Annotated in this window: 205 protein-coding genes, 1 tRNA gene and 1 other RNA gene (2 of these 207 cut by a window edge); 137 read left to right on the forward strand and 70 right to left on the reverse strand. The window is 52.9% G+C overall.

Annotated features, from left to right (window positions below):
* The 5 genes from HZS79_RS16930 to HZS79_RS00505 form a co-directional block, all read left to right on the forward strand.
* On the forward strand, window positions 1–1,163 hold the 3' portion of the coding sequence (locus HZS79_RS16930; RefSeq protein WP_179926790.1) for a glycosyltransferase family 29 protein. The gene continues 67 nt to the left of window position 1, outside the view; 1,163 of the gene's 1,230 nt are visible here — the last part of the coding sequence; the start codon falls outside the window, past its left edge; its stop codon occupies window positions 1,161–1,163.
* 224 nt (window positions 1,164–1,387) lie between these two features.
* Window positions 1,388–2,983, forward strand: coding sequence for a phosphoglucomutase (alpha-D-glucose-1,6-bisphosphate-dependent) (pgm, locus tag HZS79_RS00490; protein ID WP_246311381.1), 1,596 nt, complete (start codon window positions 1,388–1,390; stop codon window positions 2,981–2,983).
* Between the two features lie 129 nt (window positions 2,984–3,112).
* The gene (locus HZS79_RS00495) at window positions 3,113–3,967 is read left to right on the forward strand and encodes a UTP--glucose-1-phosphate uridylyltransferase (RefSeq protein ID WP_179926791.1); all 855 of its coding nucleotides are present in this window, start codon (window positions 3,113–3,115) and stop codon (window positions 3,965–3,967) included.
* A 304-nt stretch (window positions 3,968–4,271) separates the two neighbouring features.
* Complete coding sequence (cysQ, locus tag HZS79_RS00500) at window positions 4,272–5,033, forward strand: 3'(2'),5'-bisphosphate nucleotidase CysQ (RefSeq protein ID WP_162218259.1); 762 nt, start codon at window positions 4,272–4,274, stop codon at window positions 5,031–5,033.
* Between the two features lie 172 nt (window positions 5,034–5,205).
* Window positions 5,206–6,468, forward strand: a complete 1,263-nt coding sequence (locus HZS79_RS00505) for a hypothetical protein (RefSeq protein WP_179926792.1) — start codon at window positions 5,206–5,208, stop codon at window positions 6,466–6,468.
* Here HZS79_RS00505 and HZS79_RS00510 read toward each other — a convergent pair.
* Genes HZS79_RS00510 through HZS79_RS00530 form a run of 5 tightly spaced genes read right to left on the reverse strand, consistent with a single transcriptional unit; the run spans window position 6,458 to window position 11,743 of the window.
* Window positions 6,458–7,471, reverse strand: a complete 1,014-nt coding sequence (locus tag HZS79_RS00510) for a Csu type fimbrial protein (RefSeq protein ID WP_218927907.1) — start codon at window positions 7,469–7,471, stop codon at window positions 6,458–6,460. The genes HZS79_RS00505 and HZS79_RS00510 overlap by 11 nt on opposite strands.
* Before the next feature lie 14 nt (window positions 7,472–7,485).
* On the reverse strand, window positions 7,486–9,846 hold the full coding sequence (locus tag HZS79_RS00515; protein ID WP_179926793.1) for a fimbria/pilus outer membrane usher protein: 2,361 nt from the start codon (window positions 9,844–9,846) through the stop codon (window positions 7,486–7,488).
* A gap of 8 nt (window positions 9,847–9,854) precedes the next feature.
* Complete coding sequence (locus HZS79_RS00520) at window positions 9,855–10,616, reverse strand: fimbrial biogenesis chaperone (protein ID WP_179926794.1); 762 nt, start codon at window positions 10,614–10,616, stop codon at window positions 9,855–9,857.
* Window positions 10,617–10,667: 51 nt separating this feature from the next.
* Window positions 10,668–11,189, reverse strand: coding sequence for a Csu type fimbrial protein (locus tag HZS79_RS00525; protein ID WP_162218254.1), 522 nt, complete (start codon window positions 11,187–11,189; stop codon window positions 10,668–10,670).
* Window positions 11,190–11,197: 8 nt separating this feature from the next.
* Window positions 11,198–11,743, reverse strand: coding sequence for a Csu type fimbrial protein (locus tag HZS79_RS00530; protein WP_162218253.1), 546 nt, complete (start codon window positions 11,741–11,743; stop codon window positions 11,198–11,200).
* Between the two features lie 468 nt (window positions 11,744–12,211).
* Between HZS79_RS00530 and gdhA the strand changes: the two genes are divergently transcribed.
* Window positions 12,212–13,564, forward strand: a complete 1,353-nt coding sequence (gdhA, locus tag HZS79_RS00535) for an NADP-specific glutamate dehydrogenase (RefSeq protein WP_179926795.1) — start codon at window positions 12,212–12,214, stop codon at window positions 13,562–13,564.
* Between the two features lie 124 nt (window positions 13,565–13,688).
* Window positions 13,689–14,102: a nucleoside diphosphate kinase regulator gene (gene rnk / locus HZS79_RS00540; protein WP_162218251.1), complete on the forward strand. Its 414-nt coding sequence runs from the start codon at window positions 13,689–13,691 to the stop codon at window positions 14,100–14,102.
* Window positions 14,103–14,255: 153 nt separating this feature from the next.
* Here the strand turns inward: rnk and rfaH are convergent, their stop codons facing one another.
* From rfaH to HZS79_RS00575, 7 genes are read right to left on the reverse strand one after another with little or no spacing between them, the layout of a single operon-like run.
* The gene (rfaH, locus tag HZS79_RS00545) at window positions 14,256–14,780 is read right to left on the reverse strand and encodes a transcription/translation regulatory transformer protein RfaH (protein WP_162218250.1); all 525 of its coding nucleotides are present in this window, start codon (window positions 14,778–14,780) and stop codon (window positions 14,256–14,258) included.
* A 3-nt stretch (window positions 14,781–14,783) separates the two neighbouring features.
* On the reverse strand, window positions 14,784–16,118 hold the full coding sequence (locus HZS79_RS00550; protein ID WP_179926796.1) for an aminotransferase class I/II-fold pyridoxal phosphate-dependent enzyme: 1,335 nt from the start codon (window positions 16,116–16,118) through the stop codon (window positions 14,784–14,786).
* Window positions 16,115–23,518 (reverse strand): type I polyketide synthase, encoded by a 7,404-nt coding sequence (locus tag HZS79_RS00555; RefSeq protein ID WP_179926797.1) that lies wholly within the window; start codon window positions 23,516–23,518, stop codon window positions 16,115–16,117. Before HZS79_RS00555 ends, HZS79_RS00550 begins: the two co-directional genes overlap by 4 nt.
* The gene (locus HZS79_RS00560) at window positions 23,515–25,206 is read right to left on the reverse strand and encodes an LTA synthase family protein (RefSeq protein ID WP_179926798.1); all 1,692 of its coding nucleotides are present in this window, start codon (window positions 25,204–25,206) and stop codon (window positions 23,515–23,517) included. The genes HZS79_RS00555 and HZS79_RS00560 overlap by 4 nt, the downstream gene beginning before the upstream one ends.
* A 1-nt stretch (window position 25,207) precedes the next feature.
* Window positions 25,208–26,041 (reverse strand): SDR family NAD(P)-dependent oxidoreductase, encoded by an 834-nt coding sequence (locus HZS79_RS00565; RefSeq protein ID WP_179926799.1) that lies wholly within the window; start codon window positions 26,039–26,041, stop codon window positions 25,208–25,210.
* Window positions 26,038–27,273 carry a capsule polysaccharide biogenesis protein gene (locus HZS79_RS00570; protein ID WP_179926800.1) on the reverse strand — a complete coding sequence of 412 codons (1,236 nt, stop codon included), beginning with the start codon at window positions 27,271–27,273 and terminating at the stop codon, window positions 26,038–26,040. Before HZS79_RS00570 ends, HZS79_RS00565 begins: the two co-directional genes overlap by 4 nt.
* 1 nt (window position 27,274) lies before the next feature.
* A complete protein-coding gene (locus HZS79_RS00575; protein ID WP_179926801.1) occupies window positions 27,275–29,350 on the reverse strand; it encodes a capsule polysaccharide biogenesis protein in 2,076 nt (691 codons plus the stop codon).
* Between the two features lie 304 nt (window positions 29,351–29,654).
* Between HZS79_RS00575 and HZS79_RS00580 the strand changes: the two genes are divergently transcribed.
* The 6 genes from HZS79_RS00580 (at window position 29,655) to HZS79_RS00605 (ending at window position 37,338) form a co-directional block, all read left to right on the forward strand.
* Complete coding sequence (locus tag HZS79_RS00580) at window positions 29,655–31,670, forward strand: sensor domain-containing diguanylate cyclase (protein WP_179926802.1); 2,016 nt, start codon at window positions 29,655–29,657, stop codon at window positions 31,668–31,670.
* 114 nt (window positions 31,671–31,784) lie between these two features.
* Entirely contained in the window at window positions 31,785–32,732 is a 948-nt protein-coding gene (locus HZS79_RS00585) for an AEC family transporter (RefSeq protein ID WP_179926803.1), read from the forward strand.
* Between the two features lie 51 nt (window positions 32,733–32,783).
* Window positions 32,784–32,860: transfer RNA gene (locus tag HZS79_RS00590), tRNA-Arg, on the forward strand.
* A 754-nt stretch (window positions 32,861–33,614) separates the two neighbouring features.
* Window positions 33,615–34,856, forward strand: a complete 1,242-nt coding sequence (locus HZS79_RS00595) for a dsDNA nuclease domain-containing protein (RefSeq protein WP_179926804.1) — start codon at window positions 33,615–33,617, stop codon at window positions 34,854–34,856.
* Window positions 34,856–35,404: a hypothetical protein gene (locus HZS79_RS00600; RefSeq protein ID WP_179926805.1), complete on the forward strand. Its 549-nt coding sequence runs from the start codon at window positions 34,856–34,858 to the stop codon at window positions 35,402–35,404. The genes HZS79_RS00595 and HZS79_RS00600 overlap by 1 nt, the downstream gene beginning before the upstream one ends.
* Window positions 35,401–37,338 (forward strand): DUF3732 domain-containing protein, encoded by a 1,938-nt coding sequence (locus HZS79_RS00605; RefSeq protein ID WP_179926806.1) that lies wholly within the window; start codon window positions 35,401–35,403, stop codon window positions 37,336–37,338. Before HZS79_RS00600 ends, HZS79_RS00605 begins: the two co-directional genes overlap by 4 nt.
* Before the next feature lie 1,210 nt (window positions 37,339–38,548).
* On the opposite strand, the gene HZS79_RS00610 is transcribed toward HZS79_RS00605, so the two are convergent.
* Window positions 38,549–38,980 carry a YybH family protein gene (locus HZS79_RS00610; RefSeq protein WP_179926807.1) on the reverse strand — a complete coding sequence of 144 codons (432 nt, stop codon included), beginning with the start codon at window positions 38,978–38,980 and terminating at the stop codon, window positions 38,549–38,551.
* A gap of 562 nt (window positions 38,981–39,542) precedes the next feature.
* Between HZS79_RS00610 and HZS79_RS00615 the strand changes: the two genes are divergently transcribed.
* The 3 genes from HZS79_RS00615 to csiR all read left to right on the forward strand — a co-directional run bounded on the left by HZS79_RS00615 (window position 39,543) and on the right by csiR (window position 43,199).
* The gene (locus HZS79_RS00615; protein ID WP_162217457.1) at window positions 39,543–40,988 is read left to right on the forward strand and encodes an NAD-dependent succinate-semialdehyde dehydrogenase; all 1,446 of its coding nucleotides are present in this window, start codon (window positions 39,543–39,545) and stop codon (window positions 40,986–40,988) included.
* Window positions 40,989–41,028: 40 nt separating this feature from the next.
* Window positions 41,029–42,300 (forward strand): 4-aminobutyrate--2-oxoglutarate transaminase, encoded by a 1,272-nt coding sequence (gabT, locus tag HZS79_RS00620; protein WP_179927048.1) that lies wholly within the window; start codon window positions 41,029–41,031, stop codon window positions 42,298–42,300.
* A 188-nt stretch (window positions 42,301–42,488) separates the two neighbouring features.
* The gene (gene csiR / locus HZS79_RS00625; RefSeq protein WP_179926808.1) at window positions 42,489–43,199 is read left to right on the forward strand and encodes a DNA-binding transcriptional regulator CsiR; all 711 of its coding nucleotides are present in this window, start codon (window positions 42,489–42,491) and stop codon (window positions 43,197–43,199) included.
* 95 nt (window positions 43,200–43,294) lie between these two features.
* Here the strand turns inward: csiR and HZS79_RS00630 are convergent, their stop codons facing one another.
* From HZS79_RS00630 to dctP, 3 genes are all read right to left on the reverse strand, one after another.
* Window positions 43,295–44,614: a TRAP transporter large permease gene (locus HZS79_RS00630; RefSeq protein WP_162217459.1), complete on the reverse strand. Its 1,320-nt coding sequence runs from the start codon at window positions 44,612–44,614 to the stop codon at window positions 43,295–43,297.
* A gap of 75 nt (window positions 44,615–44,689) precedes the next feature.
* Entirely contained in the window at window positions 44,690–45,232 is a 543-nt protein-coding gene (locus tag HZS79_RS00635) for a TRAP transporter small permease subunit (protein WP_162217460.1), read from the reverse strand.
* Window positions 45,225–46,244, reverse strand: a complete 1,020-nt coding sequence (gene dctP, locus HZS79_RS00640) for a TRAP transporter substrate-binding protein DctP (protein WP_162217461.1) — start codon at window positions 46,242–46,244, stop codon at window positions 45,225–45,227. Before dctP ends, HZS79_RS00635 begins: the two co-directional genes overlap by 8 nt.
* A 278-nt stretch (window positions 46,245–46,522) precedes the next feature.
* On the opposite strand from dctP, the gene HZS79_RS16855 reads away from it, so the two are divergent.
* Window positions 46,523–46,645 carry a hypothetical protein gene (locus HZS79_RS16855; protein WP_274380149.1) on the forward strand — a complete coding sequence of 41 codons (123 nt, stop codon included), beginning with the start codon at window positions 46,523–46,525 and terminating at the stop codon, window positions 46,643–46,645.
* A gap of 102 nt (window positions 46,646–46,747) precedes the next feature.
* Here the strand turns inward: HZS79_RS16855 and HZS79_RS00645 are convergent, their stop codons facing one another.
* The 5 genes from HZS79_RS00645 to hutI form a co-directional block, all read right to left on the reverse strand.
* Window positions 46,748–48,094: a Na+/H+ antiporter family protein gene (locus HZS79_RS00645; protein WP_162217462.1), complete on the reverse strand. Its 1,347-nt coding sequence runs from the start codon at window positions 48,092–48,094 to the stop codon at window positions 46,748–46,750.
* 123 nt (window positions 48,095–48,217) lie between these two features.
* Window positions 48,218–49,753, reverse strand: coding sequence for a histidine ammonia-lyase (gene hutH, locus HZS79_RS00650; protein ID WP_009721875.1), 1,536 nt, complete (start codon window positions 49,751–49,753; stop codon window positions 48,218–48,220).
* A 29-nt stretch (window positions 49,754–49,782) separates the two neighbouring features.
* Window positions 49,783–51,462 (reverse strand): urocanate hydratase, encoded by a 1,680-nt coding sequence (hutU, locus tag HZS79_RS00655; protein ID WP_162217463.1) that lies wholly within the window; start codon window positions 51,460–51,462, stop codon window positions 49,783–49,785.
* 82 nt (window positions 51,463–51,544) lie between these two features.
* Window positions 51,545–52,534 carry a formimidoylglutamase gene (hutG, locus tag HZS79_RS00660; protein ID WP_179926809.1) on the reverse strand — a complete coding sequence of 330 codons (990 nt, stop codon included), beginning with the start codon at window positions 52,532–52,534 and terminating at the stop codon, window positions 51,545–51,547.
* Complete coding sequence (gene hutI / locus HZS79_RS00665; RefSeq protein ID WP_179926810.1) at window positions 52,524–53,738, reverse strand: imidazolonepropionase; 1,215 nt, start codon at window positions 53,736–53,738, stop codon at window positions 52,524–52,526. The genes hutG and hutI overlap by 11 nt, the downstream gene beginning before the upstream one ends.
* A gap of 321 nt (window positions 53,739–54,059) precedes the next feature.
* Between hutI and HZS79_RS00670 the strand changes: the two genes are divergently transcribed.
* A complete protein-coding gene (locus HZS79_RS00670) occupies window positions 54,060–55,373 on the forward strand; it encodes a YjiH family protein (RefSeq protein ID WP_179926811.1) in 1,314 nt (437 codons plus the stop codon).
* Window positions 55,374–55,407: 34 nt separating this feature from the next.
* Here the strand turns inward: HZS79_RS00670 and hutC are convergent, their stop codons facing one another.
* Together hutC and HZS79_RS00680 are read right to left on the reverse strand one after the other, a co-directional pair.
* Window positions 55,408–56,124: a histidine utilization transcriptional repressor HutC gene (gene hutC, locus HZS79_RS00675; RefSeq protein WP_162217467.1), complete on the reverse strand. Its 717-nt coding sequence runs from the start codon at window positions 56,122–56,124 to the stop codon at window positions 55,408–55,410.
* 155 nt (window positions 56,125–56,279) lie between these two features.
* A complete protein-coding gene (locus tag HZS79_RS00680; RefSeq protein ID WP_162217468.1) occupies window positions 56,280–57,566 on the reverse strand; it encodes a cyanophycinase in 1,287 nt (428 codons plus the stop codon).
* A gap of 413 nt (window positions 57,567–57,979) precedes the next feature.
* On the opposite strand from HZS79_RS00680, the gene HZS79_RS00685 reads away from it, so the two are divergent.
* Entirely contained in the window at window positions 57,980–58,948 is a 969-nt protein-coding gene (locus HZS79_RS00685; RefSeq protein ID WP_179926812.1) for a GlxA family transcriptional regulator, read from the forward strand.
* Window positions 58,949–59,022: 74 nt separating this feature from the next.
* Here the strand turns inward: HZS79_RS00685 and HZS79_RS00690 are convergent, their stop codons facing one another.
* The 4 genes from HZS79_RS00690 to HZS79_RS00705 all read right to left on the reverse strand — a co-directional run bounded on the left by HZS79_RS00690 (window position 59,023) and on the right by HZS79_RS00705 (window position 63,123).
* Window positions 59,023–60,624, reverse strand: a complete 1,602-nt coding sequence (locus tag HZS79_RS00690) for a BCCT family transporter (RefSeq protein ID WP_179926813.1) — start codon at window positions 60,622–60,624, stop codon at window positions 59,023–59,025.
* Window positions 60,625–60,794: 170 nt separating this feature from the next.
* On the reverse strand, window positions 60,795–61,250 hold the full coding sequence (locus tag HZS79_RS00695) for a thioesterase family protein (protein WP_162217471.1): 456 nt from the start codon (window positions 61,248–61,250) through the stop codon (window positions 60,795–60,797).
* On the reverse strand, window positions 61,250–62,206 hold the full coding sequence (locus HZS79_RS00700; protein ID WP_179926814.1) for an L-carnitine dehydrogenase: 957 nt from the start codon (window positions 62,204–62,206) through the stop codon (window positions 61,250–61,252). Before HZS79_RS00700 ends, HZS79_RS00695 begins: the two co-directional genes overlap by 1 nt.
* A complete protein-coding gene (locus HZS79_RS00705) occupies window positions 62,203–63,123 on the reverse strand; it encodes a beta-keto acid cleavage family enzyme (RefSeq protein ID WP_179926815.1) in 921 nt (306 codons plus the stop codon). The genes HZS79_RS00700 and HZS79_RS00705 overlap by 4 nt, the downstream gene beginning before the upstream one ends.
* A gap of 126 nt (window positions 63,124–63,249) precedes the next feature.
* On the opposite strand from HZS79_RS00705, the gene HZS79_RS00710 reads away from it, so the two are divergent.
* From HZS79_RS00710 to HZS79_RS00720, 3 genes are read left to right on the forward strand one after another with little or no spacing between them, the layout of a single operon-like run.
* Window positions 63,250–64,758: an amidase gene (locus HZS79_RS00710; protein ID WP_179926816.1), complete on the forward strand. Its 1,509-nt coding sequence runs from the start codon at window positions 63,250–63,252 to the stop codon at window positions 64,756–64,758.
* 44 nt (window positions 64,759–64,802) lie between these two features.
* The gene (locus HZS79_RS00715) at window positions 64,803–65,651 is read left to right on the forward strand and encodes a methyltransferase domain-containing protein (protein WP_162217475.1); all 849 of its coding nucleotides are present in this window, start codon (window positions 64,803–64,805) and stop codon (window positions 65,649–65,651) included.
* Complete coding sequence (locus HZS79_RS00720; RefSeq protein WP_179926817.1) at window positions 65,648–66,643, forward strand: methyltransferase; 996 nt, start codon at window positions 65,648–65,650, stop codon at window positions 66,641–66,643. Before HZS79_RS00715 ends, HZS79_RS00720 begins: the two co-directional genes overlap by 4 nt.
* Before the next feature lie 23 nt (window positions 66,644–66,666).
* Here the strand turns inward: HZS79_RS00720 and HZS79_RS00725 are convergent, their stop codons facing one another.
* Window positions 66,667–67,443 carry a FadR/GntR family transcriptional regulator gene (locus HZS79_RS00725; RefSeq protein WP_179926818.1) on the reverse strand — a complete coding sequence of 259 codons (777 nt, stop codon included), beginning with the start codon at window positions 67,441–67,443 and terminating at the stop codon, window positions 66,667–66,669.
* A 247-nt stretch (window positions 67,444–67,690) separates the two neighbouring features.
* On the opposite strand from HZS79_RS00725, the gene HZS79_RS00730 reads away from it, so the two are divergent.
* From HZS79_RS00730 to HZS79_RS00765, 8 genes are all read left to right on the forward strand, one after another.
* A complete protein-coding gene (locus tag HZS79_RS00730; RefSeq protein ID WP_179926819.1) occupies window positions 67,691–68,431 on the forward strand; it encodes an SDR family oxidoreductase in 741 nt (246 codons plus the stop codon).
* A gap of 22 nt (window positions 68,432–68,453) precedes the next feature.
* Complete coding sequence (locus tag HZS79_RS00735) at window positions 68,454–69,296, forward strand: fumarylacetoacetate hydrolase family protein (protein WP_179926820.1); 843 nt, start codon at window positions 68,454–68,456, stop codon at window positions 69,294–69,296.
* Between the two features lie 174 nt (window positions 69,297–69,470).
* Window positions 69,471–70,511 (forward strand): zinc-binding alcohol dehydrogenase family protein, encoded by a 1,041-nt coding sequence (locus tag HZS79_RS00740; RefSeq protein ID WP_179926821.1) that lies wholly within the window; start codon window positions 69,471–69,473, stop codon window positions 70,509–70,511.
* On the forward strand, window positions 70,508–72,145 hold the full coding sequence (locus HZS79_RS00745; RefSeq protein WP_179926822.1) for a UxaA family hydrolase: 1,638 nt from the start codon (window positions 70,508–70,510) through the stop codon (window positions 72,143–72,145). Before HZS79_RS00740 ends, HZS79_RS00745 begins: the two co-directional genes overlap by 4 nt.
* Window positions 72,142–73,272, forward strand: a complete 1,131-nt coding sequence (locus tag HZS79_RS00750; RefSeq protein WP_179926823.1) for a mannitol dehydrogenase family protein — start codon at window positions 72,142–72,144, stop codon at window positions 73,270–73,272. The genes HZS79_RS00745 and HZS79_RS00750 overlap by 4 nt, the downstream gene beginning before the upstream one ends.
* Before the next feature lie 112 nt (window positions 73,273–73,384).
* Window positions 73,385–74,371, forward strand: a complete 987-nt coding sequence (locus HZS79_RS00755) for a C4-dicarboxylate TRAP transporter substrate-binding protein (RefSeq protein WP_179926824.1) — start codon at window positions 73,385–73,387, stop codon at window positions 74,369–74,371.
* A gap of 60 nt (window positions 74,372–74,431) precedes the next feature.
* Window positions 74,432–74,905: a TRAP transporter small permease gene (locus tag HZS79_RS00760; protein WP_179926825.1), complete on the forward strand. Its 474-nt coding sequence runs from the start codon at window positions 74,432–74,434 to the stop codon at window positions 74,903–74,905.
* Window positions 74,906–74,917: 12 nt separating this feature from the next.
* Complete coding sequence (locus tag HZS79_RS00765) at window positions 74,918–76,201, forward strand: TRAP transporter large permease (protein ID WP_179926826.1); 1,284 nt, start codon at window positions 74,918–74,920, stop codon at window positions 76,199–76,201.
* 97 nt (window positions 76,202–76,298) lie between these two features.
* Here HZS79_RS00765 and greB read toward each other — a convergent pair whose 3' ends face one another.
* A complete protein-coding gene (greB, locus tag HZS79_RS00770) occupies window positions 76,299–76,832 on the reverse strand; it encodes a transcription elongation factor GreB (protein WP_162217477.1) in 534 nt (177 codons plus the stop codon).
* Window positions 76,833–77,011: 179 nt separating this feature from the next.
* Between greB and HZS79_RS00775 the strand changes: the two genes are divergently transcribed.
* The 6 genes from HZS79_RS00775 to cysN all read left to right on the forward strand — a co-directional run bounded on the left by HZS79_RS00775 (window position 77,012) and on the right by cysN (window position 82,207).
* Window positions 77,012–77,656 carry a TRAP transporter TatT component family protein gene (locus HZS79_RS00775; RefSeq protein WP_162217478.1) on the forward strand — a complete coding sequence of 215 codons (645 nt, stop codon included), beginning with the start codon at window positions 77,012–77,014 and terminating at the stop codon, window positions 77,654–77,656.
* Window positions 77,657–77,746: 90 nt separating this feature from the next.
* Window positions 77,747–78,433, forward strand: a complete 687-nt coding sequence (locus HZS79_RS00780) for an NUDIX domain-containing protein (protein ID WP_179926827.1) — start codon at window positions 77,747–77,749, stop codon at window positions 78,431–78,433.
* Window positions 78,434–78,435: 2 nt separating this feature from the next.
* Window positions 78,436–78,882, forward strand: a complete 447-nt coding sequence (locus HZS79_RS00785) for a DUF1249 domain-containing protein (RefSeq protein ID WP_179926828.1) — start codon at window positions 78,436–78,438, stop codon at window positions 78,880–78,882.
* Window positions 78,882–79,616 carry a phosphodiesterase gene (locus HZS79_RS00790; protein ID WP_162217480.1) on the forward strand — a complete coding sequence of 245 codons (735 nt, stop codon included), beginning with the start codon at window positions 78,882–78,884 and terminating at the stop codon, window positions 79,614–79,616. The genes HZS79_RS00785 and HZS79_RS00790 overlap by 1 nt, the downstream gene beginning before the upstream one ends.
* A 179-nt stretch (window positions 79,617–79,795) precedes the next feature.
* Window positions 79,796–80,755, forward strand: a complete 960-nt coding sequence (cysD, locus tag HZS79_RS00795) for a sulfate adenylyltransferase subunit CysD (RefSeq protein WP_162217481.1) — start codon at window positions 79,796–79,798, stop codon at window positions 80,753–80,755.
* Window positions 80,756–80,767: 12 nt separating this feature from the next.
* Window positions 80,768–82,207 carry a sulfate adenylyltransferase subunit CysN gene (cysN, locus tag HZS79_RS00800; RefSeq protein ID WP_179926829.1) on the forward strand — a complete coding sequence of 480 codons (1,440 nt, stop codon included), beginning with the start codon at window positions 80,768–80,770 and terminating at the stop codon, window positions 82,205–82,207.
* Between the two features lie 139 nt (window positions 82,208–82,346).
* Here cysN and HZS79_RS00805 read toward each other — a convergent pair whose 3' ends face one another.
* From HZS79_RS00805 to HZS79_RS00815, 3 genes are read right to left on the reverse strand one after another with little or no spacing between them, the layout of a single operon-like run.
* Window positions 82,347–83,189: an ABC transporter substrate-binding protein gene (locus HZS79_RS00805; protein ID WP_179926830.1), complete on the reverse strand. Its 843-nt coding sequence runs from the start codon at window positions 83,187–83,189 to the stop codon at window positions 82,347–82,349.
* A gap of 19 nt (window positions 83,190–83,208) precedes the next feature.
* Window positions 83,209–83,940 (reverse strand): ATP-binding cassette domain-containing protein, encoded by a 732-nt coding sequence (locus HZS79_RS00810; RefSeq protein WP_162217484.1) that lies wholly within the window; start codon window positions 83,938–83,940, stop codon window positions 83,209–83,211.
* Complete coding sequence (locus HZS79_RS00815) at window positions 83,937–84,641, reverse strand: ABC transporter permease (RefSeq protein ID WP_162217485.1); 705 nt, start codon at window positions 84,639–84,641, stop codon at window positions 83,937–83,939. Before HZS79_RS00815 ends, HZS79_RS00810 begins: the two co-directional genes overlap by 4 nt.
* A 282-nt stretch (window positions 84,642–84,923) precedes the next feature.
* Here HZS79_RS00815 and HZS79_RS00820 point away from each other — a divergent pair, with 282 nt between their 5' ends.
* Window positions 84,924–86,042 (forward strand): App1 family protein phosphatidate phosphatase, encoded by a 1,119-nt coding sequence (locus tag HZS79_RS00820; protein WP_162217486.1) that lies wholly within the window; start codon window positions 84,924–84,926, stop codon window positions 86,040–86,042.
* Window positions 86,043–86,170: 128 nt separating this feature from the next.
* On the forward strand, window positions 86,171–86,845 hold the full coding sequence (locus HZS79_RS00825) for a zinc metallopeptidase (protein WP_162217487.1): 675 nt from the start codon (window positions 86,171–86,173) through the stop codon (window positions 86,843–86,845).
* A 92-nt stretch (window positions 86,846–86,937) separates the two neighbouring features.
* Here HZS79_RS00825 and HZS79_RS00830 read toward each other — a convergent pair whose 3' ends face one another.
* The 3 genes from HZS79_RS00830 to cmoA all read right to left on the reverse strand — a co-directional run bounded on the left by HZS79_RS00830 (window position 86,938) and on the right by cmoA (window position 89,096).
* The gene (locus tag HZS79_RS00830) at window positions 86,938–87,186 is read right to left on the reverse strand and encodes a GlsB/YeaQ/YmgE family stress response membrane protein (RefSeq protein WP_162217488.1); all 249 of its coding nucleotides are present in this window, start codon (window positions 87,184–87,186) and stop codon (window positions 86,938–86,940) included.
* Between the two features lie 157 nt (window positions 87,187–87,343).
* The gene (gene cmoB / locus HZS79_RS00835; RefSeq protein WP_179926831.1) at window positions 87,344–88,351 is read right to left on the reverse strand and encodes a tRNA 5-methoxyuridine(34)/uridine 5-oxyacetic acid(34) synthase CmoB; all 1,008 of its coding nucleotides are present in this window, start codon (window positions 88,349–88,351) and stop codon (window positions 87,344–87,346) included.
* A 1-nt stretch (window position 88,352) separates the two neighbouring features.
* Window positions 88,353–89,096: a carboxy-S-adenosyl-L-methionine synthase CmoA gene (cmoA, locus tag HZS79_RS00840; protein ID WP_162217490.1), complete on the reverse strand. Its 744-nt coding sequence runs from the start codon at window positions 89,094–89,096 to the stop codon at window positions 88,353–88,355.
* Between the two features lie 114 nt (window positions 89,097–89,210).
* On the opposite strand from cmoA, the gene pgi reads away from it, so the two are divergent.
* From pgi to serB, 4 genes are all read left to right on the forward strand, one after another.
* Window positions 89,211–90,905, forward strand: a complete 1,695-nt coding sequence (pgi, locus tag HZS79_RS00845) for a glucose-6-phosphate isomerase (protein WP_179926832.1) — start codon at window positions 89,211–89,213, stop codon at window positions 90,903–90,905.
* A gap of 163 nt (window positions 90,906–91,068) precedes the next feature.
* The gene (parE, locus tag HZS79_RS00850) at window positions 91,069–92,964 is read left to right on the forward strand and encodes a DNA topoisomerase IV subunit B (protein ID WP_179926833.1); all 1,896 of its coding nucleotides are present in this window, start codon (window positions 91,069–91,071) and stop codon (window positions 92,962–92,964) included.
* A gap of 6 nt (window positions 92,965–92,970) precedes the next feature.
* The gene (parC, locus tag HZS79_RS00855; RefSeq protein ID WP_179926834.1) at window positions 92,971–95,226 is read left to right on the forward strand and encodes a DNA topoisomerase IV subunit A; all 2,256 of its coding nucleotides are present in this window, start codon (window positions 92,971–92,973) and stop codon (window positions 95,224–95,226) included.
* Entirely contained in the window at window positions 95,226–96,155 is a 930-nt protein-coding gene (gene serB / locus HZS79_RS00860; protein WP_162217494.1) for a phosphoserine phosphatase SerB, read from the forward strand. Before parC ends, serB begins: the two co-directional genes overlap by 1 nt.
* A gap of 41 nt (window positions 96,156–96,196) precedes the next feature.
* Here serB and HZS79_RS00865 read toward each other — a convergent pair whose 3' ends face one another.
* Window positions 96,197–97,033 carry a DUF6694 family lipoprotein gene (locus tag HZS79_RS00865; protein WP_340159006.1) on the reverse strand — a complete coding sequence of 279 codons (837 nt, stop codon included), beginning with the start codon at window positions 97,031–97,033 and terminating at the stop codon, window positions 96,197–96,199.
* Window positions 97,034–97,206: 173 nt separating this feature from the next.
* On the opposite strand from HZS79_RS00865, the gene HZS79_RS00870 reads away from it, so the two are divergent.
* Window positions 97,207–98,082 carry an ion transporter gene (locus tag HZS79_RS00870; RefSeq protein ID WP_162217495.1) on the forward strand — a complete coding sequence of 292 codons (876 nt, stop codon included), beginning with the start codon at window positions 97,207–97,209 and terminating at the stop codon, window positions 98,080–98,082.
* 16 nt (window positions 98,083–98,098) lie between these two features.
* Window positions 98,099–99,805, forward strand: coding sequence for a 2-isopropylmalate synthase (leuA, locus tag HZS79_RS00875; RefSeq protein WP_179926835.1), 1,707 nt, complete (start codon window positions 98,099–98,101; stop codon window positions 99,803–99,805).
* Window positions 99,806–99,830: 25 nt separating this feature from the next.
* On the opposite strand, the gene epmB is transcribed toward leuA, so the two are convergent.
* Entirely contained in the window at window positions 99,831–100,853 is a 1,023-nt protein-coding gene (gene epmB / locus HZS79_RS00880; RefSeq protein ID WP_238401369.1) for an EF-P beta-lysylation protein EpmB, read from the reverse strand.
* 104 nt (window positions 100,854–100,957) lie between these two features.
* On the opposite strand from epmB, the gene efp reads away from it, so the two are divergent.
* Complete coding sequence (gene efp, locus HZS79_RS00885) at window positions 100,958–101,524, forward strand: elongation factor P (protein WP_162217498.1); 567 nt, start codon at window positions 100,958–100,960, stop codon at window positions 101,522–101,524.
* 101 nt (window positions 101,525–101,625) lie between these two features.
* The gene (epmA, locus tag HZS79_RS00890; RefSeq protein ID WP_162217499.1) at window positions 101,626–102,606 is read left to right on the forward strand and encodes an EF-P lysine aminoacylase EpmA; all 981 of its coding nucleotides are present in this window, start codon (window positions 101,626–101,628) and stop codon (window positions 102,604–102,606) included.
* Between the two features lie 17 nt (window positions 102,607–102,623).
* On the opposite strand, the gene asd is transcribed toward epmA, so the two are convergent.
* From asd to rsgA, 3 genes are all read right to left on the reverse strand, one after another.
* Complete coding sequence (asd, locus tag HZS79_RS00895; protein WP_179926836.1) at window positions 102,624–103,457, reverse strand: archaetidylserine decarboxylase; 834 nt, start codon at window positions 103,455–103,457, stop codon at window positions 102,624–102,626.
* Between the two features lie 9 nt (window positions 103,458–103,466).
* Window positions 103,467–104,309, reverse strand: coding sequence for a sulfurtransferase (locus HZS79_RS00900; protein ID WP_179926837.1), 843 nt, complete (start codon window positions 104,307–104,309; stop codon window positions 103,467–103,469).
* Between the two features lie 197 nt (window positions 104,310–104,506).
* On the reverse strand, window positions 104,507–105,526 hold the full coding sequence (rsgA, locus tag HZS79_RS00905) for a small ribosomal subunit biogenesis GTPase RsgA (protein ID WP_009721932.1): 1,020 nt from the start codon (window positions 105,524–105,526) through the stop codon (window positions 104,507–104,509).
* Window positions 105,527–105,675: 149 nt separating this feature from the next.
* On the opposite strand from rsgA, the gene orn reads away from it, so the two are divergent.
* The gene (orn, locus tag HZS79_RS00910; RefSeq protein WP_179926838.1) at window positions 105,676–106,269 is read left to right on the forward strand and encodes an oligoribonuclease; all 594 of its coding nucleotides are present in this window, start codon (window positions 105,676–105,678) and stop codon (window positions 106,267–106,269) included.
* 42 nt (window positions 106,270–106,311) lie between these two features.
* Here the strand turns inward: orn and queG are convergent, their stop codons facing one another.
* Entirely contained in the window at window positions 106,312–107,424 is a 1,113-nt protein-coding gene (gene queG / locus HZS79_RS00915; RefSeq protein ID WP_179926839.1) for a tRNA epoxyqueuosine(34) reductase QueG, read from the reverse strand.
* A 112-nt stretch (window positions 107,425–107,536) separates the two neighbouring features.
* Here queG and HZS79_RS00920 point away from each other — a divergent pair, with 112 nt between their 5' ends.
* From HZS79_RS00920 to HZS79_RS00970, 11 genes are all read left to right on the forward strand, one after another.
* A complete protein-coding gene (locus HZS79_RS00920) occupies window positions 107,537–109,027 on the forward strand; it encodes an NAD(P)H-hydrate dehydratase (protein ID WP_179926840.1) in 1,491 nt (496 codons plus the stop codon).
* Window positions 109,028–109,038: 11 nt separating this feature from the next.
* Window positions 109,039–109,536, forward strand: a complete 498-nt coding sequence (tsaE, locus tag HZS79_RS00925; RefSeq protein WP_179926841.1) for a tRNA (adenosine(37)-N6)-threonylcarbamoyltransferase complex ATPase subunit type 1 TsaE — start codon at window positions 109,039–109,041, stop codon at window positions 109,534–109,536.
* Between the two features lie 11 nt (window positions 109,537–109,547).
* Complete coding sequence (locus HZS79_RS00930; protein WP_246311382.1) at window positions 109,548–111,047, forward strand: N-acetylmuramoyl-L-alanine amidase; 1,500 nt, start codon at window positions 109,548–109,550, stop codon at window positions 111,045–111,047.
* A gap of 22 nt (window positions 111,048–111,069) precedes the next feature.
* Complete coding sequence (mutL, locus tag HZS79_RS00935) at window positions 111,070–112,998, forward strand: DNA mismatch repair endonuclease MutL (protein ID WP_179926843.1); 1,929 nt, start codon at window positions 111,070–111,072, stop codon at window positions 112,996–112,998.
* Window positions 112,999–113,046: 48 nt separating this feature from the next.
* Complete coding sequence (gene miaA, locus HZS79_RS00940) at window positions 113,047–113,985, forward strand: tRNA (adenosine(37)-N6)-dimethylallyltransferase MiaA (RefSeq protein WP_179926844.1); 939 nt, start codon at window positions 113,047–113,049, stop codon at window positions 113,983–113,985.
* A gap of 137 nt (window positions 113,986–114,122) precedes the next feature.
* Window positions 114,123–114,371 carry an RNA chaperone Hfq gene (gene hfq / locus HZS79_RS00945; protein WP_009099947.1) on the forward strand — a complete coding sequence of 83 codons (249 nt, stop codon included), beginning with the start codon at window positions 114,123–114,125 and terminating at the stop codon, window positions 114,369–114,371.
* A 35-nt stretch (window positions 114,372–114,406) separates the two neighbouring features.
* The gene (gene hflX, locus HZS79_RS00950) at window positions 114,407–115,717 is read left to right on the forward strand and encodes a ribosome rescue GTPase HflX (protein ID WP_162217509.1); all 1,311 of its coding nucleotides are present in this window, start codon (window positions 114,407–114,409) and stop codon (window positions 115,715–115,717) included.
* Window positions 115,718–115,853: 136 nt separating this feature from the next.
* Window positions 115,854–117,131 (forward strand): FtsH protease activity modulator HflK, encoded by a 1,278-nt coding sequence (gene hflK, locus HZS79_RS00955; RefSeq protein WP_162217510.1) that lies wholly within the window; start codon window positions 115,854–115,856, stop codon window positions 117,129–117,131.
* Window positions 117,132–118,016, forward strand: coding sequence for a protease modulator HflC (gene hflC, locus HZS79_RS00960; RefSeq protein ID WP_162217511.1), 885 nt, complete (start codon window positions 117,132–117,134; stop codon window positions 118,014–118,016).
* A 201-nt stretch (window positions 118,017–118,217) separates the two neighbouring features.
* Window positions 118,218–119,411, forward strand: coding sequence for an ATP phosphoribosyltransferase regulatory subunit (locus HZS79_RS00965; protein ID WP_179926845.1), 1,194 nt, complete (start codon window positions 118,218–118,220; stop codon window positions 119,409–119,411).
* On the forward strand, window positions 119,411–120,706 hold the full coding sequence (locus HZS79_RS00970) for an adenylosuccinate synthase (protein ID WP_179926846.1): 1,296 nt from the start codon (window positions 119,411–119,413) through the stop codon (window positions 120,704–120,706). The genes HZS79_RS00965 and HZS79_RS00970 overlap by 1 nt, the downstream gene beginning before the upstream one ends.
* A 102-nt stretch (window positions 120,707–120,808) precedes the next feature.
* On the opposite strand, the gene cobO is transcribed toward HZS79_RS00970, so the two are convergent.
* Window positions 120,809–121,408 carry a cob(I)yrinic acid a,c-diamide adenosyltransferase gene (cobO, locus tag HZS79_RS00975; RefSeq protein ID WP_179926847.1) on the reverse strand — a complete coding sequence of 200 codons (600 nt, stop codon included), beginning with the start codon at window positions 121,406–121,408 and terminating at the stop codon, window positions 120,809–120,811.
* A gap of 226 nt (window positions 121,409–121,634) precedes the next feature.
* Here cobO and HZS79_RS00980 point away from each other — a divergent pair, with 226 nt between their 5' ends.
* The 4 genes from HZS79_RS00980 (at window position 121,635) to HZS79_RS00995 (ending at window position 126,638) form a co-directional block, all read left to right on the forward strand.
* On the forward strand, window positions 121,635–122,120 hold the full coding sequence (locus HZS79_RS00980; protein WP_179926848.1) for a YajQ family cyclic di-GMP-binding protein: 486 nt from the start codon (window positions 121,635–121,637) through the stop codon (window positions 122,118–122,120).
* A 120-nt stretch (window positions 122,121–122,240) separates the two neighbouring features.
* On the forward strand, window positions 122,241–124,871 hold the full coding sequence (pepN, locus tag HZS79_RS00985) for an aminopeptidase N (protein WP_179926849.1): 2,631 nt from the start codon (window positions 122,241–122,243) through the stop codon (window positions 124,869–124,871).
* Window positions 124,872–124,910: 39 nt separating this feature from the next.
* On the forward strand, window positions 124,911–125,870 hold the full coding sequence (gene yegS / locus HZS79_RS00990; RefSeq protein ID WP_179926850.1) for a lipid kinase YegS: 960 nt from the start codon (window positions 124,911–124,913) through the stop codon (window positions 125,868–125,870).
* A gap of 42 nt (window positions 125,871–125,912) precedes the next feature.
* Complete coding sequence (locus tag HZS79_RS00995; RefSeq protein WP_162217518.1) at window positions 125,913–126,638, forward strand: prolipoprotein diacylglyceryl transferase; 726 nt, start codon at window positions 125,913–125,915, stop codon at window positions 126,636–126,638.
* A 91-nt stretch (window positions 126,639–126,729) separates the two neighbouring features.
* On the opposite strand, the gene HZS79_RS01000 is transcribed toward HZS79_RS00995, so the two are convergent.
* Window positions 126,730–126,933, reverse strand: a complete 204-nt coding sequence (locus tag HZS79_RS01000) for a cold-shock protein (protein WP_009721950.1) — start codon at window positions 126,931–126,933, stop codon at window positions 126,730–126,732.
* A gap of 131 nt (window positions 126,934–127,064) precedes the next feature.
* Between HZS79_RS01000 and HZS79_RS01005 the strand changes: the two genes are divergently transcribed.
* Entirely contained in the window at window positions 127,065–127,721 is a 657-nt protein-coding gene (locus tag HZS79_RS01005; RefSeq protein ID WP_179926851.1) for a LysE family translocator, read from the forward strand.
* 31 nt (window positions 127,722–127,752) lie between these two features.
* On the opposite strand, the gene HZS79_RS01010 is transcribed toward HZS79_RS01005, so the two are convergent.
* Entirely contained in the window at window positions 127,753–129,702 is a 1,950-nt protein-coding gene (locus HZS79_RS01010) for a transglycosylase SLT domain-containing protein (protein ID WP_179926852.1), read from the reverse strand.
* Window positions 129,703–129,802: 100 nt separating this feature from the next.
* On the opposite strand from HZS79_RS01010, the gene HZS79_RS01015 reads away from it, so the two are divergent.
* The 4 genes from HZS79_RS01015 to sixA all read left to right on the forward strand — a co-directional run bounded on the left by HZS79_RS01015 (window position 129,803) and on the right by sixA (window position 133,840).
* Window positions 129,803–130,150 carry a YkvA family protein gene (locus HZS79_RS01015; RefSeq protein ID WP_179926853.1) on the forward strand — a complete coding sequence of 116 codons (348 nt, stop codon included), beginning with the start codon at window positions 129,803–129,805 and terminating at the stop codon, window positions 130,148–130,150.
* A gap of 101 nt (window positions 130,151–130,251) precedes the next feature.
* The gene (htpG, locus tag HZS79_RS01020) at window positions 130,252–132,156 is read left to right on the forward strand and encodes a molecular chaperone HtpG (RefSeq protein WP_162217522.1); all 1,905 of its coding nucleotides are present in this window, start codon (window positions 130,252–130,254) and stop codon (window positions 132,154–132,156) included.
* 117 nt (window positions 132,157–132,273) lie between these two features.
* Window positions 132,274–133,344, forward strand: coding sequence for an NAD(P)H-dependent glycerol-3-phosphate dehydrogenase (locus tag HZS79_RS01025; protein WP_162217523.1), 1,071 nt, complete (start codon window positions 132,274–132,276; stop codon window positions 133,342–133,344).
* Window positions 133,334–133,840, forward strand: a complete 507-nt coding sequence (gene sixA / locus HZS79_RS01030; RefSeq protein ID WP_179926854.1) for a phosphohistidine phosphatase SixA — start codon at window positions 133,334–133,336, stop codon at window positions 133,838–133,840. Before HZS79_RS01025 ends, sixA begins: the two co-directional genes overlap by 11 nt.
* 89 nt (window positions 133,841–133,929) lie before the next feature.
* Here the strand turns inward: sixA and gatB are convergent, their stop codons facing one another.
* The 3 genes from gatB to gatC all read right to left on the reverse strand — a co-directional run bounded on the left by gatB (window position 133,930) and on the right by gatC (window position 137,201).
* On the reverse strand, window positions 133,930–135,384 hold the full coding sequence (gatB, locus tag HZS79_RS01035; protein ID WP_162217525.1) for an Asp-tRNA(Asn)/Glu-tRNA(Gln) amidotransferase subunit GatB: 1,455 nt from the start codon (window positions 135,382–135,384) through the stop codon (window positions 133,930–133,932).
* Window positions 135,384–136,844, reverse strand: coding sequence for an Asp-tRNA(Asn)/Glu-tRNA(Gln) amidotransferase subunit GatA (gatA, locus tag HZS79_RS01040; RefSeq protein WP_179926855.1), 1,461 nt, complete (start codon window positions 136,842–136,844; stop codon window positions 135,384–135,386). The genes gatB and gatA overlap by 1 nt, the downstream gene beginning before the upstream one ends.
* Before the next feature lie 69 nt (window positions 136,845–136,913).
* Window positions 136,914–137,201, reverse strand: coding sequence for an Asp-tRNA(Asn)/Glu-tRNA(Gln) amidotransferase subunit GatC (gene gatC / locus HZS79_RS01045; RefSeq protein ID WP_162217527.1), 288 nt, complete (start codon window positions 137,199–137,201; stop codon window positions 136,914–136,916).
* Between the two features lie 229 nt (window positions 137,202–137,430).
* On the opposite strand from gatC, the gene HZS79_RS01050 reads away from it, so the two are divergent.
* Genes HZS79_RS01050 through tldD form a run of 7 tightly spaced genes read left to right on the forward strand, consistent with a single transcriptional unit; the run spans window position 137,431 to window position 147,420 of the window.
* On the forward strand, window positions 137,431–138,468 hold the full coding sequence (locus HZS79_RS01050; protein WP_018915723.1) for a rod shape-determining protein: 1,038 nt from the start codon (window positions 137,431–137,433) through the stop codon (window positions 138,466–138,468).
* 23 nt (window positions 138,469–138,491) lie between these two features.
* On the forward strand, window positions 138,492–139,433 hold the full coding sequence (gene mreC, locus HZS79_RS01055; protein ID WP_179926856.1) for a rod shape-determining protein MreC: 942 nt from the start codon (window positions 138,492–138,494) through the stop codon (window positions 139,431–139,433).
* Window positions 139,433–139,921 (forward strand): rod shape-determining protein MreD, encoded by a 489-nt coding sequence (gene mreD / locus HZS79_RS01060; RefSeq protein WP_162217529.1) that lies wholly within the window; start codon window positions 139,433–139,435, stop codon window positions 139,919–139,921. Before mreC ends, mreD begins: the two co-directional genes overlap by 1 nt.
* 52 nt (window positions 139,922–139,973) lie before the next feature.
* A complete protein-coding gene (locus tag HZS79_RS01065; RefSeq protein WP_162217530.1) occupies window positions 139,974–140,600 on the forward strand; it encodes a Maf family protein in 627 nt (208 codons plus the stop codon).
* Between the two features lie 60 nt (window positions 140,601–140,660).
* Entirely contained in the window at window positions 140,661–142,124 is a 1,464-nt protein-coding gene (rng, locus tag HZS79_RS01070) for a ribonuclease G (RefSeq protein WP_162217531.1), read from the forward strand.
* Window positions 142,125–142,138: 14 nt separating this feature from the next.
* Entirely contained in the window at window positions 142,139–145,972 is a 3,834-nt protein-coding gene (locus HZS79_RS01075) for a YhdP family phospholipid transporter (protein WP_238401370.1), read from the forward strand.
* On the forward strand, window positions 145,969–147,420 hold the full coding sequence (gene tldD, locus HZS79_RS01080; RefSeq protein WP_162217533.1) for a metalloprotease TldD: 1,452 nt from the start codon (window positions 145,969–145,971) through the stop codon (window positions 147,418–147,420). Before HZS79_RS01075 ends, tldD begins: the two co-directional genes overlap by 4 nt.
* 5 nt (window positions 147,421–147,425) lie before the next feature.
* On the opposite strand, the gene yjgA is transcribed toward tldD, so the two are convergent.
* The gene (gene yjgA / locus HZS79_RS01085) at window positions 147,426–147,947 is read right to left on the reverse strand and encodes a ribosome biogenesis factor YjgA (protein ID WP_162217534.1); all 522 of its coding nucleotides are present in this window, start codon (window positions 147,945–147,947) and stop codon (window positions 147,426–147,428) included.
* Between the two features lie 96 nt (window positions 147,948–148,043).
* Here yjgA and pmbA point away from each other — a divergent pair, with 96 nt between their 5' ends.
* On the forward strand, window positions 148,044–149,384 hold the full coding sequence (gene pmbA / locus HZS79_RS01090; RefSeq protein ID WP_179926857.1) for a metalloprotease PmbA: 1,341 nt from the start codon (window positions 148,044–148,046) through the stop codon (window positions 149,382–149,384).
* Window positions 149,385–149,390: 6 nt separating this feature from the next.
* Here pmbA and HZS79_RS01095 read toward each other — a convergent pair whose 3' ends face one another.
* The 10 genes from HZS79_RS01095 to HZS79_RS01140 all read right to left on the reverse strand — a co-directional run bounded on the left by HZS79_RS01095 (window position 149,391) and on the right by HZS79_RS01140 (window position 156,578).
* Entirely contained in the window at window positions 149,391–149,660 is a 270-nt protein-coding gene (locus HZS79_RS01095) for an HPr family phosphocarrier protein (RefSeq protein ID WP_162217536.1), read from the reverse strand.
* A gap of 47 nt (window positions 149,661–149,707) precedes the next feature.
* On the reverse strand, window positions 149,708–150,628 hold the full coding sequence (gene rapZ, locus HZS79_RS01100; RefSeq protein ID WP_179926858.1) for an RNase adapter RapZ: 921 nt from the start codon (window positions 150,626–150,628) through the stop codon (window positions 149,708–149,710).
* 83 nt (window positions 150,629–150,711) lie between these two features.
* Window positions 150,712–151,185, reverse strand: coding sequence for a PTS sugar transporter subunit IIA (locus HZS79_RS01105; protein ID WP_162217538.1), 474 nt, complete (start codon window positions 151,183–151,185; stop codon window positions 150,712–150,714).
* Between the two features lie 4 nt (window positions 151,186–151,189).
* On the reverse strand, window positions 151,190–151,498 hold the full coding sequence (hpf, locus tag HZS79_RS01110) for a ribosome hibernation-promoting factor, HPF/YfiA family (RefSeq protein ID WP_162217539.1): 309 nt from the start codon (window positions 151,496–151,498) through the stop codon (window positions 151,190–151,192).
* 98 nt (window positions 151,499–151,596) lie between these two features.
* Complete coding sequence (locus HZS79_RS01115; RefSeq protein ID WP_162217540.1) at window positions 151,597–153,015, reverse strand: RNA polymerase factor sigma-54; 1,419 nt, start codon at window positions 153,013–153,015, stop codon at window positions 151,597–151,599.
* Between the two features lie 105 nt (window positions 153,016–153,120).
* Complete coding sequence (gene lptB / locus HZS79_RS01120) at window positions 153,121–153,903, reverse strand: LPS export ABC transporter ATP-binding protein (protein ID WP_162217661.1); 783 nt, start codon at window positions 153,901–153,903, stop codon at window positions 153,121–153,123.
* Window positions 153,904–153,931: 28 nt separating this feature from the next.
* Window positions 153,932–154,441 carry a lipopolysaccharide transport periplasmic protein LptA gene (gene lptA, locus HZS79_RS01125; RefSeq protein WP_162217541.1) on the reverse strand — a complete coding sequence of 170 codons (510 nt, stop codon included), beginning with the start codon at window positions 154,439–154,441 and terminating at the stop codon, window positions 153,932–153,934.
* Window positions 154,438–155,022 carry an LPS export ABC transporter periplasmic protein LptC gene (gene lptC, locus HZS79_RS01130; RefSeq protein WP_162217542.1) on the reverse strand — a complete coding sequence of 195 codons (585 nt, stop codon included), beginning with the start codon at window positions 155,020–155,022 and terminating at the stop codon, window positions 154,438–154,440. The genes lptA and lptC overlap by 4 nt, the downstream gene beginning before the upstream one ends.
* A complete protein-coding gene (locus HZS79_RS01135; RefSeq protein WP_162217543.1) occupies window positions 155,022–155,564 on the reverse strand; it encodes a KdsC family phosphatase in 543 nt (180 codons plus the stop codon). The genes lptC and HZS79_RS01135 overlap by 1 nt, the downstream gene beginning before the upstream one ends.
* 27 nt (window positions 155,565–155,591) lie before the next feature.
* The gene (locus tag HZS79_RS01140; protein ID WP_162217544.1) at window positions 155,592–156,578 is read right to left on the reverse strand and encodes a KpsF/GutQ family sugar-phosphate isomerase; all 987 of its coding nucleotides are present in this window, start codon (window positions 156,576–156,578) and stop codon (window positions 155,592–155,594) included.
* Between the two features lie 280 nt (window positions 156,579–156,858).
* On the opposite strand from HZS79_RS01140, the gene HZS79_RS01145 reads away from it, so the two are divergent.
* The 9 genes from HZS79_RS01145 (at window position 156,859) to hisD (ending at window position 163,635) form a co-directional block, all read left to right on the forward strand.
* Window positions 156,859–157,680 (forward strand): ATP-binding cassette domain-containing protein, encoded by an 822-nt coding sequence (locus HZS79_RS01145; protein WP_179926859.1) that lies wholly within the window; start codon window positions 156,859–156,861, stop codon window positions 157,678–157,680.
* Complete coding sequence (gene mlaE / locus HZS79_RS01150; protein WP_162217546.1) at window positions 157,681–158,481, forward strand: lipid asymmetry maintenance ABC transporter permease subunit MlaE; 801 nt, start codon at window positions 157,681–157,683, stop codon at window positions 158,479–158,481.
* Between the two features lie 16 nt (window positions 158,482–158,497).
* A complete protein-coding gene (mlaD, locus tag HZS79_RS01155) occupies window positions 158,498–158,962 on the forward strand; it encodes an outer membrane lipid asymmetry maintenance protein MlaD (protein ID WP_162217547.1) in 465 nt (154 codons plus the stop codon).
* A gap of 38 nt (window positions 158,963–159,000) precedes the next feature.
* Window positions 159,001–159,660, forward strand: a complete 660-nt coding sequence (locus HZS79_RS01160) for an MlaC/ttg2D family ABC transporter substrate-binding protein (protein ID WP_179926860.1) — start codon at window positions 159,001–159,003, stop codon at window positions 159,658–159,660.
* The gene (locus HZS79_RS01165) at window positions 159,657–159,989 is read left to right on the forward strand and encodes an STAS domain-containing protein (protein ID WP_179926861.1); all 333 of its coding nucleotides are present in this window, start codon (window positions 159,657–159,659) and stop codon (window positions 159,987–159,989) included. Before HZS79_RS01160 ends, HZS79_RS01165 begins: the two co-directional genes overlap by 4 nt.
* 108 nt (window positions 159,990–160,097) lie before the next feature.
* Complete coding sequence (locus HZS79_RS01170) at window positions 160,098–160,349, forward strand: BolA family protein (RefSeq protein ID WP_162217550.1); 252 nt, start codon at window positions 160,098–160,100, stop codon at window positions 160,347–160,349.
* An 11-nt stretch (window positions 160,350–160,360) separates the two neighbouring features.
* Window positions 160,361–161,623: a UDP-N-acetylglucosamine 1-carboxyvinyltransferase gene (gene murA, locus HZS79_RS01175; protein WP_162217551.1), complete on the forward strand. Its 1,263-nt coding sequence runs from the start codon at window positions 160,361–160,363 to the stop codon at window positions 161,621–161,623.
* Window positions 161,624–161,651: 28 nt separating this feature from the next.
* Window positions 161,652–162,305 (forward strand): ATP phosphoribosyltransferase, encoded by a 654-nt coding sequence (gene hisG, locus HZS79_RS01180; protein WP_162217552.1) that lies wholly within the window; start codon window positions 161,652–161,654, stop codon window positions 162,303–162,305.
* A gap of 13 nt (window positions 162,306–162,318) precedes the next feature.
* Window positions 162,319–163,635 (forward strand): histidinol dehydrogenase, encoded by a 1,317-nt coding sequence (gene hisD / locus HZS79_RS01185; protein ID WP_162217553.1) that lies wholly within the window; start codon window positions 162,319–162,321, stop codon window positions 163,633–163,635.
* A 52-nt stretch (window positions 163,636–163,687) separates the two neighbouring features.
* On the opposite strand, the gene HZS79_RS01190 is transcribed toward hisD, so the two are convergent.
* Window positions 163,688–164,932, reverse strand: coding sequence for a Do family serine endopeptidase (locus HZS79_RS01190; RefSeq protein ID WP_162217554.1), 1,245 nt, complete (start codon window positions 164,930–164,932; stop codon window positions 163,688–163,690).
* 138 nt (window positions 164,933–165,070) lie between these two features.
* On the opposite strand from HZS79_RS01190, the gene HZS79_RS01195 reads away from it, so the two are divergent.
* Window positions 165,071–165,832: a Nif3-like dinuclear metal center hexameric protein gene (locus tag HZS79_RS01195; protein WP_162217555.1), complete on the forward strand. Its 762-nt coding sequence runs from the start codon at window positions 165,071–165,073 to the stop codon at window positions 165,830–165,832.
* A 144-nt stretch (window positions 165,833–165,976) separates the two neighbouring features.
* Here HZS79_RS01195 and HZS79_RS01200 read toward each other — a convergent pair whose 3' ends face one another.
* Complete coding sequence (locus tag HZS79_RS01200; protein WP_162217556.1) at window positions 165,977–166,423, reverse strand: ZapG family protein; 447 nt, start codon at window positions 166,421–166,423, stop codon at window positions 165,977–165,979.
* 221 nt (window positions 166,424–166,644) lie between these two features.
* Between HZS79_RS01200 and zapE the strand changes: the two genes are divergently transcribed.
* The 8 genes from zapE to HZS79_RS01240 all read left to right on the forward strand — a co-directional run bounded on the left by zapE (window position 166,645) and on the right by HZS79_RS01240 (window position 173,008).
* Entirely contained in the window at window positions 166,645–167,823 is a 1,179-nt protein-coding gene (gene zapE, locus HZS79_RS01205) for a cell division protein ZapE (protein ID WP_162217557.1), read from the forward strand.
* Window positions 167,824–168,027: 204 nt separating this feature from the next.
* Window positions 168,028–168,456, forward strand: coding sequence for a 50S ribosomal protein L13 (gene rplM, locus HZS79_RS01210; protein ID WP_009721993.1), 429 nt, complete (start codon window positions 168,028–168,030; stop codon window positions 168,454–168,456).
* Window positions 168,457–168,469: 13 nt separating this feature from the next.
* Window positions 168,470–168,859 carry a 30S ribosomal protein S9 gene (gene rpsI / locus HZS79_RS01215; RefSeq protein WP_009721994.1) on the forward strand — a complete coding sequence of 130 codons (390 nt, stop codon included), beginning with the start codon at window positions 168,470–168,472 and terminating at the stop codon, window positions 168,857–168,859.
* Between the two features lie 208 nt (window positions 168,860–169,067).
* Window positions 169,068–169,658, forward strand: coding sequence for a ubiquinol-cytochrome c reductase iron-sulfur subunit (gene petA, locus HZS79_RS01220; RefSeq protein ID WP_162217558.1), 591 nt, complete (start codon window positions 169,068–169,070; stop codon window positions 169,656–169,658).
* A complete protein-coding gene (locus HZS79_RS01225; protein WP_162217559.1) occupies window positions 169,658–170,917 on the forward strand; it encodes a cytochrome b in 1,260 nt (419 codons plus the stop codon). The genes petA and HZS79_RS01225 overlap by 1 nt, the downstream gene beginning before the upstream one ends.
* On the forward strand, window positions 170,917–171,684 hold the full coding sequence (locus HZS79_RS01230) for a cytochrome c1 (protein ID WP_162217560.1): 768 nt from the start codon (window positions 170,917–170,919) through the stop codon (window positions 171,682–171,684). The genes HZS79_RS01225 and HZS79_RS01230 overlap by 1 nt, the downstream gene beginning before the upstream one ends.
* Before the next feature lie 150 nt (window positions 171,685–171,834).
* A complete protein-coding gene (gene sspA / locus HZS79_RS01235; protein ID WP_162217561.1) occupies window positions 171,835–172,461 on the forward strand; it encodes a stringent starvation protein SspA in 627 nt (208 codons plus the stop codon).
* A 61-nt stretch (window positions 172,462–172,522) separates the two neighbouring features.
* Window positions 172,523–173,008 (forward strand): ClpXP protease specificity-enhancing factor, encoded by a 486-nt coding sequence (locus HZS79_RS01240; protein ID WP_162217562.1) that lies wholly within the window; start codon window positions 172,523–172,525, stop codon window positions 173,006–173,008.
* Window positions 173,009–173,097: 89 nt separating this feature from the next.
* On the opposite strand, the gene HZS79_RS01245 is transcribed toward HZS79_RS01240, so the two are convergent.
* From HZS79_RS01245 to HZS79_RS01260, 4 genes are all read right to left on the reverse strand, one after another.
* Window positions 173,098–173,670: a BON domain-containing protein gene (locus tag HZS79_RS01245; RefSeq protein WP_179926862.1), complete on the reverse strand. Its 573-nt coding sequence runs from the start codon at window positions 173,668–173,670 to the stop codon at window positions 173,098–173,100.
* A gap of 86 nt (window positions 173,671–173,756) precedes the next feature.
* A complete protein-coding gene (locus HZS79_RS01250) occupies window positions 173,757–174,347 on the reverse strand; it encodes a phosphoheptose isomerase (RefSeq protein ID WP_162217564.1) in 591 nt (196 codons plus the stop codon).
* A 22-nt stretch (window positions 174,348–174,369) separates the two neighbouring features.
* Entirely contained in the window at window positions 174,370–174,741 is a 372-nt protein-coding gene (locus tag HZS79_RS01255) for a YraN family protein (protein ID WP_162217565.1), read from the reverse strand.
* Window positions 174,731–176,227: a penicillin-binding protein activator gene (locus HZS79_RS01260; protein WP_162217566.1), complete on the reverse strand. Its 1,497-nt coding sequence runs from the start codon at window positions 176,225–176,227 to the stop codon at window positions 174,731–174,733. The genes HZS79_RS01255 and HZS79_RS01260 overlap by 11 nt, the downstream gene beginning before the upstream one ends.
* Before the next feature lie 110 nt (window positions 176,228–176,337).
* On the opposite strand from HZS79_RS01260, the gene rsmI reads away from it, so the two are divergent.
* The 17 genes from rsmI (at window position 176,338) to lpxC (ending at window position 195,382) form a co-directional block, all read left to right on the forward strand.
* Window positions 176,338–177,195: a 16S rRNA (cytidine(1402)-2'-O)-methyltransferase gene (rsmI, locus tag HZS79_RS01265; protein ID WP_162217567.1), complete on the forward strand. Its 858-nt coding sequence runs from the start codon at window positions 176,338–176,340 to the stop codon at window positions 177,193–177,195.
* 32 nt (window positions 177,196–177,227) lie between these two features.
* Window positions 177,228–177,587, forward strand: an RNA gene (rnpB, locus tag HZS79_RS01270) — RNase P RNA component class A.
* 52 nt (window positions 177,588–177,639) lie between these two features.
* A complete protein-coding gene (gene rsmH / locus HZS79_RS01275; RefSeq protein ID WP_179926863.1) occupies window positions 177,640–178,596 on the forward strand; it encodes a 16S rRNA (cytosine(1402)-N(4))-methyltransferase RsmH in 957 nt (318 codons plus the stop codon).
* Between the two features lie 2 nt (window positions 178,597–178,598).
* The gene (ftsL, locus tag HZS79_RS01280) at window positions 178,599–178,934 is read left to right on the forward strand and encodes a cell division protein FtsL (RefSeq protein WP_162217569.1); all 336 of its coding nucleotides are present in this window, start codon (window positions 178,599–178,601) and stop codon (window positions 178,932–178,934) included.
* Complete coding sequence (locus tag HZS79_RS01285) at window positions 178,931–180,637, forward strand: peptidoglycan D,D-transpeptidase FtsI family protein (RefSeq protein WP_162217570.1); 1,707 nt, start codon at window positions 178,931–178,933, stop codon at window positions 180,635–180,637. The genes ftsL and HZS79_RS01285 overlap by 4 nt, the downstream gene beginning before the upstream one ends.
* 16 nt (window positions 180,638–180,653) lie before the next feature.
* The gene (locus tag HZS79_RS01290) at window positions 180,654–182,150 is read left to right on the forward strand and encodes a UDP-N-acetylmuramoyl-L-alanyl-D-glutamate--2,6-diaminopimelate ligase (RefSeq protein ID WP_179926864.1); all 1,497 of its coding nucleotides are present in this window, start codon (window positions 180,654–180,656) and stop codon (window positions 182,148–182,150) included.
* A complete protein-coding gene (locus tag HZS79_RS01295; protein ID WP_179926865.1) occupies window positions 182,147–183,505 on the forward strand; it encodes a UDP-N-acetylmuramoyl-tripeptide--D-alanyl-D-alanine ligase in 1,359 nt (452 codons plus the stop codon). The genes HZS79_RS01290 and HZS79_RS01295 overlap by 4 nt, the downstream gene beginning before the upstream one ends.
* A 9-nt stretch (window positions 183,506–183,514) precedes the next feature.
* Window positions 183,515–184,597, forward strand: a complete 1,083-nt coding sequence (gene mraY / locus HZS79_RS01300) for a phospho-N-acetylmuramoyl-pentapeptide-transferase (protein WP_162217573.1) — start codon at window positions 183,515–183,517, stop codon at window positions 184,595–184,597.
* Window positions 184,598–184,656: 59 nt separating this feature from the next.
* Window positions 184,657–186,051, forward strand: a complete 1,395-nt coding sequence (gene murD, locus HZS79_RS01305) for a UDP-N-acetylmuramoyl-L-alanine--D-glutamate ligase (RefSeq protein WP_179927050.1) — start codon at window positions 184,657–184,659, stop codon at window positions 186,049–186,051.
* Complete coding sequence (gene ftsW, locus HZS79_RS01310; RefSeq protein WP_162217574.1) at window positions 186,048–187,229, forward strand: putative lipid II flippase FtsW; 1,182 nt, start codon at window positions 186,048–186,050, stop codon at window positions 187,227–187,229. Before murD ends, ftsW begins: the two co-directional genes overlap by 4 nt.
* Before the next feature lie 18 nt (window positions 187,230–187,247).
* Window positions 187,248–188,345: an undecaprenyldiphospho-muramoylpentapeptide beta-N-acetylglucosaminyltransferase gene (gene murG, locus HZS79_RS01315; RefSeq protein WP_179926866.1), complete on the forward strand. Its 1,098-nt coding sequence runs from the start codon at window positions 187,248–187,250 to the stop codon at window positions 188,343–188,345.
* A 53-nt stretch (window positions 188,346–188,398) separates the two neighbouring features.
* The gene (gene murC, locus HZS79_RS01320) at window positions 188,399–189,811 is read left to right on the forward strand and encodes a UDP-N-acetylmuramate--L-alanine ligase (RefSeq protein ID WP_218927922.1); all 1,413 of its coding nucleotides are present in this window, start codon (window positions 188,399–188,401) and stop codon (window positions 189,809–189,811) included.
* Entirely contained in the window at window positions 189,808–190,749 is a 942-nt protein-coding gene (locus tag HZS79_RS01325) for a D-alanine--D-alanine ligase (RefSeq protein WP_162217577.1), read from the forward strand. The genes murC and HZS79_RS01325 overlap by 4 nt, the downstream gene beginning before the upstream one ends.
* 24 nt (window positions 190,750–190,773) lie before the next feature.
* On the forward strand, window positions 190,774–191,487 hold the full coding sequence (locus HZS79_RS01330) for a cell division protein FtsQ/DivIB (RefSeq protein ID WP_162217578.1): 714 nt from the start codon (window positions 190,774–190,776) through the stop codon (window positions 191,485–191,487).
* A 319-nt stretch (window positions 191,488–191,806) separates the two neighbouring features.
* The gene (ftsA, locus tag HZS79_RS01335) at window positions 191,807–193,096 is read left to right on the forward strand and encodes a cell division protein FtsA (protein ID WP_162217579.1); all 1,290 of its coding nucleotides are present in this window, start codon (window positions 191,807–191,809) and stop codon (window positions 193,094–193,096) included.
* A 34-nt stretch (window positions 193,097–193,130) separates the two neighbouring features.
* A complete protein-coding gene (gene ftsZ, locus HZS79_RS01340) occupies window positions 193,131–194,309 on the forward strand; it encodes a cell division protein FtsZ (RefSeq protein ID WP_162217580.1) in 1,179 nt (392 codons plus the stop codon).
* A 161-nt stretch (window positions 194,310–194,470) separates the two neighbouring features.
* The gene (gene lpxC, locus HZS79_RS01345; RefSeq protein ID WP_162217581.1) at window positions 194,471–195,382 is read left to right on the forward strand and encodes a UDP-3-O-acyl-N-acetylglucosamine deacetylase; all 912 of its coding nucleotides are present in this window, start codon (window positions 194,471–194,473) and stop codon (window positions 195,380–195,382) included.
* 131 nt (window positions 195,383–195,513) lie between these two features.
* Here lpxC and HZS79_RS01350 read toward each other — a convergent pair whose 3' ends face one another.
* Window positions 195,514–195,987, reverse strand: coding sequence for a DUF721 domain-containing protein (locus HZS79_RS01350; protein ID WP_162217582.1), 474 nt, complete (start codon window positions 195,985–195,987; stop codon window positions 195,514–195,516).
* Window positions 195,988–196,097: 110 nt separating this feature from the next.
* Between HZS79_RS01350 and HZS79_RS01355 the strand changes: the two genes are divergently transcribed.
* The 4 genes from HZS79_RS01355 to HZS79_RS01370 all read left to right on the forward strand — a co-directional run bounded on the left by HZS79_RS01355 (window position 196,098) and on the right by HZS79_RS01370 (window position 201,569).
* Window positions 196,098–196,466, forward strand: a complete 369-nt coding sequence (locus tag HZS79_RS01355) for a hypothetical protein (protein ID WP_162217583.1) — start codon at window positions 196,098–196,100, stop codon at window positions 196,464–196,466.
* A 67-nt stretch (window positions 196,467–196,533) separates the two neighbouring features.
* Window positions 196,534–199,266, forward strand: coding sequence for a preprotein translocase subunit SecA (secA, locus tag HZS79_RS01360; RefSeq protein WP_162217584.1), 2,733 nt, complete (start codon window positions 196,534–196,536; stop codon window positions 199,264–199,266).
* Between the two features lie 36 nt (window positions 199,267–199,302).
* The gene (argJ, locus tag HZS79_RS01365) at window positions 199,303–200,532 is read left to right on the forward strand and encodes a bifunctional glutamate N-acetyltransferase/amino-acid acetyltransferase ArgJ (RefSeq protein WP_179926867.1); all 1,230 of its coding nucleotides are present in this window, start codon (window positions 199,303–199,305) and stop codon (window positions 200,530–200,532) included.
* Between the two features lie 89 nt (window positions 200,533–200,621).
* Window positions 200,622–201,569 carry a Nudix family hydrolase gene (locus HZS79_RS01370; protein WP_162217586.1) on the forward strand — a complete coding sequence of 316 codons (948 nt, stop codon included), beginning with the start codon at window positions 200,622–200,624 and terminating at the stop codon, window positions 201,567–201,569.
* Window positions 201,570–201,681: 112 nt separating this feature from the next.
* Here HZS79_RS01370 and HZS79_RS01375 read toward each other — a convergent pair whose 3' ends face one another.
* Window positions 201,682–202,584 (reverse strand): carbon-nitrogen hydrolase, encoded by a 903-nt coding sequence (locus tag HZS79_RS01375; RefSeq protein WP_162217587.1) that lies wholly within the window; start codon window positions 202,582–202,584, stop codon window positions 201,682–201,684.
* Between the two features lie 9 nt (window positions 202,585–202,593).
* Window positions 202,594–203,664: an agmatine deiminase family protein gene (locus tag HZS79_RS01380; RefSeq protein WP_179926869.1), complete on the reverse strand. Its 1,071-nt coding sequence runs from the start codon at window positions 203,662–203,664 to the stop codon at window positions 202,594–202,596.
* 199 nt (window positions 203,665–203,863) lie between these two features.
* Here HZS79_RS01380 and HZS79_RS01385 point away from each other — a divergent pair, with 199 nt between their 5' ends.
* Together HZS79_RS01385 and HZS79_RS01390 are read left to right on the forward strand one after the other, a co-directional pair.
* On the forward strand, window positions 203,864–205,105 hold the full coding sequence (locus HZS79_RS01385) for a lipoprotein-releasing ABC transporter permease subunit (RefSeq protein WP_162217589.1): 1,242 nt from the start codon (window positions 203,864–203,866) through the stop codon (window positions 205,103–205,105).
* 10 nt (window positions 205,106–205,115) lie between these two features.
* The gene (locus HZS79_RS01390) at window positions 205,116–205,826 is read left to right on the forward strand and encodes an ABC transporter ATP-binding protein (RefSeq protein WP_162217590.1); all 711 of its coding nucleotides are present in this window, start codon (window positions 205,116–205,118) and stop codon (window positions 205,824–205,826) included.
* 23 nt (window positions 205,827–205,849) lie between these two features.
* On the opposite strand, the gene HZS79_RS01395 is transcribed toward HZS79_RS01390, so the two are convergent.
* Window positions 205,850–206,401 (reverse strand): DUF2062 domain-containing protein, encoded by a 552-nt coding sequence (locus HZS79_RS01395; protein WP_162217591.1) that lies wholly within the window; start codon window positions 206,399–206,401, stop codon window positions 205,850–205,852.
* A 97-nt stretch (window positions 206,402–206,498) separates the two neighbouring features.
* Here HZS79_RS01395 and HZS79_RS01400 point away from each other — a divergent pair, with 97 nt between their 5' ends.
* From HZS79_RS01400 to murB, 7 genes are read left to right on the forward strand one after another with little or no spacing between them, the layout of a single operon-like run.
* Window positions 206,499–208,766 (forward strand): DNA internalization-related competence protein ComEC/Rec2, encoded by a 2,268-nt coding sequence (locus tag HZS79_RS01400; protein WP_179926870.1) that lies wholly within the window; start codon window positions 206,499–206,501, stop codon window positions 208,764–208,766.
* 56 nt (window positions 208,767–208,822) lie between these two features.
* Window positions 208,823–210,559 (forward strand): lipid A export permease/ATP-binding protein MsbA, encoded by a 1,737-nt coding sequence (gene msbA, locus HZS79_RS01405; RefSeq protein WP_162217593.1) that lies wholly within the window; start codon window positions 208,823–208,825, stop codon window positions 210,557–210,559.
* Window positions 210,556–211,572 carry a tetraacyldisaccharide 4'-kinase gene (gene lpxK, locus HZS79_RS01410; RefSeq protein ID WP_179926871.1) on the forward strand — a complete coding sequence of 339 codons (1,017 nt, stop codon included), beginning with the start codon at window positions 210,556–210,558 and terminating at the stop codon, window positions 211,570–211,572. Before msbA ends, lpxK begins: the two co-directional genes overlap by 4 nt.
* Complete coding sequence (locus tag HZS79_RS01415; protein ID WP_162217595.1) at window positions 211,565–211,774, forward strand: Trm112 family protein; 210 nt, start codon at window positions 211,565–211,567, stop codon at window positions 211,772–211,774. The genes lpxK and HZS79_RS01415 overlap by 8 nt, the downstream gene beginning before the upstream one ends.
* The gene (kdsB, locus tag HZS79_RS01420) at window positions 211,774–212,565 is read left to right on the forward strand and encodes a 3-deoxy-manno-octulosonate cytidylyltransferase (protein ID WP_179926872.1); all 792 of its coding nucleotides are present in this window, start codon (window positions 211,774–211,776) and stop codon (window positions 212,563–212,565) included. The genes HZS79_RS01415 and kdsB overlap by 1 nt, the downstream gene beginning before the upstream one ends.
* Window positions 212,562–213,029 (forward strand): low molecular weight protein-tyrosine-phosphatase, encoded by a 468-nt coding sequence (locus tag HZS79_RS01425; RefSeq protein ID WP_162217597.1) that lies wholly within the window; start codon window positions 212,562–212,564, stop codon window positions 213,027–213,029. Before kdsB ends, HZS79_RS01425 begins: the two co-directional genes overlap by 4 nt.
* The gene (gene murB, locus HZS79_RS01430; protein WP_338017222.1) at window positions 213,019–214,056 is read left to right on the forward strand and encodes a UDP-N-acetylmuramate dehydrogenase; all 1,038 of its coding nucleotides are present in this window, start codon (window positions 213,019–213,021) and stop codon (window positions 214,054–214,056) included. Before HZS79_RS01425 ends, murB begins: the two co-directional genes overlap by 11 nt.
* Window positions 214,057–214,096: 40 nt before the next feature.
* On the opposite strand, the gene rne is transcribed toward murB, so the two are convergent.
* Window positions 214,097–217,462 (reverse strand): ribonuclease E, encoded by a 3,366-nt coding sequence (gene rne, locus HZS79_RS01435; RefSeq protein WP_179926873.1) that lies wholly within the window; start codon window positions 217,460–217,462, stop codon window positions 214,097–214,099.
* Between the two features lie 692 nt (window positions 217,463–218,154).
* Here rne and HZS79_RS01440 point away from each other — a divergent pair.
* Genes HZS79_RS01440 through sppA form a run of 3 tightly spaced genes read left to right on the forward strand, consistent with a single transcriptional unit; the run spans window position 218,155 to window position 220,938 of the window.
* On the forward strand, window positions 218,155–219,096 hold the full coding sequence (locus HZS79_RS01440; RefSeq protein ID WP_179926874.1) for an RluA family pseudouridine synthase: 942 nt from the start codon (window positions 218,155–218,157) through the stop codon (window positions 219,094–219,096).
* 9 nt (window positions 219,097–219,105) lie between these two features.
* Window positions 219,106–219,756: an HAD family hydrolase gene (locus HZS79_RS01445; protein WP_162217600.1), complete on the forward strand. Its 651-nt coding sequence runs from the start codon at window positions 219,106–219,108 to the stop codon at window positions 219,754–219,756.
* A gap of 60 nt (window positions 219,757–219,816) precedes the next feature.
* A complete protein-coding gene (gene sppA, locus HZS79_RS01450) occupies window positions 219,817–220,938 on the forward strand; it encodes a signal peptide peptidase SppA (RefSeq protein WP_179926875.1) in 1,122 nt (373 codons plus the stop codon).
* 12 nt (window positions 220,939–220,950) lie between these two features.
* Here the strand turns inward: sppA and HZS79_RS01455 are convergent, their stop codons facing one another.
* Window positions 220,951–221,553 (reverse strand): Maf family nucleotide pyrophosphatase, encoded by a 603-nt coding sequence (locus HZS79_RS01455; protein WP_162217602.1) that lies wholly within the window; start codon window positions 221,551–221,553, stop codon window positions 220,951–220,953.
* Between the two features lie 163 nt (window positions 221,554–221,716).
* On the opposite strand from HZS79_RS01455, the gene HZS79_RS01460 reads away from it, so the two are divergent.
* The 11 genes from HZS79_RS01460 to HZS79_RS01510 form a co-directional block, all read left to right on the forward strand.
* Entirely contained in the window at window positions 221,717–222,265 is a 549-nt protein-coding gene (locus HZS79_RS01460) for a YceD family protein (RefSeq protein ID WP_162217603.1), read from the forward strand.
* Window positions 222,266–222,301: 36 nt separating this feature from the next.
* A complete protein-coding gene (gene rpmF, locus HZS79_RS01465; protein ID WP_007114757.1) occupies window positions 222,302–222,472 on the forward strand; it encodes a 50S ribosomal protein L32 in 171 nt (56 codons plus the stop codon).
* Window positions 222,473–222,514: 42 nt separating this feature from the next.
* Window positions 222,515–223,534, forward strand: coding sequence for a phosphate acyltransferase PlsX (plsX, locus tag HZS79_RS01470; RefSeq protein ID WP_162217604.1), 1,020 nt, complete (start codon window positions 222,515–222,517; stop codon window positions 223,532–223,534).
* Between the two features lie 147 nt (window positions 223,535–223,681).
* A complete protein-coding gene (gene fabD / locus HZS79_RS01475) occupies window positions 223,682–224,641 on the forward strand; it encodes an ACP S-malonyltransferase (protein WP_162217605.1) in 960 nt (319 codons plus the stop codon).
* 87 nt (window positions 224,642–224,728) lie between these two features.
* Window positions 224,729–225,472 carry a 3-oxoacyl-ACP reductase FabG gene (fabG, locus tag HZS79_RS01480; protein WP_162217606.1) on the forward strand — a complete coding sequence of 248 codons (744 nt, stop codon included), beginning with the start codon at window positions 224,729–224,731 and terminating at the stop codon, window positions 225,470–225,472.
* Window positions 225,473–225,596: 124 nt separating this feature from the next.
* Complete coding sequence (acpP, locus tag HZS79_RS01485; protein ID WP_008956801.1) at window positions 225,597–225,830, forward strand: acyl carrier protein; 234 nt, start codon at window positions 225,597–225,599, stop codon at window positions 225,828–225,830.
* Window positions 225,831–226,023: 193 nt separating this feature from the next.
* Entirely contained in the window at window positions 226,024–227,262 is a 1,239-nt protein-coding gene (gene fabF / locus HZS79_RS01490) for a beta-ketoacyl-ACP synthase II (RefSeq protein WP_162217607.1), read from the forward strand.
* Window positions 227,263–227,268: 6 nt separating this feature from the next.
* The gene (gene pabC, locus HZS79_RS01495; RefSeq protein WP_162217608.1) at window positions 227,269–228,075 is read left to right on the forward strand and encodes an aminodeoxychorismate lyase; all 807 of its coding nucleotides are present in this window, start codon (window positions 227,269–227,271) and stop codon (window positions 228,073–228,075) included.
* 31 nt (window positions 228,076–228,106) lie between these two features.
* The gene (gene mltG / locus HZS79_RS01500; protein WP_179926876.1) at window positions 228,107–229,114 is read left to right on the forward strand and encodes an endolytic transglycosylase MltG; all 1,008 of its coding nucleotides are present in this window, start codon (window positions 228,107–228,109) and stop codon (window positions 229,112–229,114) included.
* Between the two features lie 58 nt (window positions 229,115–229,172).
* On the forward strand, window positions 229,173–229,826 hold the full coding sequence (gene tmk / locus HZS79_RS01505) for a dTMP kinase (RefSeq protein ID WP_162217610.1): 654 nt from the start codon (window positions 229,173–229,175) through the stop codon (window positions 229,824–229,826).
* Window positions 229,817–230,686, forward strand: partial view of a DNA polymerase III subunit delta' gene (locus HZS79_RS01510; RefSeq protein ID WP_162217611.1) — the 5' portion only. Its footprint extends 114 nt past the window's final position; 870 of the gene's 984 nt are visible here — the first part of the coding sequence; its start codon is at window positions 229,817–229,819; its stop codon lies off the right edge, out of view. The genes tmk and HZS79_RS01510 overlap by 10 nt, the downstream gene beginning before the upstream one ends.

The following is a 230,686-nucleotide window of genomic DNA, read 5'->3' on the forward strand; positions in this document are numbered from 1 at the left end:
TTCAGCCTGCTTTGTTTTTCAGCAGTCGCTTTGATATGTTTGCATTGTTTTTTGCTCAAAAATCTTTCTCTTGGTTTAAAGGCCTGATGGCTTATCGTATGTTTCAGAAAAAAAAGTTTAAAGAAGTTATTGTCTTGCACCGCCATGATTCCATGGAAAATGTATCGGGCCTGTTTTTACTTTCTGTTGCATTGTCTAGGCGAGCTACAGGTAAGGTGAATGATAGGACTATCGATTTTCTAAAAGAAGCAGTCAACAAAGGAGCCAGTCTTTTAAAGAGTTTTTATCTGTTTAAGTTGATTGTTACGCTTCGAGAAACTCGTAGAATGACTGATTCCGAGTTGAGTTACTTTATCGCCGAGTTGTCGGCTACTAGACTATTCTACAAGAGCTTTTATTACCGTGCCTGTTTGGAGTTGGCTTCTGAGCTTTTGCTAAAAAATAACGTGTCTGACGCCCAGAAATGGTATTTGGTGGGGCGCTTATCTTCACGTGCTTCTGGTTATTTGGCGTTAACTCATTATTTCGATTCAGGGAAAACACATAGTGAGGTTGGTAGATTGGTATCTCCTGAATTGAGCCTGATCGATATCATTAAAATGTCTGAGGGATCTATATGCGTCGTCGGTAATTCTCCTAGCGTATTTGGCGCTAGCATGGGTAAGTGGATCGACTCTCAGCGAGTCGTTATTAGGTTCAATAACTACCGTTTAGGGGCAGATTTTTCAGATGATATTGGCTCTAAAACAGATGTTTGGGTGAGAATGCTTCCTACACCCTTGATAGATCGAAAATTACAAGAGGGGGTTGGATTAGTAGTATTTACGGGCCCAAACTCTATTTATCGATCAATTTTGAAGTGGCCAGAGGTTCTTGAAATTTCTTCTCAAGTGAAGTCTGCAGGTTTTTTTGATGAAGAATTATTTTTTGAGTTGCAGTCTATTATCGGTTCTCCGCCTTCCTCTGGTTTAATGGTTTGCTATACTATCTACTGTGTTCTTGGTTACTTTCCTAAAGGCAGTATGATTGGCCTAAGTATTGACGGCAATGTAGAACAGGATGGCGTTTATCACTACTCCGATCCAACGGCTTTTGCAGCACCCCGCCACAACTGGGAAAAAGAGGCTGAAGTTTATAAGCAGCTTTTGCTAGGTGCTCGTTAATTTTTATTAAATTAGCAGCTCCTTTTTTGTCGATTTTTTCGCCAAACGTGCATTGTAAAGGTACTGTAATTAGGCTCAAATTATTCTGTGGTTTGTCATAGCATGAAAAGAGGTGGGGGCGCCGACCTGAGTGTTATTTTTCGGTATGATATTTGGTAGGTCAAAGTGGTTAAGTTAATGTGTTGCTGAAACCCTATTGTTTTTTTAATGCTAAGGTGCTCTTCATGGAAAACGCCATGGTAGCGAATATCATCAATTCCTTTTTTGATGAAACCCCAGATGCCAGTGTGCCTAGAGAGCGCGTGGCGTTTGGTACTTCCGGTCATCGGGGCCGTGCAACGGAGCGTACCTTTAACGCCGCACACATTTTCGCGATTACTCAAGCTGTCGTGGACTATCGGGCTGAGGCGGGCTATCAAGGCCCTCTGTTTCTAGGCTTTGACACCCATGCACTTTCAAGGCCTGCCTGGGAGTGTGCGTTGAAGGTGTTGGCTGCTAATAAGGTGCCCGTATTTATCGAAAAAGACCATGGTATTACCGCCACACCACTGGTGAGCCGTGCGATTTTACAGCATAACGCGACGCATGGAGCCGCGTTGGCCGATGGTTTGATTATTACGCCATCCCATAATCCGCCCGAAGATGGCGGCATTAAGTATAACCCCTCTCATGGTGGGCCGGCTGACACAGAGGCAACAACGTGGATAGAGCTACGGGCGAATGCCTACTTACTGCGTCAGTTAAATGATATTTCACTGGTTCCACTAGAGCACGCGTTGGCTTATGCGCAGGAGTACGATTTTACCGCTCATTATGTGGCGCAGCTGGGCAGTGTGGTTGATATGGCGGCTATTCAGAAGGCCAATCTTACATTGGGTGTTGATCCTATGGGTGGTACGGCGCTGCCGGTATGGCTGGCAGTGGCTGAGCACTATGGCCTAAACCTTGAGGTAGTAAACACCTCGCTAGACGCTAATTTTGCATTTATGCCACCGGATCACGATGGCAAAATCCGAATGGATTGTTCCAGTGCCGATGCAATGATTAATTTGCTGACGATTAAAGACCGCTTTGATCTATCCTTTGGTAACGATCCTGATGCTGATCGCCATGGTATTGTAGATGCCAGCGGGTTAATGAATCCAAACCATTTTTTAGCGGTATGCGTGGACTATTTGATTGGCCACCGACCTGAGTGGATGGAAACGCTCAACATAGGTAAGACGCTGGTATCGTCCTCTATGATTGATCGTGTGGTCGCTTCCCACCAGCGTGAGCTGTATGAAGTGCCGGTTGGTTTTAAATGGTTTGTAGAAGGTTTGCACGACGGCTGGCTTGCCTTTGGCGGTGAAGAGAGTGCAGGGGCGAGTCTGTTAACCCGTGATGGTCAAGCGTGGTCGACCGATAAAGACGGCATTGTTCTTTGTCTGCTGGCGGCTGAAATTATGGCGGTCACCGGTAAATCGCCCAGTGAGTATTATCGTTCATTAACCGAGCGTTTCGGCGAGCCGTTTTACAAGCGCGTAGATACAGCCTGTACCACAGAGCAGAAAGCGGCTTTTAAAAAACTTAGTGCTGAGAGTGTGACGGAAACTAGCCTTGCCGGTGATCCAATCACCGCAGTGCTAGTTAATGCTCCTGGCAACGCTGCGGCCATCGGTGGTTTGAAAGTAACGACCGAAAATGGCTGGTTTGCCGCTCGCCCCAGTGGCACGGAATCACTCTATAAGGTCTACGCGGAGAGCTTCAAAGGCCTGCAGCACTTGGATGAGTTAATTGAAAGTGCCACCGCATTGCTAGCCGACGTGCTAAAGGAGTAAGTGTGGTGCATACGCTGGTTCCTAGCGTGGTTCGTTACACCGCGCTACGGTAGGTGAAAATATTTATTTTATCGGTTTTGTAGTGCGTGGTAAGCCTGCAGCGCACCCGCAACAGAAAGGACGTTAATGATGACCCAAGTGCGTAAAGCGATTATTCCGGTAGCCGGTTTCGGCACACGTCTGCTGCCCATCAGCAAAGCGATTCCCAAGGAAATGGTGCCCGTGGTGGATCGTCCGCTTATTCAGCATGTGGTGGAAGAAGCGCTAGCAGCGGGTATCAATGAAATCATTTTGGTGACCCGGGCGGGTAAGTCCGCCATTGAAGACCACTTCGATGCTCACTTTGAACTTGAGCATTCGCTGGCGAGTAAAGGGAAGGATGCGTTGCTAGAAACGCTGTCGTCCATTTCTCCCAAACAGCTTAAAGTCACCAGTGTCCGTCAGCCCAATGCAAAGGGGCTCGGTCATGCGGTTTTCTGCGCGGCACATCTGCTGGATAAAGACGAGCCGTTCGCGGTGATTCTCCCCGATGTATTGGTAAAGCCCCAAGTGGGTAGTAGCGCTTGTGATCTGGGGAGTATGGTGGAGCGTTGGAGTGCCAACGATGCGTCGCAAATTATGGTAGAAGCGGTACCCCAGGAAGAGGTTTATCGTTACGGTATAGTTGACTGTGATGAGCCCGCGGCTGGTGAAAGCGCCGATATGCGCGGTGTGGTTGAAAAGCCAAAGCCTAAAGATGCGCCTTCGCGACTTTCGGTGATTGGTCGCTATGTGTTGCCTTATCGCATTATGGAGTTGTTGCGCGATCAGCCACCTGGGGCGGGCAATGAGATCCAGTTAACGGATGCCATTGACCGCTTGATGCAGGAAGGCAAAACCGTTCAGGCGTTCCGTATGCATGGCCGTACCTTTGATTGTGGGCATATTGAAGGCTGGCTGAAAGCCAACACCACGCTTGCCCGTGAAGCGGGTTATGACGTGTAAAGTCAGTAGAGATTAGCACCTTTAAGAAGCCGCTCAGCTCACCCTGCAGCGGCTTTTTAGTTTGGTGGTTCCATCATGGCTGCGCCACTGTCCCGCGCAAAATTCGCTCATCGCGGGTGCCTCATTCGCTCGTTCCTCGCGAGATTCGTTACACCGCGCTACGGTAAGTGCGTCCAGAGGGTGGATTGTAGGTGGGTAGCGCCAGCGCACCCGCGAAGGCGGCCCGGATAGTGATGCAGAGTGCGAAGCGAAATTGGATGTTATGCCATGATGATAAGACAGCTTCATCAAGATAGGGGATGGTATGCAAGCGTTACTGGAGCAGGTGCTAGCAATTGCGTATGAAGCAGATGATGCAATCGCCGCTGTATACGCGCGTGGCTTTAGTGTTGAGTTAAAAGACGACAACAGCCCCGTGACTGAAGCTGATCAAGCGGCGCACGATGTCATTATGCGCGGTTTAAAAAAGCTTTCTTTGCAGTTGCCAATTCTTTCCGAAGAAGATGCTGATGGCTTTGTTGGCATCAATAGTGAAGGACGCTATTGGCTGGTAGATCCGCTGGATGGCACGAAGGAATTTATTAAGCGCAACGATGAGTTCACCGTCAATATTGCGCTGATCGAAAATGGTAAGCCTATCTTGGGGGTAGTGACAGCCCCAGTGCTAAACGTCGCGTATATAGCAGCTGAAGGGGTAGGTGCATTTAAAGTTGATGCTTCCGGCCACCGCTATCCACTTCATGTCGCGGGGAGACCTCCTTCGAGTGCCTGTTGGCGTGTGATGGGCAGTCGCTCACATTTCAGTCCTGACCTTGCGGCGTGGCTTGAAAGGTTGGGTAAGTATGAAATGCAGCCTATGGGGAGCTCGCTCAAACTCTGCTTAATCGCGGAAGGTAAAGCCGATGTATACCCGCGCCTTGGCCCTACCTGTTTATGGGACACCGGTGCGGCGCACGCTGTGCTTCTTCAAGCGGGTGGGCGTGTTGAAACCTTAGATGGCCAGCCGCTCTGCTATGCTAACCCCAGTGCAAAGCTCAACCCGGATTTTGTTGCGTGGGGCTCTTGATCACCGTAGGAAGTCGTAGGTGGTGAAGAAGATTGATTTTAGAGGCTTCGTAACGCGGTGTAAGCGTCAGCGCACCCGGGGTGGCGCCACAGATTGGTTTCCATCGTATAGCGATTGGCGCGTATACTTTGACCTGCGCTAGTTTCTTCATTTGGCTACAAGAGATTGTTTTATGGCACAGTTGCCTAGCTTTGTATTGCGTTCTTTGCCTATTATTACAGCGGCAACACCAGGTGCTTTTAGAATATTTGTTATTACGTTCTCACTGTTTTTTATTTCAAGCAGTGAGGCAGTGGCATTTACAACGCAGTATACGCTTGCCGCGTTTTTTGTAATGATTTGTGGTATCGGGTTTTCTACAATATTAGTCAAAGGGATGGCTGAGGACGATAGTGTCAGGGCATTTTTTAGTTATTCGTTATCCTCTCTAGCCGTTGGCGGAATTCTTTCTTTGATTGCTCTGTTTCTGGTATCATTTTTATTAATCGTACCTGATTTTTTCTCATTGTTGCTCTTGGTCGTAGTGACCTCCATTTATCAAATTTTTAGAAATTATTTAATTTTCAAAAAAGATTTTTTTAAACTGCTAGTTAATGATGTTTTGATTGGTTTTTTGTTTTTAATTTCTATTTTAGGGGCTTGCCTGCTTAAAAACGAGGTAAGCAGCTCGTCCGTTTTTCTTTTTTTGTCGTTTGCTTATATTGCATCAATTTTTATTGTGCTTGCTTGGCGAATTTTCCAGGGTGGCGAAGTAACTGATAATGGAAAAGTAACTCTGATACCTAAAGATAAAATGATATCGAGTTTGGTGGTTGGAATGTCTAACGCTGCCAGTGGCGGCGTTAGCTTTATCTTACCATCGTTTTTTGCTGCTTTAGGTGGTGGGCAAATTGCTATTGTTGCCTCGGTGGCTGCTCTCGTGTTTAGTTCAATAGCTGCGGTTCCAAGAGGTGTTATTAACAATAATATTGCTGCTTTGTCTAATATGGTATTGGGGAAGGTTTTTGATAAGGTTTATATGCTGACTCTGCGTCGAAAAGTGCGATTTATTATAATTTCTTTATTCCCGATGTTAACTTTTTTTATTTTTATTTATATGTATTTTTTTATTGAGGTTGATAGTTTTTTAATGTCTGCTTTGTTTGTGATTGCATTGGGTTTCTATATTGCGACAGCGCAGTTGGGAGTTGTCGAGTCTGTGATGATCAATTTATGTGGCTATGAGCGACAAGCGTTTTATTTTAACGTGGCTGTCTTCTTGGGAGTTATGGCAGTGTTTTTGCTGCCCAATATTCTGCCAGCCATGCAGAACGCACTTTTTATTATCTACCTACTGCCGGTGCTGCTAGGGGTAGTCAACATTTTTAGAATGTTTTGGTACCGGCAGTTGGTGGGACGGTATTTCGGGGTCGAAAAGAGTTTGGCTAGAAAATAACATCGACCACGATCATATCGGTATAGGTGCCTGCGGGTGGTGTGTTTTGTCCGGGTAGGATCTCGCCACGATAGGTGAAGCCTTGGCTTGTGACGCCGCTTGGCGTGCCGGGATTAGTGTCGGCGGCGGAGGAGGCGCGTCGCTCGCTGCCAGCATTGCCCCAGCGCTCGCTACCGGTCGGGCCTTTGTAAAGCTGGTACTCCAAGTAGTGACCATTATTCTCCATACGCCGGAGGCTTGCGGCAGGCTGCTGGCCATCACTCAACCCCACTGAGTAGTCGCTACCTTTTGTGCAGGTAATATCGATGGTTTGTGTCACTGGGTCGAAGCCAGCGACCAGCGGGGCACTTCCGAAGTCCAGGTCGGGAGCTTGAATGGCGCAGTCGGGAGTGACGGTCAGGTTGATGGTGATGGTGTTAGTGCCGGAGCCAGTACGATAGCTGAGACAGACAAGCGCGCCTAGATTGCAGATGCGCCAGTTCCAATTGACAGTCAAGGTGTCAGTGTACGTGCCGGCGGCCACATTGGCAGTGGGTTGGGTGCGAAACTCCATGGGAAGTTCGACGTTCTGGCCGCCAATCAGACCAAGTAAGTCGATGAGTACAGCGTTGAAATAGTTATAGGTCGTGTTGAGAAATATCTCCTCGTTCTCTGAGGCTAGGGCGAAAATACGGAAAGGGATAGCATCGCCACTTGCAGTATTGACCAGTTCTCCTTGGTTAGCGCTGGAGAGTGTGGCACGAATCCATTGGTCGGATACGACGGCTAGCCCAAGCACAGACCCCTGGCAGACAGCGCCTGCATGAGGCTGGGCTGAGGTGTCCTGGGGAGTGCTGGCGATAGCGAAGGAGCTAACGCTGCCAAAGTTGGCACTGGTGCTTGGACTGATTGTGCACGCCCAGGCGGTAGGCGTAATGATTAAGGTGGGTGTAATGACTAAGAGAGCTAGTAGCATCGCTTTAGCCAGCCAGCGGTGATAGCAGCGTCGTGTTGTGAGTGGCATTGGTTGGCGCTCCTCTATAAGCATGATTGAGGCCCTAGCTGCTGGATATCATCGATCTGGGTATCAATAGATAGACTTAGCACACACGCGCTACCATCTGGGAGTGTCACTTGTAGCTGGTTATTGCTCTGTAGGCCTTCGAGGTACGTCAGCCCATCCCAGCCCACTAGTGCAGTGGCACCGCTGCCAGTGACAACTCGGGAGCCTAACGGCAACGGTTCGCCTTGCCTGTCTAGGAGGGGCAGCGTGGCGGCAATAACACGTTCAACAGGGAAGCGGAGCAGATAACCGCTGCCAGCATTTACCGCTACACGTTGCTCTACTGTTGGCACATCAAGGTGGGCAGGCAGTACGAGAGGGTCGATCTCGTATTTGCCAGCGTAGTAGGCGCGGGCCCAGGGGACGAGCAGGTGGCCACTGCCACGGGTGTGGCCGACCAGCTGGTTTTCAAAGCGAACGGGTACATCGGCTTGGCCATCGGTGCTGACGACCACAAAACCATCGCGAATGTAGTTGGTGGCAAACCACTGGTTGTCCATGCGCACCAGGGAGCCTCTCGCATTTGCAAAGCGTACATCGTTGTTTCCGCTGCCGAAAATACCACCGCGTAACTCTGTTGAGGTGCCTCGCCAGGTAACGTCAGCTTGGCGGTAGTCGCTATCCGTCTCGCGCTGCTCGTAGGCTAGGTTCCATCCCCAGCCTCCCTGGAGTGGGGGGGTATGGGCGTATTGAACCCGGTTGGTGAGGTCGCCGTCGTTATCACGACGCACACTGGCGCTAAGTGTGCCAGGAGAACTGTTCAGCGGCACAGTGACCTGGGCCAGGGTGTTCCAGTCGCCACCTATTTCGCGGTTAGCGGACAGCGAAAGGTGCATGCGTTGCCATAGAGAGCGGTTATATGACAGGTTGACGAGCCGAGTTCGGCTGTCATCACCGGTCTTAATGTCGAAGTAACCACCGGCAAGCGAGCCCATCCGCCCAAGGCTGAGGCCGGTGGTGAGTTGAGAGACCTCTCGCTGTGTCCTATCGTTCGCAGCACGGTGCGTACTATTGGCGAGATCCATGAAGTCAGCCTGTTCAACCTGATGGCGTAATCCCACGTTGAAGCGCCGACTTCGATAACGATACCCGGCAGTGTAGGCCTCACCAGTCACTCCTTCGCTGTAGCTCTGTCGGTAGGCGGTTTCCAGTGTGCCTAGCCGCCATAACCCGAATGTGCCACCCGCACCTACCGCAGTGAGGTCATCGCTAGCTTCTGATTGCAGCTCCATGGTAAAGAGGTTACTGATGCCGCGCCGGTAGCTACCGGCGGCGGCGGCTCCGCCATAGGCAAAATCGCGCTGGCCGAAGTGGCGGCGTAAGGCGCCAGCACTGATGCTGAAGCTGGTTAAACCGGGCTGTAGCAGTTCGCTGGAAACGTAGAACGGAAGGTTGGTCGATACCTGCCGTCCTTGGCTATCTGTGGTGACTATCGTTGCGGTGCCCGCGCCGGTGACCATCGGCATGTTCGTGACGGTGAAGGGGCCAGGAGTTAGCTCCATGGAGGATTGCCGCGAACCATCAATAAATAGATCAAGGGTGGTAGGTACGGCGGCTTCGCCAGAAAATTCGGGGAGTGGATGAGTGACCAAGTCGGGGCGAAGGGCAAAGTTTCGTGACACTTGAATACCGCCAAGGCGCACCGCATTAGTCCAGCCCAGTGGTCGTGTGATCACGTCACCAGCGGCGTACTGGATCATCCGCTCTTGATCAGCATACTCCCAGCGGGTGTCGAAACGTCGATAACCTTCTTCAAGCCCGCTTTCGCCAGACATTATTTCTCGGTATATGCCGGAAGTGGTCAATGTACCAGCGTCACCGAATAGGCGTGCCTCGTGCCCCAAGCTTGCTACTGTGGCGCCGTGTTGTGTGTCGCTGATGTAGGCATCGTAGTTGAGCAACGCGCCTGAGCTGCTTTGTAGTGGGTAGGTGTTGCTGTGGGGCGCATTGGTGTGAAGCTGATGCGGTAGCCAGTCAGCTGGAACCTCGAGATAGAGCCGCTGGCTGGGGCTGTGATAGCGTGCTTCTAGCCCACTTAATCGGCTGATATTAATAATGTCATCTTGGTGATTAACGTGTTCACGGGGTAAGCCTAGCTCAAGAAGTACCTCGCGGCTGATAAGCAGCTCGCCATTTTGTTGGGTGACCTTCTCAACGCGTTGTGTCGAGCGTTGATTGATGATGATCTCTAAATGGAGCTCCCACGCGGCTTGTGCATCGCTGGCGCTTGGGGGCGGCGGCAATGCCTGACCCGCTGCTGGCATTGCGGTCAGCAGTAAAGCGCAGCTGCTTAAGGTGAAGCACATGTGAAGGTATCCGTAGGAGCGTATCGGCATATCGGCACCTACTTGGGCGAGATACGGTGATTGACGCCCGCAATTTTCGCATGCAGTTCTCCAGTCGGCCTAAGGCCTTGAGGTAGCGGCCAGCGTTGCCGTTGGCCAGGAAGCACGTAGCCCAGTAGCCCATTGGTCACTTCAGAGCGGTGTCCTGACTGTTCGAAAGCCACTCGGCTAAGGCGGACATGATGTTGGCCAGTATTGCGGATCTCTAGCTGTGAAGTTCCCCCTTGCTGAACGATTTTCCAAGTGAGTCCTGGGTAAGGTGCGTTGCTGCTGGCTATGCGTTCCGGCGGGGATGCTCCCTCGCCATAAACGAATAGCGGCAGCGAGTAACGCATCTGCAAACGTACGGCGGCTCGGGGTGCAGCTTGAGACTCGTGGTTAGGTGACAACGCCGGAATCTCGTCAACAATAATGCGGTAAGCCTGTTCTTGTCCGGGAGGTGGCGGAGTCTGACGAATCAAGCGTACTAGCTGCCGTTCGCCAGGAGCGATGGCCATCATCGGTGGGCTTCCAACGATTGCCTGCTGGGGTTGATAGTGGTCATCTCCTCCTTGTTGAGACCAGGAAAAGATGCGCAGCTGCATATTGGCTGTCTCGTTACCTCGATTTTCTAGCCAAAGCGCACTTGCTTGTTGATGACTCTCGATGACCGGATAAATCGGCCAAATCAACAGTGAGCTGGCTGCTACCGGAAAGGGCGCTAAAAGCATGCTCAGAAGCGTGATGATCCTAATAGGGTGACCAAAGCGCATTGCCAGCATGGGCTTTCTCCTTAAACCGGACGTGTCCTTGTCGCTGTCATCTTTTTAACGTCACCACTCCAGGGTTAGCACGAGCTCGTCGCGGTAGTTTCCGGCTGGTAGGTTGCCAGGCAGCGTTAAACTTCCCCAGACCGGCAGCGGAATGTCATCAGGAGTTGTGGTGGTGTCGATGGTAATGGGCTGGTCAATGTCAATAGGGTTGACCGATGCGGCATCCTGGTAAAGCTGGTAAGCCAGCGTCTCGCTGCCATCTTCCCGTTTCAGTTGTCGTTCAGTCGTCGGTTGAAGGCCGCCATCAATGCGCATGCTTAACGGAATTCCAGGTGTGCAGCTGAGCGTAAAAGACCCTGACGCTAGCAACGACGCGCTGCGTGTTTCCTGGGAGAGTGCCGACGCGGAACCAAACGCCAAGCTGCCAAGCGTGCCCAATTGGGCGCCGTCAGCAGGGATGCTGTTATTGACAAGGCAGCCCGGTGTGATGGTTGCCGACACCATAAAGGTGTCGGTGGGGGAAGCCTGTGCTAGCCCCGCAACCATCATCATCGGGCCGATGAGACGTAAACAGCGAGCCATTCGAGTCGTTACCAGGTCAGTTGAACTTGTAACGTATCTTCGTAAGTGCCTGCGGGCAGGTTGCCCGGGTCACCAAAGGCGCGTCCGTATAGATCGATTGACTGCGGGCCGTTGGTGAATTCGTCCAGCACGATGGTGCCGTTCAGGGCAAGTGTCTCCGTTCGAGCGGTATCCGTATACAGGGTGTAACCGACAAAGGCTGGCTCTGTCGTATCTTGCATTGCATGAATCGCGGGAGCGGCATCGCCATCATGCGCTCCATTCAGCAACGTAAAGGTGGGAGCCACGCCAGGTGAGCAGAGCACGGTGATGCCTCCAGCACCGGCTACCTGGGCATCTGCCTGATCGAAGAGGGCTGAGTGAGTGCCAAATGCCAACTCACCAAAGTCAACCGCAGTGCCATCTTCGCCGTCAATTGAACAGCCAGCTTCAAGCGTGATCGAAGCGTCTATCGTTCCGCTTAAGGACTGTGCTTGCACCAAGCTTGGTAGGAGGGCAAGAGAGGCAAGAGCAGCGCTTAAACCAGTGGCCCGAGAGTATCTAGAGAGAAGCATAATAAACTCCTTAGAGATTAGTTGCTTAGAGTTTTCATGTTTAGAAAGAGCATTCGCTTTAACAATCTCAATACTGGAATGCTCATTATTGTTTTTGAAAATGCTCTTTTCTGAAAATAGCATCAAATAAAAAAGTTGCTGGCAGCGCATTAGATAGCCATCAGGGCAAATAACTAAATGCTTAGATATCTTGAGAGGGGGCTGGAATGAGCTAACTAGGCATTCTGTCGCGTGGTTTTTATTGTTTTTCTTGTTATTTTTTGCTCATTTATCGTTTATTTATCGTTTATTTGGTTTTGTTGTTTGCACCATTAGAGGGCTATTTGGGTGCCACTTTAGTCTAGTTACCTTGCTTTTTTTGCCCATACCGAACCGGCATAGGGTATGCATATTTCCGTACTCACAGTTAAATACGTGAACGCTCTGGCCAGCAACTTGACGTTTCCAAACTGTAAGTGGTGTCTGTTTATGCCTTATGTTCACGATACGCTGATGCGTTTAGCAAAAAGTAGTCCTGCACAGTCAGAGTTTTATCAAGCCATTGAAGAAGTGCTTGAGTGTCTTCGCCCGCTGTTCGAACGCGCACCGCATTATCATCAGCACAGTATTATTGAACGTATTGTTGAGCCTGAACGTCAGGTGATGTTTCGGGTGAGCTGGGTGGATGATGCTGGGCGCGTGCAGGTGAACAAGGGGTATCGCGTGCAATTTAATTCAGCACTTGGCCCTTATAAGGGGGGCTTGCGTTTTCACCCCAGCGTGACGTCGGGCACCATTAAATTTTTAGGGTTTGAGCAGATTTTTAAAAATGCGCTAACCGGTCTGCCAATTGGCGGTGGCAAAGGGGGCTCTGATTTCGACCCTAAGGGTAAGTCAGATAACGAGATTATGCGTTTTTGCCAGTCGTTTATGACGGAGCTTTATCGTCATATTGGCCCGCTTTCTGATGTGCCTGCCGGGGATATTGGGGTAGGTGGCCGAGAAATTGGTTATCTGTTTGGTCAGTATAAGCGCTTAACGGGGCGCTACGAGGGAGTGCTGACAGGAAAAGGATTGAATTGGGGGGGCTCGCTTGGCCGCAAAGAGGCAACTGGTTATGGCGCGGTCTACTTTGCGCAGAATATGTTGGCGGCCAGGGGGGAAGAGCTGCGTGGTAAGACGTGCCTGGTTTCTGGGGCAGGGAACGTAGCGATCTACACCATTGAAAAACTGTATGAATTAGGTGCCACACCGGTTACCTGCAGTGACTCGAAGGGTACGATTCACGACCCGAGCGGTATCGATTTAGGACTGCTAAAGCAGTTAAAAGAAGTGCAGCGAGTGTCGTTGGAGAGCTATCTGCATGAGCACCCCGAGGCGCACTACATTTCGGCGCGTGACTACCCGCAGGATGGCCATGCGGTGTGGCGTATTAGCGGCGAGGCGGCGTTCCCTTGCGCTACTCAAAATGAGCTGACCGAGGCCGATGCGAAGTCGCTACTGGCTAACGGTGTTAGCTGTGTAAGTGAAGGCGCTAATATGCCTTCCACAAAAGAGGCAGTGGATATCTTTTTGGAAGCAAAAATTGCCTATGGGCCGGGTAAGGCGGCTAACGCGGGTGGGGTAGCGACAAGTCAATTGGAGATGGCTCAAAATAGCAGTATGGAACAGTGGCCATTGGAGAAGGTTGACGCTAAGCTTAAACAGATTATGTCGGATATTTATCGCCAGTGTGCGGATACGGCAAGTGAATTTGGCGAGCCGGATAACCTTGTGTTGGGAGCTAACATTGCCGGTTTCCGTAAGGTGGCCGATGCAATGATTGAGCAGGGCGTTATCTAGTCGCTTTTATCAGCTAAACCACATACACTGCTTTTAATACAGTCCTTTCCCTTTGGGGAAGGGCTGTTTTCATTGGTGCGTTATAAAAAACATCACAGTTGATTACTTTCCAAGGAGAGTAGAAATGGGGCAGCGTCCTCCTATTATGATTAATCGTCTTGATGCTGAACGTCTTCAGCGCTTGATTGATAATGCCGCTGATAAAGACATGATGGTGGCAGAGTTGCTCGAAGAGGAGTTGACCCGAGGGGAAGTGCTCGACCCTCAGGATATTCCTGACGATGTGGTAAGTATGAATAGTCAGATACGCTTCACTGATCTGACCCGTGGGCGTCAGATGATTCGAACGTTGGTGTATCCCCACGCGCTTGATAGCGTTGAGGATGGTATCTCCGTAATGGCACCCATTGGCGCGGCACTTATTGGCTTGAGGGTAGGCGATGTGATCGAGTGGCCGCTTCCCAATAATACGGAAGTGCGTCTACGCATTGATGCGATATTTTGGCAGCCCGAGCGGGAAAAGCAGTTCCACCGATAAGGCTGGGCGGCTCCGCCGCCGACGCGGGTGCCTCATTCGCTCGTTCCTCGTGAGATTCGTTACACCGCGCTACGGTGCGTTCAAGCGATTGATTTTAATGGTTTTGTAGCGCGTAGCAAGCCTGCGGCGCACCCGCGGGGAGGGCCGAGGGTATTAGCCCTCGCGCTTTTTCAGGCTGTCGACAGAGAGCTCGATACTCTGCGGGCGTTGCAGTACGTTAAGCAGCACAATGGCGCGCTCTTCACCTTTGCAGCGTTTGAATACCGCTTCGAGGTCTTTGAAAGGGCCGTCAGTAATCGTTACTTTTTCTCCGGCGCAGAAATAGCTGTGAATGCCTTCTTGGTGGTGCGGCTGTGCGCGTAAGGTCTCTACCAGTGCGTCGGGCACTGCCACAGGCGTGTTGCCGAAGGTGAGTAGGCGTAAGACACCACGGGTTGAGCGAATGGGCCGCCAGTTACTCACCGTTTGATCCAGGCGGATAAATAGATAGTAAGGAAACAGTGGCTCGGTCACCGTGGTGAGCTTGCCCTGACGCTTACGCTTGGCGTTAAGCACAGGGTGGAACACGTCATACCCTTGGTTGGTAAGGTGTTCGGCCGCACGAAACGATTCCCCCCCTTTGCATTGAATCACGTACCAGCAAGGGGTTACCTCCTCGTAGGGTTCATTCACCTCCATAGATCAACCTTTGGCGTCAGCGATGAGCGTGGCGAGTATGTCTAGCGTCTGGTCAATGTGGGCCTGGGTGTGTTCGCAGGAAAGGAAAAAGCGCAGGCGAGCGCTCTTCTCGGGAACAGCGGGATACAAAATGGGTTGTACATTGATCTGTTTTTCGAGCAGCGCATGAGAGAGGTGTGCTGCCAGCGGTGAACTGCCGACGATAACAGGCACCACTGCCGAGCCGATGCTATGACCGGTGTCCATTCCTCGGGCTTGAGCTTGCTCAAGAAAGTAGCGTGAGATTGCCTGCAGCTTGGCAACACGCTCGGGTTCCTTGGACATTAGCTCAAGCACTTTAAGCGAAGGAGCCGCCACTTGCGCAGGCATGCCGACGCTATAGAGAAAGCCTGGTGCAAAGTAGCGCAGGGTTTCGACGAGCGCTTTATTACCTGCAATATAACCACCGCAACCTGACAGCGTTTTACTCATGGTTCCCATCCAGATATCAACATCGGTGGGGTCAATTGCAAAATGCTCTCGCAGGCCAAGGCCGGTCTCGCCCATAACGCCGAAGGAGTGGGCTTCATCTACCATGAGCCATACTTGGTGGCGCTGCTTTAATTCGATAAAGCGGGGCAGGTCAGGAATATCGCCGTCCATGCTGTAAAGCCCTTCGACCACCACTAGCACCCGTTCAAACTGATGACGATGGCGGTCTAGGAGTGTCTCTAGTGCAGCGGGATCGTTGTGGCTAAACGACATGCGCTTAGCGCCAGAGAGTTGGGCACCGACTAGCGAGCTGTTGTGAATGTACTCGTCGTGCAGCACCAGATCTTTTGGGCCTAGCAGATAACCCAGTGTGGATACGTTCGTCGCGTGACCACTGACGAAGGCAACCGCATCTTCAACGCCATAGGTACTGGCAATCGCTTGCTCAAGCTCGCCATGGATAGGGCGTTCACCTGATACGACACGGCTTGCCGATACCGATGTGCCATAGTGGGCGGCGGCTTCACACGCTGCCTGGACAACGCGTGGGTCGCCTGAGTAACCCAGGTAGTTGTAGCTAGCAAAGTTAATGCACTGGCGCCCGTTAATCATGCTGGTGGCGCCAGCAAGCCCTTCATGTACCTTAAAGAAAGGGTCTTTAAGGCCCAGCTGTTCAGCGCCTTGGCGCATCATAGCAAGCTGCTGATAGCCAGGATGAGCGTCGAATCGCGTAAAGCGCTCGGGAACTGGCCGTGTCGTGTCTGCCCCTGGAGCTCCAGGCCCTTGAGCGCTGGCGGCACGCGGCATTTGGCGTTTGCGTGCCTGTTCCAGAAGTTGTCGTTTCAGTTCAGAGCGCTTTGCGGTCATGGTGTCTCGGTCGTAGATGTTGAAGCCGACTCTTTGGTGAGCCCGTCCGCCCCATGGCGAGCGGCCAGAGAGGCTAACGCATCTTGAGGCGCTTCTTCAACATCGTTGTCATGCTGATGTAACTTTTGAATCAGCACGCTGGCCAATTTGTTCAACGATGACGCCTCGCTTAGCACCATGACGGGCACTTGCACACCCAGCCGGTTTTCGATGGCGGTCATTAATTCAACGCCCATCAGCGAGTCAAATCCCATATCGTATACGGAGCGATTGACGTCAATTTTCTCCTCATCAATCAAGAGAATGCTGGCGAGTTCTGCACGTAGTAACTCGGTGACAGTGCTATGCATTTCTTCAGGAGTGAGATCGGCCAGCAGCGCACTGATATCATCATCGCTGTCGGCGCTGCCGTCATCGTCGCTGGTGCGGGCAATTTCATTAAACCTGGGTGCCTGGGCAGTTGGTAAGAAGCGCGCAAGTGCCCCCCATTCAAGCTCCAGTACGCCTAAACTTGGCCCCGGTGTCAGCAGCATTTGCTCCAGTACGTTAAGCGCGTCGTCTGAGCGCAGTGCAGAACCGCCTAAACGCTCTTGCAGCGCGTCACGCGTGCGGGTATTGCGTGCCAGGAAGCCGACGTCTTCGATCGCGCCCCAGCGCACGCACGTGGCGGGAAGACCCGCGGCGCGGCGGCGGGCTGCAAAGGCCTCCATCCAGTGGTTGGCAGCGACGTAGTTAGCTTGCCCTGGATTACCAAACAGCGTGGTGGCTGAGGAGTACAGTACGAAGAAGTCCAGCTCAATATCGCGGGTGAGAGCGTCCAGGTGACGGGCACCGTCAATTTTGGGTGCGAGTACCTTTTGGATGCGCTCAGCATCTAAATTGCGAATCAGGCCGTCATCGATCACCGTGGCAGCGTGCACGATACCCTTTAGCGAGCCAAGTTCGCGCTGTGCACGTGCTATGACACTGGCTAAGGCATCGTGATCGGTAATGTCACAGGCTGTTGCCAGCACATTGACACCTTGAGCTTCAAAGGCGGCGATGGCGGCTTGCGCTTCTTCACTGGTCGGGCCACTGCGGCTAAGCAACACAAGTTGACGTGCACCTTTGCTTACCAGCCATTGAGCGGTTTTGAGGCCGAAACCACCCAGCCCGCCGGTGACCAGATAGCAGGCCTCGGCAGCCAGTGCCATGGTGTCGGTGCCAAGTAGTTCGTTACGTGGCGGCGCAATGGGCTGTTCATAGGTCACCACGACTTTGCCGATCTGTCGCGCTTGCTGCATATAGCGGAAGGCGTCAATGACTTGGCTGTGGCTGAACGCGGTAAATGGCAGTGGGCTGAGCGTGCCGTCGTTAAACAGCGCCATCATTTCACCGAACAGACGCTGGGTAAGCGCGGGCTGTACTTTCATAAGCTGGTCGGAGTCGATGCCGAAGTAGCTTAAGTTGTTGCGGAACGGGCGCAGGCCAATATGGGTGTTTTCGTAGAAATCGCGTTTACCTAGCTCCAGGAAGCGACCAAACGGGCGCAGGGCGCGCAGGTTTTGGTTAATGGCTTCGCCTGCCAAGGAGTTAAGCACGATATCGACACCTTCGCCCTGGGTATCTTCCAGGATCTCTTCGGCAAAGGTGAGCGAGCGGGAGTCGTAAATGCGCTCCTCGCCCATCAAGCGCAAGAAGTCGCGCTTCTCTTCTGACCCAACAGTGGCGTAAATGTCGGCCCCCATCCACTGGGCGATTTGCAGGGCTGCAATGCCCACGCCACCCGCCGCGCCGTGAATGAGCACTTTCTCGCCGGGTTCCAGGCGCGCTAAGTGTTTCAGCGCGTAATACACCGTGAAGAAGGTGGTCGGAATAGTGGCCGCCGCCGCGTAACTAACACCTTCGGGCAGTGGCGCTACCGCATGCTGGCTGGCAATTAGGCGGTCGCTGAAGCTGGCAGGGCCAAAGCCGACGACGGCTTGACCGGGGGTAACGTGATTAACGTTAGCCCCTACCGCGATGACTTCACCGGAGAACTCAAGCCCGAGGGTTGGCCCAGCAAAGCCGTTTTCGATCGCTTCATCGGAAAGCAGACCCAGGGTGTACATCACATCGCGGAAATTAAGCCCGGTTGCTTTCACGCGAATTTCGACATCATCTGCGCCAAGCTCAGGCAGTTGGCGTGGCCGCCACTGTAGCTGTCGCAACTGACCTGGTAGCGCAAAGCCGAGTGTCATTGCCTGACGCGGTGCAGTGCTAACTTGTTTCGCCGGATGAGGCGCTGGCAGTGTGCGTAGGCGGGTGGCAAAGCGTGAGCCTTCCGCGGTAACCACTAGTTCGTTTTCGCTATCTGGTGTGGCGAGTGTGGCGGCCAGAACGTCCAGTGCTGCATCATTGGGCGTAACAGGGAGATCAATCAACGTGACGCGATGGCCAACGGCTTCGTTAGCTAACGAGCGACCAAAGCCCCATAGAGCGGCGTCATCACCAGTGCTGGCCTCCTGGGTGGGCAGCCAAAGCGTTACAGGGGTGCCTTGTCCTTCAAGTCCGCTGGCTTCTAACGCCAAGGACCACTGTTGAGCCCTGTGGCAACGCTGCGTCTGTTCGGCAGTAGATGCCGCGCCGCGCTGTCGAAAATCAACAACGTTAAGGGCGCTGACACCTTTTCCAAAACTTTCACCAAAGGCGGCCTGAGCTTCGTTTAGCAGTGCGGCGGGCACTGCGTCACTTACCGTAACCCAAACACTGTCGTTGCTAAAAGCGTCGTTGCTAACACCGTCGTTACCAGCATTGCTGTGACTAGCATAGCCGTTCGTATACACACGCAGCTTATTAGCCAGTCGCTCTGCCAGCGCTAGATGGGGAGTATCGGCGACAATGAGGTGGTGGCTAACCGGGTTGCCTGTGGTGTTAGATTCATCGGCAAACGTTGCTGCTTGAGCGTGAAGCAGATAAGCACCGTTCTCTTCCAGCTCAACCGGCGGTGAAACGCTTAGGCCTTGCTCGTTTAACCAATCACTTAGCGTCGCTTGTTCGAGGGCTGCTTGATCGATACCTGGGGTTGCCAGTAGGTCATCTAGCCAACGGCTAGGTTGAATGCCAATGACCATTACTTGTGCGCCGGGTGCCAACTGGGCGGGCAAGGCTTCAATGAGCTGGCGGGTACGCTCAGGCTGAGTAACGTCCACGCTGATAAATGCTAGCTGGGCTTTGTCGGCGTCGCTAAGTATTGGCAGCGTCGCTTCCAGCGGCTGTATGTCCATCAGCGGGAAGCGTTCTTGCAGCTGCTCCGCTTGATGGCGAGCGGTATCACTGGTCGTGATGGCGCGGTAATGATGTGCGCCTTTGGTGATGTGTTGCGCATTGGTAAGCTGCTCAAGCAGGCGCTGACCAAGGGCAGGCGCACAGGGGCCAGCTTCCAGTAACTGAAGCCGCTGACCTGTGGGTAGGTTGGCAAGTACCGCTTCAATCAACATGCCTAGTTCGCTTGCTAATACCTGCCAGCCGCTTTCACCAATCAGCACGCGGTTGATGCCCGCGAGGTGCTCGCCCGTAATGCTTAAGCTTTCCAGCGAAGCGCTACCGTTGGTGAGCTGTTTGCGGTGAAGCCCTAAGCGACCCACCAAATGGATGGGGGCAAAATAGTCGGGGTAATCTTGTACCAGCAGTTGCCAGATAGTCTCTGGGGCGAGTTGTTCTTCGTCACCGTCCACGTTCAGCCCTTGGGTGAAGGCTTCGCTGAGGCTATCCAGCAGCGGTGCTACTTCTTGAGCATAGCGCTGACCGGTGCTAGCCGCATAGGCACTGCTCAGCCCTGCTAAGCGGGCAAGGGCATAGCCTGGCAGGGGGAGTGTTGTGGCGGTCAGTGGCGCAGGTGTTAGCTCTACATCTAAGTAGCTGAAGTGTTGATGGTGGGCGCGGTTAAGGCGAATTGCTTTAAAGCGGGTTTCGCTAAGCACGGCCACGGCGTTGCCTGCAGCGTCATACAGTTCGAAGTCGGCGGTGAAGGAGTGGGGCGCGCGCTTACCCATTACCGCACGAGCCAGTACGGGCGCTCCGGCTTCGGCGTTCACCTGAAGTCGGCCGACGCGAACGGGCACAAATGCTAGCTGGGAGGCAAAGTCACTGTGTTGTGCCAGCAGCGGAATAAACATCTGGAAAGCGCTGTCCAGAATGCCGGGGTGCACGTGAAGCGTTTCAAGCTGTGATTGCACGTCTTCTGACAGTGTGATCTCGCCGATGACGCTATCGCCTTCAATCCAGCCGCGACTAATGGCCTGGAAGGCGGGGCCGTAGTGCAGCCCAATGCGTTCGGCCATTTGTAAATGCTGGGCCAGGGTAACGTCTGGCGCTCGATTGGGCACGCTGGGAGCCTGGCGGTTAAGCAAAAAGCCTCGGCTTTCACGCATGCGGCGGGCAACAGCGTTTAGCTGCCATTCGCTGCCCGTGGCAGGTTCACGGGAGTGAATCGCTAGGCGGCCATCGTCTGGGTTCAGCGTTAAGCGCATGGTGCGGCCATTGGGGCCGTCTAAGAGTAGTGGCGCGCGAATTTCCAACTCTTCGATATCCAGCAGCGGTGTATCTTTCTGCTGTAAGGCGGCGGCTAGGGTAAGTTCTACAAAGCCTGCGCCGGGGAAGACTGCACCTTCGCCGACCACATGGTCGGCTAGCCAGGGCTGGCGCTTGGTGTCCAGCTGGCTTTCCCAGGTGTGATCTTGCTGCGCAAGGGGGTAGCCCAGCAGTGGGTGCTGGTAATAGCGCGTAAGCAGGCCTTGGCCGTCGGTGGTGCCCTGCACCCAGTGATGAGTGCGTTGCCATGAGTAGCGGGGCAGTAGAACGCGCTGGCCTTCAACTGGGAAGAAGTGATGGCTTGCTAGGTTGAGTCCGCTTAGTAGCAGTTGGCCGAGGCTTCGAGTCAGCTCATCCGTTCCAGGCTTATGGCGCTCAATTGTACCCAGCACTAAACCGCTGCGCTCTTGTTGGCGCAGGGACTCGTTCAAGTAACGGCGCAAAATAGGATGCGCGCCAATTTCTATAAAGACGTTGTAACCTTGTTCGATAAGCGTAGTAGCGGCGCCATCGAATAACACCGGCTCGCGGATATTGAGCCACCAATAATGCGCATCTAGCTGGGTGCCTTCGCTAATGGCGCCCGTGACGGTGGAGACATAGGGGATCTCGGTGGCGCGCGGTTGAATATCAGCCAGCGCTTCCACCACGCCTGCTTTGATGCTGTCCATGGCGGGGCTATGGAAGGCGTAATCTAACGGCAGCCGTTTAGCGAAGATGTCCTGAGCGCTAAGTGCTGTTTCCAGCGCAGTCAGCTGGTCTTGGTCACCCGCGAGGGTGATGCCTTTGGGGCTGTTAATGCCCGCTAAGCTGATGTTGTTAAATTCGGGTTTTTCAAGCCAGGGTGCGATCTCTTCCGCGCTCATGGCAACCGCTGTCATTTCCCCTAGGCCACGGGTTTTGCCTTGATAGAAGCTGCGGTAGTAAATGACTTTTACGGCGTCTTCTAACGTAAGTGCGCCTGATGCCCAGGCCGCGGCGACTTCGCCAACGCTATGGCCGAAAACAGCGGTGGGTACAATGCCTTTGGATTTAAACCATTCGGTTAATGCGACCTGTAAGGCAAACAGCGCTGGTTGGGCAATCTCGGTGCGTTCAAAGCGGCCTTCGCTGGCCTCTTGTTGGTTGCGGCCCGCGAGCTCGTCGCGCAGTGAAAAATCCCCATGTTTCTGGAATAGAGCATCCACGTGGTCGATAGCATCACTGAATGCAGGCTCACTTTCCAGGAGGTCGTGGCCCATGGTTTCCCATTGGCAGCCGTTACCGTCGTAGACAAACACCGGACCACGTGCGTTGGCTAGGCGTTCAAGTGTCGCGGTTGGGCTTTCTTCACCTTCGGCGAACTGGCTTAGCGCGCTGGCGGCAGCTTCCGGCGTTTGGGCAAAACAGAGCGCACCAAACGTGTGATGTTCACGATGGCTGTGCAGTGTATGTGCGATGTCGTAAAAGGGTTGGTCACTTTCACGCAAATAGCTGGCTAATGCGCGTGCATTAGCGGCGAGTGCTTCCTGACTTCGAGCACTAATGCGGATAGGTAGCGCGGTGTCAGGCATTTGACGGGATGCTGGGGTTTTTTCTGGCGCACTTTCCAAAATAACATGGGCATTTGCGCCGCCAAAGCCGAACGAGTTCACGCCAATGACCAAGCGGCCTTGTTTTTTCAGTGACTGGGCTTTAGTGACAACACTAATGTTCCACTCATCAAATTTGATGAGCGGATTGAGGTTACGAATGCCAATGGTGGCAGGTACTTCACGGTGTTGCAGGCTGTAAAGTGCTTTGGCAAGCCCAGCTACCCCAGAAGCAGTTTCCAGGTGGCCAACGTTACTTTTTACCGAGCCGATAGGTAGCGGCGTTTTACGGAACTTGCCCAGCGCTTCGCCAATGGCTCGGGTTTCTATCGGGTCGCCAACGGCGGTGCCGGTACCATGGGCTTCAAGGTAGTCGATCTCATCCGGTGCAATACCGGCCTGCTCGTAGGCGCGGCGCATTAGCTCAATTTGCGCGCTGGGATTGGGCACGGTAAGGCCGGATTTGTGGCCGTCGGTGTTAACGGCTGAGCCCGCTACTACCGCCAGGATATTGTCGCCATCGGCGACTGCCTGGTCGTAATCTTTGAGCAAAAACAGCCCCGCGCCTTCTGAGCGCACGTAGCCGTTACCTGCTTCATCAAATACCTGACAGCGCCCCGTGGGGGAGAGCATGCTAGCCTTCGAGAAAATGATGAAACCGTACGGATGCAAATGCAGGCTGATACCACCGGCCAGCGCCATGTTGGTTTCACCACTGCGGATAGATTGGCAGGCTTGATGAAACGCGACCATGGAAGACGAGCAGGCGGTGTCCAGCGACATGCTAGGGCCATGCAGGTCAAATACGTATGAGAGGCGGTTAGAGGCAATACTGGAGGTGTTGCCTGTGGCTGTCGAGGCGTCAATGGCCCCCATGTCATCCGCCATGCGATAAGAGTAATCAAGGCTGGCGACGCCAAGGAAAACGCCGCACTGGCTGCCGCGGAGGCTACTAGGCGTAATGCCCGCGCTTTCCATGGCTTCCCAGCTAAGTTCTAGCAGCATGCGCTGTTGAGGGTCCATGTTCGCCGCTTCACGGGGCGAAATGCCGAAAAACTCTGCGTCGAAGCCACTTATATCGCCAAGGCTACCAGCGGCAAACGTAACGCTGGTGCCTGGGTGACGTTTATCTGGGTGCCAGTACGCATCGTGGCTCCAGCGGTCTGGGGCCACTTGGGTGACGAGGTCTTTTTCGGCTTGCAGGTCCTGCCAGAACGTTTCAGGTGTGGTGCCGGGGAAACGATGGGCGGCGCCGATGATGGCAACGCGTTTAGTCATTCTTGCTCCTGAGGTTCTGGTTCTGCCTTGATCACATCGCTACTTATATCGCGTCCAAACGCCTGTTTAAATAGCTGAACGCCAAGTTCGTTAGATGACAACGTGCACGATCCTTGTACAGCAGGCGGCTGGTCGGGCAAGTTGCTATTTAGTTTAGTATGTAAAGCACTGTCTGATTGCGTTGACCATATCATATACGGTGTGTCGCCATCAGGTGGCGAGTAATGCCCATATGCATCAGGCAGGATCGGTACGTGGTCACCGTACCAGCCAAGTAGCCCTGGCCTTGAAGCTGATTGTAGTGCTGCTTTAACGCTACCCAGCATGTGGTCTGCTTCACTTAAATGTTGCAGGTAAACGGCTAGGTCACGCAAATAATTTGGTAGCGGCCATGCTGCATTTGGCAGTGTTTTCGCTAGCGTCGCTCTGTCGGGTGCCTCTAAGTGTAACGGACCATGGTTTTCCATGGTGATCACAAAGACAAATAATGGCCTATTATCGCCATCTTCGAGCAGGCGTCCAACCTTTCGTGCAACTGCTTGGTCGCTAATGTACTGACCATGCTTATCCTGGCTGCTGAACGCGTTGATGTCGATGAATGACTCAAAACCCAATTTAGGGATAACGCGGTCGCGCAGATAGAAGGTGGCAGGGTAAGGGTGTACGCAAACAGTACGGTAGCCTTGCGCCTTAAAGGCACTGGCAATGCTAGGCATGGTATGGCGTGACAGTGTGCGGTAGGGGTTGAATTGGCGAGCTCCCCAGGTCTTGGGCGGCAGGCCTGTTAACACAGCGGATTCGGTACGCACCGTATTGGCCCCCCAGGCAGGGACGTTAAGTGTTCCGTATAGAAGTGCACCCGCGCGCGTGGCGTCATAATTTGGCAGTAGGTCAGCGGCAACGTCTTCACACCAAGCGCGAGGGTCAAAAAACGATTCGCTTTGTACTAATACCACGTTAGGTGGCATGGCGGTCGCTCCATTGGCAACCGTGCTTTGCTTAGCAGTGCTTTGTTCAGCAGTGCTTTGTTCAGCAGTGCTTTGCGCTAGTGCATAAAAAGGAGATGTCGTTGGCGCTGGTGCGTGAGAGCGCGCCAGGGCGATACCGTAGCTCCACAGACTTGAGAATAAACCCAGGTGGTCTAGGTCAGCTGCGGGATCAAGCGTGATGGAGGGGAGTTGACGCCATCCTAGCCAAACGATTAGTGCGCCGGTGGTTATCAGGCTAACGCTACTAAGTAAAAATGCCGTCACACCCTTTTGGTTCGTCAGCGGAGGCTCAACATAAAAAAAGCTACCAATGGCAACGGCGCCCGCGCTGCTGGCGGCAATAGCAAGACCAATGCCGAAAAAGGGCACATAAAGCCTTGGATGCAGGATGGCATCCCAAAAATACTCAAAATCGTGGCAAATAAACGGCTCATTCAAGGTGCGGGACTTGGTGTTGCTGGCTTGCACCACCACGAGCTGCAGCGAAAGAATAAACACCACCGCAAACCAGGGGCGCTGTAGAATCAGCACAAACAGACCGAATAGCAGCAGCCAGCAGCCAAGGTGCACCATGTTGGCAGCAAGGCTGCGTTGCCAGCAAGGTTGTGGGCGTGGTTTGAGTAATGCTTCAAACAGCAGGCTGAACAACAAACCCGCTAGAAGCGGACCCATTAGCACGGGGGAAGCAAGCAGTTGCATGCTACTTTCCTCCCATGTGGCCAAAGCCCAAGTGCTTGATGAACCATTGAGAGATGCTGGCAGGCAATACCGCTAACCACCATGAGCCGAAGTTAAGTGGGAATGGAAAACTAATACGTGCGCGATTCGCTGTGATACCGCGCTGAATTGCTTTGGCAGCACGCTCAGGTGACCACTCCCAAGGCTTTGGGCCAGGCATGGCATCGCACATGGGTGAGGTCACATAGCCAGGCATTACCACTGTGACACCGATACCGTGAGGGGCAAGTAAGCCACGGAGCCCTTCACCGTAGGCCTTGATGCCTGCTTTGCTGGCGCTGTAGCTAGGCGTTGTTGGCAGGCCATGCCAGCCTGCAAGAGAGCTAATAAACACCAGCTGGCCGCTGCCTCGTGCTTGCATGGCAGGTACCAAGCGCTGCGCCATGGCAATGGGGGCTTTTAAATTAATATCCAACAGTGCTTGCACGTCATCCCATGGTTCAAGTGTTTGGTCGCTTGGGTGCGTATTGATGCCCGCATTGGCAATCGCGATGTCTGGCAAGTGCTCGGCACATAGGGTATCTAGCCAAGTGTTCAGTTCGGTGGTGTCAGTCAGGCTGGCGGATGACAGTGACACCTGAGCGCCTTTCCCGTGACACACTCCCGCCAGCTCTTCAAGCGACTGTCGATTGCGCCCATGCAACACCAGGTGCGTATTGGGTGCTGCGTAAGCGTGAGCCAATGCACCGCCAATGGCGCCCGTTGCGCCGGTGATGAGCACGCAGCGTGGTTTGCCAAGAGCCGCACTCTCAGTTGATGGCGTTTTTGAAGGCTTAGATGATAGAGCAGTGCTCAAAGCAACTTCTCCAGCGGTGAAGGGCAGGCTTCTAGTATATGCGCTGCGTTGTCCACTGCTAAATCGATACCAGGCTGGCAGTAAAAGCCGCCGTTAACCTGCACGGTATGCATGACGGTGTTGCGAAAGTAACCAAACATGGCTTGGCTTGGTAGTGGTGGCTGGTGCCAAAACTCATCCAGCGTGCCTTCGTAGGTAAGGCCTGCCAAGTTGTAGATGGGGTCGCTGAGGGCAAAGGTGGGGCACTGTTTTTCAAGAGAAACAATGCCTACCGTACTGTTCACGGTGACCGTGCCTGCAGCGTGTTTGAGCAGCGGGTTAAGGTTGCCTGATTCTAAGTAAACAATGCGCCCTTGCAGGCCATAAAAATCGGCAAGCTTTTGAATGACTTTAGGGTAGTTAACCAGCCCCATATCCAGCGGGTGGTTTTTAATACACAGCAGCGCATCGCTTGGCGCATGCAACGCAAATGAGCCCATGACGTGATCCATTACCTGTTCCATATTGTCGTAAGGCGAATGGTCACGAATTTGCGCATCGGTATTCAGCTGCAGCGGCAGCATAAAGTAAGGCTTTCCACCTTCAATCAGGTTCTTAATACGCTCGGCATCACGTTTTTTCCACTGTTTCAGCAGTGTGAAACGCTTGATGTAACCCGCATACTCTACCGGTGCAGTAATGGGGGCGTGGTTGCGGTAGTGGGGGGCTACCAGCGGGTTTGCCAGCCCGGCCAAGTGGTAGCAAACATCATGGGCGGCGCGGATTTTAAACGATGAATGAAAACGAACCGGCGCAGGTAGCCTAGGCAGTGCTTTACCGGTTTCATAAAACCAAGTCGGGTCGCGGGGCAGCAGTGAATGACCATTGACTCCCTCACGTTCCAGCGTGACCCAAAAAGGGCGAAAGTATCCCTCTTCAAATACGTGAGTGCGAATACCTGCTGCCTGGGCCTGATCAACGGCAGGGCGATGAATAGGTCGGCGGTCACCAAACAGCACTTGGTCGGTAATGCCATAGCGTTGCCAAAGCGACTGAATATAAGCGGGCAGTTCGCTGAGTGGCCCCCGAAACAGGTGGTTTTGGCTATGAGTACGCTGCCAGTAAACGATATCTCCGGCGTTGAAGTTAACCTTTACCACGCGGTGACCATCGTCGGTTAGGCGACGGGCAAGGCGTTGGTAAAAGGGCGAGCAAACGCCTTGTAAAAATAAGAATGCGCGCTTTTGCTTCAACTTAATGGCTTCCAATGAATAAGTTACGATAGCAGCGGTACAGGCGCTGCTTCCATGTAAGCATGTGCTTTTGAGAGCCCGGGTTTTGAGAACCTGGCTTTTGCAACTTTAATTGTTGTGATTTCGCCTGTTCCAACAGGCTGATTACCGTTTCCGCATTGCAGAGCTGCCGAGAGTTAGGTGCAACGTAACTTGGGTAAAGGAGCAGCGTTCCTGCTACCAGGGCATCTAACGATAGTGTCCGGTTTCTTCTTGGGCAGTGCATCGCATCCTGAGTGAGTCCCCAGCCCGCGTAAAACGGGAGGCCATAAGTATGCACGTGGCGTTGGCGCAAAAGCGCCTCAAAGCCGGTCAGCGAACTCATAGTATGTACAGCATCAACGCGCGCTAACAGCACAGTGATATCAATGTGACTAGCATCGAAATCATACAGACGTTTTGCGCTGGTATCGAGTTCTCCGATACGGGCACCGGTAATAACATCGGGGTGCGCTTTGTAGACAATAAAAGCGTCAGGGTTAGCTTGCCGTACAGCGCTTAACAGAGCGCTATTAGTGCGTATCTCTGGAGAGCCTGTGGCAATCGAGGCGTCACTTTCTACCTGGCCGGGCACTAAAATAATGTGCTTGTCAGAGGGCAAGCTAATAGTGGCTTCGCCGGGCATGTTGTACTTAGAAAGCTTTAACGCAACTAAACGCTCACGCAGCTGTGCCGCTCGCTCCAGCAGGTCATCGCTGAAGTCGGTGGTATTAAGCAGCGTTTCAAGCTCACTAGGTTGACTAGGGTCGTAGTAAATACCCTGGCGATCGATGACCAGCGACAGCGGCTGAGTGAGGTCGACCCCAAGGCCCACCGAACGGATGAAGCCATCTTCCATTCGCCAAATTGACGACATATGGTGGCTGTGGCGGGCTTTGAAGTCGTCGTCAATACGGCTAGACCATACCAGTAGATTGGGTTTTTCAGGCGTCTGAGAGGACGCAGCTGGTAGCTTTTTTTGATAGCTAATTTGTGCCGCTGGGCCAAGAAAATGACCAATAAACCGTCGCTTCCATGAAGAGAAACCACAGGCTAACCACTGTCCGCGAAGCCGCTCTTGTTGTCGCTTTTGGTCGGCAATCAATGCGATTGTCTCCTCAAGCGTAGAAGCATTGCCTGTATAAGGGTTGGCATATCGAGCATAACGCAGATAGGCAGCGGCAAATACTTCTTCAAGGGTGCGCACCGTTTTACGACGATAACAACTGAGCTGATCAATCGTCAGCCCCCAGCCCGCATAAAAGGGTAGGCCAAAACAGTGCACTTGTTTGCCTGCCATGAGTGCTTCAAACCCAAGTTGGCTGGTGACCACATAAACCGATTCGACCGCGTCAAACAGTGCCCAGGGGTTAATGTCGTTACTAACAATGTGGCAACGTGGATGATCGATAGCATTCGCTAGGTGGCCCTGCTTTTTACCGGCAATGACGTCAGGATGAACTTTGACCAGTATGTCGGCGCTGGGGTGATCGCTGAGTGCGCTTTCTAGCATTTGCTGAAAGCTGTCCGCACTGCCTCCTCCATGATGAATGGAGGCGTCGCCAGCCGTTTGGTCTACCACTAAGACGCTGGTGCTGGGCTTGCTAGCTTTCTCAAGTGCTGACAAGGGGCGGTCAGGGGCGTGGTTGTATTTTGATAACCGATAGCGTGATAGTTGCTCAATGCAACGTGCTGCCTGAGCTAGCTCTTCGCAGTCAAAGGTCGCGTTATTCAGCCAGTTTTCTAAATCGCTGGGGCGTGAGGCATCGTAATAAATGCCGGTATGGTCAACCACCATGCTATGGGGTTGAAAGCCCTCGACGCCTAGCCCTAGTGAACGAAGAAAGCCGTCCTCAAGAGCGATATAAGGCAACCCATGCTTTTTTGCATAATGGCGCGCCCCCACGCTGGTGGGTTTAAGCCCCCAGCCGATGACCGCATCAGGTTTAGGGCGTAGCAGCCCGATTGGCGAGAAGTGATCAAATTCAGGCAAAAAAGAAGCTAGGGCGGAAATGTTGATAATACCCTTAGATGTATAGCCTGCTATGTGTTTTGCCATGAAAGGGCCGCAATGGTGTTAACGTTGGCGCGAATGTAAGCGCAAGTAATAAATCGGCGAACATACGTGAAAAGGTCTAGCTTATCAATTAAGTCTCAAGTGATCTTATGGTGAGGAGAAACTTGTCACAAAATGTCACATATCAGAATTTATAAGTTAAGCTGCTTCAACGCGCATTTCCTCCATCTTTTTGATAAGTTGTTCGTTTATATCGCGGTTGGGGCTGATTCGTTGGCTGCAATGTTGGTGAATGTTAATAATAAAAGGGTGATCGGTGCATCTAGCCCCGATGTTCAGAAAATCGATGTCCCATAACCCCTGGCTCAGTAGGCTCATTACGCTTAGTTCCTTAAAAAGTCGGCTATTGCTGGGACTCTCCTGTGCACTGCTATTACTGGCTGGCCTGGTGCTTGGGATGGCTTGGCAGGTGGGTAAAACCATGGTGCAGGAAACCAACATGGCCCATTTGCGTTACGAAGCCGATATTATCGCTGATGAGATAACCCAACAGATTGACCACCGTTTTCAAGCGTTAGAACGGTTAAGCAACACGTTGGGAGTCGTGAGTGACACCTCTCAGATTAGTTATGAATTGCGTAAAAACGATTCGTTGTTGGCGTGGTTTGACGCGATTGTTGTCAGTGACAGCCAAGGGCGCATTATCGCTGACTGGCCAGCGGTTGCCGGCCGTACAGGCCTTGAAACTGCTGAGCTTGAATATTTTAAAATGTTACGTGGTACGCGACAGCCTTATGTCAGTGAGCCTTTTATAGGGCGTGCCAGCGACATGCCCATGGTGTTGGTCAGTGTGCCTCGCCTGGATAGCGATGGTCGTTTTGTTGGGTTTATCGGTGGTGTGGTCAGCTTGGATAGCAGCGGATTATTTAGACGCTTGGCCACCATACGCCTAGGGAGTGAAGGGTATGCGGCGGTTGCGACGGCAAGCGGCAGAGTTTTATATCACCCTAACCGGTCGTTAATTAATAACGAGAACGTCGACCTGACTGCTAATCCGCTAATCGATTTAGCACTCGATGGCTGGCGAGGCGATGGCATTGGTTCGCTGCTGGATGGTCGAGTGGGGCTGCAATCTTATGCACAAGTATGGCCAGCTAGCTGGGTAGTGGGGCTTTATCTGCCGATAGATCAGGCGCAACTGCCGCTTTCTGGTTTTATCCAAAAGCTGTGGTGGATTTGGATCGTAGCAGCACTGTTAATGATGCCGCTTCTATGGTGGCTGCTGGCACGCATTCTGACTCCACTAGATCGCTTGGAATCACAGATTGGCGAGGTCGGTATTGGGCGTCGTTCATACGTAGACCTTGCGACGAGTATGCAAGAGCTAGAGCAGGTGGCGCACACGTTTAATCGTGTTGAAGATGAGCGACAGCAGTTAGTCGAGCATCTGCAAGAGCGTGAAGCGTTTTTGGACTCTGTCATGAATGCATCGCCCCAAGGTATGTTTGTGGCCGACTTTGGCGGCAATATTACCTACATGAATCCGGCGCTTTTAGAAATTTTAGGTATCGAGTCCAATATCTTAATGGAGACTTGGCTTGAGCAGATTCATGAGGATGATCGTTCCGGGGCAGAAGACATGTGGCAGCACAGTTTAAAAACTGGCAATGACTACATGCGTCAACTGCGCTTCATTCGCAGTGACAACGAAATGCTTTGGCTGGATATTCACGCGCGTGTGGTGATGCTCTCCCAGGGAGGCAATTCCCTTGGGCTGGTGGGCGTAGTAAAAGATATTACTGAGCGTCGGGAGCAGGAAGCGCTCCAGCGTTGGGAAGCAGAGCACGACCCGTTAACGGGGCTGCTTAACCGCCGAGGTTTCGAGCGCCGCCTTGAAGACGCCTTTGCAGATTTCCAAAAAACCAGCACACCATCGGCACTGTTGTTATTCGATCTTGACCACTTCAAACCGATTAATGATGAAGGCGGCCATGCTTTAGGGGACGAAATGCTGCGCCGTATCGCCCAGGTAGTTGCCTGGGAAGTTCGCCGCAGTGACCATGTGGCTCGCCAGGGGGGTGATGAGTTTGGCGTATTGTTGCCTAGCTGTACATTAGGGCAAGCAGAGCGTATCGCTGAGTCATTGCGTCAATCGGTGAGCGAGGTATCGGTTATTAATGAAGGCAAAGAGTACTCCGTCACACTGAGCATAGGCGTTACCACCTTCGGTGATAGCGATGTCAATGTGGAAACGGTACTCTCTCGGGCAGATGCCGCCAGTTACGACGCTAAAGGCCTCGGGCGCGATAGCGTGGTAGTCAAGCTTCCAACGTCGTTAGGCCCTGTCAAAATGTTCGAGTAATGCCGCACGGGCGCTACTTTCTGGAAATACGTAATAATCCGTGCCATCTAGTCGACAAATCAGTGCTATCGGTAGACTATATAAGCTACTGCTTATTCGATTGAGAGTGCTTTCGTGAACCTACTAGAGCTGTTTTCTCGAACGCTAGATGTCACGTTGCCTGTATTTGCCATGGTCTTTGTCGGCATTGGCTTAAAACGTTTACAGTGGATCGACAGCGGGTTTGTCTCTACCGCGTCCGCGCTTGTATTCAAAGCAACGCTCCCCACGCTCATCTTCTTGAGTTTAATAAAAGCAGATTTAAGTGTTGCGCTGGATATCCCCCTGTTGCTGTTCTTTGCCGCCGCCACGCTTGGCCAATTCTTCTTAAGTTGGGTCTGGGCGTGCTATCGGGTGCCTGAAGCCGACCGAGGCATTTATGTTCAGGGCGCCTTTCGTGGCAACTGCGGCATTGTCGGGCTGGCACTCGCGGCAGGCATGTACGGCAGTTATGGGCTTTCCGCTGGCAGCTTGCTGCTAGGTGTGGTGATTGTCATGTACAACGCGCTTTCGGTCGTGGCCTTAGCGGCTTATCAGCCCGGCCAATCAACAGATTGGCGCAACCTGCTGAAGCATATCGTTACGAATCCACTGATTATCTCTGTACTCGCCGCGCTGCCATTCGCCGCGTTCTCGATTCCACTGCCTAGCTGGCTGATTACCTCAGGCGATTACTTCGCCTCCTTGACGTTACCCCTGGCGCTGATCTGTGTAGGCGCAACGCTGTCGGTGGCCACCATGCGTAACGGCAGCCAAACAGCGATAAGTGCCAGCAGCATGAAAATGATCATATTGCCACTACTCGCTACGCTAGCAGCATGGGCGGTGGGGTTCTCGGGAGAGCAGCTAGGGTTGTTATTTCTATTCTTCGCCAGCCCAACCGCCGCCGCCAGCTTTGTGATGGTAAAAGCCATTAACGGCAATGTAGCGCTGGCCGCCAATATCATCGCGATAACCACCTTAATGGCCAGCGTCACCGTCACCACCGGTATCTTCGTACTGCGCCTTCTGGGATGGATTTAACCAGTGTGGTTGGCTGGCACTTAGCAACACGCTATACTATGCGCCCCATAAGTCCCTGTAGCTCAGTAGGATAGAGCAGCCGCCTCCTAAGCGGCAGGTCGCAGGTTCGACTCCTGCCAGGGACGCCAACGGGTCTTTCTTTCTCAGTCATTCCTCGTCAAGCCAAAACACGTACAGCACTCTAAATACCTAGGCTTCTAGCTCTTAGGTAAGCCTTAGCATTCCCTACAAATTGCGCCGCCAAGTGGCATACAGAATGGTATATCTCGCCATTCGAAGTTGCTCGACACCGCCTAAGTATGACCTAGCGGGTGGCTAGTATGGCCAACGCCCCGCCTTTGTGCGGGGCGTGGGCGTGTTAGGCGTGGGTAAGTAGGATGGAAGAGTAGCTAGCCCTGTGCGAGCGCCTACAGGGCCTCATGCGGCAATGTTGCCAACCAACCAGCTCCACACCGACCGCGACCCACGCCGCGCCCTCGACACCCCGCCCCGCCCGCGCGCTAAATGTAGTGGTTTTTATGCACCCCTGCGCCCGCCGTCAAGCCGCGCCACTGCTGGGCTGGCTGGTGAAAAATAGGTGCATGAAAATTGTGCGAATTCATGCGGGGTTATGCGCTTTTTATAGGGCTGGGTAGCGGATCAGGCGTGAAGGCTGGGTAGTGAAGTGCTGGCAGAAGAAAAGATCGTTCCTGAGTAGTCCTAGCAAAGCCTAAGTATTCATGATAGATGTGAGCTTGGTAATTAAACGATACGCTTTTTGCTCCTGTCTGGGCTTTCTCGTTTTACGGAAAGGCAAACGCTTGGGGAGGGTGTATATATGCCTCTTGAAAAATGTTTAACATATGCTGGTAATGCTATTAGATAATAAATAAGGGGGGGGGGATGAGTAATACTTTAAATGCTGGCCTTGAAAGTACAATAGCAAAAGGTGATCCAGGTGATGACACAGCTAACCGGTACCGTTTTCAATGGATCTGGGCTGCGGTAACCTGCTGCAGGGTTTTAGATAATACGCTAGATGTTCTAGAAGTCTTTTGTGAACATCATGAGGATGTCCTGATTAAGCATAGAGATGGATCGTTTACAGGACATCAAGTCAAAACTCGTGCTGATAACCAGCCGCCATGGAAGGCTAGTGACGATTCTGTTATTGCTGCATATGCACGATTCGTTAATTTAGATAATGAATATAGCGGAAAATTTAGAAGTTTTTGCTTTTTAACTAATCATGTGATTCATTCATCAAAAAACGGTCAAGATCTTCCGTATGTTCTTTCATTAATTAAAGTAGCTGATTCAATATCTAAATTGGAAAAAAGTGCTGTAAGGTGGGTTAAGAAAGTTGCAAAAGCTGCTTGTGTTAGCGATGAGATTGCTTTTAATGCTTTGTCAAAATGCATAGCAAGTGCGAAACTTCCTAAGTTGCGTGATGCACTTATGCGCTTAATTGACACTATTACGCAATGTTGGCCCACTGCAAAAGAGCTTTCACATGACACTGTAGTACGTTCAGCGCAAGAGCTGGTTAACGAATGTACAAAAGCTTCTTCTTTAGATCACTTGCAATTACTTCCCGCCTATATGGCAGAAAATGGTAATGATGAAGATGACATTGCGTCTGTAATAAATGGGAAAAGAATGACTCTTTCTCGGATCCAGAATGTGCTTGAAAGTGGCCGTAACAGTTATTCAGAACTAATCGGTGACCCTTCTAAAATTGTACAGCCGTATAGCGGAAGTACAGAGCTTTTACATAAAAAGCTAGATACAGGTGGTTTCTCAATAGTCACTAGAAACTCTGCAGACGATTTGAGGGATAAAGCCGACTATCTTGGTATAGCTTGGACTAAAAAACATGGCGAAAACAAGGGGTTGGATCAATATAACCATGTGCTCTCCCTCGTGCTTAACGATGCAGGAAAAGCCTTTGACGCAAAAAAAAATAAAAGTGATGATTTTGGCCCAGCGATGAGAGATGAATTGGTTCGTTTATTGAAAGATCGGCGTGCTGATAATTGTCAGTTATATGATGCGACTATTGATCATTTAGAAGGCATGGCTTTTTCTTTAACTGCTCAGTGTAAGATAGCGTGGAGTAATAGTAGACCGTGGGAGTCTGAGTGATGGATTTAGTTAATTTTATAGCTCAGCTCGACGAAGAGCCAGAACTGCATGCAATTCGTTTGCTTATACTTATATCTGCTTTTTCTGATTCAAATCATAGCAGTTCAATTGGCGGTTTTACTAAGTTAGCAAAGCTTGACTTTCTATTGCGTTATCCTGTTATGCTTGAACGTGCTTTAGAAGCTAAAGGTTCTTCAGTTAAAAGTGTCGAAATTAAGGAGCATGAATTAAATAGCGTTGAATCTCAGATGGTACGCTATCGGTTTGGTCCATGGGATCATAAGTATCGAGGGTTGCTCAATATTTTAGTAGCCAAATCCCTCGTTGAGATTAATGTAGAGGGACGGAAAGTTTTGATTTCTCTTACAGATGCTGGAGAAAATTTGGCTCTAGAGCTCAGAGAAATGGAAGAGTTTAAAGATTATGCAAGGCGGTCTGATATTTTAAAAAGAAATTTTGATCTTAAAGCAACAAATCTTATGAATTTTATATATAAGAATTTCCCAGAAGTTATTTCTCTCCGCTCTAATCAGAGAATACCAACATGAATATTAATTTGATTATGCTTGTTGTGAGAAGTCGAAAAAATATCGTACAAGTTGACTTTTCTAAGACCGTTACTTTTATTTATGGGCCAGTTGGGACTGGAAAGTCGTCAGTAGCGCGCCTTATAGATTACTGTTTTGGAGGTGAACTTGAAAGAACACCAGCAATTCAACATGAGTTAGTTTCTGTCACATTAGAAGCTAAGCTTGGAAAATATGATTGTACATTTGAAAGAGGGAGCGATAACCCCCAGTTTGTGCGTGTTACATGGAGTAACAGAGAAGGATATATAAATTCAGTAAAAGCACCTATAGCAGCGGGCGATATAACTATAACTTCAGGTGAGGTTTATAATCTTAGTGACCTCATATTTAGCCTATGTGATATTGAACCAATTAAGGTGTTAAAGAGAAGTCGCGATCCAGATTCTCCGATGATTAGACTTAGTTTTCGAGATATTTGGAGATACTGCTATCTAGATCAAGCTCATTTAGATTCTTCTTTTTTTAGGCTGGAAGAGCCATTTCGTGCTCGAAAAAGTCAAGATGCGATGCGGTTTTTTACAGGGTTGCATTCTGAGCGATTAAGCCAATTACAGTTAGAATATTATCGGTTAAATACTAAGCAGCATGGTTCTCGTGAAGCAATTGAACAAATTAGAAGTTTCATGGTTAGATTTGAATTTGGTTCTGAAGAAGTTATTCACCAAAAAATAAATGATTTGAAGAGCAGGCTTGCTCGTGCACGAAATCAAAGAAACTTAATTGAGAAAGAAAGAGCAAACATAATTCACCCATCCGAAGGATTAAGGGAGAGGTTAAGGTTAATTAGTAATAAGCTTTCCGACCTGAAAGACGCTATAAATATGTCGACTACGACGATTCAAGAGCAAATAGCTCTTCGATCAGAGCTTATTACCACTAAGTTAAAGGCAGAAAAGACCAAAAAAGCAGCTAGTATCTTAGAAGGAGTGAAATACTCTTCATGCCCGCAGTGTGGGACTGATATAAAGAATAAAGAAGCTTCCATTCACGAGTGCTCCCTCTGTTGTGCTAATTTGGAAAATTCTGTAGAAATATCAAGCAATTATATGGAGTCAGTAAGGAGAGAGGTGAACGATAGAATTGATCAAATTAATGATTCGATCAATCGAAGAAACCAGGAGCTAGAGCGATCAAAGCGTGAGCTAGTAATTGTTGAAGAAGAAAAAAGAAAGCTAGATTTTGAATTGCAAGACAAGCTAAAGCGTTATGACTCTGCATATATTGAAGCTGTGAGAGATTTAGATAAAGAGATAGCTAAGCTTGATGAGAGACTGGATTCTTATAATAATTTTAAAAAGATGTCAATAGCTATTGAAGACCTTAAAAAACAAGAAATTGACTCTATAAATAAAATTGAAGATTTAAAGATTACTATAGAATCCGAAAGAAAGCGGCTCAGTAATGGAGAGAAAAATGCTCGTAAAATTGCTGAGAAGTTCAGGGAAATTATGATTGATGTTGGTTTTCCGGGTTTTTCAGAAAATGATAAGATTAGTTTAGATCCACGTAACTGGAAACCTGTAATTACTCATTCTGATCAAGAATGGGGCTTTTGGGATACCGGAAGTGGAGGTAAAAAGACGCTATTTAATGTATGTTATGCACTAGCTATACATGAAGTGGCATTAGAGGATGAAATGCCTGTTCCTAATATTCTTATTATCGACAGTCCTACAAAAAATATAAGTGAAGATGAAAACCCTGAGTTGATTAGGTCTCTGTATAATGAGATTTATAGATTTGCTTCTTCTAAACGTAGTCATGGTATGCAGCTTCTCTTAATTGATTCAGACCTTGTTGAACCTGAATTTGAGTTAACTGATTTTCTGCAAAGGAGAATGGCAGGTGAAGCTGAAGCCCCTAGCTTAATTCCGTACTACGTTGGACCATAACGGTGACCGATCTAGAAAATTTTTCTAGGTCGGTCTCTTACAACTATTGAGAAGTTAAGAAAGAGCTAATGGTATATTAATTGGTATATCGAGATTTTTATATAGTTTTTTAAATTCATGTTTTTCAAATGGTTAGTTGCTATTTTTTGCTCCTTCCAGGGACGTCAACTGGGGTATTGAGAAGTCCTGAGAAAGCCAGGAATCATGTGTTCAGACATGACCTTTACTCCCTAGTGTTCCTCCCCAATCTTAGTGCTTAGTGTTTAGTGGTGGTAGCCAGACTGGTATATCTCACCATTCGAAGTTGCTCGACACCGCCGTGGCGCCGGCGTCATCTCTTGGCGCACATGCGAGTGCCGCCGAGAGCGCACCAAGGAGATGGCCTTATGGCAGGGCGGTCCAATCTAGGCCAGCAGTGCTTTCACCTTGCGCTGCACATCAAGGCACCTCATCCGGAGAGATGTCGAAGCTTTCATTCGCTTAGTTTGTGTAAGTTCCCTTGCAGCTCGCACTTTCGCGACATACCTAAAGCAGTACCTAGCATAGAGGATGACAAAGCAGCTTGATAAGACCATGGCAGCCGTCGCCCAAATTTTGTCGGAAGTGACCATGCTGTCAGGGCTACCATATAACCAGCGCAGGCCCGGTCCTATCATCAGATACCAGCCTAAGGACAACGCTAGATAGATAATGAAAAGCACCGCCTCGGTGCTTTCGAGCTTCCATCTTGGTCGCTTGTGACGGATCTTGCCTGACGTCTTATCTAGCCTGACTTCATCATGCGCTAGCGCCAACAAGTCAAGGGCATCAGCTCTTGGGTGATGATTTAGTACCGCCCACACCAGAGCGCCATTGACGCTTTGTCCAGAGTAGAGGTAGAAAAGCCGCTTTAGCGTCCTTTGAAGCCCTTCCTCAAGCGTAGTCTGAGACCGATAGTCAGCTCCGAAGTCTACGATCCTCACCATTACATTTATCTTGATCGCGCTTCGACTTAGCTTATGTCCACGCCAATGCGAGATAAACGCCACAGCTACACCTAGTATAGGTACTGCCATTAGTAAACTTTCGATGATGCCGCCGCCCATTCAGATGCCCTCGTAAAATTAGACCGCCTGGTAATCCCCCCATGTTGAGAGGGGATTACCAGGCGCTTATCTATGCCATTGGTGGCTCAAGTACAGAAAGGCTGGCTGTTGCTCGGGATTCTTCGCTATTCGTTCTTAATGTGGGTCACTTCTGAGCGCGCGTCCATAAAGAGTTCCGACACAATCTTCCAGCTGCCGTCGGATTGACGGCCGAGCAGTTTCAGGGAGTAGTTGTGGCGGGTGGGCAGCACGTTGCCTTCAATGGTGCGCTGGCCTTCGATCTGAGTGTAGACCTTGACTGCCACGGCATCTTCGCCAACCGTTCGGACAGAAATCTCAGGCTGCCCGGCCATGGAATTATCAGAAAAATGCGAATCGGCAAAGAGCTCGCCGAGATAAGAGATAATTGCGTCGCGCCCTGTAATAGTTCGCCCGAATGCATTGGTCCAGTCGGCATCTTCGGTATAAATATCACTCATGCTGGCAGCATCACGATCTGCGAACCCTTGAAGCTGCGTCATAAGCAGGGTTTCGATGGCTTTCTGATCTGCATCCATGGCTTGCCTCTTTTCGGTTGATAGTGACGGAGTTACTACCGAAGCAGTGATCGCAAACCTAACCGTCATCATAAGAATGGTAGCGTTTAAAAATCACGTCAAATAGGCCTTTGGTTCTTCTAATGGTTTTCACGTTGGTTGCCATGAGTTAGGCAGTATCCACTTTCAGATAATGATCAGGTGAACGCAAAGTTCGGTGCGCGCAACTGGCACGAATCGGTATGTGTTTTGGTTGGGGGTTGAAAGCCGTTCAGCGTGACTCCGATGCCACCCTCAGCGCTTAAGCGATCTGTTCGCTGGCAGTCAGTTTGTTTATTTTAGAAATATATTTTGACGTTTTTTATAAATGTAGATATTTTTATCAGCCAATGCGGTTTGTGCTGCCTGTCTAGCGTTGCTTGGGCACTTCGCTATGTAAGAGAAAAATAAGCGGGACTTGGTGAGGAACAGCGCGGGGCCGAGAGTGCTTTCGGGAGTGCAGGAAATGGCTTTGTGGTGAGTTTGTGGGAGGCGCGGCCCGAGTGCGAGACAAGCTCTAATGTCATGGCAAAAGGAAAATAAGATGAGTGGTTTACCTGATATTTTGATACCTGACGCCTTTATTGGTGGAGTGTGGCAACGCGCTGAAAAACGCTTTGCGGTCACCAATCCAGCCAATGGTGAGGTGTTAGCCGAAGTCCCTGACCTTGATGCTGATGGTGCTCGCGAAGCCGTTGCAGCAGCTGAAGCAGCAGGGCATGGCTGGAAAAAGCGCACCGCCAAAGAGCGTGCGACGCTGCTGCGCGCCTGGTTTGACGCCATCATGGCTCACCAAGAAGATCTAGCTCGGCTGATGACGCTAGAGCAGGGCAAGCCGCTGGCGGAGTCACGAGGTGAAGTGGCTTATGGCGCATCATTTGTCGAATTTTATGCCGAAGAGGCCAAGCGCATGGCAGGAGAAACCTTGCCGGGCCATGGTGTCGATAAACGCATTCTGGTATTTCGCGAACCCATTGGCGTCGTGGCAGCCGTTACGCCATGGAACTTCCCTTTGGCAATGATTACCCGTAAGTGCGCCCCTGCATTGGCAGCAGGATGTACGGTGGTCATCAAACCCGCAGAAGCAACGCCGCTGACAGCGCTGGCCGTGGCACGCCTCGCGGAGCTTGCTGGCCTACCCGCTGGGGTAATCAATGTGGTGACTGCCAGCCAACCCGCGCCTATTGGTGAGGTGTTAACCACTGATCCGCGAGTGCGCAAGTTCTCCTTCACAGGCTCTACGCCTGTCGGCAAAAGGCTTCTCGCTCAGTGTGCCGGTACGGTTAAAAAAGTTTCCTTGGAATTAGGCGGTAACGCACCTTTCATCGTGTTTGATGACGCCGATCTAGATGCGGCCGTTGAGGGGGCTGTGGCCTCCAAGTATCGCAACTCCGGACAGACGTGTGTCTGCACTAACCGTTTCTTAGTTCAGAGTGGCGTTTACGATGCTTTTGTCGAAAAGCTGGCTAAGCGCGTGGCGCAACTGAATGTTGGCAACGGGCTTGAAGAAGGCGTCATGCAGGGCCCGTTGATCAATCAGGCCGCTGTCGAAAAGGTTGAGTCCCATATTGCTGATGCGTTGGAGAAGGGCGGGCGTTTGGTCTGTGGCGGTAAGCCTCACGCGCTGGGGGGTACCTTCTTCGAACCAACGATTATTGCGGATGTTACCGACGACATGCGGGTTGCCCGTGAAGAGACGTTTGGGCCCTTAGCACCGGTGTTTCGTTTTGAGACTGACGATGAAGCTGTTGCCATGGCGAATGCTACTGAGTTTGGGTTGGCCGCTTATTTCTATGCGCGTGACTACCGCAGAATTTGGCACGTTATGGAGGGGCTGGAGTACGGCATGGTTGCGGTTAACGAAGGAATTCTTTCTACCGAGCTGGCGCCCTTTGGTGGCGTGAAAGAGTCTGGCTTGGGGAGAGAGGGCTCACGCCATGGGCTTGATGAGTTTACTGAGTTGAAATACGTCTGTGTTGGCGGCTTATAACCGATTTTCTCTAAGTTAAGAAGGAATGCAGTAAATGAAAATGAGCAATGCGCAACTGAACGAGCTTAAACAAAAATATGTCGCTAATGGTGCCGCCAGCCCCGCAACCCAATTTGCCGACCGTGCTGAGAACGCGATTATTTGGGATGCCGATGGTAACCGTATTATTGATTTCGCAGGCGGTATTGGCGTGCTTAATATTGGCCATTGTCACCCGAAGGTAGTCGAAGCTGTCCGTGAGCAGTTAGGTCGAGTGATGCACACGTGCCAGACCGTCATTCCCTACGAAGGCTACGTTAAAGTGGCTGAGAAGCTCAGTCAGCTTACCCCTGTGCGCGGTCATGCCAAAGTCATGCTCGTCAACTCTGGGGCTGAAGCGCTGGAGAACGCTGTGAAGGTGGCCCGTGCCGCCACAGGTAAGAATAACGTCATCTGCTTCGATGGCGGCTACCATGGTCGTACGTTTATGACCATGGCGATGAATGGAAAAGTGGCGCCATACTCGGCTGATTTCGGCAGTATGCCTGGCAATGTTTTCCGTGCGCCTTATCCGGTGCCTTTCCATGGGGTGAGTGAAGAAGACGCGCTCCGCGGCCTTAAAATGACCCTTAAGACCGATGCCAACCCGAAAGACACCGCCGCTATCGTGATTGAGCCCGTGTTGGGGGAAGGTGGGTTCTATCCTGCGCCTGCAAGCTTCCTTAAAGCGGTGCGCGAGATTTGTGACGAGCACGGTATGCTGATGATTGTCGATGAGGTTCAGTCTGGCTTTGGCCGCACCGGCAAATTATTTGCTATTGAACATAGTGGCGTTCAGCCGGATATCATCACCATGGCTAAAAGCATGGCGGGGGGGATGCCAATCTCCGCGCTGGTAGGTACGGCTGAGCATATGGATGCGTCAGGGCCTAACTCATTGGGCGGCACCTATTCGGGCAGCCCTGTCTCTTGTGCTGCTGTTCTTGCCGTGCTTGAAGTTCTCGAAGAGGAAAAAATTCTTGAGAAGAGCCAGGCTTTAGGGGAAGTCTTGGGACAGCGTTTTACCCAGTGGCAGCAGCGCTTTGGCTGTGTTGAGAATGTGCGCCATTTAGGTTCCATGGCGGCATTGGATATCGTATCCGCCGATCAAGCGCCTGATGCTGAGCTAGCTGCCGCGCTTTGCAGGCGGGCACGAGAGAAAGGATTGATTCTGCTTTCGTGTGGGCTTTACGGCAATACAATTCGCTTCTTAATGCCAGTGACTATTGAGGATAATATACTCGAAGAAGGCTTGGCGATTGTCGAGGAATTGTTGGAAGAGGTTACCGCGTAGCGTGTTACGACGCTTTATTTGGTATTTCTCCGCGCTTGTGTAAATGTTTCTATAAGTGCTCATAGAAGCCGTTGCAGTTAATTCTGCATCGGCTTTTTATATTGTCTAGGGCTGTGGGTTTTAAGCACTTTCAAACAGGTGTTACAAATTGTGCTATGATTTTCGCCCACTTTGTGAAATGCATAATCATGAATTCATCACTTTTCCAGGACGAAAAGGCCGACGCCAAGGAAAACTTGGGCATTCGCGCCTACAAGCTACTTAAGATTGACATTATTAAAGGCATTTTTCGACCTGACGAAAAATTGCGTATGAGTGTGCTCAAGGCGCGCTACGACCTGGGTATTGGCCCTCTACGAGAAGCGCTTTCACAGTTAGTCGCTGAGCATCTGGTTGTGGCGATTAGTCAGCGCGGGTATCGCGTGGCACCCATGTCGCTCGCTGAGCTTAAAGATATTTATGATGCCCGTGCGCAGGTCGAAGCCATGATGCTGGGGCTTGCGATAGAGCGTGGAGATGATGCCTGGGAAGCTAATATTCTGGCGAAGTCTTACCAATTAGCAAAGCTGACTGAAACGAGCTGTTCAGAGGGGCTGCTAGCGCTTTGGGATAGGCGGCATAGTGATTTTCACACCGCCATGGTGATTGGCTGCAACTCACCTCATCTGATGAAAGTACGCGCAGGGCTGTTTGATAAAGTTCAGCGCTATCGCTTTCTGTGGCTTAAAGAAACCGTGTTTTCAGCTCAGGCGCTTGAAGCAAAGCGCCAAGAGCATGCTGCCTTGGCAGACGCCACGCTTGAGCGTCGTAAGGATGAAGCAGTGTCATTGATGCACGAACACTTGATGTCGCCTGTGCCTATCATTACACAGGTGATGCGCCAACAAGGCGTAGCATAAGGTAAAAGAGCAGGCAGGAGAAAGAATAAAAAAGGCCCTAATGATTAGGGCCTTTTGGGTTTAGGTCTCTGCTTATAGCCGTTTGATACGTTTGTTTAGAACAGCAGGTTGGGTAGCCACAGCGCAATACTTGGGAATAGTACGATAAGTGCTAAACCAATTATTTGCAGAGCAACATAAGGTAGTGCCGAACGGTAGATATCTACAATCGTAATAGATTTTGGTGCCACTGATCGCATATAAAATAGGTTATACCCGAAGGGCGGCGTTAGATAAGCGGATTGCATACTAATGATAAATAGCACCGCAAACCATGTCGTATCGAACCCTAAGTCACGCACTATTGGCACATAAAGTGGAATCGTGATGAACAGGATGGCAAAGTCATCCAAGAACATGCCAAGCGCAAAGAAGCTAATCAGCATGATAATAATGACGGTATAAGGCGAAAGCGAAAAGTCATCGATAAAGTCGCTAACGATCATTCCGGCACCTAGCCCCATATAGATACGGCTGAAAAACACCGCTGCGATTGCAATCCATAGCAGCATGCCCGTTATTTTGGTAGTGCTGAGCATTGCGTAACGCAGGAGACCCCAATTAAGCCGGCCTCTTAGAGCAGCGATAACCAGTGCACCTCCTGCCCCTACTGCGGAAGCCTCAGAAGGAGAGGTGACCCCACCAATGATGCAACCCAGTACCGTCGTTACCAACAGTCCCGGTGCAATGACATGGCGTAAAGAGATCAGCTTTTCTTTGGTGCTAAAACGCTCTTCTGCTGGCGCTGGTGGCCCCAGTTCGGGGTTCAAGCGGCAACGTATCAATATATACGCCATGTAAATACCGGCAAGCATCAGGCCGGGTACCAAGCCAGCAGCAAATAGCTTTCCCACGGATTCGCGGGCAAGAAACGCATAAACGATCATTAAGATACTAGGTGGGATGAGAAAGCCCAGTGCGCCACCAGCCATTATCGTGCCGGTCACTAGCCGCTTGTGATAGCCGCGCTTGAGCATTGCTGGCAAAGCAATAATCCCCAGGCTGACAGTCGCTGCACCTGAGACACCTGCCATGGCGGCGATAAGGGCACAGATGAGAATAGTCCCAATCCCTAGCCCGCCTGGAAGGCTCCCCATTAACTTATGCATCATTTCGAAAAGGTCATCGGTGATGCCGGAGCGTTCCAGTACCAATCCCATAAAAATGAAGAGGGGGAGAGCAACCAGGAGAAAATTGTCCATGGTGCTGTAGGCTGACGATAATAAAAAGTCCAGGCCTCCAGGGCCGAACATTAAGTAGGCGCTTCCCATGCCAGATATCATCAATGCCCAGGCTAGTGGAGAGCCTATTGCCATTAGCACGATCATGGAGATAAACATAATCGCCGTAATCGTAATGGGGTCTAAATTTAACATTGGAAAACCCTTTGTATTGCATATCCGGAAGGATGCGTCGGGGTGTGTCTTTTGTTTTTCATAAGAGAGTTAGCTTTATTCAGCGTCGCTAATGTCATCGCGTGGATCATCATAGGGAAGACCAAGCAAACGAACGATGGCCCGCACTAACTCTGCTACGCACTGAAGAATTAACAGTCCAACGGCGATTGGAATGGTTGCCTTGATCGGCCATAGCGGTGGACGCCAGCTGCTACGGTTTGAATATTCGCCGATGACCCAGGAGCGATGAGCGAACTCCACAGCCAGGGTGAAAAATATGCCCAACACCAAAATGCCTAGTGAAAATACAATAACGTCACAGAAAGCTTGCACGCGGAAAGGCAGTAATCGATAAATAACATCACTGCGTACGTGGCTTTGGTGGCGGAGGGTATAGCTGCCTGCCAGGATACTCAGCGCACCGAAGAACATAGTCGCAAGTTCGTGCCCCCACACGGTGGGGGCATTCAACATATAGCGAGCGACCACTTCATAGAGCAGTACACCGATAATACCTAGCGTCAGCCAAGCGATGACTTGTCCGACCCAGTCGGAAAGCCCGTCTTGAAAACGTAGATATCGGTTGATCTTACTCACTCAATCGTCCCTTCTCGATAGCATTATTGATCAGGATTTCAATAGCCTGGGCGTTACGCTCAGAGCGTGCAGCTTCTTCTTCCCAGATAGGGATGGAAGCTTCGGCTAGGCGGTTTGAGTCTTCTTCAGGCAGTGTGGCAAATTCAAACAGCTCGCCTTCATCAATGATGCGTTGGTTGCCTTCTTCCAGCCAGTTGTGAACGTCTTCCAGGTATTGAGCTAGTTCATCAACCAAAATCTGCTGTTGCTCTTCGCTCATGCGATCCCAGGTGCGAGGGTTGATGAACGCATTTTCCGTCCAGCCTGGGTTAAGCAAATTGATATCGGTGTAGTAACCCGCCACTTCATTGATTCGCAGCTGCTCGTACTCTACGGGGCCACCGTAGATAGCGCCGTCAATGACGCCCGTGGACAGCGCCACATAGAGCTCTTCACCGGGGATAAATGTGGTTGGGACACCAAACTTTTCCAGCACGGTGGCAATTGAACTGGTTGCGCGAATGCGCATGCTGGATAGATCTTCTAGGCTAGATACTGGCTCTCGGGTGACTAAGCCATAGTCGCTACCAAAGCCGCGGCCGATGAGTTTGACGCCTTGCTCTTCGTACGCTTCTGCGATGAGTTCATCAAGTCCTTGATTGGCAAATATATCGCGTGCTTCTTCGACATCAACCCAAGCCCCAGGAAGGCCACCTTCGATAGTGCCGATGCCAACAGTGCCTGGCCAATAGCTACCCACACCATGGCCGATATCGATACTACCGCGGGCAACGGCCTGAACGAATTGGTCACTGTCCACCAGTTCGCCACCGCGGAAGAATTGAATGTTGATGGAGCCGTCACTCGCTTCACTTACCCGTTCCCGCAACTCCGCCGCTATATGATCCACTTCGGTGCCGTAGAACGTGTGCATACGCAAACGGACAGTGTCGGCATAGAGTGCATGGCTCGCCATGATGGAAGCTGCGATGGATGTTGTAAGAGCGCTTTTTACAAATATTGAGAGTTTCATAGAACCTCTTTATTGATAGCGTTTGGAGTTATTGAGGACATCAATGAGTCAGTGTTTAAACGATCTTGCGCCTTCAGTTTAATCATACGTGCGGCGCTCATGCCATAAAAAATTTCTATAAAATCGTCTAACATCAACATTTTTGCAATGTGATAATTATCGGCCTGGGTAAGCGTAGGAGTGAAGATGGCTTTATTTATCGTTTTTTCGCCTCTTTTATTAAGGTTTTGGCAGATTTTCCGGAATTCCATTATCTTCAGCAGCCGTTGGGCTGAGAGATGGCCGTTGGCGGCCCTTTCGCCTTTGAAGATGAGGACGTTGTTCGCCAGGGGCTAGCAGTTTTCCATAAGCAGCGTGAGTGGTTAATTGAGGCGGCCAATCTGGATCGTGATAGCGAGTGATTTTGCTAACAGAGACAGTGACGTACTAGTGTTTGTATTACGAAACCACCCCGCTCGAATGAGCAGGGTGGCTGGTGCTGGGGAAATACTGGGGACAGCGCGTTATAGAATCATAGCGGCTACCCACCCAAAGGCAATCAGCGGGATGTTGTAGTGCAGGAAGGTCGGTACAACACTGTCCCAGATATGGTCGTGCTGCCCGTCAGCATTGAGACCGGCGGTTGGGCCAAGCGTCGAATCGGAGGCGGGTGAGCCTGCGTCGCCCAGGGCAGCTGCGGTACCTACCAGTGCCACGGTGGCCAGCGGTGAAAAGCCAAAATTCAGCGCAAGCGGTACGTACAGTGATGCGATGATGGGAATCGTCGAGAAAGAAGAGCCGATACCCATGGTGATAAAGAGACCCACGAGGAGCATGATTAGCGCTGCCAGGCCTTTGTTATCACCGATTATTTCTGTAGAGCTGCTGACCAGCGCTTCCACCTCTCCGCTGGCCTGCATCACACTGGCAAAGCCAGCGGCGGTAATCATAATGAACCCGACCAGGGCCATCATGCGCATACCTTCGGTGAAAATACCGTCCTGTTCATGCCAGCGGAAGACACCGCTTAGTGAAAGCAGAGCAAAACCAAAGATACCGCCCAGCACCATTGAGCCGGTGTAGAGCTGAACGGCCACGGTGCCAACCAGTGCTATTGCCAGTACGGCTTTTTGCCAACCCTTCAAATGCTGGGCCGCTTCCGCTGGGGTTTCATCGCCTTTCGCCAGGTCACGATCTTGGTAGTGGCGGCCTTTGCGATAGCTAAACAGAACTGCAACGGCAAGACCCAATGCCATGCCACCAATGGGAATCACCATCGCCATGGGTACCATACCCCGGGTGACTTCCAGCCCCAGTTCGGCACCGCTTTCGTTCAGGTTGGTCAGCAGGATGTCGTTGAGAAAGATGGCACCAAACCCTACCGGTAGAAGCATGTAGGGGGCAGTAATACCAAAGGTGATCACGCAGGCGACGAGTCGGCGGTCAAGCTCAAGGTGATTCATCAGCTTGAGTAGTGGCGGGACCAGTACCGGGATGAAGGCAATGTGCACCGGAATCAGATTCTGAGAGCTGACTGCTGCGGCTAGCAAGGCGGCTAGTAAGGTATAGGTCACCATACGTCGACTGCTGCCAGAATGATCCACCTGAAAACGCGTAATGGCGCGGTTCGCCATCACCTCGGTGATACCCGAACGTGAGAGTGCGACGGCGAAAGCCCCCAGCACGGCATAGGCCAGGGCCACGGTGGCACCGTTACCGAGGCCATCGTTAAAGGAATCAAGGATGGCATTAACGGGCATGCCCGCATAAAGCCCACCGACCAATGTGGCGACGATTAAGGCAAAGACAACGGAAACTCGAGCCAAGCTGAGGCTGACCATCACTAAAATGGCCAAAACGATAGCATTCATGAATAGCTACTCTTGTCGTTGGAATTAGATTTAGTTGGAATTAGATGTCGTTGGAATTAGATGTCGTTGAGAGTGAATGCAGTGGAACCCCGCAGCCTGTTGCTGCGGGGTAGAAAAAGCCGCTTAGTGCTGGCTTGGTAGGGTGCCAGGCCGAAGCAGGTGGCTTAGTGTTCTGGCGGCTAATAGGTCGCTGGCTGCTTCAATGTCTGGGGCAAAGAAGCGATCCTGGTCGTAATGGGTAACATGCTTACGCAGCAACTGTTTGGCTTGTTCCAGTGGCTCGGTGGTGTTTAAACCGTGGCGCATATCGAGCCCTTGGCAAGCACTTAGCCATTCGATCGCGAGAATGCCACGCACGTTATCGGCCATTTCCCATAACCGCTTGCCCGCCGCCGGTGCCATGGAAACGTGATCTTCCTGGTTGGCTGAGGTGGGCAGGCTGTCTACGCTATGCGGATGCGCCAACGCTTTGTTTTCGCTGGCCAGGGCGGCTGCTGTGACTTGGGCAATCATAAACCCGGAGTTGACGCCGCCTTTTTCGACCAGGAAGGGCGGCAGCTGGGACATGTGCTTGTCCATCATCAAGGAGATGCGTCGTTCCGCCAGCGAACCGATTTCAGCGATGGCAAGCGCCAGGTTGTCGGCAGCCATGGCGACCGGCTCGGCGTGGAAGTTACCACCGGAGATAATGTCGTCGGTATCTTCAAACACCAATGGGTTGTCGGATACCGCGTTGACTTCAACCGCCAGTATGTCGGCAACATGGCGAATTTGAGTCAGTGCTGCCCCCATTACCTGCGGCTGACAGCGCAGGGAGTAAGGATCCTGCACTCTATCGCAGTTGGCGTGGGAGTCGCCGATGTCGCTGGTTTCGCCGAGCAGATGCCGATAAGCCGCCGCTGCGTCGATTTGGCCGCGTTGGCCGCGCACTTCATGAATGCGCGCATCGAACGGCGAGCGCGAGCCTAACGTGGCTTCAACCGTCAGGGAGCCGCAGACCGTGGCGGCGGCATACAGGTCTTCGGCATCGAACAGGCCGCGTAGCGCGTAAGCGGTTGATACCTGGGTGCCGTTGAGCAGTGCCAAGCCCTCTTTGGGAGCCAGCGCAATGGGGCTAAGACCGGCGACTTTGAGCGCTTCCTCAGCGGAGAGCCATTCGCCTTTGTATCGCGCTTTGCCTTCACCAATCAGTACCACACTCATGTGGGCCAGCGGCGCAAGATCACCGGAGGCTCCCACCGAGCCTTTTAGCGGAATATGCGGATACACCTCGGCGTTGATCAAGGCGATCAGCGCATCGAGGACTTCCCGGCGAATGCCGGAAAAGCCCCTCGCTAGGCTGTTAACCTTAAGCACCATGATGAGCCGTACAAGGCTGTCATCCATCGCAGCGCCCACGCCGGTGGCATGGGAGAGCACTAGTGAACGTTGCAGCGCTTCCAGGTCTTCATCGGCGATACGTGTTTGAGCAAGCAGCCCAAACCCAGTGTTAATGCCGTAGACCGTGCGGTTCTCGTCGACCACACGGTTGACGCAATCCACGCTTTTTTGAATGGCTTCGTCAGCACTGCTTGGCAGGCTAACCTTGACCGGTGATTGAAAGACCTGGCGCGCCTGCGCCAGTGTCATTTTGCCGGGCTGAATATCAAGGTGGGGCATGATTCGTACTCCTTGTCGTTGTTAAATGTCTAGCGGTTCAGCATCGGCAAATCGAGGCCGTTTTCACGGGCAGATTCTTTAGCGATTTCGTAGCCTGCATCGGCGTGGCGCATAACGCCAGTACCTGGGTCGTTACGCAGCACGCGGCCAAGGCGTGCGTGGGCATCATCGGTGCCGTCGGCGACAATAACCACACCCGAGTGCTGGGAGTAGCCCATGCCGACACCGCCACCGTGGTGTAGCGATACCCAAGTGGCACCACCGGCGGTGTTAAGTAGGGCATTCAACAGCGGCCAGTCGGAGACGGCGTCAGAGCCATCCATCATCGACTCGGTCTCGCGGTTGGGGCTCGCCACGGAGCCGGAATCCAGGTGGTCGCGACCGATAACCACCGGTGCTTTAAGCTCGCCGTTTTTGACCATCTCGTTAAAGGCTTGGCCAAGACGAGCGCGATCTTTCAGGCCGACCCAGCAGATACGTGCCGGAAGACCTTGGAAGCTGATGCGTTCCCGCGCCATATCTAGCCAGTTGTGCAGGTGCGGGTCGTCGGGGATCAGCTCTTTGACTTTCTGGTCGGTTTTGTAAATATCTTCCGGGTCGCCGGATAGCGCCGCCCAGCGGAACGGGCCAATTCCCTGGCAGAATAAAGGACGGATATAGGCTGGCACAAAGCCGGGGAAATCGAAGGCATTCGTCACGCCTTCTTCTTGAGCCATCTGACGAATATTGTTGCCATAATCGAAAGTCGGCACGCCCATTTTCTGGAAGTCGAGCATGGCTTGAACATGCACTGCCATCGACTGCTTGGCGGCTTTAACGGTGGCTTGGGGTTGTGATTTACCACGGGCGACGTACTCTTCCCAGGTCCAGCCTGCCGGCAAGTAGCCGTGTAGCGGATCGTGGGCACTGGTTTGGTCAGTCACCATATCGGGCTTCACGCCGCGCTTGACCAGTTCAGGCAGTACATCTGCCGCGTTGGCACACAGGCCAATTGAGATGGCTTTACCTTCGGCTGTATAGCGCTCAATCCGCGCCAGTGCATCGTCAAGATCGTCGGCTTGCTCATCCAGGTAGCGGGTGCGCAGACGGAAATCGATGCTGGTTTGCTGGCACTCGATATTCAGCGAGCAGGCACCGGCCAGGGTGGCAGCCAGCGGTTGTGCGCCACCCATGCCGCCAAGGCCAGCAGTGAGAATCCAGCGCCCCTTTAGGTTGCCGTCGAAGTGTTGGCGGCCCGCTTCAACAAAGGTTTCATAGGTGCCTTGAACAATGCCTTGAGAGCCGATGTAAATCCAGGAACCTGCGGTCATCTGGCCATACATCATCAGACCCTTGCGATCCAGCTCATTGAAGTGTTCCCAGTTGGCCCAGGCGGGCACCAGGTTGGAGTTGGCAATGAGTACTCGCGGGGCGTCTTTATGGGTCTCAAATACACCTACCGGTTTGCCGGACTGCACCAGTAAGGTTTGCGTGTCTTCCAGTCGCTGGAGCGTCTCAACAATTTTGTCGTAGCACTCCCAGTCACGGGCGGCGCGGCCAATGCCGCCATACACCACCAGATCCTCAGGGCGCTCAGCCACGTCAGGGTGGAGGTTGTTCATCAGCATGCGTAGCGGGGCTTCGGTCAGCCAGCTTTTGCAGCTGAGTTGGCTACCGGTGGGGGCAGCAATCTTACGGGAAGCATCGTGACGTTTATCGTTCGGTAACATGGCGAAATTCCTCTGGTTTAGCGGTTTGTTATTCGTTGATTAGTTAATGGTCAGTGACTCATTGAATAACTGATTCAGGGCGCTAGGTGTCGAGCGCCAACTGAAAGACAAGCCGGGCTGCCGAGCGGGCAGTACGGCTATCGATATCGTGAGCGGGATTTAGCTCAGCGAGATCGGCTAAGCGGAGCTTGCCGCTGTCGCGGATGGCGTCAATCAGCGGTTCAATCAACGCGAGTGAGACGCCTCGAGCGGCGGGGGCGCTGACCCCAGGGGCTTCCCCAGCGGGCAACACATCCAGGTCGATGGTCAGATAAAGATGGTCACAGCGCACCATGAAGCGCTCTAGGTCGCGTTGAATACGTTCAAGGTGTGCTGGTTGAAAGTCCCGGTCTTCACGAACCATGACGCCGAGTTCTGCTGCTCGACTAAACAGCGCACGGGTATTGGCAGCGCGGCTTACGCCTAAGCAGGCGTAGCGAAACGGCCAGCCGCGTTGGGCGCATTCATCAGCAATTTGCGTAAAGGGGGTGCCCGAAGAGCGAACATGAGAAGGGTCGCGCAGATCGAAGTGGGCATCAAAATTGATAATGCCGATGCGTGGCGCTTTTTCGTCGTTATCAGCGAGATGCTGGGCAAGCCCCAGCCAGCTACCGTAGGCCACTTCATGACCGCCACCCAGCACAATGGGGAAGTGCTCAGCGTTAAGCAGCGCCGATACATGATCGGCGAGGGTCTGTTGGGCGGTTTCTAAGGCATCGCCTTCGCAGCGAACATTTCCCGCATCATAGGCGGGGCCAGTGCGATGCCATGCCATCGGTGCTAGTGCTTTACGCAGTGCCGTAGGACCTTGCGCGGCACCGGTGCGCCCCTGATTTCTGGCAACACCTGCATCGCTTTCAAAGCCTAATAACGCACAGCCCGGCGCTGCCGTTTGGCTGAGTGGCTGGATCTTTTGGTGCCAACGCTCACTGTTGGGTTCCGGGTCTGTTCGTCCCGTCCAGAGCGACATGTCGAGCGCTGTTTCAGCGGATGTACTGGTAGACGTACTGTTAGAGGCGCTGTTATTGGCCATGGGTAAGCGCTCCCTGGAATAACCGCTGACGAAGGCGCCCCGGCTGTACGGCGTAAGCGAGCTCAGCGGGCGCATCGACATTCCATACACAGAGGTTGGCTTCTGCGCCTTCGTGGATAAGCCCTTTATCCGCCAGCCCTAGCGCGGTTGCCCCGTGAGTCGTCATGCCTGTCAATGCTTCTTGGGGTGTCAGGCGGAACAGCGTACAGGCCAGATTGAGCATTAGCGTGGGCATAAACAGGGGCGAGCTGCCGGGGTTGGCATCGGTAGCCACCGCCATCGGCACGCCTGCTTTGCGCAGGGCCTCGATAGGCGGTTGCTGCGTTTCACGTAACGTATGGAACGCGCCCGGTAGTATGACCGCCACACTACCAGCCTCACGCATGGCGGCGATGCCAGTGTCATCCAGGTATTCGATGTGATCAGCAGATAGGGCACCGTGGCGCGCGGCCATGGCTGTTCCCCCCAGATTAGAGAGCTGCTCGGCGTGGGCCTTAATGGGCAGGCCATGAGCCTTAGCAGCTTCAAACACTCGTTCGCACTGTTCCACAGAGAAGGCGATCTTTTCGCAGAAAACATCAACGGCATCTGCCAGTCCTTCGGCCACCGCGGCGGGGATCATCTCCTGGCAGACAAGGTCGATGTAGCCGTCGCTGTCATTCTTGAATTCAGGGGGAAGCGCATGGGCACCCAGCAAGGTAGTGACCACGTTGACTGGCAGCATTTTGCCGAGGCGGCGCGCGACGCGCAGCATCTTAAGTTCATCTTTGACGGTTAGCCCGTAGCCAGACTTAATCTCTACGGTGGTAACGCCGTCGGCCATCAGTGCTTCAAGGCGTGGTTTCGCGAGTCTTAGCAGCTCATCTTCGCTAGCTTCTCGGGTGGCACGAACGGTACTGAGAATGCCGCCACCGCGTTTAGCGATCTCTTCATAGCTAGCCCCTTCAAGGCGTGCTTCAAACTCTTCCGCCCGAGAGCCACCAAATACGAGGTGAGTGTGGCAATCCACGAGGCCTGGGGTCATCACGCCGCCGCTGCCCATTTCTGTGCAGTTATTGGCGAGTTGCTCGTTGAACTCAGCCATGGGCGACAAGGAGATGATGTGCGCTCCCTCGGTGATAACGGCCATGCGATCGGGCAGTGTCCGCAGGCCATCGAAGACGCTGATATCGCGCCAGAGACGACGATCCGTTGCATTCGACATAGGGAGCTCCTCTCAAAAAGCCTAGTTCAAAAACGTAATGTATATACAATTAAGGTCAATTGAAGTGGATTCGTCAAGGTGTTGGGTAAAGACGTTATTGAAGGGGGATTGAGGTAAAGAAGAGTGAGGGATTATTTTTAATCCATAAAAACAATATATTATAAATATTTATTCATTTTTTTACGGCCGTTTAAGGTTTTTTTGTTAGACTAATGTCTATCATTTTTAGATGGGAATAACCTTCAATCGCCTCCCTAATGTATATACATTAAGTGTTGGAAGCTCATTTGTAAGCTTTACTACAACAAGAGGCGTGCCCATATGCTCACTCCCATCCAGCAGCGACCCAGTATCGCACTGATACTTAAGCTGTTTTTTCCAAGTGCTCTAGGGATACTGATTTTTTTCGTGCCTATCGAAATAGGTGACCGCCGCACCATCTTGCTTGATCACATGGTGTCTGGAGCCCGAGGGTTACTAGGTGATGCTAGCGGCTTTTATGCGCTGGCGCTGATTGCCTCCGGTGCTGCTTATCCATTGGTTCGAGGTTATTGGAATCGCAATGTTACCGAGCGCATTTTTACCGGGCTAAAGCTGCTTGGGGTTGTGGCAGCACTCATGGCAATAACCGGATGGGGACCAGACTTTTTGCATGAGCCGGACATGCTGCCTTTCCTGTTTGATAAGCTGGTGATTCCGGTAGGTTTGATTGTTCCCATTGGCGCGATTTTCCTCGCCTTGTTGATCAGCTATGGATTGCTTGAACTTATTGGTGTGTTGGTTCAGCCGGTGATGCGGCCCATTTGGCGAACGCCAGGGCGTTCGGCTATCGACGCGGTTGCCTCATTCGTGGGCAGCTACTCAATTGGTCTATTGATTACCAACCGTGTTTATCAGGCAGGGCAGTATTCAGCGCGAGAGGCCGCTATTATCGCCACGGGTTTCTCTACCGTATCGGCAACATTCATGATTATCGTGGCACGCACGCTGGATTTGATGGCGGTATGGAACTTCTATTTTTGGCTAACATTATTGATCACGTTTATTGTCACGGCGGTTACTGTCCGCTTACCGCCACTATCAGGCATGGATGACAGTGCTAAAGATGGCGAGCCCGAGGCGGTTGCCGGGAAGCGCTTATCAATTGCTTGGCAGACAGGGTTGGAAGTAGCTGCCCGAGCGCCCGCGTTGCATAAAAGTGTCGCGATTAACTTCAAAGAAGGGCTCGTGATGGCGATCAGCATCCTGCCCTCGATCATGTCGGTTGGTTTGCTAGGGTTGCTTGCGGCTAAATACACACCACTGTTTGAATGGTTGGGCTGGTTTTTCTACCCCTTCGTGGCGGTGTGGGGAGTTGCAGACGCCGCTGCGCTTGCTCAGGCCTCCGCTGCAGGTCTTGCCGAAATGTTTTTACCGGCACTGTTAATGGCAGAAGCGGAATTTGTGTCGCGTTTTGCAGCAGGCGTGGTATCAGTATCTTCTGTGTTGTTTTTCTCAGCCTCAATTCCTTGCATTCTCTCTACGAGTATTCCGTTGTCCGTAGGGCGAATGTTAGTGGTGTGGTTTATTCGCGTTGCATTAAGCCTGACGCTCGCCATACCAACAGGCTATTTGGTGCAAGCCCTTATCAGCTAAGTCTTTATCAGCTGAGTCTTTATCAGCTAAGCCCTTATGACGCTTGGCGATGCACCGAGGAGCGAAGCTTGTAGCGGTTGCCTGGGTGGAGTAAGCGGGCATAGCTGATGAGCTGCTCACCTGACCACGTACGCCGAACCATACTCAGGCAGGGGGTTGAGGTATCGATAGCAAGCCATTCGGCTGTTTGCTGATCAACAAGCACGGCCTCAACGATGTGCTCTACGTCAGTGATTGGGCAGGCCGCTACCAGTATTTCGTTGGGTGTATGTACCGAAAAATCACTCTTTAGATAATTGGGTACCCAGCGGGGGTTAACATAGCGGTTTTCAAGTTGAATGGGTGTGTCGTTTTCCAAGTGCACAAGCAGTGTTTGAAACACGCGACTGCCAAGACGCACGCCCAGGCGCAAAGCGATTTCGTCATCAGCTTTAATGGCTTCGCAGAGCAGCACGATGCTGCTGTAATGATGCCCTCGGGAGCGTACTTCATCGGCAATGTTGTACACCTCAACCAGAGACGACTCTGCTTTGCGGTCTGTCACAAAGGTGCCTAACCCAGGCTGGCGTGTTAGGTAGCCTTTTTGGACAAGATCACGAATCGCTTTATTGGCTGTCATTCGGCTTACCTCAAAATCTCGGGCAAGCTGCTCTTCGGGTGGGATTTGGTGGTGCGCTGGCCAGGCACCGCCCTGGATTTTCTCTAGCAGGTGCTGCTGTATTTGCAGATAAAGTGGGGGAGCGCTGGTCATGAAGTGCCTTTCAAATGAATCTATTGTCTAACCATATTCAGTTTACCTTGTGCGATAGCTAAGGGCACCCTGATGCTGATTCAGCACACCGAGCCATTAATGGCTCGGTGTGCATAGTGCTTACAATAGCGATAAGCAGTGTTTATAGAAACACTTTAGGGCGTGTGTATCTCAACGCGAAGCGGCTCTAGATCCATCCGTACGTTCTCAAAGCTGTATATATCCAGCGTCATGTCCTGACTCCAGTAGCCTTGGGTTTGCTCGTCTTGAGTAAAGACAATCCGCAGCGCCTGATTATCGTCGCCAATCAGCAGGGAAGTAACTTGCTCGGTGGCTGAATTGTCTAGCAGGTCAAAGCCGATAAGCTCCTGCAAATTACGGTTGGCGCTGAACAGGCCGCTCTGCAGGCTCACAGGAACCTCGAAATACTCGCTGCCCAAGGTTTCATAAGCACCCTCGCGAACGTGATATTCACCGCTTTCAGGCTGGTAGCGGTCACCCGGTAGTAAATAGCTTAGGCGAACGTTTTCCACGGTGATTGGGAAGCCTGATGTCGGGCGAGTCGTTTCACTGGTATCCACGAGTGTTATGCCGCCACGGCCTGCCACTTGCCATTCGCCGTTATCAACGATGAGTGCAGTGCCTTCATCAATGCCAACCCCTAATGGCTGACCACCTTCATGTTCTAGCATCACGGTTAGCAGCCGTCCAAGACGGGCTTTACGATCGAAGTGTTGATCGATCAGCCCTGCCTCGAAGAAGCCGAGTCCTGGGCGTACAACAGCAGGGCCATACTCTTGGTTATTCATGCTCTCATAGTCATCGCTGAAGCCCTGGAAGAGCGCGCCTTTGCTATCACCGCCCGCGAGCATGGTGGAAGACATAATCGCTGCCCCTGCACTGGTACCTGCCAGAACGCCACCTCGTGAATGGAAGTCACGTATCGCAGCGAGCACCGGCGTATCACTGCCATCTTCTTCTAAGAGTACTGCGGTGATTCGGGTTTGGTCGCCGCCCAGGAACCAGATGGCATCTAGCTCGTCGATAGAAGCAGCCAGTTCTTCATCACGACCATTGTCGGCCCACTCTGACTCATCAACGTCTTCCGTTCGTTTGTCATCGTTAACCGCTAGCGGAAGCAAGCGGATATTGTCTTCACTGAGGCCCAACCGCGAAAATGCTTCAACAATCTTGTCGTAGTTGCCAGAGATATTGCCGGTGGCAGCCGGTACTACGCCAAGGCGAATCTCTTCGGCGGGCTTGTCGACGGGGTTGATCACTGCTTGGAAGACATCCTCGTGGCTCTCTTGTAAAAAACCACCGGCGATAATAAGCGCACCGGGTGAGTCAGCAAAGGCTGCTTGGCTGCTCATTAATGCACCACCCAATGAGAGGGCGAGTAGGGAGTGTTTCAGGGTACGGCGCGTCATGGTAGTCGACATGAATAAATTCCTTAATCGATACGTCTGGTTTCGTCGTTGATTGACGAGTTCGAGAAAAATCTGATGACGGATCGATCAAGCTATTCGTTGTACCATTCGCTTAAAGCAGTACGGGTGAGAGGGTAAGCACCTGTGAGCACTACCGCATCAACCCAGCGGCTAAGTAAAAGCCGATAGGTACGCGAGAGTAATGACAGGCAATGGTGCGACATAGGGGAACACTTCTTATCGTTTTTTTTAAAGCTACCACCACCGCTTGGTGTTTAGCAAACACCAAGCGATATTATCGAAAGCAAAAATCAATATGTGCAATGCCTTGAATAACGGTTCGTTATTGTTGTTGGTATGCTGTTTCTTTGTCACTGGTCATCATCAGCAATAGCAGAACAAAATGCTGATATTGAGGAGTTATTTTGCGTCTGCACTACTCTGATTCACTGCCAGAGCGGGTTGGTTTTTTACTGCTACCGCGCTTTTCGATGATGGCGTTTTTTTCTGCCGTTGAGCCGTTACGAATATCCAATCGTATTAGCGGTCAGCCGTTGTTTGAGTGGACGCTCTTTAGTTGTGATGGTGAGCCTGTCACCGCCAGCAATGGCATGACGCTATTGGTCGATCAGCCGATGGGCGGCGGACTTGATCTACCCTCGTTGGCTGTTTGTAGTGGCTTTGAGCCTGAAGATCATTTAAGCCGAGCGCTCATTTCATGGCTGCATCGGCTTGATCAAGCCGGATGTGCCTTGGGTGGGCTGGACACCGGCGGCTTTATATTAGCAGCCGCGCAGTTGTTAAAAGGGGAGCGGGTTACCTTGCACTGGGAAAGCTTACCGGTTTTTCGTGAGCGTTTTCCAACGGTTGAAACGTCTGATGAGTTGTTTGAACTGGGTGAGCGGCGTTTTTCCTGCGCGGGTGGTGCCGCCGCCATGGACATGGCGTTAGCAGTGATCGCCAAACGTCATGGGACCAAATTAGCCGTCGATGTCTCAGAGCAGCTTATTCATGAGCGCTTAAGAAGTCGGCATGACCAACAGCGTATGACGCTAGCGCGACGGCTGGGGACGCATAACCGGCGCCTAATTGAAGCGGTTGCGTTGATGGAGCGCCATTTGGAAGAGCCTTTGTCCCTTGCTGATATTGCTCAGCGAAGCGGTGTTTCTTCTCGTCAGCTTCAGAGGCTATTTGAGTATCATCTTCATCAAACACCGCGTCAGTGGTATTTGTCGCTTCGTTTGGCTCGGGCGAAACGTTTGCTCACTGAAACCGATATGGAGATATTGGCAGTAGGTATCGCGTGTGGGTTTGCGTCGAGCTCTAGCTTTGCGCGCGCTTTCCGCACCCATTTTGGCTGTTCGCCACGCGCTTCACGCAGCGATTGCAGTTGATTGTGGTGCAAAAAGGGATGTACACCAGGCGTCGCCGCTAAGCGCGCCTGGTGTTATTAGGGCGGCGTGTTAGATCAGCGCCTTCTGCGCCGTGCGTCGAGCGTCTCACGGAATAGCGAGAGCAGTACGCCGGCGGTCATCACAAGCACAACAACACTGAGCGGTAGGGCAGCAGCAATGAGCGCCGTTTGCAGTGCGTTAAGGCCACCGGCAACCAGCAGCACCGCCGCTACTAAACCAATGACTACGCCCCAGAAGATTCGAAAGCGTTTCGGTGGCTCACTGTCGCCGAGTGACAAAATGGTGGTGAGTACTAAAGTGCCGGAGTCTGAAGAGGTGACAAACCAGCTCATCAGTAGAAAGACCATCATGGCGGAAAGTATCCAACCAAAGGTGCCGCTGCCAACAATGCCATCAGCGGTGGCAAACAGTGCTGAGGGCAGGTTCCAAGCGTTTACCAGCTCAATGATACCGGCGCTACCTGGGCCGCCCGTCGCATAGAGCTCCTGATACATGGCGTTGCCGCCGAAGATAATCAGCCAGATAAAGATGATCAGGGTAGGCACTAACAGGACGCCAAGCACAAACTCCCGCAAAGTCCGGCCCTTAGAAATGCGGGCGATGAATAGCCCCACAAAGGGAGCCCAGGCCAGCCACCAGCCCCAGTAGAAGATTGTCCAGCCCTGCTGCCAGGCAGCCGTTCCCTCCTCGTCAGCATACCAAAGCCCCATGGGAATGAAGTTGACAGCGTAGTCGACCAAGGTTTCGCCGAATGCCATTATTAGCCACAGTGTAGGGCCCCCAATGAGGAAAATGCCCACGACGACCAGCGATACCCAAATATTTACCTCGGATATGAGACGAATGCCGCCGCGTACGCCGGTCACTGCGGAGAGTATTGAGATAAAGGAAATGCCAGCGATAAGCATCAGCTGAGTAGTTAACCCGGGATCGACACCCACCAGCCGTTCTAAGCCGACGGCCATTTGGCTAACCCCCAGCCCCAGCGACGTAGCGACCCCAAAGACGCAGCCGAGTACCCCGAGAATATCAAACAGGTGGCCAATAGGGCCGAAAATGCGTTCACCGATGAACGGGTAAAGCGCCGAGCGCAGTGCGAGTGGTAACCCTTTTCGATAAGCAAAATACGCCAGCGACATACCGACAATCACGTAGATGGCCCAACCATGAAGACCCCAGTGAAAGACGGTGACGCGTAATGCATCGATAGCGCGGTCGTGGCCGATGGCGGTGGCACCGGCCATATCGGCATGGGGGTTGTTGGGATAGCCGAAGGCGCCGGTATCGTCGAGATAGAACACGGGCTCAGCGACGCCAAAAAAAAGAATGCCAATACCGATACCCGCTGAGAAGAGCATCGAAAACCAGGCAAAATTGCTGAACTCTGGGCGGCTGTCATCGGGGCCGAGCCGTATGCTTCCATAGCGGCTTAAGACAATGAAGGCACAGACGGCCAGTAGCAGCATTACAGTGATTAGGTAATAACCGCTGAACGTGCTCTCGATCCAGGCGCGTGCCGTGCCAAATACGTTTCCGGCTGTATCTGAACCGAGCCCTGTGAAAAGCACGAAGAGCAGCACTAGACCGCTAGCCGTTAGCGTCATGCCCTTGTGCATGCCTCGGAAGAAGCCACCTTGGGCTAGCTCAGTCACCATATAATCAGTGCTGAGTTCGGCCTTTGGTGAGGCGTTATGCTCAGGCGGAGTCGGGTGGTGGGGGGGAGTTGGCGTAGCGATATTTTTGTCCTCCTGGGCCGGACGTCGGGCCGGCAATCCCGATAAATCGTCCGCGTTAGCGGGCGGTTTTTGTGTTTTTCACGATGGCATTAGCGGCGTATTGCGATGGTGCGACTAGCCAGCTCCGGCCAGGCCGAGGGAGCGGCTTGGGGCAGTGTTGCAACGGCTTCCTTAATGGGGAGTGGGAAAGGCGCGGAGCGACCAGTGTTGCTGTCAATGCCCATCAACATCTGCTCGCTGGTGGCCAGCAGGTTGCCTGTTTCATCGTGTAGCTTGAAGAAGACATGCAGGCGCTTGGTGTCGCGATCCAGCAGGGTTAGTTCCACGCTCAGTGGCTGCCCCTCATGGGCCTCGCGGCGATAGCAAAGATGCGTCTCAAGGGTATAGATCGTGTAGCTGTGGCGTGCGCGGCCTGAGGTATCAAGGCCGATATGCTCCATTAGTGCTTCTACCGCCAGCGAGAATACACGGGCATATTCGGCATCGTTCATATGGCCGTTGTAATCGACCCACTCCGACTTGACGCGGTGTTCTAAAATGACCATCAGATACGTCCCTCCAAGCCTTCGGCTTCGGGCCAATATTTTTGTGCTAAACCGAGCAGTTCTACCAGAAACTCATCACGACGGCGGTCAAGCTCGGCCACCGAGCGCCCAGCGGCCTGGTGCTCGCAACCTTCTACCACTCGATCAATAAGTTGTGTGGTGAGCTCAGGGGCCTCAAGCTTCGTCCATGGCAGTTTTAGTGCCGGACCGAACTGCTCCAACATATGGCGCATGCCCGGCTCGCCGCCAGCCAAATGGAAGGTGAGGAAAGTGCCCATTAGTGACCAGCGCAGGCCACAGCCGTAGATTACCGCTGCATCTATTTCCTCGGTAGTGGCGACGCCGTCGTTTACCAAGTGCAGCGCCTCGCGCCAAAGCGCTTCCATCAAGCGGTCAGCAATATGCCCCTCAATTTCCCGACGTACAACCAGTGGCCGCATGGCAAGGGCTTGATAATAGTCACGGGCGCGCGTTATCTCTTCAGGCGTGGTGGCGTCACCGCCAACGAGCTCCACTAGCGGTAGCAGATAGACCGGATTAAAGGGGTGAGCGACGATCACTCGCCCTGGCGCCCGTGTGCAGTCCTGCTGTAAGTCGCTGGGCTTGAAGCCGGACGTTGATGAGCCGATGAGTATGTCTGGGTTCGCTGCAGCATCCAAGGCAGTCAGAATCTCGCGCTTAAGCGAAAGCCGCTCAGGCACGTTTTCCTGAATTAAGTCAGCACCTTCGACAGCCGCTTCTAAGCTTTCGGCAAAGCGTAGTCGCTCGGGGCTGGCGCCTTCAGCAAGGCCCTGACGGGTCAGAGACTCCCAGGCATTCTCAACAAAGGCACGAGTGCGCCTTGGTGCCTCCGGATCTGGATCGAAGGCGACGACGTCCCAGCCCCGAGCCAGGGCTCGAGCGATCCAGCCATTGCCGATAACCCCGGTGCCGATAACAGATAGCTGCTGGCTCATTCCTGGCCTCCGTTGGCGTTTGCGTTGGTGTGTCCGGTATGCGGGTTGCGCAGCGTGAGCTGAGCGCGGGTTTCAGCGGGTGTCATGACTCGGGCGCCAAGGTTCTCGATCAGGGTGGCGGCATGCTCTACCAGCTGGGCGTTGGTGGCCAGGGTTCCCTTTTTCAGATAGAGATTGTCTTCCAGGCCGACGCGCGCATGACCGCCTAGCAGTACTGCTTGAGCCGCCATGGGCATCTGGTGGCGACCAATGCCGAATGCTGCCCATTGAGCGTTTTCCGGCAGTTTGTTGCGCATGGTTAACATGGTTTCGGTGTCAGCTTCAGCGCCCCATGGAATGCCTAAGCAGAGCTGGTAGAGAGAGTCGCCATCGATCAGTCCTTCCTGTTGCAATTGCCTGGCGAACCGCACGTGGCCCAGGTCGAAGCACTCCAGCTCCGGTTTTACACCGGCGGCCTGCACAAGTCTGGCATGTTCACGCAGCCAGTCAGCGGGGTTTATATAGACCATGTCGCCGAAGTTGAGGCTGCCGCAATCCAGGGTGCAGAGTTCAGGCAAGAGCTCGCCCACGGGTTCATGGCGTTGGGCGGGTGTTTGGATGTCAGTGCCTGGACCACCGCGGGTAGGGTCCTTGGTGTCGGGGATCCAATCTCCGCCGCCGCCGGCGGTAATGTTCATGACAATATCCACCTCGGCCTCGCGCACACGTTGCATTACCTCGCGAAAATGGTCGAGAGAGTGGCTGATGCCACCGGTTTCAGGGTTGCGAACGTGGATATGTGCAACGCTGGCTCCGGCTTTCGCTGCGGCGATGCAGTCGTGAGCGATCTGAGCTGGGGTGACAGGGACATTAGGGTTCTTTCCCGTGGTGTCGCCTGCGCCAGTGACGGCGCAGGTCAAAATAACATTGCGGTTCATTGGGCGCTCCATGACAGTAGTTCTAGATAGCGCTCATCAGTATGGCGAGATTGCTCGCTAGTGATTGACAGTAAGCGACGCCAAATATGCGCAAAGCGTCGTAATTATTTAGACGGAGCCAATGCGATGCATATTCACGATTACCAGCAGTACGACGCCACCGGCCTTGCCGAGCTGATTCGCCGCCAAGAAGTCAGCCAGGCTGAGGTATTTGATGCGGCGATGAATGCGATTGAAGCGCTTAATCCATCTCTTCATGCCGTCGTTAGAACACGCTTTGAAAAAGCGAAACACGAGTGTGACCAAGTGTCGGAAAACTCAGTGTTTGCGGGTGTGCCAACGTTAAGTAAAGATCTATTGATGGCCTTGGCAGGTGAGCCCCTGGCATTCGGAAGCTCCTCATTATCAGCGTGGTGCCCCAAAGAGGACTCACTGCTTATTCAGCGTGTGCGGGAGGCTGGACTAGTGCTGGTTGGACAAACGGCCACGCCGGAATTAGGGCTGATGGGGATTACGGAACCCAAGGCATTTCCCCACCCGCAAAATCCATGGCGGGAAGGCTATTCCCCTGGGGGGTCAAGCGGTGGTGCCGCGGCCGCGGTCGCTAGCGGGATGGTGCCTATTGCGTTGGCAGGCGATGGCGGTGGCTCTATCCGCATTCCCGCCAGTTATTGTGGTTTGTTCGGTTTTAAACCTTCCCGCGGGCGGGTGCCGCTTGCGCCTGCCCATGGCGAAGTGTGGCAGGGCGCGGTGGTCGAGCACGCCATCACCCGTAGCGTGCGCGATAGTGCAGCGTTGCTAGAACAGATTAACGGCATGGCGCCTTCTGGGCCTTACCCCGTACCGCGGGAAACGGGCTATGTAGATGCCTTATCAGCCTCCTCTAAGCCGCTACGCATCGCCGTGTCGCTGGGTAATTTTTTAAGTTACGGACTGGATACCCAATTAAGTGCAGATGTGAAAATAGCGGTTGAGAAGGCTGCAAAGGCACTGGCCGACATGGGGCACGAGGTGGAGTGGTGTGAGCCACCGGTTGATGGCGATGCCTTGGCCGATAGTTACCTGACGCTCTACCTTGGCCATTTAGCCGCTGACCTGCAGTGGGTAAGCCAGCAAACCAGTATGCCGGTGCAGCGGCTAGCGATTGAGCCTTCAACACGGGCCGTTGGGCGATTGGGCGCCAAGCTTTCGGCGCGAGATTATGAGCTTGCCAAGCGCTATTGGCACGTGGCTGGCGAACAGATGAGCCAGTTTCATCAGCGCTATGACGTGTTGGTCATGCCGGTAGCTGCGGATACTGCACCTAAAATAGGTGAGCTGTATCCCTCTGCGGCTCGTGAACGGTTGATGTCATTGTTAGCGATTCCCGGACTGCCATCGCTGGCACTCAAAGCAGGGATGTTGAAACGCCTGGCGGTGGATGCACTTAGCCGCACCCCATTTACGCAACTGGCGAACCTTACCGGCCAGCCTGCTATGTCAGTGCCCTTCCATATAGCGGCCAATGGGTTGCCCGTTGGGGTGCAAGTGGTGGGGCGCCTGGGTGAAGATAAGCAACTGCTACAGCTGGCGGCGGATATGGAGCGGCATGGTGATTGGCAATGCCCCGCATATCAACAAGCGCTGGGCTCTTAAGCAGGTTAAACTACGCGGCTTTGAGTCAACGTTTGGCGTCATGCATGCATCCAATTGATACATCAACAAGCCATACTCCAAAAAGCTATGAGCTAACCCAGGCGGGAGATCGCTATTTCGACGGCTTGGTCGACAAGTTCTCCCGTTCGCTTTATCAAGCGCCCCGTGGCGAGCTGCGCCTGGCGATGCTGGATTATTTGCTGCCGCAAATGCTGCGCCTGACAGAGCAGCCTGTGCTTGATGTTGGTGGTGGTTTAGGACAACTTTCAGGATGGTTTGCTGAGCGTGGGCACGCAGTGACCATGGCAGAACCTTCCCAGGATATGTTGGCCCATGCCAGCGCGTGGCATGCCGAGCGTAGTGCCGCAGGTGCCTGGCTGCCAGAACAGCTTCGCTATCTTGCCTCGCCACTTCAGTTGTTGCCGCAGCAAGCCCCTGGGCCTTGGTCGCTGATTACTTGCCATGCCGTATTGGAGTGGGTGGGTGAGCCTGAACAGGCTGTGCAAACGCTAGCGAGTCTTCTTGCCCCTGGTGGGCAGTTAAGTTTGATGGTGTTTAACCGCGATGCGTTACGTTTTTCTAATGTCATAAAAGGTAATCTGCAAAAAGCGCTTAGTGACCACCTTGAAGGCAAGGGTAAGCGACAGCGTTTAACGCCTATTTCCCCCGTCACCCACGACGAAATGTGCCAGTGGGGAGCGGATAACGGCTTAGTGATGCAGGCCGTTGCTGGGATACGAGTTTTCCAGGATTATTTGCGCCATCCCCCCGCAGAAGAGAGCGAGCAGGCATCGCTGCTGGCGCTCGAAAAGCAGTATTGTCGCCAAGACCCTCACTGGCGGCTAGGCCGCTATTTACTTTATACCTTTACCAAACCCGAGGCTGATGTATGAGCGCTCAACTGCCCGCTTGCCAACTTCTTGAACGTTTCTATGGTCAATCGGCTAATTTATGGCCTGTTGCGCCGCCTGCAGATGCGTGGTTACAAGCGCATTCCACGGCGATGATAAGTGATCATGTGGCGCTGCGTGAGCAGTGGGTGGCCGGTGGTAAAGTCGCCGCCAGCCCATTTGATGTTCCGTTTGTCGAGCAGACTGGGCAGATCGTGCTGTTCTGGCCAAAAGCCCATCAACTGGGGATCTGGTGGCTAACATGGCTATGCCATGTGCTGCCTGACAACACCCCGGTCGATGTTGTAGGCGAGCACCAGGGAGGCGTCAAGCGCGTGCCAAAGATACTTAGCGAGCTGGGCATGCGCTGCGATAAGCTCGATAACGCGCGGCGTTGCTCACTGTTTGCCACTCGCACGATAGCGATGGAGCAGGACAATGCGTGGCAAACCTTTGAAGCGCTAGATTTAAAACTGGTGAGTCATCCTGGCGTCTTTGGGCACGGCAAGGTCGATGAAGGCACGCGTTTAATGCTGGAAAGCATTGAGGCTAGCTTGCCCAAAAAGCCGCTTAACGTGCTGGATATGGGGTGCGGCGACGGCATTATCAGTGCTTGGCTTGCCGAGCGAGGCCATCAGGTCACCGCCGTGGATGTCAGTGCGTTTGCAGCGGAAGCGTGTCGCCGAACGCTAGCAGCCAACCAACTGAAGGGGCGGGTGCTGGAGAGCGACGTTTATTCAGCGCTTGAGGATGAGCAGTTTGATCTGATCATCAGCAATCCGCCGTTTCATCAGGAGCGAGAGATTACCTATGGCCCGAGTCAGCGCTTGATCAGCGAGGCCCCTGCGCATTTACGCACGGGGGGGCGTCTGGTGATCGTTGCGAACGGCTTTTTGCCTTATCCCGATCACTTGCAGCGGGTGTTTCAAGACTTTGAAACGCTGGCAGATAATCGGCGCTTTAAGGTTTACGGTGCTATTAAACCAACACGCTAGTTGCCGCCCCTTTAGCCACAGGCTTACTCAGCAAAGAACACATTGAGCACGTGGTCCAGGTGCACTTCCATAGCACGCCGAGCGGCAGCGGGGTCGCGCGCTTCAATGGCTTCGACGATCCGTTCGTGGTCGCCCTGGGAGCGCTGTGGCATATCTGTTTCCATAAATAGCTCCTGGAGTCGACGAAACATGGCACCGTACTTGTGGCCAAGCAGATGCTTGATGACAAGCGCATAGGCCGCGTTGCCTGATGCTTCGGCGATACGAATATGCAGTAGTCGATCTCCTGTATGCAGTAGTCGATCTGCGGCACAATTGCGTCCGCCATTGGCATTGTCAGCTACATTCCGCTCAAAAGCCGAACGGATCGCTTTCATATCCTCTTCGTTGGCATTCATGGCTGCCAGCGCGGCAATTTCCGGTTCCAGGTAGCGGCGCGTCTGGAGAAGTGAAAAGGGCGGGATCTCTTCGTCCAGATTGAGCTCAATTTCGCTCTCGAACTCTGGGTCGATTGCCCAGGGTTCGGTTCGAGCAGCTGCGCGCATCACGGACTCCATAGGCGTGGAGCGTGACTCAAGAACCACGACGCCATGGCCGACTCGAACGGCCACCTGCCCAACCACTTCCAGAGCAATCAAAGCCTCTCTCACCGAGGCACGGCTGACGCCCAGTGATTGGGCAAGCTCCCGCTCGGGGGGTAAAAGCGTCCCCGGAGGGAACTCGCCATCATTGATTAACTGTTGTAACTGATCAGCAATCTGGCGATAGAGGCGCTGCGAACGGATGGTTTGAATAGGCATTCGTGGTATTTCCTATCTGTTTCATCGGTGATTTTTGACTAAAGTTTATAGCGACTAAAGTTTATCCGAAAAAGCTGCTATTTAGCTTTTTGAGGCTTGCCAGGAACAAAGTGCTTCTAGCATACTTGGTTCATTGGTCAGGCCATTGGGTGTCTGGGTGATTTGGCCTACCATATGTTCCCATTCTTTTTAAGGGCATGCCATAGGTTTAGGGGCGTGCCCCCAGCTTTAAGGGATGTGCCATCGCATGAGACTCAAGAATAAAACCGCCCTGATCACTGCCGCAGCAAACGGCATTGGTCGTGCTAGCGTCGAGCGCTTTGTTGCCGAGGGAGCTCGTGTCTTCGCGACAGATATTGATATTGAGAGCTTAGAGGGGATGCCTGGTGTTGAAGCTTATTACCTGGATGTCACAGATAGCCAAGCGATTCACCATTTAGCCGATTCACTCCCTACCTTGGATATCCTGTTTAACTGTGCCGGTATGGTGGCAGGTGGCACGATACTCGAATGCGACGAGGCTACTTGGCAGCGTTCGATGGAGCTGAATGTCACTTCAATGTTTCATACCCTACAGGCGTTTTTACCAGGTATGTTGGAAAACGGGGGCGGCAGCATCATCAATATGGCTTCCGTGGCCTCAAGCATTAAAGGTGTCGCCAATCGCAGTGCCTATAGCACCTCCAAAGCCGCGGTTATCGGGTTGACCAAGTCAGTGGCCGCCGACTTTATGACGCAAGGTATCCGCTGCAACGCGATTTGTCCTGGCACTGTTGAGTCGCCTTCACTAAAACAGCGGATTGCTGAACAGGCACGTAAAGAGGGTCGCAGTGATACGGAAGTACTTGAGACTTTCATTGCCCGACAGCCGATGGGCAGGCTAGGGCGTGTAGAGGAAGTCGCTGCACTGGCGACTTTTCTGGCCTGCGATGAATCGCGGTTCATTACCGGCACCACACAATTAATTGATGGTGGTTGGGCGAACTGATTACTGGAGAAGGTATAACACTATGAAGCTGTTACGTTTTGGAGCGCCGGGGCTAGAGAAGCCAGGTATTGTCGATAGTCAGGGTAAGGTTCGAGATCTGTCCGCCATCGTAAGCGATATTGCTGGCGATGTGTTGAGTGATCAAGGGTTGCAGAAGCTTCGTGATATGGATCTCTCTGGACTGCCGGAAGTAGCCGCTGATGCACGTTTGGGGCCTTGTGTTGGTCAGGTGGGAAAGTTTATCTGTATTGGTCTTAACTACTCTGATCACGCTGCAGAGACGGGCGCCGACGTCCCTCCTGAACCGGTCATTTTCAATAAATGGACTAGCGCTATCTGCGGCCCCAATGACAACGTGGAGATTCCCCGCGGTGCTAAGAAGACCGATTGGGAAGTAGAGCTTGGGGTGATTATTGGTAAGGGGGGGCGCTACATTGATGAAGCCGATGCCATGTCACATGTGGCGGGATTCTGTGTGGTGAATGATGTCTCTGAACGTGAGTTTCAATTAGAGCGCAGTGGCACGTGGGACAAAGGTAAAGGCTGCGATACGTTCGGCCCTTTAGGCCCTTGGTTGGTGACACGCGATGAAATCGTTGATCCACACCAGTTGGGTATGTGGCTTGAGGTAGACGGTCAGCGTTATCAGGATGGCAATACGTCCACCATGGTGTATCAAGTGCCTTTTCTTATCAGTTACTTGAGCCGCTTTATGAGCCTGCAGCCCGGTGATGTGATTTCGACGGGAACGCCTCCAGGGGTAGGCATGGGACAGCGGCCACCTGTTTACCTTCGCGATGGGCAGCAAATGCGTCTAGGTATTGAAGGTCTCGGTGAGCAGCAGCAGCGAGTGGTGCAGGCGTAGAGCTCAATGCTAGCGACAAGGGGATTACTCGGCGGTGCCGAGATAGCGATGCGTGACAGACCTTAAGGGTAAAATTTTTTGCCATTAAAGGCCTGACCACTAGATCAAAGTACCTGTCGGAATAGCAATGGTTTGCGCTTGGTGGTCAGGGCTTGGTGAAAAAGGAGGGCATTAATGCAAGTTCTTGTCTGTTCGAAACCGCATCACCTTGAGCTGCGTCACTCAGACCGCCCAAGGTGCGCCCCTGGGCAAGCCTTGGTGCGTATTCGTCGCATCGGAATTTGCGGAACGGATATTCATGCTTACGGTGGCAATCAGCCCTACTTTGAATATCCACGTGTATTAGGCCATGAGCTTGCCGGTGAGATAGTCGAGGTTGCTGATGGACATGATGACCAGCACCTACTGGGAAAACAGGCTTATGTCATTCCCTACCTGCATTGCGGTCGTTGCCGTGCCTGCCAGCAGCATAAAACCAACTGCTGTCAGCACATGCAGGTTATTGGCGTGCACCAAGATGGTGGAATGGCCGAGTACTTGGCGGTACCCACCTCTCACTTGGTGGTGTCGGGAACCCTCAGCATCGATCAGTTGGCGCTAGTGGAGTGCATGGCGATTGGTGCACACGCGGTAAGGCGCAGTGCGCTGCAGGCGGATGAGTTGGCCGTGATCGTCGGGGCAGGCCCCATTGGTATGGGAGTACTGCAAGTTGCCAGAAGCCGAGGGGCTCGTACCTTAATGGTGGATACCAACGCATCACGTCTGGCTTTTTGTCACGAGGCTCTCGGCGCCGGTGCGGTGGCGAACCCTCAGGAAGTGGATATGGTTGAAAAAATAAGCGAGTTAAATGGTGGTGCATTAGCCGATGTCGTGTTCGATGCCACTGGTAACCCTCACGCCATGCAGGCTGGGTTTGATCTGGCGGGACATGGTGGGCGCTATGTGTTGGTCAGCGTAGTGAAAGCTGACATTACCTTCAGTGATCCTGATTTTCATAAAAAAGAGCTGACACTCATCGGCAGCCGTAACGCCACTCGCGAAGACTTTGACTGCGTGGTGTCGTTGATGGAGAGCGGTGATATCAATGCTAGCGCGATGATTACGCATCGTGCTGCCCTTGCTGATGTGCCTGCCCGAATGCCTCAGTGGTGCGATCCTGCCCATCAGGTTATTAAGGCCATGATCTCGATTGATGCTGAAGAGGTGCAGCTATGAGTGACCTGATTGCGACTCAAACGCCCTATCGCACGCTGCGAGTGCATCGGCTGGATAATGTCCGCGTTGCCTTGACGGACTTGCCTGCGGGCATGGTGATTGAGGATCAAGGCGTCAATATCAAGCTTCCTGGGCCTGTGCGCCATAAGCATAAGTTCGTACTTCGCGATATGGCTGTTGGCGAGATGGTGATTATGTACGGGGTTAGAGTCGGTAAAGTGACCCAGCCCATTGCGGCAGGTGAGGCCATTACGACCGACAACCTGGTGCACTCGACGGAGGATTTACCTGCCAGTGCTCGCCAGGATGCATGGCAGCCCCCCGAAGTAACCGCGTTCGAGAAGACAACCTTTGACGGTTATCACCGCCCTGGCGGCCGAGTGGGAACAGCTAATGTTTGGTTAGTGGTGCCCTTGGTGTTTTGTGAGAACCGTAATATCGAAGTGTTGCGCCAGTGCGTGGCTGATGCCCTAGGGGACGACCCTTTTTATGACTACAAACGCATGGCGAGGCAGTTATTGCACGGGGAAGATGCCCCTGAGTCAGCTGTAACCGCTGGTGAACGGCTATTCCCCAACGTTGATGGTGTGCGTTTTCTTGTTCATCAGTTGGGTTGCGGTGGCACGGACAGCGATGCCGGAGCACTTTGCCAGCTACTGGCGGGTTACATCTGTCATCCCAATGTGGCGGGCGCAACGGTACTTAGCCTGGGTTGCCAGAAAGCGCAGATTACTATGCTGCAAGAGGCCATTAGCGCACGTGATCCCAATGGCTACAAGTCCGTCAGCTATTTCGAGCAGCAACGCTCTGAAAGCGAGGAGATGTTGATTCGTAATGCCCTGACAGCGATTTTTGATGGCCTTAAGCAGGCCAATCAAGCGACACGGCAGCCAGCGCCGCTCTCTGAACTAACGTTGGGCGTTGAGTGCGGCGGCTCGGATGGTTTTTCCGGAATCTCTGCCAATCCAGTGGTAGGAGCCGTGGTGGATCGTCTTGTGGCACTGGGCGGCAGCGGTATTTTGAGTGAGTTCCCGGAGCTGTGTGGTGTTGAGCATGAGTTGCTTGCCCGTTGCAGTGAGCCGCGAGTGGCGGAGCGATTTGCGTCATTAATGTCGGCTTATCAGCGTCACGCTCAGGCAGTAGGGGCCGATTTCTCTATGAATCCTTCACCGGGCAACGTGCGTGATGGTTTGATCACTGACGCCATCAAGTCGGCCGGTGCTGCTAAGAAAGGGGGCGACAGCCCCGTGGTGGATGTGCTCGATTACACCGAACCCATGGTTCGCAAGGGGCTTAATCTACTCTGCACGCCTGGCAATGATGTCGAGTCTACCACCGGACTGGTTGGCTCCGGCGCCAACCTTGTGTTGTTTACCACTGGCTTAGGCACACCCACCGGTAACCCCGTGGCACCAGTGATCAAAATTGCCAGTAATAGCGAATTAGCGTGCCGGATGAGCGATGTGATCGATTTTGATGCAGGCCCGATTATTCGTGGTGAAGCTGATATCGCTGAGTTGGCGGATCAGCTGCTGAGCCTATGCATTGACACTGCATCGGGTCGCTATTTGACCAAGGCAGAACGTTTAGCGCAGCTGGACTTTATGCCTTGGAAACGGGGAGTGTCGCTGTGAAATTGTCGTTGCCCCAGGCGACTATCGTCCAGTTTGGCACCAGCCGTTTTCTGCTTGGTCATGTTGCCGCCTTTGCTGGCGCGGCAATTGAAAACAGCAGTAGCCAAGAGGCTGTGCTGGTCGTACAAACGTCGCAGCGTCCAGAAGGTAAAATCAAGGCAGCTGCTCTGGCACGGGAAGGAAGCTACCCGCTGCATATTAAGGGGCTGCGCGATGGCCAGCGGGTTGATGAGCGATGCTCAATAGCTAGTATTGCAGGCAGCCTGATTGCTCAAGAGCAGTGGCAGGCGTTGGAACATCACTTTATCAATACGGCACGCTGGGTGGTTTCCAATACGGGGGATAGTGGCTACCAAGTGGCCGACGATTCTAGTCTGGCGGCTCTGCCCAGGAGTTTTCCAGGCAAACTTACCAAACTTCTCTACGCGCGCTTCCAGGCAGGGCGGCCAGGGCTAACCATGCTGCCCTGTGAGTTGCTCAGCAGAAATGGACAGGTACTTAAAAAGATCGTGGCTACATTAGCGCGTAAGGATTATCAAGATACTCAGTTCAATGCATGGCTGGTGTCTGATTGCTGCTGGGTCAATACGCTGGTAGACCGCATTGTCTCGGCGCCACTGGAGCCAGTAGGAGCGGTGGCGGAGCCTTATGCGCTTTGGGCAATAGAGCAAACGCCCAGCCTAGTGATGCCCTTTGAGCATGCTGCCGTCGAGGTAGTAAGTTCATTACAACCTTACGAGTTACGTAAGTTACATATCCTCAATCTGGCCCATACCTACTTGGTTGATCAGTGGCGCCATCTAGGGCTAGCAGGCGTTAGCTACGTTAGAGAAGCCATACAGGAGCCGCAGCTACGTAATCGGCTCAGTGAGGTCATGGAGCGTGAGGTGCTGCCTGTTTTATCGCTGGAGCTACCGGGTATGGACTTGGCGGCTTACTGGCTAACCACGCTGGAACGTTTTGAGAACCCCTACCTTGATCATCGCCTGGAAGATATTGCGAATTACCACCGCGATAAGCTGGCACGTCGTTTAAGCCCGGTAGTCTCCATGGCAACACCGTACAACATTCCAACGCCACGGCTTAATGCTGCGATTAAGCGGGCAGAGCATATGGGAGGTGTCTGATCGACTGGCTTCCATTTGGCGATAACCCGCCAGTCACCCCAACGTTGTAAAACAACACTGCCTTAAGGGCAGGTGCAACTACCGTTAAACATAAAAAAAAGTGGAGTACGTCATGCGCCTTAATCAACTCTCTATCGCTATTACGCTTGCGACGGTAACCAGCATTGGCTTTGCCACTGCTAGCCATGCAAGCACCGTGATTCGTGTCGCTTATGGCAACCAGCCTGGTGAGCCAGTGGATGTGGCTGTTAACCAGTGGGCTGAATGGGTCAGCGAGGCAAGTAATGGTGAGCTGGAACTGAAGGCATTTCCTGCCAGTCAGCTTGGCTCTGAAACCGACGTGTTGGAGCAGGCTCGGTTTGGTTCGGCGATTATTTCAATCACCGCTTACAGTAATTTTCTCGATTCGGTGCCTGATCTATCCGTCTTGGATGCTCCGTATTTAAGTGAAGATTTTGACGCCAAACTCAAGGTCTTTGATTCCGACTGGTTTGCTGACCAGGTGGCGCAGGTGGAGTCTGCGGGGTACCACATTGTTATTCCTAACGCCGTGTACGGCGTCCGACACTTGTTGACGCGGCAGCCGGTGAGCAGCCCTGATGATCTCGATGGTGTAGGCGTACGTGTGCAGAACTCTCAGATGTACGTTGCGGCAATTCGCGCCATGGGGGCAACGCCCACGCCTATGTCACTAGGGGATGTTTACCCCGCGTTAGCCCAGGGGATGGTGGATGGCGTCGAGAATCCGGCGGCTGTGCTCTATGGCGGTAAGTTTCATGAAGTGGTTAAGCACCTTAGCTTAACGGCGCATATGCATACCGTAGCCCCTTTCGTCACTGGCCAAGCGTTCTGGAACCAGCTTGACGAAGCGCAGCAGCAAATACTGACCGAGACGGGTCAGCAAATGGCCGACTACCTCGCCAAACTAGTTGCCGAAGATAGTGAACAGGCGCTAGACAAACTGCGTAGCGAAGGGGTAGAGATTCACGAAGTGGATACGACCCCTTTCCGAGAGCGAGCTGCCGAACAGATTCCAAGCGCGTTTCCGCAGTGGAGTGATGGTCTCTATGAGACTGTCTACGAGATCATCAACGGCTAATGTGTGTGGGATTTTATGCTCCCCCAGCACCTGCTGGGGGAGCGCGTCGAGGAGTCTGATATGAAGCGTATTTTCACGTGGCTAGATCGGATCATGCGTTTTGATGAAGTTCTCGCTACGGCAGCTGTTTTCGCGCTCTTTCTAGTGGCCATTAGTAATATTTTTATGCGTTATCTGTTCAGTTCTCCTCTGGCATGGACAGAAGAAGTGCTTCAGCTACTACTGGTCTGGGCTACTTTTCTTGGGGCGAGTGCATTAGTACGCCGCCGAGAGCACGTGTTCATTAGTTTTGTTACCGATAAGCTTCCACCGCGCTTGGCGCGCTGGAATGAACAGCTATTTAGCACGGCTATCATTCTGATCAGTGCCCTGGTCATGCTGTATTGGGGAATCCAGTTGCTTAGTTTCTCAGCATTACGTAGTACGCCGATGCTGCAAATTCCCTATTACTGGATTCATGTTGCGATCCCTATCAGTGCCGCGGTGATGATTTATCACTGTACGGTTCGGCTAGTTCAGCGATATCAACCATAGGAGCCAACTATCATGGCTGTCAGCATTGCTCTTAGCGCACTGTTTTTGCTGTTTCTGTTAGGTACTCCTGTTGCGTTTGCGCTGTTTTTCTCTACCTTTCTTTACTTTGTTGTCGGGGCTGACCAGCCGACGATGTTGCTCATTCAGCGCTTAGCAGGGGGGCTGGAGTCTATATCGTTATTGGCCATCCCGTTTTTTATTATGGCCGGTGTGTTCATGAATTATTCTGGTATTACCGACCGTCTACTCAGACTAGCTGAGCTACTGACGCGGCGTATGCACGGTGGGTTGGCTCAGGCGAACGTACTGTTGAGTACTTTTATGGGCGGGCTTTCTGGCTCCAACATTGCCGATGCTGCTATGAACGCAAAACTGCTGGTGCCGACGATGACCGAGAAGGGCTATCCCAAGCCCTTCTCCGGTGCGGTAACGGCGGCATCGTCGCTGATTACATCAACCATTCCACCCGGTATTGCATTGATTGTGTATGGCTACGTCAATAACGTATCCATAGGGCGCCTCTTTTTAGCAGGAGTCGTACCCGGAGTATTGATGGCGATAAGCCTAATGGTGCTGGTTTCCTACCTATGCCGCCGCCATCACTATCAACCGCCTGAGCGCAAAAAAGTAACGCGTCATGAGTGGGTCAGTGTCACTCGCGCAGGCATCATCGCCTTAATGCTGCCCTTAGTGGTGATTGGGGGTATTCGTATAGGTCTTTTCACGCCCACCGAAGCGGGGGCTATGGCGGTGCTATACGCACTCATCGTTGGAGTTTTTGTTTATAAGCAGATGACGCCCAAGACCATCGCGTTGGCAACCAATGAGTCACTTCTGGCCTCTGTGAATGTGCTTTTCATTATTGCAGTGGCGTCAGGATTTGCCCGTTTTCTTACTTGGGAGCAGATACCTCAGGAAATTGCCATGCTCCTCTCTTCACAGGTTGGTAGTGCTATCGCCTTCCTGCTCTTGGCAAATGTGCTGCTGTTGATGTTAGGAATGTTTCTGGAAGGCAATGCCATCTTGATTGTGCTGTCACCGTTATTGGCACCTGTCGCTGCCCAGTTCGGTGTTGATCCGGTGCATTTCGGTATTGTTTTTATTATCAATGCCACGATTGGCACGATTACGCCCCCATTGGGGACGGTGATGTTTACTACCTGCAGTATCACAGGCATTGATGTGGCGTCTTTTATCCGTGCCGTTATGCCGTTCTGGTTGGTAATGGTGGGAGTGCTGCTATTGACGACCTTTGTGCCAGCGGTGTCGTTAGCGTTGCCTAATCTAGTGTTCTGATTAGGTAAAAAAGTGATACACCCCATACCGTACGAATCGGGGATGTCACCATGGCAGACTGCTCGTTACAGGCTTAGCCACCTCAAGTAGCAGGTGCTTACATCCCCGCATAGCGAATAGTGATCACAGTATAGAATGTCTCGCCATTGGGCGTGAGCACCGTTATATCATCGCCGACTTCTTTACCCAGTAATGCCTTGGCCATGGGGGCATCGATACTGATCCAGCGCTTTTTGGTGTCGATTTCGTCGTGGCCAACAATCCTCAGGTGGACTTGCTCGCCGTTTTCATCTTCTAGGCTTACATACGCGCCGAAAAAAACCTTGCTGGTGTCAGCGGGCAGGCGGTCAACAATTTGTAGTTCGTCTAAACGTTTCGTTAGGTAGCCAATGCGGGCAATAACGCGATTTAACTCTTTTTTGTTATAGGTGTAATCGGCATTTTCGCTGCGGTCACCTTGGGCGGCGGCCTCGCCGACTTTGGCCGAAATGGCGGGGCGTTTAACCCGCGCTAGGTGATCCAAGACAGCGCGCAGACGAGCCGCCCCCTCTGCTGTAATCAGGTTGCTCTTAGGTTCTTGGCGCGGGTCTTTCGCTGGGTCGCGCCAGCGCGTCATATTGCGGCCTTTCATTGCGTTTTCCACCTCCGTAAAGAGCACCAGCTTACGCTAATGGCACTGTTGTTCACAAAACTCATATTTATTGGCGAATCATTCAAACGTTCGTTACATTATGAGGGTGGGTAATGTCAGGCCCAAAAAACAACTGTGTTATTTGCTAGAAGAGCACAAAAACAAACCAGGAGCTCATTATGCGCGCAACCCGCTTATCACGCTTACTTATCGCCGCTGCCTTGGGTAGCACGTTGGTGCTAGCCCCGTTAGCAGCGTCTGCCTACGAGGGGGACGTGTTCTCGCTCAAAAATCGTTGGGAACATACCGTAACGCAGCTGCCCGCTAACCAGCGGGAGAGTACGTTAAAGTCATTGTCCAGTGAGGCGGAGCAACTTGCGAATCAGTACCCCAATGAAGCAGAGGTGCTGATCTGGCAAGGTATTGTGCTGGCTTCCTACGCCCGCGAACGGGGTGGGCTTGGGGCATTAGGCACAGCAGGCGATGCTCGGGATGTACTAGAGCGAGCCATTGAGATTGATCCACAGGGTGGCAATGGTTCGGCGTATGTCACGCTCGGTGCGCTCTATGATCGCGCCCCAGGAAGGCCGTTAGGCTTTGGCAACAGCAATACCGCAGAGCGAATGTTCCAACGGGCGCTGGAGATCCGCCCAGATGGGGTTGATGTGAATTATTACTACGCGACGTTCTTGAAGGACGAGGGAAATACCCAAGCGGCTCGCGAGCATGCCCAGCGTGCGGTGAACGGTACTGCACGCGAGAGCCGTCAAGCATCTGATGAAGCGTTGCGTCGAGAGGCTGAAAAACTGTTGAGTCAGCTGTAGTTCTTCCCTTCCTAAAGGGTTGATAGGCGAATTGGCATTCCCAGTAGTAAGCATTGATAATAGAACGATTGTTAATACTGGGAGTGCTTCATGGCATCTAGCCCTAATTCATTAGTGCCCGATGCGTCAGCGCCGCCTCAGTTAGGCCGAGACGATGTCGAGCTTATTCAGCGAGAGACCCTTTATCAGGGTTTTTTTCGCTTGGAAGCCATAGAGCTGCGGCATCGCCTCTTTGAAGGTGGCTGGAGCGGCACGGTGCGCCGTGAGGTGCATAACCGCTTTGATGCTGTTGGCGTGCTGCTTTATGACCCCGCTCGTGACACGCTAGTGCTCATCGAGCAGTTTCGTGCTGGCGCGATTGACGATCCGCTTTCCCCTTGGAAGTTGGAGTTGGTGGCGGGGTTGGCAGATAAAGACGAGCCACTTGAAGACGTTGCCCGCCGTGAAGCCTTGGAAGAGTCTGGCTGTCAGGTCGGCGCGTTGACGAAATTGCATACCTATTACCCAAGCCCAGGGGCGTGTAACGAACGCGTGACACTCTTTTGTGGTTTAGTGGATACCCAGGGCATGGGGGGCATTCATGGGTTGGATGATGAACATGAAGATATTCGTGTTCACGTGGTGACTTTCCCGATGGCATGGGAACTCCTGGAGCAGGGAAGACTCGACAACGCCATGTGTTTGATTGGGCTACATTGGTTAGCGAGCCAACGCGCTTCGCTGCGTGCTGCTTCTCATCGAGCAGCGACGATGCCAAGCGAATCTGAAAAGGAGTGAACATGGCTAGAACCGCCTATGTCACCGATTTGAAGTCCCTGCAGGGCGAATGTAGCGCCAACTATATGCGCATGCTTCGTTTGGTAGGCGATATGGAAAGTGGCCAGCGGCGCGATATCGCGCTGCATGGTGACGACCAACATTTTGGTGATTTACATCTTAAAATTCTGGAGCATGCACCTTATACCACAATGGTGGAAGTGACCCAGAGCGGTCCCCTGGATGCCGTTATCGAAGGCCCCAGAATGCGTGTTCACCTCTACCACGATGTGCGTATGGCAGAAGTGACCGATTTTCAACGTGAGCGGCACTTTAGTGGCCGCTACCGTTATCCGAATGCCAGAATGCATCAGCCCGATGAGAAACTGCAGCTTAATCGCTTTCTGGGTGAGTGGCTGGCGCATGGCCTAGCCCATGGGCATGCCTATGATATGCCGGAGTTACCCTGATGCGACTGGTTCAGATTACCGATTCGCACCTTCATGCCGATAAAGCGGCTCGTTCACGAGCGGGGATTCCGTGGCGGCAGTTTGAGTGTGTACTGGAAGCGGTAATCGCTGAGCGGCCTGACATCGTCGTATTCAGCGGTGATGTGAGCCAAGACGAAACGGCCGCCTCATACGCATTGGCGTGCCAAGCGCTGGCATCGTTGCCGTGCCCATGGGTCTGGATTCCTGGTAATCATGATCAGCTAGCACTCATGCAAGCAGAACACCCGCTGGTGGAAGAGGTCGATCTAGCGCAGTGGCGATTACTGCTGCTGGATACTCATGTGGAAGGCCAGCCGTATGGCGAGTTAGGTGCTGAGCGCTTAAACGCACTGGCTGCGCGCCTGGAAGAAGATGATCGCCCAACCTTGATTGTGATGCATCACCCCCCTGTTGATGTGGGCGCTGTGTGGATGGATGCGATTGGTCTTCAGGATCGCGATACATTTTGGCAACTGTTAAACGACTACCCTCAGGTTAAAATTATTCTGTTTGGCCATGCACACCAAGCTTATGCCCAGCTGCATTGTACCGCGGATACTGAAATTGACGTGTATGGCTGTCCCGCCATCGCCGACCAATTCTTACCCGGCGCTGAACAGTTTGCGATTGATGAAGCTTCTCGGCCCGGCTATCGAGTTATTGACCTCCATGGCAGTGAATGGCAGACCTGGGTGGAACGTGTCCTTGTGTAATGTCACACCTGTTATGGCACGGTTAGGCAATAAAGATATAAAAAGATAGTTATTAATTCTTTTGGGTTATTATTGGCTCGGCGTTACCCTATCCTCAAATAACCGTCTTTCGGCAATGCTACCGTCAGGCGGCAAATAGCGTTTGCACGTGCAAGCACCGTTTTGTGAGGGAGTAGGTAATGAACCAGTTTTCTGCGCCGTCGGCGTCCCAGCGTGAGGTGCCCGCTGCACCTGATGCGGCACGTTTGACCCACTTAAAGCAGCTAGAAGCTGAATCGATCCACATTATCCGGGAAGTCGCCGCTGAGTTTAGTAACCCGGTCATGATGTACTCCATCGGTAAAGACTCCTCGGTAATGCTGCACTTGGCGCGAAAAGCCTTCTACCCAGGGACACCGCCATTCCCGTTGATGCATGTGGACACTACCTGGAAGTTTCGTGAAATGATCGAGTTTCGTAACCGCATGGCAGAAGAAGCGGGAATGGAACTGATTGTGCACACCAATGAAGAGGGGCGGGCTGCCAATATCAACCCCTTCGACCACGGTAGTGCGAAATATACCGATATCATGAAAACTCAGGCGCTGAAGCAAGCGCTCGATAAGCATGGCTTTGATGCGGCCTTTGGTGGTGCGCGTCGTGATGAGGAAGCCTCTCGGGCTAAAGAGCGTGTCTACTCCTTCCGCGATAAATACCACCGCTGGGATCCAAAGAGCCAGCGCCCTGAGCTATGGAATGTATATAACGCCAACGTTAATAAGGGCGAATCAATTCGCGTCTTCCCGCTTTCGAATTGGACCGAGCTAGATATCTGGCAGTACATCTATCTCGAGTCAATTCCCATTGTACCGCTTTACTATGCCGCCAAACGTCCGGTGGTTGAGCGTGATGGGATGCAGGTCATGGTCGACGATGACCGTTTGCCTCTAGCGCCAGGTGAAGTGCCTGAAGAAAAATTTGTGCGCTTCAGGACATTAGGCTGTTACCCACTGACTGGTGCAGTGGAATCAACGGCGGCCACACTACCCGAGATTATTCAAGAGATGCTGTTGACCAAAACCAGTGAACGCAGCGGCCGCGCCATTGATCGTGACCAAGTCGGTTCAATGGAAAAGAAAAAGCGCGAAGGCTATTTTTAAGGAGTAGGTCTAATGGCTCATCAATCCAATTTAATTGCTGACAATATCGAGCAGTACCTTCACGAGCACGAAAACAAAGACCTGCTACGGTTTATCACCTGTGGCAGCGTTGATGATGGCAAGTCGACGCTGATCGGACGGCTGCTGCACGACTCTAAAATGATCTTTGAAGATCAGCTGGCGGCGATTACCCAAGCATCTAAAACCAGTGGCACGACCGGTGATACGGTTGATTTGGCACTACTGGTGGATGGCTTGCAGTCAGAACGAGAGCAGGGCATTACCATTGATGTTGCTTACCGCTTCTTCTCTACGGAAAAGCGTAAGTTCATCATTGCTGATACCCCAGGGCATGAGCAGTACACCCGTAATATGGCTACCGGCGCTTCAACGGCCAGCTTAGCGATTATTTTGATCGATGCCCGTTATGGGGTGCAGACCCAAACCCGTCGCCATAGCTTTATTGCCGATTTGTTGGGCATTCAGCACTTGGTGATTGCGGTTAATAAAATGGATTTGGTGGATTTCTCCGAGCAGCGCTTCAACGAAATTGTTGATGAATACCGCGCCTTTGCCACCAACCTTAGCGCACCGGATATTCGCTTTGTACCGATGTCGGCACTGAACGGCGACAACGTAGTTAACCCAAGTGATCAGACGCCCTGGTATTTCGGTGCAAACTATGAAGGTAAAACGCTGATTGAGTTGCTGGAAAGTGTCGAAATCAGCCGTGACCAAAACCTCACTGATTTACGTCTGCCGGTACAGTACGTTAATCGTCCGAATCTGGATTTTCGTGGTTATTGCGGCACCCTGGCGGCAGGCATTCTACACCCAGGCCAGGAAGTAAAAGCGCTGCCATCGGGTAAAACATCACGGGTTGCGCGTGTGGTGACGTTTGACGGCGACTTAAGTGCCGCTTATCCAGGCCAAGCAATTACCGTTACCTTGGAAGACGAGATTGATATTTCCCGTGGTGATTGGATTGTCAGTGCCGATGCCGATTTGCCGCTTTCTAATGCGTTTATGGCGGATATCGTGTGGATGCATGAAGATGCCCTAACACCGGGTAAGCTTTATGACTTTAAGCTCGCCACTCGTGATCTGTCGGGTCAGGTAAGTGATATCGATTACCAAATCGACGTCAATACGCTTGAAAGACATGCCACGGATTCGCTGGGCTTAAATGCGATTGCACGCTGTGCAGTAGAGTTAACGGCTGCGATTCCAGTGGATGACTATCGCACAAGCCCCGGTACCGGCAGCTTTATCATCATCGACAGGCTGACTAACGTAACGGTGGGAGCGGGTATGATTCGTGGGACCGCCGAGGCACGCGAGCAGATCAGCAGCGCTACCGATTGGGCAGCCTTCGAGCGTGACTTGAACGCGCTAGTGCGTAAGCATTTTCCGCATTGGGAAGCGAAGGATGTGCGCGACTTGCTACGCTAGCGGGTGCTTTAGCGAAACATGGTACTTAGCGAAACATAGTACTTAGCGAAACATAGTACTTAGCGAAACATAGTACTTAGCTAAATCAAAAGTCGCTTTGGTCATCAAGATCAAGGCGGCTTTTACGTACAGAGCGGTGCTACTGTGTGTTAGACAAAGACTGCGCGTTAGGGAAAAACAGCGGTTGGCCGTTGACGTTAAAATCGGCAATTGCTTGCTGACCCTTTTCAGACACTAGCCATTGGTGCCACTGAGCCGCTAGGGCGTGTTTTAAGTGCGGGTGTTGTTGCTCAGAAAGCAGAACACTGGCGTACTGATTAAACAGCGCATCGTCGCCCTCAAACAGTAGCACTAAGTCTTGGGGATTCTGAAATGCCACCCAGGTCGCGCGGTCAGTGAACGAGTAGGCGTTCATGCCTGCGGCGGTGTTTAGGGTTGGGCCCATGCCGCTACCTAGCTCGCGGTACCATGCCCCCTGAGGGGTGATTCCCGCGTCTTTCCATAAACGCAGTTCGGCTCGGTTGGTGCCACTATCATCTCCCCGAGATGCAAATGGCGATTCGCTTTCCGCGATACGTACCAACGCATCGGCGACGTTGTCACTGCTGCTAACGTCGGCGGGATCATCGCTTGGCCCGACAATTACAAAGTCGTTATACATCACGTCCAAGCGTTCGCTGGCGTAGCCATCGGCGATAAACTGCACTTCGCCCGCCGTGTCATGCACCAACAAACTGTCCGCATCACCTCGGCGAGCAATCTCAAACGCTTGTCCTGTGCCTACAGCGACCACACGAACATTAATGCCCGTGGCATCGGTGAAAGTAGCAATAATCGCGTTAAATAGCCCTGAGTTTTCAGTCGACGTCGTCGACGCCAGAGTGATGAAGTCATCCCTCGCGAGCAGCGAGGCACTCCACAAAAGGCCCACTAATCCTGAGGTCAAGAAACCAGCGCTGGCCAACGTGGTGGTTTTTTTCATGGGGCTGCTGCTCCTGGGGTTACCAAACAAGCTCACCGCGAAGAAAGGCTCCTGCTTGTGTGGAAGCAGGTGTGTCAAAAAAACGATGGGCAGGCGTGTGCTCTAGCACTTGGCCTCCATACATAAACACCACCTCATCGGCCAGGCGATGAGCTTGATGCAAATCGTGGGTGGTCATGATGATACGCGTGCCATTGTGATGAAATTCATTCACTGCATCTTCAACCGCCTTGATAGCGGCAGGGTCTAGGGCAGCGGTAGGCTCATCTAAAAATAGCACGGCAGGGTTGAGTAGCCAGGCACGAGCAAGCGCAAGACGCTGCTGCTCTCCGCCGGAAAGCACTCGGGCGGGGCGCTTCGCAAGGGCTACCAAACCAAATTTCTCAAGTGCCTGTAGGGCGATGTTTTTGCGCTGCCGACGAGGCACTCCACTGACCGCTAGGGCATAGGTCAGGTTATCGATCGCCGAGCGGCGCAGCAGAACCGGCCGCTGAAATACCATGGCTTGGGCAGGCGGCTTTCCTTGCCAATGAATGTTGCCACTGCTAGGGCTTAGCAAACCGTGAGCCAAGCGCATCAATAGGCTCTTTCCCGCGCCGTTGGGGCCCATAATGAGCGTGCGTTGGCAGCCAGAAAGTGTCAGCGTAGTGGGGGCAAGTAGCCGATGGTCACGATGCTCAAAGCTGACCTGTTCAAAATGAAGCGCAGGCACGATCGTCAAAAGAGACGCTGGAAAAATAGACGCGTTCATCCTAACCGCCTCTTGGCCGTCTCACTGACCATGTGGGCCAACGCATTAATCAGCGTCACAAGGCTAAGCAGCACAATGCCCAAACCCAGCGCGAGTGGTAGGTTGCCTTTACTGGTTTCCAACACAATGCTGGTGGTCATTACACGGGTGACGCCATCGATATTGCCACCGACAATCATCACTGCACCCACTTCAGCGCTGGCGCGACCAAAGCCCGCAAGTATCACAGTTAAGAGCCCGAATCGCGCATCCCACAGGAGCGTGGGCATCATCCGTAGCTGGTTAAGACCAAGGGAGCGCAACTGTTCGGCGTACTCGTTATGCAGTGTCTCTACCTGTTGGCGGGTAAGCGCGGCAATAATCGGAAACACTAAAATGGTTTGTGCAATGACCATGGCCGTCGGTGTAAACAGTAGCCCGAACTGCCCCAGCGGCCCTGCGCGGGAAAGCAATAGATAAACACATAGCCCAGCGACCACCGGTGGGAGGCCCATTAATGCGTTGAGCAACACAATCAATGCATTGCGACCAGGGAAACGCCAAAGAGCTAGCGCAGCGCCCAGCGGCAACGCCAGTAGGCTGGCGGTTAGCACCGCAATCAGCGATACCTTCAGTGACAGCATCACGATAGCGATTAGAGCCGAGTCCATGCCCAGAATTAGTGTAAGCGCTGTATAAAAGGGGTTATCACTCGCGGTCATAAATGCCTGACATAAAAGTTTGTGGCATAAAGGCTTAATGCAGGTTGAACGGTGTCGATCGGTTATTGGATATTATTGTCACCATAGTGTACATAAGTTTTATGCTTGACGTCGGATATGAATGTTCCACACTGTAGCCTGGATTATCGGCGCTCATCGCAAAAGGGAAAGCATGATGAATCATGTGATAAGAACGAGGTGCTCCTTACCAATAATTTTGCTGATGAAGCCTCTTTCCCCGCTTAAAATGGGGCAGCAGTACCACGTGAGCATAAGCAGTTAATGGCGTGGTACCACCCGTGGGTTAGCTTTGCGAAACGGTTGGCTCACGTTATTGCCAAACCGATGAAGCGCGACAGTGGCCATGGGGGGATGATGGTACATCCCTATCGTGGCTACGGTTCTCAGCAGGAAGTGTTTATCATGGGGCGCGTGTTTCGTCAGGCCGCTCTTGGGCGGGCGATACCTCGACGGGGAATGCTGCGGGACACCGCCGATGTTGCCCGTCGCATCTTCCGCCGTGGACTTGCTAACGCCAGAGTGGATATACGCATCGGTGATAATCAACTGTGTCTGACGACTGACCTCGACGGCTACTTTGATGCCCAGTTGCCGATCAGTAACGCATTACCAGTCGATGTTTCCTGGCATCGCGCCGATATTATGGTTCATGCAGACGGCCACCCGCCAATCCGCACCAGTGTTGAGGTGTATGTCCCACCTCCCGAGGCGGACCTGCTGGTTATCAGTGATATTGACGATACGGTGATGTTCACCGGCGTCGCTGAAAAGCTCAAAATGCTGTATCGCCTGTTTGTTCGTAAACCCCATCGTCGGACAGCCTTTCCTGGGGTTGCATCGCTTTATCAGGCGCTGTATCGCGGGCAAACTGAGAAAGCTGAACGCCCTATTCTGTATGTTTCCCGAGGGCCCTGGGCCATCTATGAGATGTTGGAAACCTTCTTTCAGCTTAATCGAATTCCAGTTGGCCCTATTCTATTCCTACGTGAGTGGGGGATATCCCTGCGCCGTCCTTGGCCACGGCGGGCTGAAGCCCACAAGCGCGACTTAATTGACCGCATGCTAGCTCTCTATCACGATATGCCCTGTATTTTGATAGGTGATAGCGGCCAACACGACCCAGAAGTTTACACTGAGGTCGTGAAAGCGTATCCCGATCGAATTAAGGCCATTTATATTCGCCGAGTTGATAAAGATCCTCAGCGGGAAGAGGCTATTCAGCGTTTGCGGGATGAGCTTGCCCATACCGACTGTGAGTTAGTGCTTGCCGCTGACAGCATTTTGATCGCTGAACATGCCTACTCTAAAGGCGATATTTCTGCCAGAGGACTGCAAGCCGTTCAACGGGATGTGGATGCGCATCACAATGACCCTAAGTAGTGGCTCAGTGTAAGTGCGCCTGCTTTGCAGTCATGGTAAAACTAAACATTTGTTAATGGGTCGTAAGACTAAGTTCTTGAAATAAGTTCTTGAAATAAGTTCTTAATCAGCGGTGATGGTGATTGAACATGGTAATAGTGTTAGTCGTGTTGGCGCTGGGTATTTTTATTCTGCCGAACCTGTGGGCGAAGTGGGTATTAAAGCGCCACACCCGTGGGCGGGATGATTACCCTGGCACTGGCGCGGAACTTGCCGAGCATCTGCTGCGTCGTTTAGGCGTTGATGGCGTGAGAGTAGAGCGCACCGAAGTTGGCGACCACTATGACCCAGAATCGCGCTGCGTACGCCTTACTCCCGACCACTACGATGGCCGCTCACTGACAGCCGTGACCGTTGCTGCCCACGAAGTCGGGCATGCTATTCAGCACCATGAAGGCTACGCACCGCTGCTAGCTCGAAGTCGTTTGGTACAAGTGGCACAAAAAGCTGAAAAACTGGGCGCTATTTTAATGATGGCAGCGCCGTTTCTGTTTGTACTTACTAGGTTGCCGGGTGGGCTGGCAGTAGTCATCGCCATGGCAGTGATCAGTTTTGGCACCGCCGCGCTGGTGCACCTGGTGACGCTGCCCGTCGAGTTTGATGCCAGCTTTAACCGCGCGCTGCCGCTGCTTAAAGAGTACGTGCCGCCCTATGATATGCCGGGCGCTCGCCATGTACTTACCGCCTGCGCGTTCACCTACGTTGCTGCTTCATTGGCCAGCGTGATGAACCTTGGGCGCTGGCTGGTGATTTTGCGGCGTTGAGATTGTCTGAAACTTGGGAAGCCTACTGTGAGTAACGAAAAAGCCGCTCTGTTTGAGCGGCTTTTCATCATTTTCGGTGGGATGCAGACAAATTACTTCTTGATCATCCGATAGCCTGCCAACAATACCAATGCACCTACAATGGCGGTCACAAAACTGCCGAAGCTAAAGTCCCCCATGGTGCCAAGCCCCACCATCGAACCTAGCCAGCCACCGACGAATGCGCCAGCAATACCGAGAAGAATAGTCACGATAAGGCCACCCGGATCTTTACCAGGCATAATCCATTTGGCAAGTACACCAGCGATAAGACCGAACAGAATCCACGCTAAGAAACCCATCTTTACTCCTTGATGTTCTATTAGTGAGCTTGTATCGACAAAAGTGGTTATGTCGTTACTAACCACACCATTATGAACTAAGTCATTGCTGGCTATGTAATTAAGAACTGTTTCATTAAGGCCTATGCTGCTGAAAATACGACATAACGTATTCGTATTAGTTTCGGTTGGCGATAATCACCGCTCGGCGTGGGGCGGGGTAGCCTTCAATGGTGCGGGTTGGGTCGTTGGAGTCGAGGAAGTCCGCTAGGGACTGGTAAGTCATCCATTCGGTTGAGCGCTGCTCGTCCAATGTTGTTACTGCTTCGTCGACCACTCGCACATTGGTAAAGCCACACCGCTCTAGCCAGTGGCAGAGTGCTTTTGAAGAGGGCAGGAAGTAGACGTTAGGCATCGCGGCGTAGCGTTCGCCAGGTACAAACACGGTTTGCTCATCGCCTTCCACTACCAGCGTTTCTAACACCAGCTCGCCGCCGGGGGCTAGCGCCTCTTTTAGTTGCTGCAGATGCTCAAGTGGCGAAGGACGGTGGTAGAGCACGCCCATGGAAAATACCGTATCGAAAAAGCCTAGCTTTTCCGGTACCTCTTCAATGCCTACCGGTAGAAACTGCGTGCGGCCGCCGTCGGCATTGCCAACGAAGTGGCGCACCGCCTGAAACTGCCAATAAAAGCGTGGTGAAGGATCAATCACAAGCACAAAGGCTGCGCCTTCTCCGGCCATGCGCCAAGCGTGGTAGCCGCTGCCACCGCCAACATCCAATACCTTACGGTACTTAAGCGGCGCGAGATGTGGGGCGACTCTTTGCCATTTCCAGTCGGAGCGCCATTCGGTGTTAATATCGATGCCGCCCAACCGGAAGGGGCCTTTGCGCCAGGGCGACAGTTTGCGCAGTAGGTTAAAACATTGGCGTTTTTGGCTATCGCTTAACGTCACATCGATGCTCACCGTATCACTGGTGAGATCGACGTGGCGCTCCTCGGGCAGGGCAGGCAGTTTGGCAACGGCTTTCTCCCAGGCGGACAGGTCGCCATGGCGCTGGCGGTCTAGCCCATTTGCTAGCTGTTCTGGCAACTTGGCAAGCCATGGTGTCAGTGCGGCGTCCTGGCTGGCTTGATCTAAAAATGCCTGATAAAGCGCACGATGATCGTCGGGTAACAGCGGCACCTTAGTCCTCCTTAAAGGCGATCAGCGAGGTAAAGTTCAAGTATTGGAACCAGGTCATTGAGCGAGGGAAGCCTGCCTGGGCTAAGCGGCCATGCAGGGCATCAAGCGTGTCAGGTATCAGCACGTTTTCCAGCGCGGTGCGTTTTTGGCTGATTTCCATATCGCTGTAGCCATTGGCGCGCTTGAAGTCATGGTAGCGCTCGACCCGCCACGCATTGTCTCGCTCATCGGCATCGATGGTTTTTTCCGACAAAATCAGCACGCCACCCGGTTCAAGGGCATCGTAAAGTCGCTCCAGCAGCGCATCGCGATCGGCGGGTGGCAAAAACTGCAGCGTAAAGTTGAGAATGATCATGCCGGAAGGCGCATACTCAAGGGTGCGTATGTCGGCCTCCTCGATCTGCATGGCGTGGTCAGGGCACTCTTCCAGAAAGGTTTGCTTGGCTCTTGCTGCCATGGCGGGAGAAAGGTCCACTCCGGTATAACGAAAGGCATCGGCGGGTAGCGCGCCAGCAAGGGCTAGGCCTGATGCGCCCAGTGAGCAGCCCAGGTCATAGACATGAGCGCCATGGCGCAGATGGCGCTGGGCAATTAAGCTCAACATGCCAAGAATTTGTCCGTAGCCAGGTACCGAGCGGCGGATCATATCGGGAAAACATGCAACGACCTGTTCGTCGAAGGAGAACCTTGCCACCTTATCTAGAGGTGTTGAAAAGATAGCGTCGCGGTAAGATGCATCACTCATGAGCAAGCCAGGATTATTGATAAGGTTGCGTAGTTTACGCGCCCTTGGTAGACCAGAACAGACCTGTTTATAACAGATTCCTGCTGCACGGAATGACGCCACAGGAGAGGGCATATGGCTTCAGCAACACGCGCAACTCCCGATACGCTACCCGCATGGCAAACGCTGAAACAGCACGCACATGCATTGCAAAACGTTCATTTAAAGAACTTGTTCGGCGATGACGATAGCCGCTGGTCAAACTTCACGCGCCAAGTCGCCGGCCTGACATTAGACGTATCCAAGCAGCGCTGGGATGACGATACACTCGAACATTTGCTTGCGCTGGCGCATGAGGCGGGGCTGCCTGGGGCGATTGATGCACTGCTCAGTGGTAAGCGGGTGAATGTGAGCGAAAATCGTCCAGCGCTGCATACCGCCTTGCGACTGCCTGCGGATGCCACGCTTGAGGTCGAAGGTGAAGATGTGGTGGTCGCTGTGCATGAGAGTCTTGCCCAGATGGAGCGCTTGGTGCAGCGATTGCAAGCGGGCCAATGGCGCGGGGCAACCGGCAAACCGATTCGTCATGTGGTGAACCTGGGGGTGGGGGGGTCGGACTTAGGGCCGCTGATGGTCACCCACGCGTTAGCGGACTACCACCCAAAAGGTAGACGCCCACTGGATGTCCACTTTGCTTCCACCATGGATGGTTCCCAACTGGCGGATTATTTAAGCCGTTTTAACCCCGAAATAACGCTTTTCGTTTTATCGTCAAAGTCGTTTACCACCATCGACACGCTCTCCAATGCCAATACCGCCAAAGATTGGTTGTTAGGCCGGCTATCGCAGCAAGGAGACATGCCAAGCGCCGTACCATTAAGTGCCGAGTTAATTGTTCGCCAGCATTTTATCGGCGTGTCGGCGAGCCCTGAAAAGATGAGTGAATGGGGGATAGCCCCTGATCACCAACTGATGTTTTGGGACTGGGTTGGCGGACGCTACTCATTATGGGGCACCATCGGCCTGCCGATTGCGCTTGTCGTTGGTATGGATAACTTCCGCGAACTACTGGCGGGTGCACATGCCATGGACTGCCACTTCCGTGATGCGCCAATGGAAGACAACCTGCCAGTGCTACTGGGGTTGGCAGGTATTTGGAACGTTAACTTTCTGGATATTCGCGCTCATTCGATTCTGCCCTACGACGGTCGCTTAGAGTACTTTGCTGCCTATCTTGAGCAGTTGGAGATGGAATCCAACGGTAAGTCGGTGACCCGCCAAGGCCAGGCAGTTAACTACTCGACCTGCCCAGTGCTGTGGGGGCAGCTCGGTCCCAACGCTCAACACGCCTTTTATCAACTACTTCACCAGGGCACCCAACCGGTGGTGTGCGATTTTATTGCACCGCTGAAGCGCTACGATGAGGTGGAAGACCCGGATACACGTCGTCATTTAAAAGCGCAACACCGCCTAGCTCTGGCGAATTGCTTTGCTCAGTCACGAGTGCTAATGCTGGGGGATGACGCCCTAGACGATGATGGTCCCCGCCCTGAGCACAAGCGCTATCGGGGAAACCAACCCTCTACAACAGTCCTGTTGGATAAGCTAACACCCTTTACGCTGGGGGCTCTAATCGCCCTGTATGAGCACAAAGTGTTTGTGCAGGCGGTTATTTGGGATATCAACCCGTTTGATCAGTGGGGGGTGGAGCTGGGCAAGCAAATTGCCACTGATACCCAGGCGATTATCGATGGCGAAGGCGATATTTCTCGCATGGATGCCTCCAGCCGCGGGCTGATCAACGCATTTTGGGTAGCGGAGCAGGAGTAGCGCTTTATCTCAGTTGTCATGGCTGGATATACAGCTTTTTGCTTTTCCGCTATCCTGTGCTCCTTTGTCGGCGGCTTGTCGTGCTTTGAAACGGTAGGTTTAATGACGCAGTGCGGCTGCCAGGACTATTTTTCAGGAAACGATTTTCAGGAACCGACGCTACATGACCCAGTTTGATGCCTCCCAGTACGGCGCGAGCTCTATTGAAGTCCTGTCCGGGCTCGAACCGGTGCGTAAGCGTCCCGGTATGTACACCGACACCTCGCGCCCCAACCACCTTGCTCAAGAGGTCATCGACAATAGTGTTGATGAGGCCCTTGCTGGGCACGCCTCGGCAATTAGTGTGGTGTTGCATAGCGACGGGGCCATTGAAGTTCAGGACAATGGCCGCGGTATGCCCATCGACATGCACCCTGAGTATGGGGTGTCGGGCGTCGAATTGATTTTTACCAAACTGCATTCTGGAGGAAAGTTTTCCTCTACCAGCTACCGATTCTCAGGTGGCTTGCATGGGGTGGGCGTGTCGGTGGTTAACGCCTTATCGCGACGCTTGGATGTTGAAGTTACCCGCAATGGCGCCCGCCATGCGATGGCTTTTGAGTTTGGTGAAAAAGTCGAAGAATTGCATGAAATTGGTAAAGCAGCCAAGAAGGCAACGGGGACGTTGGTGCGCTTCTGGCCAGATGAAAGCTATTTCGACAGCCCGAAGCTTGCGCTCTCTAAGTTAAAACATTTATTACGCGCCAAGGCGGTACTATGCCCTGGGCTTAAGGTGACCCTGGTAGAGCCCGACGGGACTAAGACCGAATGGGCCTATGCTGACGGCCTGCGAGACTACTTGGCTGAAGCTACCGATGGCTATGAAGTGGTGCCGAATGAGCCCTTTGTTGGTCACTTTAGCGACGACGAGCATGGCGTTGACTGGGCGATCCAGTGGCTGCCCGAAGGCGGCGAAGCGCTGCTGGAAAGCTACGTCAACTTGATTCCCACGCCCCAGGGAGGGACTCATGTTAACGGCTTCCGTTCAGGGCTGTTGGAAGCATTGCGTGAATTCTGTGAATACCGCAGCTTGCTACCCCGAGGCGTTAAGCTAACCGCCGATGATTTATGGGAGCGAGCCTCCTTTGTGCTCTCGGTGAAAATGCTGGATCCCCAGTTTGCTGGGCAGACCAAAGAGCGCTTGTCGTCACGCACGATTGCTGGGTTCGTGTCGGGGGTGTTGAAAGATGCCTTTTCGCTATGGCTTAACCACCATATCGAACAGGCTGAACAGCTGGCTGAGTTGGTAATCAGCGCTGCTCAACAGCGTCAGAAAAAGTCTAAAAAGGTCGCCCGTAAAAAAGTGACTTCTGGTCCCGCGTTGCCAGGCAAACTCGCCGACTGTTCCGGCCAGGACCCGGCACTTAGCGAGCTGTTTTTAGTCGAAGGTGACTCGGCCGGCGGCAGCGCTAAGCAGGCGCGTAATCGGGAAACGCAGGCTATTCTTCCGCTGCGTGGAAAAATCCTCAATACCTGGGAAGTCGATACCCACGATATCTATGGTTCCCAGGAAGTGCATGATATCGCCGTGGCTATTGGTGCTGACCCCGGCAGCGCAGACCTTGAAAAGCTGCGTTACCACAAGGTCTGCATCCTGGCTGATGCCGATTCCGACGGTTTACATATTGCGACGCTGCTATGTGCGCTGTTTGTCAGACACTTCCCTAGTTTGGTGGATGCCGGGCATGTGTTCGTTGCCATGCCGCCACTTTATCGAATTGATTTAGGTAAAGACGTGCACTACGCCCTGGATGAGAGCGAAAAAGCCGCCATTCTCAAGCAGCTAGCGAAAAAGCGTGGTACGCCCAATGTTCAGCGTTTTAAAGGCTTGGGCGAAATGAGCCCGCTACAGCTGCGTGAAACCACGATGGCTGTGGAGACCCGCCGTCTGGTTCAGCTAACCCTGGAAGAGGGCGATGGAACCATGGAAATGATGGATATGTTGCTGGCCAAGAAACGCGCCGGTGACCGCAAAAAGTGGCTGGAAGATTACGGCAATCTCGCAGATATCGAGGTATAACTCCAGATGACCATGGATATTCAAGTAGCGGAGGGTGACGTCGAGAGACTGTCCCTGCGTGATTACACCGAGAAAGCGTACCTCGACTACTCGATGTACGTCATTTTAGACCGCGCACTGCCCAATATTGGCGATGGGATGAAGCCCGTGCAGCGGCGCATTATTTACGCCATGCGTGAGCTGGCGCTGCATGCTAACGCTAAATACAAAAAGTCGGCACGTACGGTTGGCGATGTGCTGGGTAAGTTTCACCCCCATGGCGATGGCGCCTGCTATGAAGCGATGGTGCTCATGGCTCAGTCGTTTAGCTATCGCTACCCGCTAGTAGATGGGCAAGGCAACTGGGGTAGCCCTGATGACCCCAAATCCTTCGCTGCTATGCGCTACACCGAGGCCAAGCTTTCCAAGTTTGCTGAAGTGCTGCTCAGCGAGCTGGGCCAGGGCAACGTAGATTGGACGCCGAACTTCGATGGCACCATGCAAGAGCCGGTAGTGCTACCTGCTCGTCTACCCCATGTCCTGCTCAACGGTGGTACGGGCATTGCGGTTGGGATGGCAACCGATATCCCTCCGCACAACGTATCTGAGGTGGTAGAGGCAACCTGTCATCTGTTGCGCAACCCTGAAGCCACCACCGTCGACCTGATGGAATTTGTGCCCGCGCCGGATTTCCCCACAGATGCGGAAATTATCACGCCCAAGGAAGACCTGCGAAAGCTCTACGAATCTGGGCGTGGCTCGGTTAAGCTGCGCGCCCGCTATGTGCGCGAAGAGGCCAATATCGTGATTACCGCGGTGCCTTACCAGGTCAGTGGTGCCAAGGTGTTAGAGCAAATCGCCGCACAAATGCAGGCTAAAAAGCTGCCAATGGTAGCCGATCTGCGTGATGAGTCCACCCATGAAGAGCCTACCCGCCTAGTGATTGAACCGCGCTCTAACCGCGTGGACGTTGAATCGCTAATGGCACACTTGTTCGCCACCACGGATTTAGAAAAGAACGTTCGTGTGAACATGAACGTGATTGGCCTGGATGGCCGCCCCCGTGTGATGCCGCTAGCCGATATGCTGGGCGAGTGGCTGCGCTTTCGGCGAGCGACAGTGCGTCGCCGTTTAGAGCACCGCTTGGGCAAAGTCGAAGACCGTCTGCATATTCTTGAAGGTCTACTGACGGCCTACCTCGACCTTGACGAAGTGATCCGGATTATCCGTGAAGAAGATGAGCCAAAGTCGGCGTTAATTGCTGCTTTTGCTCTTTCTGAGCGGCAGGCCGAAGCGATTCTAGAGCTTCGACTGCGCCATCTTGCCAAGCTGGAAGAGATGAAAATCCGTGGCGAGCAGGATGAGCTTGAAAAAGAACGTAAGTCGCTGCAGGGGCTGCTCGGCAGCGAAGCCAAACTGACAACGTTAATTGAAAAAGAGATCCGTGCAGCGGGTAAAGAGCATGGTGATGAGCGCCGCTCGCCGCTGGTGGCACGTAGCGAAGCGAAAGCCCTCTCTGAAGTAGAATTATTAGGTGCCGACCCGATTACCGTCGTGTTATCTGAAAAGGGCTGGATTCGTGCGGCAAAAGGCCATGATATCGATCCTGAAGGGCTCTCTTATAAAGCAGGCGACAGTTTCCAGCTAGCGGCTCGTGGCAAAACTAACCAGCCCTTGGTGCTGTTAGACGACACCGGCCGAGCCTATACGCTATCGGCGCATAACTTGCCCAGTGCCAGGGGCCAGGGCGAACCGGTTACCGGACGTGTCAACGTATCGGCAGGTGCGCGAATGGCTGGCTTAATGCTGGCTCCACCCACGAAGCGTTATGTACTGGCCAGTGATGGCGGCTATGGTTTTGTGGCTCAGCTTGAAGCGCTAACTGGCAAAAACAAAGCAGGTAAAGCGGTGCTCAGCGTGCCGAAAGGCTGCAGCGTAATGGCTCCCGTTGAGGTGCCGGAAGGCGAAGGCCATTGGGTAGCATCGGTTTCCAACGAAGGCAGGTTGTTGTTGTTCCCATTAGACCAGCTACCTGAAATGTCGAAAGGTAAAGGCAATAAAATGCTCGATATCCCAGGTCCACGGGCAGCGCGGCGTGAGGAGTTCGTGCGGGATATCGCCATTCTTACCGATCGCGACGAGCTTATTATTCACACAGGCAAGCGCAAGCTGACCCTGAAAGCCGATGATCTCGCCTATTACCGTGGTGAGCGTGGTAGGCGTGGCAGCAAGTTGCCGCGTGGTTTCCAAAAAGTCGACCGATTAGAAGCAGGGAGTAATTGATGGCACGCGGTGATGTCCTTTTAACCGTATTAGCGCCGCGTATAACAGCGGACGCTCAACGACAGGTCGCTGAGTTGGCGGAGCAATTTGGCCTGAGAGCAGGAGCGGCTCGGTGTCTTGCCGATGTGTCGCTGCCTGGGCAGCGCTACGACTGCATCGAGCAGCGTTTCACAGCAGGCTCTCTAGATACTGCAGCGTTTCGTACCGCTGCCTTAGCGCTGGGTGAAGCCCTGGCTGTGGACATTGTGATCCAAGAGGATAATCGTGATCTCGCTAAGCCTCGTTTAGTCTGCTTCGATATGGATTCCACCCTGATTAAAGCTGAAGTGATCGACGAGCTGGCTCGTCGTCACGGTGTGGGTGATGAAGTGGCTGAGGTGACCGAGCGAGCCATGCGCGGTGAGTTGGACTTTAAACAGAGCTTCCGTGAGCGTATGAGTAAGCTGGCAGGGCTGAATGAGTCGGTGCTGGCGGAAATCGCTGCCGAACTACCGCTGATGGATGGCGTTGAGCGGCTAATGGCGAACTTAACGCATTTTGGCTATCGCACCGTGATACTGTCGGGGGGCTTTACCTATTTCGCTCACCATTTGCAGGATAAGCTTGGTTTCGATGAGGTCCATGCCAACGAGCTGATCATCGAACATGGCAAAGTGACCGGTGAGGTACACGAACCGATCGTCGATGCCCAGCGTAAAGCCGACCTGTTAGAGCAGATTGCATTGCGGGAAGGTTTTACGTTAGCCCAAACCATTGCTGTTGGTGATGGTGCCAACGACCTGAAAATGCTGGAAAAAGCAGGATTGGGTATCGCGTTTCGAGCGAAGCCTGTGGTGCGCGCTCAGGCACGGCAAGCGATTTCCACCTCGGGGATTGATGGTGTGCTTTACTTGATGGGCTATCGCGACGCAGATTTAATTGACGGATGATTGGCCGGTAGGGCAGGCGGTGCTTGACACCGCCTGCTACGTTATTCATCAGTTATATAGGGGCTGACACCGGCATACTCGTTTCGTAAAGCTTCTAGCCTGATCGTTTCATTCTTGGTGAGCGGCGGTGAGTTCCAGAGCGGCTTACCTTGGGCGTCATTGACCCCTTGCAGCGTTATGGTCAGCGTTGTATCGCTGGGGATTCGATCATTTCCCCAGGGGCCGAACCGGTTAGGTGCAAGGCTCCAGCTTGCACGTTCACCTGGCGCTATACCCCCTGAGATAGCGTAGTAAAACGTTTCCTCGACCCAGGGGGTTTCGCGGCCGGGGCTTGTTAGTACACCATGTAACAGGAGCTCTGAAACTTCCTGGTCTGAGTTGTTGGCGACTTGCAGGTCGATGACTGGCTCCAATGCGCCATAAGGGCTGGTGCTAATGTAGTAGTTGGCATTTTCGATGCTAACCTGCGCCAGTTGCTGTTGGTCCTGTGCCGCATTGGCTTGTTTCTTTTCTAAACGGCGAAGTGTGCGCATTGCTTGTTCGCGCTCTCTAGCGCGGCGCTCGCGCAACATTGTGTCGGCACGCTCAATGATTTCATCCCCCGTTAGCCCGTGCATATAAGCATTTGCCGACTCGGCGATTTCCGCAGCATTCATACGTTGAACGTTCAGCAAATTGATACCGCTAAACGATGACATAGCAATAATGGTGAGTGCCTGATCGAACTCATCACGCTTGTAAGTGGGGAGTGATTCGCGCACTTTCTCAACGGAGACAACTGCGGCTGGCATTGAACTCGTGTCTATTTTGGGGTCTGAGCAACCCGCTACCACCAGCAGTGTCAGTGATAGTGCCGACCATTTAAGCAGGCTCCACATATATTTACCTCAGAACAGGCTGACAAATCGGAAAGGAGCTTACCGGAAAGTGTTATGTACCACTAGCAAGTAAGTCGAAAACCTGAATTCAACCAAACGGTAGTGGCGCATGTCGATGGGCCACTATTTTGGTATAAAGTGTGCCGATTAACCATCTAGAGATCCCCTGATAAATGAGTGAAACCTTCAGTGTCTGGCAGGCCCGCTTCGAAACACTGCGCAGCAATAAGATTTTTGAGTCGGTGGTCATCGCTATCATTGTTGTTTCAGCACTAATGATCGGTGCGAAGACATACGATGAGGCTAGCCGATTTGAACGGTGGCTGGTCTATCTTGATGTGGCGGTAACCGTGTTCTTTTTGGTGGAGCTGTTGATCCGCATGGCGGCAGAGCGAAACTTGATCAGCTTTTTCAAAAAAGGCTGGAACATTTTCGACTTTCTCATCGTCACCGCTAGCTTGATCCCCATGGACGATTCAGAGATGGTGCTGCTGGCGCGCCTGCTGAGAATTTTTAGGGTGTTGCGTCTGGTATCAATGATTCCGGAGCTGCGCCTGTTACTGGTGGCACTGGTCAAATCGATTCCGCGCATGGGGTATGTTGCGCTGCTGATGTTCATCATCTTCTATATTTACGCGGCGGTGGGAAGTTTTATTTTCCATAGCGTTGATGAGCAGCTGTGGGGAAACATAGCCCTTGCCATGCTGACCCTGTTTCAGGTGGCAACCTTTGAGAGCTGGGCTACCGCCGTGCTTTACCCCACCATGGAGCACTTTCCCTACGCGTGGATCTATTTTCTTACCTTTATTTTCCTCAATGCGTTTATCTTTCTTAATATGATGATCGGGATTGTGTTGGACGTGATGCAGAAAGAGAGCGCATTAATTGACTTAGAGAGTGGTGAGGGAGAGGCTGCTGAGATGCAAGGGCTACGCTCCGATGTGAAAGCGCTGCGTGAGCAGCTCGATCGAATGGAAGCTGCGCTAGCACAGAGCGGCTCCTTGCCGCCGGTGAACAGTCAGCCCACTGACACACCTAAAACAGATTAACGATAGGAGCGCCGCCATGATGTTAACCGACCCTTCAAACAAATATCGCCCCTTCGTGGCCGTTGATCTGCCGGATCGCCAGTGGCCAAGCCAGCGTATTGAGACGCCACCTATTTGGTGCAGTGTTGACCTGCGTGACGGTAATCAGTCGTTGATTGACCCCATGGATCAAGAGCGTAAGCAGCGCTTGTTTGATTTGTTGCTGAAGACGGGGTTTAAACAGATTGAGGTTGGTTTTCCATCAGCGTCGCAAACCGACTTTGACTTTGTCCGTACGTTGATAGAGCAGGATAAAATCCCAGATGATGTGACGATTCAGGTGCTGACCCAGGCGCGTCCACACCTGATTGAACGCACCTTTGAAGCGCTTGACGGCGCTAAAAACGCCATTGTGCACGTCTATAATGCCACCGACCCGATGTTTCGGCGGGTAGTGTTTAATGTAGATAAAACTGAGTGTGTTCAGATCGCGGTTGATGCCACAGCACAAATCCGCGATTTGATGGCCGCTAACCCAAAGACCAACTGGACCTTTCAGTACTCGCCGGAGCTGTTTACGACCACCGAAATGGACTTTGCTGTAGAGATTGTCGAAGCGGTGATGGATACGTTTGGGCCGAGTGTTGATAACCGGATGATCGTTAATTTGCCGGCCACTGTGGAAGTAGCAACACCTAATAACTATGCTGACCAGATTGAGTGGTTCTGCCGCCATATTAAAAAGCGCGACGCGTTAATTGTCAGTGTTCACCCCCACAATGACAGGGGAACAGGTATTGCGGCAGCAGAGCTAACGCTGATGGCTGGGGCTGATCGGGTTGAAGGCACGCTGTTTGGTAACGGCGAGCGCACGGGTAATGTGGATATCGTGACACTGGCCATGAACATGTATACCCAGGGCGTTCACCCGAACCTTGATTTCTCCAATATCACACCGCTCATGCGCGAGGTAGAGTACTGCAACCAGCTGCCGGTACACCCACGCCACCCTTACGTGGGCGACTTAGTGTTTACTGCGTTCTCTGGTTCGCATCAAGATGCTATCAAAAAGGGCATGGCAGACCGTCGCGCACACCCTGACGCACCCTGGGATGTCCCTTACTTGCCTATCGACCCGCTGGATGTAGGGCGCAGCTACGAAGCAGTCATCCGGGTGAATAGTCAGTCAGGGAAAGGCGGCATTTCTTATCTGCTGGAACAAGAGCATGGCATTGAACTGCCGCGCAGGCTCTCTATCGAGTTTAGCCAAGTGGTGCAGGAAGTGGCCGACCGCACGGGACGAGAGATTACCTCGCAAATGATCTACCAAGCGTTTGCTGATGAGTATCTTGAACAGCATTTGCCGCTGACGCTGATTAACCATCGTCTCTCTTCTGAGCCAGATAGCCCCAAGGTGATGTTGGAAGCCGTGTTGGAAAACAGTGGTGAACGACAAACCTTAACGGGAGAGGGCAATGGCCCGCTGGCTGCCTTTATCAAAGCGTTGGTCGCCAGTGGTCATGACGTGGAAATCATTGACTACCACGAGCACTCACGCGGCCAAGGGGCGGATGCTGAAGCGATTGCCTATGTCGAAGTACGCATTGATGGCAAAGCGGTATTTGGTGTGGGGACTGATGAAAGCATCACCAGTGCATCGATGAAAGGCGTACTCAGTGCCATCAATCGCCATCACTCTACCCAAGCGCCGGCTGCTAATGTCACCGCAGAGACGCTTGGGTAAACTGAAAGCGTGAGGGCTTGGTGGTTCACAGCGGTGTTTTGCTTGTTCTGCCGGGCACCTCGCGCACTAGGCGAGGCATCAAGAAGCCTGGCAAATGCTCCAGCAGCTGGTTAACAAGCGCTTTGGCTTCTTCGTCGGGGACGTCAAAGTGGGCGGCGCCTTGCACAGGGTCGACCACATGCAGGTAGTAAGGCAGCACACCCGCTTCAAACAGGCGTTCTGAGAGAGCTGCCAGGGTGCTGACGTTATCGTTTATTCCCTGGAGCAACACGCTTTGGTTCAGCAGCGTGGCACCTGCTTGTTTTAAACGCGCGCAGGCATCGACGACCGCTTGGTCAATCTCGTTAGGGTGGTTGATATGTAGCACGACCACTTTTTGTAAGCGGGTGTTTGAGAGCCAGTGAAGTAGGGCACTGTCAACACGGTCAGGTATTACCACTGGTAAGCGCGTATGTATGCGTAGCCGCTTAAGATGTGGAATGCTGTCTAGCTGCTTAACAAGCCACGCTAATTGCCGGTCGTTAGCGGCTAGTGGGTCGCCACCGGAAAGAATCGCTTCGTGAATGGTATTATCGGCGTGCAGGTAGTCAAGCGCCTCTTGCCATTGAACTCTGGAAGGTGTGTTTTCGCTGTAAGGGAAGTGGCGGCGAAAACAGTAGCGACAGTTAATCGCGCAGGCAGGGCTAGCGATCAGCAACACCCTGTTTGCGTACTTATGAATCAGCCCTTTAGCGGGCTGGTGACTGGCTTCTTCAAGGGGGTCGGTAACGTAGCCAGGTGGTGTCAGCGTTTCATCCTCAACGGGAAGTACTTGGCGTAGCAGCGGGTCGCTCGGGTCGTTGGGTTTTATACGCCTTAGATAGGCGTCAGGCACACAGATGTCAAACAGTTGATGTCCGGCAAACGCGCCAGGTAACCACTGATTGCTCAAGCCCAGGCGTTGGCAAAGAGCCGCGGGGTCGCGGATCGCCTGGGAAAGCTGTTGTTGCCATGAGGCAGTTGTCTGGTCAGGTGTGTGCTGACCAGCAATAATGATGTTCTCCTGCAAAAAAGCCCTCCTTCGGGTTATCATGCGCGCACTTATTCAAAGAACGATATAGCGAAGCGTGGCTTCGCGCATCACGCTACTGAAATAAAACATTGAGAGGCATTATGGCGAACTATTCTACCAATGAATTCAAGAGCGGTTTAAAAGTAATGCTCGACGGCGATCCTTGTGCGATTGTGGAGAACGAGCTAGTAAAGCCGGGCAAAGGTCAGGCGTTTAACCGCGTTAAGCTGCGTAACCTGATGACCGGTCGTGTTGGCGAGCGGACTTTCAAGTCTGGCGACTCGTTAGAAGGTGCTGATGTCATGGATTTAGAGATGGAATATCTCTACACCGACGGCGACATGTGGCACTTTATGAAGACTGATGGTTCCTTCGAGCAGTACGCTGTGGAAAAGAAAGCGTTGGGTGATACCGAAAAATGGCTGAAGGAGCAGGTGCCTTATATTATTACCCTGTGGAACGATAAGGCGATTTCTGTCACGCCGCCCAATTTTATTGAGCTGGAAGTCGTAGAAACTGACCCTGGTTTGAAAGGTGATACGGCCCAAGGCGGCTCCAAACCTGCGACGCTGTCGTCGGGTGCTGTGGTACGCGTACCGCTGTTTATCAATCAGGGGGAGGTACTGAAAATCGATACGCGTTCTGGTGACTACGTTTCTCGGGCATAAACGTCGTTTAATTAGCCGTGTCGAGCGAGCAGCGCACTATTTTGCTATCTATAAAGCCACGTGATGACCATGCGTGGCTTTATTATGTTGGAGAGACTCTAATGACGGCTAATTGGCAGCCTGTGGCAAGCATTGAAACGCTGCGCGAGCGTGCGCGCTTAATCGCTTCCGTACGCACTTTTTTTGTTGAGCGAGGTGTGCTGGAGGTGGAAACGCCGGTGTTAGGGCAGGGCGGTAGCACCGATGTACATCTAGTATCGCTTGCTACCCTGGCGCGTACTGATAAAGGCCAGCGTAGGCTCTGGCTGCAAACCTCGCCCGAGTTTCATATGAAGCGCTTGTTAGCGGCAGGCAGTGGGCCAATTTTTCAACTGGCCAGAAGTTTCCGTGATGGTGAAGTGGGGGCACGTCACAATATCGAGTTCACCATGCTTGAATGGTATCGCCCTGGGTTCTCCTTGGCGGAATTGATTGATGAAACCACCACGCTGGTTGCCAACATACTGCCGAGCTTTGCAGGCCCCGTGGTTCACTACCGCTACCGAGAGCTGTTCCATACCTACTTAGCGGTAGACCCGTTTACTACATCGCTCGATAACCTGCGTGCCTTGGCCGCAGAGCGTGGCCAAATGTCGACTCATGCGTTGGCAGAAGAGGGGCGTGATACTTGCCTCGACCTGTTAATGAGCATGGTCATTGAGCCGCAGCTTGGCCAGCACGAGCTGAGTGTTGTGGTGGATTACCCCGCCAGCCAAGCAGCCTTGGCGCGTCGTCATCAGGATGCAGACGGTGAATGGGTAGCCTCTCGTTTTGAGCTTTATCTCAACGGCATTGAGCTGGCAAATGGCTATGATGAGTTGATTGATGCAGACGAGCAGCGGTCGCGCTTTGACAATGATAACGCCGAGCGCCGCCGGTTAGGGTTGCCGGAAGTGGAGTGTGATGAGCAGCTGCTAGCAGCGCTGCAACACGGAATGCCGGAAAGTGCTGGGGTCGCACTGGGTCTGGATCGTCTTATTCAGCTGGCACTGGGCAAAGCACGCCTGGAAGACGTGCTCACATTCTCAACGCCTAATTGCTAGCGGTGATAGTTGGCCTGTTAAGGTTCGCCTAGAGGTTGGCCCATCTGAACCTTGGCACCCAGCGGATTGTCTTCAAAAGCCACCGGCTTGGCAAAGCACATCACTACGGTTGAACCAAGCTTGAAGCGACCCATTTCAGCGCCTTTTTCAAGTGTGATCGGCTGTCCGAAACGCATGCGCTGGGGATGACCGGAAAGCGGTGTTACTTGCCCTGCCCAGGTGGTCTCGATAGCCGCCACAATCATTGCGCCAACTAATACCATGGCCATTGGGCCGTGCTCAGTATCGAAAATACATACCAAACGCTCGTTACGGGCAAACAGGCCTGGCACGTAGTTGGCGGTTGCCTGGTTGACCGAAAAGAGCCGACCAGGCACGTAGATCATTTCCCGCAACGTACCGGTAACTGGCATATGCACGCGGTGGTAATCACGCGGTGAAAGATAAACCGTTGCGAAACTACCGCCCATAAACTCTTCGGCTAGCGTGCTGTCGCCTCCCAGTAGGGTTTGGGCAGAAAACGTGTGGCCTTTCGCCTGCACCAACTGGCCTGCCTGCAAGCGCCCGAATTGGGAAAGAGTACCGTCCGCGGGGCTCAGTAAGCCTTCGCCCAGCGGGCGGGCATCTGCTTTTAAGGCGCGGGTAAAAAAGTCGTTAAAGGTCGCATAGGCGGTAGGGTCTGGCTCCAGCGCTTGGCTCATGTCGACGTCAAAGCGCTTAATGAACGCCTTAATGATGGTGTTTTTCACCCACGGGCTACCGCACTGAGCGACCTTACCCGTCAACCGCGAAAGCGCGTGGTGTGGCAGGGGGTACTGAATTAAGGAGAATGCTTTTTGGGAAAGAGTCACTGTCGTATTTCACTTCTCAATCGGTGTATCGTCACGGTTGCCCCATTCACCCCAGGAGCCCGCATAGCCGCGCATATTAAAGCCCAATGCTTTGCCGACAAGCCATGTAAAGCTGCTGCGATGATGGCTTTGGCAATGAGTGGCAATTTCCATCTCGGGCGTTAGGCCGAGCGCACCTAGTTCAGTGATCAGTTCAGCGTAATCGCGGATGCGCAGTGCGCGGTTGCGATCCATGGCGTCTAGCCAATCCATATTGACGGCGCCTGGGATATGACCAAGATGCTTATTATTGCCTCTTTCGCCATCGAATTCGCCTTTGGAGCGAGCGTCCCATATGGCGAACTGCTTATCATCGAGCTTTTGTTTGATTTCGTCGCAGGTGATTAAGGTGTGCGGGTTGAGAATCTCTGCGTGGTACTCGCTTGGCGTCGGCGCTGTAGGCTCGGTGCTCTGTTCCAGGCCGGCGTCTCTCCATGCATGGATGCCGCCATTCAAATAGGAGTAGCGGGTATGGCCAACCAGATCCAGTGTCCAGAGCAAGCGTGCCGCCCAGCCGCCACCTTCATCATCGTAAGCGACGATGTGAGTATCGCGAGTGACCCCCAGCGCGCTAAATAGCTGCGAGAGAAACTCAACGGTTGGTACATCGTTGGGCACAGGTCCTTCGCCACGCATTAGGTAACGAAAATCAAGGTAGATGGCGCCCGGCACATGACCCTGGCGATAGCTATCGCCATTGGCTGGTACATCGATAATCAGCAGTTGCGGATCATTCAGGTGCTCTTGAAGCTGCTCGGGCTCAACAATCAGCGGCAGCAGATTGGTTTCCGATGAATGGCTAGCGGTGCTCATTGACAGTTCCCTATGCTTGGCAATTGATATATCAGGCATCAAGCTAATAAAAATTATGGAACCTCTGATTAACTATTACGCTTGACCATACTGCGTTAAAAATCGCCTCAAAATGCTCATTTACACCCCGTAAACTGCGCTTTATCGTTGATTTTTGCCTTGTCTGGTCTGCGCTCATCACATTAATCAGAGGCACCTTATGCGTTTAAGCTATCGAGAATGCGTCGATAGCTGGCAAAACGTTCTGGATGAATCTTGCCTGCCTCGACTGCTTCGAGTAAAGCGCAGCCCGGCTCGTTACGATGGCGGCAATCTCGGAAGCGGCAGTGGCCAATAAATGGATGAAACTCGATAAACCCGTCAGTGACCTCCTGCTCATCAAGGTGGATCAAGCCAAACTCACGAATACCGGGGGAGTCAATGAGCTCGCCGTCAGTCACTTCATCACTGCTCATCGCATAAAGCCGAGCGGTGGTGGTGGTGTGAGTGCCTTTGCGCGAATCCTCAGACAATGCGCCAATGCGCAAGGTTTCATCGGGGAGCAACAGATCAATCAGTGATGATTTGCCAACGCCACTCTGGCCGACAAACACCGATGTTCGGCCCTCAAGCTGCTGGCGCAGTTCATCTAAGCCAGCTTCATTGGCGGTGGTGGTGCGAACTACGGTGTAGCCCAAAGACCGGTAGCGCTCAAGCAATTGTCCCAATTTGCCGCCATCTTCTGGCAGCAGGTCGGTTTTGTTGAGCACCAGTACCGGTGCAATACCTGTTGCTTCGGCAGCAACCAAGTAGCGGTCAATTAGATTCGGGTGGGGGGCGGGTTCTACCGCAAATACGATCAGCAATTGATCGATGTTGGCCGCCACAGGCTTTAGCTGCCCCCGTGGGTCTGGGCGCTTAAGTACGCTGTCGCGCTCTTCGCGGGCCACGACGACGCCAGAACCATCCTGGCCTGCCCGCCAGATCACCCGGTCGCCGGTGACTAAGCCGTCTAGGTTGGCGCGAAGGTGGCAGCGCACAGGCGTGCCATCCGCATCGCGCACTTCTAGTGTTCGACCGAAGTGAGCCATTACCCGGCCCGGTTGTTCGGCCCCATATTCGCCAGCGGCGAGCTTTTCAGCGTCTTTCACATCGCGCTTTTCAGCACGTTGAGCACGTTCCGCCTGGACTTTATCGACTCGCCATTGCTGCTGGCGACTTAATTTACGTTTGCTCATGACCACCTGATGCTCGGTACAATAGAGGCATTGTACTCACCTGGACAGTCTACTGTCCTGTGTTGGGTGCTGGTTAGGGCAATATAAGCCACACTTTTTCTACTCAAATCGCCGTGTTAAGTGGCGGCACTGGTCAAGGAATGAATGTAATGAGCGAACAAACTGCTGACAACGTTACCCCGCGCGATGATTTGCTGGTGTGGATAGACTTGGAAATGACCGGCCTGGATCCTAACAAAGAGCGCATCATCGAGGTGGCAACGCTGATTACCGATGCTGATTTAAACGTCGTAGCGGAAGGGCCGGTAATTGCTGTTAAGCAGCCCGATAGCCAGTTGGCGCAAATGGATGAGTGGAATCAGAAAACCCATGGGGAGAGCGGGCTGGTGGCGCGTGTTAAAGCAAGCAAGGTGTCTACCGCTGAGGCCGAGCAGCAAACGCTCGATTTCCTGCGTCACTACGTCGTGTCTGGCTCTTCGCCGATGTGCGGCAATAGCATCCACCAGGATCGGCGTTTTTTAGAGCGTGAGATGCCTGCACTGCTCAACTTTTTCCATTACCGCAACCTCGACGTGTCTACGTTGAAGGAAGTGGCGAAGCGCTGGAATCCAGGTGCTCTGGCGGGCTTTAGTAAACGCAACGTACATTTAGCGATGGACGATATTAAGGAGTCAATCGCCGAGCTGGCTCATTACCGGAGTACCTTTTTACGCGTTGACCAGCGCAGCGACGAAGAGGAGTAAGGCGGTTAAGGAGGTTGTTAAGAAAGCGGCGAAGAAAAGTGATTAAGAGGCGTCAGTGGCAATTCTCGCCCCGCGCTTGAGGCGTTGTTCCTCAAGCGCCCAGATAACGTGTTCACGCACTAAGGTACTGGGGTAGGCTCTTCGTGCCCATAAAGCAGCTTCAACCGCGCCGCTCCAGGGTGCATTGCCTAGGCCGACCGCGATATTACGCAGCCAGCGTTCGTAGCCAATACGCCGGATGGGGCTGCCAGCGGTTTTATCCAAAAACTCGTCTTCGCCCCAGGCAAACAGGCTTAAGAGGTCAGCGCGATCAAGATCATGGCGTGGCGCAAAATCAGCTTCTTGGGTGGTTCGGGTAAAGCGAGTGAATGGGCACACTAGCTGGCAGTCATCGCACCCGTAAATGCGATTACCCATGGCACGGCGAAACTCAACAGGAATTGCACCATGCAGCTCAATAGTGAGGTAGGAAACGCACTTGCGAGAATCGACGACTTTGTCATCCACAATGGCCCCCGTGGGGCAGGCGGTGCGGCAAGCGCTGCAGCTGCCACAGTGCTCTTGAGCAAACGGCGCGTCAACAGGCAGTGGTAGGTCGGTATACAGCTCACCCAGGAAAAACAGCGAGCCTGCTTTGGGATTGAGCAGCATGGCGTTTTTTCCAAACCAGCCAAGGCCCGCTTTTTGCGCTAAGGCGCGTTCCATAACGGGGGCAGAGTCCACAAACGCGCGATAACCAAATGCGCCGACTTCCTGCTCGATATTTTTAGCTAACTGCGCCAACCGTTTGCGCATTAATTTATGATAGTCGCGCCCCAGCGCGTAGCGTGACACATAGCCGCGGCTAGGTTGGCCAAGTATTTTTGCACTTTCGACCTCAGCGGGCAGATAATCCATCCGCACGCTAATCACTCGTTGAGTGCCCGGTTCGAGCTCTTCCGGTCGGGTGCGCTTAGTACCATGTTTAGCCATAAAACCCATCTCACCGTGGTAGCCTTTAGCAAGCCAGGTGTTCAGGTGCGCTTCATGGGCCGCTAGCTGGGTATCTGTAATGCCTACTTGTTGAAAGCCCAGCTCACGGCCCCAGGTTTTGACTAGGTCCGCAAGGCGCGTTAGCTCATCATCAGATAGTGAAAAGGTGGTGGAATTTTGCATGGTGAATCAACGGTAGCGCGTTAAGCGCGCTATGCTAACGCATTAGCCTCCATCACAACATGCTGCTATGTGCATCAGCAAGGCGGCCTCAAACACATACTAAGGAGAGACCGTGTCCACGTTGAGTACTTCATCGCTACGCCCCCTTTATACAGCGGCCCAAGTGCGTGAGCTTGATCGGCGCACTATTGCAGGGGGAATTGAGAGTTTTGCTCTAATGCAGCGAGCAGCCTCTAGCGCGTGGCACAGTTTCCGTTCTCGGTGGCCTCAGGCGCGCAGTGTGACGGTCCTGTGTGGTGGTGGTAATAACGGCGGTGATGGCCACGTTCTTGCTGCACTGGCAATGCAGTCAGGGCTTAAAGTGCAACGAATCTCGCTCAAGCCTTTACACGCGCTGCAAGGCGATGTTGCTCGGGCAGCTGAGCTAGCTACGGCGGCAGGTGTGGGCTTGGATGAGTGGCAGCCAAGTACTACGTTAACGGGTGAAGTAATTGTTGACGCGCTGTTGGGGACAGGGCTTGAGGGTGAGGTAAAGGGTGTTGTTCGACACATTATAGAGGCCATGAATGCGTCTCACCAGCCTGTGCTAGCACTGGATATTCCTTCGGGCATTTCGGCAGATACTGGCGCTGTGTTGGGGTTGGCCGTTGAGGCAGCCTGCACGGTAACGTTTATTGGTGATAAAATTGGTCTTCACACGGGCGATGCCCCTGCTTATACAGGCGAGATTGATTTTCGCCCGCTGGGCGTTAAGGCGCAGGCATTTTTTGATATTCCTCCCAACGCTTGGCGGTTGGATGATGATTTACTTGCAGAGGCCTTTACGCCGCGTTCACGTATTAGTCATAAGGGCGATTTGGGTCATGTGCTGGTAATGGGGGGCGCGCCAGGCTTTGGTGGTGCGGCGCTGCTGGCTTCTCAAGCGGCAGCACGCCTGGGCGCCGGCAAAGTGAGTTTGGCGACATCTCCCGAGCATGTAGCCGCAAGCTTGGTGCGCTGCCCAGAAGTGATGGCACACGGCGTGCGTGGCGGCGCTGAGGCGAGCATGTTGCCCTCAACGGATGTGGTCGTGGTAGGGCCAGGGCTTGGGCAAGATGCTTGGGGGCAGGCAATTTTGCAGAGTGCCTTGCAATCGGAGCTGCCGTTGGTGGTTGATGCGGATGCGCTAAACTTATTGGCAAGTCGCTGGTCTGAGGTACGCCGTGACAACTGGGTGCTCACCCCGCATCCCGGAGAAGCGGCGAGATTACTAGGATGCTCGGTAGCAGACGTTCAGGCGGATCGGCCTGCTGCAGCTCGTGCGCTGCAGCGGGAGAGGGGGGGCGTAGTAATACTCAAAGGGGCGGGCAGTTTAGTGGCTGGCCCCAGTGGTCTCGTGGTGTGTCCTTACGGAAACCCCGGTATGGCAAGTGGTGGTATGGGTGATGTGTTGAGTGGCATGTTGGGAACGCTGATAGCCCAAAATGACAGTCTGGAACTAGCTGCTTGGCTTGGGGTGATAGTGCATGCTCAGGCAGGCGATGACGCAGCTAAAAATGCGGGCGAGCGTGGCCTGCTGGCGAGCGATCTGGCATCCTATGCACGAGTATTAATTAACCCGTGAAGGCGGCCTACATGCAAGTGCAATTGAATGATGAAGTAGCTCACGTTGCCTTTGGTGAGGCGTTAGGGAAGGCCCTGGAAGGCTACGGCCGTGTGTATTTAGAAGGCGAGCTAGGGGCCGGAAAAACCACCCTGACGCGTGGCGTGCTTCGGGCCTACGGACACCAAGGGGCAGTCAAAAGCCCAACCTACACGTTGGTTGAGCCCTACGAGCTTGGTGCGCAGCGCGTTTACCACCTTGATCTTTATCGTTTAGCAGAGCCAGAGGAACTGGAGTTTATTGGCGGGCGAGATGTACTGGCTGATAATGCGCTGTGCTTAATTGAGTGGCCAAGCCGAGGAGAAGGCTGGTTGCCTGCCCCTGATTTGCGCGTGCTGTTGGAGGTCGTTGAGCCAGGACGTTTGGTTACGTTAACGGCAGGTAGTCTGACCGGTGAGCGTGTGATCAGCGAGTTAACTTATCAATGTGGCAACGGGCAGCGAGAAAATGGTGTGATTCAATGGATATGAGTGGCGCACTAATGCGCATAGTTTTGCGCGCGGTTCTCACGTTATCGGCTGGCTGCGCTCTTTTAATGGCGGGCGTATCGTCGCTTCAGGCGGCGACGGTAGAAAGCATGCGATTATGGTCAGCGCCAGATCATGCGCGTCTCGTGTTTGATCTTTCTGCTGCTGCCAGCGCGAATGTATTTTCGTTAGATAACCCTGCACGTTTGGTGATTGATCTTGATGAAAGCGAGATGAATACCGACGCTTCGACACTTCCCCTGGATGGCAGTGCCATTGATTCCGTACGCACAGGGGTTCGAGACGGCGGTGGCTTGCGGGTAGTGTTAGAGCTAAACCGTGAGATCTCGCCGCGCCACTTTACTCTGCCGCCGAATGACCAATATGGGCACCGCTTGGTGGTTGACCTCGAGTATCCCGGCGAAAGTGCGGTTGAGAACCCGATTGATCCGATTGAGGCAATGATTCGTGATCAAGAAATTCTTGCTCAGCGCGCGAATACCCAAGCCCAGGCTCAAGTGCAGGAGCAAGCCCCCAGCCAGCAGGCCTCTAGCGAGCAGGCCGCACCGACGACAGTCAGCCAGCCTCCTGCAGAGGTTCAGTCTGCCCAGCCGCATCCGCGGCGGGATATTATTATCGCGATAGACCCAGGCCATGGTGGCGAAGACCCAGGCGCTATTGGTCCTGCAGGTACCCGTGAAAAAGATGTCGTTCTCGAAATATCTCGGCGCTTAGCGGCAAAAATTAATGAAACCCGCGGCTTTAAGGCTGTGTTGATTCGGGATGGTGATTACTATTTGGGTCTTCGTCAGCGTACGCAGTTAGCCCGAGAACAGAAAGCCGATTTTTTTGTATCGATACATGCCGACGCGTTTACGAGTCCGCGGCCCCAGGGAAGCTCTGTCTATGCGCTTTCCCAACGGGGAGCAACCTCTGAAACGGCCCAGTGGCTTGCCGATAGCGAAAATCGCTCTGATTTGATTGGTGGGGTAGATGGTAGCCTTTCCTTGCGTGATAAAGATCAGGTGCTACGTGGTGTGCTACTGGACCTTACCATGACCGCAACGTTAAACGACTCGCTCACCATTGGTGGCCAAGTGTTGGAGAAGTTGGGGCGTGTAAATCGACTGCATAAGTCACGTGTAGAGCAGGCAGGTTTTATGGTGCTCAAGTCACCGGATATACCGTCGCTGTTGATTGAAGTGGGGTTTATCTCGAACCCCGAGGAGGAGCGGCGCTTGCGTGACCCAAGTCACCAACGCGGGCTTGCCACTGCTATTTTTAGCGGCCTACGCGATCATTTTGAGGGGAATCCGCCGCCCGCCAGTTTGCTGGCGTGGGAGCGCGATAATCAGCGCAGCCCATCAGGTAACGAATACCGCATCCAATCCGGGGATACGCTGTCGGCTATTGCCATACGCCATGGTGTGCCGGTCAATCAGCTAAAGCAGGCTAACGACCTTAATGGTGACGTTATTCGCGTTGGCCAGGTATTACGCATTCCTAGTTCATAATCATTAGCGCTTGAGGTGAAGGTTGTCTGAATTAATCGCTGCGCAACGTATCCATGTGCTCGACCCTCGCCTGGCTAACCAAATTGCTGCAGGTGAGGTCGTTGAGCGCCCTTCATCGGTGACGAAAGAGCTAATTGAAAACGCGATTGATGCCGGTGGTCAGCGCATTGAAGTGGAAATTGAGCAGGGCGGTGCGCGGCTAATTAAAGTGCGCGATGATGGAATAGGTATCAGCGAACATGATCTTCCCTTAGCGCTTGCTCGGCATGCAACCAGTAAAATTAATAGCCTAGAAGACCTGGAGGGCGTCAGTTCGCTTGGCTTTCGTGGCGAAGCGTTGGCTTCGATAAGCTCAGTTTCACGGCTTGAGCTGATTTCCAATGCCGAAGACGACCCTCGTAATGGTTGGAGAGTGGTGGCAGAGGGGCGAGGTATGGAAGCACGCGTGACGCCTGCGCCACACCCGCGTGGCACTAGTGTGGCGGTGCGGGATCTGTTTTTTAATACCCCCGCGCGTCGCAAGTTCCTGCGTACCGAAAAAACCGAATTTGCCCACGTAGAAGAGGCATTTCGCCGACAAGCGCTTTCTCGTTACGACGTTGCTTGGGTGTTGCGACATAATCAAAAGGTTGTTCATCAGCTTCCGCCGGGTACCACTCCCACCGCACGCGAGAGGCGTATCGCGTCTTTATTAGGTAAAAATTTTATTGAGCACGCCCGTTATATTGAGCGCGAAGCGGGTGGGTTGCGGCTTAGTGGTTGGGTCGGGCTGCCTACTCACTCACGCTCTCAAGCGGATCAGCAGTACTTCTTTGTGAATGGTCGCGTGGTGCGTGACCGCTTGGTTGCTCATGCGGTGCGCCAAGCCTACCGCGATGTGCTCTATAACGGGCGTCACCCTGTCTTTGTGCTTTATCTGGAATTAGACCCAGATGTGGTGGATGTTAATGTCCATCCGACGAAGCATGAGGTGCGCTTTCGCGATGGCCGTATGGTGCACGACTTCCTTTACTCTAGCTTGCATCATTGTCTGGCGGTTTCAAAGCCCGGTGATGAAGAGCAGGAGGCGAGTCAAGCACAGCGGATTGAGGTTACCGCTGAAGCAAATGCGGATGAACCAGAAGGTCAAACACCTGTGCCGCGCTGGCAGCAGCAAGGCATAGCGCTATCGGATGCTCCAGAGCGACACCCTGGCGCGGCGCGGGTGCGCCGTTTTATGCAGGGTTACCAAGCGCTGCACCCGGATCATGAAGAGTCGTTACTAACGCCGCAGCCGAGTGCGCCCAGCATCAGTACATCAAAAGCAACGGAGGTGCGCGAGGCCCCGGCTCCGGTAGCGATGCCTGAGCATGATGCCACCACTGCACCTCCATTGGGGTTTGCGCTGGGGCAGCTGCATGGTGTTTATATTTTGGCGCAAAATGCTCAAGGGCTAGTGCTAGTGGATATGCATGCCGCTCATGAGCGAATCGTTTACGAGCGCATGAAACAGCAGTTAGCTGAGTCCCAGGGCATTGATACCCAGCCGTTACTAGTTCCCGTGTCGTTGGCCGCCAGCCGAGTCGAGGTGGCGACTGCCGAGAGTGAGCGCGATGCAATCTCTCAGTTGGGCATTGAGCTTGATGTGGCAGGCCCAGAGACGCTGCTGGTTCGTCAGTTGCCAGCCTTGCTAGCGCAAGCTGACCCCGAGCAACTGGTGCGTGAGATGCTTGAAGAGCTGGCGCGTTTTGGGCGCACTCAGCAAGTGGAGGCACGCATTCATGAGCTACTTTCCACCATGGCATGCCATGGTAGCGTCCGTGCTAATCGGCGGCTAACTGTTGATGAAATGAACGGGTTATTGCGAGATATGGAACGCACCGAGCGAAGTGATCAGTGTAACCATGGTCGCCCCACCTGGACGCAGATGAGTATGAAGGCGCTAGACCGCTTGTTCTTGCGTGGACAATAGCAGCGCGGCCAGTAACGATCATGACACGATTTGGAGTGCAGTAAATAGATGGCTGATACACGCCCCTGGGCGATTTTTTTAATGGGGCCAACGGCGGCCGGCAAAACCGATGCGGCAATAGCACTTCATGAACAGCAAGGGCATGAGCTGATTAGCGTGGATTCGGCTATGGTATATCGGGGCATGAATATTGGTAGTGCCAAGCCGAGCGCTTCCGAACTTGCCCGGGCGCCGCACCGCTTAATTGATATTCGCGATCCTGCTGAGCCGTATTCAGCAGCTGATTTCCGTGAAGACGCGCTGCGTGAGATGCGGCAAATCAGCGCGGCTGGTAAGGTGCCATTACTGGTTGGCGGTACTATGCTGTACTACAAGCGCCTGGTTGAAGGGGTGGCTAATCTGCCTGCGGCAGACCCCTTGATTCGTCAGCGTTTGGAAATGATTAGACAAGAAGAGGGAGTGGGTGCGCTGCATCGAACGCTTGAGAAAGTGGATGCTGTGTCAGCCCGGCGGATTCATCCTAACGACCCGCAACGGCTAATGCGTGCCTTAGAAGTTTACTACGCAAGTGGTCGGCCTATGAGTGAGCTATGGGCCGAGCAACAGTCTGAAACCTTTCCATGGCGGGTGATGTCGATAGCATTGGCGCCGGAGGATCGACGAGTGCTGCATGACCGCATTGCTGTGCGTTTCAAAACAATGTTGGCTGAAGGCTTGATAGATGAAGTTGTCGCCCTCAAACAACACCATGAGATTCATCCCGACTTGCCTGCAATGAAGAGCGTTGGCTATCGGCAGGTGTGGGAGTATTTAGATGGTAAATATCGCTATGACGAGTTAGTGGAGCGCGGTGTCATTGCCACTCGCCAACTCGCTAAACGACAGCTAACGTGGTTGAGAAGCTGGCCATCGCTCACCTGGGTAGACACGCAACGCCACGATAGCATGGATAAGGTGCTGAAATTCGTGCGTGAAAGCGGTGCTTAGCGTAAGATAGTGATTTCGTATGCAAGTGTTTTCGAGCGGCCGGTTGACCAGGCCTTTCGGGCAACAAGTTTGCGGCGCAGCACCAGTAGGGCGCGCCATTTATAACCAACCCCAACGACAGTTTTAGGGAGAGCAACATGTCCAAAGGGCAGTCCCTTCAAGACCCGTACCTGAATATTTTGCGCAAGGAGCGCATTCCGGTCTCTATTTTCCTGGTAAACGGCATTAAGCTGCAGGGCCAAATTGAATCATTTGACCAGTTTGTCATCTTGTTGCGCAATACCGTCAGTCAGATGGTTTATAAACACGCTATTTCCACGGTGGTGCCTTCGCGCAATGTGCGTTTGCCGGCACAAGATCCAGCCGCGCCTGACGCGGACATCTAACATCGCTGGATAGCAGAGAGTCCATGAGGTATTGATTGTTTTTTGAGCGCCCAGATGCCGGTGAAACGGCAGTACTTGTTCACGTGGATTTTCATGATGAACAAGCACGTGAAGACCCGGGTGAGTTCTTAGAGCTCGTGCGCTCTGCTGGCGCAGAGCCCGCGACATTGCTCACAGCTAGCCGACAGCGTCCTGACTCACGTACGTTTATAGGGTCTGGCAAGTTGGAAGAGCTGCGGGCAATGCTCGCAGCTCACCATGCTGAACTGGTGATCTTCAACCACAGTTTAAGTCCTTCCCAGGAGCGTAATCTTGAGCATGAGCTCAAGTGTAGGGTACTCGACCGTACGGGTTTGATACTCGATATTTTTGCGCAACGAGCACGAACCCATGAAGGTAAGCTACAAGTCGAGCTTGCCCAGCTTGAGTACATGTCTACTCGCCTAGTGCGTGGGTGGACGCACCTTGAGCGGCAGAAGGGTGGTATTGGTCTGCGTGGTCCAGGTGAAACTCAGCTGGAAACCGACCGTCGCTTGCTACGTGGCCGTATTAAGTCGATTCACAAGCGGCTTGATAAAGTGCGCAGTCAGCGGCAGCAGAACCGTCGTGCCCGTTCGCGTGCAGAGATTCATAGCGTGTCGCTGGTGGGGTATACCAATGCCGGTAAGTCAACTTTATTCAATGCGCTGACTAACGCCAATGTTTACGCGGCTGACCAGCTATTTGCTACCCTTGATCCCACTCTACGTCGTCTCGAAATTGAAGATGTAGGGCCTGTGGTGATGGCTGATACGGTAGGTTTTATCCGCCACTTGCCGCACAAGCTTGTTGAGGCATTTCAGGCAACCTTGCAAGAAGCAACCGAAGCGACATTGCTAGTGCATGTGATTGATGCTGCTGATCCAGACCGCGACTTAAATGTCGAGCAGGTCGATCACGTGTTGAAAGAGATAGGTGCCGATAGCGTTCCTGTTCTTAAAGTCATGAACAAAATTGACAGGCTCGACAGCGCAGCACGCATTGAACGTGATGGTCAGGGGATACCTGATGTTGTGTGGTTGTCTGCTCAGCAAGGGCAGGGCCTTGAGCTACTGCATGAGGCATTGACCGAGCGCTTGGCCAACGATGTGATTGGCTTTTCGCTCACGCTTTTGCCAGAACAAGGTAAGCTTCGTGCAGGGTTGCATGAGCTTAATGCGGTGCGTGAAGAGCGTTTTGATGAGCAAGGGCACTCTGTGTTGGATGTGCGTTTGCCCAGGCGCGACTTTAACCAGCTGATGGCTCAGCTAGGAGAGCGCGCAAATACCTATTTACCAGAAGCATTACGCGAATCTGACGAATGGTAGACCATCAAGTGCCATGATCTATAGTGATTGTCTGTAGAAGTATGGTACAAGGTTGATATAGCAATAATATCAAAAGCACCCGACCTTGCATGACCGCAAGTCGATGTGCAGGTGAACACCTCAGTGGAGACGAAGTATGGCCTGGAATGAGCCCGGTGGTGGCAACCAGCACGACCCCTGGAGCAGTGGTGGCCGACGCAATAGTAATGGCGGCGGTGATCGCGGTGGTAACAGCGGCGGTGGTAATAACGGCGGAGGCAACAACGGTGGTAATAACCAAGGCCCCCCTGATCTTGATGAAGCACTGAAAAAATTCCAAGACAAACTAAATGGCATGCTTGGTGGCGGTGGCAAAAAGAAAGGTGGTAGCGGTAATGGCAAGGGGGGAAGCGGTAAACCCCGTAATTCTCTAGCATTGCCTGGTCTTCTGGTCATCGTTGCATTAGCTATCTGGGCGGCATCAGGTTTTTACCTGGTTGACCAGTCAGAGCGTGGCGTTGTACTTCGCTTTGGTGAGTACCAAACCATCGTAGATCCAGGTCTGCAATGGAACCCGCCGTTAATTGACGATGTACGTATGGTTAATGTGACGCGCGTTCGGTCTGTTTCGCAAACGCAGTCGATGCTGACCCGTGACGAGAACATTGTTGAAGTGGAAATTTCCGCTCAATACCAAGTTGCCAACCCGCGCGATTTTGTATTGAACGTACGTGACCCCGGGCTTTCTATTGAGAATGCTCTGGATTCCGCTCTGCGCCATGTCGTTGGTGGCACTGATATGATCGATATCCTGACGTCGGGTCGTGAGATCCTGGGTAGCTCGGTCGCAAGCCGTCTCCAATCCTATTTGGATGCTTACGGTGCCGGTATTCGCTTACAGACGATTAACATTGAATCAACATCTGCACCAGCGCCGGTTATCGATGCATTCGATGACGTTATTCGCGCCCGCGAAGATCGTCAGCGTACCATCAACGAAGGCATGGCTTACGCCAATGCTATTATCCCCGCCGCTCAAGGTCAGGCTCAGCGTGTGGTTGAGCAGGGTCAAGGTTACCGTGAGTCGGTTGTTGCTGAAGCTCAAGGTCAAGCAAACCGCTTTAATGCGCTGCTGACTGAGTACCGCAATTCGCCAGCGATCATGCGTGAACGTATGTACCTCGACGCTATTGAAGAAGTCTTTGGTAATACGCCTAAGGTACTGCTGGATATCAGCGAAAACGCTCCTCTGATGTATTTGCCGTTGGATCAGATGCGCGGTGGCAGTGGTTCAGGGGGTAGTAATACCTCTTCAAATCGCAGTAGTGGCGATTCAAACAGTGAATCAATTGACCCGCGAGTATTAGATTCGCTGCGTGGTAGTCAGGGTGGTTCGTCGTCGTCAAGTAATCCCATTCGCAGGGAGGGCCGCTAAATGATTAATAATCGATCCCTGCTAATCGTAGGTGGTTTGGCCGCAGTGGCCTGGCTTGCGAGCAATAGCCTGTATGTGGTGGATGAAACTGAGCGCGCTGTAAAGTTACGCTTTGGTGAGGTCATCGAAGAAAACATTCAGCCTGGGCTGCATGTCAAAATACCGATCGCTCAAACGATTCGTAAGTTTGATACGCGTTTGCTGACTCTGGACACCGACACTAGCCGTTATCTAACGCTTGAACAGAAAGCGGTTATTGTCGACTCTTACGTTAAGTGGCAGGTGATTAACCCTACTCGCTACTACGAGGCGACTGCGGGCGATGAATTAATGGCGATTCGCCTGATTCAGCCCCGTGTCGATGAAAGTCTGCGTAACGAATTTGGTCGTCTTAATCTTCAGGAAATCATTGCAGAGCGCCGTGACGACCTAATGACCGGCCCAACCGCTGACCTTGATGAGCTGATGCGTGATGAGCTTGGTGTCGCGATTCGTGACATTCGCATCAAGCGCATCGATCTGCCAGAAGATGTATCGGCAGCGGTATTCGAGCGGATGCGTTCTGAACGTGAGCGTGAAGCTCGTGAGTGGCGCGCACAAGGTCAGGAAGAAGCGGAACGTATCCGGGCTAACGCTGATCGCCGGCGCCAAGTACTGCTTGCCCAAGCCAATGAGCGCTCTGAAACGCTGCGTGGTGAGGGTGATGCAGAAGCGGCCGCGATATTCTCCCAGGCATACAGCCAAGATCAGGAGTTCTTTGCCTTTTGGCGTAGTCTGAATGCTTATCGTGAAAGCTTCGCTGGCGATGGCAATCTGCTCGTGTTGGAGCCGGACAGCGATTTCTTCCGCTACTTACGTAGCGCGGTACCGAGTAACGCTGAGTAATCGGTATGATGGCACCCGCTGGGTTATGTAAACCTAACACCTGGCGGGGTTCATCTAGCAAATAAACGTGGTAGACTTTAATAACCGGGCGTCGCCCGGTTTTTTTGTGGCCCTCATTTCGCCAGCGCTCTCTGATGACGCCAAAAATGCGTCGTGATATAGCGCTTGCTTGGGCCTTCATCGTTTCGCAGGATTGTTCACATGACCATCGCTGACCGCTGGCTGTTGCCCGACGGCATGGATGAGGTGCTGCCGCCTCAGGCAAGCCGCATGGAAGAGCTGCGCCGTGCGCTGCTCGATCTTTACCATCGCTGGGGCTATGACCAAGTAATGCCACCGCCGGTGGAGTTTCTGGACTCCTTACTTACGGGTACCGGTACCGATCTCGATCTTCAGACCTTCAAGCTGACTGACCAGCTAACTGGCCGAATGATGGGGGCTTCTGCGGATGTGACTCCTCAAGTAGCGCGTATGGACGCGCATTCACTGAAGCGTCAAGGCCCCGTACGGCTGTGCTACTGCACGAATGTATTGCGTGCAAAAGCGGATCAGCATCAAGGCGGACGCAGCCCGGTACAGGTCGGTGTCGAGTTATTTGGTCACGCTGGTTTAGAGTCGGACAGTGAGATTATCCATTTAGCCCTGGCCAGCTTAAAAGCGGCAGGTGCTGATGAAATTCATTTGGCGCTTGGCCATATTGGTATCTATCGAAGCTTGGTCGAGGCAGCGGCACTCAGCAGTGAGCAAGAGAGTGCGCTCTTTGAAGCATTGGCGTTAAAATCACCAGGACAATTGGCGGCGCAAGTTAACGCCAGTGTTAGCGACCCAGTGTTGGCGGATATGCTAATGGCGCTTGGCGAGCTACATGGCGATGCAAGCATCCTGTCCGATGCGTATGAGCGCTTTGCAGGTGCACCAGCGCCCGTTAAGGCGGCGCTTGATCAGCTACAAGCGCTTTATAAGGGCGTGTTGGCACGTTTTAATGTGTCGCTCTATTTTGACCTAGCGGAGCTGCGTGGTTATCAATACCACACTGGCATGATGTTCGCTGCTTATGTGCCTGGCTATGGACATGCGCTTGCAAAAGGTGGACGCTACGATGATACGGGGCGTGCATTTGGACGAGCGCGGCCTGCGACTGGCTTCTCCATGGATTTAAAACAACTGGCATCACTGGCGTTGGCTTCACCTAGCCAGGGTGCTATTTGGGCGCCTGCCCAAGAACAAGAGTCGCTTAACGCTGCCATCGCTGCGCTGCGTGAGCAGGGTGAACGTGTGATTCAAGCGCTGCCTGGGCAGCGTACTGGGCCGGCGGAGCACAGTTGTGACCGCCGTCTTGAGTTTATTGACGGTCGTTGGCAGACAACGGCCCTGACACAAGAGACGAGTGCATAATGGGTAAGAATGTCGTAGTCCTGGGTACCCAATGGGGTGATGAAGGCAAAGGCAAAATCGTTGACCTGCTTACTGAGTCGGCATCAGCGGTGGTGCGCTTTCAGGGCGGTCATAACGCAGGCCACACCTTGGTGATTGAAGGCGAAAAAACGGTTCTTCACCTGATTCCTTCCGGCGTACTGCGTCCAGGTAAAACCTGCGTGATCGGCAACGGTGTTGTATTGTCGCCTGAAGCACTGATCAAAGAGATCCGCGAGCTGGAAGATAAGGGCGTGCCGGTACGAGAGCGCCTGCGCTTGTCTCCTGCTTGTCCGTTGATCCTGCCTTACCACGTGCGCTTGGACCAGGCGCGCGAGAAAGCGCGCGGCGTCGCTAAAATCGGCACCACAGGCCGTGGTATTGGGCCTGCTTATGAAGACAAGGTTGCGCGTCGTGGCTTGCGTCTGGGCGATATGCTGCATCGTGAACGTTTTGCTTCCAAGCTTGGCGAAGTGCTGGACTATCACAACTTTGTGTTGGTGAACTATCACGGTGAACCTGCCGTGGACTTCCAGGAAGTGCTGGATACTGCCATGGAAATGGCAGAAGAACTGCGCCCGATGGTGTGTGATACCGTCAGTATGGTTCATGATCTGCGTAAAGCGGGCGAGAACATTCTATTTGAAGGTGCCCAAGGCTCGTTGCTGGATATCGATCACGGTACTTACCCCTTCGTGACTAGCTCCAACACCACGGCGGGTGGTACGGCCACAGGCTCGGGCGTTGGCCCGCTTTACCTGGATTACGTGTTGGGTATCACCAAAGCCTATACTACCCGTGTTGGTTCTGGTCCATTCCCGACCGAGCTTTTTGATGATCACGGTCGCCACTTAGCTGAGCGCGGGCATGAGTTCGGCGCGACAACAGGCCGTCCACGCCGCTGTGGCTGGTTTGACGCCGTAGCGTTGCGTCATGCGGTACAGATTAATTCGGTCTCTGGTATCTGCTTAACCAAGCTGGATGTTTTGGATGGCCTGGAAAATATCCGTGTGTGTGTCGGTTATCGCAGCAAGGATGGCGACGTGCTGGATAATCCGGTGGACTCAGAAGGCTACGAAGCCGTTGAGCCGCTGTACCACGACTTGCCAGGCTGGAAAGAATCTACCCTAGGAGCCAAAAAGGTTGAAGACCTGCCGGCTAACGCACGAGCTTACATTAACTTCTTAGAAGAGCAGGTAGGCACGAGCATCGATATTATTTCAACCGGCCCTGACCGCGTGGAAACCATTGTTCTGCGTAATCCGTTTGACGGCTAAGTAGTGCTCATCCATTGATAATTGAGTAGTTGAAATAATTGAGTAGTTGAAAAAAGGGGCGATTAATTCGCCCCTTTTTTGCTTTGTGCAGCTATATCGGTACTAAAAGTCTATGCCGCGCCGTGCTTGTATACCGTTGTTAAACGCGTGCCGTACTTCTTGCATCTCTGTCACTGTGTCCGCCATCGCCACCAAGTCTCGGTGAGCATTGCGCCCAGTAATAATCACCGTTTGCTCCTGTGGGCGGCTGATAAGTGCCTGCTTAACCGTATCAATATCTAAATAGCCGAACTTCAGCATATAGGTGATTTCGTCCAGTACAACCAAGTAGGTATCTGGATCAGCAAGCATTGCCTCGGCCTCTTGCCATACTTCCAGGCAGGCCTTGGTGTCCGCTTCACGGTTCTGAGTGTCCCAGGTAAAGCCAGTGGCCATAATGGCAACCTTTAGATTGGCATCCTCTTCGAGCCGGTTGCGCTCACCGCACTCCCACAAGCCTTTAATGAACTGTACAACGCCCACTTTGTAACCATAGCCAAGCGCACGAGTGACGGTGCCCCAGGCCGCTGTTGTTTTACCCTTGCCATTGCCGGTGTTCACTAGCAACAAGCCGCGCTGTTCGGTGGCGTTAGCGACTTTTTCGTCTACTCGGGCTTTGAGTTTTTCCATCGACGCTTTATGACGTGTATCTCGATCGCTCATGGGTGCGTTTCCGTAGGCATGTGATTAATCCAGTGATAGCTAGGGTAATCCATCCAGCGGCAATTTAACATTGCTAAGGTTAAGTTCTGTATAGCTATCGAGAGGTTCTGTTTAAGTTTTTAAGGTGCTGAGATTATAGGGGATGTGACACATTATTTAAGAGAATTGGCCGGTTGGGGGCTAGCTGCTCTAGAATAGTGGGTCATGTCTTACTAGGAATTATGCCATGCCCTCTTTTGATATTGTGTCAGAGTTCGACCAGCACGAAGCATCCAATGCCGTTGATCAGGCAAACCGTGAAGTACAGACACGTTTTGATTTTAAAGGTGTCGATGCCAGCTTTGCCTTAGAAGGTGAAAAAGTGCAGCTAGAGGCAGAAGTAGACTTCCAGCTTAAGCAAATGATTGATGTGTTGCGCAACCGTCTGATTGCCCGTGGTATTGATGCCCGCTGCATGGATGTTCAAGACTCAGTGCTCTCTGGCGTGAAAGCGCGACAGGAGATTGTGCTTAAGCAGGGGCTTGACCAGGCGGAAGCAAAAGACGTGGTGAAGCGTATAAAAGCCAGCAAGTTAAAAGTACAAGCTCAAATTCAAGGCGAAAAGGTTCGCGTTACAGGTAAAAAGCGCGATGATTTACAGAGTGTGATGGCGCTACTACGAGGTGAAGAAGGCCCAGAGCTACCCCTGCAATTCGATAACTTCCGCGACTAACCTTCCAGGCAAGTAGTTAGGATAATCAGTTCTTATAAACAGTTCTTATAAACAGCAATATGATGACGCAGCGCGTGCGCTGCTCATCCTTAATTGAAACGCTTACAGGAGTCACGCACTATGTCTGATCCGCAGCCGGTTTATTTAAGCGACTATCAGCCGCCCGCCTACCAAGTTACCCATACCGAGCTGACGTTTGATCTTGACCCTACCACGACCCGTGTCAAAGCAAGACTTCGAATGGAGCGCCACCCAGGCACTGATTCAAAGGCACCGTTAGTGCTGAACGGTGAGCATTTAACGCTGATATCACTGGCGATAGATGGCAACCCTTTGTCTGATACAGCGTATCAGCTAACGGATGAAGCGCTGTACATAGAGGAGGTGCCAGAGGCTTTCACTCTGGAGAGTGAAGTAGAGATTGCGCCCAGCAGTAATACGGCGCTGGAAGGGCTATACCTGTCTAATGGCATGTACTGCACCCAGTGTGAAGCGGAAGGCTTCCGCCGGATTACGTATTACCCAGATCGTCCCGATGTAATGGCGACTTTCAAAGTGACTGTGATTGGCGATGCAGAGGGCGAGCCGGTGCTGCTCGCTAATGGTAATCCCGTTGATCAAGGTACCCTGGAGAGCGGGCGGCATTTTGTGACCTGGGAAGATCCTCACCCTAAACCCTGTTATCTGTTTGCACTGGTCGCCGGTGATTTGCACAAGGTAGAAGACGTCTTCCAGACGATGAGTGGTCGCAATGTCACGCTGCAGCTGTGGGTCGAGCAAGAGAACCTCGATAAGACAGAGCATGCGATGGCATCGCTTAAACGCGCCATGACGTGGGACGAGCAAACCTATGGCCGCGAATACGATCTAGACCTGTTTATGATTGTAGCGGTGAATGACTTCAACATGGGGGCGATGGAGAACAAGGGACTTAATATCTTCAACTCCGCTGCAGTGCTGACACATCCGGACACTGCAACGGATACCACCTTCCAAAATGTCGAGGGCATTGTGGCCCATGAATATTTCCACAACTGGTCGGGTAATCGCGTTACGTGTCGTGACTGGTTCCAGCTCTCCTTGAAAGAAGGCTTTACGGTTTTTCGTGACCAGTGTTTTTCGGCAGATACCAACTCGGCTCCCGTTAAGCGCATTCAGGACGTGTCGTTTTTCCGTACCGCTCAGTTTGCCGAGGATGGTGGGCCAACAGCACACCCTATTCGGCCAGACCACTTTATTGAGATCACCAACTTCTACACCCTGACAATTTATGAAAAGGGTGCTGAAGTCGTACGTATGCTTTGTAACCTACTGGGTTGGGAAGACTTCCGGCGTGGATCTGATCTTTATTTCGATCGCTTTGATGGCCAAGCCGTCACGATTGAAGACTTCATTGGCTGTATGGCAGAGGTGTCTGGCGCAGATCTAAACCAGTTCATGCGCTGGTACTCCCAGGCGGGAACACCTGAGATCGATGCCCATGGAGAGTACGACTACGTGAATGCGGCGTATCACTTAACACTGCGTCAGCGTACCCCCGCCACGCCAGGGCAGCCGGATAAGCTGCCGCTGCATATTCCCGTGCGTATGGGGCTTGTTGGCACCAAGTCAGGGCAGGATCTCACCTTAACTCTGGAAGGCGAAAAGCTGGGTAAGGACGCTGTGATCCATCTCACCGAAGATGAACAAACCTTTGTCTTTGCGGATGTTGCGGAAGCCCCTGTCCCTTCATTGTTACGGGATTTCTCTGCCCCTGTGAAGCTACACTTTCCCTATTCACGGGAAGACTTGGCGTTTTTGCTGACCCACGACAGCGATGGTTTTAACCGTTGGGATGCTGGGCAACGACTTGCCATGTTGGCACTTGATGATCTGATCGCCGCACACCGTAACGGCGTGGAAAAGGTCATGGATAGCCGTGTTGTTGAAGCGTTTAGAACACTGCTTACCGGATCGATGGACGACAAGGCTGTGTTGGCTGAGATGCTGACGCTACCGTCGGAAGCCTACATCGCTGAGCAACAGCCAATCGTTGATGTTGACGCGATTCATGCGGCTCGCGAATTTGTCCGTCAATCGCTGGCGGTGGCGCTTCGCGATGAGTTTGTCGGCGTCTATAAGGCCAACGTGAGTGATGAGCCCTATTCGCCAACGCCTGAGCAAATTGCTCAGCGCAGCCTCAAGAATGTAGCGCTGACGTATTTGATGTCGATTGAAGATGAAGAGGGGGTTGCACTGTGCGAAGCGCAGTTTGCGGCGGGGCATAATATGACCGATGTGCGTCATGCGCTCACTTTACTGTCGCATAGTGATCGTGACGACCTGGCGTCACCTGCTTTGAAAGCATTTGGCGAAAAGTGGGCCCACGACCCGCTGGTTATGGATCAGTGGTTTACCATACAAGTCACTCGCCCACAGTCAGATGTGCTCGATCGTGTGCAGTACTTAATGCAGCATCCTGCATTTTCAATTAAGAATCCGAACAAAGTGCGTGCGCTGGTCGGTGCGTTTGCGCAGAATCGCGTTAATTTCCATCGTTTAGATGGTAAAGGATATGCGCTGTTAGCGGATGTGGTTATCGAGCTGAACCGCCTTAACCCGGAAATAGCAGCACGATTGATCACGCCGCTAACACGCTGGCAGCGCTTTGATGAAGAGCGTCAGCAGTTAATGCGCGCCGAACTTCTGCGCATTAAGCAAGAGCCGCTTTCATCTAACGTGTTTGAAGTTGTTGAGAAGGCGCTGGCATAAGGTATACCAGGGCACTAACCATGGAGAGGGAATGCGTCGGTGACAGATTCACAACAGCACTATTTACTGATCGTTAACGGTAAATCTTCTGGTAACCCGGCGCTACGCGAGGCTGTTGAAGAGCAGCGCAAGACAGGGATGCACATTACCGTCCGTTCAACCTGGGAAGGTGGTGATGCCGCTGAATTCGCCGCCCAGGCGGTCGAGCTGGGCGCATCTCGGGTAATTGCCTGCGGTGGCGATGGCACCGTTAATGAGGTGGTCAATGGGCTTATGCGGATTGCTCATGATCAGCGCCCCGCATTAGGTATTGTGCCGTTAGGCAGTGCTAATGATTTTGCGACATCTCTTGGCTTGCCGCTGGAGCCAGGGCCTGCTTTAGCGGCTACCCGAGAATTATCGTCTGCGCCTATTGATGTGGTTAGAATGACCGCAGAGTCAGGTGCCAAAAAAACGACCAGCTACTACATCAACATGACAACCTGTGGTTTTGGCGCTGAAATTACCTCATCGACCCCGAAGATGCTCAAGCGTATGTTGGGGGGAGGCGCCTACTCCCTAATGGGGGCTTTAAAGGCATGGCGGCATCGTAGCTATCGGGGCACGTTGCATTGGGGAGGCCAGGAGGAGGACGCATTGTTGTTACTTCTGGCGTTGGGCAATGGCCGCCAATCCGGCGGGGGGCAAGTGTTAGCGCCCAGAGCAAAGCTTGACGATGGTCGCTTGGATGTGCTGCTGGTTAAGGATTTTTCGTCAGTGTCGGAGCTGCCGACACTGCTTGGCGAATTACAGCGCTTCCCCGCAGAAGGGCGCTATGTGCGCTATTTTACGGTCAACCAACTGTCCGTGACCACGCAGCAGGATGAAGAGCCCTGGCCGTTAACACTAGATGGTGAGGCGCGCCGCTATGAACGATTTTGTGTCGACGTCGTACCTCTTGCCTTAAAGGTGCTACTGCCGGAAGGGTGTTCGCTTCTCTCCGCAAATGACCGACACTGATATTATTAGTTAATTACACAGCTAACCAAGGAGCATAATCAGATGCTAAATAGAAGACTATGGATACCCGCATTGGCCAGCGCAGCGCTTTTGCTAAGCGCTTGTGGAGATAGCCAAGAGGAGGCGACTGTTCCAGCTGAAGATAGCGCACCTTCAGTGTCTGATGATGATGTTATTCAAAATGACGAGGCGCCAGCTGCTGCAGAAAACGCAGCAGACATGCCCAGCCCTGAGGAAATTGAAGATGACGTGGAGGCACGCCAAGCGGCAGAGCAGCTAGATGAAGCCGAGGCGTTGAGAAGTGAGGAGGAGGCTGACACTGACGCATTACCCGTAAGCGGTGAAGACGTTCAGGCAGGCGACGATACCCTGGCTGCTGACCCAGAAGATGCGCTTGATGAAGCAAGTGCTATGCCGGGGGAGACGACGCGCTCGGATGTGGATGATGTGATCGCTGAAACTGAACGCCGTTTTGAAGAAGCGCAGCGGCGGCTGGATGAGCAGTTCCAAGAAGTGGAGCAGCAGGCACCTGTTTTGGAGCCAATGGAGAGCGAAGAGTTCTCTACTGATTGGGAGACAGACAGCAGCCTTCCGGATAGCCCTCGTTTAGAAGATGACCTTGAAGCAGCAGATGTCGATGCGCTAATCGAAGATACTGAGCGTCGCTTCGAAGAAGCTCAGCAGCGCTTAGAGCAACAGTTTGAAGAGATTGAGCAAGGGCGCTCGGTTGATGGCGAGTTGAACAACAACCGCACTGAAACGGAGTAAGTAACAGAGTCCTGCGTAACCGTGTTTTAGATTAACCATCCTGCAAAAAATAAGGCCCGCAATAGCGGGCCTTATGGTCATTCGCCGAGCATTACACTGGACGAATGTTGGAAGCCTGAAGGCCTTTTTTACCCTGCGTCACTTCAAAGCTGACTTTCTGACCATCTTGCAGGGTCTTGAAACCTTCAGCTTGAATTTCGGAGAAATGTGCAAACAAGTCGTCACCACCGTCATCGGGAGAGATGAAGCCGTAACCTTTAGTTTCGTTGAACCACTTGACAGTACCAGTTGCCATCGTTCATATCCTTAACGTGCTTAATAATAGCGAACACTCATTTTGAGTGCGCGCAACCCCAATGTAGAAGCAAATGCTCTCGTCGTCCAGGCGTTGAGTTAATAATCTTTAACCTTTTGCGAGTGTCTGCCATGCTGCAAATTAGCTTCATCGACGCACAATTTGTGCCCTTTCTAATAGCGATAACGTTGCTATCGGTGAGCCCTGGCGTCGATACGCTACTCGTCATTCGTAATACTGCGCGTGGCGGAGTTCGTGATGGCGTAGCGACGAGTTTAGCTATTTGCTGTGGGTTGTTTGTGCATGCCACGATTTCAGCATTGGGGATTTCGCTTATTTTACTGCAGTCAGCATGGGCGTTTCATATGCTGAAGCTAGTAGGTGCGGCTTATTTGATTTGGCTCGGTGTCAACAGCTTGCTCGCAGCGCGACGAGGAGTGCCTTTGCCTGTTCAGGGTATGTTGGAAAGAAGTTCTCCTGTGCCCTTCTGGCAACCGGTTAAAGAGGGACTGCTTTCTAACGTGTTGAACCCTAAAACTGTCGTGTTTTATATGGCGTTTTTGCCTCAGTTTATCGCGCCTACTGACCCCGCCTTGTTGAAGTCATTGTGGCTGGCAGGGGTGCACTTCGTCATTGCCAATGTCTGGCAAATTAGCGTGGTGTTAATGGTGGGGGGGGCAACTAAGTGGCTGGCTAGTGCTCGCTTTGCGCAAACGCTAAATGCGGCGACTGGGGCTGTTTTGGTGTTGTTTGGTGTGCGCTTAGCATTAGAGCAGCGCCCAGTATGACTGGGCGCTGCTAGTCTGCGGCCGTCGTGTTTTATCGGCGAGCGAGTAGAGCTCGGTCATAGCGTACGGTTTGCTCGTTGTCGCTGAGCAAAGAAACGCCTTCGCTGTTACCACCGTTAGCTAAACTTTCAAAAATGACGCGATAACTCAGTACAGCCTGCACGTAGTCGCGCGTCTCACGGAAGGGGATGCTTTCGACAAATAGGTCAAAGGATTCCATGTTGTTGCCCAGCCATTGATCCACCCGGCCAGGACCTGCGTTATACGCCGCAGCAGCGGCTAAACGGTTGCCTTGGTAGCGCTCAAGTTTATCGCGTAAGTAAGTGCTGCCTAAACGGATGTTGAGTTCAGGTTCCAGAACGCCGTAGGGGCCAGGGTCATTAAGCCCTAGTTGGCGGCTTACTTGGCTTGCTGTGCTGGGCATTAGTTGCATCAGTCCCCGGGCTCCCGCAGGTGAGAGCGCGTCGGGGTTGTAGGCACTTTCACGACGAGTGATTGCCATCAGTAGGTAGGGGTCGACACCGGTGAGCCGGCCCCAGTGCAAAAAGCTATCGCGGTATGCAGCTGGGAAGCGCCAATCCAACGCGTCCCACATTTCGCCAGCAATGGTGGTTTGCACTAAGCGCGCATGCCATTGCTGTTGAGCAGCATAATCAGCCAGCGCCCGCGCCTGGTAAGAGGAGCTGTTCCGAACAGCATGTAGCCACTCACTGTTGGCTAAGCCGTCTTCACCAATGCGCATGAGTGCCTCGGTGCGTTGTACGGCAGGGAGGAGTGCCGTATGTCCCCGAGTGATTTCATCAAAATGATTGCGCTCTAGATTGAGTTGATAAGGCTGGTTGAGTTTTTCTGCGGCGGCAAAGCCGTAGAAGCTTCGATCCGAGGCGGCCTGTTGATAGCGTGCCATCGCAGCATCATGGTTGCCCAGCTGCTCATTCGCTCTGGCTAGCCAGTACTGCCAGCGGCTTCTCTCTTGTTGACTGGCAGGCATTTCAGCGATCCAATGCATGACATCGGCCCACTGCCGCTCAGCCAGTGCACGCCGTACCCTCAGCTCTAACACGCGTTCGCTATCTAGTGAGGGGAGTACGCTATCAACCCAGCTAAGCGTGCCGGGGGCGTTGCGAACGAGTGCATAAAACGCCAGCTCTTCTTCAATGACTTGCTGGTCAGAAGGTGGGAGGTTGAGCCGCGGTGCTATCTGTTGCCATGCACTAAAGGCCGCGGGGGTGTTTTCTCGCGTATAGCGCTGCATTGCTGCTTTATAGAAAGCCGCGCTGGCTGCGCACTCTGGCCCTAGGCATGAGGGTGCCGAGGTTAATGCGGCACTGTCACTAGTTACCTTGCCTACCGTTTCAATTGCTGTTTGCCACTGCCCGCTAAGTAGTCCGTCCAAATAGTTGCTCAGACGTTCTTCTCCAGCCTGCCAGGCAAGCATTTTACGCTCCCAGATGGCGGTGGCATTGATGGTGCCATCGCTGCGTAAACGGCTAAAAAGTGTATTACAGGCATCCGGTTGAGAGCTGCCTACTCGCCACAGCCCAAGGCCCGCAGCTCGGGCTTCCTCGGGAGCTCTATCTAGCAACGCAGTGTAGTAGTAGCACTGGCGAGCCGTGCCCGAGGGTTCACCATCGGCGACCGCGAGCAGATTATCGAATTGACCAGCACTGCCATATCGTTCAATTGCCTGGCCACGCATCCATTCTGCCAAGGGAGAGTCAGAATGTTGTCCAATAAACTGTTGTACTTGGCTAGGTGGAATGTGTGGCAGCTGGCTGCGTAAGCGGTGGTAGTCCACATAACCACTGAGAATATGTCCCTCGATCGCACGTTCATCGATTTGTTGCCACTGTTGTTGGCGAGCTGCTTCCAACGCATCCCGCATCGCGCTGTCAGACGTTGCCCAGGAGGCGGTAGGTAAGCCTATCAACGTCGCAGCACACAGGCTGCGAAGGGTAGAACGAAATGGCGAAGCCTGCATGGCACTTCCTCTTGCTCGCTAGTGGTATGAAAAGCGCTATAGTGAACTATAGGGGCAAACAATGTTCTGACAAGCATGACACTTGGAGAATTCAATTACGATGGCACGATTATCTACGTGGTGGTTGTTTCGTCGACTTAAAACTCGCTTATGGGCAATAAAACGTATTGGTAGAGCACTGGCACTGTTTTTGCCGATGACACGCGATGTGTTGCGGGGAGATTTTCGCCCCATTCCTTGGTCTGCCTTTGGCATGATGGCGCTGGCCTTGGCTTATCTTGTCATGCCTTTTGACTTGATCCCCGATTTTCTGGTGATTATTGGCTTAGTTGATGATGTATTAATCATAGGTTGGCTATTGAATCGCATAGATCAGCGGCTTTCTGATTATCGCGCATGGAAAGACGAAATCTGTAATTCGACGGCATCTCACCATTCACCTTCTTGAAATCCCTCTGTTTATCCCCATATTGAGTCCATAACCTTTTCCGCACCTGCCTGCGTTAGGCAGGTGCAGCAAGCAACACGTGATCAATGAGGGCTAAGCGCATGACAACTGCGACCCACGAAGAGACTCTTGGCTTTCAAACGGAAGTTAAGCAGCTACTGAATTTGATGATTCACTCCCTGTATTCCAATCGGGAGATTTTTTTGCGCGAGCTGATTTCTAACTCAGCCGACGCCTGTGACAAGCTGCGTTACGCGGCACTTGATAACGATGCGCTTTACGAAGGTGATAGCGAGCTGCGCATCGAAATCGAGCATGACCGTGAGGCCAACACCATCACGTTGCGCGATAACGGCATTGGCATGAACCGTGAGGACGTGATTGCTAACCTGGGTACTATTGCGCGCTCGGGAACCGCAGAGTTTCTTAAGCAGCTCTCTGGCGAGCAGCAGAAAGACGCTAAGTTGATTGGCCAGTTTGGGGTTGGTTTCTACTCTGGGTTTATCGTGGCTGATGAAGTGGCTGTTCGTACCCGCAAGGCGGGCACTGACGCCTCAGAAGGGGTTGAGTGGCGTTCAAAAGGCGAGGGTGAGTTCACTGTTGCTGACATTGAGCGCGATATGCACGGCACTGAAATCACACTACACCTTAAAGATGACGCCAAAGAGTTCGCCGACGACTACCGCCTGCAAGGCCTAGTGCGCAAATACTCCGATCATATTGAAGTGCCGGTGCGCATGCCGAAAACCGAAACGGCGAAAGATGACGAAGGCAACGATATTGAAGGCAGCGAAATTACCACGTGGGAAACGGTTAACGAAGCAACCGCATTATGGGCGCGCCCGAAAAGCGATGTCACTGAAGATGAGTACAAGGCATTTTACAAGCACGTTGCCCACGATTTTAGCGACCCGTTGACCTGGAGCCACAACAAGGTAGAGGGCAAGCTTGAGTATACTAGCCTGCTGTACGTGCCGGGCCGTGCACCGTTTGATATGTTTGATCGTGACGGCGCTCGTGGCGTTAAGCTTTATGTTCAGCGTGTGTTCATTATGGACGACGCAGAGCAGTTCCTGCCGCTTTATCTGCGCTTTATCAAGGGTGTGTTAGATACCCGCGACCTCTCTTTGAATGTTTCCCGCGAACTGCTTCAGCAAGATCCTAAGGTTGATAAAATCAAAGGGGCGCTGACCAAGCGCGCATTGGATATGCTCAAGAAGCTTTCCAAAGACAGTGAGCAGTATCAAACTTTCTGGAACACGTTTGGCAGCGTGCTGAAAGAGGGGCCGGGTGAAGATGTTGCCAACCGCGATAAAATTGCTGGCTTGCTTCGCTTTGCTTCAACTCATACGGATACGGCGGCTCAGGAGCATGCGTTGAGCGAGTACGTTGAGCGCATGAAAGAAGGCCAAAAGAAAATCTATTACGTGGTGGCTGATAGCTTCAATGCGGCGAAAAACAGTCCTCATCTTGAGATTTTCCGTAAGAAAGGTATCGAGGTGCTGCTGCTCTCAGACCGGGTTGATGAGTGGTTAATGAGCCACCTCACCGAGTTTGATGGCAAATCATTTGCCGATGTGGCTAAAGGCGAGCTAGACCTGGGCGACGTAGAAGACGAGCAAGAAAAGAAAGCCCAGGAAGAGACGGCGAAAGCGAAAGAAGACCTGGTTAAGCGCGTAAAAGAGGCACTGAGTGATGGCGTGCAGGAAGTGAAAATCACCCATCGACTCACCGACTCACCGGCTTGTGTTGTACTGCCGGAGCATGAAATGGGCTATCAGATGCGTCGCATTATGGAAGCGGCAGGGCAAAAAATGCCAGAAGTAAAGCCAATTTTAGAGCTCAATCCTGACCATGCTTTGGTAGCGCGTTTGGAAAATGCGGAAGGCGACCTGTTTGGCCAGTTAGCACATATTTTGCTGGACCAGGCGATTATCGCTGAGGGGGGGCATCTCGATGACCCTGCCGCCTATGTTAAGCGGCTTAACACGGTATTAACTGTCTAAAATGAGTATGTGATGACCGATGCGGCCCGTTTGGATACCCAAGCGGGCCGCTTGTTTTAGTCAAGATGATGATAAAGTAATCGGTAAACGTACGAGATCAACGATCAGGATATCGTCATGGCTGAGCAGCAGATTAATGTCGCGGTACTGGGGGGCGGTAGCTTTGGTACTGCGCTGGCAAGCATTGCGGCGGATAATGGCGCTAGGGTGCGCCAATGGATGCGCGATGAAGCGCTAGTGGCGCAAATTAACCAAGAGCACCGCAACGGACGCTACTTGCCGCACTATGCCATTAACGACGCGGTCAATGCATCAACAGACCTTCAAACCGTGCTTGAAGGCGCTGAGTTGGTGTTAATTGCCATACCTTCCAAAGCCTTTCGTAGCGTTGTTCGGGCGGCGAAGCCTTGGTTGGTGCCAGAGCAGATTTTAGTGAGCACTACTAAGGGCATAGAGCAGGATGGTTTTCTGTTAATGAGTCAAGTGCTCGAACAGGAAACGGGATTTTGTCATATAGGCGTTATTGCTGGTCCCAATCTAGCGTCTGAGATCGCTGATAAGCAATTAACGGCAACGGTTGTCGCCAGCGCAGATGCGTTGACCCGAACTCGCGTGCAGCAGGCGTTAGGCTGCCGTTACTTTCGAGTGTATGCCAGTAATGATCGGCATGGTGTTGAGCTGGGCGGTGCACTCAAGAATATTTACGCAATTGCGGCGGGCATGGCGGCAGCGCTGGGGATGGGGGAAAATACCCGCAGTATGCTCATGACCCGGGCTCTGGCGGAAATGAGCCGCTTCGCGGTCGCCCAAGGTGCTAACCCGATGACTTTTTTAGGCTTGGCTGGCGTCGGGGATTTAATCGTTACCTGCTCCTCCAACCTATCGCGCAACTATCGGGTGGGGTACGCCATGGGAGAGGGGCGCAACCTTGATGACGCGGTCTCAGCGCTAGGTCAGGTGGCAGAAGGGGTCAATACCGTTAAGCTGGTGTGCGCCAAAGCTCGTGAGATGGGCGTCTATATGCCGCTTGCTGAAGGTTTGAATCGCGTGCTATTTGAGGGAGTTCCTGCTCAAGAGATGGCGCGTACGCTGATGATGGGGGAGCAAAGTAGCGACGTGGAGTTTATTTTACCTCGTGAAGCTGTCCAGCAGGCGCACCGCGATAATGGAGGGTGGCATGAGTCATAGTGCAAGCGGTGGTGCCCGTCGCCTGCTGATTATGCGTCATGGTGAAGCTGCGCCAGGGGTTGTGGACCATGCAAGGCCGCTTACGCCCCGTGGTGAGCAGGAGGTTGGCGTGATGGCGCGTTGGTTGGCTATGCGTACTGAGCAGGGTGAACTTGAGTGCCCTGTCGTGTATGCCAGCCCCTTTGTGCGTGCTCAGCAGACCGCAAGGCTTATCAGTGATGCGCTAGGCTGCCCGTTGCAAACACTGCCGTTGATTACGCCCGATGATAGACCCTCTATCGTTAGCGATTGGTTACTACGGTTACCTGATGATGGCCCTGTTATGCTGGTCAGCCATATGCCGATGGTGGGGGAGTTAACGGGGCTATTAGTGGACGGGTCGACAAACCGCGGAGTTGGTTTTCCTACCGCCGCTATTGCGGAACTGGAAGCAGATGTTTGGGCCGCCGGTTGCGCGCAGCTAAAGCACTTTACTCAGCCAAGTCAGCTTTTATAGCGCCTGGACTTACAAAAAAGCGGCTGCCGAGGCAGCCGCTATGAGGGTAACGCAGATTGCTAATGCTACAGCTACAGCTACAGCTACAGCTACAGCAGCGCGTCGAGCTTCTCTTTTAACAAGCCATTCACCTGTTGGGGGTTGGCGGTGCCGCGAGATGCTTTCATGACCTGGCCAACAAAGTAGCCAATCATTTTGCCACGCTTTTCTGGCTCGGAGTCGCGGTACTGGGCAACCTGAGCAGGGCTCTCTGCGATTACCTGATCGATCATGGATTCAATTGCGCCGGTGTCGGTGACTTGCTTCAGGCCTTTCGCTTCGATGATTTCATCGGCGCTGCTACCCTGGCCATTCCAGAGCGCCTGGAAGACTTGTTTGGCCGCTTTACCGTTGATGGTATCGTCCAATACACGGCTGATCAGCTCGCCGAGCTGGTGGGCGGAAACTGGGCTGTTCTGAATGGTTAAGTTATCGCGATTCAGTGCGCCTGATAGCTCGCCTTGAACCCAGTTGGCGGCCTGTTTGGCATCACCGCATACGCGGTGTACTTCTTCGAAAAACTCAGCCATTTCGCGACTAGCAGATAGCACGTGGGCGTCGTAAGCCGAAAGCCCTAGTGATGTTTGAAAACGCGCACGTTTATCGGCCGGTAGCTCAGGCAGTTGGCTACGTAGATGGTCTAGGTAGGCTTGATCCAGAACTACGGGTAAAAGGTCCGGGCAAGGGAAGTAGCGATAATCGTTGGCTTCTTCCTTGGTGCGCATGCTGCGGGTTTCATCGCGCTCTGGATCAAACAGGCGGGTTTCCTGTACCACCTTGCCGCCATCTTCGATCAACTCAATTTGGCGCTCGACTTCAAAGGCAATCGCTCGCTCAACGAAGCGGAACGAGTTGACGTTTTTAATTTCGGCGCGCGTGCCGAAGGCTTCCTGACCTTTTGGGCGCACCGAAACGTTAACGTCGCAGCGCATCGAGCCTTCTGCCATATTGCCGTCAGAAATGCCCAGATAGGTAACGATTGAGTGAATCGCTTTTAAATACGCGGCGGCTTCTTTCGCATTGCGCATGTCCGGCTCAGAGACAATCTCCAGCAGTGGTGTGCCCGCTCGGTTAAGGTCGATCCCTGTCATGCCGTGGAAATCTTCGTGCAGTGACTTGCCTGCGTCTTCCTCAAGGTGCGCGTGGTGAATACGAATACGCTTGGTTGTGTTGTCATCCAGGGTGATTTCAACTTCCCCAGGGCCCACGATGGGGTGGTACATCTGGCTGGTTTGGTAGCCTTTGGGTAAGTCTGGATAAAAGTAGTTTTTGCGATCGAAGACCGACACCTCAGGAATCTCAGCATGTACCGCCAGACCAAACTGTACCGCCATGGCAACCGCCTGCTCGTTGAGAACAGGTAGGACGCCAGGCAGGCCTAGGTCAACGGCGCAGGCCTGGGTGTTAGGCTCTGCACCAAAGGCGGTGGAAGCCCCAGAGAAGATTTTCGAACGCGTCGCGAGCTGCACGTGGACTTCAAGCCCGATCACGGTTTCCCATTGCATTAGGCGTTCTCCTCGGCAAAGGCAGGACGTTTTAAGTGCCAATCAGTTGCTTGCTGGAACTGGTGCGCCACGTTAAGTAGCTGCGCTTCCGCAAAGTGGGTGCCCAGAATTTGTAGTCCAACTGGGCGGCCATTGGAAAAGCCCGCCGGGACACTAATGCCAGGAATACCTGCTAGGTTAACCGCGATGGTGTAGATATCCTGAAGATACATAGACACTGGATCTTTTTTAGCGCCTAGATCAAACGCAGGGGTGGGAGATGCTGGCCCCATCAGTACGTCTACGTCTTCAAAGGCATCTAGGAAGTCCTGTCGAATCAAGCGGCGGACTTTTTGTGCCTTGGTGTAGTAAGCGTCAAAAAAGCCTTCTGACAGCGTGTGTGTGCCGATCAAAATGCGTCGCTTGACCTCTTCGCCAAAGCCTTCAGCGCGCGAGCGGGTGTAGAGGTCAATAAGATCTTCAGGCGCCTTGCAACGATGGCCAAAACGTACGCCATCGTAGCGTGAGAGGTTTGAGGATGCTTCGGCCGGTGCAATAACGTAATACGCTGGAATGGCGTAGTGGGTGTGCGGCAGGCTGACGTCGCGTACCGTTGCACCCAGTGACTCATACACCTTCACGGCATCGCGTACGGCTTTTTCGACCTCGGGGTCTAAGCCGTCGCCAAAATACTCTTTGGGCAGGCCGATCTTAAGACCTGAAAGTGGTGCGTTGAGGGTTTCGGTATAGTCAGGCACGCCGCGGGCAACACAGGTGGAGTCGCGTACATCGTGTCCAGCGATCACATTGAGTAGGTGGGCGCAGTCTTCGGCACTTCTCGCCATGGGGCCTGCCTGATCGAGGCTGGATGCGTAGGCAATAATGCCATAGCGAGAAACGCGTCCATAGGTAGGCTTCAAGCCAGTAATGCCGCAAAAAGCCGCTGGCTGGCGGATAGAGCCGCCTGTGTCTGTGCCCATTGCTGCAGGCACGAGACCTGCGGCTACCGCCGCTGCGCTGCCCCCTGAGCTGCCGCCGGGAACCGCTGAAAGATCCCAGGGGTTTTTAACCGAGCCGTAGTAGCTGTTTTCGTTGGATGAGCCCATGGCGAACTCATCCATATTGGTTTTACCCAGACTGATAGTGCCCGCAGCGCTAAGCTTTTCAACCACGGTGGCATCGTAAGGCGCGATAAAGTTATCGAGCATTTTCGAGCCGCAACTGGTTTTTACCCCTTGGGTGCAATAAATATCTTTAAGCGCAAGAGGAATGCCTGTCAGCGTGCCAGCGTCACCTGAAGCGCGCGCTTTATCGGCCGCGTCTGCTTGGGTAAGGGCTTGCTCTGCGGTGACGGTAATAAAACTGTTGAGTGTGCCGTCGGCCTTCTCAATGCGCTGTAAAAAGTGTGATGTCAGCTCTTTGCTGGAAAGTTCGCCGCTATTCAGGGCGGCGGCGAGCTGCGTTACGGTTTTGTCATGCATGACCCGGAAAGCTCCGTTCTGGGGCGAATAGGATACGCGAAAAATAGTGGTCTATGCGGCGCTCTGAAGTTATTCAACCACGCGCGGCACAAGGTAAAGGCCATTTTCCACTGCCGGAGCACAGCGCTGAAAAGCATCGCGCTGGTTAGTTTCCGTGACTTCATCGGCCCGTAGGCGCTGCGTAGCATCCAGTGGGTGTGCAAGCGGTGCAACCCCTTCAGTATCGAGGCTTTGTAGCTGGTCGACCATGTCCAGGATGCGGCTTAGATCGTCGACAAAGCCATTGGCTTGGTCATCGCTGACGGCGAGTCGGGCCAAGTGTGCGGCCCGGCGCACATGAGATTCTTCAAGCGCCATGATCGAGTTTCCTCACAAACGTAATTGAACATATTCCGCATTCAGCGGTATACATACGGTCATCTTTAAATTCGTCTTGTGTGGCAGACGTGGAAAATAACCGCAAAAGGTACCACATATTGACCCCAACGGGCAGTATTAGGCACGACTCGTGCTTGCTGCCAACGGGTTGCGGTGATACCGTTTGCATCCGCACAGGGTTCCCGGTCTGCACTAGGTAACAACATCCATGTTCAAACGTTTGAGGGGGCTGTTTTCCAGCGATCTGTCGATCGACTTGGGTACGGCCAACACACTGATTTATGTACGCGGTCGTGGCATCGTGCTTGATGAACCGTCCGTGGTCGCTATTCGCCAGTCTGGCAACATGCGCAGCGTCGCGTCAGTCGGTGCTGATGCTAAGCGTATGCTTGGCCGCACACCAGGCAATATTACGGCCATTCGTCCGATGAAAGACGGCGTGATCGCTGATTTCACCGTTACCGAACAGATGCTCCAGCACTTTATCCGTAAAGTGCATCAGAGCACTTTTCTGACCCCGAGCCCACGAGTATTGGTCTGCGTGCCTTGCATGTCGACCCAGGTGGAGCGCCGCGCGATTCGCGAGTCGGCGGAAGGTGCCGGTGCACGCGAAGTGTTTTTGATCGAAGAGCCCATGGCCGCTGCGATTGGTGCTGGACTGCCGGTTGAAGAGGCACAAGGGTCGATGGTGGTCGATATTGGTGGTGGTACCACTGAGATCGCTATTATCTCGCTCAACGGTGTCGTTTATTCAGAGTCGATTCGCGTAGGGGGTGACCGTTTTGATGAGGCCATCACCGCGTATGTGCGTCGTCACTACGGTAGCTTGATTGGTGAAGCCACTGCCGAGCGCATCAAAGAAGAGATTGGCTGTGCTTACCCAGGCGGCGAACTGCGTGAAATAGATGTTCGCGGTCGTAATTTAGCCGAGGGTATTCCGCGCAGCTTCACGCTTAACTCGCATGAAATTCTTGAAGCGCTTCAGGAAACGCTTGGCTCGATTGTCGCCGCAGTGAAGAGCGCACTTGAACAGTCCCCCCCAGAGCTGGCTTCCGATATTGCTGAGCGCGGACTAGTGCTCACGGGTGGTGGTGCACTGTTACGTGACCTCGACAAGCTGATTGCTGAAGAAACAGGGTTACCAGTGATTGTGGCAGAAGATCCGCTTACCTGTGTGGCCCGCGGTGGCGGTAAAGCGCTGGAAATGATTGATCAGCATACCTTTGAGTTGCTGTCGAGCGACTGAGTGTAGCGGTTTATCGCGGGGGATTGCCTATTAAACCGCTTTTTTCGCACGGGCCAGTGCCGGGATACCGGCTGTTCTTCTGTGTGCTGTTAGCAGGCGTTCTGATGTTTGTTGATCAGCGCTTTACACGCATGGAAGATATTCGCGCCCAGATGACGATGGTTGTAGCGCCTATTCAGTGGGTTGTTAGCGTGCCTAGCGACCTACTGAATTGGGGCGCGCTTGCGTTGTCTGATCAGCAGGCGCTGGTTGATGAAAACCGTCGTTTGCGTGAGCAGATTTTGACGCTTTCTCACCGAGGACAACGGTTAGCAAATTTAACCGCTGAGAATGCAGAGCTACGCGCGTTACTCAAGGCTGGCAAACGCCGTGATATCCCCTTCATAACTGCTGAGCTGCTGTCGCTAGACAATGACCCGTTTAGTCATCAGATGGTCGTAGACCGTGGTCACCGCAATGGTGCTTATGTTGGTCAGCCAGTGATCGATGCCTCGGGTTTAGTGGGGCAAGTAACCGCGGTATCTGCTTATTCAAGTCGCGTTTTGTTATTAGCGGATGCGAGCCATGCGCTGCCCGTACAAGTCAATCGTAATGGCCTGCGCTTTATTGTGCAGGGGTCTGGTCGTTACGGCAGTGTGAATGTTTTGCACGTGCCTGATACAGCAGATATCCGTGAAGGTGATCTATTAACCACATCTGGTTTGGCGGGGCGCTTTCCTCCGGGATACCCGGTTGCCAGGGTCACTAATGTGTACCACGATCCAGGTCAGCCGTTTGCTCAAGTAACCGCTGAGCCTTCCGCTCAGTTGCAGCGTTCGCGTCATTTCCTGCTCCTTTTCCCGCCGACTCGTGAAGCGTTTGAAGACGCCATTTGGGGTGACACTATGGACATTGCTGCGGAGGCACTGCACGCGGCAGAGCGTATAGGGTTGCCGCAGGGTGACGTTCATGAGGAGGTGCGCTAATGGCAAAAGTGCCTGCAGTACCACTTATCCTTGTTTGGGTAAGTTTGGTGTTAGCACTTTGTTTGCAAGTGATGCCCCTCGCTGATGGATGGCAAGTGTATAGGCCTGAGTGGATAGGCCTAATGCTGATCTATTGGTGCATGCGAACGCCTGACAAAGTAGGCGTGTTTCACGGCTTTATCATTGGCATTTTGATGGATTTAATAGAAGGTACTGCGCTTGGTCAGCATGCCCTCATATTTTCCTTGCTAGCTTTTATGTGTGCCTTGGTTTACCCCCGTTTTCGCGCTTATTCCCTGGTGCAGCAATCTGTATTGGTGCTTGTGTTATTAGGCTTAGTACAGTTGATTGAACAGTGGGTGCGTACCTTAACAGGCGATTTTTCGATCCATTTGTCGTTTTTGATTCCTTCACTAATTAGCGCTGTTCTTTGGCCATGGTGGTCAACTATGTTGAAGGCACTCGAACGACGTTTGCTGGGCGCCTGATATTGTATTGTTACGTCTGTGCAGCCGGTTATGCGACCAAGGGGGAGCGTGAATGGGGTTTCTAAACGCTACTAGCGCCACAACCGCGGATGAGCCTGTGTTGTGCCTGGCCTCCGCGTCGCCCAGGCGTAAAGCGCTGCTAGAGTCTATTGGCGTATTTGTACGTGTCATGCCCAGCGACATCGACGAAACGCCTTTTAAGGGTGAGCCGGCAGAGGTCTATGTGGAGCGCTTAGCGATAGCCAAAGCGCAAGCAGGGGTGCCTAAAACGTCGCTACCTGTTTTAGGTTCAGATACGGCCGTAGTGATTGACGGTCAAATTCTGGGTAAGCCAACCAATGAACTCGATGCTGCGAGTATGCTGAAAGCGCTTTCAGGGCGTCGTCATCACGTATTAACGGCAGTCGCAGTGGCTGGCCCCAGGGGAGTACTCTCTAGTTGCGTAACTACCATTGTAAAAATGCGTGCAATAAGTCAGCAGGAAATAGCGGATTACTGGCTGACGGGTGAGCCAATCGACAAGGCGGGTGGTTATGCTATTCAAGGGTTAGCCGCCGTTTTTGTTGAGGAGATTCAAGGCAGCCACTCAGCAGTGGTGGGGTTGCCGCTGTACGAAACAACGCGCTTGCTGCGTCAGCAAGGGGTGCCAATCTGGTCGGGCTGTTATCAGAACAGGTAACCGCCGTTTCGCCGTCTGCTGTTGCGCGCAAGGATACTGTGACTCAATAAGGAATTTTGCATGAGCGGTGAAGTCCTCATCAATTTAACGCCAATGGAGACCCGCGTTGCGCTGGTGGAAAATGGCGTCTTGCAAGAGGCGCTAATTGAACGCTCCCGCAGGCGCGGTATTGTAGGCAATATCTACAAAGGTAAAGTAGTACGTGTGTTGCCTGGCATGCAGGCTGCTTTTGTTGATATTGGCCTTGAGCGTGCAGCGTTCATTCATGCTCATGAGGTTATGCCACCAGGCACGCCGAGCGATGAACAGCAGACTATCGGGCAGCTACTACATGAAGGACAAGCGCTTGTTGTTCAGGTAACCAAAGACCCGATTGGCACTAAAGGTGCAAGGCTGACCACTCATCTCTCGATTCCTTCACGTTATCTGGTCTATATGCCTGACTCCCCGCATCACGGCGTATCTCAGCGAATTGAAGATGAGCGAGAGCGCGAGCGGTTGAAGGCGCTGCTAGATACGGGGATTAACGAGCAGACTATCGAGGTGACCGGTGGTTTTATCGTACGTACGGCGGCGGAGGGGATTGTCGATGAAGAGCTGTCTAGCGACATGTATTTCCTGCTACGTATTTGGCGCAAGGTAAGCGAGCGCAAAATAACGGCGGAACCGCCAAGCGTTATTTATGATGACCTGCCGCTTTTTATGCGCACATTACGCGACGTAATGCGTGATGACATTGAAAAAGTGCGTATCGATTCCCGTGAGAATTTCGTCAAATTGGTCGACTTCGCTAAGGAGTTTATGCCCGATGCCGTGGATCGCATCGAGTATTATCCTGGTGAGCGGCCCATCTTTGACCTTTACAGTGTGGAAGATGAAATACAAAAAGCCTTGGGGCGCAAGGTTCAGCTTAAATCGGGTGGTTACTTAGTTATTGACCCCACCGAAGCAATGACGACGATCGACGTCAATACCGGTGGCTATGTTGGGCATCGCAATCTTGAAGAGACTATTTTCAAGACAAACCTGGAGGCGGCTACCGCGATTGCCCGTCAGCTTCGGTTACGTAATCTCGGTGGTATTATCATTATTGATTTTATCGATATGGTGGATGTCGAACACCAGCGCCAAGTGTTGCGGGTGCTGGAGAAAGCGCTGGAGCGAGACCACGCCAAAACAAAATGTACTGGGGTAACAGAGCTTGGCTTGGTGCAGCTGACGCGCAAGCGTACTCGCGAAAGTCTAGAGCAGACGCTTTGCGAAGCATGCCCCACCTGTAGTGGACGCGGTACGCTTAAGACGCCTGAAACTATCTGCTATGAGATTTTTCGCGAGATACTTCGCGAAGAGAGGGCTTACAGCGCGGAAACCTATATGGTGCTTGCGTCTCAACCAGTGGTTGATCGCTTGTTGGACGAAGAGTCAGCGGCGGTGGCTGACCTTGAAATGTTTATTAATAAAACAATTCGCTTTCAAGTCGAGCAGCATTATTCCCAAGAACAGTACGATATTGTACTGATGTAATGATAGCGCGACGTATGTTTCTTCGATGGTGTTTAGTAGCCTGTGCCAGCCTGCTCGCTAGTCTGGCAGTGCTACTACTGCTTGTACGTTTGTTGATTAGCCAGTCCAGCCTATTAACGCCGAAGATTGAAGCGCTGCTCGAAGCGCGTGTCGGTGTGCCTGTCAGTATAGAGCACCTCTCACTATCGTTGGCACGTAGCGATATTATATTGCGCCTAGAGGGCGTGCATACTGCAACGCCTGATGGTCAGCCATTGGCGTCTCTTGAAAATGCACTGTTACGGCTTGATGGTTGGGCCACCCTCACCAATGTCGCCCCTATTTTTAATGACGCGCGTATTGCGGGTCTGGAGTTTCACCTCTACCAACAGGAGGACACGGTGTGGGGTTGGCCCGCTCCCGCTGAATTGCCTGAGGTTGTGGCAGACGAGCCAAGCGTGGATTTAGCCACGCTGGATGCCTGGGCAGGCCTGATTCTTCGCCAACGATTGTGGGTAGATAACACGCAATTGGTTCTGCATGGCAAGCAGCAAACGGTCACCTTGCATGCACCTGCGTTATTACTTAATGGTGATGAACGCCGGACACGCCTTGAGGGGGCCGTTCATGTCGTAGAGTCTCAAAGGCGAGAGGAGAACGGGCTGCCCGCTATTAAGATGAATGTGGAGATGCAGCCTGGACAGCAGGGGTTTCGTGATTTCTCTGCGGCGCTTCAGCTAGACATGCAGCTAGATCACTTGGTAGCGCTAGCGGCCGTCTTGCGTTCAGATAATATGCCAGTGTTAGAGCAAGCTGGGGGTGAGGTGAAACTGTGGGGCCGTTGGCACGCTGGGCGTCTTGATGAAGCCCGCTTGGCGGTGGATATCCCAGAGCTAACGTTACGCCATGACATTCAATATGCCGTGTTAAGGGACATTCAAGCCGATGGCATTTGGCAGCGCGACGGCGATGGTGGTGAAGCATGGCTGACTGGCAATGCTGAAAACGTCGAGTGGGCACAGCCTGATGACGGTAGCACAGGTCCTGCGTTGCCTAGGCATTGGTATTTGTCGCATCAGCCTGATGTCTGGGAGCTTCGAACCAGTACGTTTGAGTTATCGTCGTTGGCCGCCTGGCGTGATTACATCTTGTTGCCTGAGTCGCTTACCCGAGTATTGCAAACGCTCTCCCCGAGTGGCCAGGTACTTGGCTTGCGACTCGGTCAGCATGAAGGTCAATGGGGCGTGGACGCTGCGCTGACAAACGTGGCGGTGCTGCCTTGGGAAAAGGCGCCAGGGGGTGGGCCGTTAGATGCTTGGGTGCAGGCCAGGGATTTGCGTGGCAGGGTCACCTTTAACAGCGCAGGCAGAACCTCGCTCAACTTCCCAGAACTGTTTGAGTCTCCCATGTATTTGAGCCATGCCGAGGGCGTGGTGGAGTGGGTCTACAGTGGCCCCAATACGATGATTAGCGGTAGAGACCTGGACGTGAAATGGGAGGGGGCTGAGATAAGCGGTGGCTTCGGGCTGATTGCTAGTGAGCAAGGTGGGCAATTTGGTCTTGATATTGAGTTTGCCAATGTTGATGCCCTTAATCATCCGCTCTCCCAGTGGCTACCTATCAAGGTATTTGAACCAGAGCTTCAAGAGTGGCTGTCAACAGATATAGCAGGCTATGTGCCTAAGGGCTCACTGAGGCTGAGTCTCCCTCTTACCGAGCATCAGTCGGCAGAGCAACTCTCCGCTACGTTGGAGTTAGCAGTGACCCAAGGGCGTCTGCCTATTGCACCAGAATGGCCAAGCCTGGACGATATAGAAGGTACGCTGGTTTGGAAAGACCAGGTGCTGGAAGCCCAGGTTGAGCATGCGCAGAGCCATGGCGTAGAAGTGTCTAATGGTGTTGTCACTTTGGCCAACGAAATACTCGATCTCTCTGGCCAGTTAAGTAGTACCGGCGACTCATTAACTGATTTCTTGCAGTCAATACCTGATATAGATGTGTCCCTACTGAAAGCAGTTCGCGCTGATGGGCAAGTCGAGGGGGATGTTGCTTTATCGCTGCCGCTTAGTGCTCCTGAATCCTTGCAGCTAGAGATTAACGCTCGACCGCGCTTTTCGACACTCACTTATCAGCCGATGGCACTGCCTCTGAAAGATGTTCAGGGGGAAGTAACCTGGCAGCAGGATGGCGAGAAAAGTACTTTACTTGGCAACCTCACAAGTCAGCTGTTAGGAAACCGTGTTGAAGCAGATATCAATGTCCCAGAAGAGGGTATTGCACTTCGCGGTGGCATTGATGCCGCGGCACTGTTTCGTCTGGCAGATATCCCTGTCGAGCAAGCTCGCCAAGTGTTGGAAGGCAGTACCCAATGGCGTGGCAAGATTAATCTTGAGCCATCACCTTCGATAACGCTTGAAAGCCAATTAGTCGGTATTACTAGCCGCCTGCCTGCCCCATTTGCGAAATCCGCTGAGCAGTCTTGGCATTGGCAATTGCATGCTGATATAGAACGTGGCCGTTTAGCCACTCAGTTAGCAGATATCGCAGACGCACGAGTACAGCAGTTGCCTAATGGAGAGTTGGCTGGTGAGCTGACGCTCGGAAGTAGCAACGCATCGGCAGGGTGGTCAACGCAACCTGGTTGGAGGGTCGCAGCGCATGTTGCAACACTTTCCCCTGTTGCGTGGCAAGAAGCGCTTTCGTCATTGAGTCCAACAACATCTTCAGGCAACAGTCTCACGGGTACGCCTATATCCGTCATGCTCAGTACTGCCTGTCTGCAATATAGGGATGAATGTTTTGGCGCTTTAGAAGCGTCTGGCAATATCGAAGGACAGCGCTTAGCCATGCAGCTTAATGGGGATCTAGTGTCTGGTCGTGTAACGTATCAGCCTAACAGTGCGTTGCCGCTTGATATTGCTATTATGTCGCTGGCGGTAGACCGTTTATTTGATTTTCCTGCCGCTGAGCATGATAGCAGTGCGCCTGCTCCTAACTCGTGGGTAGATGCGGTAGAAACTCAGTATGCTCTCCCTGTGGCGATGCCTGAGTGGTTGGGGAAATTACCTAACGGCAGGCTGCGGCTGGCAGATATTAGCCTAGGTGAACGCCGTTTTGGGCCACTCACCGCTTATTGGCAAACGGAAGGGCAACGCTTTACCCTATCGCCTGTCGGTTTGACCTTGGGGCAGCTATCTGCGCGTGGGGAGTTGGTTTGGGAAGGCAATGCAATCAATAGCCAGACACGCGCCGATATTACGATACGAGGTGGAGATGTAGGCACGGCATTAGAACGCCTGAATCAGCCTGTTGCTATGCGCAGCCGAACCACGAATGTTAGCGCAGCGCTTGCATGGCCTGGAGCGCCTTGGCAGTTTGCCTTAAGTCGGGCGGGTGGCGATATCAGTACCGATATACGTGACGGACGATTCGTTACCTTGGAATCCACACCCGCACGTCTTGTGGGGCTTCTTAATTTTGACAATATTCTGCGCCGTTTGCGTTTCGACTTTTCCGACATGACAGGTCAGGGAACCGCATTTGATAGAGTTCATGGGGTAGCAGATGTCGCCGAAGGTCAGCTAGTGCTGCGGGGACCATTAAAAATAGAGGCGCCCGCCACATCGTTAACCCTGACAGGTAGCGTTAATCTGATGCGCCGTGAACTCGATCAGCGGCTTGGCGTCACACTACCCATCAGCCAAAGCTTGCCCATTGCTGCCATCGCCGTTGGCGCGCCTGTTGTAGGGGGAGCCCTGTTTATTGCAGATCAGCTATTTGGCAACGTGCTTGACCGAGCAACCACTATTCATTATCGCGTGCGGGGTCCCTGGACTTCGCCGCAGATTACTTTAGAAGGCTCTCAATGACCGCATATAAGAGCGATTTAGATACCGCTGTTTCCATTTTGTTAACGCCGAGTGGTCTTGACCTGGATGCTCTGGACACGGGGTTATCCTATGCCCTGGGCGGTGGTATTGATTACGCAGACCTCTACTTTCAGCGTACTTGGGAAGAAGGCTGGGTGTTGGAAGATGGCGAAGTAAAAGAGGCCAGCTATAACATCGATGGCGGTGTTGGGGTGCGCTCATTAGCCGGTGAAAAGACGGGCTTTGCCTATTCAAACCAGATTACCGCTGATGCATTGATGGATACTGGCCGCACAGCAGCAGGTATCGTGCGTAGTGGTAAGCATCTCACTGGCCAGCCGATTATAACGGTCAGCGCTGCTGCCCGTTATGCAGGCATTGACCCTTTGGCAGGCCTAACAGCCGAAGAAAAAGTGGCCATGCTGAAAGAGGCTGACCGTGCAGCTCGTGCAGCGGATCCCAGTGTCAGTCAGGTAAGCGCTTCTTTGTCAGGTACTTATGAAGTGGTTCTAGTAAGAGCGAGCGATGGCACCTTGGCGGCAGATATCCGCCCATTAGTGCGATTTAACGTCAGCGTGATTGCGGTAAAAAATGGCCGTCGTGAGCGTGGTAGTGCAGGTGGCGGTGGCCGCTACTCGATGGCTAGGCTGCGGGATGAAAACGTGTCCGAGCGTTACGCCAAAGAGGCTGTTCGCCAAGCCTTGGTCAATTTAGAGGCGGTGGATGCGCCAGCCGGGAAAATGCCTGTTGTGCTCGGTGCTGGTTGGCCGGGTATTCTTCTTCATGAGGCAGTCGGCCATGGGCTGGAGGGTGACTTTAACAGGAAAGGTAGCTCCGCCTTTGCAGGGTGTATGGGACAACGTGTTGCAGCAAAAGGCGTCACCGTGGTGGACGATGCCACAGTGGCTGACTGCCGCGGCTCGTTAAGTGTGGACGATGAAGGCACACCTGGGCAGTACACGCCATTGATTGAAGATGGCATTCTAACGGGGTACATGCAGGACAAACTGAACGCCCGCTTAATGAACATGGCACCGACCGGCAATGCGCGGCGTGAATCTTATGCACACTTGCCGATGCCGCGCATGACCAATACCGTCATGTTGGCAGGTCAGGATGAGCCAGCTGACATTATCAAAAGCGTTAAACGCGGCATTTACGCGGTTAGTTTTGGCGGCGGTCAGGTTGATATTACGTCAGGTAAGTTCGTGTTTTCAGCCAGCGAAGCCTACCTCATTGAAGACGGTAAAATTACCGCGCCGGTGAAAGGAGCCACTTTAATTGGTAATGGTCCAGAAGCCATGGGGCACGTTTCAATGATTGGGCACGACATGGCGATGGATACGGGTATTGGTGTATGTGGCAAAGAAGGGCAGGGCGTGCCGGTAGGCGTTGGTCAGCCCACCCTGAAGCTGGATGAGCTGACCGTGGGCGGCACCCAGTCTTGAGGAGGCTAAAGAGCCAGCGTATCGCGCAAGTGTTTAAATAGTTTGCGTGAACTGGTTGGTGGTTTGCCTTGCTCGCGCTCTTTGCGTGCATTACGAACCAGCTGGCGCAGCGCTTGGCGATCACCGTTAGGGTATTCGTCCATAAATAAGTCAACGGCGCTGTCCCCTTCATCGACTAAGCGGTCGCGCCATTTTTCAAGTCGATGAAAGGCGTGATCACGCTGCTCTTTTTCCTGCTCGATAGCGTCGAAAACGCTCTGGATGGCGACAAGATCCTCTTTACGGATGAGCTTGCCCACATACTGCATATGGCGACGGCGCCCTTCATGTGAGCGAATACGCGCGGTTTCCTCAATGGCACGGAGCATGTCGTCAGAGAGAGGAAACTTTGCGCGTTCAGCAGGGTTCATGGCAATTAGTGTTTCGCCAAGTGCCTGAAGGGCATGCATTTCTCTTTTTAGCTGAGACTTGCTGGGGCGCTCTTCCTGTTCGTCGTTTTCGAAGGGCTCGGGGCGTTGCTTAGGCATACTAGAACTCACTGATTAGTTTCGTTTGCAGCATTATATCAGGCTGCGACCACAACATTGATTCGCCAATGCGATTCAGGCGAAAAGGAGGCCAATATGGCACAAGCATTTGATGCGGCGGCCCAGCAGGCACTGTTAACGCAGCGTGCAGAAGAAGCGTTGGCGCTGGCTAAACAAGTAGGTGCAGACGCTGCTGAAGTAGGTGCCAGCGTAGATCAAGGGCTGGGTGTTAGCGTGCGCCTCGGCGAGGTGGAAACGGTTGAGCTTTCCCGAGATCAAGGTATTGCTGTGACGCTTTATGTTGGTCAGCGCAAAGGTAGTGCCTCATCAACGGATGCCAGCAGTGCATCCATTAAAGCGGCAGTAGAAAAAGCGTTGGCGATTGCCCGCTATACGGGGGAAGACCCCGCCGCAGGATTGGCGGATGCATCATTGATGGCAACCGATCTTCCTGACCTAAAAGTACATCACCCTTGGCTATTGACCACCGATGAAGCAATTGATCTAGCGCTAGCCTGTGAGCAGGCTGGACGTGATGTGGCGGGCATTCATCAGTCGGAAGGCGCGTCGCTGTCCAGCGGAGAAGGCGTGCGTGTTTACGCCAACAGTCATGGTTTCTTGGGTACGCAGAAGGGTAGCAGCCATTCGCTTTCGTGCATGCTGATCGCCCAGGATGAGAAGGGTATGCAGCGCGATTTTGACTACACCTCCTCGCGCAACCCCGCTATGCTTCGTGCCCCTGCTGCTGTAGGACGTGAAGCCGCATCACGCACCTTACGACGGTTAGGTGCTCAACGGCCTCCAACCGGTACCTTTCCGGTGCTATTTGACCCGTCACTTTCCAGTGGTTTGATTGGCCACTTGATGGGGGCATTGGCAGGTGGTGCACTTTATCGAGAAGCTTCTTTCCTATGTGATCGGCTGGGAAGCCCGCTATTTCCGGATTGGTTCGGTTTAGAGGAGCGGCCAATGGAGGTCGGCGCAACGGCCAGCTCGCCGTTTGATGCTGAAGGTGTGCAAACGCGTGATAACCGCTTTATTGAAAAGGGGAGCGTCGCCAGCTATATGCTATCGGCCTATAGCGCTCGTCGTTTAGGGATGCAGAGCACTGGCAATGCAGGTGGTGCGCGTAACCTTCGTTTACAGGCACCATTGACTCAGCGTGATGCGTTACTGAAGCAAATGGGACGCGGTATTTGGGTAACTGAGCTTATGGGGCAAGGCGTCAACGGGGTTACCGGGGATTACTCGCGAGGTGCCGCTGGTTTTTGGGTTGAGAATGGTGAAGTGCAGTACCCTATTGAAGAGTTCACTATCGCGGGCAACTTGAACACGATGTTTGCTGGTTTGATTGGCGTAGGTGATGATATTGATACCCGCGGCAGTATCCACACGGGTAGCTGGTTAATTGATGCGATGACAGTGGCTGGCAGCTGATCTACCCTACAGCTCTTCATCAAAGCGTGCTGCGAACAGCGCTTCGATAGCCTCTAAAGCCTGTTCGGCATCACTGCCTTCGGCAACGACTCTTAGCTCAGTACCGCATGGAGCTGCTAACATCAAAAGTGACATGATGTTAGCAGCATCAGCCATCTGCTGCTGCTTGTATACATGGATGTTAGCTGAAAACTGTTGGCCACACTTGACCAGTTTAGTGGCCGCGCGGGCATGAAGGCCACGCTGATTGGTGAGTGTTAACGTTCTTTCTGGCACCCTGGTTCCTTTTTGCCGAGTGGGTCGTAGCTAGCGTTGCTGGCTCGCTATGCTTGAGGTGTGTGTTGCGAAGGTGTACATGGCTCTGCTGGCTGTTCACTAAGCGTATATTGTAACCCTAGCTCCCGATGTCGAAGTTGTACTTCGCCCGCGAGTTTAACGAGTTTTTGTGCCAGCTGTTCAACCATAAAAACAGATCGATGTTGGCCGCCTGTACAACCAATAGCCACGGTCATATAGCTACGTTGACTATTTTGATAGGCAGGTAGCCACTTCTCCAGCCATGTTTGAATATCATTGCTCATTACTTCCACCATCGGGTAGCCGCTTAAAAAAGTAATGATATTGGTGTCACGTCCTGTGTATTGGCGCAGAGTCGGATCCCAGTACGGGTTAGGCAGACAGCGTACGTCGAACACAAGATCAGCATCGAGAGGGACACCGCGCTTATAGCCAAATGATTCGAATGTCAGTGTGAGCTGATCTTTGCGGTGCTGTGCGACCTGGTCAGTAATGCGGCGGCGCAGGTCATGAACCGAAAGGCGCGACGTGTCGATCATCAAGTCAGCAAGATCGCGTATTTCGAGTAGCGTCTCTTCTTCCTTATTGATCGCTTCTTCAAGCGTCATATCGCTATCCCGTGTAAGGGGATGGCGTCGCCGCGTTGCCGAATAACGCTCCAAAAGAATACGGGCGTCAGTCGTTAGGTAGACAACCTGAAGACGAATTTCCCGTTCACGAAGCGCTTCAAGAAATGTCGGCAGCTGTTTAAGGGCCGTTGGTAAATTACGCGCGTCGATGCTGACCGCTAACTGCGTGCGATCCCCTTGCTCCCGTAATTCGTCGATGAGTGAGCCCAGTAGCATGGCGGGCAAGTTGTCGATGGCATAGTATCCAAGATCTTCTAACGCTTGTAAGGCGATAGATTTACCGGACCCTGAGCGGCCGCTAATGATCACCAGTTGCATAGAAATTCTCTGGGCTTGCCAATTAAAAAATTAGATGAGCTAAAGGATAGCGGGTCGCAATATCTTGTCGAAAATGAAGCAAGCTATTGTGAAGCGAGTTGCTCACGGATTTTTGACGTTAAAAAATCTAGCAACTCCCGCTGGCTAGCTGCCTTACGGAGCTGCTGGCGTGTATCGACATTATTCATGATAGATGCCACTTGCCCGAGTAGTGCTAGATGAGTGTCATCTGCTTCTTCTGGTACCAGTAGAACAAAGACGAGATCAACTGGGTCGCCATCAATAGCATCAAAGTCGACAGGCTCTGCAAGTTTTAAAAAACCAGCAATGGGTGAGCTGCAGTGAGGGCTTCGGGCATGAGGGATAGCAACCCCGTTGCCTATCCCTGTGCTGCCGAGACGTTCGCGACCAATCAGTCTGCTAAATACTTCTTGGCTATCAAGGCTTGGCGTGTTTTGAGCAATAAAGGTGCTGAAAAACTCCAGCACCCGTTTTTTGCTGCCCCCGGGTACGTCATACAAAACGCGCTCCGGGGGGAGGATAGTTTCCAACGACATTGATTTAACGCACGCCAGCGCCTTGGGCGCGAGCTTGTGCTTTTTCCTTATGTTTAACGAGCTGGCGATCAATTTTGTCTGCTAATGCATCAATCGCGGCATACATATCATTATCTAATGCATCTGCATGGAGGTCTGCCCCTGCAGCATGCAGAGTGCAGGCAGCTTGCTGGCGCTCCTTCTCAACAGATAAGGTGACTTGTACGGTAGTAATGTTGTCGTAATGGCGCTCAACGCGCTCCAACTTCTCATTGACGTAGTCACGCAAGGCGTCAGTCAGTTCTACGTGATGACCAGTGATATTAACTTGCATTGACGTGCTCCTTATCCATCGGACTGTACTTCGATTGTAACCCTTTTTACGCTATTGCAAAGCCCTTAAACCGAGTTTGTTCCAGAACCGTTGTTTTACTAACGCAAACGGCGCCGCTCGCTCGAAGAGGGGATGCCCATTGACTCACGATATTTGGCCACTGTCCGGCGTGCAACATTGACCCCACTCTCTTCTAAAAGCGTTACCAGACGGCTGTCTGACAGTGGTTTGCCTGGCGGCTCATCTTGAACCAACTTCTTAATTCGTGCGCGAATAGCGGTACTTGAGTGGCTATCGCCACCATCTTGTCCAGTGACGTGACTGGAGAAGAAATATTTCAGCTCAAAAACACCTCGCGGCGTATGAATGTACTTTTGAGTGGTTACTCGGGAAATAGTGGATTCATGCATCTCCACAGCTTCGGCAATATCGGCAAGAATCAATGGTTTCATGGCCTCTTCACCGTGCTCTAAAAAGCCAATTTGTCGCGCAATGATTTCTCGACCAACGCGTAGTAGCGTATCGTTTCGGCTAGACAAACTCTTGATCAGCCAGCGTGCTTCTTGGAGATGCTCTTTTAAAAACTGATTATCTTGGCTTTTGTCGGCGCGTTTGATAAGGCTTGCGTAATCCGGCTGTATGCGTAGCCGAGGCAGTGCTTCCGGGTTTAGTTCTAGGTGCCAGCCTTCATTGTCGTGCCGTACTACTAAATCAGGCGTTACATAGCTGTCATCGGTGGTGCCAAAGGCACTGCCCGGGCGTGGATCGAGGCTTCGGATCAAGCGGATAACATCGTCGAGCTGTTCATCATCCAGGCTTAAACGCCGTTTTAACAAACGGGTATCATCTTTACCGAGGGCTTCGAGGAACTGGCGCACCAACCTTTTGGCTGGCATGAGCAACGGTGTTGCTTCTGGTAAAGCAGCCAGTTGCAGCATTAGGCATTCACGCAGGTCGCGAGCAAATACACCAGTGGGTTCGAACTGTTGTAGGCGCAGTAGCGTGGTTTCAACCTCACGCTGGCTCAGACCTTCGTGCCCTTGGGATTTTAAACCTTCACGAATGTCATTAAGCGGCTGGGTAAGGTAGCCGTTGGCGTCTAGTGCATCAATGAGGCTTTCGGCAATGGCGTGATCGCGAGGTGTGAAATCGGTCATGGCAAGTTGCCAGAGCAGGTGGCTGTGTAGGCTTTGGCCTGCAGCCTGGCGTTCAAAATCAGGACCTTCACTACTGCTGCCGCTGTAATTTCCCATGTCCTGGTAAGTGTCAGACCAATCACTGTCAACAGAGAGTTCGTTAGGAATACTGTCAGACCATTCTGCTTCCTGTGGCTCGCTGACCGCTTGTTCACCAAACTCATCCTCTTGCTCAAGCATGGGGTTGGCGTCGAGGGCTTGCTGAATTTCTTGACGGAGGTCCAGCGTCGATAGCTGTAGCAAGGCGATGGCTTGCTGCAGCTGAGGAGTCATGGTCAGCTGTGTACCGATACGCAATTGAAGAGAAGCTTTCATGACCATCTGAGAACCACTCGTTAATCAGAAAGCTTCACCCTAGTGCGAGTTATGGCTTGGTGCAAGTGCAATAAGCATGCCATTAGCACTATTTTTTTTGCAGGTGCCTGTTTACAGGCGAAAATCAGCGCCTAAATACACGTCTCTGACTTTTTGGTTATTAAGGATTTCCTGGGGCTTGCCGCTAGCAATGATGTGACCGTCGCCAACAATGTAGGCAATGTCACAAATATCCAGCGTTTCGCGAACATTGTGGTCGGTGATTAGGACGCCGATATGACGCTTTTTAAGTGCGCGAATAATCGTTTTAATATCGCCTACAGAAATAGGGTCAACGCCTGCAAATGGCTCATCAAGTAATATGAACGCCGGCTCAGTGGCGAGCGAGCGGGCAATCTCAACACGTCTGCGTTCTCCGCCGGAAAGGCTCATGCCGAGATTGTCACGAATATGCGTAATGTGAAAATCTTCTAGCAAAGATTCAAGGCGTTTCTCTCGAGCGCTGCGGTCTAGCCCTTTGCGAGTTTCCAGTATGGCCATGATGTTGTCAGCGACGGATAGCTTGCGAAAAATCGACGCTTCCTGTGGTAAATACCCAATGCCAGCAATGGCACGTTCGTGCATGGGCGCGCGCGTTAGGTCGACCTCATCAATGCCTACTTTTCCAGCATCAGATTTTACCAAGCCGACAATCATATAAAATGAGGTTGTTTTCCCTGCACCATTAGGCCCTAACAGGCCTACAACACTCCCTTGGGTAATTTCTAGGTTGATATCCTTAACCACTCGGCGGCGCTTATAGCTTTTGGCTAGGTGGTGGGCATACAGCGTTTTTAACTTGGCTGGGGCAGCGGTATCAGGTGTCTGTGATGTCGTGGTTTGTGTTGATGTCATGGTGGGTGTTGTCACGGAGAGTCGCTCCCTACTGTTCCGGCTGAAGAGTCATCCGAATACGCTGAGGTTCGCTACCACTCACATCAGAGCGTGCCTGAACAACTTCTCGGTCAATAAAGTACTCTAAGCGGCCGCCCTGAAAGCGGTCACCTTGCTGGGTTAATTCGGCTTGATCAATCAGTTCTACACGTCGTTCAGCGACATGATAAATGATTCTTCTGGCCCAACCTTCCATGGGAGTTGATTGGCCTTCTAATTGGTTACGTAAGTAGGCTCGCTCACCGGTTGCGATGGCGCGCGACAGTTCGCCAGCATCGTTGCGCTGAATTTCAACGCGTTCGCCGCGAAGTTGCATGTTGCCCTGGCGAATCTCGACGTTGCCTGAATACACGGCAGTGCCTGCCCGTTGGTCCAGGTCTAGCTGGTCAGCTTCTACTTCAACCGGTGCTTGGCTTTGTGCCAATGCGGGCACTGCCAGTGCCACTGCAGATAGCGGAATCGTTAAAGCAAACAGAGCATTACGAATCAAAGCATTCATCGCGCCTCCTGGTGGGAGCGAGTGGCAGGCGGATGAACGCCGCGCACGTTGTTAGTTAAGCGGACTTGACTGTTATCCAGCCATACATCCATACGTGATGCGTCGATGCGCTGAGGAGGCTGCTGCAGCACGGCAGGAGCTTCGCTCCAGGCATGACGTGTCATGCCATCATAGCGTAATAATTCGGTATCTAACTGCCAACCCTCGTCGGGAGCCAATAGCTGTGCAGAGCCAGCTAATGTCAGCGCCTGGGTATCTGTGTTTAGCGTGCCTGTGTCGGCAGTCGCTAGCCACTGGCGCTGTTCACTATCGAAAAGCACGGCACGTGGGGATGTGAGGTCAGTGATAGCAGTCTGGGGGGTGTACACCAAGTGCGACGTCACCAACGACTGTTTTATCGCGCCGGTTTCCCCGAATAAGGTGATTTCTGCGTTTTCCAGCACATGGCCGGGCTCCTGGGCCATGGCGTCAGGGTCAACTACCTGATCTCTAGGTCCGCGTGGATCCAGCCATACTAGAAAGCCACCCAACGCAACGACCATGCCTGTCAGCCAGATGCGTTTTTTAACTCGGGAACGCATTACGACTGGCCGTGTAAGTACGTGTCGAGTACGGCATCCCAGTGGCCTTGCGACATGAGCAGCGTGTCGCAAATTTCACGCACAGCGCCGTGGCCGCCAAGGCGTTCCGTTATCCAGTCGGCATGGGTGTGCATGTAGTCAGGTGCGTTAGGTACGGTGATGCCAACGCCTGCGCGCTTAATAGCAGCAAGGTCGGGTAGGTCGTCACCGCAGTAGGCAACTTGCTCTAGGCTGATGTCTAGCCGCTGGCAGAGCGCTCGCAGGGTAGTGAGCTTGTCTTCGCAGCCTTGGTGCACGTGAGCGATACCTAAGGCAGCGGCACGCTGGCTAACCATGGGAGAGTCGCGCCCTGTAATAAGGGCGACATGAACGCCAACACGCTTTAATAATTTAAGGCCGTGGCCGTCCTGGGTATGAAATGCTTTGATTTCGATACCGTCGGCTTGAAAATACAGGCGGCCGTCAGTCAGTACACCATCGACATCGATAGCCAGCAGTTTTACGCGGCGAAGTCGGTCTTGTAGAGCGTCAGGTAGGGCCATAAAACCTCCGTTTGTCAGAGTAGAAAATTATATTACGCCGCTGGCGAGCAAGTCGTGCATGTGCAGCGCGCCAATGGGGCGCTGTTGTGCATCGACAACGGCCAGTGCGGTAATGCGACTGTCTTCCATAATGCGTACGGCTTCCGCGGCCAATACGTCCGGCCCAATACGTTTTCCGGGGCGGGTCATAACATCATCTACCCGTACACCCCGCAGATCATGAAATTGGTCTAGCGTTCGACGAAGATCGCCATCGGTATATACACCGGCAAGGCGACCATCACTGTCAACTACACAGGTAAAGCCGAGGCCTTGGCGGGTGATTTCTAACAACGCATCTCGAAGCGGGCTGCCAAGTGCAACTTGTGGAAGCCGTGAGCCATCGTGCATTAGGTCTTTAACCCGCAGTAGTAGGCGTTTGCCTAAGCTGCCCCCTGGGTGTGAAAGGGCGAAGTCTTCAGCGGTAAATCCCCGTGCTTCTAGCAGAGCAACAGCTAGAGCGTCTCCCAGAGCAAGCGCGGCAGTGGTTGAGCTCGTCGGCGCTAAATCAAGCGGGCATGCTTCGCGTTCAACGCCGCTATTAAGGTGTGCATCAGCGTGTTTTGCCAGCGTTGAGCCAGGGCGCCCCGTCATACTGACAAGTGGCGTGCCTAGGCGTTTAAGCAGTGGGAGTAGTGCGGTGACTTCGGCGGTTTCTCCCGAGTTGGACAGTGCTAACACGACATCAGTACGGGTGATCATGCCGAGGTCGCCATGGCTAGCTTCGCCGGGGTGAACGAAAAAAGCAGGTGTGCCAGTGCTTGCCAATGTGGCTGCCAGCTTACCCGCAATATGCCCCGATTTTCCCATGCCGGTAACTACGACACGGCCTTGGCATGCCAGGATTAGTTCGCAGGCGTGGTCAAAGCTTTCATCAAGCTTGGCTTGCAGACCGCCGATAGCGGCTTGCTCAATTTGCAAGGTGCGCAGCGCACTTTCACGCAATTTGCTGGGTGTAGAGAGTGGCTGGCGCATGGGCAGTCTCATTCTTATCAACGGTCAAAAGTAGGTTAGTAAGAATAACATCTTGACGCGGTTTGTAGGTAAGCCTCGAAGGGCAAAGCGGCTTAAACGTTGTGTTACCAAGCTAAGCCACCATTTCAGCAGCGACGATTAGGGCGACTATTACTGTGGGTAGCGTTAGGATACGATGTTCGATAATATTTCGAAAACACTGTTTTTTAAAACGCTCCGATACGCATGCAATCAATGCTATGTCTGCCGCAATAAAACGACAATGAAGGTTATTCAGCCCATGACAGATGTTCCCTTCATAGAAATTGAAGATTTGTACTTCTCGCGAGGCGACCACGAGATTTTCCGTGGCATTAACATGACGATTCCTCGCGGGAAGGTAACGGCTATCATGGGGCCAAGCGGTACCGGGAAAACAACGCTTCTAAAGTTGATTGGTGGCCAGCTTACGCCGGATCGTGGCCGAGTCAGGATTGATGGTCAGGATGTGCATCGCCTTTCACGCAAAGCACTATTCACGCTACGTAAACGAATGGGCATGTTGTTTCAGAGCGGCGCGCTTTTTTCAGACTTGGATGTGTACGAAAATGTGGCATTCCCCTTACGTGTGCACACGAACCTCCCTGATCCTATGGTACGCGACCTTGTGATGCTGAAGCTTCAGGCGGTTGGATTGCGGGGGGCAAGGAATTTGTCGCCTGCTGAGCTTTCTGGCGGCATGGCAAGGCGTGTTGCGTTAGCGAGAGCGGTGGCGCTTGACCCAGAGCTAATCCTCTACGATGAGCCCTTTGTTGGACAGGATCCCATTTCCATGGGTGTGCTTGTGCAGTTAATCAAGCGGCTTAACCAAGCGCTGGCGCTCACCTCGGTTATCGTGTCACACGATATAAAAGAGACCCTCAGTATCGCAGACTATCTGTATCTTATTGCCGATGGGCAAGTGGTGGCGTACGGCACTCCACATACGTTAGACGCGAACCAAGATCCTCGGGTAAGCCAGTTTATTCATGGCGAGCCAGATGGGCCGGTACCGTTTCACTATCCCGCCGAGACATTTTATCGCGATATTTTGGGCCAAGCATCTGCAGTGAAGGCACGTTAAATGCAATCAAACATTAAATATAGCGCTGCACGCATTGCCCGACTGGGGCGCAAAGGGTGTGACACCATGGAGTCGCTGGGGCGCGCAGGCATCTTTTTAGCGCAGTCTGCAGTGGGCGTGCCTTCACGGGAAGGCTGGTCTCTGTGGCTACGGCAAATGCACTTTGTGGGCGTTTTATCGCTTGCCATTGTACTGGTCTCTGGGCTGTTTATTGGCATGGTGCTGGCGCTGCAGGGGTACACTATTTTAGTGGACTTCGGAGCAGAGCAGGCGCTGGGGCAAATGGTGGCACTTTCGCTGCTGCGGGAGTTAGCGCCGGTAGTGGCGGCACTGCTGTTTGCAGGGCGCGCAGGCTCAGCATTAACGGCAGAGATTGGCCTTATGAAGGCAACCGAGCAGCTTACCAGTATGGAGATGATCGGTGTTGACCCGCTCCGTCGCGTGGTGGCCCCCAGGTTGTGGGCAGGGTTCGTCTCACTCCCGATCCTTACCATTGGCTTTAGCGTGGTGGGTATTTGGGGGGGGTACTTGGTAGGCGTGGAATGGCTGGGTGTCTTTGAGGGCTCTTATTGGAGCAATATGCAGGCTAGCGTGTCGTTTATTAATGATATTGGCAATGGCATCATCAAAAGCTTGGTATTTGCGCTAGTGGTTACTTGGATAGCGGTGTTTCAGGGGTACGACCTGGTGCCTACGTCTGAAGGTATCTCCCGTGCCACAACGCGCACGGTGGTGTATTCATCGCTTGCTGTTTTGGGGCTTGATTTTGTGTTAACCGCTGTCATGTTCGGCGGTCTTTGATAGGTGGAGCAGTTACATGAAGCGCAGTAAAACCATGGAGTTTGGTGTTGGCCTGTTTATGCTAGTGGGGATTTTGGGGCTTGTCTTCCTAGGCTTGCGTGTCAGTGGAATGACGCTCTCAGCGCCGTCAGACACATTTCGAGTTGAGGCCAACTTTTCCAATATTGGCGGATTGAAGCCGCGTGCTCGCGTCACAATGGCTGGTGTTACCGTTGGTAGAGTGGAGGCCATTGAGCTTGATCCTGAATGGTATGACGCACGGGTTGTACTACGCCTGAATAGTGATCTAGAAGGTCAGCTTTCCCGCGATACGACAGCTGCCATTTTGACGGCAGGTTTGCTGGGTGAGCAGTATATCGGCCTCAGTATTGGTGGTGACCCAGATGTACTAGAGGATGGAGACATTATTCGAGATACGCAGTCGGCGTTAGTGCTTGAAGAACTTATTCAGCAATTTATATCCAATATGGTAAGTAACTAGGCATGTTGGACTCTTTTTGTCGCAATGAGGTGGTTTCCATGAAACAAAATAGCGTGATGTTGATTCGTCAGTGGTTAGCTTTATTGGCGCTGGTGGCGATGTTTTTGCCCGTTGCTGCTCAGGCGCAGTCGAAGTCGCCTGAAGCATTGATCCGTGAAAATATTAATGAATTCATGCAGCAGCTTGATGGAAGGGAAGAGTACTACGCCAACAACCTTGATGAGCTAAAAGCGTTAGTCAACGATAGTTTGGATGAGGTGGCTGATTTTCGTTATATAGGTGCCAGCGTTATGGGCAGCTACTTCCGCAATGCCACCCCCGAACAGCGCAGCAGATTTGCCGATGTGTTTCGTCAAACGCTGATTGATACGTACACCCGTGGGCTGGTGACCTTCGACTATGATGAGATTCGTGTGCTGAGCGATCAACGAGGTCAGCGCCACGAAGATCAAGCGAGTGTCGATATGGAAGTCGTTGCCAATAATGGTCAGGTATACCCTGTCAGCTACAGCCTTCGGCTTTCTGACGGCGAGTGGAAGGTTGTCAATGTGATCGTTAATGGCATTAATCTAGGACTAACCTTCCGTAACCAGTTTGACCAGTCAATGCGCGAGAATAATCGGGACTATGATGCTGTTATTCGTAACTGGTCGCCTGAGATCGGTGTTGATGAGCTTGAACAAGGGGGCGATGCGTGACCGTATTGCTAGCCCAGCCCAACCTCTCTTTGACCGCACAATCGCATTCGCTGGTCATTAAAGGAGATGTGCACGTAAATGCAGCGGCCGAGGTGGCCGCTGCAGGCGTTAAATGGCTTAAGAAAGCTGCGTTAACTAACGTTGCTTTTGATTTCTCAGGTGTTACCAAGGCGAGTAGTGCAGCGATTAGCGTGTTATTTGAATGGTTGCGCGCCTGCCACTCCCAGGGAATTGTTGTCCAGTCTATTGCACTGTCAGCGCCACTGGAGCGTCTGGCGTCGCTAGCTGAGCTAGATGCATTGATAAAATCGCCCAACGCCGAAGCGTGAGCCGCTGTCGAGCATCGCCAAGTCCGCTGCTTTTCTTTATCATGCTCTCCTATTCTGAGTTATTTCGTTCATCTGACTATTTTAGATCCCAAAGGAGTTTTCTGTCCTATGCAACCCAACGAGGTAAAAGCACTGCTTGAATCCCGCATCAATGGGTGTGATTTTCATATCCAGGGTGAAGGCTGTAATTTTCAGGTGATTGCGGTAGGCGAAGCCTTTGAAGGTCTTTCTCCTGTCAAGCGGCAGCAGTTGGTTTACGCAGCGCTGAGCGAGGAAATTGCCTCGGGCGCACTTCACGCCATCAGTATTAAAACGTTTACTCCGACGCAGTGGCAAACTGCGTCGGCAAACGCTCAGTAACGGCTGCCTCCATGGATAAACTAATTATTACCGGCAATGGGTCGGTGGATGGTGAAGTGTGGGTCAGCGGTGCAAAGAATGCAGCGTTGCCGATTTTATGTGCGAGCCTGCTGGCCGATGGCCCTGTGATCATTGGTAATTTGCCCCACCTGCAAGACATCACGACTACCCTGGAGCTACTGGGGCGTATGGGTGTCGAGCCAGTGATGGGAGAAAAGCTTAGTATTCAGCTGGATGGCTCCCAAGTGACTCAGTGTCACGCCCCTTACGAGCTGGTCAAGAAGATGCGGGCTTCCATTCTGGTGCTTGGCCCGTTGTTGGCGCATTTCGGTAAAGCGGATGTATCCCTGCCGGGTGGTTGTGCAATAGGTTCTCGCCCTGTTGATTTGCATATTCGGGGTCTTGAGGCGATGGGTGCTGAGATTCGCGTCGAGTCAGGCTACATTCGCGCCCGTGTTGATGGGCGCCTGAAAGGTGCCACTATCTTTTTCGATACGGTAACGGTGACTGGCACTGAAAATCTGTTGATGGCGGCTACTCTCGCGGAAGGCACTACTATTCTTGAGAATGCAGCGCGTGAGCCAGAAATTGTCGATCTCGCAGAGTGCTTGATCAAGATGGGTGCCAATATTCGTGGTCATGGCACTGATACTATCGTGATCGAAGGCGTTGAATCACTACATGGCTGCGAGCATGATGTGATGCCTGACCGTATTGAAACGGGCACTTTTTTAGTGGCAGCTGCCATGACGGGGGGGCGTGTGAAGGTCAAGCGCACCCGCGCTGATATCTTAGAAGCTGTTCTGGCGAAGCTTGAAGAAGCGGGTGCCGAGATCACCAGTGGCGATGACTGGATAGCGCTGGACATGCACGGCAAGCGTCCTAAAGCCGTTAATATTCGCACGGCGCCTTACCCTGCTTTTCCCACCGATATGCAAGCACAATTTGTCGCAATGAATGCGGTAGCGGCCGGCCACTCACGGGTGGTTGAAACGATCTTTGAGAACCGTTTCATGCACGTCCAAGAGCTCAACCGAATGGGCGCAAATATTGTCCTTGAAGGCAATACGGCACTGATTGAAGGCGTAGAAAAGCTTTCTGGTGCGCCAGTCATGGCTACTGATCTTCGTGCGTCAGCTTCATTGGTGATCGCGGCAATGATGGCCGAGGGCGAAACCTTGGTAGACCGCATTTATCACATTGACCGTGGTTATGAGTGTATTGAGGAAAAATTACAGCTGCTGGGTGCGCGCATTCGCCGTATTCCTGGCTAAGCCATGTTATTAACCATTGGCCTGAACAATGAGTAAGCAACTGATCTTAGCCCTTTCAAAAGGGCGTATTTTGGACGAAACACTGCCACTGCTGGCAGATGCAGGGATAACCCCTGCAGAAGATTTGGGTAAAAGCCGTAAGCTGTTGTTTGATACCAATTTGCCAGATGTGAAGTTGGTTATCATTCGGGCAACCGATGTGCCGACCTATGTGCAGCTGGGGGCAGCAGACGTGGGAATCGCGGGCAAGGATGTGCTGCTTGAGCATGGAGCAGAGGGCTTATATGAGCCGCTAGACCTGGATATAGCACGTTGCAAACTGATGACGGCGGGTGTCACGGATCAGCCTCCGGCCACTGCGCGCCGCCGTGTTGCCACGAAGTTTGTCAATGTGGCTCGCCGCTATTACGCAGAGCAGGGCATTCAGGCAGAAGTCATCAAGTTATATGGTGCAATGGAGCTTGCACCCTTAATGAACTTAGCTGATGAGATTGTCGATATCGTCGATACCGGCAATACACTGCGCGCCAATGGCATGGAGCCCCGTGAGTTGATTGCCCATATCAGCACGCGCTTGGTGGTGAACAAAGCATCCATGACCATGAAGCATGACCGAATTAAGCCATTATTGGCTCGTTTAGAAAGTGCGGTTAAACAGCGCCAGACTCAGCCTATTGAATGACGCGAGGTTCATCATGAGCGATAAATCCACAGCCACTGTAGCTCGCCTTTCAACGACAGATGCGGCTTTTCATCAGCACCTGGATGTCTTGTTGGACTGGGAAGGAGTGTCTGATAAGGCAGTTCAGGCTCGCGTTGAAGAGATATTGGTGGACGTTAAGCAGCGTGGTGATCGTGCTGTTGTTGAGGCAACAAACCGCTTTGACCGTTTATCGGTTGAGCAGATGGATCAATTGCGTTTGTCACCTGAGCAATTAAAGCATGCATTTGATGGTTTGCCCGCTGAGCAGCGCGATGCACTAGCCGCCGCTGCTGAGCGTATTAAGCGCTACCATGAGCGCCAAAAGCCCAGCTCGTGGCAGTATGAAGAGGCTGACGGTACAGTGCTTGGCCAGAAGGTGACGCCGTTAGATCGCGCGGGTATATATGTGCCAGGTGGAAAGGCATCATACCCTTCGTCGGTATTGATGAACGCTATTCCTGCACATGTGGCGGGTGTCCGAGAGATAGTCATGGTGGTACCGACACCTGACGGTGTGTTGAACGATCTTGTATTAGCAGCTGCGCATTTAGCGGGTGTGGATTATGTGTTTACTATCGGCGGAGCTCAGGCGATTGCAGCGCTTGCTTATGGCACCGAAAGTGTACCAAGAGTCGATAAAATCGTGGGGCCCGGAAATATTTACGTGGCCACCGCGAAGCGCGCCGTATTTGGTCAAGTAGGCATCGACATGATTGCGGGTCCCTCCGAGATCATGGTGGTATCTGATGGGCAAACTGACCCCGATTGGCTGGCGATGGATTTGTTCTCCCAAGCTGAACACGATGAAGATGCGCAAGCGATCTTGGTCAGTTGGGACGCGGCTCACCTTGATGCGGTAGAAGCATCTATTGAACGGCTATTGCCAACGCTTGAAAGAGAAAAGATCGCACGTGCTTCGCTGCAACGACGTGGTGCGCTAATCTTGTGCCAGGATCAAGCCGAAGCCGTTGAAATGATCAATCGCGTTGCACCAGAACACCTCGAGCTTTCTGTCGAAGCTCCCGACCAGTGGCTTGATGGCATACGACACGCGGGTGCTATTTTCATGGGGCGTCACACATCAGAAGCATTAGGTGATTACTGTGCTGGGCCTAATCATGTACTGCCTACGTCTGGAACGGCTCGGTTTTCATCACCGCTGGGTGTTTATGACTTCCAAAAGCGCTCGTCGATTATTCACTGCTCGCCGCAGGGTGCCTCGGATCTTGGAAAAGTAGCGTCAGTGCTTGCTCGGGGAGAGTCTCTGACGGCTCACGCGCGTTCAGCTGAATATCGAATCAACGATTAATCGTGCCCCACTGGACAGCGCCGGCCTCCTCTGGAGGTATCTCAGAGTGGCTTTAGGAGCCGCTCTGAGATCGCGTTGGTGTTGGGCTGGTTGGTACGGGGCGCTCGCCAACTTCTAGCGTCATATCCATGCGCTCCCCACCGCGAACGATTGTGAGTGCTAGTTCTGTGCCTGGGGGTACCGATGCGATATCACTCATCGTCGCGCGAGCGTCTAAAATTACCTGTCCGCCAATGGAAAGTAACACGTCGCCCGGCTGGAGCCCTGCTTTAGCGGCTGGCCCATCTTCTACTACCCCAGCTACAATCACTCCTTGAGGTGTCCTCAGTCCGAATGAGGCGGCTAACTCCCGCGAGAGTGCCTGGGCTTCAATGCCTAACCAGCCGCGTATTACGCGACCGCGAGTGACAAGTTCATTCAGAATGCTATGGGCGAGGTTGGCAGGAATTGCAAAGCCAATCCCCTGAGAGCCACCTGACCGGGAAAATATGGCGGTATTGATGCCAACCAGCGCCCCATCAGGGTTAACCAGTGCGCCACCAGAGTTACCTGGGTTGATGGCAGCATCCGTCTGAATAAAGTCCTCATACGCATTTAAGCCTAAGTGGCTGCGGCCTGTGGCACTGATAATGCCCATGGTGACGGTCTGACCAACACCAAATGGGTTGCCAATCGCAAGCGCGACATCTCCCACAGCAACTTCTTTCGAGTCTGCTAGTTTGATGATGGGTAGATCATCTAGGCTGATGCGTAAAACGGCTAAGTCGCTTTCAGGGTCGGTGCCAACGACTTCGGCAAGAGTTTCCCGCCCGTCGCGCAGGGCTACCTGTATTTGGTCGGCCCCATGGATAACGTGATGATTAGTCAGTACATAGCCATCGGGGCTAACAATGACTCCCGAGCCAAGGCTCGACAGCATGCGTTGATGGGTAGTGGCATCGTCGCCGCTAAAGAACTGTTGAAAGAAAGGATCAGACATTAGTGGGTGCTGGTCACGCTCAACGATCCGAGACGAATAAATGTTCACGACGGCCGGTGCTGCTTGATTAACAGCATTTGAATAACTTGCGGGCCCCTGATTGCGATTTAGTGGCGCCGCTTGACGAATTTCAGGCGCGGGTAGATTAGTCGCTTGTTCGCTACTGGTGGGTACTAAAGGGGATGGGGCTTCAATTACAGCCGGTGGTGCTTGCCGAAATGGGTTTGGCAGTTGCTCAGGGAAGGCAAGCAGCATTAAGACGGCAAGTAGAAGCCCGGTAATAACCGGCCATAAATAGGGCAGCACGAGGCGGTGCATGCGAAGTTTCCTCAGCGGGTGGCAGTCTAAATGGTCGCGAGGTTCGCGATAACGCGATGCGAGATTTACAATGAGGCTATCGTAACACTTTATTGAGGAGTTCCTCATGGTAGTCAGTAAATCAATCAAGGAGCTAATGTGAGTCATCGGGATCAAATTGTAGCCGCCTGTGATCATCAGTTGCGGTCATCACAGTTTAACGACTTTACCGTTAATGGCTTACAGGTAGAGGGTAGAGAGACCGTAATGAGGGTCATGTCGGGGGTGACGGCGTGTCAGGCACTGCTGGACGAAGCGGTTGCTTGGGGGGCTGATCTTGTGCTGGTTCATCATGGTTACTTTTGGAAAAACGAGCCAGTTCCTATTACTGGGATGAAGCAAAGGCGAATTAAAACACTGCTTGAGAATGATATTAGTCTGCTTGCCTATCATTTGCCTTTGGATGCGCATGCTGAGTTTGGCAATAATGCTGAGTTAGCTAAGCATATGGGCTGGAAAGTAGAGGGCTGTCTTGACGGTGAGTTGGGGGATGGGCTGCTATGGTCAGGTCGGTTAACTGAGTCGCAAAGTCTTGGCGCGCTGGGAGAGCAATTGGCTGCGGTTCTCCAGCGTACTCCATTGCTTGTCGAAGCGCCGAGAGTAGGTGCTATTGAGCGAATAGCATGGTGTACCGGTGGTGCCCAGGACATGATAACTGCTGCTTATGAGGCGGGTGCGCAGGCCTTCGTTTCCGGAGAGATTTCCGAGCGAACGACGCATTTGGCGAGGGAGCTGGGTATTCACTATATTGCTGCCGGTCATCACGCGACGGAGCGTTATGGTGTTCAAGCATTAGGGGAATGGTTGGCGAGTGAATACGGTGTAGAGCACCGCTTCGTGGATATTGATAATCCAGCGTAGAGGCCTTTTTTTGGCAACCAGTATTATGAGGGCGGTTTTAAGAAGTGAGTTCTAAGGCACCAGTGCTGGTTAAGTACTTGGTGCCTGTCTGGGTTGTTGGCGCGCCGTGGGTTGTTGGCGCGCAATAAGTTTGTACAGGATGAGCTAGTAACGAGGAGGCTGTGTTGCCGCACTCTCTTCAGTTTGGTCGCCGTCTTTTAGTCCAAAGTCTTCTGAAAGCGTGCCATTTTTACCAGCAGCATAGTCCCGAGGCATGTCGAGGCGGCTATCTGTTTCAATTGCCTGAGTCCTTTCGGTGGTTGGTGAAGGTTTGGCGCTGGTCAGCTTCCACTGTTCAGCTTCGTCTGCCATCTGTTGTTCGAGCTGGTCGGCTTCAAAGCGAATATTATCCAAGCGTTGATAAATGCCCGATAAATGATCACTCATGCTTTTTTTGAGCTCCGCTATCTGGTGCTCGCGATCAAGCAGTGTTTGCTTGAGTGCAGCGCTGTCGCGCGCGCCTTTGCTGAAAAGGCGGTAACACCCCAAGCCCACAATAAAACCGATAACGAGGCCAATAATTGCAAACGTGTATGGCGAGCTGGCGTCCACAGTGTTCTCCCTAAAGGTGATACATGCCACCTATCGTATGGTGGGGTTAACAGAAAACCCAGCCCATTATAGTCGCGTGCCTGTCGGTTGGGTCAATCCGCTCATGCGCTTAGTCGCTAAGCAGCGTATAATATGCCTCTTTTGATGAAGTATTCTGTGCCTTGCGTCATTGGTAATCGATGCATGTGTGTAGTTTGGTTATGCGCTGTGGGAGTAGTCAGATGTCATCATTATCTTCACGTCAGGAGGTTGAGAAAGCGCCTCGGCTTACGCCATTGGCGCGGTATCAAGAAGACCTCGCGCGTAATGGTTTTCAGTATGATCCTGCGCAGGAGCTGGCGGTAAGGCACCTTCAGCGCCTCTATGATGATCTGTTGGCGACTCCAACGACGCTGCCTAAAGCGGTGGTTGCCCATAAGGGGCTAAAAGCGAGGATGGCGGGGCTGTTGGGCAAGAAGGCGAGCACTGAACCATCGCTGCCCTCAGTCAAGGGGCTGTATTTTTGGGGGGGTGTTGGGCGTGGCAAAACGTATCTTGTTGATGCGTTTTATGAGGCGCTTCCTTTCCCCGAGAAAATGCGCACCCATTTTCACCGGTTTATGCAGCGCGTTCACAACGAGTTGACGCATTACAAGGGTGAAAAGAATCCGCTGGCGTTGATTGCCGGGAAGTTTGCTACCGAAGCACGAGTTATCTGTTTCGATGAGTTTTTTGTTAAAGATATTACCGACGCAATGATACTGGCGAATTTGTTAGAAGCCTTGTTCGAACGGGGTGTTGTGTTGGTGGCGACGTCTAATATTGTGCCTGACGACCTCTATAAGGATGGTTTGCAGCGTGCGCGGTTTATGCCGGCGATTGAGTTGGTTAATCATCACTGCGAGGTGGTCAATATTGATTCTGGTGTTGACTATCGTTTGCGTGCTCTGGAGCGTGCCGAAATTTTTCATGCGCCTCTTGATGAAGAAGCAGAGCAGGAGTTGGCGCGTAGCTTTAGAGAGATTTCAGGGCATGAAGGCGAAGAGGGTGCGCCACTGGAGATTAATCACCGCGTTTTAACAACGCGGAGATTACACGACGATGTGGCATGGTTTGAATTTGCGGAGTTGTGCGATGGCCCTCGCAGCCAGAATGATTACATTGAGCTTGCTCGAGAGTTCCATACGGTTTTGGTGTCAAATGTCATCCAGATGAATGTGAAGACAGATGATCAGGCACGTCGCTTCATTAATATGGTTGATGAGTTTTATGACCGAGGGGTTAAGCTACTAATGTCCGCCGAGGCGCCGGTGGAATCACTTTATAGCGATGGGAAGCTGGCATTCGAATTCCAGCGGACGCTGTCGCGGCTGCAGGAAATGCAGTCTAAGGAGTATCTTGCATTGCCTCATAAGCCGTAAGCCTTGGCGCCACAGGCTGGACGAGGTCATAAGCGTGATGTTGGTAAAAAAGTAGCGGTGGCACTTAACTTGCTGGCAGGCTTGCTGTAGAATGCTGCCTCGCTGCATGTTGCTGGTTTTTAGGCAACCAAAAAAAATAGGGATGGTGCTTCGCCGCTTTAGCGGTGTGAGTTACCCAACACACTTAATCTGGTGATTTCATCCATGAAGACGTTCAGTGCTAAGCCGCAGTCCGTCCAGCGCGACTGGTATGTAGTCGACGCTACGGACAAAACGCTCGGTCGTCTGGCAACCGAGATTGCTCGCCGCCTGCGTGGTAAGCATAAGCCCGAATTTACACCTCACGTTGATACTGGCGACTACATCGTCGTGATCAACGCAGAGAAAGTCCATGTAACTGGTAACAAGGCGAAGGCTAAGACCTACTACCGCCACACTGGTTACCCGGGCGGTCTGCGCTCTATGACATTCGACAAGATGCTTGATCATGCCCCCGAGCGCATTATTGAGTCTGCCGTTAAAGGTATGTTGCCGAAAGGTCCTTTGGGTCGCGCTATGTACTCCAAGTTAAAAGTGTACGCCGGTGCCGAGCATCCGCATGCTGCCCAACAGCCGCTTGAACTGAACATCTGAGGAAATCTTCGCCATGACACAGCAGTATTACGGTACCGGGCGCCGCAAGACTTCCACCGCTCGCGTGTTTATGAAGCCGGGCTCTGGCAAAATTACTGTCAATAACCAAGACCTCGATCTTTATTTTGGTCGTGTAACTGGTCGCATGGTTGTTCGCCAGCCGCTTGAGTTGACTGAGACTCTGAACCAGTTTGATGTGTTCGTCACAGTTGCTGGTGGCGGTGGCTCCTCTCAAGCAGGTGCTATCCGTCACGGCATCACTCGCGCCCTGATGAACTACAATGAAGACCTGCGTCCTACGCTGCGTGCCGCTGGTTATGTAACCCGCGATGCTCGTCAGGTTGAGCGTAAGAAAGTTGGCCTGCGTAAAGCGCGTCGTCGTCCGCAGTTCTCTAAGCGTTAATTTTACGCTATGCGGCAAAAACGTCCAGGTCAAAGGCCTGGGCGTTTTTTATTGGAATATCAAAAAATTATAGCGCTCTTACCACCATGGTACTGGGCGTTTTTTCTTGTGTAGAGCGCTTTGTTTTTTTAACATAGAGCGTATTTGATATTCGTCGTCGCAGGATCTCTTTGTGACGGAACGGGTAAGCTGATGGGAGAAACCAGAAATGGCAGATAACGGCGTAAACAAAGGCCGGCGCCGCTTCCTTGTTGGTGCCACCTCCGTAGTTGGGGCGGTGGGTGCTGTAGGGGTTGCGGTTCCCTTTGTGGCTTCTTGGCAGCCTAGTGCCAGGGCAGTAGCCGCTGGGGCGCCGGTTAGGGCGGACTTTTCAAAGCTCGAGCCGGGGCAGCGCATGACGGTTGAGTGGCGTGGGAGGCCGGTATGGATTATTAACCGGACGCCAGAGATGAATGAGCGTACGGAAAACTTGGATCCAGGTCGCCTATCTGACCCTGATTCAAATGAACAGCAACAGCCTAGCTACATTACTGGGCCACTACGATCTATTCGCCCTGAAATCGGCGTGATGATCGGTATTTGTACTCACCTTGGGTGTTCGCCGCTATATAGACCTGAACCAGAGGCTGCGGTAACCGACAACTGGCCCGGTGGTTTCTTCTGTCCTTGTCATGGTTCGTATTTTGACCTAGCAGGTCGAGTTTTCCGCAATGTACCTGCGCCTACCAACCTTGAGGTGCCGCCTTATCGTTTTGAAGAAGACGATATTATTGTCGGCGAAGACGAGGAGGCTGTCTAATGGCTAACCCTAATAAAGCCAAAGCAGAAAGCGGCATCATGCGCTGGGTTGATGATCGCTTTCCTGCCACTCAAATGATTCAGGACCACCTAACAAAGTACTATGCACCGAAGAACTTTAACTTCTTCTATATTTTTGGTGTTCTGGCGCTTTTGATGCTGGTTAACCAGATTTTGACCGGTGTGTGGCTTACGATGAGTTACAACCCCTCCGCTGAAGGTGCCTTTGCCTCGGTGGAGTACATTATGCGTGATGTCGAGTGGGGTTGGTTGATCCGTTACATGCACTCAACCGGTGCGTCGGCTTTCTTTGTCGTTATCTATCTGCATATGTTTCGGGCGCTGTTGTACGGGTCCTATAAAGCACCAAGAGAATTGGTGTGGATCTTTGGTATGGCGATCTACCTGCTGCTGATGGCTGAGGCGTTCATGGGGTATCTGCTGCCATGGGGTCAAATGTCATACTGGGGCGCGCAGGTTATTATCTCGCTGTTTGCCACGATTCCGGGCATTGGTCCTGATCTGGCGCAGTGGATTCGTGGCGACTTCCTGATTTCAGGTATCACGCTTAACCGCTTCTTTGCGCTTCACGTAGTTGCATTGCCGATCGTTATTCTGGCGCTGGTTGTGCTGCATATTATTGCGCTTCATGAAGTAGGGTCTAACAACCCGGATGGTATTGATATCAAAGAGAAGAAAGATGAGTCAGGTAAGCCACTTGATGGTATTCCTTTCCATCCTTATTACACCGTTAAAGATCTCGTAGGTATCGCGGTGTTCTTGTTTGTCTTTGCGGTCGTTATTTTCTACTTCCCTGAAGGCGGTGGCTACTTCCTTGAGCGTCCGAACTTCGAACCAGCTAACCCGATGGTAACGCCAGATCATATTGCGCCTGTTTGGTACTTTACGCCGTTCTATGCCATCTTGCGGGCGATCACGTTTGATTTCTTGGGGCTGCGAGCTGAGTTCCTGGGTGTGCTTGCGATGGGCGGGGCAATCGCTATTCTATTTGTGCTTCCTTGGCTTGATCGTAGTCCCGTGAAGTCAATGCGCTACAAAGGGTGGTTGTCGCGTATTGCGCTACTGCTGTTTGCAGTAAGCTTTGTTGTCCTTGGTGTTCTGGGGGCTATTCCTGCAACGCCGATCCGCACGCTGGTAGCTCAGATCTGCACCGTGATCTATTTCGCCTTCTTCCTTCTGATGCCGCTATACACCAGTATGGAGAAGACTAAACCCGTCCCAGAAAGGGTGACTGGCTAATGAAAAAGCAACTGTTCATACTGCTATTTGCACTGGTGCCTTTTGCGGCCGTGGCAGCGCCATTTCCGGAGCAGCCTCACTCGATGACCCCTGATTTGCAGGATAAGGAGTCACTTCAGCGTGGAATGCAGCTGTATGTGAATTACTGCATGGGCTGTCATGCGCTGGAGCATCAGCGGTTTTCACGTGCGGCAAATGACTTTGGCATGCCGCAGGAGCTGGTTGAGCAAAACCTTATCTTCTCGTCAGGTCTCGGTTTTAATGACCAGATGCATATTGCCATGCAGCCGCAAGAGTCTGAGGGCTGGTTTGGTGTAGTGCCTCCTGAGCTGACGTTGTTCAACCGTCTGCGCGGGCCGGACTACATCTACTCCTATTTGCTGAGTTTCTATCGGGACCCCAGCCAGCCGCTTGGTGTAAACAATAAGGTTCTTGAAGCTCCTGCGATGCCTAATGTATTGGAGCCGCTGCAGGGCGTGCAAGAAATGGTGTGCGCGGAGACCGACCAGCCGGTTGCAGGCCAGTCACCTGACCCATTGTCTGGCAAGTACCAATCTTGTGATGTACTTCAGGTAACTCAGCCTGGTTCTATGGAGCCTGCTGAGTTTGAGGAAGCGGTCTATGATCTAACCAACTTCCTGGCCTACGTGGGTGAGCCGTCTAAGCTGCAGGCTCAGGCACTGGCACCTAAAGTGCTTATCTTCATCTTTATCTTTGGCGTCATTGCTTACTTGCTCAAGCGTGAGTACTGGCGAGACGTTCACTAATTAACAGAGCAAGATAAGCAGATTGGGCGCGCGGCGAGAGCCGTGCGCCTTTTGTTTGCCTAGTCAGTTGTCATGCATAGCGGGTTACCTTCCCATAAGGTAGCGCTGGCGTGTTATTATCCAAGATTGTTTTGATGCGAGGATGCTTTCATGGGTGTTGTGGCCAAGCGGTCGTCAATGATCTTTTACTCAGGTAATGATGATCATTTCAGTCATCGTGTGCGCATTGTTTTGGCTGAAAAGGGGGTGGCAGTAGACATCGTTGATGTTTCTGACGAGCAGCCGCCTGAAGAGTTAGCAGACCTCAACCCGTATAACAGTGTGCCAACACTGTTGGATCGTGATTTGGTGCTTTATGAATCCAAAGTCATGATGGAGTATCTGGATGAGCGTTTTCCGCACCCGCCGCTGTTGCCTGTGTATCCTGTAGCGCGTGCGCAGAGCCGTCTTTGGATGCATCGTATCGAGCGTGAGTGGTGCCCAATGCTGGAGCAGATCCGCAGTGGTGGGAAGAAAGAGGCTGAAAAGGCGCGCAAAGAGCTGCGTGAAAGCTTGATCGGTATTTCGCCTATCTTTGAAGATATGCCTTACTTCATGAGCGAAGAGTTCACGCTGGTTGACTGTTGTCTGGCGCCGATTTTATGGCGTTTGCCTGAGCTCAACATTGAGCTGCCAGAGAAGCAGGTGAAGCCATTGCTAAGCTATATGTCGCGAGTATTTGAGCGTGAAGCGTTTAAAGCCTCTTTAAACGAGCGTGAAAAAGAGATGCGCGCTTGAGAATTCATACGGCCTCCTTGCTTAGCGGCGGGAGGCTTTACTGTTAGGAGGAGGGAGCTTTATGAAGTCGAGTCGTCCCTATCTCGCCCGAGCCCTTTACGAGTGGCTTTTGGATAACGATTTAACGCCTTACCTAGTCGTTGATGCGACCCAGCCGGGGGTAGAGGTGCCTCGTCAGTTTGTGCAAAACGGACAGATTGTCTTGAATGCGGCGCCTACTGCTGTGCGTGATTTATTTATGGAAAATCAGGCGATTGGTTTTAATGCTCGGTTTGGTGGTCAGCCTATGCAGGTGATGATCCCTACACCGGCGCTTATTGCCATTTATGCACGCGAAAACGGTGCGGGTATGGTGTTTGGACATGAGCCGGAGTTGGATGCAGCCGAATTTGACGGCGCGGATCTTGCGGACAGTGGGGCGAGTCCGTCGGATGAGGTGTCGAAGCCTGAGTTGACGGTCACTGAGCCGCTGCCGGAAAAAGAGGCTGACTCGGTGTCGCAGGCCGGAAAGTCAAAGAAAAAGCCAACGCTCAGAGTGATCAAATAACACTTTAGGTCCGGTGCTTTTAAAGTAAGAACCTCGCCAACCTTGATTCAGGATCATTGGCGAGGTTTTTTTTATGGTCGTATTTTTTGCTAGTTAATATACTCAAATACTTTTACGATTCGCTGAACGCCGCTGACAGCTGATACCGCGTTGACAATACGGTCAGCCTCTTCCCGTGTGACCATCCCCATTAGATAAACACTGGCATTTTCTGTGGTGATTTTTAGTTTCGAGGAGTCGATTCGATCGTTCGACGCGAGCTGGCTCATAACGTTGGTGGTTAACCATGTGTCAGTAAGTCGTTGGCTAGCGGGTAGGTTGGCGGCAATGCTAAGCTCGTTATGAACCTGTTCGACACCGCGCAAGTTGGCAGTTACCTCTTCTGCTTTAGCTTTTAGCTCCTCACTAGGTACTTGGCCTACTAGAAGAACCGAGCCATTGTAGCTATGGGCGCGAATGCGAGCATCACCAAGGCGAGCGTCCGAGCGGCCGACTGCGCGCTCCGCTTCTCGTTCAATTGTTGCATCGACCGCCTCGACATCACTGCTACGTTGGCCGTAGTTGGAGGGGTTGGATGCTGCGTTGTTAGCACACCCCGCAAGTAGAATAAGGCTTAATGCGGCAACCATCATCAGCTTGTAGGAAGAGTAGCGCAGGGCCATGATCGGAACTCCTTTAATAAGTGTTAAGTGAAAACAGGCGGCTTTGCCTGTTTTAGTTAGCTCTGGTTAAGTTCGGTCTGCTTAAGTTAGGTGCCACCAAATAACTGTTCGTCGATTAAATCACATAAACAATGGATAACGAGTAGGTGAACTTCCTGAATTCGAGCAGTTGAGGTCGCAGGTACGCGAACCTCGCAATCATCTTGGCCAAGTAATGAAGCCATATCGCCGCCATCGCGGCCAGTCAGCGCGACGACTGTCATGTCTCGGTCATGTGCCGCTTGGATTGCCTGGACAATGTTGGCTGAATTGCCACTGGTGGAGATAGCCAGTAACACGTCGCCTGGCTGGCCAAGAGCGCGTATCTGCTTGGAAAACACTTCGTTGTAACTGTAGTCATTGGCTATGGACGTCAGTGTCGATGTGTCAGTGGTTAGTGCCAATGCCGGTAAACTTGGGCGTTCACGTTCAAATCGGTTAAGTAGCTCTGAGGAGAAGTGTTGGCTATCACCTGCACTACCGCCGTTGCCGCAGGCTAGGATTTTTCCCTCGTTAACCAGGCACTGCACCATCATTTGACTGGCGACTTCGATAAACGGCGGCAGTACCTCACTGGCGTAGGTTTTAGTATCGATGCTGGCGTTAAAGTGGTCGAGTATGCGTGACTGAAAGTCCATGAGGGCTTCCTAAATAAAAGTGTCAATAAGCGTCAAAGGCCGCCTTTTCCCATTGGAATTCAAGTGCGGGAGGCGTGCCTGTAATGGCTAGAATATCAAACCGGCAAGGGCTTGAGACTCGGTGGTGGGCGATATAAAGCGTTGCTGCACGAATTAGACGTCGTCGCTTTTGCGCGTTAACCATTTCCAGCGGATGACCATAGCGTGTCGTGGTGCGATGTTTGACCTCTATAAAGACCAGGATATCCTGGTCTCTCATGATAAGGTCCAATTCGCCGCCTTTAACATGATGGTTGCTTGCGACGAATGTCAGTCCTTGTTGTTGCAGCCATTGAGCGGCTAAGCGCTCTATGGCTGCGCCTCTGGAACGGGCAGTTTGAGGGCTATTCGTCATTTCCTAGTAGCCCAGGGATTAAGATCGGAGCAGGTATGCCATTCTGGAATTTAGCCCAGGGCAATTCGCGATAGATGCGCCCGTCGTTCGACAGATAAAGCATGCCGGTGCTGCCGTTCATGCCTTCCAGTGCGGACAGGTCGGATAAGCGCGTGGCAATTTCATAGGCATCAACGCCCATCGCCATTAGGCGGAACATGGAGGGGTCGGATTCATCGCGAAGGCGCTGATACGTAGCGTAGAACGGTAGTACTTCTTCACCGCCAACGGCAGCATCTGGAATTTGCCAAGGAATATCCATAAACATGACATCATTTAAATCTTGATCCAAGCGAGACTGCTGACGACCTTCGTGCAGGTGAGATGTCGCATAGATAGGCAGGTTGGGGGCGTAATAGTAATCCATTGTTGGAGGAACCTGTCGCGCGTATTCGGGCAATGCTAGTAAGAATAAAGCATCAATATTGCCAAGGCGCGCACGGTCACCACTAACATTTAGTGCGGTGCGTACTGTATTGGAAACAGGGCTGCTAGGGTTGTAGCGCACCGCGTTGGTAACTTCTCCGCCCAGGCCTTGCCACTCATTCCAAAACGCTTCGCCGACCCTGCGGCCCCAGTCATTGTCAGGTACCATCAGCGACATTTGTCGGTGGCCATCTTGGTGTGCTCGACGGGCAGCCTGGCGAGCTTCATCTTCAGCAGATAAGCCGTATTGAAGTAATTGCTCGGCTTGATTATTGGTGCTATTGCCGTAGTTTAGCGCCAACGTTGGTAGCGGGACGCTGTCACGCTGCTCAAGTTGAGTGACCTGTTCTTTATCAATCGGCCCAATCAGTACTTGAGCATTCATCTGCTCGGCACGTTGATAAATGTCATTCAGCGAGTACTGAGAGGCATCTAAAAAGCTCAGCTGCACGCCGTTACCGCGTATTTCGTGGTGGCGACGCATGGCGGTTGTAATGGTCTCGGCAACGCTGCTTAACGGCCCAGACTCAGGGAGTGCCACAACAATGCGTCGAATATCAACACCTTCAAGCGCTGGAAGGGAAGCAGGTTCTCCTTCTAAGGCGTGTTGTGCCCACTGCTGGTGCTCTTCGAGTGTTTGCTGCTGATTGGCTTGCATGGGAAGTTCATCATCAAGCACCTGGGTGGCACGCAACACAGCTCGAGGGTTATTGAGGCCCCTGGCAAGTTCAGAGTAGAGCATGGCCCAGCGTACGCGCTCTGTTTCTGAAAGCATGCTTTCATCAACGGCATCGGCAGCGTCAAACGCGTTTTCGCGTTGGCCTTGCCTGGCGAGTATATCGGCCGCTTCTAAGCGTGTTTTTGATGCCTGTTCTGGGGTTTCTTGCTCTGCCTGGCTCAATAAGCGATTGGCATCCTGTTCAGGGACGCGGTCAACCACGCTCGGAGGTTGCATGGCACACCCAGTGATAAGAAGTGCCATGAAGGCAGTGGCCAGTAATCCACGTAGTGACGGTTTCATGTATCCTTCCTTAGTTTTCATTTGCGCAGTCGCTCAACGAGCAGATGAACTCACCATTGCACGCGCATAACGCATCTTTAGTGCAGTCTATTAACACATCGGGAGTCATGATGACACACCAGCATCCGGGTACATTGTACGTTGTCGCCACGCCAATTGGGAATTTGGAAGACTTAACGCCACGTGCAGCTCGGGTATTAGCAGAGGTGTCGCGTATTGCGGCAGAGGATACACGTCATAGTGCTCGCTTGTTGGCGCATTTAGGCATTAACACGCCGATGCTCTCCTTACATGAGCACAATGAGGCGCGGCGTGTTGATACGTTGGACAGCTACTTACTATCTGGGGAAAGTATTGCATTGATTAGCGATGCTGGCACTCCCTTAATATGCGATCCAGGGTTCGTGCTGGTGAGAGAGTTGCGGCTGCGAGGCAGGCATATTGTTCCTCTGCCGGGCCCTTGTGCGCTTGTTAGTGCGCTATCGGGGGCAGGATTGCCTACCGACCGGTTCACATTTGGTGGTTTTTTGCCATCTAAACCGAGTGCAAGGCGACAAGCGCTTGAAAAATGGCAGACCCGTGAGGAAACTTTGGTGTTCTATGAGTCGCCACATCGGATTGTGCACACTTTGGAGGCATTGTGTGAGCAAATGCCAGATAGAGCAGTTGTGCTGGCAAGGGAGCTAACCAAAACGTACGAAACCTTTCTTCAAGGCTCTCCTGAGGAGCTGCGTGAGCAGTTATTGCAAGATCCTAACCAAAGCCGAGGGGAGTTTGTTGTCATGATTGCAGGCGCATCTCCTGTTGCGCGGGGTGATGAGCAGTCGATAGTTGCCGATGAGCTGCTTAAAACGCTGTTATCGGAAGGCGTTGGGGTGAAGCAGGGGGCAGCTGTTGCAGCAAAAATGTTGGGTGGTCGCAAGCAAGAATGGTATGCAAGATTGCAAGCATTGAAAAGTGATCATTGAGGCGACGGCGGGGCGCTGGTATGCTTGCCGCCGGAGTTGGCCAGACAGTCGCCGCTAAATTGCCTGCAAAGGCGCTTAGGGGAGGAAAGTCCGGGCTCCATAGGGCAGAGTGCCAGGTAACGCCTGGGCGGTGTAAGCCGACGGAAAGTGCAGCAGAGAGTAGACCGCCTAAGCCTTTCGAGGCCGGTAAGGGTGAAAGGGTGCGGTAAGAGCGCACCGCGCGCCTGGTAACAGTGCGTGGCATGGTAAACCCCACTCGGAGCAAGACCAAATAGGGACCCAATGGCGTGGCCCGCGCTGGGTCCGGGTAGGTTGCTTGAGCGCTGTGGCGACGCAGCGCCTAGAGGAATGACTGTCCACGACAGAACCCGGCTTATCGGCCGACTCCCCATTTTCAACAAAGGTGTGCCAAGCTCACCTTTTCAAACTTTTTGCGAGAGTACCATGCCTTCTCCTGACGCTGACCAGGTTGTCCCATGTTTTCACCACACCAGCGTACTATTAGAAGGGGCTGTAGATACATTAATTCATGATCTTGATGGTGTCTATTTAGATGGTACTTTTGGCCGAGGAGGCCACTCTCGGGTCATTCTTTCTCGCTTAAGTCCTGAAGGACGTTTGCTGGCAATGGATCGCGACCCGCAAGCTATCGCCGCCGCTGAAGATGTTGATGATCCTCGCTTTCATATTACTCAGCGTGAGTTCTCCCAGCTTGCTGAATATGCTCAGGAGCAAGGGGTGCATGGAAAGCTTTCAGGTATTTTGTTGGATGTAGGCGTCTCTTCTCCGCAGTTAGATGACCCTGAGCGTGGCTTTAGCTTTATGCGCAACGGCCCCCTTGATATGCGTATGGATCCTACCCAAGGGGAAAGTGCCGCAGCATTTTTAGCGCGTGCTAGTGAAGCTGATATTGCCTATGTGTTCAAAACATACGGAGAAGAGCGTTACGCAAAGCGACTGGCTCGTGCGGTGGTTACACGGCGTGCTGAAGCGCCGTTTACCCACACAGTCGACTTGGCAGAGGTGCTTAAATTAGCGCATCCCGCCTGGGAAAAAGGTCGTCACCCCGCGACGAAGGCGTTTCAAGGGCTGCGTATTTATTTAAATGGTGAGCTGGATCAGCTCGACGCAGCATTAGATGCTGCGCTTGAAGCGTTGGCGCCCGGTGGCCATTTGGTTATTATCAGTTTCCACTCCTTAGAAGATCGCCGTGTGAAGCGGTTTATTCGACGCCATGTGCGTGGGGATACCGACTTGCCGCGTGGTGTCCCAATTCGCGATGATCAGTTAAATCGCCGTCTTGAAGCGTTGGGAAAAGGAATGCGCCCAAGTGAAGAAGAAGTAGATGCTAACCCCCGGGCGCGCAGTGCCGTGATGCGGGCCGCCCGTAAACGAGTGTGACCATGAGCATGGATCGGATTGAGCGTTGGATGGCAACGCTGCGTACCGAATGGCCCTTTAAGCTGCGCTTACGTGTTTGGCCGATTGTCATCATCTTGCTGTTTTTAGCGTGTATTGTCACAGCAGGGTTAGTGGTTGCAACGACGCATATGACGCGTATGCAATATGCTGAGTTGCAGCAGCTGGAGCAGGAAAAAAACCAGCTACAGACTGAGTGGGGCCAGTTGTTACTGGAAGAAGGTGCGTGGTCGACGCCGGCCCGTGTAGAGCAAATTGCCACGGAACGGCTTGAAATGCGCATTCCTGATGTGAACGATGTCGAGGTGATTCGGCCATGAAGCGCGAAGGTCGGGGAGGGATATCCCGTCAACTGCCAATTGCACCGCCATTAGCAGGTGGTCGCTTTCTGTTTATTCTCATCATTGTCGTGGTGGCGTCGGCCATTCTTGTCGGTCGAGTGACGCTACTTCAGGTGATTGATCGCCCCTTTTTGCAAAGTCAGGGCGACGCTCGTACGCTTCGCCATGAAGCTATTCCCGCGCACCGGGGGATGATCACTGATCGAAATGGAGAGCCACTGGCCATTTCAACACCCGTTGTGACGCTTTGGGCAAATCCTCAAGAGTTACCTAATGATGTTATTCAGCGGCTAATGTTGGCGCAATCGTTGGGTATGTCATTAGACGACTTTGAAGCGCGCGTGTCGCGCTTTAGTAATCGTGAATTCATGTACTTACGTCGCCAAATGACCCCAGAGGCTGCGCAACGCACGCTAGATCTTCGCACACCTGGCGTTTATCCCCAGCGTGAATATAAGCGCTACTATCCTGCTGGTGAAGTCGCTGCTCAGTTGTTGGGTGTGACCAACGTTGACGATGTGGGGCAGGAGGGGCTCGAACTCGCCTATCAACCCTATTTGGCAGGACACCCAGGGCAGCGTCGAGTCATCAAAGACCGTCGAGGTCGCTTAGTGCGTGAATTGGGTGTTATACGTGAGGCTCAGCCAGGTGGCGAGCTGACCCTGGCGATTGATCAGCGTATCCAGTATATGGCCTATCGAGAGCTCCGCGCAGCGGTAGCTGAGCATGAAGCCGACGGCGGTGTGCTCGTTATGCTTGATTCTCGGACGGGTGAAGTATTGGCAATGGCTAACTTGCCCTCCTATAACCCCAATAATCGTGCAGGTTTAGACCCTCGTGGGTTGCGCAATCAGGCGCTGGTTGATGTGTTTGAACCAGGGTCGGTTATGAAACCATTGGCAATGGCGGCTATTTTGGAAAGTGGTATTGTTAACCGCAACTCAGTAGTGGATACCTCGCCAGGGTGGATGCGTATCGACCAGTTTACTATCCGAGATTTTCGTAATTATGGCGAGTTAGATCTAGCTGGCATACTGGAAAAGTCCTCGAATATTGGTATGTCACGACTGGCGTTACAATTAAGTGACACGGCCATTTGGGAAAAATATCATCAGTTAGGTTTGGGTCAAAGTCCTGAAACTGGCTTTCCTGGTGAGTCTACAGGTAGCTTGCCGACCCCAGTGCGTTGGTCCCGGAGTGAGCGGGCAACGCTGTCGTATGGGTATGGCTTGTCGTTGTCAGCCTTGCAGCTTGCTAGTGCTTATACGGCGTTAGCGAACGAAGGGGAGCGTATGCCTCCTTCGTTATTGAGACTGTCGGAACCTCCTCAGAGTATCCCTGCTATATCACCTAGCGTTGCAAAAGATTTATTAGATATTTTAGAAACCTCTGTAGGCGCTTATACCGGGGGGCGGCGTGCTCGAGTTGAGGGATATCGGGTCGGTGGTAAAACAGGGACGGTGCGAAAAACGGCTCAACAAGGCTACGCAACGAATGCTTATCGCAGTGTATTTGCGGGCATTGCCCCTATTTCGGATCCACGCATAGTTACGGTTGTAATGATTGATCACCCCCGAGCAGGCGAGTTTTATGGTGGTGCAGTCGCTGCTCCGGTGTTTTCGAGCGTAACAGGCAATGCGTTGCGCTTGTTGGACGTGCCACCCGACCACGGGGTTGAGTAGCGCTTAAGGAGATTGCATGAGGTTGTGCCCAGACAGTTTGTGGAAAGCAATAAAGCGAGTGTGGCCTAGTGCTAGGCTGCCAGACGCGTTGCCAGCAATTCCAGATCAGCTCCGTTTAACCACTGACACGCGCAAGCTCGAAGCTGGCAATGTGTTTGTGGCTGTGCCCGGTAGTCAGCGTGATGGAAAAGCATTTATTGACCAAGCCCTGGATGCTGGAGCCTCGTTGGTGTTGGCGCACACTAAGCAAAGTGAGCTGGTGCTTGATGGGAAAGTGCTCTATCTGCCGCATTTATCCATGCGCCTGGGAGAATTGGGTCGGGCTTTATTTTCGGTTCCAGACGACCTTCATGTGATTGCGGTTACTGGCACTAATGGTAAAAGCTCTGTTACGCATTACATTGCAGCGTTAAGCGAGTTACTCAACACACCGGCTGGGGTTGTTGGCACATTAGGGGTTGGGCGGCTTGGTCAGCTGGTAGATACTGGCTTAACGACGCCTGGTCCTTTGGCCTTACAAGAGGTTTTAGGTGGTTTAGCTGACCAGGGAGTTCGGCGGATTGCGCTTGAAGCCTCTTCTCATGCACTAGAGCAACGACGTTTAGATGCAGTCAATGTTTCTGTAGGCGTGTTCACTAATCTGACACGTGACCACCTGGACTACCATGGCAGTATGGCCGCTTATGCCGCGGCTAAAGCCAAGTTATTTCGGCGTTCTGAACTGACACTTGCGGTAGTCAACGGGGACGACCCGCTAACGCGCTTGATGCTGGCAGGCTGCGATAGCCGCGTACGCGTGTTAGCGGTAGGCAGTGATGAAGCTGTTACGCTGCGAGTGCTTGATTGGCATCCGCATGAGCAAGGTCAGCAGGCGCTTATCGCAACACCTGAAGGCGAGAAAGTGCTGAATCTTAAATTGATGGGGCGCTTTAACCTAGACAATGTGCTGCTCGCTATGAGTGTGCTCTATGGACTAGGGGAGTCGCTAGATGGCTTATTTGAAGTGGCCCCGCAGTTGGCTCCGGTTCCTGGTCGAATGGAGCTCTATCGAGAGACAGATGCGCCCAGCGTTGTCATAGATTACGCTCATACGCCTGATGCGCTGGCCAATGCGCTTAAAGCGCTCCGAGCGCATTTGGGAGAAGCAGGAAAACTTTGGTGCCTATTTGGCTGTGGCGGTGATCGTGATGTGGGGAAGCGTGCGGAAATGGCCGCAGTGGCTGAGAAATGGGCAGATCACGTAGTAGTGACTGACGATAATCCACGTACTGAGCCAGCTGAACGCATCCGTCAGCACATTACTGATGGCTTCTCAGCCGCTGATGCGTTTACTGAAATAGGTGATCGTAGCCAAGCGATTCGGTATGCAATTCAAAATGCTGATCAGCAGGACGTTATACTCGTCGCTGGAAAAGGCCATGAGGCTTATCAGGAAATACATAATGTGCGCCATGCATACCAAGATGGCGAGCAGGTGTTAAATGCTTTGATGCTAAGGGCTGCTACGTTATGAGTTGGCCGTTAGCGAGCATAGCCTTGGCGCTTAACCTACCAGTTCACAAAGCGTTGTGCGATCTGGCGGCAACGGCTGTGGTTACCGATACGCGGCAGATAGTACCTGGATGCTTGTTTGTTGCCTTGAAAGGGCCGCGATTTGATGGTCATGACTTTGTTGGGCAAGCGATGGAGCAAGGAGCGGTAGCCGCACTGGTGGAGACGCCTGTCGACAGCAAATTGCCCCAGTTGGTGTGTGCCGATACACGACTTGGGTTGGGTTTGCTAGCCCGAGCATGGCGGAACCAGATGCGCCTGCCTCTTGTTGCCGTAACAGGTAACAGCGGAAAAACAACCGTTAAAGAGATGACTGCTGCGTTATTGGCCCCCTTGGGCGAGGTGTTAGCTACCCAGGGTAACTTAAATAATGATATTGGTGCGCCGCTATCGTTACTGCGTATCACCGAGCAACATAAGGCAGCTGTGATTGAGTTGGGCGCTAACCACATCGGAGAAATTGCCTGGACTAGTCGGCTAGCCTCACCGGACATTGCCATTATTACCAATGTTACCGGTGCCCATGTAGGTGAGTTTGGCGGTATGGGGCAGATAGCTCAGGCAAAAAGTGAAATCATGGTTGGGCTAAGTGCTGACGGTGTTGCCATTCTTAACAAAGATGACCGCTACTTTGATACGTGGGCAGCGTATGCTTCACCACGACGAGTGATTAGTTTCGGTTTAAATAGCGACGCGGATGTCTTTGCCTCCGACCTTTCTTGTGATGCGTTGGGGAGGTATGCTTTCACTCTTATTCAACGCGGTCAGGTAGTGGGAAAGTTACGGCTTCCGCTGGCGGGTAAGCATAATGTCAGTAATGCATTAGCTGCCGCAGCAGCTGCGTTGACCGTGGGCGTACCTTCAGAAAAGGTGATCACACGTTTAGCGAATTTAGCATCACTGCCTGGTCGTTTAAGCGTAATGCTGGGCAAGAATAACATCACGCTACTAGACGACACCTACAATGCAAATCCCGGCGCCGTTAAAGCAGCGCTAGATACGCTTGCAAGTTTTCCAGGCCCGCGATGGTGCGCGCTTGGAGCAATGGGAGAGCTAGGCGATCAGTCTGGACAGCTGCATGCCGAGGTTGGCCGTTATGCTGCCTCTCTGGGTATTGATGAGCTGCTGACCTATGGCGATGCTGCCCGACCAGCAAGCGATGCCTTTAGTCGCGGGCATCACTTCGACGACCACGAGACGTTAGTACGTCATATCATTAACACTCTGCCACCTCACACCGTACTGTTGGTGAAGGGGTCGCGTAGCGCAGGCATGGAAAATGTCATTGCTGCGCTACGTGCGGACGATACAAGGTAAGCGCCGTTCATGTTACTTCACTTGGCGAATTTCTTAGCTCAATATCAAACTGCTTTTCAGGTTTTTAACTACTTGACCCTGCGCGTTATTCTCGCTGCGCTTACCGCTCTGATGCTTTGCTTATGGCTTGGGCCTTGGGTGATAAGGCGATTAGTAGAAGGACAGATTGGTCAAGCAGTGCGTGATGATGGTCCCCAATCACACCTATCTAAAGCTGGCACGCCTACCATGGGCGGCGCAATGATCTTGTTGGCAATTGCCATCAGTACTTTGGTTTGGGGTGATTTAACTAATCACTATGTTTGGGTAGTCCTGCTCGTGACCCTTGGCTTCGGCGCTGTTGGCTGGGTGGACGATTACCGCAAAGTTGTGGAAAAAAACCCACGAGGTCTGCCTGCGCGCTGGAAATATTTCTGGCAGTCGGTGGTGGGGCTGGGCGCTGCCATTGTTTTATATGCCACTGCTTCAACACCGGCTGAAACCAGCCTATTGATTCCCATGTTTAAAGATGTCGCATTGCCACTGGGCGTCTTCTATATCGTGTTAACGTATTTTGTCATTGTGGGTAGCTCCAATGCGGTTAACTTAACCGACGGCCTGGACGGCTTGGCTATCATGCCCACTGTGCTGGTAGCGATGGGGCTCTCAGTGTTTGCCTATGCTAGTGGTAACGCTGTATTTGCCAGCTATTTGCATATCCCATTTATTCAAGGAACCGGTGAGCTGGCGATATTTTGTGCCACAATTGCTGGGGCTGGTTTAGGTTTTCTTTGGTTTAACACCTACCCAGCACAGGTGTTTATGGGGGATGTGGGCGCCTTGGCACTAGGCGCAGCGCTAGGCGTTGTTGCTGTTATTGTGCGTCAAGAGATTGTGCTGTTTATTATGGGTGGCATCTTTGTACTGGAAACGGTGTCGGTCATCTTACAGGTTGGTTCTTACAAGTTGACTGGGCGGCGCATTTTCCGTATGGCGCCGCTTCATCATCACTACGAATTGAAAGGCTGGCCTGAGCCCCGCGTGATTGTTCGTTTTTGGATTATTACGGTGGTGCTGGTCCTGCTTGGGCTAGCCACACTGAAAGTTCGATGATTAGCAGAGCAATGGTGGCAGTGTTGCTGCTATTGGCGTGATATGTAAAGGAGCCGGTCATCGTGCGAGTCGCTAATGGAGTCACCGTTGTTATTGGCCTAGGGGTTTCAGGTCAAGCTATTTGCCGCCATTTGGCACGTCAAGGTAGACCGTTTGTCGTGGCAGATACACGTTCAGAGCCACCTGATCTCGACCTTTTTCAAGTCCAGTATCCCAATGTCGAGGTGTATTGCGGACCATTGAATGAGGTTGATTTTACTAACGCCTATGAGGTCGTTTTAAGCCCCGGTGTTGATCCTCGCTCGCCTGGGCTTGAAGGCTTGCTGGAGCGAAAAAACGCTGCGACGGGTGAGCCAATGCTTGTGGGTGAAATTGCCTTGTTTGCTCGTGCCGTACAGGCGCCTGTTGCGGCTATTACAGGCTCAAATGCGAAGTCAACGGTGACAACATTACTCGGTGAAATGGCGGTAGCCGCTGGCGTTAAGGCGGCGGTGGGCGGCAATTTAGGTACCCCTGCCTTGGATTTGCTTGCCGATTACCCAGACGCCGAGCTGTACATCCTTGAACTGTCAAGCTTTCAACTGGAAACCACACCTTATTTGGGTGCTAAGGCAGTCGCTTTTTTAAATATCTGTGAAGATCATCTTGACCGCCATGGTGACATGTCAGGATACCTGCAGGCCAAGCAGCGCATTTTTTGGGGCGCGCAATCGGCTGTAGTGAATGCAGATGACAGCCATACTTGGCCTGATACGCCTGTACCTCATATTGAGCGTTTTACAGCATTTTCGCCCACAGGCAATGACTGGGGGCTCACTGAAAAACACGAAAAGTTAACGCTGGTTCATGGAGATGCGGCGTTGGTGCGTGCAGAAGCGCTTGCCATCGCGGGACGCCATAATTACCTCAATGCATTAGCGGCTCTGGCCATGGGGGATGCGCTTGGATTTGCGCAACGACCTATGTGCCAAGCGCTCGAGAGGTTTAAAGGGTTGCCCCATCGCAGCGAGGTGATTGCTCGTATTGATGATGTTGTGTGGGTGAATGATTCAAAAGGCACGAATGTTGGCGCTACGCTGGCGGCGATCCAGGGTATTAGCGCTACGTTAAAAGGGAAGTTAATCTTACTGGCAGGAGGCGTGGGTAAGGGGGCGGACTTTACCCCATTAGCGTCGCCGTTAGCGACATGTGCCAAAACCGCGCTACTTTTTGGTGCGGATGCACAGCGCCTTGCTGATGCATTGTCCTCTTCTATACCGGTTCACGCTGTGGAGAACCTGACTCAAGCAATGGAAATGGCCTCAGAGTTGGCAGCGCCAGGGGATTGCGTATTGCTTTCACCTGCATGCGCAAGCCTGGACCAATTTGCCAACTATCAAGCGAGGGGCGAGGCTTTTCGTCATTGGGTCAAACAAAAATATGAAGCGCATCATTGCTCAGGAGCTGGGTTATGAGCCGAATGATACGGTTACGTAATGCACTGACGACGCGACACCTACCCACAGACATATGGTTAATTGTTGCAGCTTTGGCGCTGGCAGGGTTGGGGTGGGTTATGGTCAGCTCGGCCTCAATTGGGCTGCTAGAAGACAGTTACCATTACTCCCGTCAGCATGGCGTTTTCTTACTGTTAGCGATATGTGCCTGCTTTTTTATGCTCTGTGTTCCATTGGAAGCATGGCGTCAAAATGCAGCGCTGATTTTATTGGTAAGCATTTTCATGCTGTTGCTGGTGCTTATTATTGGTCAGGAAGTGAATGGCAGTAAGCGTTGGATTGCGTTACCAGGGCCACTGCCAAGTCTACAGGTGTCTGAGTTCGGGAAAATTGGTCTGATTTTTTACATGGCAGCGTTTATGTCGCGCTTTACATATGATTTGCGTGATCGCGCGTTCAGCATGTGGCGGCCGCTCGCAGTACTTGCGGTGCCTGCTGGGTTGCTTTTTCTAGCACCTGATTTTGGTGGCATGGTGGTATATACCGTCTGTGTCATCGGTATGCTAATGATGAGCGGCGCCTCACTTACGTTGCTATTTGGCAGTGGTGGTGCGTTAGCCGCTGGTGCTGTGATGCTGGTGGTAATGGAGCCTTACCGCTTGGCCCGTTGGACCAGTTTTTTAGACCCATGGGCGGATCAGTTTGCAACGGGGTATCAGCTTACTCAGTCGCTCATCGCTTTTGGTAGAGGGCATGTGACAGGAACAGGGTTAGGTAATAGCGTTCAGAAGCTGCACTATTTGCCAGAAGCCCACACGGATTTTATTTTTGCCGTCATTGCTGAAGAGCTGGGTATGGTGGGGGCTATTGTTGTCGTGCTGTTGTTCACGCTTTTCATTGTAAGAGCGATGTTGATTGGGCGTCGTGCTGAGCTGGCGGGGCACCTGTTTGGTGCTTATGTAAGTTATGGTATTGGGTTTGTTATTGCGGCGCAGGCATATATCAACATGGCGATGAGTGCCGGACTGCTGCCAACAAAAGGGTTAACGCTGCCTCTTATTAGCTATGGTGGTTCAAGCCTATTGGTAACTGGTTTGATGATTGGGCTGTTGTTGCGTGTTGATGCAGAGACGCGTCACAAGCCTAGTCGGCTACCCACGCCTTCCAAATCTCGCTTTGAACCTCGGTTATCGTAATCATTTAAGGAGTGGTTTGTGACGACGAATGCACGTCGACGCATTTTAATTATGGCGGGAGGTACCGGAGGACATGTTATTCCGGCACTTTCACTAGCGCGTTCGCTCAAGTCACAAAATGTTGATGTTGAGTGGCTTGGAAGCCCGCGGGGAATTGAGAACCGTCTGGTTCCAGACGCTGGTATAAAGCTCCATACCATTAATATTAGCGGCCTGCGCGGAAAAGGGGCGGTGGGGTGGTTAAAAGCACCTCTGAACCTATCCCAGGCAGTGTTACAAGCGCGTACAGTTATTCGTCGCTTTAAGCCCCATGTGGTGGTTGGAATGGGGGGCTTTGCGAGTGGCCCTGGTGGGCTGGCAGCATGGTTGTCTAGAGTGCCGCTGGTGATTCATGAGCAGAACGCTGTCGCTGGGCTGACGAATAAAGTGCTTTCTCGCTTGGCGACTCGCTCCTATGCGGCTTTTTCAGGCGCCCTGGGTGATAAGGCTGATGTGATTGGTAATCCTGTGAGGGATGATATTGCCGAGCTGGGGAAGCATCCGCGAACTGTTTCTGCGCTTTCTTCTCGACCGCTGCGTTTACTGGTAGTGGGCGGCTCCCTAGGTGCGGTAGCGCTTAATGAGCGGTTACCGCCAGCGTTAGCAGCGTTGCCCCCAGAGCGCCGCCCGGACGTGCGCCATCAGGCAGGCAGAGATCGAGAGATTTCAACGGCTCAGGCTTACGTTGAACATGGCATTGTTGCTGACGTAAGCCCTTTTATTGATGACATGGCGGCTGCTTATGGTTGGGCGGACTTAGTTGTTTGTCGCGCAGGCGCATTAACCGTGGCAGAGCTGGCCGCAGCGGCCAAGCCCGCTCTTTTGGTGCCATTTCCGTTTGCTGTCGATGATCATCAGCGCGTCAATGCTGACGTATTAGTGAAAGCAGGTGCAGCGATTTGCGTTGTGCAATCAGCGCTCACCGTTGAGCAATTAACGCATTATTTAAATGAGTTACTGAATCCAGAGGTACTGGCTGAGATGGCTTCTAAGGCGCGTCAAGCCGCCTACTTAGAGGCGACAGAGCGGCTAACAGATGGATGCCTGGCGTTGGTGAAACAAGGAGAGACTGCGTGACCGATTCAATCAATCACACCCCACACCAGGAAATTCGCCCGAGTGGCCCAGGTATGCGGCGTATCAAGCGGCTGCACTTTGTGGGTATCGGCGGCGCAGGGATGTGCGGAATCGCTGAGGTGTTAGCTAACCAGGGCTACAACGTTAGCGGTAGTGATATGAAGGTTTCGAATGTCATTGAGCGTCTGCGTCAGTGCGGTGTAGAGGTTGCGATAGGTCATGCCGAAGCCAATGTTGCAGGTGCTGACGTTGTCGTTGTTTCAAGCGCAATCGATAATACGAATCCTGAAATTCGCTGGGCCCATGAACATCGCGTGCCTGTCGTAAGGCGCGCTGAAATGTTGGCCGAGTTAATGCGCTTTCGCCACGGTATCGCAGTGGCAGGGACTCATGGCAAGACAACTACAACGAGTTTAACGGCGACACTGCTGGCGGAAGGAGGGCTAGACCCGACGTTTGTCATTGGTGGCAAACTCACCAGTGCGGGTGCGAATGCACGCCTGGGTGAAGGCGACTATTTAGTCGCTGAGGCTGATGAGTCTGATGCTTCATTTCTTCATCTTCAGCCAATGGTCTCCATCGTCACGAATATTGATGCCGATCACATGGCGACCTATGGAGGGGATTTTGAGCGTCTCAAAAGTACCTTTATAGAGTTTCTACACAACTTGCCTTTTTACGGCATGGCGGTGCTGTGTGTTGATGATGCAAACATCCGCACGCTTCTTGATCAGGTGAAACGCCAGTTTGTAACGTATGGCTTCGATGAAGATGCTGACTATCGCATTGTTGATTTTACCCAGCAGGGCGGAGAAGTCTCTTTCACAGCAATGCGCCCTGGAGGAGCTGCACCGTTAGCGATTCGGTTGGCCATGCCTGGTCGGCACAATGCCTTAAATGCGATGGCAGCCATTGTTGTGGCGACAGATGCGGGCGTAAGTGATGAGGCCATTTTACGAGGCTTAGCCAGCTTTGCAGGGGTCGGCCGTCGCTTTCAAGTGCATGGTCACTTCAGTGCGCCCAATGCGGACGGTGAGATTATGTTGGTGGACGATTATGGCCACCACCCTCGTGAAGTCGATATGGTGATTCAGGCGGTGCGTGCGGGCTGGCCAGAGCGCCGCATCGTGATGCTTTACCAGCCGCATCGGTATAGCCGAACACGTGACCTTTATGAAGACTTTGTCCGCGTTCTTTCTCAAGTGGATACGTTAGTGCTGTTGGATGTGTATAGCGCAGGGGAAGCCGTGATTCCTGGGGCGGAAGGCCGTACGCTGGCAGGATCTATTCGGCAACGAGGTGAGGTTGATCCGCTGTTTGTTGAGCACAAGCAGGAGTTACCCTCTCTATTAAGCAAAGTGCTACGCCCTGGTGATATTTTCATAACCCAGGGCGCTGGTGACGTGGGTGGTATTTCACTGCGTTTTGCTCAAGCTAAGTTAGCGCTAGATAAGGTAGAGCTATGAGTGCAACAGTCTCTCAAGTAGAACGCTTGGCGCGTGTGGTCGTTGTTTATGGTGGGATGTCAGCCGAGCGTGAGGTGTCACTTAAAAGTGGCGCGGCTATTCTGGCGGCACTCAAACGCCAAGGGGTGGAAGCGGTCGGCTATGACCCTAAAGAAGATGGGTTGATAGGGCTCGAGCGTCTTGCGCCAACGACAGTTTTTGTCGCACTTCACGGCCGCGGTGGTGAAGATGGTACTTTGCAGGGGGCGCTGGAGCTTTTAGGGCTGCCTTACACTGGTAGCGGCGTATTGGCATCAGCGCTGGGAATGGACAAGCAGCGTACCAAGCAGGTTTGGCAAGCCGTTGGGTTGCCAACTCCTGAAAGCGTTATGCTGAGTGATACGTCAGACTGGTCGGCTGTGGTGGCACAGTTGGGTCTACCGATGATGGTTAAGCCCGTGCACGAAGGCTCTACGCTGGGTATCAGTATCGTTAAAAGCCAAGAAGCACTAGAAGCTGCTTACCAAGAAGCATCCCAATATGATGCTCGTGTAATGGCTGAGCGTTTTGTTGTTGGGGACGAGTACACGGTTGCGCTACTCGATAATGATGTGTTGCCCGCTATTCGCGTTGAAGTACCGGGCGGTTTTTATGATTACGAAGCAAAATACATTACCAACACGACCCAGTATCACCTCCCTAGCGGTTTGTCTGCCGATGATGAGCAGTTCCTGGCAACACTATGCAAGCAGGCTTTTGCTGCCGTGGGTGGCGAGGGCTGGGGGCGTATTGACGTGATGCGTGATGCTGACGGTAAGTTTTGGCTAATTGAGGTCAATACAGTGCCAGGTATGACAGATCACAGTCTCGTGCCTCAAGCGGCAGCTTTCGCTGGGATTGATTTCGATCAACTCGTCATGCGGATACTGCAAACTGCCAATAAGCAGAATGCTGCATGACAAGTCCCTGCTAATGAGTGTTTTATGAAAAAGCGCAATGCATGGTTAGGGGTTTTGTTACTGGCGCTGCTTTTAGGTGCTGGTGGTCGCGCCCTCTGGTTATGGCTGGATCGCCCCATTGAGCGCGTGTCTATCCGAGGGGATTGGGAGTACGTGAGCGCCGATTACCTGCGCACACAACTCGCACCGCTGGTTCAAGATGCGACATGGCTTTCGGCAGACCTGGGAGAGTTGCGTCGCCGTGCACTGAACATTGGTTGGCTGCATGAGGTTCGTATTTCAAGGGAGTGGCCTAATGCGCTTGTCTTTGAGCTGGTTGAGCAGACGCCGGTTGCTCGCTGGAATGATGATTTTCTGCTTAACCCACACGGTGAGCCATTTGCGTTTGCGCCATTAGCAGTGCCAACAGGCTTGCCGGATCTGGCTGGCCCCGTAGGTAGTAGTGAAGAGGTGTTAATGTATTATCATCGCCTCACCCCGCATTTTCAGGGCTTGTCGTTGTCACTTTCCCAGCTACGTTTAGAACCTCGTGGTGCATGGCGGTTTCAGCTTAACAGCGGTGCTTGGGTGATGCTTGGTCGGCGTCAGCATGATATTCGCTTAGCGCGCTTATCTGCTTCCTGGCAGCGTGAGCTAGCTAGCCTGAGCGAGCATATTCGCTATATCGACCTGCGTTACCCTAACGGAGTGGCGGTTGCTTGGCATGGTGAGAGCGACTTTGCAGAAGGGCAGGAGTAGCCTGGCAGCTTACAATGTGCAAAAAGTAGGTAAATGTAAGCGATTGCCAACGCTGAAAAGCCATCGATAGGGTTTAAATTGCGCGTAAAGGCCATTATCGTGGATACTTACTAGTCGTATTGCGAGTATTGTTTCTATACTATGATGTAATCGCTGTTTTGTTATGATTTTTTTATAAAGCCCTGTCGACGGTTAGCGTGACTTTTACGGCAAGTGTTAATGTTAATTCGGTTAGATACTATATCGTCGTTTTAACAATTTGGCATGGCTTTTACTAACAAATGTCTTTTAAAAGTTTTTCAAGGAGATTACCCGACTCATGGCAGGCTCACCCAACGCATCCAATATGGTTGTCGGGCTGGATATTGGAACGTCCAAGGTCGTCGCGATAGTCGGTCAACCCACCGATGATGGCGGGATTGAAATTGCGGGTATTGGCTCCCATCCATCACGCGGCATGAAGCGTGGCGTTGTGATTAATATTGAATCGACAGTTCAGTCCATTCAGCGCGCGGTTGAAGAAGCTGAGTTAATGGCTGGGTGTGAGATTCATTCGGTTTATGTAGGCGTTGCGGGTAGCCATATTAGCTCAATGAACTCAGATGGCGTTGTGGCCATTAAAGAGCGAGAGGTTACGCCTTCCGATATTGATCGCGTCATTGATTCTGCGCGTGCACGTGCAATTTCTGAAGGGCAGCGCGTATTACATGTACTGCCCCAAGAGTTCTCTATTGATGCTCAAGGTGGTATCCGTGAGCCATTAGGTATGTCGGGCGTCAGACTAGAGGCGCAAGTACACCTAGTGACGGCTGCTATGAATGCCGTGCAAAATATTGAGAAGTGTGTACGACGTTGTGGTTTGGATGTTGATGCTATTATTCTTGAGCAATTGGCCTCCAGTATGGCGGTGCTCACCGAAGATGAGCGTGAATTAGGCGTGTGCATGGTAGATATCGGTGGTGGTACGACGGATATGGCCATTTTTACGGAAGGTGCCATTCGCCACACTGCCGTTATCCCGATCGCCGGTGACCAAGTGACCAATGATATAGCGATGGCATTGCGTACACCGACGCAGCATGCTGAAGAAATAAAAGTAAAGTACGCTTGCGCACTAACACAACTTGCTGCAAGTGATGAAATGATCAAAGTTCCCAGTGTAGGGGATCGTCCGGCACGCGACTTATCTCGTCAGGCACTTGCTGAGGTGGTTGAGCCGCGTTACGAAGAACTCTTTACGCTGGTGAGAGATGAATTACGCCGTAGTGGCTATGAAGATATGGTGGCTGCTGGTGTTGTGCTAACCGGTGGCACGTCGCGTATGGAAGGCGTGAGTGAATTGGCAGAGGAAATTTTCCATATGCCGGTTCGCATTGCTTGCCCACAAAATGTCAGAGGTTTGGCGGATGTGGTGCGCAATCCTATTTATGCGACGGGCGTAGGTTTACTGCATTACGCATTGCAGGAAGCGCGACATGGGCAAGGCTCAGAGAGCCACGGGGGAATTGTTGCCGCTCACAAAGAGCGCAGTGAATTAGCCCGGCGTGATATCAAGGAAGGCTATTCGGCGCTGGCGAAAATCAAAGGCTGGTTCAAAGGAAATTTCTGACAGGGCCGCAAGCGCGGTTCAGGAGACGGGGCTTATGTTCGAATTGGTAGATAACGCACCCTCGAGCAGTGCGGTCATCAAAGTAGTTGGTGTTGGCGGTGGCGGCGGTAATGCTGTTAACCATATGGTTGAAAGCAACATCGAAGGCGTCGAATTCATTTGCGCTAACACTGACGCTCAGGCGCTGAAGCGCGTATCCGCAAAAACTGTTTTACAGCTTGGCGGGGAGATCACTAAGGGGCTGGGGGCTGGTGCCAACCCTGAAGTAGGTCGCCAAGCCGCGATGGAAGACCGTGATCGCATCGCTGAGCTTTTGAATGGTGCGGACATGGTGTTTATCACTGCTGGCATGGGTGGTGGCACAGGAACGGGGGGTGCTCCGGTTGTTGCTCAAGTCGCCAAAGAGCTGGGGATCTTGACGGTTGCTGTTGTTACGCGTCCCTTCCCGTTTGAAGGCCCGAAGCGCATGCGCGCAGCAGAGGAGGGGATGAAAGAACTCTCTGAGCATGTTGACTCGCTGATCACGATTCCAAACGAAAAGCTGCTCTCTGTGCTTGGCAAAAATGCCACGTTGTTAACCGCCTTTAGTGCTGCGAACGATGTGTTGCTAGGCGCAGTTCAGGGGATTGCAGAGCTGATAACGAGCCCTGGTATTATCAACGTCGACTTCGCTGACGTGCGTACGGTGATGTCAGAGATGGGTATGGCGATGATGGGCACTGGTGGGGCCACCGGTGAAAATCGCGCTAGGGAAGCAGCTGAAAAAGCCATTCGCAGTCCGTTGCTTGAAGATATCGATCTACATGGCGCGCGCGGCATTTTGGTTAATATTACAGCAGGTCCCGACCTATCCATTGGTGAGTTCAATGATGTGGGTGCCACCGTTCAAGAGTTCGCCTCTCAGGAAGCAACGATTGTCGTGGGTACCTCTATTGACATGGAAATGACCGATGAGCTGCGCGTCACTGTGGTGGCAGCCGGACTAGATGGAAATAAAGGGAAAGTAGCGGCGCGTGAGCCGGTTCGTCGTTCTGCTACGGACTCTTCTTCAGATTACCGCAAGCTGCAGCAGCCCACGGTAATGCGTCAGCAAGCTACGGCTCGCGCTGAAGCACCTGAGCCCGCAACCAAACCGCGCCCTGAAAAACGCCGCACACCAGAGGCTGATGACTATCTAGATATTCCTGCATTTTTGCGCCGTCAAGCGGATTAACGGTGCTGCTGGAAAGTTCCCCGAGACAGCAAACGATAGTTTTGTTGGTTAAAACGATCGTTTGCTGTTAAAGTGAACACTGTTTGATAACCTTCATCCCCTCGCGGTATTAGTCGGCTCCCCTGCCGGTAACCGCCGTCATTAGAGTTCGACCACTGCTTATGATCAGACAACGTACATTACAAAACGTCATTCGCGCCACTGGAGTGGGTCTGCACTCTGGTAAGAAAGTCCATTTAGCGTTGCGTCCGGCGCCAGCTAATACGGGTATCGTGTTTGTTAGAACCGACCTGGATCCTGTGGTGCATGTTCCCGCCCGTGCCGAGCTAGTAGAAGATACGATGCTTTGCACTGCACTTTCATACCAAGGTGTGAAAGTGGCAACGGTTGAGCATTTGATGTCGGCGTTTGCAGGGCTAGGTATCGACAATGCGTATGTCGATGTCAGTGCGCCTGAAGTACCTATCATGGATGGTAGTGCCAGCCCTTTTGTATTTTTAATTCAATCGGCGGGTATTCTCGAGCAGGATGCTGCTAAGAAGTTTATCCGAATTAAGCGCCGTATTACGGTGAGTGATGGCGATAAAGAAGCCGTGTTCTTACCGCATCAAGGGTTTAAAGTCTCTTTCAAGATAGATTTTGACCACCCCGTTTTTGAGCAACAAAAGCAAACGGCATTGATTGATTTCTCGACAACGTCTTTTGTTAAAGAGGTCTCCAGGGCGCGTACCTTTGGCTTTATGCGTGATCTGGAATCCTTGCGTTCCAACAATCTTGCATTAGGTGGAAGCCTGGATAATGCAATTGTGCTAGACGACTATCGCATCGTGAACGAAGGTGGTCTGCGTTACGACGATGAGTTTGTGAAGCACAAAGTTCTCGATGCTATCGGTGATCTATATCAGCTGGGCCATAGCTTGATTGGCGAATTTCGTGGTGTTAAATCCGGCCACGCGCTGAATAACCTGCTATGTCGTGAGCTTATGGCTCATCCCGATGCTTACGAAATTGTGACGTACGAAGATGAGAAGGCGATCGCGCCTATTTCTTACGCTGCACCCGCTATGGCATAAAAAATATGGCGTAAAGAAAGGGTGTGTTAAAGCGTATAGGCAACTTACTAGAATATTGGTTGAAAAAACGAATTCGCGCCCCATCTATAAAGCATCGCTTAAGCGATGCTTTATGCGTTTTATGGCAACCTTTATTGTTCATGTCCGTTACGCAGCGGGGCATGGGAGGCCAAGCGCTCTAAGGCGCCTTTAAGTGCAGGGTCATCGGTGTCCTTTGCGCATTCGGTTAAGGTTTTTGCTGCCCCTTCAGATAGTGTTCGCGTATAACGTTTGGGGCTTTCTATCGGTCGCACTGGACGCACCTTAAGTGTAAAGCCAGTGACACTCTCAAAGCCAGGTAGCTGGTGGAGTAGCGTGATTAATCGGGGCTGCTCGTAGCGAAGCCATGTTAACCAGCTTGCCTGACCACTAATAAGCGTCAAGCGACCGTCGCGAAACCCGCCTACGAAGATATGCTCGCGCATTTCCTCTGGAAGGTGAGCGCGTAAGTGCCGCTGCGCATGGTCAATCAAGCGGGAAAGGCGCATAAGCTGTCCAACGTCGCTAGACTTAGATAGCAGTTGGGTGATGGGCTGTGCGCGCGAACGCTTAACCTTTATACTCATATGCCTAAATTCCGAGATACCTGATAAACGTCGTAATGGCGAACAGAAGAATTCTATCTCGTTGTTGCCACCTAAGAAGAGCCTAACACGCTCAGGAGCCAGCCCACAGTATGTCATCAACGTTAGATGTTTTGTCTGCTTCGCCGAGGCGCCATCGTCGCCATGGCCTAGCGCGTTGGTGGCTGGCAAGCCTGTTGGTGGGCTGTTTGTTGCCCGCCAGCTTACATCCTTTAGATGCGCTTCGAGGCGGCGAGCGCAGCGTCATTATCTGTTTTTGGGTGCCCGCGATATTACGCGCTCAATCTCAATGGATTGCAAAAAAGCGCCGAGCGATGCGCCAGTGGGTGCAAACCCAGGTGAGTCAGCTTCCTGCCGTTTCATCTGGTTCTGGTTATTTTCCCTTCATTACGCTGCGTTTAATGACCACGATTGATATGCATGCGCCACGTGGTCCACCTGTTTTGCGGCCGATTCGTTAAGTTCAACTTTTATTCGCCTTATATACAGGGCGCACCTAGATGGCGCTCGTGAAGATCTGGAACTTTCATGATTAATAATTTGTTACGCAAAGTGGTTGGCTCTAAGAATGATCGCGATGTTAAGCGCATGCAAAAAAATGTACTCAGCGTTAACGCACTAGAGTCATCGTTAGAAGGGTTGAGTGATACTGATCTGCAGGGAAAAACAGCGCTGTTACGCCAGCAGCTAGAGGACGGGGCGACGCTAGATAGTTTGTTGCCAGAAGCCTTTGCTGTTGTTCGTGAGGCCAGTAAGCGCGTCATGGGAATGCGCCATTTCGATGTGCAGATGGTGGGTGGCATTACCTTGCATCGTGGGCGCATTGCTGAAATGAAAACTGGGGAGGGTAAAACCCTGGTGGCTACTTTGGCAGTGTACTTGAATGCATTGCCAGGTAAAGGTGTTCACGTCGTCACCGTTAACGATTACTTGGCACGTCGTGATGCTGAGTGGATGCGTCCGCTGTATGAATTCCTTGGTCTGTCAGTAGGCGTTATTTTTGCTGGGCAAACGGGTGAAGAGAAACGCCATGCCTATCAGTGCGACATTACCTACGGCACAAATAACGAGTTTGGCTTTGACTACCTGCGCGACAATATGGCGTTCTCACTTGAAGATAAAGTGCAGCGCGGTCTCTATTACGCCATTGTCGATGAGGTTGACTCAATACTAATTGATGAAGCCCGTACACCGCTGATTATATCTGGCGCGGTGGATGAGAATACCGATCTTTATGGCATTGTGAACCAGCTGGCCCAGCAGCTAGAAAAAGGCGAGGTCTCGGAAGACGAAGAGGCATCTGTCACAGGCGACTTTCTCCTTGATGAAAAACAAAAGCAGGTAGAGCTTACTGAGCAGGGCCACAATAAAGTTGAAGATCTAATGCGTGCCGAGGGCCTTCTGGGGGAAGGTGAGTCGCTGTATGCCGCGCAGAATCTTAACTTATTGCAACATATGCACTCAGCATTGCGTGCGCGGCACCTCTATCATTTAGACGTTGATTACCTTGTATCTGACGGCCAAGTAGTGATCGTTGATGAACATACTGGGCGCTCTATGCCTGGCCGTCGCTGGTCTGAAGGCTTGCACCAAGCGGTTGAGGCCAAGGAAGGCGTGACGGTTCAGCGGGAAAGCCAAACGTTAGCATCCACCACCTTCCAGAATTACTTCCGCCTCTATGAAAAGCTGGCCGGCATGACAGGTACTGCTGATACAGAAGCCTTTGAGTTTCGTCAGATCTATGGCCTGGATGTGGTGGTCATTCCGACTAATCGTTCGCTGGCCCGTAAAGATCTGAATGATTTGGTCTATCTCAGTGCGGAAGAAAAGTACGAAGCGATTATTAACGATGTAAAAGCAGAAACTGAAGCTGGGCGCCCTGTACTGGTAGGCACGGCATCGATAGAAACATCCGAGTACCTTGCTCGCCTAATGCGCGAGGCGGGCCTAACGTTTAATGTACTAAACGCCAAGCAGCACCAAAGTGAAGCTGAAGTGATTGCTCAGGCGGGGCGTCCTGGTGCTATTACCATTGCGACCAATATGGCGGGGCGTGGTACTGACATTATGCTAGGCGGCAACTGGGAAGCCGAGGCAGCTAAACTGCAAAATCCCACCCAGGCGCAAATTGATGCATTAAAAGCCGAGTGGCAGAAGCGCCACGATGGTGTTTTAGAGGCGGGGGGGCTGCACGTTATTGGTTCGGAGCGTCACGAGTCACGCCGGATTGATAATCAGCTTCGCGGCCGCGCAGGCCGTCAAGGTGACCCGGGCTCCACGCGTTTTTTCCTCTCGTTAGAAGATAGCCTGATGCGGCTATTTGGCTCTGATCGTGTTAAACGTTTGATGCAGGCGCTTGGGCTAGAGCGTGGCGAAGCGATTGAGCATAAGATGGTTTCCAATGCGGTTGAACGAGCCCAGAAAAAAGTAGAAGGGCGCAACTTCGATATCCGCAAGCAGCTGTTGGAGTACGACGATGTCGCTAATGATCAACGTCGTGTTATCTACGAACAGCGTAATGAAATTCTTAGCGCAGACGATGTTTCTGATGCGGTAATCGGTATTCGTGAAGAGGTGATGGAAGATGCCATCAGTGATTTTGTACCACCTCAGAGCCTCGCAGAACAGTGGGATCTTCCAGGGCTGGAGGCGCACCTAAAAACCGAATTCAACTTGGATGCTCCGGTGGTTCAGTGGTCAGCTGAGGATGAGCGTTTCAGTGAGGAAAAGCTGCGTGAGCGCTTGCAAGTGATGCATCGTGAGGCGTATGAAGCCAAAGTTGAGGCTGCTGGAGCCGCATTGATTCGCCGCTTTGAGAAGCAGGTAATGCTTCAGGTGCTAGATACACGCTGGAAAGAGCATCTGCAATCGATGGATCATCTGCGTCGTGGGATCCATCTTCGTGGCTATGCCCAGAAGAACCCCAAGCAGGAATATAAGCGCGAGTCATTTGAGCTGTTCCAGAATTTGTTGACCAATATCAAAGCAGATGTAACACGCATTCTTAGCCATGTGCAGGTGCGCAAGCCTGAGGAAGTGGATGCCTTAGAGCAAAAACGTCGCGAAGAATTGGCACGCGAAAAGTCGATGGCTGATAGTCGACATGATGATCCAAGCGGCCAAGGCAGTGATGGTGCGAAGGAAGCGCCAGGCGCTGACGGGCGGCCTCTGCGTCGTGAAGGTCCAAAAGTAGGTCGTAACGACCCGTGCACCTGCGGGTCGGGTAAGAAGTATAAGCAGTGCTGCGGCAAACTAAGCTAAACACGCGCGGTGTTATTGAACGTATAGGAGAAAAACATGGCGGTGGGGAATCTGCTCTTTCCGGAATTGCCGCCCCTTAACGGGGTGCGCCTGGGCACTGCAATGGCAGGTATTAAGAAGCCGGATCGTCGCGATGTCGTGGTGATTGAGCTGCCTGAAACGTCCACAGTGGCGGGGGTGTTTACTCGTAATGCGTTCTGTGCAGCACCAGTAATCGTCGCGAAGGCTCACCTTGAGGAGTGCTTAAGCACTGGGCGCGTTCCACGCTACTGGTTAGTTAATACTGGTAATGCCAACGCGGGCACTGGTGAAACAGGCTTACAGGATGCCTATGCTAGCTGTGCCGCGCTTGCTGAGCATGTCGGTGTTAAACAGAGCCAGGTGCTGCCATTCTCGACCGGTGTGATCGGAGAACCGCTGCCTATGGCGCGCTTGCTGGCAGGTGTGCCCAACGCGCTGGGCTCTTTAGCGGATACTAGCCAAGCCTGGCAACAGGCGGGAGAAGGTATCCTGACGACTGATACGCGCCCTAAAGGAGCAACGGTGACTGTCGCGGTGGGTGACCAGCAGGTGACCATCAACGGCATTACCAAAGGCTCTGGCATGATCAAGCCTAATATGGCTACCATGCTCGGCTTTGTGGTGACCGACGCGGCGATTGACCAACCGCTGTTAGCGAGCTTACTTCGTGAAACGGTGGATCGCTCCTTTAACTGCATTACGGTGGATAGCGATACGTCGACCAACGATGCTTGCTTGCTGGCGGCGACGGGCACTGGTGCGCGTATTGAAAGTGACGAGCAAATAGCCATTTTTCGTAATGCGCTACAGCGGGTAATGACCGAACTTGCTCAATCTATTATCCGCGATGGAGAAGGGGCGACTAAGTTTGTGACACTCCAAGTAAATGAGGCGACCACTCGGCAGGAAGCCCTGGATGTTGCCTTTACCGTTGCTCACTCACCGTTGGTGAAGACCGCGCTATACGCTTCCGATGCTAACTGGGGGCGTATTTTAGCCGCCGTAGGGCGCGCGCCGGTTGAGGCATTCGATGTCAGTCACGTGGTCATTGATTTGGGTGACGTCCGCCTGGTTGAAAAGGGGGGGCGCGCCGACAGTTATACAGAAGCAGCTGGCAGTGCTGTTATGTCGCAGGAAGAGATCATCATCCGCATTAATTTGGGTCGTGGTGAAGAGAGTGCCACTGTGTGGACCTCGGACCTATCCCATGACTATGTGACTATCAACGCGGATTACCGTAGCTAGCTGGCAGCAATGATGTGCTAGTGCAGCAATACTGCGCCGTCTTTCATTTAAACGGCACGCACAGAGTGGATTAAGACGTAATGAGTGTAATGGTAAAACGACGAGTTCATGTCGCGGCGGCTGCTATGATCAGCGCCGATCAAAAGCAAGTGTTGATTGCGCGCCGACCTTCCAACGTTGATCACGGCGGCCTGTGGGAGTTTCCGGGGGGGAAGCTTGCACCCTATGAAACGGGTCTCGAAGGGCTTAAGCGTGAGCTTCATGAAGAGTTAGGTGTTGAGATTGTGCGTGCTCGGCCGCTCATCCGTGTTCATCATGAATATCCGGATAAGCACATCTTGCTGGATGTCTGGCAGGTGCAAGAATTTGCCGGCGAGCCGTTTGGGCGTGAAGGACAAGCCGTACGCTGGGTGCCTATGGAGGAATTGGTAAATTACCCCTTCCCAGCGGCTAATCTGCCTATTCTACGTGCGGTCATGCTGCCAACAGATTATTTGATCACTGGTGAAGAAGCAGACGATGAGCGTTTCGAGGCTCTTTTAGAGCGCGCGTTATCTGAAGATGGTATTCGGCTGGTGCAGCTACGCGCAAAAAGCCTTGATGAAGCGGCTTACATTGCTCGGGCTGAGCGTGCGTTGCGACTCTGTCGCGAGTACGACGCACGACTGTTATTGAACGGTGAGCCGTCGCTACTGGATGCCGTTGATGCTGATGGCATTCATCTGACCAGTGCGCGATTAATGAGTCTTGATCGTCGGCCCATCGCTGAAAACAAGTGGCTGTCTGCCTCGACGCACGACCAAGCGCAGCTTTCACAAGCTGCCGTGCTCGGCTGCGATTTTGTAACGCTCTCACCACTGCGTACGACGCCATCTCACCCTGAGGTAGCGCCGCTGGGTTGGCATGACTTCCAGCAGCTAGTCGAGCGTGCAGGTATGCCTGTTTTTGCGTTAGGCGGTATGACGCGCTTTGACGCTAATCATGCTCGTGCGGTGGGGGCCCAAGGCATTGCATCGATCCGCGATTTCTGGAAATAAGCTGGAAACCAATCTGCTGGATTTCATGTTGCCATGCTAATGAAAGCGCCTGTTTCAATGCTGAAGCAGGCGCTTTTTATTAGCTCATTTGATGGCTAAGTGGGGCACGGCGTTAGTCGCGATAACGGCGGGTTAAATCGCCGTAGGCGTCAATTCTTCGGTCGCGTAGGTAGGGCCACATGCGACGGGTGTTCTCGCTGCGCGCCATATCGACGTTTACCACCAGTTGTTGTGTTTCCTCTCCTGCATGCGCCAGCATTTCCCCCTGGGGGCCGCATACAAAGCTGCCACCCCAAAACGCAATACCGTCGCCTACGCCAGAGTGGTCAGGTTCAAAACCAACCCGGTTGGCGACCAGTACCGGTAATCCGTTGGCAATACCATGGGAGCGCTGAATGATTGTCCAAGCATCTTTCTGACGGTTTTTTTCAGCGTCATCATCATTTGGGTCCCAGCCGATGGCAGTGGGATAGAGAAGGAGCTCCGCACCACTTAGTGCCATTAAACGTGCCGCTTCCGGATACCATTGATCCCAGCAAACCAGGACACCTAACCGCCCAACAGAGGTGTCAATGGGCGTGAAGCCTTGGCCGCGTTCGTCATCAGCATCGCCAGGGGTAAAGTAAAACTTTTCGTAAAAGGCCGGATCATCAGGGATGTGCATTTTGCGGTACTGCCCAACACGCCCTTTTGCGCGGTCATAAACGACGGCTGTGTTGTGGTAAAGCCCCGCAGCACGTTTTTCAAACAGCGACCCCACCAGTACAATATCCAGTTCCTTAGCCAGCTCGGCTAGGCGTTGGCCAGTGGGGCCGTCTAGCGGTTCAGCCAAATCAAACAGCGCAGGGTCTTCGTACTGGCAAAAGTAGTGAGTGGCATGCAACTCCTGAAGCAACACCAACTGTGCCCCTTGGCTGGCGGCATCGCGAATGCCTGATTCACTGGCGGAGAGGCTACGTGCTTTATCTGGCCACGCAGATTGCTGAACAACGCCGACGGTCAGTGTGTGTGACATGATGGCTCCTTAGGATTCAGTAAGCGCTGGGGCAAGCGTGCCTTTCGGTAACTGCATGGTTAAACAGTGAAGGCTGCCATGCTGACGAATCACGCTAACACACTCAATCGGAATCAACGCGTGTTCTGGGAATGCCTCGGCCAGTGCCTTGAGGGCGGCCATATCGGCAGGGTCTCCGTAGGTGGGTACCAGCACTGCCCCATTAATAACTAAAAAGTTGGCGTAGGTCGCCGGCAGGCGATGGCCATCTTCTGGATCAAAACAAGCGTGTGGCCAGGGCAGAGCAATCAGGCGATAAGGCTCGCCGTTGCGCTGGCGAAACGCCTTGAGCTCTTGCTCCATTGCTTTGAGTGCGGGGTAATGAGGATCACTAGGATCATCGCAACGGACATAGGCAATGGTGGACGGGTTACAAAAGCGAGCGAGAGTATCTATGTGGCTGTCGGTATCGTCACCTTCTAAGTGACCGTGCGCGAGCCATAACACGCGGTCAACGCCCAAGTCGTCTGCCAGCAAGGCTTCAATATCCGCTCGCGAGAGAGTTGGATTACGGTTCGGATTCAGCAGGCAGGCTTCTGTTGTTAGTAGCGTGCCTTCACCGTCGGTTTCGATGGCACCGCCTTCGAGCACCGTCTCCCGCTTTACAACAGGGCAGGCCCATACGCCAGCATCAGCTAGCCACTGGGTTAGTTGGTTGTCATATGCGGCAGGAAATTTTCCACCCCAGCCGGTGAACGTGTAGTCCAGCATCAGAGGCTGGTTATGCGCATCCATGACGGTGATTGGGCCATGGTCTCTTGCCCAGGTATCGTCTGTCGGTGCGGCAATTAGCAGCAGCTGATGCTTGGGCACACCAGCTGCCTCAAACGTGGCAGCCAAACGGATAACCGTCGCTTCGTCGGGCGCGCTGATCAATACCCGCTGGTAGCGTGCAGTGGCGATCACGATTTGCTCAAGCGTCGCCTCAATACGCGATAGCATAGGCGCCCAATCGCCGTCGGCGCGTGGCCAGGTCAGTTGCAGGCCATCCTGGGGATGCCATTCGGGCAATAAGCGGTGAGTCTTGTTAGTCAACGTCACAGATGCTCTTGATAGTCGAAAAAATGCTTGCCTTAAAGACAAGGATAACGGGCGCAATTTAGGCGCTAGCTCAAGAACATGCAAGCGTTAACGTATCTAAGGGAACGGCAACCAGGGTTGCTACTCTAACCCTGCGTTTGCACATGCAGCCATGCTAAAAAAGCCGTACCATGGATGCTTATTACTAAGGAATGATGCCATGCTTGATCGTTTGCCTTTTCTGGTGGGGCTGCGCTACGTGCGCGCTAAACGCCGGAACCACTTTATTTCGTTTATCTCTCTGACGTCGATGCTCGGGCTAATGCTTGGCGTGGCAGTGCTGATCCTTGTGCTGTCGGTGATGAATGGTTTCGATCACGAGCTACGTACCCGCATTTTGGGAATGGTGCCTCACACTAAAATTGAAGCACGAGAAGGGCTAGTAGAGTGGGAGGCATTGGCCGAGCGCCTCGTTCAGCGTGAGCGTGTGATTGGCGCGGCTCCCTATGTTGAGCAGCAGGGCATGTTTTCGGCAGGGGGGCGTAACCAAGGGGCGATGGTCAATGGCATTCATCCGGATTGGGAAGACAACGTGTCGATCATTGGCAAGCACATGCGCCAAGGCGAACTATCTGACTTAGTGCCAGGTGAATGGAATGTGGTGCTCGGCTCTATGTTAGCGCGTCGGCTGGGGGTGGGGGTCGGCGACCGAGTCACACTGTTGGTGCCTGAGGCATCGATTACGCCCGCGGGCGTTTTTCCTCGCCTGAAACGCTTTACCGTTAGTGGAATCTTTAGCGTTGGTGCGGATTTAGATGCCAATTTAGCGTACGCCAACATTGAGGATATGCAAACGCTGGCCCGTATGGGAGACGCTGTTGGTGGCTTGCGTCTCGAACTTGACGATTTGTTCCTGGCAGGAAGCGAAACCCAGGCAATTTTGAATGAGCTCGGATCAAGTTACCGTGGCACAGACTGGACCTTTTCCCATGGCAGTCTGTTTCAGGCTATTCAAATGGAAAAGCGCATGATTGCACTGCTGTTAACCGTTATTATCGCGGTTGCCGCTTTTAACATCGTTTCCACCCTAGTGATGGTGGTAACGGATAAGCGCGCTGATATTGCTATTTTGCGTACCATTGGCGCGACACCTCGATCAATCATGGGTATTTTCATTGTGCAAGGCTTAGCGATCGGTCTCATCGGGATCGCCGTGGGCGTTGCGGTCGGTATTGTTTTGGCGCTCACCATCTCCGATTTGATTGGTTGGTTTGAAAGTGCTCTCGGTATCCAGTTCCTTGACGCGGGTGTGTACTTCATCAGTGATCTGCCTTCGCGCCTGCATTGGGATGACGTACGCGACATTGTTCTCGCTGCGTTTGGCTTGACCTTCCTTTCGACACTGTATCCCGCCTGGCGGGCCGCTCGGGTCCAACCTGCCGATGTACTGCGCTATGAATAAGGATGCCATCATGACCTCAAGTACACCGCACACGGCAGCGATTATGCTGGAATGCAACGGCCTAACACGTGTTTATAGTGAAGGTCCCCAAGACCTGACGGTATTGGATCAGCTTGATTTGCATGTGCATGCAGGCGAACGAGTTGCCATTGTCGGCAGTTCAGGGTCAGGTAAAACGACGCTTTTAAATCTGTTGGGCGGTCTTGATCGCCCAAGCTCGGGTAGCGTTGTGATTGCGGGAGAACCACTCTCGGGTCTGAATGAAGCGGCGCTTGGGCGTTTTCGCAATCGCTATATTGGTTTTGTATATCAGTTTCACCACTTATTGGCGGAGTTTACAGCGGTCGAGAATGCCGCGCTGCCGCTGATTATTCGCGGACAGCCTAAAAAGGTGGCGGAACAGCGCGCCATGCAGCTGCTTGAACGGGTGGGAATGAAGGCGCGCGCTGATCACAAGCCAGGAGAATTGTCAGGAGGTGAGCGGCAGCGGGTGGCGATAGCCCGTGCGCTGGTAACTGACCCGCGTCTTGTGTTGATGGACGAGCCAACAGGGAACCTTGATCAAACCACGGCGAGCACAATTCTGGCACTGATGGATGAGTTGGCCAAAGAGAGTGCCTGCGCCTTTGTCATTGTCACCCACGATGTCAGTTTGGCGGCTCATCAGGATCGAGTATTAAAATTAGATGGTGGTCGGTTGATTGAGCAAGCAAGTGAATAACTGCTGTTGCTAGCTAATCACGCTTAATCATCAAATTCTGATTCAACGCGAGCCCGGCGCTGTCGTCTCTTCAGGCGGCGGCGCTTCCAGTGGTGCGAAACATGCCATCGCCAAATCAGGCGTATAGCAATATTAGCAACAATCGCCAACACAACGGCGCTTATCAACGACCCTAGTATTAACGCTGGCATGATGTCGTTCATCTGCTCAGCAATCCAGCGGGTTGAAATGCGTGACGGGGCCTCTCTAACAGGTGTTTCCAGCAGGAAACTGCCAACCCGGTAATTAAAATAAAAAATAACTGGCATGGTGAGGGGGTTAGTAATCCACACAAGGCCTATCGAGAGTGCCAGGTTGCAACGGCTAAGGCGCGCGCCCAGTGCCGCTACCACCATCTGGAAAGGGATAGGCAGCATGGCGCAAAAAAGCCCCACGCTAAACGCATTTGCAACGCTGCGACGTGTTAAAAGCCATAAACCGGGATCGGCAATGAGAGGCGCCATAAAGCGTAACGAACGCTGGCGTCGTATCGTGTCTGGTTTTGGCATGTAGCGCTGCAGAAAACGGCGCGGCATTTCAAATACTCTCGTCCGTGGTGCCGCCTATTATCCACATAGCTTAGTGCTTCGGCTATGGTGTAAGCGTTAATGATTTAGCTCCAAGGAGGGAGGCATGCAATTGGGCATGGCGCTACCCGCAGCTTTGGCAGTGCTTATTGGCACGCTAGCGGCATGGTTGAGCGGGCCAGAAGGGATGCTTCAGTCTCTGCTGCCTGCGGTATTGGTACTAGTGCTGTGCTTGGTAGCTATGCGCCCTACACGATTAATTTGGCTGGTCATCGCTGGCTGGGCGTTTGCTAATGTGCAGCAGGAGTGGGGGCGGAGCTTGCCGGCAGGGTTGAGTGGTGAGGATGTCACTATCCAGGCCAAGGTAGAGAGTGTTCAGCAGGAGGTAGGTTCGTCACGTTTGCGTCTAGCCGTTGATGCATGCCAAGTGCCAGATTATTTGCCGCGTTGCCAGTCATTCACTGGGGTTCGAGTCAGTGCTTATGGTGACCGTGTCTATCGCGTGGGAGAGCGCTGGCAAATGACGCTTCGTCTGAGGCCTCCCCATGGTTTTGCGAACCCAAATACCTTTAATTTTGAGCAGTGGCTATGGCGTGAGGGGATTCATGCAACGGGGTATGTGCGACAAGACCCCGCTCCTGTGCGCCTTTCAGAAGCGACGCCAACGCTTCGTCAGTTAGCCATCAAAAAACTGTCTACCCAGCCGCTAGAAGAGCGAACTAAGCGTTGGCTCGCAGCCCTTACTCTCGGTGCCAGTGAGCAGTTAAACCAAGAAGATTGGGCGCTGCTGAATGCGACGGGCACTACCCATCTCGTGGTGATATCTGGGCTACATGTTGGGCTGGTAGCGTCCTTCATGCTGCTGTTGGCTCGACTGGCGGCCAGATTGTTGACGCCCACTAACTGGCGACTAAGTGTTTGGCCGTGGTGGCTAGCTGGGGCATCAGCGGTTGGCTATGCCATGTTAGCGGGGCTAGCGCCGCCTGCTATGCGCGCTATGATCATGACGCTGTTAGGTTTATGGGTGCTCAGTGGCCGCCATGCACCAGGCCCTTGGCAGGCTTGGTGGTTAGCCCTGGGGTTGGTGCTTATTGTTGACCCGCTTGCGCTTTGGCGCCCTGGTCTATGGCTATCTTTTATTGCCGTAGCCTGGTTAATTATTATTTGGCAGGGTCGGCCGCGCCCACAAGGGATAAAAGGCTGGTGCTGGGCGCTGTTGCGCTCGCAGCTACTGTTGGCACCCCTAATGGCAGCGGCGGTGCTTTTAGCATTTGGCAGGGTGGCTCCTGGAGCGCCGTTGGTTAACCTTCTTGCTGTGCCTTGGGTCAGTTCTATCATGGTGCCAAGTGCTCTTTTAGGGTGGCTGCTATCGCCATTGCCAGGCATAGGAGCGCTTGTGTGGTGGTGCTTTGAGTTGGCACTGCAGGTGTTTTACCAGCTATTGGTCGTTACCGTGCGTCTGGTACCGCTAATACAGCCACCATCTTCGCTAGTCATGCCGCTTGTGTGCGCACTATTGTTGCTCTCTCTTTGTTGGGGTATGCCTAGTGTGCCGACATGGTTACGAGTCAGCGCCACGCTGCTAATGCTAAGCCTTCCTTGGTGGGTCACCGATGAATCGCTTCCCTATGGAGAGCTGCGTGTCACCGTGCACGATGTTGGGCAGGGTCAGCTGATCGAGCTGCGTAGCGCTAATAACCGCTTGCTTTACGACACTGGCCCACGATTTCGCAGCGGTTTTATGCCGTTGCAGACGCTGTGGCCACCAAGCCAAACGTTTGATCGCGTTATCGTTAGCCATGCTGATATCGATCATGCAGGTGGTGTGGATGCATTAAGAGATGACCACCAAGTAGCGCAGTGGTGGGCGCCTCGTGGAGAGACGCTAACAGTTTCAAGCAATGAGTGTGCTGCTGGTCAGCAGTGGCAGCGTGATGGCGTGCGCTATCAAATACTTTGGCCTCCTCCAGGGGATAGCGCGTTATCTGCCAATGACCGTTCTTGTGTGCTACAGGTGAGCGTAGGTGGGCACCATTTATTAATCACTGGCGATGTCAGTCGCGATATTGAACGGCGCTTGATAACGAACATTGCCAAGCCTACCAGTGTGTTAGTGGCAGGGCATCACGGAAGTCATACCAGTTCTGGTGTGCAGTTTGTGCGGATGAGTAGCCCCAAGCATGTCATTTTTAGCGCAGGGCGGAATAACGCATTTAATCACCCTGCTGATGATGTGGTGCGCCGCTTTCGGCGTCAGCAGAGCTGTTTGTGGAATACTGCCCATGATGGCGCGCTGCAATTTGATCTGCGGCCAGATCACCCCGTTGAGGTTATCCCCTTGCGAAGGCATCTAGGAAGTGAGAAGCGGTGTTGATGCGCTTCACCATCAGGTAGAATTCTTTTCACTGCACACTATTGCCGGGAGCGCGTGTGACTGATTCAGGTTGGATTCTCTATAAACGTCTATTGGGTTATGTAAAACCTCACTGGCGCGCGTTTGCGCTGGCAATCGTGGGGTTTGTGATTTATGCCGCCTCCAGTACTGCGTTAGCGGAAATGATGAAGCGGCTAATTGATGGTATCCAAAACCCGGATGCTGCCTTTCGGTTTTTTCTGCCTTTGTTTGTGGTGATCATGTTCGCGGCGCGGGGACTAGGTACGTTTCTAAGTACCTACTTTATGGCGTACGTGGGACGTTATGTGATCCACACGCTTCGCTGCGAAGTGTTTGCGCATCTTCTGCACCTGCCCGGTCGCTTCTTTGATAACCACTCAAGCGGTCAGTTAGTGTCACGCGTCACTTATCACGTGGAACAGGTGGCGGGGGCTGCAACCAATGCGGTGACTGTTATTTTGCGTGAAGGTTTGTTTGTAATTGGTTTGATTAGCTACTTGCTATGGACCAATTGGATGCTGACGCTACTGTTCCTTGGGGTGACACCAATCATCGGTGTCGTGGTCAACTACGTCAGTAAGCGTTTTCGGCGTATTTCCAAACGCATTCAACACTCGATGGGCGATGTTACCCATGTAGCCTCTGAGGCCCTTTCTGGCTATCGCGTGGTACGAACCCATGGCGCTGAAGCTTATGAACAGCAACGTTTTGAGCGTGTCAGTGAAGAGAATCGCCGCCAAAGCATGAAAGAAGCCATGACTCGTGCTGTCAGTTCACCGGTGATTTTAATGCTGGTGGCTATTTCGATGGCGTTTTTGGTGTGGCTGGCCATGGCGCCGGCACTAATGGATAACATGACACCCGGAGAGTTTGTCGCCTTTATCACGGCGGCGGCATTAATGATCAAGCCCGTACGGCAGCTCACTGAAATAAATGGCGATATTCAAAAAGGCATTGCCGCGGCTTCTGAGTTGTTTGGTTTGCTCGACTTAACGCCTGAGCAAGATGAAGGCAAACGTATCCCGGAAAAGCTAATCGGCGAGGTGGTCATTGACAACGTCAGTTTCCGCTACGCAGATGACCAGCCCTACGTACTGCATGATATTAGTCTCACCGTTGCCCCTGGTGAGCTAGTAGCCATTGTTGGCCGTTCCGGAAGCGGTAAGTCGACGCTGGTTAGCCTGCTGCCGCGTTTTTATCGTCCGAGTAAAGGGCGTATTTTGATTGACGATATTAATGCGGATGACTTTGCGCTGGGGCCTCTGCGTCAGCACATTGGGTTGGTATCCCAGCAGGTGACACTCTTCAACGCTACGATTGCCGATAACATTGCGTATGGGATTGCCAACCCTGACCGTGCAGCCATTGAAGCGGCAGCCGAGGCAGCGTATGCCAGTGAGTTTATTGACAAGCTGCCCCAAGGTTATGACACCGTCGTTGGGGAAAACGGTGTGATGCTTTCCGGCGGGCAGCGCCAGCGTCTGGCGATTGCTAGGGCGATTTTTAAAAATGCCCCCATCCTGGTGCTCGACGAGGCAACCTCTGCGCTGGATACCGAGTCAGAACGCTATATTCAAAAAGCGCTTGAATACGTCTGTAAGGGGCGCACCACGCTGGTGATTGCCCATCGGCTTTCCACCATTGAGCGTGCGGATCGGATCCTGGTGATGGAGCAGGGACGCATTATTGAGCAGGGCACGCACCAGGCACTGTTAGAAGCAGGGGGAGCCTATGCAGCGTTGCATCAGCTCCAATTTCAGGAGAGTGAATGAGCCTTGAGCAGCGCTGGTTGAAAGCAGTTTATGGGGATAGCCAGTGGCTTGCGCCGTTGTACCCATTTGGCAGCTTATACCGTTATCTTATGGCGCGCCGCGAAGCTCAGTATAGCAGCGGGAAAAAATCTGTTTGGCAGGCGCCAGTGCCCGTTATTGTGGTGGGTAACATAACCCTTGGCGGGACAGGGAAGTCTCCTTTAGTCGCTTGGCTGGCACGTTGGCTGGTTCAGCGTGGCTACTCTCCAGGTATTGTCACCCGCGGTTATGGCGGTAAAGCGGCAAATTATCCCCTGCAGGTGGCTGCGACCACGGATCCTGCGCAAAGTGGTGATGAGCCTCTTATGCTAGCCCAGCAAACTGGCCGACCAGTGGTTGCTGACCCGCAGCGCCCGCGGGGCGTACAAGCACTTGTTGAGCAAGGGTGCGATATTATTATCAGTGATGACGGATTGCAGCACTTAGCGCTGGGCCGAGATATCGAGTTGGTCGTTATTGACGGTGCTCGAGGGTTAGGGAATGGTCGCTGCTTACCTGCGGGGCCACTTAGAGAGAGTCCTGGCCGGTTATCGCGTGTAGATGCGGTGATTGTGAATGGAGAGCAGCGCCATGCATTGGGCGTGAATGCCGTGTCTATGGAGCTTGCGCCGAAACGTTGGCGTCACCTGCATAGCCAGCAGAGCTTGGCGCTCGCACCGTTGCCCTTTACGCTGCCGGTGCACGGGGTCGCAGGCATCGGCCATCCGGAGCGGTTTTTTAATACATTACGAAGCCTGGGCGTTGAGGGTGATATGCACCCGCTCCCGGATCACCAGCGCTTTGATAGTCAGACCTTCCAATTTGTTGGCCAGCGTCCGGTTGTGATGACGGCGAAAGACGCAGTGAAATGCCAAGCGTTAGCGCCACCTGATAGTTGGATACTAGAGGTGGAAGCCACACTTCCGCCAGAGTTTGAACACTGGTTGGCAGCTAAGCTGTCAGCGATTTCTGAAAGGGGATGCATGAATGGATAAGGAACTGTTGGCAATGCTGGTTTGTCCGCTTTGCAATGGCAAGCTGAAATATGACCGCGAGGCTCAAGAGCTTTGCTGCCACTACGATGGTTTGGCCTATCCCATTCAAGACGGTATTCCTGTAATGCTGCCGGAAGAGGCGCGTGTGATGGATGCCGATGAGAAGCTGCCTATTTCGCCGGGTCGCAAAGGAGAGGCGTAATGGGAGTCGTCGACCCTGAGTTTATTGCTGTCGTTCCCGCCCGTTTTGGCTCTACGCGTTTGCCTGGAAAGCCGCTGTTGGAGATTGCCGGTGAGCCAATGATTGCCCACGTTTGGCGGCGAGCTTGCCAAAGTAGGGCAGGCCGGGTTGTGGTAGCAACTGACGATGTACGCATTCAGGAGGCGATGCTGCCCTACGGTGCGGAAGTGGTCATGACACGTTCGGATCACCCCTCTGGTACGGATCGGCTGGCCGAGGTGGCAGAGCAACTAGGGTTGAGCGATGAGGCATTGGTCGTCAATGTCCAGGGAGATGAGCCGCTTATACCTCCAGTATTGATTGATCAGGTGGCAATGCGTTTATCCGAGGATCCCGACGCTGCCATTGCGACCCTTGCTGAGCCCATTGGCGATGTTGAAACGCTGTTTAACGCCAATGTTGTTAAGGTTGTTCGCTCCTTACAAGGGCGTGCCTTATATTTTTCCCGTGCCCCCATTCCTTGGGATCGAGAGCAATTCAAAGTGCAGCCTGGGCTGTTAGAGACTGACGCGTGGCTTCGCCATATCGGGATTTATGCCTATCGGGCCAGTTTTTTAACGGCTTATCGTGATCTTGCACCCTCAAGCCTGGAGCAGCTCGAACAGTTGGAACAGCTGCGCGCGCTACAGCACGGTTACGCAATACAGGTCGCGTTGGCGAGCACCATGAATCCGCCTGGTGTCGATACACCAGAAGACTTGGCCCGGGTGAGAGCGCTGCTGGCTAACGAAAGTAAAGGTGAAAGCGAATGAAGCGTGTGCTGTTTGTTTGCTTAGGCAATATTTGCCGTTCTCCAACTGCAGAAGGCGTGTTTCAGCGTGCAGTAGAGCAAGCTGGCCTCGGCAGTCACGTCAGCATAGATTCCTGTGGAGTAGCAGGTTGGCATGTTGGTAAGCCCCCAGATCAGCGCTCCCAGGCTGCGGCACTGCAACGAGGTGTCGATATTAGTCATCTTCGTGCGCGCCAGTTGAGCGCCAGTGACTTTTTAGCGTTCGACTATGTACTGGCCATGGATCGTGACAACCTGCATGCAATGCGTGCGCTTCAGCCAGCAGAGAGTCAGGCGCATGTGGGGCTTTTTTTGGCCTTTGCAGGCATGCCTGAGACAGACGTGCCTGACCCTTACTACGGTGGAGAAGAGGGCTTTGAGCAGGTGCTGGATATGATAGAAGCCGCTTCTGCAGGCCTGATTGCTGAGCTGAACCGTGAACAATAGTGGTTCGTTGGGCATTCAGCAGTCGTTTGATTTAACGGCTGCCAACACGCTGCGTCTACCCTGTAAAGCCGAGCGCTATGCTGCGCCTTCCACGTTGGGTGCGCTTCAGCAGGTAGTGCGTACCGCTGTCGACAAACGGTGGGCTATCACGCTACTAGGAGGCGGCAGCAACGTACTTCTGCCTGCTGAGCTAACCGGTATAGCCATTCGGCCTGCGATGCAGCAGTGGTGGCTTGAGAGTCACGGGGAAGAAGTGATTGCTTATGTAGGCGCTGGCGCAAATTGGCATTCGTTAGTCATGACGCTGGCGGCCCAAGGCCTGTGGGGCATCGAAAACTTAGCTCTGATTCCAGGCGATTGTGGTGCGGCGCCCGTGCAGAATATTGGAGCGTACGGTGTTGAGCTAAACGATGTGCTGCAAGGTGTGCAGGTGGTAGACCTGTCCTCTGGGAGCGTTAGCTGGTTAAGCGCTCAGGCGTGCCAGTTTGGCTACCGTGATAGTGTCTTCAAAAAAGAGCTTGCGGGAAAAGTCGTGATCACTCAGCTGGCGTTGCGTTTATCACGACAGCCTGCCCCTAGGCTGGGCTATGGAGATTTGGTTGCCAGGGTATCTGCCAGTGAAGCAGCTTCGCCGACACCTTTGACGGTAGCCCAAGCGGTTTGCGCTATTCGCCAAGAAAAACTGCCTGACCCGCAGGTATTAGCAAACGCAGGCAGCTTTTTTAAAAACCCACTGGTAAGTCGCACCCAGGCAGCAGACCTTTTGCAGCATTATCCTGATATGCCGCATTTCCCTCAGTCTGATGAGCAAACCAAATTAGCCGCAGGGTGGTTAATTGACCAGTGTGGGTTGAAGGGAGCTCGAGAGGGGGCTTTTGGTGTTCATGCACGACAAGCCCTGGTGTTGGTGCATTTTGGTGGTGGTAAGCGCCATGAGCTTTTGCAATTTGCGAGTGATATTGCTCAAACGGTATACGATCGGTTTGGCGTTAAGCTAGAGCCGGAACCTCGCTTAATCCAGGCATAAAAAAACCCCGCATCTTGCGGGGTTTTTTATGCTAGTGCAGCTACTCTTGGTTAGTGTTTTGCGCCTGCTTGCGCAATTCACGGGGGTCGTTATGTGCGCGGCGGCGTCGACGTGACTTAGGCGCTGTATCTTGGGTGGAGGCAGCAGGTGAAGGCGCTGCCTCAGATGCGGTGGCTTCCTCTGTCGGTTGACTAGCCTCTGGTGCAAGTGCTCGAGCTTCTTCGCGTCCTTTGGCGGGCGCTGATTGTTCGCTGAGCACTTGATCAGGCATCGTAGCGTCACCCATGATGACGGTGCTTTCATCATGGGCATCGGCTGCTTTCGGCTGTTCAGAGACTGCAGATGCGCTTTCTTTAGCGTTTGCTGCTTGAGTTGCAGCAGGCTTCTCGGCGTTAACATCGCTGACAGCAGTCTCAGCAGTCTCAGCAGTCTCAGCAGTCTCAGCAGTCTCAGCAGTCTCAGCAGTCTCAGCAGTCTCAGCAGTCTCAGCAGTCTCAGCAGTCTCAGCAGTCTCAGCAGTCTTAGTCGCTTTGGCTGTTTTCTGCTCACTTAGTTGCGGGGGCGTACTGTCACTGCTAGCCGTTTGCACTTGCGTAGAATCAGTATCAGTTTCAGCATCCTGCGGTTCTGTGGGATTTGCCGCAGCTTCTTCGCCCGTTGGGCGTGCTGCTTCGCTGTCCGCAAAGGCTTTCTCGGTCTCTGCCGGTTCGACGGCAGCCTTTTCCAGTGGCGGCGCTTCTTGAGCTGATGGCTCCGCGACTTGGGCTGCTGGTTTGGCCTCTTCTTTCACCATTACATCGTTATTTGTCGATGTTTGAGGTGTACTTACTTTATCAGAAGCTAGCGACGCGTCAGATTGCTGAGGTTGGCGGCGTTGACGGGTAGCTTTGCGCGCTTTCTCTGCGTTCTCAGCGGGGCGCTCTGCTGTCGTTCCATCGGTGCTGTTTGCCGTCTCTTCCTCAGTGCTCTGGGGCGGTGTCTCAACAGCGGTTTCCACTATTGGTTTAGCTTGGCTGTTTTCTTGGGCCTTCGGTACGTCGCCACTGGGCATTGCTTCACTGCTGGGTGCTTGTGCTGCTTCAGCTTGTAACTTTAACTGCTCAGCTTCTGCTCTAGGATTAATAGCCTGACTACGCGAGCGGTTGCGCGGATTATTGCGCGTACGCTTTGGCTTGCCATCCTCTTTCTTACTATCATCAGCCTGAACAGCCTGCTCGCGTGTATCTTCACCCTTTGGCTTAGTATCGCGTGGTTTCTCACGACGGTTTTCAGGTTGCGCAGCGGGTTTTACAGACTCATCCCCAACGGCTTCTTTAGCTGCTGGCTGCTCTTTTTGACGACTGTTCTTCTGGCCATTTTCCTGGGGCTTAGTATTTTCCTGAAATTTGGCATCGTCATGCTGAGGGTGGCGGCGGCGGTTACGCGTGCGGCTGGGGCCACTGCGTTTATCATTAGCGTCATCGCTATTGTTTGCGCTGCGCGACTGGCTGCTTCGCTGCTCATTTTTAGGCGTACTTTCATTGCGCTCGTTGCGCTCGTTGCGCTCACGCGCAGGTTTTGGTCTGCTGTCATTGCGCTGAGTCCGGTTGCTGCTATTACGGTCAGGCTGTTTGGTGGCGGTGGGCGCTTCTTTTTCCGGTTGGCTGGCACTGGTGTCATCGCCGCCTAACAGTTTGGCAAAGCCACGGATAAAGCGCCCAATTACACTTGGCTGCTCTTCAGCGACAGGCGTAGGCGTGGAAGCGGCTTTTGCCGACGCTTTTTCCGGTGCTTTCTCTGTCTGTAATGAGGCCGGTGCAGGTGCATTATGCACTACACTTTTTACCGCAGCTTCGGCACGCAGGGCAGGCGGTGTAAAGCTTGGATCAGGCTCTTTGCCAACTTCAGTATCGGTAGACAGTTCAAAGCTGGATAGTGTATGACTCTCATCGTCATCTAAATGGTCAACCCGAAGGCGCTGGACATCGTAATGGGGCGTATCCATTTCTGGGTTGGGCAGCAAAACGACACGAACACCTTGCCGAGATTCGATGTCAGCCAGAACGCTACGCTTTTCGTTCAGCAAATAGGTGGCCACTGGCACCGGCAGAATGGCGCGAATTTGAGCGCTGCGCTCTTTCATCGCTTCTTCTTCAATCAAGCGCATAATGGAGAGCGACAGTGAGCGAACGTCACGAATCGTGCCCTGGCCGTTACAGCGAGGGCAGACTACGCCGCTGGTTTCCCCAAGCGAAGGACGTAGGCGCTGGCGCGACATTTCCATTAAGCCAAAACGCGAAATCCGGCCAATTTGTACCCGGGCACGATCAAGCTTGAGTGCGTCGCGCATGCGATTTTCAACTTCACGCTGGTTGCGCGCGGGACCCATGTCGATAAAGTCGATGACGACTAAGCCACCAATATCCCGCAAACGGAGCTGGCGAGCGATTTCATCCGCGGCTTCAGAGTTGGTCTGTAGTGCGGTTTCTTCAATATCGCTGCCGCGCGTGGCTCTGGCAGAGTTAATATCAACGGATACCAGGGCTTCAGTATGATCGATCACAATAGAGCCGCCGGACGGCAGCTTTACTTCGCGCTGATAGGCCGTTTCAATTTGCGATTCGATTTGGAAGCGTGAGAATAGTGGTACTTCATCAGCGTAAAGTTTGATTTTTTGTTGGTAGGAAGGCATTACCTGGCGAATAAAAGACAGGGCTTCCTCATGAATCTCTGGGCTGTCAATTAGCACCTCGCCAATATCTTGGCGCAGGTAGTCGCGCATGGCGCGAATAATAACGTTTGATTCACGGTAAATCAGGAAAGGGGCTGAGCGCTTACCGGCTTCAGTGGTAATGGATTCCCACACTTGTACCAAGTAGTCCAGATCCCACTGCAGCTCTTCCGGACTGCGGCCGATACCCGCGGTGCGCACGATCAGACCCATCTTGTCTGGCACGGTCAACTGGCCCATGGCGTCTTTCAGCTGACTGCGGTCATCGCCTTCGATGCGGCGTGAAATACCGCCAGCGCGTGGGTTGTTGGGCATCAATACTAGAAAACGACCCGCTAAACTAATAAAGGTGGTCAGTGCCGCCCCTTTATTACCACGCTCTTCTTTGTCGACCTGGACAATGACTTCCTGGCCCTCTTTCAGCACTTCTTTAATGCTGGGGCGGCCAGAAACGTCTTTGATAAAATATTCGCGAGAAATTTCTTTCAAAGGCAAGAAGCCATGGCGCTCAGCGCCAAAATCAACAAAGGCAGCTTCAAGAGAAGGTTCTACACGGGTGATCTTGCCTCGATAAATATTGGCTTTCTTTTGTTCCCGAGCACCAGATTCAATATCTAAGTCGTACAGTCGTTGCCCGTCTACCAGCGCAACCCGAAGCTCTTCTGGCTGGGTCGCGTTAATTAGCATCCGTTTCATGTTGTCTCACGTAGCGTTGCGTGCCGACGAGCCGTCTAGGCTGGGCGTAGACGAATCGCTGGGTGCTGCGTGCTTGTGCTCGGCGCATAGCTATGCTGACGCATTAAACCGGGAAGGCAGCAAAGTACCGACCCGGCCGAGGGGCGTTGAGTACGTGGCGGAGGCAGAACATGTTTCGGTGGCTGTCACGTCCATCCGGCTCTGCTGACACCGCCAACACCTGGCATTCATCGATTCGCCAACGCTGGTCATCGGCACAGCGTTGAACTTGGCGCCCCAAGTCATGCAGCGCCTTGTGACGAAAAGGAGAGGCTGCTTGGGGCGTGACGTTTGTTAATCAATTGCCTGCCATTGCGGGCGAGGCCTAAGTGTATCTGCCGTCAGAAAAGCATGCGACAGAGTAACTGTATATCCAGTACGTTATTTCAATACGTTAGGCGTTTGGGTAATGCGTACACTACGCCGCTTTGCCTATGCTCTGGCCTGCATGTTTGTCGAGCAAGCGCTTGGGCGAGGAGTGGTTGTTCACTCGTAGTAATCATAATGTCTACTGGTGAGCCACGCTCGGCCGGTGAGCGTTTTTGAATATAACAGTAAAGACAACCACCAGCAATTGACGCAATGCCCATGGGTCTACGTTAGAATGCCGTTTTTAGCCTGACGTTACAAAATTATACTAGGAGTGCGCGGTAATGGCCGAAGGGCGTGAAGTGCAGTGGGTGGATATCGCCCCGGAGCAGGCGGGTCAACGAATCGATAACTTTTTAATGACGCGGCTAAAAGGTGCGCCACGCGCACTAATCTACCGAATTGTACGTAAAGGCGAGGTGCGGGTTAATAAAAAGCGGGTCAAAGTGGACTACCGTCTTCAAGCAGGCGACTTGGTACGTGTCCCTCCGCTCCGCCTAGCGCCAAAAGAGGCAGTTAAAGAAGTCAGTGATAATTTACGCGATCTGCTGATTGGTAGCGTCATCATGGAAGGGCCAGACTGGATGGTGATCAATAAACCTTCCGGTTTGGCCGTGCATGGGGGCAGTGGCGTAAAAATTGGCTTGATCGAAGCGCTGCGCCAAGTGCGCGATGATCTGAGCTTTTTAGAGCTTGTTCATCGTTTGGATCGTGATACCTCAGGATGCCTATTGTTAGCAAAGTCTCGTGATGCGTTGGTAACGCTTAACGAGTCGTTAAAAAAGCATGCCATGGATAAGCGCTATTTAGCGTTGGTTAGTGGGCGCTGGCCTGCGCGGAAAACTTACATCAGTGCTCGGTTAGACCGCTTTGACGCTGGGAATGGTGAGCGTCGGGTAAGGGTAGAGCCCAATGGTAAAATTTCGCGTACCCACTTTTCAGTTGTGGAAACCTTTGAAAAAGCAACCCTTGTAGAAGCAGAGCCGGTCACTGGGCGGACACACCAAATTCGCGTGCATGCTGCACATGCAGGGCATGCCTTGTTGGGTGATGACAAATATGGCACTCGTGAAAGCAATCACATGACACAGCGTCTCGGTTTGGGTCGCCTGTTTCTTCATGCCCGCGCATTGACGTTTCCTGAGCCAGGCAACGGTCGTCCCGTCACCGTAAAGGCGCCACTACCGGAGGCGCTTGAAGATGCTTTGAAGCGTGCTCGGCAATAAGGAAACCGTATGCGTTATGAGTTAATTATTTTTGATTGGGATGGCACGTTGATGGATTCCGTGCCAAAAATTGTCGCCTGTATGCAGGCTGCTGCGATTGATGCGGAATGGGGGGCGCTAGAGGATAGTGCGATCGAGGATATCATCGGCTTGGGGCTGCCTGAAGCAATTGCCAAGCTTTGCCCTGGTATCGCCCCTTACCAAGCTGAGCATTTGCGTCAGCGCTATGCTCACCATTTTGTCTATGGTGACACTACGCCGATGTCCTTTTTTGAGGGTGTTGGGGCGCAGGTGGCCCGGCTGCGTGAACGCCAGCACCAGCAGCTGGCGGTTGCGACGGGAAAGAGCCGTCGCGGGCTTGACCGAATTTTTGCCGAAACAGACAGTGGTGGCTGGTTCCATGCTAGCCGCACTGCTGACGAAACGCGTTCAAAGCCACATCCGCAGATGCTGACCGAACTGCTTGATGAGCTGAAAGTACCCGTTGAGCGCGCTGTGATGGTGGGTGATACCGAATACGACCTTGAAATGGCTAAGTCCATTGGCATGGATCGGGTGGGGGTTACTTACGGTGTGCACGCGCCCGCACGATTGGCAGCCAGTCAGCCGGTGTGGATGGCGGATAGTGTAGAGATGCTGTTCGACTGGCTCCATGGCTAGGATCGTCAGCAGTAACTAAGGACAGTCGTTGTACGGCCAGGCGAACACTAGGAATCGTATATGAGTGATGAGCAGCAGCGTGGTGGTAATGATAGTGGCTCCCAGGCGGGAGATGATTTCCCAGAAAAGGGCAGTGGTGATCGTTGGACCGATGGGCCGGAAGTTGCCCAGCCAACCCAACAGCGCCCTCTGCCGGGGGCAGAGAGTGATGATGCGGAGACGCTGCGTGAGCGGCAGCGGCTAGCGCAGCTGGAAATGATGGATCGTTGGGTTGGTGGTGTTTTGACGGAACAGCGTAGAACCCGGCGCTGGAAGCTGTTTTTTCGCTTGATGATACTCGTGATTGTGCTGGTGTCTGTCACCACGACGGTTTATCGCGTGTTTTTGGCAGAGCCTGCCTCTTCACTGCCTTCGCAGCGCCATTTGGCGCTTGTGGAGGTTCATGGAGTGATAGCCAGCGATGCGCCAACGAATGCTGAGCGAGTCATTAAAGGAATCAATCGGGCGTGGTCATCGGAGAGTGCTGTTGCTGTTGTGCTACACATTGACAGCCCGGGAGGAAGTCCTGTGCAGTCACAGCGTATTTATTCAGAAATTATGCGACTACGTGAGCAGGGAGATAAGCCCATTATCGCGGTGATAGAAGATATCGGTGCCAGTGGTGCTTATTATATTGCCTCGGCCGCCGATGATATTGTGGCATCTCCAGTAAGTTTGGTTGGTTCTATTGGGGTGATTTATGCTGGATTTGGCTTTCAGGAGGCGATTGATCAGCTCGGTATTGAGCGCCGTGTTGTAACGGCTGGTGAGAACAAGGCTTTTCTAGACCCGTTTCAACCCCTTGATGACGATATTGCTAGCTTTTGGCAAACGGTGTTGACTCAAACCCATGAGCAGTTCATTGATGATGTTCAGGCTGGTCGTGGTGATCGTTTAAGCGACAGCCCTGAACTCTTCTCGGGCCTCATCTGGAGTGGCGAGCAAGCGCTTGAGTTAGGGCTGGTCGATCAGTTAGCAAGCCTTGAGCAGGTGGCGCGTGACCAGGTGGGTAAAGCGGAGTGGCAGAACTATACGCCCCGCCTGGATCCTTTTGAACGTCTCACTAGGCGCTTTACCCAAACTGCGGCAGAGTTGGTGGGGTTGCGCAACACGCATTCGCCACTGCACTTTAAAGCGCAGTGAATTAACGCGGTGCTAGGCTTCGCTGAGTGGGTTCATACCAACTTGGCGAAGCATATCGCATAACGCGATGAGTGGTAATCCAATCAATGCGTTCGGGTCTCTGCCTTCCAGTTTTTCAAACAAGCTAATACCGAGCCCTTCCATGCGAAAGCTGCCTGAGCTGTCCAGTGGCTGCTCAAGGGCAACATAGTGTGCAATCTCTTGCTTGCTCAGCGAGCGAAAAAACACCTCAAACGGCTCGATATGGACGTGGTGCCGTTGGTGTCGTGTGTCGACTAACGCCAATCCTGTTAGAAAAGTCACTTTTTGGCCAGAAAAGCGTGTCAGGTTCTCCCGTGCGCGCTCCTCCGTGTGAGGTTTGCCGAGAATGTCGCCTTCAAACAGAGCTATCTGATCGGAGCCAATAATACAGTGCTCGGGAAAGCGCTCTGCAACAGCGTTGGCTTTACTAAGCGCCAAACGGTGTACTAGGGCATTGGGTGTTTCATTAGGATGGGGGGTTTCGTCAATGTCCGGTGAGCAACACTGATAAGGAAGCAGTAGTTTGTCCAGGAGTGCTCGGCGAAAGCGAGAGCTAGACGCGAGGACAAGGGGGGCGTTATCCGTTTGAGGCACTGTATTCTCCTTTGTAAGCCCTGCTGGGTGCTATTCAGTATCAGCAATGAGTGTAACGAAACCGCAGCAGTCTGCCTATTTGCCAACTTTTGAGAGATAATCTTGTAAGAATTGCGCCGACAACTTTGACAGAGGGGGAGCGAGTGCCTATCATTGCGCGCCTATGTTGACCTCACAACTCCCCAGTCGGGTTGAGCCTTATAAGCTTGCAGCCCGCCGCGAACGACTTGAAGGCCTAGTGGCGCTTGATAAGCTGCCGCGCCTTGCCGAAGAGGCAGGTGACCAAACTGGCGACTGTAATGTCGTCCTTGAGTTTGGTATTGATGCCCAAGGCCGTCGCGAAATTCGTGGCCATTTGCAAGCGACCCTGGCGCTGCCTTGTCGCCGCTGTCTGGTGCCGCTAAGCCAAGACGTGTCCAGTGATTTCCTGTTAGGAATGATTTCAGACGAAGCCTTGGCTGCCGAGCTGCCTGCCAGTCATGAGCCGGTGCTGGTGGAAAATGAACAGCTGGACTTGCTGACGGTAATAGAGGATGAGCTAATCCTTAGCTTGCCGCAGGTGGTCTATCACGATGAGACCGAATGCCATGTCTCGGCGGAGCAGCTGGTCAGCAAGACTGAAGGCGCGGCGGAAGAGTCAGCTCCGGCCAAAAATCCTTTCGCGGTGCTCAGTGCTTTAAAAAGCAGTGGTGCCTTGAAAGGCAAAAAGTAAGCATCACTTACCCTAAATACCTTGGAGTAAACACCCATGGCAGTTCAACAGAACCGTAAAACCCGTTCCAAGCGCGGCATGCGTCGTAGTCACGATGCGCTGACTGCACCGACTCTGTCTCAGGACAAAGAAACTGGTACTACTCACCTGCGTCACCACGTTTCTCCAGATGGTTTCTACCGTGGCCGTAAAGTGGTTGAGGTTTAAGCCTTAGCGCTTTTATGAGCGGCAAAACAGGGTGGGTGCTGTGTGCGCCTAGCGATTGATGTGATGGGGGGTGACCAAGGCTCCCGTGCCATTATCGAAGGCTCTGCAAGGGCAGTTATTGAGCGCCCTGGCTTAGCGCTAACCCTGTTTGGTCCGCGTCAGCAGATCGATGCTGAGCTTTCGCGTTTGCCGCAGCCTTTGGCTGCGGCAACGTCACGTTTGGTGGTTAGTGACGCGCCTGACAGTGTCTCACAGGCGGCGACCGCTGCTTGGGCGCTGCGTCGTGGAAAGGCAACTAGCATGGCGCGTATGCTGCACAGCTTGTCAGCGGGTGAGGCGGCTGCTGGCGTTAGTGCAGGCAATACAGGTGCCCTAGTGGCGCTGTCAAGACGTGAGCTTGGTATGTTGGCGGGCATATCGCGACCGGCAATTAGTACAGCCATTCCTGCCCGTGGCGGGCGTCGTTGTTACTTGCTTGATTTGGGTGCAAATGTCGACTCCCCCGCAACAAGGCTGGTTGATTTCGCCATGATGGGGGCTGCGATGGCCCAGTGCATTGATGGAATTGAGCGGCCTCGTGTTGCGCTGCTGAATGTAGGCGCTGAAGCAACAAAAGGCAGTGCTAACGTGCGTGAAGCAGACTGGCTGCTTCGTGAGCGTGCTGATCGCCAAGGTTTTCATTATCTTGGCTATGCAGAGGGTGGTGATATTTTTCAAGGTGAAGTGGACGTGGTTGTTTGTGATGGCTTCGTCGGTAATGTCACTTTGAAAGCCAGTGAAGGCCTGACCCGTATGCTGGTTGAACGTGTGCAAATGGCGTTTGAATCACGCTTAAGCGGGCGGTTGGCAAGTCTACTGGCCAGGCCTGTGCTAAAGCGGCTGAAGCAAGAGTTGGATCCAGTGCGCTATAATGGCGCAAGCTTGCTAGGGCTGCAGGGTATTGTGGTTAAAAGCCATGGTAGTGCCCGTGCAGATGGTTTTTATTATGCCATCCAGCGTGCGCTAAAAGAGGTGGAGCATAATCTACCTGCTCGCATCGCTGCGCGTTGGTCGCGTTCTTAGGTTGTCTGACGTGCTAAATAATAAAAGATTAATTTTTTGCGGGCTGTTGATGACGGCAAAATATGCCGATTTCGTTACGATGACGGAATTAACAGCTACGCCTATCGCTCAAATGAGCAAATGCCTACAAGAGCAAAGGTGAACGACATGTCTCAACCCCTTGCCCTCATTTTTCCCGGGCAAGGCTCTCAGCAGCTTGGGATGTTGCGAGAGCTCGCCGAGCGCTACAGTGTGGTGGGAACTACATTTGAGGAAGCGTCAAACGCTCTGGGCTACGATTTATGGAAAGTCGTCCAGGAAGGTCCAGAAGATGCGCTGAATGCGACAGCATGTACTCAGCCTGCATTGCTAGCGTCCAGTGTGGCGATCTGGCGTGTTTGGCAAGAGTTAGAAGGTCCTCGCCCGAACGTCATGGCAGGCCATAGCCTTGGAGAATACAGTGCTATGGTATGCGCGGGGGTGCTGGGCTTTGCTGAAGGTATTCAACTGGTGCGACTGCGCGGTGAAGCTATGCAGGCAGCTGTCCCCTCTGGAGAGGGTGGTATGGCGGCCATTTTGGGTCTCGACGACAGTGCGGTAGAAGCTGCCTGTGATCGCGCGGCCCAAGGAGACGTTGTTTCTGCAGTCAACTACAACTCTCCTGGACAAGTGGTTATCGCAGGCAGCAAAAACGCTGTTGAGCGAGCGATAGTGGCTTGTCAGGAGGCTGGTGCTAAGCGCGCACTGTCGCTGCCAGTATCAGTGCCTTCGCATTGTGCATTGATGAGACCGGCTGCCGAGCGCTTGGCTGCGGCTATGCAGGACATCGAGTTACGTGCGCCTCGTTATTCCGTTGTTCAAAACGTTGATGCACAAGCCCATGCTGATGTTGAAACATTGCGCACGCGGCTTATTGAGCAGCTTTATCAGCCAGTACGTTGGTCATCTTGCGTTGAAGCGATGGTCGATCAAGGTGCTAATGTGTTTATTGAATGTGGCCCAGGCAAAGTATTAACGGGGATCAATAAACGTATTGTGCGCAGTGCTAAGGGCTTGGCGGTTAATGATCCCGACAGCTTAGACTCGGCGCTTGAGCTGGCTCGTGAAGCGTTAGCGGATGGTGCGTGATAATTAGCGGATGGTGCGTGATAAATAGTACGTGATAAGTCACTATTTTCCGCTACCCTTGCTTAGTTAAGTTGAAGGATGAACGTTATGACGCAAGAACGTAGAGTGGCGCTAGTCACTGGCGCTAGCCGAGGTATTGGGCGTGCAATTGCTCATGAGCTTGGGCGTCAGGGACGAATTGTGGTGGGTACGGCCACAAGTGAGTCAGGCGCTGAAAAAATTGATGCAGATCTAAAAGCGCATGGCGTTGAGGGTGCTGGTATGTGCCTTAACGTCACGGATCCGGCCAGTATTGATCAGGTGCTTAAGGCAATAGGCGAGCGTTTTGGTGCGCCGACTATTTTGGTTAATAATGCTGGTATTACGCGTGATAACCTATTGATGCGGATGAAAGAAGATGAGTGGGACTCCGTCATGGATACCAATCTCAAATCTGTCTACCGTGTCAGTAAGGCATGTCTGCGGGGTATGACAAAGGCGCGCTTTGGGCGTATTGTGTCGATCAGCTCAGTGGTCGCCACTATGGGTAACCTTGGCCAAACTAACTATGCTGCTGCTAAAGCGGGCATGGAAGGTTTCAGTCGTGCGCTCGCGCGTGAGGTGGCTTCCAGGGCTATTACGGTAAATGCGGTAGCCCCTGGGTTTATTGCAACAGATATGACCGAGGCGCTGCCTGAAGCGCAGCATGAAATGCTGCTCAAGCAAATACCTCTTTCGCGTTTAGGCGGACCTGAAGAAATTGCCGCTGCCGTTGGCTTTTTGACAAGCGACGCAGCAGGGTATATCACTGGCGAAACGCTGCACGTTAACGGCGGCATGAATATGCGTTGATGGCCTTAGGCTTGGCGGTTGCGTCAGCTTAAGGGCGTCTATAAACTACCCCGCAGCTTTTGGCTTGCGGTTTCCAAATGGCTGGTTATCAATAACGGCTAATGTGAACGACTGGAGTACGTTGATGAGTACTATTGAAGAGCGCGTGAAGAAAGTTGTGGCAGAGCGCCTGAACGTTAAAGAAGAAGACATCCAGAACAGCTCTTCTTTTACTGAAGACCTAGGCGCTGATTCTCTTGACACCGTTGAACTGGTGATGGCTTTAGAAGAGGAATTTGATACTGAAATTCCTGATGAAGAAGCTGAGAAAATCACCACGGTTCAAGAAGCTATCGACTACGTAAACGCCCATCAGTAAGGGCTGAGTCGACGCAGTGAACCAGGGTGGGGTGCTAACCACCCGCATTAAAAAGCCGTCCTGAGCAGGGGCGGCTTTTTTGCTTTGTTGTCACAATGAATATAACGTGCAATCTCCGTTATACTAGTCACCAAATTTCTGCAGCAGATGACCTAAACGGGTCGTGTCACCATGGATGCCTGGAGGAAAGCAGATGGCGCGTAGAAGGGTAGTGGTAACTGGGTTAGGCCTGGTGACCCCAGTGGGCAACAGTGTCAATGAGTCGTGGGCGAATATTGTTGCAGGCAAAAGCGGCATAGCGCCAATTGAGCACTTCGATACAAGTGGCTTCAATACGCGGTTTGGTGGTTCGGTTAAGAATTTTGATATTAGTCCTTACCTGAACCCCAAAGATGCGCGCAAGATGGATTTGTTTATACAGTATGGTATGGCCGCGGGGGCTCAGGCGATCGAAGATTCAGGGCTTGAGTGCACTGAAGAGAACGCAGAGCGTATCGGCGTGGCAATTGGTTCAGGCATTGGCGGTCTGCCGATGATTGAACATAACCACAATGCACTTAATAAAGGCGGGGCGCGACGCGTTTCACCGTTTTTCGTTCCTGGCTCTATCATCAACATGATCTCGGGCAATATGGCGATACAGCATGGCTTTAAAGGCCCAAATATCGCTATTACCACCGCATGTACTTCTGGGACTCACAATATTGGCTATAGTGCCCGTACTATCGCTTACGGCGATGCCGACGTGATGATTTGCGGTGGTGCAGAGATGGCCACCACGCCGCTAGGGTTAGGTGGGTTTTCTGCAGCGCGGGCGCTCTCGACGCGCAATGATAACCCCGAAGCGGCCAGTCGCCCTTGGGATACGGACCGTGACGGATTTGTGTTGTCAGATGGTGCAGGCATATTAGTGCTGGAGGAGTATGAGCACGCGAAAGCGCGTGGGGCGAATATTTATGCGGAGCTCGCGGGCTTTGGTATGAGTGATGATGCCTATCATATGACGGCGCCCCCGGAAGATGGCCGAGGTGCTGCACTTGCAATGAGCAATGCCATTAAAGATGCCTGCATTGATCCCGCAAGTGTCCACTATATTAATGCGCATGGTACATCGACCGCAGCGGGTGATTTAGCAGAAAGCCGTGCGGTTGAGAAAGTGCTAGGTAGCGCAGCTCAGAAGGTCGCCGTGAGCTCGACTAAGTCAATGATTGGCCACCTATTAGGTGCTGCAGGTGCGGTTGAGGCGGTGTTTAGTATCCTGGCCATTCGGGACCAGGTGGCGCCGCCCACGATTAACCTGGATAACCCGCAGGAAGGTTGTAATCTCGATTACGTACCGCATACCGCGCGGGAGATGCACATTGATATAACGCTCTCCAATTCCTTTGGTTTTGGTGGCACAAACGGCTCATTACTGTTTAAGAGAGTATAGACTGCGATGCCGATGCCCCAGGTCCCGTTTGACGACCGTGGGCTTGCGTATGGCGACGGCGTATTTGAAACAGTGCTGCTGCGCGATGGTACCCCTGTACTGTGGGACTATCACTATGCGCGATTAAGGCAAGGCTGCCAGCGTTTGAATATTCCGTTGCCCCCTTTGGAGCAGTTGGCCGCTGCTTGGCAATCTCCGGCTGCGGCTGAGCTGGAAGTGCTCAAGCTGATCCTTACCCGTGGAAGCGGTGGAAGGGGCTACGCGTTGCCTGATGCGTTATCACCACGCTTAATCAGTCGCAGAGTGCCTTTTGTGGCGAATGCCCAGCATTGGCGTCAAGGCGTTAATGTGCGGATTTGCCAGTTGCGTTTGGGTCATCAACCGTTGCTGGCTGGTATTAAGCATCTCAACCGGTTGGAGAATGTGCTCGCCCGTCAGGAGTGGGATGATCAAACGATTGCTGAGGGCTTGCTGGCGGATACTGACGGTTGGTTAGTCGAAGCGACCAGCATGAATGTTTTCTGGCAGCGCAATGGGGAGCTGTTTACTCCTGAGTTAACACAATGTGGCGTCGCAGGCACACTTCGCGCCGCTTTGTTGGATCAAGGCACTGTGCGGGAATCTGCCATTGCACTGGATGCCTTGCGTGATGTTGATCGCCTGTGGGTGGCCAACTCAGTACAAGGCGTTTGGCCAGTTAATACATTACTGAGTGAAACGGGCGAGGTGCTGCACGCTTGGTCGCAGGCTGACCAAGATACGTTGCAGGTGGCTGGCCATCAGCTACTTGGCTATTCGCTCTCGTCCTGTTGAGCAGAATCTTAATTAACGTTATTGAGGTGTCATGGTGAAACGGTTATTGGTTGCCGTGGGTGTCTTAGCAGTGCTGGGGGTGGCCGCTGTTGCTGGTGGCTATGCTTATTGGCAAAACCGCTTGGCCGCACCTATCGCCTTGGATGAGCCCGCTCTCTACCAGGTCCCAGCCGGTGCAGGTTTTAATCAGATCGTTCGAGAACTGGAAAGCCAAGGCTTTATTAACGATGCTTGGGCATTCCGGTTGCTCGCACGAGTTGAGCCGGAGCGTGTGCCGCGGCCGCGTGTTGGCGAGTATCAATTCACCCCGGGCATGAGCGGCCTAGATGTGATGGCGTTATTAGGTAGTAATAACGTGGTGACTTATCCGCTGACTATTCCTGAAGGCTGGACGTTCCGCCAAATGCGTGAGCTCCTGAACAGTGCGCCTAAGCTTGAAAACCGAACTGCGGATATGACCGACGAAGCGATTATGTCGCTACTTGACCGCGAAGGTACCTTTCCTGAGGGGTGGTTTTTTCCAGATACCTACCGCTATCACTTAGGGATGAGCGATGTCGATATTCTGCGTCAAGCGCTTTCCCGCATGGAGCGGATTTTGGAAGAGGTGTGGGACGCACGTGATGACGATCTGACCATCGATACGCCTTACGAAGCGCTCATTATGGCATCGCTCATTGAGCGCGAGACAGGCGCACCGGAAGAGCGCCGAGAGATCGCGGGGGTTTTCAAACGTCGTATGCAGCAAGGTATGCGCCTGCAGACAGACCCAACGATCATCTATGGCATGGGTGAGCGCTATGAAGGGCGTATTACCCGCGCGGACATACGCGAGGCCACCCCGTATAACACCTATGTTATTGACGGCATGCCGCCAACGCCCATCGCGATGCCTGGGCGTGCCTCTCTTGAGGCCGCGGTGAATCCTCTGCCGGGTGAAACGCTTTACTTTGTCTCTCGTGGTGATGGTACGCATCATTTTTCGCGTACACTTCGTGAGCACAATAATGCGGTTAATCGCTATATTCGTAATCGGTGATTGGCTTAAATGATTGTTTGATAATCGTCTTTTGAATTACATTTAGTAAGGGGCTTCAATGAGCAAGCGCGGACGCTTCATTACTCTGGAGGGTGGTGAGGGAGTCGGAAAATCTACCAACATGGCGTTTGTAGAGGCTTGGCTGAAAGAGCAGGGGCTAGACGTAGTGCGTACTCGTGAGCCTGGGGGGACGCCCCGCGCTGAAGCGATTAGAGGATTGCTGCTTGATCCCTCTTTCGATGAGCCCTTGCACAGTGATGCAGAGTTGCTATTAATGTTTGCTGCGCGAGCTCAGCATCTAGCGCAAAAAATAGTGCCTGCCCTTGAACGTGGTGCCTGGGTGATCTGTGATCGTTTTACCGATGCTACCTTTGCGTACCAGGGCGGCGGCCGCGGTATCGAGTCAGATCGTATTGCTCAACTTGAGCAGTTCGTACAAAAAGGCCTCTCCCCTGATCTAACGCTATTATTAGATATGTCACCTGACGCTGCGAAAGAGCGCCTTGAGGGGCGTTTGCTAGATCAGCAAACCCAGCGTGATCGTTTTGAACAAGAGCAAATAACCTTTTTCGAAGCAGTACGGCGCGCATACTTAGCGCGTGCTGCTGCAGCCCCTCAGCGCTTTGCAATTATTGATGCTGGGCAGCCGCTTGCCCGCGTTCAAGAAGCGCTTGCTCAAACCTTGGCAGAACGGGTTACTGCATGGCAATAGCAGAGGCGCTGCCTTGGCACCATGCCACATGGCAGCAGTTGATTCGTTTAGCCAGCGAGGGACGACTGCCCCACGCGCTGCTGATTAGTGGTGCCCACGGGGTGGGCAAGCAGCAGCTGGCGGAGGCCTTAATTGCTCGAACGCTCTGCGCACAGCCCAGTGAATATGCCTGCGGTCACTGTCATAGCTGTGCCATGCTAGCCTCAGGGTATCACCCAGATTTGATGCGAATTTCTCCTGAAGAAGGGAAGCGCCAGATTCGGATTGATCCTATCCGTGAGGTCAATCGCTTTGTGTCTCAAACCGCGCAGCAGGGCGGCTATCGTGTGATCGTGATCTCTCCCGCTGAAGCAATGAACATTGCAGCGGCAAACGCATTACTCAAAAGTCTTGAGGAGCCCGGCGATAAAACACTGTTTATTTTACTATCGGATGTGCCTTCGCGCACGCTGCCAACGATTCGCTCCCGCTGTCAGCAGTGGCCCCTGCCTAGTGTGCCTTTTGAATCCTGCCAAGGGTGGTTGACTGAAAAGTTGGGTAGCGACGAAGCGCACTTTTGGTGGCAGGTATCGGGCGGGCTGCCGCTGCTTGCTGTTGAGTTAGCAACGCCAGAGGAGCGAGCTCTTCGTCACCAGATTCACGATAGTTTCGAGCAATTAGTGCGTGGCGCTGAGCCTGTTTCAGAAGCTGCTAGGCTTGACCGTCAGGCCATTGATGCCATCTTGTGGTACGGTATCGCCTGGCTTGAAGATTTGATCCGGCTGGGCCTGTCTGGCGAAACCACAGCGCTTCATAACCCTGATTTAGAGCCGTTATACCGTCAAGCCATGAAAAATGGTCGGGTACAGGACTGGTTTCGA

The organism is Vreelandella zhaodongensis (genome assembly GCF_013415115.1).
In the GTDB taxonomy this organism is placed as follows: Bacteria; Pseudomonadota; Gammaproteobacteria; order Pseudomonadales; family Halomonadaceae; genus Vreelandella; species Vreelandella zhaodongensis.

What these genes read in the sequence shown, in the direction of transcription:
- pgm (WP_246311381.1), top strand. Translation starts at nt 1,388, where the DNA reads ATGGAAAACGCCATGGTAGCGAATATCATCAATTCCTTTTTTGATGAA.
- HZS79_RS00495 (WP_179926791.1), top strand. Translation starts at nt 3,113, where the DNA reads ATGACCCAAGTGCGTAAAGCGATTATTCCGGTAGCCGGTTTCGGCACA.
- cysQ (WP_162218259.1), top strand. Translation starts at nt 4,272, where the DNA reads ATGCAAGCGTTACTGGAGCAGGTGCTAGCAATTGCGTATGAAGCAGAT.
- HZS79_RS00505 (WP_179926792.1), top strand. Translation starts at nt 5,206, where the DNA reads ATGGCACAGTTGCCTAGCTTTGTATTGCGTTCTTTGCCTATTATTACA.
- HZS79_RS00510 (WP_218927907.1), bottom strand. Translation starts at nt 7,471, where the DNA reads ATGCCACTCACAACACGACGCTGCTATCACCGCTGGCTGGCTAAAGCG.
- HZS79_RS00515 (WP_179926793.1), bottom strand. Translation starts at nt 9,846, where the DNA reads ATGCCGATACGCTCCTACGGATACCTTCACATGTGCTTCACCTTAAGC.
- HZS79_RS00520 (WP_179926794.1), bottom strand. Translation starts at nt 10,616, where the DNA reads ATGCTGGCAATGCGCTTTGGTCACCCTATTAGGATCATCACGCTTCTG.
- HZS79_RS00525 (WP_162218254.1), bottom strand. Translation starts at nt 11,189, where the DNA reads ATGGCTCGCTGTTTACGTCTCATCGGCCCGATGATGATGGTTGCGGGG.
- HZS79_RS00530 (WP_162218253.1), bottom strand. Translation starts at nt 11,743, where the DNA reads ATGCTTCTCTCTAGATACTCTCGGGCCACTGGTTTAAGCGCTGCTCTT.
- gdhA (WP_179926795.1), top strand. Translation starts at nt 12,212, where the DNA reads ATGCCTTATGTTCACGATACGCTGATGCGTTTAGCAAAAAGTAGTCCT.
- rnk (WP_162218251.1), top strand. Translation starts at nt 13,689, where the DNA reads ATGGGGCAGCGTCCTCCTATTATGATTAATCGTCTTGATGCTGAACGT.
- rfaH (WP_162218250.1), bottom strand. Translation starts at nt 14,780, where the DNA reads ATGGAGGTGAATGAACCCTACGAGGAGGTAACCCCTTGCTGGTACGTG.
- HZS79_RS00550 (WP_179926796.1), bottom strand. Translation starts at nt 16,118, where the DNA reads ATGACCGCAAAGCGCTCTGAACTGAAACGACAACTTCTGGAACAGGCA.
- HZS79_RS00555 (WP_179926797.1), bottom strand. Translation starts at nt 23,518, where the DNA reads ATGACTAAACGCGTTGCCATCATCGGCGCCGCCCATCGTTTCCCCGGC.
- HZS79_RS00560 (WP_179926798.1), bottom strand. Translation starts at nt 25,206, where the DNA reads ATGCAACTGCTTGCTTCCCCCGTGCTAATGGGTCCGCTTCTAGCGGGT.
- HZS79_RS00575 (WP_179926801.1), bottom strand. Translation starts at nt 29,350, where the DNA reads ATGGCAAAACACATAGCAGGCTATACATCTAAGGGTATTATCAACATT.
- HZS79_RS00580 (WP_179926802.1), top strand. Translation starts at nt 29,655, where the DNA reads ATGTCCCATAACCCCTGGCTCAGTAGGCTCATTACGCTTAGTTCCTTA.
- HZS79_RS00595 (WP_179926804.1), top strand. Translation starts at nt 33,615, where the DNA reads ATGAGTAATACTTTAAATGCTGGCCTTGAAAGTACAATAGCAAAAGGT.
- HZS79_RS00600 (WP_179926805.1), top strand. Translation starts at nt 34,856, where the DNA reads ATGGATTTAGTTAATTTTATAGCTCAGCTCGACGAAGAGCCAGAACTG.
- HZS79_RS00605 (WP_179926806.1), top strand. Translation starts at nt 35,401, where the DNA reads ATGAATATTAATTTGATTATGCTTGTTGTGAGAAGTCGAAAAAATATC.
- HZS79_RS00610 (WP_179926807.1), bottom strand. Translation starts at nt 38,980, where the DNA reads ATGGATGCAGATCAGAAAGCCATCGAAACCCTGCTTATGACGCAGCTT.
- HZS79_RS00615 (WP_162217457.1), top strand. Translation starts at nt 39,543, where the DNA reads ATGAGTGGTTTACCTGATATTTTGATACCTGACGCCTTTATTGGTGGA.
- gabT (WP_179927048.1), top strand. Translation starts at nt 41,029, where the DNA reads ATGAGCAATGCGCAACTGAACGAGCTTAAACAAAAATATGTCGCTAAT.
- csiR (WP_179926808.1), top strand. Translation starts at nt 42,489, where the DNA reads ATGAATTCATCACTTTTCCAGGACGAAAAGGCCGACGCCAAGGAAAAC.
- HZS79_RS00630 (WP_162217459.1), bottom strand. Translation starts at nt 44,614, where the DNA reads ATGTTAAATTTAGACCCCATTACGATTACGGCGATTATGTTTATCTCC.
- dctP (WP_162217461.1), bottom strand. Translation starts at nt 46,244, where the DNA reads ATGAAACTCTCAATATTTGTAAAAAGCGCTCTTACAACATCCATCGCA.
- HZS79_RS16855 (WP_274380149.1), top strand. Translation starts at nt 46,523, where the DNA reads ATGGCCGTTGGCGGCCCTTTCGCCTTTGAAGATGAGGACGTTGTTCGC.
- HZS79_RS00645 (WP_162217462.1), bottom strand. Translation starts at nt 48,094, where the DNA reads ATGAATGCTATCGTTTTGGCCATTTTAGTGATGGTCAGCCTCAGCTTG.
- hutH (WP_009721875.1), bottom strand. Translation starts at nt 49,753, where the DNA reads ATGCCCCACCTTGATATTCAGCCCGGCAAAATGACACTGGCGCAGGCG.
- hutU (WP_162217463.1), bottom strand. Translation starts at nt 51,462, where the DNA reads ATGTTACCGAACGATAAACGTCACGATGCTTCCCGTAAGATTGCTGCC.
- hutG (WP_179926809.1), bottom strand. Translation starts at nt 52,534, where the DNA reads ATGGCCAATAACAGCGCCTCTAACAGTACGTCTACCAGTACATCCGCT.
- hutI (WP_179926810.1), bottom strand. Translation starts at nt 53,738, where the DNA reads ATGTCGAATGCAACGGATCGTCGTCTCTGGCGCGATATCAGCGTCTTC.
- HZS79_RS00670 (WP_179926811.1), top strand. Translation starts at nt 54,060, where the DNA reads ATGCTCACTCCCATCCAGCAGCGACCCAGTATCGCACTGATACTTAAG.
- hutC (WP_162217467.1), bottom strand. Translation starts at nt 56,124, where the DNA reads ATGACCAGCGCTCCCCCACTTTATCTGCAAATACAGCAGCACCTGCTA.
- HZS79_RS00680 (WP_162217468.1), bottom strand. Translation starts at nt 57,566, where the DNA reads ATGTCGACTACCATGACGCGCCGTACCCTGAAACACTCCCTACTCGCC.
- HZS79_RS00690 (WP_179926813.1), bottom strand. Translation starts at nt 60,624, where the DNA reads ATGGTGACTGAGCTAGCCCAAGGTGGCTTCTTCCGAGGCATGCACAAG.
- HZS79_RS00695 (WP_162217471.1), bottom strand. Translation starts at nt 61,250, where the DNA reads ATGGTCATTTTAGAACACCGCGTCAAGTCGGAGTGGGTCGATTACAAC.
- HZS79_RS00700 (WP_179926814.1), bottom strand. Translation starts at nt 62,206, where the DNA reads ATGAGCCAGCAGCTATCTGTTATCGGCACCGGGGTTATCGGCAATGGC.
- HZS79_RS00705 (WP_179926815.1), bottom strand. Translation starts at nt 63,123, where the DNA reads ATGAACCGCAATGTTATTTTGACCTGCGCCGTCACTGGCGCAGGCGAC.
- HZS79_RS00710 (WP_179926816.1), top strand. Translation starts at nt 63,250, where the DNA reads ATGCATATTCACGATTACCAGCAGTACGACGCCACCGGCCTTGCCGAG.
- HZS79_RS00715 (WP_162217475.1), top strand. Translation starts at nt 64,803, where the DNA reads ATGCATCCAATTGATACATCAACAAGCCATACTCCAAAAAGCTATGAG.
- HZS79_RS00720 (WP_179926817.1), top strand. Translation starts at nt 65,648, where the DNA reads ATGAGCGCTCAACTGCCCGCTTGCCAACTTCTTGAACGTTTCTATGGT.
- HZS79_RS00725 (WP_179926818.1), bottom strand. Translation starts at nt 67,443, where the DNA reads ATGCCTATTCAAACCATCCGTTCGCAGCGCCTCTATCGCCAGATTGCT.
- HZS79_RS00730 (WP_179926819.1), top strand. Translation starts at nt 67,691, where the DNA reads ATGAGACTCAAGAATAAAACCGCCCTGATCACTGCCGCAGCAAACGGC.
- HZS79_RS00735 (WP_179926820.1), top strand. Translation starts at nt 68,454, where the DNA reads ATGAAGCTGTTACGTTTTGGAGCGCCGGGGCTAGAGAAGCCAGGTATT.
- HZS79_RS00740 (WP_179926821.1), top strand. Translation starts at nt 69,471, where the DNA reads ATGCAAGTTCTTGTCTGTTCGAAACCGCATCACCTTGAGCTGCGTCAC.
- HZS79_RS00745 (WP_179926822.1), top strand. Translation starts at nt 70,508, where the DNA reads ATGAGTGACCTGATTGCGACTCAAACGCCCTATCGCACGCTGCGAGTG.
- HZS79_RS00755 (WP_179926824.1), top strand. Translation starts at nt 73,385, where the DNA reads ATGCGCCTTAATCAACTCTCTATCGCTATTACGCTTGCGACGGTAACC.
- HZS79_RS00760 (WP_179926825.1), top strand. Translation starts at nt 74,432, where the DNA reads ATGAAGCGTATTTTCACGTGGCTAGATCGGATCATGCGTTTTGATGAA.
- HZS79_RS00765 (WP_179926826.1), top strand. Translation starts at nt 74,918, where the DNA reads ATGGCTGTCAGCATTGCTCTTAGCGCACTGTTTTTGCTGTTTCTGTTA.
- greB (WP_162217477.1), bottom strand. Translation starts at nt 76,832, where the DNA reads ATGAAAGGCCGCAATATGACGCGCTGGCGCGACCCAGCGAAAGACCCG.
- HZS79_RS00775 (WP_162217478.1), top strand. Translation starts at nt 77,012, where the DNA reads ATGCGCGCAACCCGCTTATCACGCTTACTTATCGCCGCTGCCTTGGGT.
- HZS79_RS00780 (WP_179926827.1), top strand. Translation starts at nt 77,747, where the DNA reads ATGGCATCTAGCCCTAATTCATTAGTGCCCGATGCGTCAGCGCCGCCT.
- HZS79_RS00785 (WP_179926828.1), top strand. Translation starts at nt 78,436, where the DNA reads ATGGCTAGAACCGCCTATGTCACCGATTTGAAGTCCCTGCAGGGCGAA.
- HZS79_RS00790 (WP_162217480.1), top strand. Translation starts at nt 78,882, where the DNA reads ATGCGACTGGTTCAGATTACCGATTCGCACCTTCATGCCGATAAAGCG.
- cysD (WP_162217481.1), top strand. Translation starts at nt 79,796, where the DNA reads ATGAACCAGTTTTCTGCGCCGTCGGCGTCCCAGCGTGAGGTGCCCGCT.
- cysN (WP_179926829.1), top strand. Translation starts at nt 80,768, where the DNA reads ATGGCTCATCAATCCAATTTAATTGCTGACAATATCGAGCAGTACCTT.
- HZS79_RS00805 (WP_179926830.1), bottom strand. Translation starts at nt 83,189, where the DNA reads ATGAAAAAAACCACCACGTTGGCCAGCGCTGGTTTCTTGACCTCAGGA.
- HZS79_RS00810 (WP_162217484.1), bottom strand. Translation starts at nt 83,940, where the DNA reads ATGAACGCGTCTATTTTTCCAGCGTCTCTTTTGACGATCGTGCCTGCG.
- HZS79_RS00815 (WP_162217485.1), bottom strand. Translation starts at nt 84,641, where the DNA reads ATGACCGCGAGTGATAACCCCTTTTATACAGCGCTTACACTAATTCTG.
- HZS79_RS00820 (WP_162217486.1), top strand. Translation starts at nt 84,924, where the DNA reads ATGGCGTGGTACCACCCGTGGGTTAGCTTTGCGAAACGGTTGGCTCAC.
- HZS79_RS00825 (WP_162217487.1), top strand. Translation starts at nt 86,171, where the DNA reads ATGGTAATAGTGTTAGTCGTGTTGGCGCTGGGTATTTTTATTCTGCCG.
- HZS79_RS00830 (WP_162217488.1), bottom strand. Translation starts at nt 87,186, where the DNA reads ATGGGTTTCTTAGCGTGGATTCTGTTCGGTCTTATCGCTGGTGTACTT.
- cmoA (WP_162217490.1), bottom strand. Translation starts at nt 89,096, where the DNA reads ATGAGTGATGCATCTTACCGCGACGCTATCTTTTCAACACCTCTAGAT.
- pgi (WP_179926832.1), top strand. Translation starts at nt 89,211, where the DNA reads ATGGCTTCAGCAACACGCGCAACTCCCGATACGCTACCCGCATGGCAA.
- parE (WP_179926833.1), top strand. Translation starts at nt 91,069, where the DNA reads ATGACCCAGTTTGATGCCTCCCAGTACGGCGCGAGCTCTATTGAAGTC.
- parC (WP_179926834.1), top strand. Translation starts at nt 92,971, where the DNA reads ATGACCATGGATATTCAAGTAGCGGAGGGTGACGTCGAGAGACTGTCC.
- serB (WP_162217494.1), top strand. Translation starts at nt 95,226, where the DNA reads ATGGCACGCGGTGATGTCCTTTTAACCGTATTAGCGCCGCGTATAACA.
- HZS79_RS00865 (WP_340159006.1), bottom strand. Translation starts at nt 97,033, where the DNA reads ATGTGGAGCCTGCTTAAATGGTCGGCACTATCACTGACACTGCTGGTG.
- HZS79_RS00870 (WP_162217495.1), top strand. Translation starts at nt 97,207, where the DNA reads ATGAGTGAAACCTTCAGTGTCTGGCAGGCCCGCTTCGAAACACTGCGC.
- leuA (WP_179926835.1), top strand. Translation starts at nt 98,099, where the DNA reads ATGATGTTAACCGACCCTTCAAACAAATATCGCCCCTTCGTGGCCGTT.
- efp (WP_162217498.1), top strand. Translation starts at nt 100,958, where the DNA reads ATGGCGAACTATTCTACCAATGAATTCAAGAGCGGTTTAAAAGTAATG.
- epmA (WP_162217499.1), top strand. Translation starts at nt 101,626, where the DNA reads ATGACGGCTAATTGGCAGCCTGTGGCAAGCATTGAAACGCTGCGCGAG.
- HZS79_RS00900 (WP_179926837.1), bottom strand. Translation starts at nt 104,309, where the DNA reads ATGAGCACCGCTAGCCATTCATCGGAAACCAATCTGCTGCCGCTGATT.
- rsgA (WP_009721932.1), bottom strand. Translation starts at nt 105,526, where the DNA reads ATGAGCAAACGTAAATTAAGTCGCCAGCAGCAATGGCGAGTCGATAAA.
- orn (WP_179926838.1), top strand. Translation starts at nt 105,676, where the DNA reads ATGAGCGAACAAACTGCTGACAACGTTACCCCGCGCGATGATTTGCTG.
- queG (WP_179926839.1), bottom strand. Translation starts at nt 107,424, where the DNA reads ATGCAAAATTCCACCACCTTTTCACTATCTGATGATGAGCTAACGCGC.
- tsaE (WP_179926841.1), top strand. Translation starts at nt 109,039, where the DNA reads ATGCAAGTGCAATTGAATGATGAAGTAGCTCACGTTGCCTTTGGTGAG.
- HZS79_RS00930 (WP_246311382.1), top strand. Translation starts at nt 109,548, where the DNA reads ATGCGCATAGTTTTGCGCGCGGTTCTCACGTTATCGGCTGGCTGCGCT.
- miaA (WP_179926844.1), top strand. Translation starts at nt 113,047, where the DNA reads ATGGCTGATACACGCCCCTGGGCGATTTTTTTAATGGGGCCAACGGCG.
- hfq (WP_009099947.1), top strand. Translation starts at nt 114,123, where the DNA reads ATGTCCAAAGGGCAGTCCCTTCAAGACCCGTACCTGAATATTTTGCGC.
- hflK (WP_162217510.1), top strand. Translation starts at nt 115,854, where the DNA reads ATGGCCTGGAATGAGCCCGGTGGTGGCAACCAGCACGACCCCTGGAGC.
- hflC (WP_162217511.1), top strand. Translation starts at nt 117,132, where the DNA reads ATGATTAATAATCGATCCCTGCTAATCGTAGGTGGTTTGGCCGCAGTG.
- HZS79_RS00965 (WP_179926845.1), top strand. Translation starts at nt 118,218, where the DNA reads ATGACCATCGCTGACCGCTGGCTGTTGCCCGACGGCATGGATGAGGTG.
- HZS79_RS00970 (WP_179926846.1), top strand. Translation starts at nt 119,411, where the DNA reads ATGGGTAAGAATGTCGTAGTCCTGGGTACCCAATGGGGTGATGAAGGC.
- cobO (WP_179926847.1), bottom strand. Translation starts at nt 121,408, where the DNA reads ATGAGCGATCGAGATACACGTCATAAAGCGTCGATGGAAAAACTCAAA.
- HZS79_RS00980 (WP_179926848.1), top strand. Translation starts at nt 121,635, where the DNA reads ATGCCCTCTTTTGATATTGTGTCAGAGTTCGACCAGCACGAAGCATCC.
- pepN (WP_179926849.1), top strand. Translation starts at nt 122,241, where the DNA reads ATGTCTGATCCGCAGCCGGTTTATTTAAGCGACTATCAGCCGCCCGCC.
- HZS79_RS00995 (WP_162217518.1), top strand. Translation starts at nt 125,913, where the DNA reads ATGCTAAATAGAAGACTATGGATACCCGCATTGGCCAGCGCAGCGCTT.
- HZS79_RS01000 (WP_009721950.1), bottom strand. Translation starts at nt 126,933, where the DNA reads ATGGCAACTGGTACTGTCAAGTGGTTCAACGAAACTAAAGGTTACGGC.
- HZS79_RS01005 (WP_179926851.1), top strand. Translation starts at nt 127,065, where the DNA reads ATGCTGCAAATTAGCTTCATCGACGCACAATTTGTGCCCTTTCTAATA.
- HZS79_RS01010 (WP_179926852.1), bottom strand. Translation starts at nt 129,702, where the DNA reads ATGCAGGCTTCGCCATTTCGTTCTACCCTTCGCAGCCTGTGTGCTGCG.
- HZS79_RS01015 (WP_179926853.1), top strand. Translation starts at nt 129,803, where the DNA reads ATGGCACGATTATCTACGTGGTGGTTGTTTCGTCGACTTAAAACTCGC.
- htpG (WP_162217522.1), top strand. Translation starts at nt 130,252, where the DNA reads ATGACAACTGCGACCCACGAAGAGACTCTTGGCTTTCAAACGGAAGTT.
- HZS79_RS01025 (WP_162217523.1), top strand. Translation starts at nt 132,274, where the DNA reads ATGGCTGAGCAGCAGATTAATGTCGCGGTACTGGGGGGCGGTAGCTTT.
- sixA (WP_179926854.1), top strand. Translation starts at nt 133,334, where the DNA reads ATGAGTCATAGTGCAAGCGGTGGTGCCCGTCGCCTGCTGATTATGCGT.
- gatB (WP_162217525.1), bottom strand. Translation starts at nt 135,384, where the DNA reads ATGCAATGGGAAACCGTGATCGGGCTTGAAGTCCACGTGCAGCTCGCG.
- gatA (WP_179926855.1), bottom strand. Translation starts at nt 136,844, where the DNA reads ATGCATGACAAAACCGTAACGCAGCTCGCCGCCGCCCTGAATAGCGGC.
- gatC (WP_162217527.1), bottom strand. Translation starts at nt 137,201, where the DNA reads ATGGCGCTTGAAGAATCTCATGTGCGCCGGGCCGCACACTTGGCCCGA.
- HZS79_RS01050 (WP_018915723.1), top strand. Translation starts at nt 137,431, where the DNA reads ATGTTCAAACGTTTGAGGGGGCTGTTTTCCAGCGATCTGTCGATCGAC.
- mreD (WP_162217529.1), top strand. Translation starts at nt 139,433, where the DNA reads ATGGCAAAAGTGCCTGCAGTACCACTTATCCTTGTTTGGGTAAGTTTG.
- HZS79_RS01065 (WP_162217530.1), top strand. Translation starts at nt 139,974, where the DNA reads ATGGGGTTTCTAAACGCTACTAGCGCCACAACCGCGGATGAGCCTGTG.
- rng (WP_162217531.1), top strand. Translation starts at nt 140,661, where the DNA reads ATGAGCGGTGAAGTCCTCATCAATTTAACGCCAATGGAGACCCGCGTT.
- HZS79_RS01075 (WP_238401370.1), top strand. Translation starts at nt 142,139, where the DNA reads ATGTTTCTTCGATGGTGTTTAGTAGCCTGTGCCAGCCTGCTCGCTAGT.
- tldD (WP_162217533.1), top strand. Translation starts at nt 145,969, where the DNA reads ATGACCGCATATAAGAGCGATTTAGATACCGCTGTTTCCATTTTGTTA.
- yjgA (WP_162217534.1), bottom strand. Translation starts at nt 147,947, where the DNA reads ATGCCTAAGCAACGCCCCGAGCCCTTCGAAAACGACGAACAGGAAGAG.
- pmbA (WP_179926857.1), top strand. Translation starts at nt 148,044, where the DNA reads ATGGCACAAGCATTTGATGCGGCGGCCCAGCAGGCACTGTTAACGCAG.
- rapZ (WP_179926858.1), bottom strand. Translation starts at nt 150,628, where the DNA reads ATGCAACTGGTGATCATTAGCGGCCGCTCAGGGTCCGGTAAATCTATC.
- HZS79_RS01105 (WP_162217538.1), bottom strand. Translation starts at nt 151,185, where the DNA reads ATGTCGTTGGAAACTATCCTCCCCCCGGAGCGCGTTTTGTATGACGTA.
- hpf (WP_162217539.1), bottom strand. Translation starts at nt 151,498, where the DNA reads ATGCAAGTTAATATCACTGGTCATCACGTAGAACTGACTGACGCCTTG.
- HZS79_RS01115 (WP_162217540.1), bottom strand. Translation starts at nt 153,015, where the DNA reads ATGGTCATGAAAGCTTCTCTTCAATTGCGTATCGGTACACAGCTGACC.
- lptB (WP_162217661.1), bottom strand. Translation starts at nt 153,903, where the DNA reads ATGACATCAACACAAACCACGACATCACAGACACCTGATACCGCTGCC.
- lptA (WP_162217541.1), bottom strand. Translation starts at nt 154,441, where the DNA reads ATGAATGCTTTGATTCGTAATGCTCTGTTTGCTTTAACGATTCCGCTA.
- lptC (WP_162217542.1), bottom strand. Translation starts at nt 155,022, where the DNA reads ATGCGTTCCCGAGTTAAAAAACGCATCTGGCTGACAGGCATGGTCGTT.
- HZS79_RS01135 (WP_162217543.1), bottom strand. Translation starts at nt 155,564, where the DNA reads ATGGCCCTACCTGACGCTCTACAAGACCGACTTCGCCGCGTAAAACTG.
- HZS79_RS01140 (WP_162217544.1), bottom strand. Translation starts at nt 156,578, where the DNA reads ATGCGCCAGCCACTCTCTACACCCAGCAAATTGCGTGAAAGTGCGCTG.
- HZS79_RS01145 (WP_179926859.1), top strand. Translation starts at nt 156,859, where the DNA reads ATGACAGATGTTCCCTTCATAGAAATTGAAGATTTGTACTTCTCGCGA.
- mlaE (WP_162217546.1), top strand. Translation starts at nt 157,681, where the DNA reads ATGCAATCAAACATTAAATATAGCGCTGCACGCATTGCCCGACTGGGG.
- mlaD (WP_162217547.1), top strand. Translation starts at nt 158,498, where the DNA reads ATGAAGCGCAGTAAAACCATGGAGTTTGGTGTTGGCCTGTTTATGCTA.
- HZS79_RS01160 (WP_179926860.1), top strand. Translation starts at nt 159,001, where the DNA reads ATGAAACAAAATAGCGTGATGTTGATTCGTCAGTGGTTAGCTTTATTG.
- HZS79_RS01170 (WP_162217550.1), top strand. Translation starts at nt 160,098, where the DNA reads ATGCAACCCAACGAGGTAAAAGCACTGCTTGAATCCCGCATCAATGGG.
- murA (WP_162217551.1), top strand. Translation starts at nt 160,361, where the DNA reads ATGGATAAACTAATTATTACCGGCAATGGGTCGGTGGATGGTGAAGTG.
- hisG (WP_162217552.1), top strand. Translation starts at nt 161,652, where the DNA reads ATGAGTAAGCAACTGATCTTAGCCCTTTCAAAAGGGCGTATTTTGGAC.
- hisD (WP_162217553.1), top strand. Translation starts at nt 162,319, where the DNA reads ATGAGCGATAAATCCACAGCCACTGTAGCTCGCCTTTCAACGACAGAT.
- HZS79_RS01190 (WP_162217554.1), bottom strand. Translation starts at nt 164,932, where the DNA reads ATGCACCGCCTCGTGCTGCCCTATTTATGGCCGGTTATTACCGGGCTT.
- zapE (WP_162217557.1), top strand. Translation starts at nt 166,645, where the DNA reads ATGTCATCATTATCTTCACGTCAGGAGGTTGAGAAAGCGCCTCGGCTT.
- rplM (WP_009721993.1), top strand. Translation starts at nt 168,028, where the DNA reads ATGAAGACGTTCAGTGCTAAGCCGCAGTCCGTCCAGCGCGACTGGTAT.
- rpsI (WP_009721994.1), top strand. Translation starts at nt 168,470, where the DNA reads ATGACACAGCAGTATTACGGTACCGGGCGCCGCAAGACTTCCACCGCT.
- petA (WP_162217558.1), top strand. Translation starts at nt 169,068, where the DNA reads ATGGCAGATAACGGCGTAAACAAAGGCCGGCGCCGCTTCCTTGTTGGT.
- HZS79_RS01225 (WP_162217559.1), top strand. Translation starts at nt 169,658, where the DNA reads ATGGCTAACCCTAATAAAGCCAAAGCAGAAAGCGGCATCATGCGCTGG.
- HZS79_RS01230 (WP_162217560.1), top strand. Translation starts at nt 170,917, where the DNA reads ATGAAAAAGCAACTGTTCATACTGCTATTTGCACTGGTGCCTTTTGCG.
- sspA (WP_162217561.1), top strand. Translation starts at nt 171,835, where the DNA reads ATGGGTGTTGTGGCCAAGCGGTCGTCAATGATCTTTTACTCAGGTAAT.
- HZS79_RS01240 (WP_162217562.1), top strand. Translation starts at nt 172,523, where the DNA reads ATGAAGTCGAGTCGTCCCTATCTCGCCCGAGCCCTTTACGAGTGGCTT.
- HZS79_RS01245 (WP_179926862.1), bottom strand. Translation starts at nt 173,670, where the DNA reads ATGGCCCTGCGCTACTCTTCCTACAAGCTGATGATGGTTGCCGCATTA.
- HZS79_RS01250 (WP_162217564.1), bottom strand. Translation starts at nt 174,347, where the DNA reads ATGGACTTTCAGTCACGCATACTCGACCACTTTAACGCCAGCATCGAT.
- HZS79_RS01255 (WP_162217565.1), bottom strand. Translation starts at nt 174,741, where the DNA reads ATGACGAATAGCCCTCAAACTGCCCGTTCCAGAGGCGCAGCCATAGAG.
- HZS79_RS01260 (WP_162217566.1), bottom strand. Translation starts at nt 176,227, where the DNA reads ATGAAACCGTCACTACGTGGATTACTGGCCACTGCCTTCATGGCACTT.
- rsmI (WP_162217567.1), top strand. Translation starts at nt 176,338, where the DNA reads ATGACACACCAGCATCCGGGTACATTGTACGTTGTCGCCACGCCAATT.
- rsmH (WP_179926863.1), top strand. Translation starts at nt 177,640, where the DNA reads ATGCCTTCTCCTGACGCTGACCAGGTTGTCCCATGTTTTCACCACACC.
- ftsL (WP_162217569.1), top strand. Translation starts at nt 178,599, where the DNA reads ATGAGCATGGATCGGATTGAGCGTTGGATGGCAACGCTGCGTACCGAA.
- HZS79_RS01285 (WP_162217570.1), top strand. Translation starts at nt 178,931, where the DNA reads ATGAAGCGCGAAGGTCGGGGAGGGATATCCCGTCAACTGCCAATTGCA.
- HZS79_RS01290 (WP_179926864.1), top strand. Translation starts at nt 180,654, where the DNA reads ATGAGGTTGTGCCCAGACAGTTTGTGGAAAGCAATAAAGCGAGTGTGG.
- HZS79_RS01295 (WP_179926865.1), top strand. Translation starts at nt 182,147, where the DNA reads ATGAGTTGGCCGTTAGCGAGCATAGCCTTGGCGCTTAACCTACCAGTT.
- mraY (WP_162217573.1), top strand. Translation starts at nt 183,515, where the DNA reads ATGTTACTTCACTTGGCGAATTTCTTAGCTCAATATCAAACTGCTTTT.
- ftsW (WP_162217574.1), top strand. Translation starts at nt 186,048, where the DNA reads ATGAGCCGAATGATACGGTTACGTAATGCACTGACGACGCGACACCTA.
- murC (WP_218927922.1), top strand. Translation starts at nt 188,399, where the DNA reads ATGCGGCGTATCAAGCGGCTGCACTTTGTGGGTATCGGCGGCGCAGGG.
- HZS79_RS01325 (WP_162217577.1), top strand. Translation starts at nt 189,808, where the DNA reads ATGAGTGCAACAGTCTCTCAAGTAGAACGCTTGGCGCGTGTGGTCGTT.
- HZS79_RS01330 (WP_162217578.1), top strand. Translation starts at nt 190,774, where the DNA reads ATGAAAAAGCGCAATGCATGGTTAGGGGTTTTGTTACTGGCGCTGCTT.
- ftsA (WP_162217579.1), top strand. Translation starts at nt 191,807, where the DNA reads ATGGCAGGCTCACCCAACGCATCCAATATGGTTGTCGGGCTGGATATT.
- ftsZ (WP_162217580.1), top strand. Translation starts at nt 193,131, where the DNA reads ATGTTCGAATTGGTAGATAACGCACCCTCGAGCAGTGCGGTCATCAAA.
- lpxC (WP_162217581.1), top strand. Translation starts at nt 194,471, where the DNA reads ATGATCAGACAACGTACATTACAAAACGTCATTCGCGCCACTGGAGTG.
- HZS79_RS01350 (WP_162217582.1), bottom strand. Translation starts at nt 195,987, where the DNA reads ATGAGTATAAAGGTTAAGCGTTCGCGCGCACAGCCCATCACCCAACTG.
- HZS79_RS01355 (WP_162217583.1), top strand. Translation starts at nt 196,098, where the DNA reads ATGTCATCAACGTTAGATGTTTTGTCTGCTTCGCCGAGGCGCCATCGT.
- secA (WP_162217584.1), top strand. Translation starts at nt 196,534, where the DNA reads ATGATTAATAATTTGTTACGCAAAGTGGTTGGCTCTAAGAATGATCGC.
- argJ (WP_179926867.1), top strand. Translation starts at nt 199,303, where the DNA reads ATGGCGGTGGGGAATCTGCTCTTTCCGGAATTGCCGCCCCTTAACGGG.
- HZS79_RS01370 (WP_162217586.1), top strand. Translation starts at nt 200,622, where the DNA reads ATGGTAAAACGACGAGTTCATGTCGCGGCGGCTGCTATGATCAGCGCC.
- HZS79_RS01375 (WP_162217587.1), bottom strand. Translation starts at nt 202,584, where the DNA reads ATGTCACACACACTGACCGTCGGCGTTGTTCAGCAATCTGCGTGGCCA.
- HZS79_RS01385 (WP_162217589.1), top strand. Translation starts at nt 203,864, where the DNA reads ATGCTTGATCGTTTGCCTTTTCTGGTGGGGCTGCGCTACGTGCGCGCT.
- HZS79_RS01390 (WP_162217590.1), top strand. Translation starts at nt 205,116, where the DNA reads ATGACCTCAAGTACACCGCACACGGCAGCGATTATGCTGGAATGCAAC.
- HZS79_RS01395 (WP_162217591.1), bottom strand. Translation starts at nt 206,401, where the DNA reads ATGCCGCGCCGTTTTCTGCAGCGCTACATGCCAAAACCAGACACGATA.
- HZS79_RS01400 (WP_179926870.1), top strand. Translation starts at nt 206,499, where the DNA reads ATGCAATTGGGCATGGCGCTACCCGCAGCTTTGGCAGTGCTTATTGGC.
- lpxK (WP_179926871.1), top strand. Translation starts at nt 210,556, where the DNA reads ATGAGCCTTGAGCAGCGCTGGTTGAAAGCAGTTTATGGGGATAGCCAG.
- HZS79_RS01415 (WP_162217595.1), top strand. Translation starts at nt 211,565, where the DNA reads ATGGATAAGGAACTGTTGGCAATGCTGGTTTGTCCGCTTTGCAATGGC.
- kdsB (WP_179926872.1), top strand. Translation starts at nt 211,774, where the DNA reads ATGGGAGTCGTCGACCCTGAGTTTATTGCTGTCGTTCCCGCCCGTTTT.
- HZS79_RS01425 (WP_162217597.1), top strand. Translation starts at nt 212,562, where the DNA reads ATGAAGCGTGTGCTGTTTGTTTGCTTAGGCAATATTTGCCGTTCTCCA.
- rne (WP_179926873.1), bottom strand. Translation starts at nt 217,462, where the DNA reads ATGAAACGGATGCTAATTAACGCGACCCAGCCAGAAGAGCTTCGGGTT.
- HZS79_RS01440 (WP_179926874.1), top strand. Translation starts at nt 218,155, where the DNA reads ATGGCCGAAGGGCGTGAAGTGCAGTGGGTGGATATCGCCCCGGAGCAG.
- HZS79_RS01445 (WP_162217600.1), top strand. Translation starts at nt 219,106, where the DNA reads ATGCGTTATGAGTTAATTATTTTTGATTGGGATGGCACGTTGATGGAT.
- sppA (WP_179926875.1), top strand. Translation starts at nt 219,817, where the DNA reads ATGAGTGATGAGCAGCAGCGTGGTGGTAATGATAGTGGCTCCCAGGCG.
- HZS79_RS01460 (WP_162217603.1), top strand. Translation starts at nt 221,717, where the DNA reads ATGTTGACCTCACAACTCCCCAGTCGGGTTGAGCCTTATAAGCTTGCA.
- rpmF (WP_007114757.1), top strand. Translation starts at nt 222,302, where the DNA reads ATGGCAGTTCAACAGAACCGTAAAACCCGTTCCAAGCGCGGCATGCGT.
- fabD (WP_162217605.1), top strand. Translation starts at nt 223,682, where the DNA reads ATGTCTCAACCCCTTGCCCTCATTTTTCCCGGGCAAGGCTCTCAGCAG.
- fabG (WP_162217606.1), top strand. Translation starts at nt 224,729, where the DNA reads ATGACGCAAGAACGTAGAGTGGCGCTAGTCACTGGCGCTAGCCGAGGT.
- acpP (WP_008956801.1), top strand. Translation starts at nt 225,597, where the DNA reads ATGAGTACTATTGAAGAGCGCGTGAAGAAAGTTGTGGCAGAGCGCCTG.
- fabF (WP_162217607.1), top strand. Translation starts at nt 226,024, where the DNA reads ATGGCGCGTAGAAGGGTAGTGGTAACTGGGTTAGGCCTGGTGACCCCA.
- pabC (WP_162217608.1), top strand. Translation starts at nt 227,269, where the DNA reads ATGCCGATGCCCCAGGTCCCGTTTGACGACCGTGGGCTTGCGTATGGC.
- mltG (WP_179926876.1), top strand. Translation starts at nt 228,107, where the DNA reads ATGGTGAAACGGTTATTGGTTGCCGTGGGTGTCTTAGCAGTGCTGGGG.
- tmk (WP_162217610.1), top strand. Translation starts at nt 229,173, where the DNA reads ATGAGCAAGCGCGGACGCTTCATTACTCTGGAGGGTGGTGAGGGAGTC.